Here is a 226,458-nt window from a genome sequence, read left to right on the forward strand (position 1 = left end):
ATCTTTGATCAATTTAACGAATTAAATTGCACTATAACGTCGTTAAAAATTTTTTATTTAGAACAACTAGATACAAAAATTTTTGCCTAGTTCTAGCGTAATTTTCTTAACGTTAAATAGACCCCGTATATAAGCAGATTGGTATTATTATCGAGATAGTATTAAACCAATACATTTATTTTTTAACCTTACCCTTAAGAACATAAATTTCACCATCGAAACTGCCTTGTATCGTCAGTCCTTGGCTTGCCAACTCTTGCAAATATTCAACATGATCATCAGTGATATGCTGGCCTGGGACTAAAAGCGGAATGCCCGGTGGGTATGGAGTAACTAAACCTGCACAAATGCGGTTGTTACTTTTGCTAATAGGCACAGATTCGCGGTCGCCATAAAAAGCATCGCTTGGAATACACGCCAAGTCTATGGCTGGTAAATTTTCAGGTAAGCGAGCTCTACGCGTCGATTTCGATAGTTTTACTTTACCGCTGTCTAGCTTTTTCAATGCATTGTACAAACGAATTATTTTTGAGCGTGTGCCGCCAAGCGTCAGTAAAACCAAAATGGTGCTGTGTGTGTATTTTTCTATCTCTAGCCCAATTTCATCCAGTAGATATTTATGAATATCTTTTAATGAGTAAGGTAGCTCACTAATATCAATAAGGATCTTTAATGGGTCGTGGCCCATATTATCACCACTAAAATGCGGGAATATTTCCATAAAGTCTTGCTTAGCTAATACTTTAATTTGCTTAAGCGAGGCCATCTGTTGTTTAAACTCCTCAACATGATTTAGCAGCGCATTGAGCAGCTTATAGCCTTCCATCTCTAATTGCTTTTGGCACACGTCAAGCGATGCAATAAGCTGATATTTAGGCGATGTACTAGCGTAGATACTATAAATCTCTCGAAAGAAATCGGCATCAAAATCGGGGTCGTTAATATGAATATAAGACGCTTGAGAAAACGCCGATACTACTTTATGCGCCGAATGCGTAATGTAGTCAGCCCCTGCATGTATCGCAGAATAATGACGAAAGCTAGGATGAAACAAAGAGTATGCAAACCAGGCTTCATCTATAAATACCTTAATACCATATTGATGAGCATAATCTACGACTTGTTTTAGGTCGCTAAGTAAGCCATCGTAAGTACAACCGGTAAGCACTAGTAATTTAGCATCAGTATTGTTTTCAATTGCTAACTTGATGTCGGCCAACGATGGTGGCGCGAAAATGCCATATTTTGGGTTTAAGATACTCGCCAAATAAATAGGGTAACTGGCTGATTGCAAGATGCCATAGTGTACTGACTTATGGCAATTACGGTCGACAATTACTTTATCTCCCTTGCGCAGCAGTGTCTGCAAGATGATTTTATTTGAGGTGGATGAACCATTTGTAACAAAGTAGGTGTGTTTAACTTCAAACGTCGCCGCGGCTGATTCTTGGGCGCGACCAATAGTATTAGTGCTGTCTGATAATGAACCTAGCGAGTCTACCGAAACCGACAGGTCGCCAACAAATACATTGCGGCCGTAAAACTGATAAAAATCTTTAATGTAAGGTGAGTTTCTAAAGCTAGAACCCCCACTATGACCCGGTGTATGCCAAGAGTCGTTTGCTTCACCAACGTAACGACGATACGCCGTCCAAAATGGCGTTTCAGAGCGGTCGTCAAAATCGTTAATCATATAGCCTAAAATAGCTTCTGGGTCAGAAATCACTTCATCTTTAAAAAAGAATGATTCGATTTCTTCTGATTCGTTTACGATCTCCAGCCCTTTAGTGTCGTCGCCAATAACATAAACCGGTAACTCAAGGCGAATTGCCTTTAAATCCTCGATAAAGCGGCTATACATCCGCTCACCCACTTTGTTGTGCATATCCCAGCTTAGAACTACGGCTTGAATATCACCATCTTCCTCTACACATTCCAGCGCGTGTTTAAGCTCGAGGCATTCAATAATATCGATATGAATATCGTCTCGCTCAAAGTTAGGAATGGTCTTTGATAGGTTCGTTGAAAGCCCTTGTAAAGTGGCTGGGTCTTGCTCAATTATCAAGATACGAAGTAGAGGTAGCATAGAGGGTTTCGCAATATAATTTTATAATGCTCACTAGCATAACCAAAGGAGTGTAACTTGTGAAATTAATACTTTGATAATGTTCTAATAATTATTCTATTTCATTGGCTACTACAAATAAGAGGCGCAATGAAATTCATGTGTTTTCTGTTTGCATCGTAAACATAAAGATTTTGATCATTATCAACGACAATATACCTCCCTTAAAGTTTTATACCACTGCAGTATAAGATTATACTTATTCGATGGGCAGTTTTATGCCATGAGAGGACTGTCGTAACCTTAGACACTTGTTATGTTTCGAAGCGTTGGAAAATCCATTTCAATATTGAGTTTTCATATTCTTTAGTCAAGAAGTGACTAGGAATATCCTCTTTATTACTAAGAGAGATTAAACACGAAATAACGATATCCCCCCTAATCAATTCTGTTACAAAACACGCGATAGCTTGCATGAATTTATGTATATTATCAGAATCATCGAGATTACGGTCCATACCTAAAGTTGCGCTATGAATTAGTTCATTCCTTGAATCACGCGCTTTATCTAAAACCTTATGGGCGCCTAATTTGTATTCAGGGAGTGATTGGATAGCTCGATTTAAATTTTTAAACGAAGATAAATTTTGATTAAGTAATTGCTTAAATTCATTATCAGTAATTATACCTTTAAATGATACCGAAGTTTTAATTGCAGGCAACTTAGCTAAAGCCTTACAAGCACTATCAAAGCGAGATGTTAAAATCAATATTCGACCAAAAACACCATGGATTTCATCAGTAAATTCCGAACGTTCAAAGTCAGTTTGAAATGCAGTGTTCATTGCGTACCTTATAGAAATATAAAACCGCAACGGCTAGGCTGTCCAAGCCACGCAGTGGCTGATGCTGGATTGCTTTGTTATATTTCATAGTTTGAATCAATAGAAATATTACACCCCAATTCATAAGCCCAGTTTTCATGATACTTTATCATTAAATCAACATCCATGAGGTGCTCAAGTGTAATAGGCCTAAGCTCAAGTTTTGGTGCGTGCCCACCAAGATTAACATTCCAGACATAGATACGCCCAGTCTTACTACTGCGTTTTAAACTGAATGATTTCATTCCACACTTTCGTGCTATTTCAGTAAAAGGAAAAAAGCTTAACTCATATTCTGGCATATCTCGTAAATTAGCTAATGTTCCATATTGACTCTGTGAATAATCTCCACCAAATGACTCATACGAGGACTCGGAATCATTAAAAAGTTTAATTAATTCACTAGAGTTTGAAAATTTATATCTATCTGCTGTCATGGGGACCTATAACACCCGCATTTGAGGCTGGTTTGGAGCGCAGCGGAAAACCAGTCCGACAACATGCGCTTGTTAACTATTGACAGCACTATACCCGACTGATACTTTGACACTTCGATAGGCCGGATGCGGGTCAGCAGCTCTTGAGCTGTGTGAAGGTTCGATTCCTTCAAGGCCGGCCCTTGTTCTTCTGATACTTAATATCAGGTCTCAGAGAAATCAGCTCCGCCATTATTTCATCTGATACTTTCACGTAGTCTAAATTCTTTGCTCTCAGCAAAAGCTCCGAAGATAGGTGCATTGCGTTATGGAAAGATGCATGTTTTAGATTAGCGCCATCAAACTTTGCTTCTCGAACATCGCATCCATTAAAAACACTGCTTTGTAAGTCTGAATTTGTGAATTCAGCTCTTTCAAGGGACGAATTAGTAAAATCCACCCCCTTGCATATTGATTCATTAAACTTACTTTTTAATAGGTCACAGGACTGAAAAGTAGTGCTTTTAATCGTGCTTTTCTGAAAGTTTGATGATCTCATTTTCATAGATTTAAAAATAGAACCAACAATAGATCCCTCGACAATTTTTAGTCCAATAAGTCTGGAGTCCTCAGCAACCATTCCTTTTACTTTTAGCCCATTTAAAACTAGGTTTTGTACATCTATATTTTTGATATTGTGTTCATTAAGCCTTTTTATATGGCCTAATTTTTTCACGTTAATTTCGGGAAAGTCTAAAGCCGAGAAGTCTTCTAGATCTTCTCTTAATCTTTTTATTTCGCCTGACTTACTCCTTTTAGAATCAAGCCATAGAATTAATACACCAATAATAGACAGCTCGAAAACTATGCCGTGCATTTCAACTAGGAAGTTTTCCCAAAAATCCTTGTTATAAAGGCCTAGTATTGTGTTTGGCAGCACAGTGCTACTAACGCCATCCCAGAAAGCTGTTATTAAGAAAACCACAAGCACCAAAACCGCAGCAATAATTGCTAATGTTGCCACTGAGCTTTTAATAATGATTTTCACTCGATTCCTCAAAGATAGTTAACAATTTAATAGTGCCTCATCGCGCATATTTCTACCGACTTAGCGCTCATTTATCTACTTTATATAGTTTTAACAAATTACCTAAGGTATTACTATCACTAAGTTTTCTAAAATTTTTAAGTGAAATTAAATGAACCAATATGTGCTCATCGCTCAAGACTGCCTATAGTTAATCTGTTTTATCCTTAAACTCACACAAGTCTTCAATAATACAGCTGCCACACTTAGGTTTACGCGCTACGCAGGTGTAACGCCCGTGCAGTATTAGCCAATGATGCACGTCTACTTTAAATTCTTTTGGTACAACCTTTTCAAGCTTTTGTTCTACAGCTACAACATCTTTACCCATGGCAAGCTTTGTACGGTTAGATACACGAAATATGTGTGTATCTACGGCTATTACAGGCCAGCCAAAGGCGGTATTGAGTACAACATTAGCGGTTTTACGGCCAACGCCTGGTAGGGCTTCTAGGGCTTCACGATTTTCTGGCACGATGCTGTTATGTTCATCCACCAAAATTTGGCACATTTTGTAAACGTTGGCAGCTTTAGAATTAAATAAGCCGATGGTTTTTATATAATCACGCAGTGTATCGTGACCTAAGTCTAAAATGGCTTGTGGTGTATTAGCAACAGGGAACAACTTTCGAGTGGCTTTATTAACGCCTACATCAGTTGCTTGTGCTGAAAGAGTTACTGCTACTAGTAACTCAAATGGGCTTGAATATTCAAGCTCTGTAACTGGGTGCGGGTTATCGTCGCGCAGGCGCGACAGTATTTGGTGACGTTTTTCTTTATTCATGCAACTTAAAACGTATTAGTGCTAATTGTTGCTCTAATACGTTTTCCCCTTAAGTTAAGCTAGTAACACGTGCTCGAGGGCCTTTTTCAGCCTCTGGCGGTGCAATTTGCTTTGATTTTATTTGTGCGTCAATTACGTTTTTAGCAGCAATAAGTAGTCCAAGACCCAAAAAGGCACCCGGTGGTAAAATTGCCAGTAAAAATTGGTTATCAAAGTTAAATACTTCTATGCGCATGCTCTGTGCCCATGGGCCAAGTAATAAATCGGCTCCGTCAAACAGCGTACCTTGGCCAATGAGTTCACGCATAGCTCCTAACACTAACAATACAGCCATAAAGCCTAAGCCCATCATTAAGCCGTCAAATGCTGATAAATGAACAGGATTTTTAGAGGCGTATGCTTCGGCGCGGCCAATAATGGCGCAGTTAGTTACAATCAACGGGATAAAAATTCCCAATGATTGATATAAACCAAAGGTATAAGCGTTCATAAGTAATTGAACTATTGTTACAAAGCCCGCGATGATCATTACAAATACAGGTATACGAATATCTTTTGGCACCCAGTTACGCACAATTGATACGGTAACATTTGAGCCTATTAGTACGAGTAAAGTTGCTAAGCCCAAACCTAAGGCATTTGTTACAGTTGAGGTAACGGCAAGCAGTGGACATAAACCTAAAAGCTGCACAAGGGCAGGGTTATTTACCCATACACCTTCTTTGTATAATGTTTTTAACTCACTCATTTAGCTACCTCCATACATTCGGCATTAGGTGCTGCAAAAATATCATCAAAATTAGTTTGTGCGAACAATACGGCATTTTTAACAGAGCCCACAACAGCACGTGGCGTTATGGTCGCGCCTGTAAATTGATCAAACTGGCCGCCATCTTTTTTAACAGCCCAGCGAGCGTCTTCTTCGCCTTCAACCGTTAAGCTTTTAAATGTTGTGATCCAAAGTGATTTTTTAACTTCTACTTTGTCGCCCAAACCAGGGGTTTCTTCGTGTTTAGTCGTACGAACGCCAGCAATAGTGCCATCGCTCAATACAGCTGTTAATAAGTTAATATCGCCACTGTAGCCGTTTGGCGTAACATGCCTAATAACAACAGCGACTGGTTTATTGTTTTTACGAGCACGGTAAATTACTTGATTTGCGTATGGGCCTAGCTTTTCGTCAGTAATAATTACGCAATCTTGCGATAATTGATTGTCGTACGATTTTGGGTCGAGCACTTCTTGTAGTTGCGCAGTAAGTTGCAGTTGTTCTTGCTCTGCAATTTTATCGGCAGTAAGTGCATTGATAGAGGCAACTAAGCCTGTTGTTGCTAATGCAAACGCAGTTAAAATAGCCCCATTTTTAGTCATTGACGAAATGATCATTTTACTGCTCCATGGCCATAAGTACGTGGCTGTGTGTAGTAGTCTATTAGTGGCACTGCAATATTAATCAGTAATACGCTAAATGCGATGGCATCAGGAAAACCACCAAAGGTACGAATTAAATAAATTAGTAAGCCAATTAGTGCGCCATAAATTAAGCGCCCCTTGTTAGTTGTTGCTGCAGATACCGGATCGGTTGCTATAAAAAAGGCTCCCATCATAGTGGCACCACTTAATAAGTGAAATAGGGTGCCCGGCTCTGTACCTGGTGATGCGATATAACCAATAGCACTACATACAGCTAAAGTTGCGATAAAACTGACAGGAATATGCCAGTTAATTATTTTTGCTTTTAGTAAGTATAAACCACCCACTAAATAGCCTAAATTAACCCATGCCCAACCAAGGCCAGCCCATTCGTTAAATATTGGCTTTTGCATGCTCTCGGTAACGGTTAAACCGTGGGCTATGTCTGTTTTAACAGTATCTAGTGGTGTTGCCATTGTTAGGCCATCAACCCCTGCGCGTACTTGATCTAGGCTAAACCCAGAGGCCGTAAAATCGGTGAATATTAGCCTTAGCTGATCAGCAAAGCCTATTGGCGTATTTATTAAATCAGTGACAGGCAACCATGCGGTCATTTGCACCGGAAACGAAACTAATAGCAGTACATAAGCCGCCATTGCTGGATTGAATAAGTTAAACCCAAGGCCGCCATAAAGCTGTTTAACTATAACGATAGAAAATAAACAGCCAATCACGATTATCCACCAAGGGGCAAGTGGTGGAATACTCAATGCCAATAACACGGCAGTAAGCCACGCACTGCCATCACTTAATGCAGGCCAAACAGGGCGCTTTCGTATTAGCATTATTGCAGCTTCAAATACGCTTACAGCAACAAGCGATAGTACGAGTTGAATAAGCACACCTGTACCAAAAAAGAAAACTTGAGCAATTAGCCCAGGAATACACGCAGCAATAACGCTAAGCATTAATCGCGTTAACGATTTATGGCTGTGATTATGCGGCGAACTGGCCATGGTTAATTTCATGACTGATTATTTCCTTCTTTTTGTAACTTTTTAGCTTTTGCTCTCGCAATTGCAGCAGCCACGGCGGCTTTTTTCTTATCTTCGGCTGATTTAGGTTTATCTGCGTTAATAAGAACTGATGAGTCATCGGTGTTACTTTCTGCACTCTTAGGTGCTGCGCTATCAACTTGTAGCTCTTGGGGCTGAGTTTGTTCGGTATCTTCTAGTGCTTTAGCCGCTTTTTTAGCTTTAGCACGAGCTATGGCCGCCGCTACGGCTGCTTTTTTATCATCAACAGGGGCATCAATTTGTGGCTCTTCAATTGCTGTTTGCTCAGCTTCTTCTAATGCTTTAGCCGCTTTTTTAGCTTTAGCACGCGCAATGGCCGCCGCTACCGCTGCTTTTTTGTCATCAACAGGGGCCTCGCTTTGTGGCTCTTCACTTGTTGCTTGTTCAGCGTTATCTAATGCTTGTGCTGCTTTTTTAGCTTTAGCACGCGCAATGGCCGCCGCTACGGCTGCTTTTTTATCATCAACAGGGGCATCGTTTTGTGGCTCTTCACTTGCTGCTTGTTCAGCGTTATCTAATGCTTGTGCTGCCTTTTTGGCTTTAGCGCGAGCAATGGCTGCAGCTACTGCTGATTTTTTATCATCAACGGGTGTAGTCTCGGCCGATTCATCTGTTTGCGATTTTTGCTCTTTATATTTACGCGCTTGTTCTTTACGTAGTGCGCGCTCTTTTGCTACTTCGCTGTTATCTGGCTCTAGTTCTTCGCCTTGTTGCTTTTTAGCTTTAGCGCGTGCAATAGCGGCAGCAACAGCAGATTTTTCATCGCCGTTATCTGATTTATTTTTAACACGGGCTAGTGCCTCAGCTACTTTTTGTTTTTCGTCAGCAGACTTAGCAGCAGGTTTGCGTTTATGGCGGTTTTGGCGTTCTTCTTGCTCACGCTCTAAACGTTCTTTTCGGGCATCAAAACGCTCTTTTGCTCTGTCGGCTTTAATTTTGTCAGCTTGTTGTTCTTTAATTTCAACTTTGGCTATACGGTAGTACTGTACAAGAGGGATTTCGCTTGGGCACACGTATGCACAAGCACCACATTCAATACAATCAAATAAATTGTGCTCTTGTAGTTTGTCGTACTCTTTTGATTTAGCAAACCACTGCAATTGTTGTGGCAATAAAGAAGCAGGGCAGGCATCGGCACAGGCGCTACAACGTATACAGGCTTTTTCAGGGCCGGGTTCCGCTAGCTCTTTATGATCAGGCGCTAAAATACAGTTAGTGGTTTTAACTATGCCAATACGTACTGTGGGTAGCGTAAAGCCCATCATTGGGCCGCCCATCACAACACTTTGCTGCGGTACAGGAGAGAAACCTTGGCAATCTAGTAAATGCTTTATTTCAGTACCAAGCAGTGCCCATACATTTCCAGGTTTATGAATAGTGTTACCTGTTACCGTAACTATACGCTCAATTAGCGGTTTGCCTTCATAAACGGCTTGTTGTACGGCAAACAAAGTACCCGTGTTATGCACTAAAATACCAATATCGGCTGGAATACCAATGCTAGGAACTTCACGGTTAGTAAGTAATTTAATTAATTGCTTTTCACCGCCAGATGGATAAATAGTTGGCACCGTTTGAATAATAATTTTTGAGTTATGCTCAGCTGCTTGCTTCATTGCTGCAATAGCTTCAGGCTTGTTATCTTCTATACCCACAATGCACAGTGTTGGGTTTAAAAGTTGCTGCATTATTTCAATGCCTTGGATAACTTCTTTAGCGTGTTCGCGCATTAAAACGTCATCGGCAGTAATATAAGGTTCGCACTCAACAGCATTTACAATCAAAAATTCGATAGGTTGCTTGGTATCTGCTTTTACATAAGTAGGAAAACCAGCACCACCCATACCGCTAATACCGGCTTGGTGAATAATATTTATAAGCTCATCATGGCTAAGCTCAGCAGGATTTTTATTTTTATTTAGAGCTACCCATTCGTCTTTGCCGTCTGGTTCAATAATAACACTTAGTTCAGGCAGGGCCGATGGATGTGCTGATGGCATAGGTGCAATATCAGTAACTACACCAGAGCTTGGCGCATGTACAGGTACCGACCAGTTAGCAGCGGGTTCTGTTAGTGGTTGGCCTTTTAATACGTGTTGGCCTTTTTCTACAAGTAACTTACCATTTGCGCCTATGTGCTGCTTAAGCGCAACAATGAGTTTGTCGGGCAAGGGTAGGCGAGTGATACTCGCACTATTAGAGAGTGATTTTTGTTGTGGTGGGTGTATGCCGCCAGGAAATGCCCACACGGTGCCTTTTTTTATTTGTTCAAGTAACTTTTCCACTCAAACCTCTAATCTATTTGTGTAACAGGAATAGCGTCTAGCTGCCATTTCCAGTTTTGTTTAGTTTCGGCTACAGGTAGCATATCAATGCAATCTACAGGGCAAGGCTCAACACATAAATCACAGCCAGTACATTCATCAATTAACACGGTATGCATTTGACGAGTTGCGCCCAAAATAGCGTCAACTGGGCAGGCTTGAATACATTTGGTACAGCCAATACATTCATCTTCGCGAATATAAGCCACTGTTTTTATAGGTTCTGCTTGCTCGCCACCGGCAAGTGGTTTTTCATCAACCCCCATTAAGCCGGCAAGCTTTTTCATGGTAGATTCTCCGCCTGGTGGGCATTTATTTATTTCATCGCCATTAGCTATGGCTTCGGCGTAAGGGCGACAACCCGGGTAGCCACATTGTCCGCATTGAGTTTGCGGTAAAATAGTATCAATTTGCTCAACAATAGGGTTACCTTCAACGCGAAAGCGAATTGCTGCAAACCCTAAAATAAGTCCAAAAATGAGTGCTAGCGAACCAATCGCTATCAAGGCATAAAACAAGGTCATATTAAAACTTCACTAATCCAGTAAAACCCATAAACGCCATCGACATTAAGCCTGCAGTGATCATTGCAATAGAGGCGCCTTTAAAAGGCGTAGGAACGTCAGCAGCTGCTAAACGCTCTCGTAGTGCTGCAAACAATACAAGCACTAAAGAAAAACCAACCGCAGCACCAAAACCATATACCGCAGATTGTAAAAACGAATGATCTTCTTTGATATTTAATAAAGCCACACCTAATACCGCACAGTTAGTGGTGATCAGCGGTAAAAATATGCCTAATAAACGATATAGGGTAGGGCTGGTTTTACGCACAACCATTTCGGTAAATTGCACTACAACGGCAATCACTAAAATAAAGCTCATGGTGCGTAAAAAGGCGATATCCAGAGGGATTAAAATATATTGATTAACTAAATAGCTAGTTACAGAGGCAAGGGTAAGCACAAACGTGGTTGCCAAAGACATACCAATCGCCGTATCAAGCTTACCTGATACGCCCATAAACGGACATAAGCCTAAAAATTGTACTAATACAAAGTTATTAACCAGAACGGTTCCAATCAATAACAAGACATATTCTGTCATGTGTGCCTCACGCTATTAAAGTCCTGCTTATTATCCTTTTTTCTGCCCCGATAAACAACATTTGCGAGTCGTTATCAGTTAAATAAACGCAAGGACAAACATATTGATCACAAGGCTGTAAAATTAATGTGATTTTGATGTAAGGAATTAGTCAAATAGCAGAAACAAAAAAAGAGCAACGAATGCTCTTTTTTGTATTAATTGAAAACTAATTAAATGTCTTTAGGTTTTTCTATGTAATAACCTTGAACGCCATCTAAACACAACGTTTCTATAATGTGTTTCTCTTCTTGGCTCTCAACGCCTTCAGCAAATACGCTAACACCAATGCGGTGGGCTAAATCGACCATTAAGCGCATAAAGTACTGATTATTTTTATCATCTTCTAGGCCGCGAGTATAACTTGCATCCATTTTAATAAAATCAGGTTTTAAATCGCGGAAAAACTTAAATGAAGTTAAGCCAACACCAAAACGTTCAACTGTAACGCGTGCGCCAACACGGTGAACCATGTCGATAAAGCGCTTACTAGCCTTGATGTTTTGCTGTAAACCAAACTCGCTTACCTCAAATACTAGTTTAGATGCAATATGCGTATCTTTCAATAATCGGCGCTCTAGCCAAATTACAAACTGATCGTTGTGTGCACTTGAGGCTGTTACGTTTAAACCAAAAAACTTTTCAGATAAATTACGGCTTTTAACTTTTTCAAGAGAAGAGTCGATGATCAGGCGATCAATTTCTATTGCCATATCAAGTTTTTCGGCCATTGCTAAAAAAGAAGCGGTAGGCAGTACTTGATTGTCTTCTGTTTTAAATCGAACTTGTACTTCAGCGTAGGCTTTTATGCTTTTACCAAGCGGCATAATGTTTTGCATCACTAAATGCACACGCTTAGATTCAATAACTTCCTTAATAACCTTACGCCAGTTTTGATTACCAAACCCCGCACTTACGTTATTAACTAAATCGGTTTCGCGTTGTACGTGCCATGCATTAACTTGCTTTGACTGCGCCATGCTCATCGCGTTATCAACAACAGAAAGTAGTTCGCCTAACGGTTTACCTTTTTCGTAACCTACAATACCCGTATTAGCTACCGAGCTTAACTCTTGGTTTTGTTGGTACTGCGTGAAGCGCGATTGCAGGTTTTCACCAAAGCGCTCAGCTTCTTTTAAAGGAATGTGGGGGAGTACTACCGCAAAATCAGAGCTGTTTAATCTAAATACTTGGCTACCCGTGTAAGTGCCGCTTATGTGCTTAATAATATCGGCAACGCCTTTAACGTACTCGTCACCTTTTTGATAACCACGGCTTTGGTTTATAGCTTGTAGTTCGCTACAACGAACCATAGCTAAAGAGCCAAATGTACTTTGCTCAGTGTTTTCAATATTTTTTTCGTAGTACTCAACAAACATATTACGATTACCAAGCGAGGTAATTACATCTTTGTACGCTTCATGCTTGATAGTCATAGCAGCGCTTTGTATGTCTTCGTTTTTGTTTTTTAAAAAATGCGATAATCGATTAAAGCTAGATACTAAATCTTTTCCCATTTTTTTCAATCGAGTGCCATCTAATGCTGCTTCTAAATCATTATCAACTTGGTTTTGATTGATATAAATATCGATAATGTCAGCAACTGTTGTACTTATATTTTTATTTAAATGGTAAAAAATAGATTTCATTAGAATTATTGGAATAATAACTAAAATGGCAGAAATCAAAATAACAATAAAAAGGGACGTTTGTAGCTGCGACGCTAAATGCTCAATGTTAAGTACAAATTCAACTTTTATATCTGCGGCATCGTTTACAGCAAACTGTGGGCGTACAGAGTTAAAGTTAGAGAGTACAAAATCAGCAAACATTGGTAATTGAGTAGGGGGGTTAATGCTAAATACTTCAGCACCTTGGTAATCTCTTAGAGTAAAGCTTGAAAACGTATTACCATCTGCAATTGATTGTTTTAAATTTTGAGCAGAAATATCGTCTAAAGAAAGGTCATTAATATACTTAGTGACAGTTGTTTGTGCATTTTTTTGTGCATCACTTACCGCAGTATCAAAGCTTATAGATATGAAGTAGCTTCCTGCTGCAACACACAATAACCAAGAGATAATTTGTATAAAAATAAGTTTTTTAAATCCAGCCATGTTTTCAGTCTTTTAATAATCAAAAGGGAAGGAATCAAGTCCTTGATTAATAAACTAAGTACAGCGCATTAAAGAATTAAACTAATGCTTTAGTTATATAAGGAAGAGTAGTGGAAATAGCTTGGAATGTCTATGAAATTCTTAGAATTGGCTCCCCCTCCCCGACTCGAACGGGGGACCTGCGGATTAACAGTCCGTCGCTCTAACCAACTGAGCTAAGGGGGAACTAAAGTACTGATATTATTATGATGATTTGGCTCCCCCTCCCCGACTCGAACGGGGGACCTGCGGATTAACAGTCCGTCGCTCTAACCAACTGAGCTAAGGGGGAACTACATCATAAACATAAACTTGGCTCCCCCTCCCCGACTCGAACGGGGGACCTGCGGATTAACAGTCCGTCGCTCTAACCAACTGAGCTAAGGGGGAATCGTTTATGGTTGAAAAACTTGGCTCCCCCTCCCCGACTCGAACGGGGGACCTGCGGATTAACAGTCCGTCGCTCTAACCAACTGAGCTAAGGGGGAAGCGTCTTGCCTTTCAACGGGGCGAAATATTAATGACCGAGCCGCAAAGTGTCAACATATAAAAGTCATAAATTGAAAAAAGAGGTTTATTCGTTGTTTTTGTGTTCGATCTGCGTGATTTATAGCTCTATTAAAGCTGTTTTTTTAAGAATTTAAGAATACTAATGCGAGTTTTATTATTGTTGAGTCTTTAAATTGGTTAAATTAAACACGCCATTAAAGCCACTTGTAATTAAAAAACAACTCAAAAACATAAAATTTCATTTTTACTTTCGGGTATTCTTCGTATTTATTTACTTTTTTATTTTAATTTTCTAAAAATATACCTGCACGAATAGTCATAAAAGTATTTTCCCTCTTAATAGTGATCCAATTTTGATCTATAAATTGAGCATTTATTATCTTCGCTCAAAAATAGAACAATCAATAACTTAACTTTGTATTAAACGTTTTTTATTTACTAACGTATAAGTATGTTAAGAAGAAAAATCGGCAAGCTTGCGTTTTCAGTGTGAGTTTATAAAAATGCCACAATTAGCAAATCAACAATTGGTTGGACCTCAGCGAAAATTGCGAGTCTCTCAAGGCCTTTATAAATGCGGCTTTGAATGAGTTATCCACGGTTTCTGTGGATAACTCTGTTTATGAAACTTTAAGAACATCATCGGCACCAATGTTTTAGGGTGCTACAACGATTTCAAGCTTTTAAATCACTATTTTTTATTCATTGTAAAACAGTGGGTTATGTTTTGGTGGCTAATAGATGTAACTCCATGAATGAATTTTTTCGTAACGATAAACCAAGTAGTTGCTTTGTGTAAAAAAGCATCAGATAACACAGGGTGTTTGTAATAAAAGTTATAAAAATGTGTTTTAATTGTTTTTTGGCGTGTTTAGGCTCTATTTTAACAAAAAGATGTAAAAACCAAGTTTTACTATTTTTTAGAATATTTACTTACGTAATTACATCAATTGTAGTGATAAATCCGTGGCTTGAACTGTCTTGATGCTTTAAAATGATTCGTTCAGTAAAAGAGGCCTATTTATTTCATGCGCGCAATTTCAAAATCTCAGACTCGCCCAGATTTACTAAACGATCCTATCTTGCCTACATTAAAGACGATGACCATACCGATGATATTCGGCATGATCACACTAATGATGTTCAATATTGTAGACACCTTTTTTATAAGTTTACTTGGCACCGAACCATTAGCTGCCGTGAGCTTTACATTTCCAGTTACTTTTACCGTTATCAGCTTAGCAATAGGGCTGGGGATCGGTACATCAGCAGTAATAGCGAAAGCGCTCGGCAGTAATAAAATTGATGAAGCACGTTTTGATGCCAGTATTTCTTTAATGGTTGGTGTGGTTTTGGTTATTGTGTTGTCATCTGTTGGATATTTACTGATTGACCCCATATTTACTTTACTAGGAGCGGGCGCGCAAGTATTGCCGTTAATACATGAATACATGAATGTATGGTTTATCGGTAGCGTATTTTTAATAACCCCAATGATTGGTAATTCGGTACTGCGTGCCAGCGGTGATACCAAAACGCCAAGTATAGTAATGGCCGGAGCCGGGCTGATAAACGCCGTACTTGACCCAATACTGATATTTGGCTTTGGGCCGGTACCCGCGTTAGGAATTCAAGGCGCTGCCATAGCAAGTGTTGTTGCATGGTCGGTCGCTGTGGTTATTATTTTATATATATTAGCGGTTAAAAAACGTTTGTTGAGTCTCAAAGCGGGCAAGCAAACTGTAACTGGCGCTATTCGTAAAATATTAAAAATTGGTTTACCTGCTGCAGGTGCAAACATGCTTACACCCGTTGCAATGGCTGTAATGACCGCCTTAGTAGCGCATCATGGGCCAGAAGCCGTGGCCGCATTTGGAGTAGGAAGCCGGATAGAATCTATTGCAAGTATATTAGTGCTTGCGCTATCGATGACATTACCGCCATTTGTGAGTCAAAACTTTGGGGCTGGCAAATTATGCCGTGTCAAAGAAGCGTATACCGGCACACTAAAATTTGTGATGGTATGGCAATTTGCCATTTACGTATTACTAATTGCATTTTCAGGTGTTATAAGCCAATTATTTGGTAAAGAACAAGCCGTAATAGATGTAATTAAGCTCTTTATTTATACCATCCCACTAAGCTATGGCTTACAAGGGGTGATCATATTATCAAACTCATCGTTTAATGCTTTACACAAACCAATGAACGCATTGGTACTAAGCGTTATTCGTTTATTCATATTTTATGTACCATTTGCTTATATCGGCAACGAAATAGCCGGATTATTAGGGTTATTTATAGGCGCTGCCATAGGTAATTTATTTACAGCAATAGTGGCATATAAATGGTTTATGAAAAAACTAGAAGCGCTGAGCGGCGAATCGTTACAGGAGTGCAATAATTGAGCGACCATTTTCAGTTAAAATCACATTTCAAACCAGCAGGCGATCAGCCTACCGCCATTAAACAGCTATGCGAAGGGTTAGAAGCGGGGCTTGCACACCAAACGTTATTAGGTGCCACCGGTACAGGTAAAACCTTTACCATGGCCAATATTATTAGCGATTTAAACCGTCCAACAATAATAATGGCGCACAATAAAACATTGGCTGCGCAGCTATACGGCGAGATGAAAGAGTTTTTTCCTAAAAACGCGGTTGAATACTTTGTATCGTATTACGATTACTACCAGCCAGAAGCCTATGTTGTATCTAGCGACACATTTATTGAAAAAGATGCTTCGATAAATGAGCACATAGAGCAAATGCGTTTAAGTGCGACCAAAGCATTGCTTGAGCGTCGCGACACCATTATTGTGGCATCGGTATCGGCTATTTATGGTTTGGGTGACCCTAAATCGTACATGAAAATGATGCTACTTTTAAAAGTGGGCGAAAAAGTCGATCAACGCGACATGCTACGCCGCCTTGCTGAAATACAATATACCCGCAATGATATAGATTTTAGCCGAGGTACATACCGTGTACGTGGCGAAGTAGTTGACATATTCCCAGCAGAATCAGACACTTTTGCTGTACGTGTAGAAATGTTTGATGATGAAATAGAGCGCTTAAGTATTTTTGACCCGCTTACCGGTGCAATTGAAAAGCATATAGTGCGCGCTACTATTTATCCTAAAACGCACTATGTTACCCCGCGTGAAAAGATACTTGGCGCTATCGAAAAAATAAAAGAAGAACTAAAAGAGCGACGCGCCCAGTTACTCAGTGCAAACAAGTTAGTAGAAGAGCAACGTGTAGCACAGCGAACGCAATACGATATAGAAATGATGACCGAGCTTGGTTATTGCTCGGGTATAGAAAACTACAGCCGCTATTTATCTGGGCGTACGCCAGGCGATCCGCCGCCAACATTGCTTGATTACCTACCTGATGACGCATTAATGATTATTGATGAATCGCACGTAACCGTATCGCAAATTGGCGCCATGTATAAAGGCGACAGAAGCCGTAAAGAAAACCTTGTTGAGTATGGTTTTAGAATGCCCTCAGCAATGGATAATAGGCCACTGCGTTTTGAAGAGTTTGAAGCCATAGCACCACAAACTATTTATGTATCAGCAACGCCTGGCGACTTTGAGTTAGAGCGCTGCGCGGGCGAAATAGCAGAGCAAGTAATTCGCCCAACAGGGCTGCTCGACCCACTTATAGAAGTACGTCCTGTGGGCGATCAGGTTGATGATTTACTCTCAGAAATATACAAAAGTGTGGAGAAGGGCGAACGCGTACTGGTAACTACACTTACTAAACGTATGTCTGAGGATTTAACAGATTACCTAAGCGAGCATAATGTAAAAGTACGTTACTTACATTCAGACATTGATACCGTTGAGCGCGTGGAAATAATTCGTGACTTACGAGCTGGCGTGTTTGATGTGTTAGTGGGCATTAACTTACTGCGAGAAGGCCTTGATATGCCAGAAGTGGCACTTGTTGCCATACTTGATGCTGACAAAGAGGGTTTTTTACGCTCGGCTCGCTCGCTGATACAAACCATTGGCCGTGCTGCTCGTCACTTAGATGGCCGCGCTATTTTATATGGTGACAGAATTACAAAATCAATGGCAAAAGCCATGGACGAAACAGCACGCAGGCGCGAAATTCAGCATGCATATAACGTTGAGCACGGCATAGAGCCTCATGCTCTGGCTAAAAAAATACTTGATGTAATGGATGTAGGTGAAGAAGCGGCCCCTAAAGACAACCTTAAACTTATTCGTAAAGAGTCTAAAAAGGTTCTTAGTGCGAAAGAAATTGCCGTGCAAATTAAGCAGCTTGAAACCAAAATGCATGCATACGCAAGCGACCTAGAATTTGAAAAAGCGGGCTCTGTTCGCGATGAAATACATGAACTACAACAACAGTTGATTAATTAAAAATGACAGCAAACTTTACACCTCTTATTACTGCGCTTGAAGACGCGCCAATTTTAAAAAATGAACTGTGTCGTGTTTTTCATGGCCGAGGCCACAGCGTCGAAGCATTAAGCCATATTAATTTAGACTTTTACCCGCCAAGTTTATTTTTGGTTTCGTACGACGAAATTGACGAGCAAACACTAAGCGAGCTCACCAATGTTGTGTGGCAGTGGGCACAAAAAAACCAGCCTGAGCTTATTACGTCACTTGTGTACCAGCAGCGTGCTGGCGTACAAAGCCAAAACACCGTGGTTTATGGGCAATTACCTAACCCACATGTTGTAACCGAAAATGGCATTCGCTTTTTGGTTGATTTACAGAGCCGCCAAAATACCGGAATATTTCCCGATATGCGCAGCGGCCGTGAATTTGTAATGGCTAACAGCAAGCATGGCAAAGTGCTTAATTTGTTTTCGTATACATGTGGGTTTTCGCTTGCCGCCATGCAAGGCGGGGCAGATCATGTGATGAACATGGATATGAGCAAAGGCGTGCTTAAAGTCGGCAAGCAAAACCATCAGCTAAATGGTTTTGAGCGCGGGGTAAGTTTTTTACCTCACGATATTTTAAAATCGTTTGGAAAACTAAAAAAAGCAGCCCCGTTTGATTTAATAATAGTTGATCCGCCAAGCTTTCAAAAAGGCAGCTTTATATTAACTAAAGACTATCAAAAAGTGCTGCGCAGGTTGCCAGAGCTACTTTGCGATACCACACAATTACTATTGTGTGCTAATAGCCCAGAGCTTAGCGAAGATGCATTTAAAGCATTAATAAACGAGAACACCCAAGGCGCAACTGAATTTGTTGAGCGCCTAGCCCCCACCGAGCGTTTTATTGAAGTAGACAGCGACAAAAGTTTAAAAGCGCTTGTCTATAAAACGTCACAAACACCTGCTTAAATGAAGCTCAGTAAACGCCTAACTGCCATTGATAAATTAATTTCGCAGCATCACGATATTATTTGGGATTGTTGCTGCGACCATGGTTATTTAGGCATGGCGCTATTAAAACGCGCAGCTGCAAACCACGTTATTTTTGTAGATATAGTCGCCACTTTAATGAACGACCTAGAAGCGCAATTATCATCTATTAATAAATTACAAAAAACCTGTGATAAAAATCCGCAGTGGCAGGTCTTATGTCAGGATGTAGGCAAAATAGAAATTACTCAAAGTAAAAGCCAAGTAGTTGTAATAGCAGGTGTTGGCGGTGAGCTGTTGTTAAGTTTAGTACAACAAATTATTGCTAATAACGCAGTGGAGCATTTAAATAATGTTCGGTTTATTTTATGCCCAGTGCATCACACTTATAAGTTGCGAGTGGGTTTAAAACAACTCGGTTTAGGGCTTATAAGTGAACAAATAGTCTACGACAACAAACGTTTTTATGAAGTGATTGAAGTGAGCTTTAGTACCAATAATGAGATTAGCCATACCGGCAACAAAATGTGGGACTTTGCTAGTACAGAGCACGCTATGTACCAACGACAACTCATAAATCATTATAATAAAATGCTCAATAAAGATAAGCCATACTATCAAAAAGTTATAACAGACTATCAAGAACTCACCGATAGTTAAAAAAGCCCAAAAGTAGGGCGTACATGTGATCTAATTACGACATTGACGACGTAATGTGTTCATAGTTTATATCGCACTACGCGAGTTTATTTGGTTTATTTATGTCAGATAACAAGAGTCACATTAATCATTTGCTTAGCAATGAGCAAAAATGGCAACACAGTTACGAGCAACCTATTTCTTATGCACCCCTGGTGCAATTGGCTAATAGTAATTGGGTGGTGCCACAGCATTTTTTACGTTACAAGCACACGCTTCAAAGCGTAAACGAAGTACTTGAGAGTATTGAGTTTTCGGCTCACTTTAGAGTGCTCGCTGCACAAAAAGGTGAAGAGATTTATCTGCAAGTAGCAGTGCTGAGCCCTGATAACTACCAAAAAAGCGCATCTACTAATGAAGCCAAAGCTAAAAAACTATTATTTGGCAGACGCTGGATTGTAGAGGAAAACCTACCTACTTCAGAACTTATCCAAACTGCATTTTTAGCGTTAAAAGTAGCGCGAGAACATGAAGTAAGAGAGCTTTTTCAGTTAATGCAAAGCGGCGCAACAAGCACGCCATTTAACAATCACCACGACTTACCTGTAATGGCGCAAAACCCTGAACTTGTTAAAAGCGAAGCGGTTACAAGTAACGTTGATGAAGTGCTTAAACGTATTGTATTTGCAGGAAAAAGTATTGAGCTTAAAAGTCAGCAGCAAGTAGCCGAGCAACATTTATATACTGTTGAGCTGTTGTGTGAGGATTGCCAGCTTAGCGAGTTTAATAAAAAAACAATTGCGTTTTTAACAGCAGACTCATCCGCTAATAGTTTTTTACACGGCTTAATTGCGGCATTGGTGGCCACAAGTAATGACTACGTAAACGAGCAGTTTAAATACAAAGGTTTTGCCCGCTTTAGTAAGCACGTAGTGGTTGAACAAGTAGGTAATCTAAGTATCGCTATGCGCTCGCCAAGTACCGTAGGGCTTTGCTCTATGGGTAAGCAACATGCAAATCAGTTAAATTTTGAGATAGACAGTGGGCGAGCACCACAGGGCTGCGGGCAAGCTATTGGTGGGTTTTTAGCTGCTCACGGCATTGAGCAGCCAGAAAATGCGCATTTATATCCAAATTACTTATAACAACTTAAAGTTTATTAATTTCATCTTTAACGTTAAAGCTTGAATCAGTAACAATAGCCTCAAGTGTTTGTACACGCTCTTTTAATTCAAGCACTTGTGCGTTTGTTTCAGCTAGTTGTTTATGGGCATCGCTGTTGTTGTTTTGCATTTTATGCTTAAACTCAAGGTGCTTTTTATACATATCGTAAACTACTCCTGAGCCAACCGAAATTAGCACAATAAGTACAATCATCGTAGTTCCAGACATAACCTCATTCCTTATCATTTTATTATTCGTTTATGGTTAAAGTATAACCTTTAAGCGCTTTTGATAAAGCTGACAATTGTAACTTAATTTGTATACTTTATTTAATTCAGCTTTGAGCGTGTTCATCATTTATACACTTTAGATATTGTTTAATAGTCGTCTAATCTCCATATAATAAACATATTTTAAATAATACAGTGAGTTGCTATGTTAAATAATAAAATTCCACCGGTTATAGTGGTACTGTTTTTTGCAGGCATAATGGCGCTTATTGCGCATTACAGTGTTATTGATTTCACCGCCTTTATTACCTACTTAGCAGCAAGTTTGGTCATTATTGGGTGTGTTTTTTGTATTGCAGGGGTAGCGAGCTTTAAAATAGCAAACACCACAGTAAACCCAAATAAACCTGAGCAAGCATCAAAACTTATTACGAGCGGCATTTATAAAATTTCGCGTAACCCAATGTATGTGGGTTTTGCATTTATTTTAGCAGGGTGGGGTGTTTGGTTAAGTTCCTTGTGGGCGCTTTTATGTATTATCGGGTTTATTGCGTATTTAACATTTTTTCAAATAATACCCGAGGAGCGTGCGCTCACTAAATTATTTGGCGAAGAGTTTACCGCTTACAAAGCGCGCGTAAAACGCTGGCTGTAATCAATATCATTGACTTAAAACGTGACAAACAAAAAAGGCTATCGATGATAGCCTTTTTTTGTTTGCAGCAATTGTATTACTAATTAATTGCGGCTTATTCGTATTCTAACGGGTCTGTAATGTTATTTAGTGCAAATGCTTCAAGGCGTTCTTGGCACGCGCCACATTTACCACAGGCCTTTTCACGGCCGTTATAACAGGTCCACGTTTGGCTGTAATCTAAACCCATTTCAATACCGTCGGTCAAAATACCAATTTTAGTATTATTTAAATACGGGCTAAAAATTTCTACCGCGTCGTAGTTAGCAATACGACACACATCATCCATTTTTTGCACAAATTCAGGACGGCAGTCAGGGTAAATAGCATGATCCCCAGAGTGAGCGCCGTAATAAACTTGGCTAGCTTTAAGTGATACCGCGTAACCAACAGCAAGCGAGAGCAAAATCATATTACGATTAGGTACAATCGTACTTTTCATGCTTTCTTCTTCGTAATGGCCTTCAGGTACGTCAATATCATCAGTAAGTGATGAGCCACCAATAAGTTGGTTAATCGCCGAAATATCAACAATTTTATGTGGAACGTTTAATTTTTCACACACACTTGCTGCTACTTTAAGCTCTTTTACATGACGCTGACCATAGTCAAATGATAGGGCATATACATCATGGCCTTGTTGCAGGGCTTTATTTAATACGGTAAATGAGTCCATACCGCCGGAATAAATAACAACTACTTTTTGCGTCATATCTGTTTTGCTCTTAGTTTTAATAGAGGTTTATATCAGGGCGCGATATACTACACGGCCGCAGCTTAAATAACAATTTTTGCACAGCGCTTTTTGGTTTTTTAATAGTAGCAATTTGGCTGCTAGGTAGTAAGTGAGATTTCTTTTGTACAAAATTAATGAAGTGTTTGAAACCATCCAAGGTGAAGCAAGTTTTACTGGCACACCTTCAATATTTTTGCGCCTGCAAGGCTGCCCAGTAGGCTGCTCTTGGTGCGACACCAAGCAAACGTGGGATGTTGATAATGTATATAAAGTATCGCTGGACGAAACCGTAGAAAAAAAAGCCGACTCAGATCATTGGGCTAACGCCAGTGCAGAGCAAATTTTAGCGTTGTTTCAATCGCGTGGGTATACCGCAAAGCATGTAGTAATTACTGGCGGTGAGCCATGTATGTTTGACTTAAATCCAGTATGTAACTTATTACACGAACACGGCTTTAGCACACAAATAGAAACCAGCGGCACGTTTGAAATACTCGCTCCAGAGCAAACATGGGTAACGGTATCGCCAAAAATAAACATGCGCGGCGGTTACGAAGTACTAACCAGCACCATGAAGCGCGCCAACGAAATTAAACACCCCGTTGCCATGCAAAAGCATGTAGAAGAGTTAGAAGAATTATTTGCTAAAACAGGCGTTAACCCTAAGCTTGTTTATTTGCAGCCAATTAGCCAAAAAGTATCAGCAACAAAATTAGCAATCGACACCTGTATTGCCAAAAACTGGCGCCTATCAATACAAGTACATAAGTATTTAGGAATTAGTTAAAGCCAGCTTAAAGTTATATTACGTATGTTGGGTAGAGCGAAGCTAAACCCAACAAATCTCCACTTCCGCACCATTTTCTAATAACGTTTTATAATATTTAAATACGTAGGTCGGATAAGCGAAGTACCATCCGACAACCCTAAAACTCATATCTTCTTCGCTAATAGCCATAACTAGTTTACTATGCGCGACTTAAAAATATTCTACTACTTACCACTAGGCTTATATGTCCGCAAACGCGCTTTACACCGACCTTTCTGATTACTACGACTTAATGTGTGCAGATATTAATTATCAAGCCCAAAGCAATTCTATTCACAGGCTGCACCAAATTTTTGGTAATGGCGCAAACACCCATCTCGATTTAGCATGTGGCACCGGCCCGCATGTACGCCACTTTATTGATAACGGTTATAAAAGTAGTGGGCTTGATTTAAACCAGCCAATGCTAGATAAAGCAAAAACTCGCTGCCCAGAAGCGCAATTTTCGTTGCAAAACATGAGTGAATTTAAGGTAACCGAGCACTTGGATTTAATTACCTGCTTTTTGTATTCAATCCATTACTGCGACGGCATTAATAAGTTAAAAGAATGCCTTGCCAGCGTACACAGCGCATTAAACGTAGGTGGAATATTTTGTTTTAACACGGTTGATAAAAACAAAATCGACAGCGATTCATTTGTAGAGCACACAGCAACAAGCGAAAATAGCTTCTTCACATTTCGTTCTGGCTGGCACTATAGTGGCAGCGGCAGTAAACAGTTATTAAAACTCAGCATAGAAAAAACCACCGCAGACAAAACACTCGTATGGCACGACGAGCACCCAATGGTCGCTTTTAGTTACACCGAGCTTAAAGAAGCCTTAAAACCGTACTTCGAAATTCACATATTTGAACATGACTACGACAAAATAATCCCATGGGCACAGCGCTCAGGCAACGCCATTTTTGTCTGCGTAAAAATTTAAGTTAAACACGTACGTTGGGTAGAGCGTAGCGAAACCCAACGAGCTCCATACCCACGGCCAATAACCCCGCATTATATATTTGAAAACGTAGGTCGGATAAGCGAAGCGCCATCCGACACAGTAGCTTGTTTAAGTTTCGGCGAATATAAACAGCTAATTAATTATGATGTATGAAGTCAAGATTTGACCCCTATGGCTGTTCTTTTTAACAAATTATCTACTCTATTGCTATTTAAGTTTTATATAGCGCAAATGTATAGACATAAAAAAAGCGTTGCCCATGAGCAACGCTTTTCTGTATTTTTTCTGACAGCTATTAAATTATTCTGCTGCAAGATAATCCAACACTACTTGATGGTGATCTTTGGTTTTAAACTTATCAAATAGGTGTTTAATTTTACCGTCTTGGCCTACTAAAAACGTTAGGCGGTGAATACCATCGTACTCTTTTCCCATAAACTTTTTGTAGCCCCATACACCGAATGCTTCAGCAATGGCGTGGTCTTCATCGGCTAATAAATCAAAATTAAGCTCTTTTTTAGTTTCAAAGTTTTTAAGGCGCTTAATTGGATCTGGGCTAATACCTACAACGCGGGTATTAAATTTAGCAAGCTGTGCTTGCTCATCGCGTAGGTTTTCGGCTTGTACAGTACAACCCGGCGTTGACGCTTTAGGGTAAAAGTACACAAGCACTTGTTGCTCTTTTAACAGCTCGCTTAATGTTACTGTTTCGTCGTTTTGGTTTTGTAGGCTAAAAGCGGGTGCAGTATCGCCAGCTTGTAATGGACTAATTGTGTTCATGTTTAGCATCCTTAACGAATTCGTTTAAAAATATAATCTACGTTTAGCGTGTGAGAAAGGCTCTCAAAACTAATTTTAAATTGATCTATATCTACATCAACAGGTATGTTGAATTCAAGTTCACAACGCATTTTAATGTTGTCTTCTTGGGAATAAGTGTCTGACTTAAGTGAGCAAATACTAATATTATTGTCGGCAAAAAAGCGCGTTACTTTGCTCAATGTGCCAGGGGTGTCTATGCCTGTGTATTCTAGTGTGTAACCTGCACAAAACTCGCTAGGAGTATGACTTGCTGTGCGCTTCATCATGGTTAGCAGGCCAAGTTCCATGGCTTTAGTGGGCAGTACGTGTTCTATGCGGCTTATTGCCGACATGTCCCCGCTAAGTAGCATTATAAAGGTAAATTCGCAGCCTAAAATAGCAATACGGCTGTCAATAATGTTGCAGTGGCAATCGCTAACCAGTTGGGTTAGTTCACTTACTATACCGGGTCTGTCTTCGCCAATCGCTGTTAAAACAATTTGATGATTTGAAAATGCAGTCATGAGTTCAAATACCTTGTTACTTGGATTATATCAACCGAGTTGGCAACACCAAAAATACACACGAGAAGTTGCACGGCGGCGAAGTTTAACACAAAAAGGGCTCTAAACTACAGCACACGCTAATTAAGCGCTTTTAAAGTGCGGTGTTTCTTGTTTTTACTGGCACGGGAAAGTACCATAGCTAAAATTTGCTTATTTGCGCTTAGTTGCTTACTAAGTTGAAGTGCTGAACTTTATTGCATTTAGGCAGCCAAATAATAAATGTAAAGTTAATATTGATTTTACACTGAACCAAATCGGTATTACCCACTCATATATTTGTTAAAACAATTAAAGGGTATGCTAAGGAGAAATATCTGTGCAGTATTGGATCCCAAAAGCACTTGCAGTAAGTGTATTGGTAAGTTTATCAGGGTGTAGTGTATTTATTAATAAGGCACATGACGAGCGTAATTATCGTACGCATGAGCCTGTAAAAGCACCAGCGTCGTTATCTCAACCAGCTCAAGACCCAGTTTATAAAATGGATGTAGGTCAATACGACAATAATCCTGAAGCTACAAATTACCGCCCACCGGCACAAGTATTAACAATTGCGAAAGGCAGTTGGGTAGAAGAGACAGATAAACAGGCGCGTATTTATTTTGATAAAAATGATGGCATTGCTGATTTAGATGAGTTTCTTTGGGATACGATTAAATCTGTCCTAGCTGATAATAATGCAGGAACTACTAAAGAAGATAAGCTACTTGGTATTATTGAAACTGATTGGTACTCAATTATTAAAACCGAAGAAGGTTTTTGGTGGTGGGGCGATGAAGTTAACGATGATTTAGAAAAATTCAGATTCACTATTGAAGAAAAATCACATCAACGCACTGCGTCTTTACGTGTAGAGCTGATTGATTTTAAAGGTGATAAAACGCTAACAGACTTACTCAAGCAGCAGCTAGAAGTACGTGCGCTTAACCAAGTAGTGAGCGAGTTTGATTACCGTTACCGTCAACTTGAAGTTGATATGCGTAAACGCCAAGGTATTATTTCTCTTGAAATGGGCTTTGATAATAAAGGTAATGCAGCACTTGTAACTGAGCAATCTTACGACGCTGTGTTTGACCGTTTCTCTGGGTTTTTAGAGCGCTTGTCGTTCTCTATTGTTGAAATTAACCCAGATACGGGCTTAATTACTGCAGATTATACTAAACCAGAAACAAGCGTTTGGGATTCAATTTGGGGTGATGACGTAGCTCAACTACCTATTGATGAAGGCCAATACCAAATTTTAGTAAGTAAAACTAAAGAAGGCGGTACTAGCTTAACGTGGATGGATGATAAAGGCGAAACGCTTGAGCCAGGTACTATGAATGGTTTACAACAAGCATTAGAAGCAGCACTCATTCAGCGCGGCATTAAAATTTAAATAATAATAAGTTTTACCACAAAAAGAGCGCTATGCTCTTTTTGTGGTTTTTATAGGTTAAACAATATGTCTCAGCTACCTGAACGTCCACACTATACGTGGCGCACTTGGTTTACTTTTTTGGTTCCTTCGTTAATTGGTGTGTTTTTATTTATGACACCCATTAGTACTTCGCAAGGGATGACCATTCCTATTGCCGTTATGGCAAAAGCGGTTCAAGCAATGATGCTTGGCTCTGCTCAAGCAATTATTACCCTCATTATTTGTATTACAGGGGTTATTTCTGTAATTACTAAAGTGTTTAAACCCGTCGCTATATGTAACTCACCTTTGTTAAAGCATTTATTTGATGTGAGCTGGACATGGCTGGTGGTACGCTTATTTGGTATGGCGTTTGGTTTAATGACGTACTTAAGCCTAGGCAGCGAGATGATTACCTCGGCCAATACTGGCGCGCTGGTATTAAATGACTTATTGCCTGTGTTGTTTTCGGTATTTATTTTAGCGGGCTTATTACTGCCGCTATTAATTAACTTTGGTCTATTAGAGCTTGCTGGTACGTTAATGACCAAAGTAATGCGCCCTGTATTTGGTGTACCAGGCAGAAGCGCGGTAGACTGTACTGCGTCGTGGTTAGGTGATGGCAGTGTGGGTATTTTGATGACTGCAAGGCAGTACGATCAAAAGCATTATACACAACGCGAAGCGGCTATTATTGGTACTACGTTTTCAGCGGTTTCAATTACATTTAGTTTAGTGGTGCTTGGGCAAGTTAAACTTGAATACCTATTTGCACCGTTTTACGCAACGGTATGTTTAGCCGGTATTGTTGCCGCTATTATTGTGCCGCGATTACCGCCACTGCGCTTTAAAAAAGACTTACTCATTGATGGCACTGAGCCAGATAGAGACGCTGAAACAATTCCGGGTCATAAAACTTTATTTGGCCATTCGTTAGATGTTGCACTAGCTAAAGCAGATAACTCAACGGGTGTTAAAGGCACTATAAAAGAGGGCGTACATAATGCGCTTGATATGGTGTTTGGTGTGTTACCTGTAGTAATGGCGGTAGGCACATTTGCACTGATCATTGCTGAGCATACGCCTATATTTCAGTATTTAGGTATGCCGTTTGTGCCATTTTTAGAGCTATTGCAAGTACCCGAAGCAGCCGCTGCGTCGCAAACTATTATGGTTGGTTTTGCTGATATGTTTATTCCGTCAATATTAGCAGCAGGGACTATTGAAAGTGATGTAACGCGCTTTATTATTGCCGCAATGAGTGTAACTCAGCTTATTTATATGTCTGAGGTAGGTGCACTTTTACTTGGCAGTAAAATACCGGTAAATATTTTAGAGCTATTTATTATATTTATTTTGCGAACGCTAATTACTTTACCTGTTATTGCGCTAATGGCGCATTGGCTAGTAGGCTAAATTAGCAAAAATATATTTAGCGAGTTGGTATTATTGAAAAAGCCCTGATTGATCAGGGCTTTTTTGTGTCTGTTGTATTTTTTATATTGGCGTTGGGCTTTATAAACTCCTGTTTTGCAGAGAGTCTAATCAGCGCAATATTACCAATGATAATGGCAAGAACAACAGCGACAATAATTACAATATGCCAAGTTTGCATCGCAGTATCACCTAAACTTTAGTACGTTTAAGTGTGACCGCTTTGCACTATAACAGCAATTGATTTACTCAAAAATACAATCAATAACGTTAAAAACGTCTCGCTACCGAAAGCGTTAAAAAGTTAAGGCCAGGGTTTGGCTCTTTAAAGCCTGCGTTTGAATAGTGAATAACGCGAAGGGCAACATTGGTGTGGCCAAAATCGGCTACAAGGCCTATGCGGTCTTCAAACTGGTAGTGAGTACTTATGTTTTTACCGGCAAACTGCGTTTCATCAATAAGAGATACACCAATGCCTGCTTCTACATAAAATGGGGTGTTGTTAAAACTATAAGCAGGAAATTGCAGTACAGGTGACATAGCAAGTACTAGGTTTGATTGTGTTTCATCGCCGTGGCGGTATTCCCACATGTTTACGCTGGTTTCAAAGTAAAAGCGTGCATCACCAATAAGGTTTTGCATACCAGGTGCATGATACTGATACGCAAGCTTAACGCCGTTTACGTTACCTTCGCCTTTGAGAAAGTCAACGGCATAACCGTGGTCCGATTGAGCAAAAGCAAGCTTGCCAAAAAGTGAAACTACTAATACAAAAGAGATAATAAGTGTTTTAAGTGACGTTTTCATAGGTGCCAAATGTTCGTTTGATTTAAGTTGATAACTAAATGATAAGGGCGGCCTGTTAACAATTACAATGAGGACAAAATGCCGGTTGTATATGAGCTGTTAATGGAGTTTTCTAACTGCTTGAATTTATTTTATTTATTTGATTGGTGCTAATTGAGCATTAATAAGTTGCTTATTTGTGCCTTTTTTATTGCGTATAGTTCGCGTAAATTACAGCCATCTTAATCACACAGACATATACAATTATGAAACTCTTTAAACTATTCGTTTTAGCCACTGCTTTTTTTAGCAGTTCGTTATTTGCACAAGCTCAGCAATCACCAGATCAGTTACTTGAATCGGTAGCCGACAAGCTTTTTGCAGATATTGGCCAAGTAAACTCAAAAGGTACAGCCAGCAAAGACGCGATGGCTGCCATTGTTGAAAAACGTTTAATGCCACATATTGACGTTAAGTTTGTGTCGTTTAAATTATTAGGTAAACACATTAAAGGTATTGAGCGCGAGCAAGCTGTTCAATTTATAGATGCAGTAGAGCATTACTTAACAGGCACTTACGCCGGTGCACTAATGAAGTACACGGGTCAAAAAGTAGTATTTGAGCGTAATAACGCAAAAAGTGACTCTGAATACGCAACAGTTAATACGCAAATTATTGAGCCAAATGCGCCTACTATCGACTTAAGCTTTAAGCTTCGTTTAGGTAAAAACAATGAGTGGAAAGTATACGATATTGTTGCTGAAGGCATTTCACTATTAAGTGCTAAACAAAAAGAGATTATTCAACGCATTTCTGATGTGGGTTTAGAGCAAGTTATTAGCGAGTTAAAAAGTAAATAGACTATTTGTCTGGCTCTGATTAAGCCCAACTCCAACCTCAAAAACGGCCAATTACTTATGTACTTGGCCGTTTTTATATTTTTGCTAAGGACAATACGAATCCACAGTAATACTTAATCATTTAGAACAACTAAATAACAAAATTTTTGCCTTGCTATTACACGGTTTTCTACCTCAAAATAAATCACTTAATTAAGCGAATTGGTATAATCCTAAAGGATTGTTGTTATTGCGTAATTTTGCGCTAGCAGCAAAACAAAGGTGTGCTAGAATATCGGCACTTTGATTAAGCGTGGTGTCAGCTTAAAACTGATATAACTTACCACCCCCAAGCCACACTGGAGTTGTGTTGTTTTAATGGAAAATGTACTGATTTGGCCAAAGGAATACCCATTACTTATTAAAGGACTGGTAGAACAAAACGGTGCCTTTATTTTAGATGCTTTGGAAGCTTGGCCTGCTTGTCGTTCTACAAATGAAGACGATGGTGTATGCACCACCGTGCTGCCACCTATTTATTATTTGGCATGGCTAACCCCGCTGGAGCCATTTGAAGAATGTTACTTTCAACATATCTCTGAATATGACGAAGACGCACAAGCGTATATTAGTGCGGTTAAAAGCCATTACTACGATAATGAATACACCCCTGAAAGCTTAGTGCTTATGCTGTGCCAGCGCCTTGAAAAATACGCAAGCGTGGCTGCACAAAATACCATAGATACGCCACTGTCTTTAGTTGATTTATTTTTTAGTAAACGCTACTTCACCTTAATTGAGCATGCGTTAAATAATAAAAGTAAACTCTCGGCAAAGGACACATTAGCGCTTTGGAAAGAAGTTGATTTTAGAGAGCGCCTAAGTGCGTTTATTCCAGAGTCTATTGCTGATTTAGATACTCTCTCTGAACTTGCCAGCGAAAAAGTAGCTGCGGGTAAAGACTATTTTACGCTGCTTACGCAGGTTTCTCCTGATGTTGACTCTGTTGTACTGCTAGAAAAAGCTTTGCTTACTCATTTACGTAAAAAAACAGCCAAGCAAACAATGGCTATGCGTTTTATTGAGCAAGGCGCTACAGGTGTACTTGCTGATGAAAACAATAAAACAGCCTTTATGTGGGCGGCCGAAAAAGGCTTTGTAAATGTGGTTGAAACGCTACTTGCAAAGCAAGACAAAAAAGCGACAGATAACTTTGGTAATACTGCACTTCATTATGCTGTGTTTGCTAAAAATGAGTCGTTAATGGTGCTGCTTATTAAAGCCGGATACGATTTTAGGGCACGTAATAAAGAAGGTTTAAGCTGTTATCGTTTGGCGGTGAGTATTAAAGCTAATAACTTAGTTAAATGTTTAGAGCGTGACTTTGGTATTAAAGAACTTTCGCCAGAAGGGCAGTTCGATCGCATTAAAAAAGTGCATGTGCTACATGCTATTGTGACTATATTGCTGCCTTTACAGTTGTTTTTCTTTTTTGATGAAACCCTCTCAATTAAAAGTGAGCTGACGCTGGGTTTAACTATGACTGCAGTGATTTGTTTTTTCTTTGCGACCACATTAAAGCGCTGTGCGCTATATCCACATATTAAACACCCTTGGGGTTTATTTGTGCTTAGAGGCTTTTCGTTTATTAGCTTAATTGCTCAAATAGGGTTGGCGAGTATTGTGGTGCTAGCTGCCTTGAGCGATTTAGTTTAGCTAGTTTTAAACAATTAATAAAAAACGCGCTTAAAGTAATTTAAGCGCGTTTTTTTGTATATAGCGTTTATGGTTAAGCCTTATTTACCGTGCTCATTTGCTGCTTTTTCTTCAGCTAATTCTTCTTTAAGCTTACGGATTTTTAAACCTTGTTCTTGTCCGCGGTGTCTTGCGTAGTAAGTACAGCCAATAAACATTGAAGAGGCAAACACAAGCTCTAACAACACCCAAATTAATTCATCTGGTGCTGCCCACAGCATGGTAAGCCCGTGGATAAAATAAAGCATTACAATAAAGTTAGCCCACGCATAGGTGTATGTGTTGTCTTGAATTATGCCTCTTAGCGGCAGCAGTAAAGGAATGATAGGAAAAAACAATGACACCCAACTAGTATTACCGTCTAGAGGGGGTACAAAATACATCCACAAAGGAATCAGAATAAGTAAACCAACATAGCCAAATAGTGCTGCACGTTGAAATTTTACCGTAATCGGCTTTTTAGCTGGATTGTCAGCTGTAGTCATTTAAGTTTTCTCGCAATGTGAGTAAGGCGTTTACCAACGCTTTGGCATATTTTAATTTCGTCTTTGCTTAGCTGTGCACTATTAGCGCTGCCAGCGACGTGTGTTGCACCGTATGGTGTTCCACCAGTTTGTGTTGCAAGTAGTTCGGGCACATCGTATGGCACACCCATAAGCATCATACCGTGGTGTAATAGTGGCAAAGATAAGTTAAGTAAGGTTGCTTCATTTCCACCATGCATACTACTTGATGACGAAAATACACACGCTGGCTTATCGATTAATTGGCCTTTTAGCCACAAGTCGCTGGTGGTTTCCCAAAAGCTTTTTGCTTGAGAGGCCATCATGCCAAATCGAGTTGGTGTACCAAATGCTAAACCATCGCAATTTATTAAATCATCTTTGGTGATCACAATATCGTGCGCGTTTTTAGCCACAAAGGTGCGAAGTAGTGCACTAGCACCTTGTTGCTCTATCGACTCTGCTATCTCGTGAGCCATTGCTTCAACTGAGCCATGGCTTGAGTGATAAAGCACCACTATGGTTGCACTCATTATAAAACGCTTAGTACGTTTTCTGGTGGACGACCAATCGCTGCTTTATTGTTATTAACTACGATAGGGCGTTCAATCAATTTTGGGTATTTAACCATAGCGTTAATAAGTGCGTCCTCATTTGTTTCATCTTTCAAATTAAGCGCTTTGTAGTCATCTTCTTTTGTGCGCATCATTTCACGTACGGATGAAAAACCAAGTTGGATTACAAGCGTTGAGATTTGCTCGTGAGTAAGAGGGGTTTTTAAATACTCTACAACACTTGGCTCTATCGCTTTACTTTGCAGTAGCGCTAGCGTTTCGCGTGATTTAGAACAACGTGGGTTGTGGTAAATAGTAACAGACATAAAATGATTCCAAAGTGTGAATTGCGTCTATTTTAGGGTAAGCGCTTGCAGACTTAAAGTCTTGCAAGCTCTTTTTGTAAAAGTCGATACTGGGTAAGTAGTGCTTTTAAACGTTGTTGCTTTACAAGTTCGGTTGGCTCTACGAAGTTAAGTGCTTTTTGTACTTCGTCTGCGGCTTTTAAATAAGCACCGTATTGAGCCAATACATCGGCGTTCGCTTCGTGATATGAGGCTAATTTATCTTGTTTTTTATACGCATCAGCCAGAAGTTGCTTACCTAGGTTATGATCTGGCTTTTCGAGTAAAAAACTCTTCAAAATATTTTCGGCTAGTTCATATTGCTCAGCTTCAAGTGCTGCGTTGGCATAGTTGAGCGTAATTACCTGATTATTAGGGCGATACTGATTTAAATCGGCTAAAAATTTTACGGCTTCATCTGCCTTTTTTTGCGCGATGAGTAAATCGGTATGGGTATCTATATAAAATAGGTTTTTAGGATCGTTTTTTAAAAGCTCATCTAGTATTGGGGCTGCTTCATCAAGCTTTTTTTGATCAAGTAAGCTAATAGCTAAACCGTACTTTAAAGCGGTGTTATCGTAGCTATTTTCGCGAAGTCGTTTTCTAAATAGGTCTTCGGCGTTTTCTGGTTTGTTGTCGTAGCGCGCAAGCACGCGGCTTTTAGCTAAATTAAACTCAAGACTGGCACTCATATGACGCACAGGAAATTGCTCTGCACGCAAACGTACGTCTGATACTCGGCTCTCTGGTAATGGGTGAGTAAGTAAAAACGCAGGTGGTTTATATTTATAACGAATTTGCGCGGCAAGTTTAGTTAAAAATTCGCTCGATGCACGGGCATCAAAGCCTGCATTGTTAAGCGTTTGCATGCCTATGCGGTCAGCTTCTTGCTCGGCTGAGCGACTATGCGTTAACTGACTAAAAGCAGATTGTGTTTGGCTGGCAGATATAATGGCAATACCCGCATCTGGTGCAACAACGGTTGCTAATATTCCGGCTATCATACCGGCAATAGTCAGCGCGCTGTTATCTTGTTGTTGTTGTATTCTTCGTGCTAAGTGGCGCTGTGTTACGTGAGCAATTTCGTGACCAAGCACTGAGGCAAACTGGCTCTCGTTATCGGCTTGAGCTATTAACCCTGTATGCACGCCTACATGGCCGCCATAAAAGGCGAAGGCATTTATTTCTGAGTTATTTATCCAAAAAAACGAAAACGGAAAGCGCACGTCATTAGCATTAGCAACGAGTTTACGGCCAATAGTTGTGAGGTATTCATCAAGCACTGGGTCATTTATTACTGGTGATGAGCCTCGTATTTGCATCATCATTACTTCGCCAATGGCTTGTTCTTTTTCGAGTGGCAGTGCTTGTAATGCAGATGTTCCTAAATCAGGAAGCGTAAAGTTAGTTTGCGCTTTTAAAGGTTCGCTTATTAATAAGCTAAACGTAAGCGCAGCACTGCATAAAGTGATAAATGCTGATTTTAGCTGCATTTTATTCCTTGTTAATTTGTTCGCCAATTGCAATTTTGGCTATGTCTATTTCGTCACTGCTTGCACGGCTGTCTTTTTCGCACAATTGGTACAGTTCTTTTATTGTGACTCCATCAAGCTTTACAACGTTCAATTCTCGCTGCAAAAAAGTAATAATTTTATGTACTACTTTGTGTGCATGTAAAATAATGGCTTTATCTGCTTTGTCGCCTCGTTCAAAATAAAAGCCAATAAACTTATGTAACTGACTTATTCTGATCAAGTTTTTCATTGAATGTGGGTCCCACACTCTAAACTCCATAAAGCGATTGTTTTTTATATATTGATCAACAATAACATCTTTAGCATAAGGCTGTGCCCATAGCTCAAAGCCTCTGTCGGTAAATACTTGGTGCAGCGCAATACGTGGCTTATGTTTGGTATGTATTTCACCTAAGTTATCTTCATAGCCTTCTAATAAATCTAAGTTCCAATTGCGTTTATCTAAAAGTTGTTTAACTGCATTGTCGAACCCATGATCTAAAATTCCTTCTGATTCGCTTATTGATGAGGCAACAAGGTGATAAAAAGGAGGTAGTTCGCCCCAATTAATCTGCTTTTTAAACCAATTAATCTCTTTGAGTGTTGGATTACTTGGTAGTTGCGCTTTATTATGCGTGCCAGGCATTAACTTATCCTTACTGCTAGTTATGTTATAAGGATAAACTATTGCAGGAATTGTTTTAACAAAAAGTTACAATGGTTTGAGTATATAAATACGTAGACCGTAAATATGCGACTTATTATTCATTTACTATACGGATAAAGTAGTTATGGTAGAGCGCGATTTAAAAGAGTTTAAGTGTCCTCAGCAATTTGTGCAGTTCAAGCTTGCGCTACGAAGTGCACAGTCATCAAAACAACGTATCACTTTTGGTCTTAATAAAGGTGAGAGTGCGAACGACATTGAACGTTTTTTGCAAAAAAATGCTTATAGTTACAATTTTGATAAACAACGTGGGTTGTTATTAGTGGAGCCATTACATGTTTGAATACGTAAAAACATGGTACGAAAGGAAGTTCTCGGATCCTCATTCGTCTACCTTATTATTTTTATTATTGGTATCAGTTGCCTTACTTTACTTTTTTGGCGCGTTAATTGTTCCTGTGCTTGTTGCACTGGTTATCGCTTATTTACTAGATTGGCCGGTTGTTCATTTAGAGCGTGTTGGCTTAAAACGTTTTACTGCAACAATTATTGTAATGTTGATATTTATTAGCATTATGCTCACCCTTATTTTAGTTATTGGCCCAGTGCTTTGGAAGCAAACCAGTAACTTAGTGCAAGAAACACCGCATATGCTAGAGCAGGGGAAGTCTTATTTAATGGCTTTACCTGAACAATACCCAAGTTTAATTAATATAGAACAAGTACAAGCAATTGTTGCAACCGTAGAAGCTAAAATTATTGAGTTTGGTCAAGCGGTATTATCGTTTTCACTTACGTCTTTAAAAGATGTTGTTGCTTGGCTTATATATTTGGTGCTTGTGCCGTTACTGGTGTTTTTTATGCTTAAAGATAAGCTGGAGCTGACAGGGAGTATAGCTAAACTGATCCCGCAGCAACGGCGCTTGATTTTACAAGTGTGGAACGAAATGAACCAACAAATTATGAATTACATTCGCGGTAAAGTATTCGAAATTTTAATTGTTGGTGGTGTGTCTTTCATTGCATTTACTGTTTTAGATTTGCGCTATGCAGCTTTACTTGGTGTACTTGTTGGCTTTTCGGTATTAATTCCATTTATTGGCGCGGCACTCGTCACTATTCCGGTAGCGGCAGTTGCACTGTTTCAGTTTGGATTAGAAACGCAGTTTTGGACCATTTTAATTATTTATGGAATTATTCAAGCGCTTGATGGCAATGTACTTGTACCGCTGTTGTTTTCTGAGGCAGTTGATTTAAATCCGGTATTTATAATTGTCGCGGTATTATTTTTTGGTGGTTTATGGGGGTTTTGGGGCGTATTTTTTGCCATCCCACTGGCCTCATTAGTAAAAGCGCTAATAACAGCTTGGTCGTCAACGCACGAAGAGATCAGCAAAGAGCTCAGTGAATAGTTAAGCAAACAGACTTTTAGTTTAAAAAAGCATAGTAAACGCACCTCTAGTGCTAATTGATTATTACTCATTACCTGTAAATTTATGTACTATTGGTAATAAGATATATTTTTTAGTAATAAGGTGCGTTTTTTAATGTCTGAGTTTTTATTGCACGATGAGCCAGTAAAACAAGTTTACCTTGATGCAAATGCAACGACCCCTGTGTTGCCTTGTATTGCTGATGTTGTTTCTCATACCATGCAAATATGTTTTGGTAATCCTTCAAGCCCGCATATCACAGGTATTCAAGCCAAGCATTTATTAGAACAAACACGTCTAAAGGCACGCACGGTTATTGGCGCAACTAATGGCGATATCCTATTTACCTCTGGTGCAACGGAGGGTATTCAAACTGCGGTGGTTTCTACATTAATTAATGCTAAAAAGCAGTCTATTAAAAACCCTGTATTATTATATGGCGCAACTGAGCATAAAGCGGTGCCAAATACACTTAAACATTGGAATAGCGTACTTGACGTTAATGCTGAGGTGCTTGCTATTCCGGTTGATAGTAACGGTATTTTAGATTTAGATTTTATCGCAGAGCATATTAATAACGCTTTGATGATTTGCACCATGGCCGTTAATAACGAAACCGGTGTATATCAAGATTTACACGCTATAGAGCAGGTGATCCGTAGCCGTAACAAAAATGTATCGTGGATGGTGGATTGCGTACAGGCACTCGGTAAACAAGCGCTCGCACTGAGTAATACGACTATTGATTACGCTCCTTTTTCGGGGCATAAGCTTTACGCACCTAAAGGTATTGGCTTTTTATATATTCGTAGTGGCAGTGCGTATACACCTTTTATAGCGGGTGGCGGTCAAGAAAGTGGAATGCGTTCAGGCACCGAAAATCTACCCGGTATTGCAGGGTTAAACAAACTATTTAGTATGTTGCTTGATAAATCAGACGATACATTTAAACCAATTAGCACACTAAACTCTTATCGAAGCCAGTTACAAAGCGCGATAAAAGACACCTTTGGCGATATTACATTCAATCATGATTTTGCTTATAGCGTGCCTACCACACTTAACTTTGCGGTAAACGATTTAACGAGCAAAGAAGTGATTGATTTATTTGATGCTGCGGGCATTCGCGTAAGTGGTGGCTCGGCTTGTAGTACGGGCGCATCAACAAGTTTTGTTTTAGATGCAATGGGTGCAAGTAAGTGGCAAAGTGAAAATGCGATTAGGCTATCGTTTGGACCTGCGGCAACACAACACGATATTGATGATGCTTGTGTGCGTATTCGCGCTCTTAAAGCAATACTACAGGCTAACTGTTTAATTGTATCTGATAGCACTACACCACAACAAGAAGTGTGCGCACTTGGCCTTACTCAGTTTAGGCACCAAGGAGCATGTAGTTGGCTTTATGTAAGCGATGATAAATACGCAGTTATAATAGACCCGATTGTTGAGCTTATTCCGCGCTTTGAAAAAATAGCTAATACACAAAACTTAACTATATCAGCGGTGCTTAATACTCATCTGCATCAAGAGCGAGAGTCAGCGACTAATTTATTAACCAGTGTTCTGGCATCAAGAGTTGTAAAAGGTGAGGTTGATGCTTTAGGTTGGCCACTAAATGCAGAAAGTATTAGCTTAGCAAATGACGTACTTGAAAAAGTAGCGACACCTGGGCACAGCAAAGATAGCGTATGTTATTTATTAAAAAATAGTAATGGCGAAACGCGTTATTGTTTTTGTGGTGATTTAATTTTGCCTGCAGGGCTTGGCAATACATCGCTTATAGGTGGGGATGCAAGAGCAATGGCACGCTCTATTTTAGCAATAAGCGAGCAACTTAATAGCACCAGCATTATTTGCTCAGGGCACGACTACCAACAATGTTTTGCCATGAACTGGGCTGTACAACAAAACCAAACGCCATTACTTAATGCGTTAGTAAGCGGCAGTATTTCAGTTGATGAATTTACAATACAAAAGCAGCAGTACGACGCTTCAAAGCAAGTAAATAACACGCAATTATGTGGTTATGTAAATGCATTGCCTGAGATTGATACACAGCAATTAAATTTTGATGACGCTAAAGCAATGTTAAACACCAGCGATGCATATTTAATAGATACTCGGGAGCCGTATGAACATGGAGCAAATAATGTTGCTCAGTTATTTAATACACTTGATGAAAAAACATTAAATATACCGCTTAGCAGAATGGCAAATGCGGTATTTGAAGGGCAGTTAAGTAAAAATAACAAATATATTTTATTATGCCGCAGTGGTAACCGCTCAAAGATTGCTGCGAGCAATTTAATGCAGCTAGGATACAAAACTGTTTATAACCTATGTGGTGGGCTAGCGCTTAGTAATTAAGCAAAAATTGTAATTTATACAAAATCGGCTTTAGAGCCGATTTTTTGTTTTTAAGGTTTATTTGTTTGCAAGGCAAACAATTACAGTAATTAGTGAATAACTATGAAAAGTAATTAGCAGCGCTTATAAAAATTCATTAATATTTCATTTTGATTGATTAAGCTATGCCGTTGCCTTTAAAATTACAGGTAAATTAATTTATAAAATTTTTATGATACCGGTGTCAAAAGCTAAAAATTGCGTTATCATCTGCACATAAAATTATAAAAACAGCACTTTTTTTGCATTTTTAGTTATACTATTTGCGCTTTAATTTAGTGTGAATAAGTAGTATTAAGAGTTTTTCTTTTATAAAAAACATTTTTAAATCAATTGATTGAAAAAAATAGAGGATATTTCCATGTCTAACCGAACGCAACTAGCAAGTTGGCAAGCACTAGAACAAAGTGCAGCTAAGATGAAACAAACACATCTAAAAATGTTATTTGCACAAGATGACACGCGCTTTTCTCAGTTTTCTACTCAAGTACCAGGCGTATTATTCGACTATTCTAAGCAACTTATTGATAACGATGTTTTTGCTAAATTAATGTCGCTTGCTAAAGAATGCGATATTGCATCGTGGCGCGATAAAATGTTTAGCGGTGAAAAAATAAATATCACTGAGGACCGCTCAGTTTTGCATACGGCACTTCGTAATCGTGCTCACACTCCATTAATTGTTGATGGCGAAAACGTGACACAAGCCGTAGACAACGAATTAGCTAAAATTAAAGTGTTTGTAGAAAAAGTTCGTAGCGGTAAATGGTTAGGCTATACCGGCAAAGCGGTAAAAGATGTTGTAAGTATTGGTGTTGGTGGCTCTAATCTTGGTCCACAAATGGCAACTGAGGCATTAAAAGCACTTGCTGATGATACGTTAAATGTTCACTACGTATCTAATGCTGACGGTGTACAAATTTCGTCTATATTAAAAGCCATTGACCCTGAAACGACATTATTTGTTATTTCGTCAAAAACATTTACTACGTCAGAAACCATGACAAACGCTAAAACTGCGGTTGACTGGTTTTTACAAACAACAAAAGATGAAAGTACAATTGCAAAGCATTTTGTTGCAGTAAGTACAAATTTAGAAAAAACGGCAGCCTTTGGTATCAGCGACGAAAACGTATTCACTATGTGGGATTGGGTTGGCGGTCGCTTTTCACTTTGGAGTGCGATAGGCTTACCAATTGCTTTATATTTAGGCTACGACGCCTTTGAAGCAATTTTAGAAGGTGCGTTTGAAATAGACGAGCACTTTAAATCTGCGCCGTTTGAGCAAAATATACCATTAATTATGGCATTGCTTAGTGTATGGAATACGAGCTTTTTAGGTTATACAGCGCAAGCTATATTACCGTACGATCAAGCACTGCATATGTTGCCTGCGTATTTACAGCAAGGCGAAATGGAAAGTAACGGTAAACACGTTAACTTTGCAGGCGAAACGGTACCTTATACTACAGTTCCAATTATTTGGGGCATGACGGGTATTAATGGTCAGCATGCCTTTTATCAGTGTTTACACCAAGGTAATGTAATTGTACCTGCAGATTTTATTGCATCAGTTAAGCCACAAGTGAATGTTGATAAGCATCACGATATTTTATTATCGAACTTCTTTGCACAAACAGAAGCGATGATGAGTGGTGTAGATGCAGCGCAAGTTACAGTTGATTTAACCGCTAAGGGTAAATCGCAAGCAGAGATTGATGAGTTATTAAATCATAAAATTCATCAAGGCAATCGTCCTACAACGTCTATGCTATTAGATACAGTAGATGCTAAAACAGTGGGCCGTTTAATTGCACTGTATGAGCATAAGATATTTTGCCAAGGCATTATTTTAGAAATATGTTCGTTTGACCAATGGGGTGTAGAGCTGGGTAAAGGTTTAGCATCTAAAATTGAGAGTGAACTCACTGATGATAGCGTGAAACACGCTCATGATAGTTCTACAAACGGCTTAATGGCATACTACAAACAAAACCGTACGCAGTAAAAAATTCGCTTACGCAAGTAAGTAAACCGAGTACCTTTGAACGGGTAGCGCTGGAGTGCTTAGGGTCTGTATTTTTGTGAGAGGAGATACAGGGCCCCTAAGGCTCATTTAATTAGCGCAATGATAAACAATAATAATAAATCATCGATACAGAACAATTCAGCAGGCTTTTATTTAAATACAGCTATAAAAGCCATCTAATCTAGCAATAAATAGGCATACCCGCGCATTTATTAAAATGTACTGGGTATCACAACGTAGAGAGTAACTATGCTTAATCCTTTTGATATTATAATTTTTGGGGGCGGTGGTGATCTTGCGTTACGCAAATTGCTACCTGCAATGTACAGAGCATATCAAGAAGGTAACTTACCTGAAGGCTCACGTATCCTACCAACAGTGCGCGAAGAATCGAAACGTGCTGAATACATAGAAACAGCGCATAAAGCATTACAAGAATTTTTAAGCAAAGGTGAGTTTAACGCTAAAGATTGGAAAGCGTTTTCTACTTTTTTAGTGCCAGTGGTAAGTAATGTTACAGAAGCAGACGACAACTGGGATGTGCTAAAAGGCATTTTAGATGAGCACGAAAGCACTAAGTCTCGCGTGTTTTACTTATCGCTTCCGCCTGCTGTTTACGGCACATGTTGTGAAATATTATCGACTAAAGGTTTAATTACACCTACATCACGCGTTGTTGTTGAAAAGCCAATTGGTTATTGCGGTGATTCTGCTGAAGCAATTAATGGAAAAATTGCAGAGTTTTTTAATGAAGAACAAATCTTCCGTATTGACCATTACTTAGGTAAAGAAACAGTACAAAACTTAATGGCGCTGCGTTTTTCAAACTCATTGTTTGAAAATATGTGGGATGCTAAATCTATTGATAATATTCAAATTAGCTTGTCAGAAACGGTTGGTCTTGAAAGCCGCGCTGGTTTTTATGATAAAGCCGGTGCACTTCGTGACATGGTTCAAAACCACTTATTACAACTACTTTGCTTAGTTGCAATGGAGTCGCCTAATAAGCTAAACGCTAACAGCATTCGTAACGAAAAACTAAAAGTATTAGAAGCACTTCGCCCGCTTGTAGATGGTGATGTTGATGAAAATATTGTTCGTGGTCAATACGTACCAGGTGACTTAAACGGTAAAATTGTACCGGGTTACTTAGAAGAGCTAAATGAAGGTTCTAGTAAAACAGAAACGTTTGTAGCTATTCGCGCGCATATTGATAACTGGCGCTGGGCAGGTGTTCCATTTTACCTTCGTACGGGTAAACGTATGGCTAAGCGCTGTGCAGAAATTGTGGTTGAATACAAAAAAGTATCTCACAATATCTACGAAGATAACGTGGGCAATATCGAGCCGAATCGCCTTGTTATTCGTTTGCAGCCAGAGGAAACAATTCAACTAACGCTTATGTCTAAGCGCCTTGATAATCTTCAAATGCAACTTGAGCCAGTAACAATGAATATTGAGCTTTCACAAGCTTACAGCAATGGTTTCCATTCAGATGCGTACAAGCGTTTAATGCTTGATGCTGCTGCAAATAACCCATCGTTATTTATTCACCGTGATGAAGTGCGCCAAGCGTGGAAGTGGATTGATCCAATTATTGATAGATGGCAAGGCAAAGGCAAACCTGCGCTTTACCGTTCTGGTAGTTGGGGACCTGATGATGCTGATGAATTATTAGCAGAAAACAACCACGTATGGTTTAACACAGGCGATAAGGTATAAGCATGGCAACATTAGTTGAAAAGTTTTTTGACGATAAAGACGCGTTAACAGCTGAGCTTTCTGCAACGCTTGAGCAATCATTACGTGATGGCATTAAAAACGATGGCCGTGCTGTATTAATGGTGTCGGGCGGCTCGTCTCCTGCGCCCGCTTATAAGCATTTATCAACGCTTGATTTAGATTGGCAACATGTTGATGTTGCTATGGTTGATGAGCGTTGGGTAGATCCAAACCATGAAAAAAGTAACGAAGCTTTTATTAAAAGTACGTTATTACAAAACTACGGTAGCGCAGCTAACTTTATTACCATGAAAAACGAAGCGGCAACCGCACAGCAAGGCTGGCGAGTATGTGACGCAGCATACAGTGCGTTAAAAACGCCATATGATGTGACTATTTTAGGAATGGGTCCAGATGGCCACACTGCATCGTTATTCCCAAATGCAGAAGGTTTAGAGTACGGGTTAACAACTGCTTACACAGTATGTGCAATTAACGCGATACAAAGTGAAGTAACCGGTAGTATTACCGAGAGAATGACACTTACTTTAAATGCCATTGCGCAATCTAAAGTCGTTAAGCTTTTAATTAGTGGTGAAGAGAAACTGGCTGTTTATAAGCAAGCAAAAGCGGGAGGCGATGTTAATGACATGCCACTGCGCGCTGTGCTTAATCACCCAAGTATCAATATTGAAGTATATTGGGCGCCTTAATTTAGATGCCAATTTAACTTTTAAAGGCCGCTTATATAAGCGGCCTTTTTTATTTGCTTAAATTTAAGCCTAAACACTGCAAAAAAATAGCTTTGAACTGTTAACCAATGTTAATGAATAACTTTGGTTTGTATTAAAATTAACCATGAGGTGTGTTGTTTTTGAACAAAATTTATGAGTTTGAGCTGTATGTTTTTTAGCAACGTTCAGATTTAGTTAAATTTTATTTTTTCATGGTTGTTGTCATAAAAGTTTCCCTTCCTTTTTTAGCTCAAAAGCATTAGCCTAAAGGCATTAACAATGAAACATATAAATTAAAATAAACGGAGCAGTAACATGGCGGAGCAACAAGTACAGCCTTTACACAACGAAAAACATGCCAACACTAAAATTCAAAACGGCATCAATGTAGAATTCATGAAAACTCAACACTTAGTGCCAGTAGTTGCACATGAGTTTGCACGTGTAGCAAACGAGTTTCCAATGTCATTCGTTAAAAATAACGAAACCGGAACTTTTCAAGCAGTTGCTATGTTTGGCTTAGAGCCAGGCGAAAACCTTTTTGTAGAAGATGGTAAATGGACTGCAGCATTTGCACCTATGGCATCTACTCGTTACCCACTGGGTTTAGTTAAACACCCAGATCAAGATCAATACGGTATCGTAATTGACGAAGCAAGTGCGCTTGTTGGTGAAGACGAAGGTAATGCATTATTTGAAAACGGCGAAGAAACAGATTACCTAAAACGTCGTAAAGAAGCGCTAGTATCATTTATTGAGTTTTCTCAAGTAACTGAAGCGTTCACTAAATTCCTTGCTGATAAAGAGCTACTAATTGCGCAAACGCTAACAGTAGACATTAAAGGCGAGAAAAAAGACATCAACGGTATTTACCTTATCGATGAGAAAAAACTAAATGAGTTAAGCGATGCTGATTTCTTAGAGCTTCGTAAACGTGGTTACTTAGCACCAATTTACTCTTTCTTAACGTCTACTCACCAAGTAGCACGTTTAGCGCGTTTAAAAGCTAAACAAGCTTAATTACAAGCACGTAAAATTTTAAAAAGCGCCTTAAGGCGCTTTTTTATGCCATTAAACTCACTTTAGTTGAAATTAAGTCCGTAACCATTCACATTAGTTTATAACTTCCCCATAAAAGAACTCATTATGAAAACACCATTATTAGCCATTTTTGCGAGCAGCCTTGTTGCTTTAAGCAATAGTGCATTAGCTGCAGAGACTCCTTTTGCCATTGCGATTCATGGTGGGGCAGGGACAATTGAAAAAGCACGATTTACACCCGCTCAAGAAAAAGAGTATCGGGCAAAATTAACGCAAGCAGTAGAGACAGGTTATAAAGTATTACACCAAGGCGGTGAAAGTTTAGATGCGGTGACTGCAGCAATTGCAGTATTAGAGCAATCCCCTTATTTTAATGCAGGGCGTGGAGCGGTATACACCTACGATGGCGGGCATGAGCTTGATGCATCCATAATGGATGGTCGAAACCGTGAAGCAGGCGCAGTTGCGGGTGTAAAGCATATTGAGAGCCCAATTAACTTAGCGCGTTTGGTAATGGATAACTCTGTACACGTAATGCTTAGTGGGCAAGGCGCTGAAGAGTTTGCTAAAGAGCAAGGTGTTGAGCTTGTCGAAAATAACTTATTTGATACCGAGCCTCGTTACAAAGCGCTTTTAAAAGCAAAACAAAAATTAGATAAAGCCAAAGCAACCAGTAAAGAGTACCAAGCCGCGCACAAAGCATTACCTAACTCTTACAAAATGGGCACGGTTGGGGCAGTGGCGCTTGATAAAAATGGTAATTTAGCGGCAGGTACATCAACAGGTGGTATGACCGCAAAACGTTATGGTCGTGTGGGGGATGCGCCGGTAATTGGGGCCGGAACATTTGCTGAAAATGAATCGTGCGCGGTATCGGCAACAGGGCATGGTGAATACTTTATTCGCTATAACGTAGCAAGCGATATATGTGCGCGAGTTAAGTACCAAGGTAAAACCATTGCTGAGGCAGGGGATGAAGTTATAAACGGTGTGCTTAAGCCTATTGGTGGCACTGGCGGCGTAATTATTATTGATACAAAGGGTAATATTAGCTTACCGTTTAATACCTCTGGCATGTATCGGGCAAGTAAATCGAATACGCAAGCGACCTACGTGGGCATTTTTAGTGACGAATAAGCCAACGTCATTTAATTTATTCAATGTAGTTAGCCCTGAAAATAATTGTTTAAAATAAATTTATTATTCATAGTTTAGTTCAATAGCAGCGTTTATATAACAAACAACCCCGCGTTATGCATTTTGTAGGATTAACCCCAGCCGTTTAATTTGATACAATTACGGCTCTTTAACTAATTTTATAAGGTATGCGGGTGGTAAACCTAGGTCAGTTGTTTGGCGAGCTAAAAACGTGCTTAAAAAAAGATCAATTCATTTTCAAAAAACGCTTACATGGCGTAAAAAAAATAACGGATGAAAACAAGCATGCCAACGCGCTTGAAAAAATAGCGGCTGATATAACCCGTAGCCAAGAATTACGCGATAAGCGCTTAGCTGGCCTCCCTAAAGTGACTTACCCTGAGCAATTGCCGGTAAGTCAAAAAAAGGAATTAATTAAAGACGCCATTGCGAATAACCAAGTGGTGATTATTGCCGGTGAGACGGGCTCAGGTAAAACAACGCAAATACCTAAAATGTGTTTAGAGCTTGGTCGTGGCGTTGATGGTTTAATTGGTCATACGCAACCACGCCGATTAGCAGCGCGAACGGTAGCTAACCGTATTGCTGAAGAAATGAAGTGTGAACTTGGCCAGCAAGTTGGCTTTAAAATTCGTTTTAGCGATCAGGTATCTAATAATACGTATATTAAATTAATGACTGACGGTATTTTGCTGGCTGAAATTCAGCAAGACCGTTTTTTAAATCAATACGACACGATTATTATTGATGAAGCGCATGAGCGTAGTTTAAATATTGATTTTATTTTAGGTTACTTAAAAAACCTGCTTCCAAAACGCCCTGATTTAAAAATAATAATTACCTCAGCGACTATTGATCCTGAGCGCTTTTCAAAGCACTTTGATGATGCGCCCATTATAGAAGTATCGGGTCGTACTTTCCCTGTTGATGTGCGCTACAACCCTATTACTGATATTAATAAAGATGATATGGAAGCGGAAGGCGATCAGCTACAAGGTATTTTTGATGCCGTTGATGAGCTGTGTGCTGAAGGCCCTGGCGATATTCTCATATTTTTAAATGGTGAGCGTGAAATACGCGATACCGCAGATGCACTTAGCAAGCGTAATTTAAAACACACCGATGTATTGCCACTTTACTCGCGTTTATCCAACGCAGAGCAAAACCGTATATTTGCGCCGCATTCTCGTCGTCATATTATTTTATCGACTAACGTAGCCGAAACGTCACTCACCGTGCCAGGTATTCGTTATGTAATAGACCCAGGTACTGCGCGTATAAGTCGCTACAGCTACCGTACAAAAGTACAGCGCTTACCAATAGAGCCTATATCACAAGCAAGTGCTAATCAGCGTATGGGTCGTTGTGGACGTGTTGAAGCGGGTATTTGTATCAGGTTGTACTCTGAGGATGATTTTTTATCACGTCCAGAGTTTACCGACCCTGAAATACTGCGTACTAACCTTGCATCTGTTATTTTACAAATGTTGGCGCTAGGGCTTGGGGATATGGCGCAATTTCCGTTTGTACAAGCGCCAGATAGCCGCAATATTAATGATGGCCTAACATTGCTTGAAGAACTACAAGCGGTAAAACCAGCTAAACGCGATAGTAAAACCAGCCTAACTCAATCGGGCAGGGAGCTTAGTCGATTACCCGTTGACCCACGTTTAGCAAAAATGGTGCTAACAGCCCATAAACTTGGCGCATTGCGTGAAGTGATTATTATTGTGGCGGCGTTGTCTATTCAAGACCCACGTGAACGTCCACAAGAAAAACGTGCTGCTGCCAATGAAAAACACGGTCGTTTTGACGATCCAGATTCTGATTTTATCGCTTTTTTAAACTTATGGAATTACTTAGAAGAGCAGCAAAGCGAGCTGACTAATAGCCAATTTAGAAAGCTGTGTCAAAAAGACTTCTTAGCCTATATGCGCCTGCGTGAATGGCAAGATATTGTTTATCAAATAAGTACTGTGTGTAACGAAATGGGCATGAAAGCCACCAGCCAAGCGGCTGATGGCGAACTTGTTCACAAAGCGTTGTTAAGCGGGATGCTAAGCCATATTGGCTTTAAAGATGAAAAACAAATATACAAAGGGGCACGTAATAGTCAGTTTCATATTTTTCCAGGTTCAGGTTTATTTAAAAAGAGCCCCAAATGGATCATGTCGGCGGAGTTGGTAGAGACAAGTAAGTTATATGCCCGCACAAATGCAAAAATAGACATTAACTGGGTAGAGCCATTAGCACAGCACTTAGTAAAACGTAGTTACACAGAACCTCATTGGGAGAAAAAACCAGGTGCGGTAATCGCGTTTGAGCAGCAAACTTTATATGGCTTACTTATTGTAAATAAACGCCGCTGTGTTTATAGCAACATAGACCCTAAAGTGAGTCGAGAGCTTTTTGTACGCACTGCATTAGTTGAGCAAGAACTGGGCTTAAACGAGGGCTTTTTAGCGTTTAACCGTGAGCTAATAGAAGATATTCAAGTTCTGGAAAATAAGTCACGTCGTCGTGATATTTTAGTTGATGAGCAAACGTTATTTGAGTTTTACGATAAAAAAATACCCAAAGAAATTAATAACCGCGCTGCATTTTTAAAATGGTATAAAACACAAAAACAACAAAATAAGCATTACCTACACATGACTCGTGAAGAGCTAATGCAGCATGGTGCAAGTAATATCACTGAGTTTGACTACCCTGACACATGGCAGCAAGACAATATTATATTGCCGCTTGCTTATCATTTCGATCCAGGCCAAGCAGTTGATGGCGTTGCGGTACAAATACCGGTCGCGCTGTTGAATCAAGTGCAAGAAAGTGGTTTTGACTGGCACATACCAGCATTTAGGCATGAGCTAATAAGTGGGCTTATAAAGTCATTGCCTAAATCGCTTCGTCGTAATTTTGTGCCAGCACCAAACTATGCTGATGCAGTGCTGGCAGCTATTGAGCCAATGCAAGGGAGCTTAATTGATGCTTTAGCCACGCGTTTATTAAGAATGACAGGTGTAAAAGTTGATCCAGAGGCATGGGATTTAACCGCGCTTGCACCGCATTTACGATTACAGTTTGAAGTACGTGATGAGAGCGATAAGTTACTTGCACGAGGACTTGATTTAGCCAAGATCAAAGCAGAGCTGCAAGGTGAAGTAACCGAAACACTGTCTAAAGTAGCCGATAAAGGCATTGAAAAGTCAGACCTAACACAATGGGACTTTGGTGAGTTACCCGCTTCATACGTTAAAAAACAAGGTCAATATGAGATAAAAGCATACCCTGCGCTGGTGGATAAAAAATCAGCCGCTGCAGTGGAGCTTTTTGATAGCGAAGCAAAAGCGCAGCAAGCACATCAACAAGGTTTGCGCCGTTTAGTACTATTAAATGTGCCATCGCCAATTAAGTACTTACAACAAAACTTACCGAATAAGGCAAAGCTGGGTTTGTACTTTAACCCATTTGGTAAAATAGCTGATTTAATTGATGACTGTATTGCCGCAGGTGTTGATAGCTTATTAGTAAAACACGGTGATATACGCGACGAAAAAGCATTTGAAACAGTAAAAGAGCAAATACGCGGTGAGCTGGGCGATGCCGTTGTATCGATTGCAACGCAAGTTGAGCAAGTATTAAGTATTGCTCATGCCCTGCATAAAAAAATGAAAGGGCGCGTTGATTTAACCATGATAACTGCGCACGGCGATATTAAGTCACAGCTTGAGTCACTTATATTTAAAGGTTTTGTGAGCGCGCATGGCGCAGATAAAATAGCGGATTTAATTCGTTATTTAAAAGCGATTCAAAAACGTTTAGAAAAGCTGCCTGTGGATCCAAATCGTGATAGGTTATGCGTACTAGAGCTAGATAAAGTTGCGCAAGAGTATAAAAAAGTAGTTAATAAAACGCCTAAAGGGTTACCTATACCACAAGAGGTAACCGCTATTTTCTGGATGCAACAGGAGCTTAGAGTGTCGCTATTTGCTCAAACACTAGGAACGCCTTACCCAATTTCAGCCAAGCGGGTACTTAATGCGATAAAAGAGATAGAATAAAACTTGCATTTTCTATTAAGCTTAGTACCTTAATAGAAGGATTTATTTTTGTTTTGAAAAGGAAGCGACATAGTTATGTCCTCATCGATTGAACATAAAACAAAGCGACTTTTAGTGGTAGATGACGAGTATTTTAATTTTGAAATGCTCAAAGCCGCACTAGCGTCGAAATTTGATGTTAGTTACGCAGATTCAGGGCAAAGCTGCCTTGCGTCAGCAATTGCGAGTCCGCCAGATATAATTTTGCTTGATGTTTGTATGCCTGGTCTTGATGGTTATGATACATGCCGAATGCTAAAGCACACACCTGAAACAAAAAATATTCCTGTTGTTATGGTATCGGGCCTAGAGTCCCCATCTGAAAAACAAGCAGGGTTTGATGCTGGTTGTAACGCGTATGTTGTAAAGCCATTTTCAGTGGGTGCTTTGTTGGAAGAAATTAACACGGTTGTTTAGAGGTAACATATGTTTACTGATGATAAGCGAAATTTTAGACGCATGCAGATTAACACTCCTGCAAATTTGACAACGATAGAACCAATAGCGGGTTTAAGTTTTGCCGCAGAGTGCGTGGATTTAAGTGCAACAGGTTTATCAATTCATTTAGATGAATTGCTTGAACCTAATACCTTACTGACGGTGAACATTGATTCGACTCATCCAAGTATTGCGCCTTTAAATGCAACTGCAAAAGTAATACGTGCCAGCAAAGAAGATGATGGCACGGTAACAGCAGGTCTTGAAATCATTGAGTTTAACTAAATCGAATTCAGTTAAACTCAATAGTAGATATTAAAAAACCTTACAGATTAAGCCTTTTAAGTAAAAGCCTTCAGGGTAGCTGCCAGCAATTGGATGATCAGCTGCCTGGTTTAATCGCTCCATTATCATTAGGTCTTTACCTGCATCAAGTGCTGCATCGGCTACTACTTTTTGAAACAGGTTTTGTTCCATTAAACCAGAGCATGAGAATGTTAATAGTGTTCCGCCTGGTTTTAGTATTTGCATGGCAATCATGTTGATATCTTTATAGCCACGACACGCGCCCGTTAGCTGCGCTTTATTATCAGCAAATTTTGGTGGGTCCATTACGATGGTATCAAACTGTCTACCTTCGTCGCGGTATTGGCGTAATAATTTAAATACATCCTGCTTAACAAAGCTCACTTTGTTTAAATCTAAGTTATTATGCTCAACATTACGTTTTGCTGTATCTAAAGCGGGTTGCGATACATCTACGTTAGTTACATGCTCACATCCACCACGCAGGGCATACAACGAGAATGTACCTGTGTAACTAAAGCAGTTAAGGACAGTTTTACCTTTTGAGAAGCGCTCAAGTGCAGCACGGCTGTCACGCTGATCTAAGTAAAATCCTGTTTTGTGACCTTCAATTATATCAACTTCGATTTTTAAGCCGTTTTCTTCAATAAGCACAGGCTCTTTTGGTTCATTCCCCCAAAGTGCGCCTTTAATTGGTTCTAAGCCTTCTTTGGTACGTACATCTACGTCAGAACGCTCATATATGCTAGAGCCGGGGAAAATAGACATCAATGCGCCTACAATCTCGCCTTTATGGCGCTCGGCACCGGCGCTTAATAGCTGGCACACTAATACGTTGTCAAACTTATCTATTGTAACGCCTGGTAAGTAATCAGACTCAGCAGCACATAAGCGAAACCCTGTTAATCCGCCTTCTTCAATAACTTGGCTACGGGCTTCTAATGAGCGACGTAAACGGCGTTCAAAAAAGTGTTGATCGATGACTTCTTTTTCGTCAAAGCTCCAAACACGTGCACGAATTTGTGAGTGAGGGCTATACGCAGCAGTTGCTAAAAACTTACCTTCGCTGTCGTGAATCGTTACTGTGTCGCCTAATCCAGGTTTACCTTTAATTTTTTTGATGGCTTTTGAAAATAACCAAGGGTGTTTTCTTTTTAATGATTTATCGCGACCAGCTTGTAGGTAAACGGCAGATGACATAAGGCTTCTCAGTAGTAATAAATAAGCGCTGTATTTTAGTCAAGCAAGGAGCAACATACAATGAATGTTTTGCAAGGGGGGCATAAAGCACGGTAAAGTACGGATAATTCATTGATTAATTAGCTTTTTGGAACCTAACTTTGTCTGACGTCGCTTTAAGCCCTGATTTAGAAATACTTAACTCACAATGTAGAGGGTTTATCGCCTCTTTAGTGCATGCTGATGTTGCTCATGACATTACTCATATAGAGCGAGTGGTGCGTGTTGCAATACAGTTATGTAATGCGGAGCAGGCAAACATGTCAGTAGTATTACCTGCAGCGTGGATGCACGACTGTGTGGCGGTGGCTAAAAACCACCCTGATCGTGCAAAAGCCTCTACTATGGCAGCTGATAAGGCATTGGAGTTTTTAAAATCGATTAATTATGACGAGTCACTTTTTGATGAGATTCATCATGCAATTGCAGCGCATAGCTTCAGCGCAAATATAAAAATTAAAACAGTTGAAGCGCAAATAGTACAAGACGCCGACAGAATGGATGCGTTGGGCGCTATTGGCGTTAGCCGATGCATGAAAGTTGGTGGCTCAATTTCTCGGTTATTATATAACCCAAATGACCCTTTTTGTGTTGAACGCGAGGCTGATGATAAAACATACACGCTTGATCATTTTTTCATAAAGTTATTACATATTGCCGATAGTATGAATACCCCATCAGCTAAAGCAGAGGCGAATAGACGAACAAGGTATATGCATGAGTTTTTAGAGCAATTAAAGTCAGAAATTGGTGAGAAACGTGAATAATACAAGCATACCGAAATTATCAGGCATTGATCATTGCCATTTAAATGTTGATAACTTAGCTAATGCCGTTAAGTGGTATGAACAGGTTTTAGGTTTTAGCGTAGTGCCAGAGCTTGCCTTTTGGAATGAGCATGGGCGAGGCCCTTTAACGCTTAAAGATGCTTGTTCAACCACTCGTTTAGCATTGTTTGAAGGAGAGGGGCGCAGTAAAGGGATTGCATTTTTAGCCTCAGGGGATCAATTTATTCAATGGCGTATTCATCTTGAGAGTTTAAATATAAAAGTAGTTTTAGCAGATCATGGTGTAACGTTTTCTATGTACTTTAAAGATGAAAGTGGCAATAGCCATGAAATTACGTCACATGACTATCGTTATATAAAATCTTGTTACCCAAATGTTGAGCTTGGCTCTCACAGTGCTAAAAAGAATTAGCTTTCTTGATTTGCATTTTTTATAGCAATAATATCGTCTAAGTTTTTTACTAATAGCTCGATTAGAGCGGGATCGAAATGAGTTCCTGCTTGCTCTTGCATATGCAAAACTGTTTTCTCTACGCTCCAAGCCTCTTTGTAAGGGCGTTTTGAGGTAAGTGCATCAAATACGTCAGCTATAGCAACAATTCTACCTTCAACTGATATTTCTTCGCCTTTGATCCCGTTAGGATAGCCTGAGCCATCCCATTTTTCGTGGTGTTCAATTGCAAGTGTATGCGCAAGTTGTAGTAAAGGAGATGATGAGTTTGCTAAAATTTGCGCGCCAATGGTGGCGTGTTCTTTCATATGATCAAACTCTTCAGAGGTTAACTTTCCAGGTTTGAGTAGGATAGCGTCAGGGATACCTATTTTTCCTACATCGTGCATTGGGGCGGCTTGACGTAAAAGTTCTGCTCGTTGTTCATCCATACCTAGTGCTAACGCTAATACTTTACTGTATTGGCTCATGCGCACTATATGTTCACCCGTGTCGGTGTCTTTATATTCCGCTGCACGGCCTAGACGTTCTACTAAATCTACATGAGCTTGCTTTAATTGCTCTGCTTGTACTAGCGACAAGTGAGTATTAACCCTTGCTCTTACAATGGCAGGGCTTATTGGTTTAGTAATATAATCTACTGCGCCTAACTCAAAACCTTTGTATTCATCGCTTTCATCGCCAAGCGCAGTTACAAAAATAATTGGGATGTGTGATGTTTTAGGATTTCTCTTAACTATTTGGCACACTTCAAAGCCATTCATATCTGGCATCATTATGTCGAGCAAAATTAGCTTAGGTAGCTCTTTTTCAAGTAGTGCTAGTGCGGCATCACCCGATTTAGCAAACGACATACGATATTGATTACCTAACACTTCGCGCATTACTTTTAGATTTGCAGGCTCATCGTCAACAATTAATACCCGTGGCCTATCTGTCGTAAAATCCATTAATTAATACTCATTGTTTGTTAGTTTTTCAATTAAGGTTTCTAGTATTACGTGTGCTTTATCAAAATCAAATTCATCAAAGGCTTCGGCTATATCATCAACTTCATTTTGAAAGGTAGAAGGTGCGCCGCGTTGCAACTTTGCGAGTAGTTCATCATTTAATTCTGCGTTTTGCGCATCTTGATGAAGTGTTTCACACAATTGCTTAATCTCATCTATTGATAGAGTGTCTGAGCTATTATCCTCAGGCTTGCTATTTGGCTCATCGCAAGTATTTGATGACAGCAGTTGCGTTATAATAAGTAGTTCGTTTTTGATATCGTCTAAAAGACTAATAACTTTAGCATCACTTTGCTTGTGCTCTAAATCGGTTAATAACTTCATTAACGTTGTTAGCCCTAAGTTACCAGCAACACCTTTGAGTGTGTGAATGAGGCTATCGACATCTTTTATGTTTGATAATTTATCATTAAATAATCTCTCAAACCGCTTATCACTATCACTAACAAACTTAGTAATCTCTGTAAGTTGCTTACACTTAGAACCCCAAAGTGCTAATCCTTTTTCAAAATCTATATGCTGCGCTTTAGGATCGCTTTGCGATATAACCATTTCTTTTGCAATACCAAGCCCCAGCACTTGCGCTATTTCTTGGTTAAGCTGATTTATATCGACGGGTTTATTGGCAAAGCCATTCATGCCTGCTTTTTTAGCCGTAAGCTTATCTTGCTGTAATACGCTTGCTGTGAGCGCGATAATTGGCGTGTACTTAAGCTGCCTTTGGTTTTCTATTGCTCTTATTTTTTGTGCTGCTTGTATGCCATCACACAATGGCATATGTATATCCATTAAGATGACATCAAAGTATTGCTCTTCAAATACTTTAATCGCTTCAAGTCCGTTTGACGCTTTGGTAACTGAATGCTGATCGCGTGACAGAAGCAAAGACAGTAGTTCTGTATTTTGCTCTATATCATCAACTACTAGCACTCTAAGTGCAGGCAGTTGGGTGTGTAGACCATCAAAATAATCAATTTTAGATTCGTCACCTAAAGTAAGCGGCAATGAAAAGTAAAAACAGGTGCCTTTACCTAGCTCACTTACTAAGTTTATTGTTCCGCCCATAAGCTCTACAAGTTGTTTACTTATAGTTGTACCAAGGCCTGTACCACCAAAGCGGCGGGTAGTAGTGCCATCGGCTTGTTCAAAAGGTTGAAATACAGCTTGAATACGATCTTTTGCAATACCAATTCCGGTATCTTGCACTTCAAAAAACAGATGCTGATTTTGTGTCATGCCAACGGTGACCGTAACAGAGCCTTCTTCGGTGAATTTAATCGCGTTACCAATTAGATTAGTGAGTACTTGTCTGAGTCGATCTGGGTCACCGTAGTACGTAGAACTTACTGATTCTTTAATATGGAGTTTAAGTTCTAAATCTTTCTTTTTAGCCTCTAACCAAAAAGTAGAAATAATACTGTCTATCACTGGTTTTAAGCTAAAGTGGGCTGGCTCAATGGTGAGCTTACCGCGTTCTAGTTTTGCAGAATCGAGAATTTCATTTAACAATCTTAGCAATGAACGCGCTGCATTATTTACGGTAACCAAGTGCTTTTGTTGTTCTTGATCAAGTGGGGTATCCATTAATAGATCGCTAAAACCTATTATAGAATTCATTGGGGTGCGTATTTCATGGCTCATATTAGCCATAAAAGATTGCTTTGCATGAGCAGCTTCTTCAGCTTTAAATTTAGCTTGCTCTAGTTTTTCTTCATATTCTTTGCGTTCAGTAATATCGACTAAAACACCATCAATCCACTTTGGGTTGCCTTGAGCATCAAAGTCGATACTCCCTTTATCTAACAACCACAAAATTTTGCCATTTCTATGTCTAATTCGGTATTCAATAGAATATTGAGACTTTGCATCAACAGCTTTAGTGACTTCATCAACTATTTGTTTTTGGTCTGATTTCAAGACCAAGTCATTAAACTCGATACAATGCTCTGTAAACTCATTTGGGTTATACCCTGTAAGCTCAATTATATTTGGACTAATAAATAACATAGTCCAGTTGTCATCAAACTTGCATCTAAACGCGACTCCGGGCATGTTATCGATAAGAGAGCGGTATTTTTGTTCTTTCTCTTCTAAACTTTGTTGCAAAGCGCGTTGTTCGGTCAAGTCGGTAATAAAGCCAACATATAAAGGGTTATGGCCCGGCTGATTTACTTCGCCTATACCTAAGCGAATAGGAAAAACATGTCCGTTCATGTGTTTTGCATATACATCACGGTTTATGCCTATTATTTTACCTAGATCAACATTGTGAGCGTTTAAGAGGTATTCGTCGTGGTGCTTGGCAATGTTATCGTCCATCAGCATTTTTACGTTTTTGCCTTGAACTTGGTTTTCTTGCCAGCCAAAAATTTTACTTGCAGCTTCATTAAAACTTAAAATAATACCAGTATGGTCAATGGTAACAATGCCATCTATAGCGGTGCCTAAAATAGCATTTAGACGGGATTCTTTTGCCGACTTCTCCTCAAGTAGCATGCGATAGCGAACCATACCATTTATTACACCAACCACGCTTGTAATCGCGATAGTTGCTGTGGCGACTGCAATGGCGATAAAAGTTAGTCCTGCGGTTGCATTAGCATCATCATAGATTAGTGGCGATGTAGCTACAAAACGTGTAGCGGCCATACCCATGTAGTGCATACCAGCAACAGCACACCCTAAAATAACAGCGCTAATTGAGTTATTTTGAAGAGGTGATAAAGAGGGTAAAAAACGCTCAAGATTAAAGCGACTGTAAAGGGCTATAAAGGAGAGGGCTACAGCAACAATGATTGATAACGCAAAAATCAATGGATCATATCTAAGTAAAGGAGCAAGGTCCATTGCAGCCATGCCGCTATAATGCATAGTGCCAATGCCGGCTCCTAGTAACACAGAGCAAATCGACAATACTTTTAGATTCCCTTTACTATTTACTAGCATTGATACAGCGTACTGACATGCTATAAATGCTGGTATAAAAGAAAGGAGAGTGATTGTTGGATCATAATCAATATTAGTACACAGTGAAAAGGCAAGCATACCAATAAAGTGCATACTCCAAATACCAGCCGAAAAAACAGTAGCAGCGGTCACATTTGCTAAACGTTGGTAGCTGGGAAATTGAGTTTCTTTTGCGAGATCTATAAGTCGAATGGTGAAAAAGGCTGCAAAAATAGCAATCAGCAATGACATTGAAACTAATAGAGGATCGTAAACGCCATTAATGATTAAGCTAGGATCTTGGTCTGTGATAAAAAAAGCTGATAACATAATGGCTCAAAATATAATCTTTATTTATCAAGTTTAATCTAATTAATTAATAAATAAACCGTTAATTCAATGAAGTGAATAAAATAACGAATTTATTACTTTTAGTTTTCTTTTATTTATCAGGGATTAGTTTTTTAGTTGGTGTTTTTTATTCTAATGTATTGCCTGACACAGGACTAAGTTAGATTTATATGGTCATATTTAAGTTTCTATCGAGTAACCTTAAGAAAATAATGAATTGGCTTAACTAAGCGAAAATTACACTTTATTTGGTTTTATTAGTTGCTGGTGAATTTTCTCGTAGCAATATCATTAATGAGTATGAAAGTGTTTGAATATCAGTTAAAGAAAAGTATAAAACGTAAAACGGTTGCCATTAAAGTACATAACAAGAAGGTGACTGTATATGCCCCTCAGTTTGTTAGTAATAAACACATTCAAGAATGGCTTTTTGATAAGCAGGTGTGGGTAAATGCTCAATTAACTAAACAGCACAATATTGCTGATAACAGACAGAACCCGCTCAAAGACAAACAAATTTTAATCTTTGATAGCATTGAAAACATAGAATTTAAGCAAGGTACTAAGTCCGAAGTAATAAACAGTAACGACAGCTTGCTTATTACGCACTCTTCGCGCGTTAAAAATACTTCGCAAAAATATCAGCAACTTCTTGAAGAATATTTAAAAGAGCAACTAACTGCATATATAGAAATGCGTTTAGCGTACTTCTGCGCACAAATGGGTGAAGAGTTACCTACGAGTCTAAAAGTAGCTATTTATAAGCGAAAATGGGGAAGTTGTAACAGTAAGCGAGAGCTAACATTTAATTTGCATTTAATTGGAGCGCCTTATCATGCTATTGATTATGTGATTGTCCACGAGTTAGCGCATTTACGTCACTTAAACCACAGTAAAGCTTTTTGGCAACACGTTGAGCGTTTTTTTCCTAATTATAAAGCATCATCAACATGGCTAAAGAAAAACAGCATGAGTTTACAATGGGTATTTTGAAGTTAACCTGAATAATGGAATATAGGAATATAGGAAGATAGGAATATAGGAATAAAGGAATAAAAAAAGAAGTGGTGGAGGGAGCTGGATTCGAACCAGCGAAGGCTGAGCCGTCAGATTTACAGTCTGATCCCTTTGGCCGCTCGGGAACCCCTCCACACTATTTTTGTTACATTTGGCCCCACTTAACTTAGCGGTAAGAAAAGTGGTGGAGGGAGCTGGATTCGAACCAGCGAAGGCTGAGCCGTCAGATTTACAGTCTGATCCCTTTGGCCGCTCGGGAACCCCTCCAATGCAACGGCGCTGATAATAGCAAATTGCGTATTTAAGTAAAGAAAAAAGCTAAAGAAAATTGAAATAAAGCCGATAAATATCTATCAGTTACCACAATCGACTAAAGACTATGCAAATAGATGATTTGTTAATCACAGAGAGTCAGTTAAACAGTAGGCTCAATAATAGTGTGCATGAAAATCGCCGTGGCGAATTTTCTCTATTATTAGCGATGCTGTCACATGACGCACTCGACTTTAGCCAATTTCATTTACCAAAAACTGAAATAGATAATTTAGTTATAGAAGAAGAGGCATTAAGAAAGCAATTTGGCGCAGGTCCAAAGCAACTTTTAGCCCCTGATGAATACAATATGTTGGTTGGACAGTTTAATGCATCATTAATATCTCAAGAAGGGGAGCGCTGCGGTATGACAAGTATTAAGCTAAGACAGTGCTTAAGCCCTGAACCACTTGCGATTAGAAATGATGATAAGCATATTCCACTTAATATAATAGATAACTGTGAGCTTGCTGTCAGAAGAAGAATTAAAAGCGAACAAACACAACTAGCGAATCCCCCTATAAATGCAGCTGCTTTTTACGACAGCCTTAATAGTGATGCAATACATCAACCACTTCAGCTTATTGCGGTGTGATATATGATTGTAATAATCATCAGTTAATATATGCTTTATAACGGGTCTGCTTTATATATTTGCTAATAATTGATTTAATGAAAAAAAAGCATCCAAAAATTAAATGCAATTGCTATAATGGCGTCAAATGGTATGACATGAAATGCCATTATCATTAAACCAAGGTAATTAGGAACGTAATGAAGAAAACATTCACGCTAAATCACGAGAAAATCAAATACCCTCGTATGGTTGATGCTGCAAAGCACGAAGTGAAAAAATATTTGAAAAGAGAGCGTAATAAAACGCTACCTGAAGATGCTGACTATTGGGCATTTGACTGTAAGTTTGGTAACACAGCTGAAGATGCGCAAGTTGTGCACGTTGCTGAATTAAGTAACCAAATTGGCGAAATTGAAAAGCAAGGTTTGACCTCTTTCTATGTAGAGATTTTAGCTCGACCTGCTCAACGTCAGCAATTAGATTTAGATGATGACGAATAATACTTAACTAAATTAAGTATTCAAAGTTATAAAATGAGCCCAAGTGGCTCATTTTTTGTTTTTATGCAATAAAGATTTACTAAAAAGCATTTTTATTAATAACCAATAAGTAGAATCCCTCTTAATTAACATTTGCATAACAAAATGTGATGCTATAGGCTGTTTTTAATTAAAAAAACAAAACATTTTTACTATGCCAATAAATTACTCTGACCATCAATTAAAACTAAGTTTAAAGAATTCTAAAGTACTTATAGTTGACGATCAGTTATTAAGCTTAATCGTATTAAAAAAAATATTATCTGAGCATTTTAATGTGACAACAGCTGGAAGTGGTGAAGAAGCAATTGAAATTTGTAATGTAAATGTACCCGATATAGTCCTACTCGATATTAGTATGGGTGGAATGAGTGGTATTGATACATGTTTAAAATTAAAAAATAATACTGAAACACAGGATATCCCAGTTATTTTTGTTACATCCTTTGAAAACGAAGAAGAAGAGTGTTGGGAAGCCGGAGCTGTTGATTTTATTAAAAAGCCGATTGTAAAAGAAACACTATTTAGAAGGGTTCGTGCCCATATAACGTTAAAATTACAACACGACTTACTCAATCAAAAAGTATTTTTAGATGATTTAACTAAAGTATTCAATCGCCGTTATTTTGATGCACATTTTTCTAAAATGGAACGAAGCGCCTTACGAGAAAAAGTTGACTATGCATTATTACTCATCGATATAGATTATTTTAAGCAATACAATGATATCTATGGTCATGTGCAGGGGGATACGGTGTTAAACCTAGTAGCACAAACTATTACTAATAGTTTGCAAAGGCCAACCGATTTTGTTGCGCGTTATGGCGGCGAAGAGTTTGTAGTTGTTCTACCGCATACAAGCACTGAAGGTGCAATTTGTGTTGCTGATAAAATTAAACAGAATGTGGCCGATTTAGGAATATTACACAAATATTCAGAATATGATTTTGTGACTATTAGTATTGGCGGTGCAACCCTACAACCATACGTAAATAACAAAAACACGTTGCAGATCGCAGATGAAAAAATGTATGAGTCTAAAATGCAAGGGCGTAACAAAGTGTGTTTTTAAGTTTAGTTAGCTAATAAATCACTCTGCCACTTAAAAACACCTTTTAGGTGATAAATATTAAATAAGATTATTTATTACATGCTATGACATTTTTTGTACTTTTTATTGCTACCGCATGGGCAGTTATCATTTCTGCCTACTTTAATATCTTCAACAGGATATATAGTGCCATCTAAATAACGCCATTGAGTGTTTTCTTTAATAAACTGCGATTTTTCATGAAGCTCACAAAATAAGTTTTGATAAAAATATTGGGCTTTAAATTCTACAGTTCCAGTATCGCCATCATGGCTTGAGTCAATTAAATCAAGATTTATAAATCGACAGCTGTTAGCAAAATCATTGATTTCTTTAACCGGATTCTCAGCTTGTTTTTCTTTTGCGTAGGTTTGATAAACATATTTTGCATTTTTAATAACATAAGCGCTGAATCGTGAGCGCATAAGTTGTTCAGGAGTGTCAGCTTGCTTTACAGATAAGTGAAGCGGCTCGCAGCAATCGGCATAATTGTGCCCACTGCTGCAAAAACATAATGTGGTATTGAGTGAAGTCATAATAATAATACAGAATCTAAAACATTAGTTTAACAAGCTTATTGAGCGAGTGGTATCTCTGTTGTTTGAGCGTTTTTAGTAAAACAGTATAGTTTTGTATTCGTTTTACTTAAATCGAACGATAGATTTGTAAGTAGTTGGTTATTAACTATATCGGTCCAGGTAATTACCGCTGCAAAGTTTCCATTATGTAACGCAGAATTTAATACATACTCTAAATTTACTAGGTGCTTCTGTCTAATAACAAGTAATTTGCTTGTATCAATAGAGCATGAGTCAAGTAAAGCTTTGCTAGGTACATGATCTGGCGCAATTAGTAACGTCCATGCATTAGAGCTATTGTATTGGTGTAATACTTTTAAAAGCTCAAAGGTCGCTGAAATTTCATCTTCAATTTGGATCAAATTTACGCAATCGCTTTGCTCGTCTTGTTGGTAACTTTTAACTGTTCTTACGGTAATAGGCTGTAACATAATTTCACTCACTGGGTTTTTATACAGTATTCATATACAGTAGTTTATACAGTGCTTTCGTGCAAGCATTTTATGCTATTTATTTGTACAGTTATTCAGCCTTTGATCATTGTTTTTTATTTTTAAATCTATAATTCTTTATTAATCAACTTGTTATAGGTTTGTTTTTGAGAAAGTATTTCAAAAATAAATTTTTGAGTAATGTTTTAATTTGTGGGTTTTATACTGAGTAGGAGTATCTTTGTAACTATATACAGTATTTTTCAACACTGTATACAGTACTTATAACTTAGTTGGTTTATGTGTCTTCACTCGTGCGAGGGATCATATGAGAAAACTGGAGTTGGTGAATTTGTTCGTACAAACTTGCTGCATAACATTGAGCATCTTTAAATCGCTTAGTTTCGATATGTTTGCGTATATCTGTAACCGCTGCAGTGGCAGGTGCGTATCCTTGGCTACTCGCTAAGCTCAACCAAGCTACAGCATGAAATACACTTTGTGGCACGCCTTCACCTTTTACAAAAAATAAACCTAAATAAAACTGTGCTCTATGGTTTCCTGCCATTGCAGCAAGGCGCATCCATTTTGCAGCCAATGGAGCTTGATTATTTTTTAAATAATATAGGGCTTTATTAATAGTACTTTGCTCATCTTTTTTATTATCAATGGGCGCGGGGCTGCTTTCTGGTTGAGTAACAAAACCTAAAATGTTGTCTAGCTGTTGCTCTAAGTCTTGCTCACAAGGTGTTGTTTTAAGCATATTGGTTCATTTATTATTTTAACTACTTTAACAGTTTAGTATATAGCAAGGTAAAATGTCCTGTAAAAGATAATTTTTATGTTAAAATCTCGTCACTTTTTACTATCACAAGTTTATTATGTTTGAAGCCTTATTTAAACTCAGCGAAAATAACTCAACGGTTAAACGCGAATGCGTTGCTGGCCTAACGACCTTTATCACTATGGTATACATTGTATTTGTAAACCCGGCTATGCTTGCTGAGGCAGGGATGGACCAAGGGGCTGCATTTGTAGCTACCTGTATAGCAGCTGCGATAGGCTGTTTTATAATGGGTTTGTGGGCTAATTATCCATTAGCATTAGCGCCTGGCATGGGACTAAATGCCTTTTTTACGTATGGCGTCGTATTAGGAATGGGTTATACCTGGCAAGCCGCATTAGGGGCTGTTTTTATGTCGGGTTGTATATTTTTATTTTTAAGCTTATTTAAAGTCAGAGAATGGATTATTAATGCCATACCTCTGGTGCTCAAGCGAGCTATCGCAACAGGTATAGGTGCTTTTTTAGCCTTAATTGCCCTTAAAAATGCAGGTATTATTGTCTCAAGCCCAGCAACACTAGTGCAATTGGGCGACATTACTTCCCCAGGCCCATTATTAGCTATATTAAGCTTTTTTGTAATTGCAGCGCTTTTATACCGCGATTTTAAAAGCGGTGTACTTATTAGTATTTTATTAGTGACAGGCATTGCACTAAGTTTAGGGCTAGTTGAATATCACGGTGTTATGGCTATGCCACCATCAATAATGCCTACTTTTATGCAATTAGATTTTGCCGCCGCTTTTGATATATCAATGATGAGTGTTATTTTTGCATTCTTGTTTGTCGATCTTTTTGATACTTCGGGTACATTAGTTGCAGTCACTCAAAAAGCTGGTTTAGCTGATGAAAAAGGTAACATGCCTCGTTTAGGACGCGCACTAAGTGCTGACAGCTCAGCAACAATTGCAGGTGCGATGCTAGGCACGTCTACGACTACATCGTATATAGAATCGGTTGCTGGTGTATCTGTTGGCGGACGTACTGGCTTAACGGCTGTAGTTGTAGGTATTTGCTTTTTACTAATGATGTTTTTTGCACCGCTTGCACAAATGGTACCGGCTTATGCTACGGCAGGTGCTATTTTATATGTCGCTGTACTGATGCTACAAAATTTAAAGTTTGTAAATTGGGATGATATGACCGATGCAATTCCTGTTACTGTAGTATTACTAATGACACCATTAACGTTTTCGATTGCGCACGGTATTGCACTTGGTTTTATATCTTATACGGCGGTTAAAGTTTTGTGTGGTAAGCAAGATCAAATCAGTATTAGTGTTTGGATATTGACAGCCTTGTTTGTTTTCAAGTTTGCATTTTTGTCTTAATGACTAACAAATAGACAAAAAAGCCTGCATAAATTTAATTTGTGCAGGCTTTTTTAATGCTTTTATAAAAGAATTACCATTTCTTTTTAGGAGCAAACAATATATCTAAGTCGTCTTGCTCTTCTTCTGTTTTCTTTTTAAGTGCGCTTGCATTAGAAGCTCTTAGTTCAACACTAATTGCTTCTAAGTAACCTTCAACTTCTTGGCGTTTTGTTGTTACATATTCATCGGTGTATGTAACTGCATTGAGCGTTGCCTGTGCTTTTTCAAAATACTGTCTTGCAGAGCCAACCATACTTGCTGAGCGGGCAGATAAGCCACGTTTTATTTGGCTTTCAATATTAATACGCAGTTGTAGTTTTTCAAGACGTTTATCTTCTAAAACAAAAACTTGGCTGTCAATACGACCTTTACTGTGTTCAGAGCGTAAAATTGAGCGTAATTTTTTAATGCCCTGAATTAAGCCTACAAGTTGCTTGTCATTACTCGGTAGCGTTAAAGCTTCACTGCTATTATCTTGAACGGGATTAGATAAGTGCGTTTTCGCTTCACTTAAGCGGCTTTTAAGTGCTTTAGATGTTTGCGAGTTATTAACCATTGTATTTAATGCTTCGTAAATACGGCGTTGCAATACACGGATTATATTTTCAGAAAGAGGTATATTGGCACTATTCATTAGTGCTTCTTCTGTTTCTTCTATTATAGCTTTTTGTTTTGTTAGCTCTTTGCGGCGTTCCGCTTCTTGTTTTTCTTTGTGTTGTTGTACAGCACTTACCCAAAGTGCAATCACAATCAATGCAACTATAAGCACTATTATAATAGAAACGATCATGGTGTAATTCTCGGACATATAACCTAATTATTTAATCTTACATTAAATATACGTTAACAGGGTAGCTTTGCGCCGATTAACTTAAAAAATACACCAAAAAATTGATAGGTTGAGCTCTTTATAAACCGTAGTCACCCTAAGGGCTTATAAACTAAAGCTGAATAAACATCGCTACCTCAAGCATATTTATTATGCTAGCCTTGAGCTCTAATCAGATAATTGCACACCTAAAGACCTAAAGTGATATTTTACGTAAATAACACTTGGTTTTAAGCGGTATTGCCTTTATAAATAATATGAATAATAACGTTAAAATTTGCAGCCATGAAATTACAACAACTCAGATACATCGTAGAAGTACAAAATCATAAATTAAATGTTTCAGCGACTGCTGAGAGTTTATTTACCTCGCAGCCAGGAATTTCTAAACAAGTACGCATGTTAGAAGATGAGTTGGGTGTACAAATTTTTGGTCGCAGTGGTAAACATTTAACGCATGTAACCGGTGCTGGCGAAGATATAATTAATATTTCTCGTGAAATACTCTCCAAAGTAGAAGGTATTAAAGCCGTTGCTAATGAGCATACGTTACCTGATCAAGGTAAGTTAAATATTGCCACAACACATACCCAAGCCCGTTATGCTTTGCCTAACGTTATTCAAGGGTTTATGAAAAAATACCCTGCGGTATCGCTTCATATGCACCAAGGTACTCCACAGCAAATATCGGATGCTGCAGCACGCGGTGATGCCGACTTTGCTATTGCAACAGAAGCACTGCATTTGTATTCAGATTTAGTTATGTTGCCTTGTTATCATTGGAATCGCAGTATTGTTGTTGCTAAAGACCATCCGCTCGCTAAAAAGGCAAATAGTTTAACTGTTGCTGACATTGCCCAATATCCACTCATTACATATGTATTTGGTTTTACGGGCCGCTCAGAGTTAGATAAAGCATTTAGCGCACACGGACTTGAGCCACACATTGTATTTACTGCAACCGATGCTGATGTTATAAAAACATACGTACGACTGGGTTTAGGAGTTGGTGTTGTCGCTTCAATGGCGATAGATCAAGTGAGCGATACCGATTTAGTGTGTATTGATGCAAGCCACTTATTTGAAGCAAGCACGACCAAAATTGGTTTTAGAAAGGGCAGCTTTTTACGTACTTACATGTATGATTTTATTGAACGTTTTGCACCGCACTTAACTAAAGAGCGCGTAGAGCGAGCAAGCTTGTTACGTAACCAAGATGACGTAGATAAGTTATTTGCAGATATAGAGTTACCCGTTAAATAAGGTGATTGCATTGAACGAACAATAAAAAAGCTGCCTATTTTAAAATAGGCAGCTTTTTCTCTTTATAGCGAGCTGATTAACATTCGATAATATTAACTGCTAATCCACCGCGAGCGGTTTCTTTGTATTTGGTTTTCATATCGTTGCCGGTTTCAAGCATGGTTTTAATCACTTTATCAAGTGATACCTTTTGCTCGCCACTACCACGAATAGCTAAACGTGAGGCATTAATTGCTTTAATCGCGCCCATTGCATTACGTTCAATACACGGTACTTGTACTAAGCCACCAACAGGGTCGCACGTGAGGCCTAAATTATGTTCCATACCAATTTCTGCTGCGTTCTCTACTTGCACAACATTGCCACCAACAATTTCTGTTAATGCGCCTGCAGCCATAGAGCACGCAACGCCAACTTCACCTTGGCAACCTACTTCAGCACCCGATATAGAGGCATTCTTTTTATATAAAATACCAATAGCAGCAGCCGTTAATAAATAACGTGTGGCTATATCGCGGTCTACTTCTTTCACAAATGTGTGATAGTACATAAGCACAGCCGGTAAAATACCCGCAGCACCATTAGTTGGTGCGGTAACTACACGGCCACCTGCCGCATTTTCTTCGTTTACGGCAAGGGCAAATAAATCAACCCAGTCCATTGCACGAAGTGGGTCGTTACTGACCTCTATATTTAGTTTTAAGTATAAGCTAGGCGCTCGGCGCTTTACTTTTAAGCCGCCAGGTAGGATACCTTCGGTACGCATACCACGGTCAATACAGGCCATCATTACTTTCCAGATATGAAACAGCGTGTCTTTTATTTCATCTTCAGTGCGTAGTGTTTTTTCGTTCTTCATCATTAAGCTTGAAACACTAAGCCCTGACTCTTTACACATCTCTAGTAGCTCTTTTGCGCTACTGAAAGGAAAAGGAGCTGGGTTTTCTTCTCTAATATCAAGGGCTGCTTGTTTTTCGTTTTCAAACTCTTCATCAGTAACAATAAAGCCACCGCCAATAGAGTAATATACTTTGCTGTAAACTTTTTCGCCGTTGTTTGAGGCGATAATTTCCATTGCATTAGAGTGCTTAGGCAGCGTTTTGCGACGATGAAAAACAATAGCGCCTTGTTTTGGAAACTTAGCTTTGTGTGTTTTGTTTAGATAAATAACCTGATCTTGTTCGATGGTCGCTAAAATGTCGTCGACTAAATCGGCATCTATAGTTTCAGGGTCATAACCGGCTAAACCAAGAATTACGGCTTTACCCGAGCCATGGCCAACACCTGTTTGACCCAAAGAGCCATAAAGCTCTACTTTAATATCGGTCACATTTGCTAATAATTGTTGTTCTTGTAGGTCATTAACAAATAAGCGTGATGCGCGCATTGGGCCAACGGTGTGTGATGACGAAGGGCCAATACCAATGCTAAACATATCAAATGCACTGATCATAATGTGTGTGTCTCTACTTTGTTTTATCAGCACGAAGCTGCTCTTTGAACGGTCGAGCATGATAACGTGGAATTGTGATTGTGTAACTACTAATAACGAAGATTTAAACTGGTAAGGCGAGTTGTTTTGTAAAGTTTTTTATAATGCTTGCAGTCGCACCCCAAAGTAAACCATGTGGCGTTTTAAAACCTTGCAAAATAACCGTTTTCCCAAATCGTTGAAAAGGTAAGGGTTGCCAATTAGCTTCGTTATTTAACTCAGTGACCGAGAGTAAAAAGCTCGCTTGTACTTCATTATAGTCATTTTCCCAGGTGGTGCCTTTATTAAGTAAACCCACATAGGGGCTAATACTAAAACCCGTTAATGTTGAATACTCAGGTAAGTGACCTAATACATTAACGTTGTTTTGGGCAATATTTAGCTCTTCTTTTAGTTCGCGAAGGGCTGTGGCGCGAAGGGTAATGTCGCTTACTTCAAACTTACCTCCGGGCAAACAAATCTCCCCAGGGTGATGGTGTAAATAAGTAGGGCGTTTACACAGTAAGATATGTGCATGATTATCTATATCAATAATTGGCAGCATAACAGCGCTAGCACGTTTTTTACGCGTGTCTTTTAACTGGTTTGGCGCAGCTGTAGGGCTTAACAGAAACCGCGCCATAATGTGTTCACTATTCAAAGCGACCTACTGTTTTAATAAAGGGAGGATTTTATTTACTTTATCGTAAGTTTCTTGATATTCCAATTCGACTTTAGAATCAGCTACTATTCCGCCGCCTGCCCAGCAGTAAATTTGCGCTTTGTGGCACACCAAGGTACGAATAGTGATACTCGTATCCATATTTCCACATGCACTTAAATAACCAATTGAACCACAATAAATGCTGCGGCGATGTGGTTCTAGTTCTTCAATTATTTCCATCGCTCTAATTTTGGGCGCACCGGTGATTGAGCCACCCGGAAAAGCCGCTTTTAACTGATCGACCGCTGTTTTGCCTTCATCAAGTTCTGAGGTTACCGTGCTTACTAAATGATGCACTGCCGGAAAGCTTTCAATAGCAAAAAGGGAAGGGACGTGGACGCTGCCAGGTTTTGCCACTTTGCCTAAGTCGTTACGCAGTAAATCAACAATCATTACGTTTTCAGCGCGATCTTTAGCTGATGCTGCGAGTATTTGGGCTTGGCGTTGATCCTCCAGCGCATCCGCTTTTCGCGGCAGAGTGCCTTTAATAGGTTTGGTTTCTACAACGTTATTATTTACAGATATAAAGCGCTCAGGGGAAATTGATAAAATTGCCCCTTGAGGGTGATTTATAAAGCTCGAAAATGGCGCTTTATTTGCCTCACGCAATTTAATATAAGCCGCCCAAGGGGAGCCTTCAAACTGAGCGTTAAAGCGCTGCGCTAAATTAATTTGGTAACAATCGCCACTTTTTAGATACTCCTCAATTTGGGCAAACTTTGCAGCGTATTGCGTTTCGCTCATATTTGATTGCCAGTCGCTGTTTAGGGCAAAGGACTGCGTATTAACTTGGGAGTTAGCGTGTGTATTTAAGTATTGCTCATAAAGCGCTAATCGATCGGTGTTTGGCTGCGATACATAAAACCAGCTTTGTTGCTGCTTGTCGTAAATAAGGGCATCTAAGTAAAGGCCAATAGCCATTTGGGGAAGATTAATATCTTCAATAGCACGAGTGGGGATGTTTTCAATTGTACGCCCTAAGTCGTAGCCAAAGTAGCCAAGCCAGCCGCCGTTAAAGGGTAAATCGTAATCGGCTTTTGTTTTAGCAAGATGCGAAAGCTCATTATTCATAATTTCAAAGCAGTTATCACTACTTTCTATATTATTTAAAAAGCTTTTATTATTTTTTACTTCAAGGGTACTTTGCGGCTCAATAGCAACAATATCAAAACGGCTGTTTATATGATTACTATTTGCAGAATCTAATAGAATTGCATAAGGCAAATGTGAAAAATGCGCAAAAACGTCAATGCAGTTTTGTGTTATGCCTAATTTAATACAATTTTTTTTATTGTTTAGCATTTACTGCCCCTTTAAGAACTGGCTCGAAACGGGCTGGGAGGGTATCATAAGTCAAATTTTTTGGCAGCACTAAGCTGCAAAAAACAGTGCAAACCACCGTCACCGGTTTGATTTAGATTACGCGACAACGCGTAACGGTAACTTAAGGAACCACTATGAGTACAATTTGTCAGCAAGACTTTATTGATAGCATTGAAGATGCATTGCAATATATTTCGTTCTATCACCCACTTGATTTTGTTCAAGCACTCGAAAAAGCGTACAACAAAGAACAAAGTAAAGCGGCTAAAGACGCCATTGCACAAATTTTAATTAACTCACGCATGTCGGCTGAAGGCAAGCGTCCACTTTGCCAAGACACCGGTATTATTACCTGTTTTGTTAAAGTAGGTATGGATGTTAAGTGGGATAAAACAGATTTAACCGTTCAACAAATGGTTGATGAAGGTACTCGTCGTGCATATTTGAATCCAGATAACCCTTTACGTGCATCTATTGTTGCAGACCCTGCTGGTACGCGTAAAAATACTAAAGATAATACGCCTTCGGTTGTGCATATTGATTTAGTAGCGGGTGGAAAAGTAGAAGTAATGGTTGCGGCTAAAGGCGGCGGCTCTGAAAACAAAAGTAAAATGGTTATGTTAAACCCGTCAGATGATGTTGCTGCATGGGTAGAAAAAACACTACCAACAATGGGTGCTGGTTGGTGTCCGCCAGGCATGCTAGGTATAGGTATTGGTGGTACGGCTGAAAAAGCAGCAGTAATGGCTAAAGAGTCGTTAATGGATCCGGTTGATATTCACGAGTTAATAGAACGCGGCGCAGAAACAACTGAAGAAAAACTGCGTTTAGAAATTTTTGACCGTGCTAATAAATTAGGTATTGGTGCACAAGGTTTAGGCGGTTTAACAACGGTTGTTGATGTTAAAATTAAAACAGCACCAACGCATGCAGCTTCAAAACCTGTAGTAATGATCCCAAATTGTGCGGCAACTCGCCATGTACATTTTACGCTTGACGGTTCTGGCCCTGCTAATTTAAAAGCACCTAAACTAGAAGATTGGCCACAAGTAACATTTGAAGTGGGCGAAGGCACACGTCGTGTTGATTTAAATACACTGACTAAAAAAGATGTTCAAGAATGGAAAATGGGTGAAACCGTTTTACTTTCGGGCACTATTTTAACAGGTCGTGATGCAGCGCATAAACGTTTGCAAGATATGATCAACTCAGGTGAAGGTTTACCTGAGGGCGTAGACTTTGATAATAAATTTATTTATTACGTGGGCCCTGTGGATGCGGTACGCGATGAAGCAGTAGGTCCTGCTGGCCCTACAACAGCCACTCGCATGGATAAATTTACCGATATGATGCTAGAAAAAACAGGCATTGTAGGCATGATTGGCAAAGCTGAACGTGGCCCTGCAACGGTTGAGTCTATTAAAGAGCATAAATCTGTTTATTTGATGGCTGTAGGCGGCGCAGCTTACTTAGTATCTAAAGCGATTAAAAAAGCGCGTGTTGTAGCTTTTGAAGATTTAGGTATGGAAGCTATTTACGAATTTGAAGTAGAAGATATGCCAGTGACTGTTGCAGTAGACAGTGTAGGCGCCAATGCGCATACACAAGGCCCTGCTATCTGGAAAGCTAAAATTGAAGAGCTTGATAGCAAGCTAAAATAACGTACGTTTTGTATTTTTAAAAAGCGAGCCTAGTGCTCGCTTTTTTGTTTTTTAAATAGAGTTATTAGCAAGTTTACAGCTCTGACCAGTTTGCGAAAAAGCTTACTTTTTACTGGAAACCTATAGGCAGCGGTACGTAGCGGCCAGGTAGCACTTGTATATTAAACTTTACATGCAACAATTGTATTACGTTCACGTAAACGTAAGTCGGTGTGGTTCTTATATTTATAGTATTTAAAACTTAAAAATGACGGTTTTGTAAATTTTTTATCTATATAAAAGTTTTAATTAGGTTATTTAATTTAAGCTTAATGTTTTCATTGGTTTTATCATCTGTGAGTATAGCGAACACGTATATGAAGTGATAAAGTCTCGGCAATTTCCAGCGCGCATACCCTCTCACGGGTTAACTATTTCGGAGTATTTTAAGTGGCTGTGTTTAATCGAGTTGAATTTGATAACCATGAACAAGTGGTTTTTTGTTCTGATGAAGAGTCGGGTTTAAAAGCAATTATTGCTGTACATAATACCAACCTAGGTCCTGCAGTTGGCGGATGTAGAATGTGGGATTATGCAAACGACGAAGATGCTGTTTATGACGTGCTACGTTTATCAAAGGGCATGACTTATAAAAATGCAGTTGCGCGCTTACCCTTTGGTGGCGGTAAATCTGTAATTATAGGTAATGCGAAAGAAATTAAATCTGAGCAATTATTCCGTGCATTTGGTCGTCAATTAGAGCGATTAAATGGCAGCTATTACTCAGCAGAAGATGTAAACATCACATGTGCTGATGTAGCTATTATGAATAAAGAAACTAATTACGTACTGGGTCTTGAAGGTAAAAGCGGTAACCCATCGCCATTTACAGCATACGGTACTTTTTTAGGAATTAAAGCAGCGCTACAGCATCAACGTGGCCATCAAAATTTTGCAGGTGTGAAAGTGGCTGTTCAAGGTCTAGGTGCTGTTGCTTATGGTTTATGTAAACATTTACATGATGCGGGCGCTGAGTTGTTTGTAACTGATATTAACCAAGCTGCCATTGATCGTGTAGTAAGTGATTTTGGCGCAACTGCGGTTGGCATTGATGACATTTACGACTTAGATGTTGATGTTTATGCACCGTGTGCACTAGGCGCAACTATTAACGATTTAACTATACCGCGTTTAAAAGCGACTATTATTGCAGGCTGTGCTAATAATCAGCTGGCAGAATCTCGCCATGGTGAAGTTATTCGTGAAAAAGGCATTTTATATGCACCAGATTACGTAATTAACGCCGGTGGTATTATTAATGTTTATTACGAAACAGCGCCAGATGGTTACAGTGCAGCAGCGTCTAATAAACATGTTGAAGGTATTTTTAATACGTTAACTGAAATCTTTGCCCGTAGCGAAAAAGAGCAAAAATCAACGCATGTAATTGCTGACGAATTAGCGCAAGAGATCATTAAAAACGGTCTGTGATCTAAGTTCTAATTTATATAAGGGTGTGCAATTGCACACCTTTTGTTTATCTGTAAGTTAATGCAATTGTTACTGAACAGCGGTACACTTTATTTTTAATTTTGTGCGGCAAATTATGACTCCCTCAACTTCTCTCATGCAGCCTATCGATTTAGATAATTGGCCTAGAAAGCAACACTTTGAATTATTTAAACACTTTTCTCAGCCTTATTTTAATGTGTGTGTGCGTTTAGATGCTCAAGCACTTTACGACTATTGCAAAACCAATCAATTTTCTTTTTTTCAAGCATATGTATATTGCACCTTAAAAGCGTGCCATGAGTACGATTCAATAATGCTACGTATAATAGATAGTAAGCCATGGCTACTTAACAGTGTTCGCGCAAGTGTGGTTGAGTTGTCTGAAAACGATACGTTTGTTTTTAGTTATTTTAATAGCGCAAGCGATTTTAAAGAGTTTGCAAATCATGCAAGTGACGTAAGCAAAAAAGCGAAACAACAGCCGTTATTTTCTGATGCATTTGCCCAAACAGAAGGGCAGGCCGACTTAATTCATATATCTGTTTTGCCGTGGCTGAATTTTAGTGCGTTTTCGCATGCATTTAGTGAAGGGGAGAGTTTAGGCATTCCTAAATTTGTATTTGGTCAGTTTGATAAACACACAGGTACAATGCCTTTAGCTATCGATGTACACCACTCATTAATGGATGGTTTGCACGTAGCGAAATTTATAAACACATTGCAGGGTACATTTGACTCCTTTTGCAAAGGTTAACTTTAAACACGTCATTTAACGGCAGTGCAAGCAGTAATTAACCTGAACTCTGGATAATAAATCTATCTCAAGCAGCTATTTTTAGCGCTAACTGCGTTGAATTTACTTGCAATAGGCCCGCTATTGACGCGTAAATTCACCTTGTTTTCACTAAAAATCTCTGGCTAGAGAAAATAAATTTAAATATCACCATGATCCAATACATTAGTAAATCTCTTAACCAAAGTTCAGGTTAAGTAATCTATAAGCAATGCGATGTGAATTACTTTATATTCAAATACATAACCTTATATGCTTGAAAAGCACGTGTGCTGGACATATTTATATAGCATACCTTAGCTCAGGAAATCCCCATGATAAATGGACTGTTAATTGTTGTTTTAATTCTTTTTGTGGTGATTTTCTGGCGTTGGCCATCAATTCAAAACCGATTATGGCGCAGTAAATATAAAGACTTTGCTTTAAATTCACAGCAAAAAGATATTTTACTGCGTTGCATGCCCATCTATAAAAAAATGACCGACGCTGACAGAGAAAAGTTAGAGCGACATATTACGTGGTTTTTAAACGAAAAACGCTTTGTCGGTTGTGATGGCTTAAGGCTAACGTCTGCAATGAAGTTAATTGTAGCCGCCGATGCGTGTGTATTAGTGCTTAATAAACCGTGGCCGTTATATAGAAATGTAAAAGAAATTTTATTATACCCAAGTGCTTATTATGCTCCGCAATCAACTCGCGATAGTGCAGGACTTGTGAGTTACCACAATACGGTAAGACTAGGCGAGTCATGGCCTGGCGGCACACTTGTACTCAGTTGGCATGACGTGCTTGAGGGTAACCGCTTGCCAAGTGATGGACATAATTTAGTTTTTCATGAGTTTGCGCATCAACTCGATCAAGAAACAGGTAAAACAACGGGCACACCCATTTTAAAAAGCTCAGCAGATTACAAAGAGTGGGGCCGAGTATTTAGCCGTGCTTTCACCCAGTTAAAAAGTCACGTTGCTTATAGCATGCCGCATGTTATTCACAGCTATGGTGCGACTAACGAAGCTGAGTTTTTTGCTGTACTCACCGAAACCTTCCTCGAAAAACCCGCAGAGCTTCGCCGATACGATCCTGAAATTTACAGTATGTTAGTTAATTACTATCAATTTGACCCTATTGTTTGGCATTAAACCTACATAAACCGCGCTTTATCATATAACGCTGGCAAGTTGCGTTTGTTTTTGTTGCAATCATGTGAAATAGTTTTTACTGCAACAATAACAAGCGAGAAACGCATGAAAAAAATGCTTCATACAGTATTAGCATTGTCGGTGTCATTAGCGATAGGGCAGGTAAATGCCGCCGAAAAAGACGAACAAAAATGGCAAGTAGATTCACCTAAGGGGCAATTTGTTGACGCTGCAATTAGCGTTGAGCAAGGCACATGGATGAATATAGATGTTAGCCCTGATGGTAAAACCGTGGTGTTTGACTTACTTGGCGATATTTACACTATGCCAATGAGTGGTGGTACAGCTACAAAGCTCACCTCTGATATTGCATGGCAAATGCAACCTCGTTTTAGTCCTAGCGGCAAAAGTATTGCGTTTACCTCCGATCAAGGTGGTGGCGATAACATTTGGATAATGGACTTAAATGGCGAAAACCAACACGCTGTTACCGATGAAACCTTTAGATTACTAAATAGCCCTGCATGGAGTCCTGATGGCGACTACTTAGTTGCGCGTAAACACTTTACAGCTAGCCGCTCATTGGGAGCAGGTGAAGTGTGGTTGTATCACAAAGCGGGTGGCAAGGGCGTACAGCTTACAAAACGCGAGAACGATCAAAAAGATTTAGGTGAGCCAATGTTTTCACCTGATGGTCGTTATGTATACTTTTCGCATGATGCAACACCCGGTAAAACCTTTCATTATTCAAAGGATTCTGTAGCGGGCATTTATAAAATTAAGCGCTACGACCGTGAAACGGGTGAAATTGAAACCATAATCGATACGATGGGCGGTGCTATTAGGCCTACACCGTCACCTGATGGAAAAAAACTGGCTTATATAAAGCGTGATGATTTTCAAACTAGTCTTTATTTATATGACTTAACCAGCGGTGAGCACACTAAGCTTTACGATAAGCTTGAGCGAGATATGCAAGAAACATGGGCTATTCATGGTGTATACCCAACCATTGCATGGACACCAGATAACGAAGAACTGGTATTTTGGGCTGGTGGCACAATTCACAAGCTAGATGTTGCAGAGAAATCTGTTAAAACCATTCCTTTTAAAGTGCAAACAAGTAAAAAAATTCAAAAAGCGGTGCGCTTTACACAAAACTTAGATACTGATGAGTTTGATGTAAAAATGCTGCGTAATGTGCAAGTAAGCCCAGATGGCGAAACGGCAATTTTTGAAGCGCTTGGACATATTTATAAACGTGATTTAGAGTCGGGTAAAATTAAGCGTTTAACAAAGCAAACTGATCATTACGAATTATTTCCACAGTACTCTCGCGATGGTAAAAAAATAGTTTACACCACATGGGATGATAACAAACAAGGGTCAGTGAGAGTTGTGTCTGCGCGCAGTGGTCGTGGTGATACAGTTACTAAAGAGCCTGGCAAGTACGTAGAGCCAACGTTTAGCCCAGATGGTAAAACGGTTGTTTATCGAAAAGCCACTGGCGGCAGTATTTTAAACCCTAAGTGGTCACTTAATCCGGGGGTTTATAGCGTAAGCGAAAAAGGCGGTAAAAGTGAGCTTATTTCAAAAAGTGGTTATCAACCACAATTTGGAGATGCAAACGATCGCGTTTTTATAATGAGTCCTTGGCCAAAACCAACGCTTAGCGTAGTTGAGCTTGAAAGTAAAAAAGTTCGCAAACTGTACGAGTCAGAACATGCGACAGAATTTAGAGTATCACCAGATGGGCAATACCTCGCTTTTGCTGAGCGATTTAAAGTATTTGTAACGCCGTTTGTTCAAAGTGGTAAAACAATTAATATTGGGCCTAAAGACAGTCAATTTCCAATAGAGCAGTTATCGGTACGTGCTGGTGAAAACATTAGCTGGAGTGCTAAGAGCAACAAACTTTATTGGACATTAGGGCCTGAGCTTTATCATGCAAGCCTTGAGGGGATGTTTGCCATTAACAAAGCCGAAGATGCCGACTTTAAAGTGAAAAGTGGCGATAATATCGGTTTCAGTAAAAAAATGGCAGAGCCTAAAGGCATGATTGCGCTCACTGGTGCAAAAATTATTACTATGGACGGCGAAAAGGTTATTGAAAATGGTGTTATTATCACCGATGGCAAGCATATCAAAGCAATTGGTACAGCCAGCGAGATAAGCATCCCTAAAGGTGCTGAGGTTATTGATGTAACAGGCAAAACAATTATGCCTGGTATTGTTGATGCTCATGCACATGGCTCGCAAGCAAGTGACGAAATTATACCTGAGCAAAACTGGAAAAACTTTGCAGGTTTAGCGCTAGGTGTAACTACAATTCACGATCCATCAAACGATACCTCTGAAATATTTACCGCAAGCGAAATGCAAAAGGCAGGCATGATTGTCGGCCCGCGTATTTTCTCAACGGGTACTATTTTATATGGCGCAAATATGCCAGGTTATACGTCGCATATTGACTCGTTAGACGATGCTAAATTTCATTTAGAGCGCCTTAAAAAAGTAGGGGCGTTTAGTGTTAAATCGTATAACCAGCCACGCCGAGAGCAGCGCCAACAAGTTATTGAAGCAGGCCGTGAACTTGAAATGATGGTTGTCCCTGAAGGTGGCTCATTATTACAACATAACTTAAGTATGATTGTAGATGGACACACAGGTATTGAGCATTCAATCCCTGTAGAGAACATATACGACGATATAAAGCAGTTATGGTCGCAAAGTGATGTTGGTTACACACCAACACTTGTAGTGGCTTATGGTGGCATTTGGGGTGAGAACTACTGGTACGATAAAACTGATGTGTGGAATCACCCGCGTTTAAGTAAATTTGTGCCTAAAAATCAATTATTACCACGCTCTATGCGCCGCATTAAAGCGCCCGATCATCACTATAATCACTTTAATAACGCACGCGTTGCTGCTGAGCTGCAAGACCTAGGTGTATTAGTTAACTTAGGTGCGCACGGTCAGCGTGAAGGCTTAGGTGCACACTGGGAGATGTGGATGTTTGCACAAGGCGGAATGACACCGCTTGAGGCAATACGTGCATCGACACTCGATCCGGCTAAGTATTTAGGGCTTGATAAAAACGTAGGCTCGCTTGAAGTGGGTAAACTGGCTGATTTAATGGTTATAGATGGTGATCCGCTTAAAAATATTCGAGATTCGGATAAAGTAGATTACACCATGATCAATGGTCGATTATTTAATGCAGAGACAATGAATGAAGTGGGTAAAAAAGAGCGCGAACCACTTTATTTTGAAAAACTGTAATTTATTTTAAACTTTTTAAAGCGGCTACATAGCCGCTTTTTTTAGCCTTACACAACTTATAAAGCTTTATGTTTTTGGCAAATAACGGATATAAAAAAACCGCTTAACGCGGTTTCTTTTAAAAATCATAAATGTTGATTAAACAACACCGCGCGGTAAGCGACAGTCATGATCTTTACGAGCTAAAATTACAATCCAAAGTTCTTCCGCTGTGTAACCTTCTTCATTTTCGGTAACAACAGTGAATGGCGCTTTTTTCTGTGCTTTAACAGGAGCAGCTGCTTTTGGTTTTTTCGTTTTAGTTGTTTTACCAGAGTTTAATTTTTTAGTAAGCTCTGCTACGTCAGCTAGGCGTAAATTTTTACCGCCATCAATGCTGTACCAACCAGGTTTGGTTGTGATTTGAGGTTTTTTACCATTGGCAGTTTCGTACGCTGCTTCAAAGGCAGATAACACTTCTGTTTTGTCTAGTTTGCTCATCAGAGACCCTATACGTTGTGAACACAGATAAAGAAGAGGTATTTATACCTATTTTAAAACAGTTTTTCAATTTTTTGCGATTTTCCTTCCATTTTAGGCCTATAAACGCCAAAATTTGCACAAAATTCAGTGCTAAGTAAGGTAAGTTGTATGCAACGTAGAGAATTTAACCAACTCCTAAATGACATTTTGAAACCTCATTTAATAAAAGATTTTTGCCCAAATGGCTTACAGGTCGAAGGTAAAAACGAAATTAAAAAAATTGTGACGGGTGTAACCGCAAGTCAAGCTTTAATAGAAGCTGCCATTGAGCAACAAGCAGATGCTATTTTGGTTCATCATGGTTTTTTTTGGAAAGGGGAATCCCAACCAATAACGGGTATGAAAAAGCGTCGCATAGGCGCACTACTAGCAAACGATATTAATTTATTCGGCTATCACTTACCACTCGATATTCATCCAGCAGTTGGCAATAACGCACAACTTGCAAAGTTATTAGATATTGATATTGAAACAGGGCTAGAGCCAACTTCAAATAGCGTAGCAATGAAAGGGCGTTTAAAAACACCATTAAGTGGTGAAGATTTTGCAGATAAAATTGCAAAAGTGCTTAATCGAACCCCGCTCACAAGCTTAGTACGTTCAGCTAAAATAGAAACCATTGCACTGTGTACTGGTGGCGGGCAAGGATATATTGATTTAGCAGCAGATCAAGGCATTGATGCTTATTTAACGGGTGAAGCATCGGAGCAGACAATTCATAGTTCTCGTGAGCAAAACATTGATTTTTTTGCAGCTGGGCATCATGCAACAGAGCGCTATGGTGTAAAAGCACTAGGTGAGTTACTTGCTCAAGAGCATGGTTTTGATGTCACATTTATAGACATAGATAACCCAGTTTAATTAGGCTATATAAGTTACAGCGCCTCTGGATCTATCCAGCGGCGCAAACTTATCCATATATTTCCTACTACTTCGTGACTGTATTGCGTAACCACAAGTAAAGCATGAGCATTGGGAATAAACTGCTTGCTCCATGGAAGTGCAGCAAAATTATGATAATCAGTGGCTGCGGTTATGACTTCAATACCTTGAGCATTGAATAAGTCTTTGGCACGGGGCATGTGCAGTACAGATGTTACTAGTGCAACTTTAAAGTCGACTAATTTTGATGCCAGTAATTTAGCTTCTTCACCTGTATCCATTGCTTTTGGATTTTGGAAAATACGGCTCTTATTAACGCCTAAACTAATTGCCGTTTGATACATAAGCCCGCTATTAGTGGTATTTTTATAACCCCCGCCTGAAACTATAAGCTCTGCATTAGGGTAGTGTTTCGCCAGTTTTACACCTTCTACCAAGCGCGTTAGCGCACAATTACCTAATTGATTATTTGAACTTAAAGCCGAATTTGGGTTTATATCGCAACCTAGTACAACTATTTTGTCTATTTTTGGATGCTTTAGAGTATTAAATGCAAGCGACGCAGGTTCATTATTTTGGATAATTAAATTGGCGATAAAGGGTGTGCTCAATGCAAGTAATACAATTAAGCTTAAAGTAGATAAGAAGAGAGCTGATTTGCGGCCTTTAAATGCCAGTAGGAGCATCAGGCACGCAAATAAACCAAATAGAGGCAGTGGCATAAGTAAACCACCAATCATTTTTTTAATAACAAACATAAGAGTTAAACGCTGTAGAGTTAATTACAGCGATATTACTTATTATATTGATGATTATCGACCGTTATTTAGCTTACATGTATTTAAAAAGTGACGATAAACAGGGTTATCTTTCATGTCTTTTTTCATCGCTAAATACATAGGACGAGTAAGGCCAAGAGCGCCCAGAGGAATTGATTTAATTAAGCCTTGGCTTTCATAAGGTGTAACTAGCCAATCAGGTAAAGCGGCAACGCCCATGCCGGCACTTACTAGTTGAAAAATAAGTAATCCTTGGTCAACCGTTTTTAATGTACCGTCAAAACGTGCATTTTGAATGAAATGCTTAAATATATCTTGGCGTTCTCGCGGGATAGGGTATGAAATAATAGTTTCGTTTTTTAAATCAAGCGCTGTTACATACGCTTTTTTAGCAAGTTCATGATCCGGTGCCACAATAAGCTTCAATTTAAAATCAAATAAGTGCGCGTATTCTAATGTGTCGGGTTCGCGTATGTCAGACGTTAAAACTAAATCGAGCTCATCGCTTAGTAAGTCAGGAATAGCGTCGTAACTAAAGCCACGTTCATAATCAATTTTTATATCAGGCCAAAAGTTATTAAATTCTTTAATAGTAGGTAATAACCAATGAAAACATGCATGGCATTCCACGCTCAAACGTAGTTGAGAAATAGGCTGGTTTAAGCTTTCTTTTAAACGACATTTAGTCGCTTCCATTTTTGGCAATATTTCGTGAGCTAATTCAAGTAATAGCATTCCCTGAGGGGTAAAGCGGACTGGTTGAGTTTTACGCTCAAATAATTGGCAATCCAATTTATTCTCTAAATCTTTGATTTGATGAGATAAAGCAGACTGTGTCAAAAATAACTCTCGTGCTGTATTAACCAAAGATCCTGTTTCTTTTAGGGTTGCTATGGTTTTTAAATGTTTAATACCAATCATCTTTAAAAATTCTCATGGGAAAAGTGAGTTCAGCTCAGATTAATTACATACTACGCCTATATAAAAAACGTTTCAACGTCTAGATGGCTAAAGTTATGCGTTTTATTGCAGTTTATCGCTATGAATCGTGAAAATATTAGAGTTAGTAATGATAAAAGTCATTTGAAAACTGGTTTGATGAGTTTTAGATGAGTTTGCTTCATGTTGTATTTTAAATATAACGATTGCTGTGCGTTTTAGCTCAGCGTGAGTTTTAACCATGCTGATAACGGTATGAGGTGAGGTTTGTTGAATGCTTACTTTAGATTGTGCTTTAAAAAATAGAGTCGTTTTGCCTTATAGCTTAAGTTTAGCTCAATGGGAGAGTATATGCGTAATACCTAAGCCAGCGACCTACTCGCTGGCTCTTTTTATAAGGGTTTATTAATTAGTAATATGGCTTCTTTGGCAGTGACAGGTTTTGATTTTAAAAAACCTTGACCATAGTCGCACGCGGTGGATTGCAAAATAGTTAATTGCTCAACTGTTTCTATTCCTTCAGCTACAACTTCAAGTTTTAATGATTGCGCAAGTGATAAAATGGCTTCAACAAGTGGGTTAGTAGAATCCTGTAGATGGTCAATAAAGCTTTTATCTATTTTTAAAATATGAATAGGCAGTTGGTGCAAGTAGCCTAGTGCTGAATAACCTGTTCCAAAATCATCAAGACATAATTTTACTTTTAAAGGTGAAAGACCTTCAATTATTTGAGTGGCGAGTTCTAGATTTTCTATTAAGCCAGATTCGGTAATTTCTAAGCATAAAGAACCAAGAGGTAATTGGTACTTATTATAAATGGAATGTATTTGCGCTACAAAATCGAGGCATGCAAAGTGTCGTGACGATACATTAACGGTGACTTTTAAAAAGCGATGGCCTTGTTGGTGCCAATTTGAAATATGCTGGGCCGCCAAATCAAGTAAATGTAAATCAAGATTTATAATTTGCCCTGTAGTTTCAGCTATCGGTATAAAGTCATTAGGGGGTACAAACCCTTTTGTAGGGTGATGCCAACGAACAAGTGCTTCAAAGCCGATAACTTCACTGGTAGTAATGGTGAAAATTGGTTGAAAATAAAGTTCAAACTCGTTGTGTTCAATACCGTGTTGTAAGTCGTTTTCTATATCGGCATGGGTTTTAAGTTTTTTACGCATCGTGTTATTAAAAAACTTTACCTGACCACGTCCGGTTGACTTAGCTTCATACATAGCGGCATCGGCTTGTTGCAGTAATATATAAGCTTCGTCGTTTACGTTATCTGTATAGGCAACCCCAATACTCGTTGATGCTTGGAGTAAGTGGTTATCTATATTTAAAGGTTTTGATAATGCGTTTTTAATGCGGTTTAAAGCTTCATTAACTTGGTTTTTATGCGTGATGTTTTCCATAAAAATTGCAAATTCATCGCCGCCTAAACGTGCAAATGTATCCGTACTTCGTACTGTACCTTTAATCAAGTCGCATATTTTTATAAGGAAGTGGTCCCCAACTTCATGCCCGAGCGAATCATTAATACTTTTAAAACGGTCAAAGTCTAGATACAACAGGGCATGGCTAGTACTCTTTTTAGCACGCGTTAAACGTAAAATAGCATGTTTTATACGTTCAATAAGTAGTGAGCGGTTAGCTAGGCCTGTAAGCTCGTCATGTAATGCTTTGTGCTCAAGTTCTTGGCGGGCTAATTGCCTATCAATTGCCATACTTATTTGGCGACTTACATACGTTAGAAGAGCACTATCGTGTTCGTTGTAATGCAGTGTTTTATCGTAGCTTTGTACAACGATAACCCCGCTTATACGATCACTTGTTTGAAATGGAACACCTAACCAAGACTCAGATTGCCGACCTACCATTTTAAAATCACCGTTATTAATATGACTTTGAAAGGCATCTTTGTTAAGTAATAGGGTTTGCTCTGTTTTTAGAAGGTAATATGAAGCGGTATCTTTAAGTTGTTCTTTAGATATTTTTTGATGAGTTTTAGTGTTTATGCCTTCTTCGACTATGTAAACGAGGTCAAGTATATCTACTTTTTTGTCGTATAGAGCGATAAAAAAGTTATCGGCTCGAAGTAAGTTATTTATGATTGAATGCAAGGCTTTAAAAAATGTATCTAGGTCATTCGCTTTGTAAGTTAGGTTAGCTATTTGTAATAAGCTGTTTTCTAATTTTTGTGCATTGTTGAGTTGCTCAACTGTTTTTTGTAAGTTGTTTACTGTATTAACCTGGTTAATCTTGGCACTGAGTAAGTGAGCAACTGTTGTAAGAATTTCAAGGTGTGCATTGGTAAAATAACCTTTGATTGGGTGCTCACAATCAATAACACCTAAAACTTGTTCTTTATATATAAGGGGAACACATAGTTCTGATTGAGCAGGGCGTTCATCAGCGATATAACGGCTGTCTTTCGTTACATCGTTAATAATTACCGCTTTTCCGGTCGTTGCAACTGCGCCCGTTATACCTTCACTAAAACGTATTATTTTACGTTCCGCTTGATATTTGTCCCGCGCGTGTGCAATACCCATTGATGCAACTTGGTTTAATGTATTTGCATTATTGTCAGCTAGATATATGACACAATCAACAAACCCTAAGCGATTTACAACGTGCGTTGTAACATACTCAAACAATTCTTCTAATGTATCGAGTTGCAATAGGCTAGATGAAAATTGATTAATGATACTTAGTTGATCAGTTTTTATCTCAAGCGCTCTAGTAGCATCGGTTTTATAAGACATAGGCAATTTATATTGTTCTTTTTATTTTTAAATTCGCAGTTAAGTTAACCTAATCTTGGGTTTTTGTACAAATTAAAGCGATGAGTGGTTTCAATACACTGTAAAGTTTTAATATAGCGAGTTTTAATTAATCATAAATCATTACAATAAGCTAATAACATTGAATTTGCTCATTGTGCTTTAAATAGTACCTCAGTAATTTTATCCATATAAAAACTTTATTTTTAATAAAATCTTTACTCGAAAACATCATATGCCTATGATCGGATAAATTCAGCCGTGGAACAAAGTAATGACAAGTAATAATACAAACTCTGTAACAACCCTTACTATCACTCGCCCTGATGACTGGCATGTACATTTACGTGATGGTGACCAGTTAAAAGACACTGTACGCGATATTAGCAGATACATGGGCCGCGCTATTGTTATGCCAAACCTTGTTCCGCCAGCAACGTGCACAGATACGGCATTGTCGTACAGAGAACGCATTATGTCTGCAAATCCACAAGGCAACTTTGAGCCATTAATGGTTTTGTATCTCACGGATAAAACTACACCAGATGAAATAATAAAAGCTAAAGCGACAGGTAAAATAGTAGCAGCTAAGCTTTACCCTGCTGGCGCTACCACTAATTCTGACTCGGGTGTTACATCAGTAAAAAATATTTATCCAGCTTTAAAGGCAATGCAAGAAGTAGGCATGTTGCTGTTAGTGCATGGGGAAGTGACAGATTCGTCGATTGATATTTTTGACCGTGAAAAAGTATTTCTGGATACAATTTTAGGAGATGTAGTAAATGACTTTCCTGAGCTTAAAATTGTACTCGAGCATATTACGACTAAAGATGCAGTAGAGTTTGTAGTTAATGCACCTAGCAATGTAGCGGCAACAATTACAGCGCATCACTTGCTTTATAACCGCAATCATATGTTAGCGGGTGGAATTCGCCCACATTATTACTGTTTGCCAATTCTCAAGCGTAACATTCACCAGCAAGCATTAATGGCTGCAGCAATAAGTGGAAATAAAAAATTCTTCTTAGGAACTGACTCTGCACCACATTATAAAGATAAAAAAGAAGCAGCTTGTGGGTGTGCTGGTGCATACACGGCTCATGCCGCTATTGAATTATATGCTGAAGCATTTGAGGATGCAGGAGCTTTGGACATGCTTGAAGGGTTTGCAAGCCACTTTGGCCCTGATTTTTACGAATTGCCGCGTAATACAGATACAATTACATTACAAAGAAAGCCGTGGAAAGTACCTGCAAGTTATACATTGGGCGACTCTGAAGTTGTGCCTATAAAGGCTGAAAATACAATGGATTGGTCTGTCGAATAACCAATAATATATTTAAATCTAAAGCCGCTTAATTTTTAATGCGGCTTTTTTGTTTGTGCTTTTGATATTATTGAAGCGTAATTCGACGACAGGGTGGTTGTAGGTGGCTTTTGATCTCGCTTACAGCAATAAATATTACAATAATACTTATAGCTTTTTGCTTGTAAATTAGTCAGTTAAAGGCGATTTAAAACAAATTTATATTTTTAAGAAATAATTCCTAATTAATAGAGCGAAAAAAAATATAATGTGTTAATCTTACCTTGCTTTGAGTTTTTATGTATTGAATTTACGGATATTGTGCTGCGTTTAAGGTTACCGGTTAGGTTATTACTTGTTCCTGTACTGTACCTCCATATTTTTGAGCATTGACTCAGGGAGGATATTGCCATAATAATATGGCTGAATTTTAATTATTGACTTACAGGAAAATTTAGTATGTCGGTTACTGGTAAAGTAAAGTTTTTCAACGAAGCTAAAGGCTTTGGTTTCATTGAACAAGAAAATGGTCCTGACGTGTTTGTACATTTCAGCGCAATCACTGGTTCTGGTTTTCGCACTCTTAGCGAAGGTCAAGCAGTGACATTCAGCATCAAACAAGGTCAAAAAGGCCCTGAAGCTGAGAACGTAGAAGCAGCATAATTTATTATGTGAACTCTAGTTCATCTTGGTGAAGCAGGTTTCTGTTTCACCATAATTCCCCTTCCTTAAATCTATTTATTTCATACCTCAAATTCTCCTTTTTTTAAACTTAAAAAACTACTCAAACATTCTATCTTTGCAAAGCTAAACAACTAATAATCTAACGGACAAAACAATCCTCTAATACTTTTAAAAACCATTCATAAGAATTTATTCAATGGGCCCGATACCAGCTTAAATAAAATCGATGCTCAATATCAATCCATGCAAATTCTGTTTCAAGCTTACTCTGTGTGACGAAGGCTACTCATTGAGAAGGGCTTCTAGGTGCTTCTATTACTTTATTATGTGAACGTAAAGCTTCATTTATAGTGTATTACTAATAAAGTAGGGTAACTCTTCATGATTAACTTAGTTACTGAATTAACCTTAACGTTAAAATAGTATTAAAGAATACTTTAAAGCGGTAAATACAACCTGTTTAATTATCAAAAGCTTTTATGCTGATAAAAGAAATGCATTGTTGAGTTTATTATTACTATTTATGGAAAAACACGTTTTAAAATAGCTTTAAAAGTAACGTGTATAAAGCGTGAGTATCCGATATTAAATATTATCCAGTGTTGTTTTTTTGTGCGACAAATGGTTTGTTTTTTCAGATGAAGTGTAACTGAGGTGATAAAACACGATAAAATCGTGTAAAAAATAACTTTTGTTATATCAATTTATATTTTTTTTAGTTTTTTTTCAGTGCGAATTCAGCTTTAGCTAAATGTTGCAATAATGTTGTTTTATGTCAGTGCAATGCGAATAAATACACCCCTTAAAAGGCTTTAATAGAAATATTAAGAAAAAGCTTCGTTGCAATAATGTTAACTGTTGTGGGCTGGTACTTTCGTTTAAGCATTAACTTAGCTATTTATTTACTGAGATTAGTAAACATCAAGTTGACAGCGCTAATTGCATTTAGCATTATTGGAAGGTTGATATCTATTAAAAGATATCAGGGTTGTTCTCCTCGGAGGATAATTAAATTATAAAAGTAACATTACTTAATTGGTTGGGAACTATGTCTGTTAAAATCAGAAAGAGTCTTGTAGCAACTGCGTTGGTTGGCGCATTTGCATTTGCAAGCAGCAATGTGATTGCAGATCCTTTGAATGACGTGCAAAAAGCAGGTCAACAAATTCAAAAGGCTGCGGTTAAGTCTCAAACTAAAATTGACAATGTATATGGTCAAACTCAGGAGCTAATCGCTGAGTACCGTAGCGTTGTTGATGAGACTGAACTTATGAAAGTGTATAACGATCACGTGTCGCGCTTGGTTGATAGCCAAAACGCTTCAATTGAATCGTTTGATCGTCAAATCGCGACTATTGATAACACTAAACAAAACGTTGTGCCTTTGATGTATCGCATGATCGATACGCTTGAGCAATTCATCAAAGCGGACGTTCCATTTAATCTTGAAACGCGTTTAGGACGTGTTGAAAGACTACGTGAGATCATGGTTTCTGCGTCTGTAACGACGTCTGAAAAATTCCGTCAAGTACTTGAAGCTTACACTATTGAAACAGCATACAGCTCTCTTGTATCTGCTTCACAAGGTACTCTAGAAGTTGATGGTAAAAGCATTAACGTTGATATCGGTCAGTTAGGTCGTATCACTTACGTTGCTCAGTCTTTTGACTTGAAACATGCTTGGGTGTGGGATAACAACACTAAACAGTGGAAAGCATTAGGCGAAGAATACCTAAAACCTGTTAAAGAAGTTATTCGTATGGCGCGTAAGCAAGCGACATTAGAACTTGTTAAACTACCTATCTTTGGCGCGGAGTAATCAATAATGAAGAAACTATTTAAAGGTTTTGCTGTTGCAGCAGTACTAACTGTTTCTGCAGGTACCGCGCTTAATGCACATGCAAATACTGGAGCTCTAGATAAAATTCTTGAGCAAGTAAAGCAAGAGCGTATCTCTGAAGGTAAAATCAATAAGCAACGTGAGCAAGAGTTCTTATCAGAACGTGCTGACAAGCAAGCATTACTTAACAAAGCTAAAAGCCAACTTGCTTCTGAGAAGTCTCGTGGTGAAAGCTTAGCTAAGCAATATGCACAAAACGAAAATACGCTAGCTGAAAAAGAAGCAGCTCTTCAAAGTGCCCAAGGTACTTTAGGTGAGATGTTTGGTGTTGTACGTCGTGCAGCTCAAGATGCTATCGGTTCTATCGAAGCATCACTAGTAAGTGCTGAAAAACCAGGTCGTGCTGAAATCTTACGTTCGTTAGCAGCTGCTAAAGAACTTCCTACAGTTCGCGAACTTGAAGAACTTTGGATTTCACTTCAAACTGAAATGACAGAATCAGCTAAAGTTTCAACTTTTGAAACTGAAGTTGCTGGTCTTGACGGTAACCCGTCAATGAAAAAAGTAACACGTATCGGTAACTTTAACTTAGTTACAGACGATGGTTACTTAATTTATTCACCAGAGACTAAGTCTATCCAGCCTCTAGGTAAGCAACCAGACGGTTATATCTTAGACGGTATCACGGCTCTAGAAAATACATCACCAGATAACTACGCTGGTGTTTACATAGATCCGACTCGTGGTGCTATCTTACGTATCAACACTCAAAAAGCGACCCTTATGGAATACTTCCATCAAGGTGGCGTAGTTGGTTATATCATCACGGCTTTACTTGGCCTAGGTATGCTAATTACTCTAATCCGCTTTGTTGACCTTACACTTACTACTAGTAAGATTAAGAGCCAGCTTAAAAATGTTGCTACACCGAATACAAATAACCCACTGGGTCGTATTCTTAAAGTGTACCATGACAACAAGAACCAAGATGTTGAAAACCTTGAGCTTAAACTTGATGAAGCGATTCTACGTGAAACGCCACGCATTGAAGCTGGTATCAATATAATTAAGATTCTTGCTGCAATCGCACCGTTACTAGGTCTACTAGGTACAGTAATCGGTATGATCTTAACGTTCCAAACAATCACATTGTTCGGTACGGGTGATCCGAAGATCATGGCAGGTAACATCTCTCTAGCACTTGTAACTACAGCGCTAGGTCTAATTGCTGCATTACCACTAATTCTACTTCATGCTCTTGTAGCTGGTCGTAGTAAGTCGGTATTACACATCCTTGATGAGCAAAGCGCGGGTATCGTTGCTACTCACGCGGAGAAGGAGAAAGCCTAATGCTAGTCCTGATGGAGATATGGGAATCTATCAGGGATTTTGTTGGCACAGGCGGCCAGGTTTTATACGTGGTCGCGATAGCACTCTTTCTTATGTGGGTTTTAATGATTGAGCGCTATTGGTTCCTACTTGCAGAATTTCCTCGCACAGCGAAAGAAATTGTAGCAAAGTGGGATGCCCGCCAAGACACTACGTCTTGGTACGCACACAGAATCCGTGAAGCATGGATTTCTGAAGCGTCTGAAAAATTAGATCAGCGTATGTTGTTGATTAAGACATTAGTAGCTGTTTGTCCTTTAATAGGCTTACTTGGTACTGTTACTGGTATGATCTCGGTTTTTGAAACCATGGCCAACCAGGGTACGGGTAACGCACGTTTAATGGCATCAGGTATTTCAATGGCAACAATCCCAACAATGGCTGGAATGGTTGCGGCACTATCTGGAGTATTTTTTAGCTCACGTCTTGAGACAAAAGCTAAAATGGTGAAAGCCAAACTTATTGATAGTATGCCTCATCACTAGAGAGAGAATTAAATATGGCACGTAAACAACGTTTTCGTGAAGAAGAAGAAGCAGCGGTTGATATGACGCCAATGCTTGACATCGTATTTATCATGCTTATTTTCTTTATCGTAACTACATCGTTCGTTAAAGAGGCTGGTATCGAGGTCAATAAACCTAAAGCGGCTCAAGCTACTAAGCAAAAAAATGCTAACATTTTTATTGCTATTCGTAGTAACGGCGAGATCTGGATTGATAAACAGCAGGTTGATGTTGAACGTATTTCAGCAAAAATCGAAAGTTTATTAGCAGAACAACCTACTGAAGTTGTAATTTTGCAAGCTGATAAAGAAGCAAAACACGGCGTAGTGGTTAAAGTTATGGACCAGATTAAAGCGACGGGTGATAACCTGAGAATTTCAATAGCTGGAGATCAGTAATGATTCGTTTTCTGTTTTCACTGATTGCAGGTGGGGCAGTTACTTTCGGCTTGTTCTACTTCATGGCATTCCTCATCTCTGGTGGGGCTGACCGTAATACGGAACAAAAAGAGCAGATCATAGTCGAAATAATGACGAATCCGCCTGAATCTAAGGTGCAGGAGAGGAAGCGTGTACCGCCTCCTCCTCCGCCACCGCCAAAGCAGCCGCCTAAACCGCAGCCGCCACAGCCGGAAAATAATAATCCAAATCCTGGTGCTATGTCATTTAATATGGGAAGCATTGATGTTGGTAGTTCGGCAGGTGGACTAAGTGGTCCTGGTGCATTTGGACGAGATGGTGATGCGACACCTATCGTTCGTATAGAACCAAAATATCCAACGCAAGCAGCACGTGATGGTAAAGAAGGTTGGGTTCAACTTTCATTCACAATTGATGAGCTAGGTGGAGTAACTGACGTTGAAGTAATTGACGCAGAACCGAAACGTATCTTTGACCGTGAAGCTAAACGTGCACTGCGTAAGTGGAAGTACCGTCCTAAGATCATTGACGGAAAACCACAGAAACAACCAGGTTTACAAGTTCAATTAGACTTTAAACTTAACCAAGGCAACTAAGGAGGCGAGTAATGAGAAATTTTTCTAAAGTAACTGCTCTTGCAATTCTTATGTCTGTGTCGGGTGCTACTTTAAGTGCATCTGTTTTAGCAGCGCCGGATTACGCAAAGATTGAAGAGCGTAAAAAAGCAAAAACTAAAATCATGGGCGAGCGTACTGGTAAAAAAGTAATTAAAGCATTTGATTTGTACAACGAAGAAAAAGTTGATGAAGCAATTGTTTTGCTTAGAGAAATCGAGCCTTCGAATGACTTTGATAAAGCGACCGTAAATCGTTACTTAGGTAGCATGTACGCTCAAAAAGAAAAGTATGACGAAGCGATCAAGTACTCTAAGCAAGCCGTTGCACCTGATGTTTTAAACTTTGCTGATCAAGAACAAACTCTTAAGTTGTTAGGTGACTTATACGCTGGTACAGAAAAGTTCCAAGAAGCTAAAAAAGCATATGTAGCTTGGATGGACTTTACCGGTGAAGAGGACCCTACGGTTTATACACGTATTGCTCAAGCTAACTATCAGTTAGAGCAATACCGTGATGTTTTTGAACCAGCAGATAAGGCAATAAAACTTCAAAAAGAGCCTAACAAAGGCCCTTACCAATTAAAACTTGGCGCATACTTTGAGCTTAAAGATTATGCAAACATGGTTAAAATTGGCGAAGAAATTGTTCGTGTATGGCCTGATGATAAAAAAGCTTGGGTTAGCTTAGGTAAGTATTACCTACAAACTGAAGATTATTCTAAAGGTTTAGCAACTATGGAAGTTGCATACAAGAATGGTTACTTTGAAAATGAAGTTGAGTATAAAGTCTTATCTAACTTTTACTCTCTAAATGAGATCCCTTATAAAGCAGCTGTAACGCTAGAAAAGGCCATTAAGAGTGAAAAAGTAGAACGTACAAAGCAGAATGTTAGCGCGATTGCGAGTAATTACCATCGTTCTAAAGATTTAGAAAAAGCTGCTAAGTACTACGAAGATGCTGCTAAATTTGATGACGACGCTGAGCTTTACCGCAAAGCAGGTTCATTACTTTTACAATCTGAAAAATTCAGTGCTGCTATTGTTCGCTTGAACAAAGCATTAGAGCTTGGCTCTGACAAAAAAGGCACAATTTATTCAGATTTAGCTGAAGCGTATTACTACCAAGGTAAGTATAAGCAAGCATATGCTGCAATTACTAAAGCTATGGATGACCCTCGCACACGTAAGTTTGCAAAAGGTTGGTCTACATATATTAAAGATAAAGCCGCTCGCAACGGTGTTAAAATTTAATTTTAATTAGCTTAAGCAACTTATAAAAAGCCCCTCTGGGGCTTTTTTTATTGGAACTACTATGTATAAAAAGCTCTTTTTATCATCACTACTGTGCCTATTTTTAGCTGCATGTTCAAAGCAGCCTCAACCTTATGAGTCGTTTGAGGACGCACAAGTCGCTTTAAAAGCTTTAAACATGGCGCTTGTACAAACAGGTGCTACTAAAGGCAATAACATTGAAAAAGATCAATTGGTTTTCTCTGATGCTTACTTAACAAAACGCCATACTATTTATCAGAGCCTAATGGGTATGGAGCTTAATCTAAATCAAATTGCGCAAGTAAACTATTTGGTAATTGCAGAGCGTTTCCCTGAACGCTACTTTAATTGGCCAGCCCAAGTAAATGTTTTAGAAAACATGCTCGCTTTTGAAGGCTCAAAAAACACACCGGATAATGTTATTACTTGGCTCAAGTTAACCCAAGATACCCTAGACAGTGCTCAACAAAGCAATTTAAAGCTGAACAAGGTTGAACTTACATTGTTACAAAGCTATGTATTAAGTGCGATAGCAAGTAACGATGTTCAACCAGCGCTTAAAAGCCATATAAGAGCTTTTAGCGATTATTTAGCTAGTTATAAGCCAAGAGGAAGTGTGGGTCTAAGAGGTCTGCCAAATGGCACTCAGTGGTATCAGAGCAAACTTAATTACTTTAGTGGCGAAGTACATTCACCGTTAGAATGGGTTACTCTTTTAAACGAAAAAATAAAAGTATTAGATCGTGTTGCATTAGACAGTAAGCTGCCAACTTCTCACCAAAAATCGTTTTTAGTTCAGTATTTATCTGATGAAAAGTTAATAGAAGGCTTAGATTGGCAGGCTAACTATCAAGACTTACCTGCAATGGCGAGCGCTATGGATATGTCTCATAAAGATAAAACATTGATGCTTGCGATGATGGAATCAGATATAGGTATTCACTACCATGCGTGGACTTTGCCTCAAGCAAAGGTAAACCTTATAAAGCGCCTACAAATGAGTCCAGAAGAGGCCCAGTACTTGGTTGAAGATATAATTCTCTACCCAGGGCAATCATTTAGCTTTATACAACACATTATATAATGATTTGAAAGTGCGCTTATTGTGCGCACTTTGTACACCGTTGAGTTGCGGGGTCTAGTTCAAGTGACTTAGCTGATATTTTTTCTTCACAATCACAGCAGTAGCCATACTGGCCAATTTCTATTTGACTTAGTGCGGCTTCTAGTTTGGTCATGCGACTGATTAAAAGTGTATACTCAGGGCCTAACTTCTCTGCTGCGCAGTCTAACCATTCATTATTTGCTGTATCAGCTAAAATTTGTATTAAATGGTGATGTGCAGGGTAAGCTGATTTAGAAAGCATGGTTAATATATTTAATTTAACTTGTGCTATTTCATCGTTAAGTCTTTTTTGATGATGCATTATCAGTACAACCTTATTAAATGGGCTTTACGTTATTCTGATATTATCTAGAGTCTTTAAGTTAGTCGTTATGATTTGAATCAAGTTGAGGTGCTTTGGCATATTTATTTAATACGCTCGCCACATCTTCTTTACTTTTTAAACGTCTGATTTCATCAAACAAATCGATAGCTTGCGGGTACTGGCGTTTTAGATAACCAAGCCACTGTTTAGTACGTGAAGCAAAGTATTTTTCATCCTTCGCGGGGTCTTGATGAATAGCTGAGTGAATTAAGTGATAAATAATATGCTCCCACTCAAGGCTATCATATTGCTCATTATTTACATGAGCTTTAATTTTTTTTGCTAAATCAGGGTGCGAAAGGGCGCCACGACCAAGCATTAAATCAGTGCACCCACTTCGTTTTTGACAAAGCATTGCGTCCTCTACTTGCCAAATTTCACCATTGGCAACAACTACAATATTCTTACCTTTTATTATTGGTGGAATTTTTTCCCAATAAGCTGGCGGGTTATAACCATCTCGTTTGGTTCTGGCGTGAATAGCTACACTATTTGCACCTGCACTTACCACAGCATCAACAATTTCTTGGCTGTTACTGTCATCATCAAAGCCTAAGCGAATTTTTGCACTTACTTCATGTTTATCATCTACAGCATCTCGGACTGCTTTAATAATCGTATACATATGGTCAGGGTCTTTAAGCAGTACAGCCCCCCCTCGGCTACGATTAACTGTTTTTGCTGGGCAACCAAAATTTAGGTCGACCCCATGGGACCCTAATGCGATTGCTCTTATTGCATTTTCGGCTAATGGATTTGCTTCTTGACCGAGTAATTGAACACGCACAGGAGTACCTGCTCGTGTAAATCCATTATTATGTAGTTCAGGGCAAAATCGATGAAAAACTTTGTCAGGTAAGCATGTTTCAACCACTCTTACAAACTCTGTAACGCACAAATCGAACCCACCAATGTCTGTGAGTAATTGGCGCATTTTAAAATCAACGACACCTTCCATAGGTGCTAAAACAAGTTTCATAAAGAGATTAATTTTGATAAAAAACTGGAGGCATAGTCTACCTGTAAATCACACATTGATAAATCTGTAATTACCGCCCATATTTGATGTATAAATTGCAAAAGTAAATATTATGAAAATAAATGAAAGTTTTTATTTTTGTACGGGTCTACTTAAGCATACAAGCAATTTAAAAATACATTTTTATTGCTGAGATTTACAATCCTTGATTAAAGAGAGTCATAAAATGAATACAGTTAAAAAAAATACAATCGCGTTAACTTTAGGTGCAGTAGTAGTTGGCTCTGCAAGTTTTGTATCTGCAGATGTACAAGCTAACCCATTTGAGTTTCAACAACTAGTAACAGGTTACCAATTAGATGCTGCAGAAGGTAAGTGCGGTGAAGGCAAATGTGGTGGCGACGCAAAAGATAAAAAAGAAGGCAAATGCGGCGAAGGCAAATGTGGCGGCGATGCAAAAGGTAAAAAAGAAGGTAAATGCGGCGAAGGCAAATGTGGTGGCGACGCAAAAGATAAAAAAGAAGGTAAATGCGGCGAAGGTAAGTGTGGCGGCGATGCAAAAGACGCAAAAGCTAAAACAGAAGGCAAATGTGGTGAAGGTAAATGTGGCGGCGACGCTAAAAAAACTAAAAAAGAAGGTAAGTGCGGCGAAGGTAAATGTGGTGGCCGTTAATATCTTATTCTAAATAAGTTATGCTAAAAGGGCCCTAAGGCCCTTTTTTGTTAAGTTAGAGGTAGTTATGATACAAACTCAAAGTAAAGATTTTGGGATGGTGGGCCTTGGCCTACGACGAGAAATGCTTGATGAGCTGCTTGAGCATGTACCTAATCAAGTAGACTTTTTAGAAGTTGCGCCAGAGAACTGGTTAAAACTGGGTGGACGCTTTAAAAAGCAATTTAAAACATTAACCGATGCTAATAATTTTGTGTGTCATGGATTATCACTGTCTATCGGTTCTCCCGAACCTCTTGATGTTGAATTTGTTAAGTCTTTAAAAGTGTTTTTTGAAGAGCACAATATAAAAATTTTTAGTGAGCACTTAAGTTACTGCTCCGGTACAGGGCATATGTATGACTTAATGCCCATTCCATTTACACAAGATGCCATAGCACATGTTGTACCTCGCATTAAACAAGTTCAAGACATACTAGAGCAGCAAATTGCGATAGAAAATGTTTCCTATTATGGTGCTCCTGGACAGCAATTATCAGAGCTTGAATTTACGAATATTATTTTAGAGCAAGCTGACTGCAAGCTTTTACTTGATGTGAATAACATTTATGTTAATTCGATAAATCATGGCTACAACGCGCAAGCATTTTTAACTGGGTTACCCTCTAATCGTATAGCCTATGGGCATGTTGCTGGCCATTATAATGAGGCTGATGACTTAATTGTTGATACACATGGCGCTGATGTGATTGATCCTGTTTGGGAGCTACTCGATAAAGCATACGAAGTGCATGGCGTATTTCCAACCTTGCTTGAGCGCGATTTTAATATTCCTACCATGAATGTTTTAACCAAAGAGTTAGATATAATTCATGATCTACAAGCTAAACACTTTGATTCAACTGTTTCAAAACAACGAGCTTAATATAAGCCTTTATCAACATTAAAAGAGTGCCTAGTTATGAGCTTTATTGAAATACAAAACGAATTTATGGCGCATATTCGCGAGCCTCAAAAAAATAAAAAGCCCAGCGGTATCGAAGACAGGCGTATGGCTATTTATCGCGACCTATTTTTTAATAACATTGAAGGTTTTATATTATCAGGTTTTCCGGTATTAAAAACGTTATATACCCAGAAGCAATGGCAAGCCCTCGTACGCCAGTTTTTTAGCGAATATGATTGTCATTCGCCGTACTTTTTAGACATAGCAGGGGAGTTTATTAATTACTTATCAAGTGATTATAAAATGAAAAAATACGATCCCGTGTTTATGCTTGAGCTTGCCCATTATGAATGGGTAGAGCTAGATGTATCCATTGCACACGAAGATGAGCAAGAGAAAAAATTACAAACAACAGCGCTCACTAGTTCAGCTTTATATTTATCGAAAACGGCAAGAAATTTAAGTTATCAATTTCCGGTTCAAAATATTAGCAATCGCTTTAAACCAAAAGAGCCATCACCTCAGCCTAATTATTTTGTTGTATATAGAGACGAAAATGACGACGTTCAATTTCTGGCTACGAATGCGATGACAGCTTTGCTATTGTCAATCATAGAGGCAAGCGAAGGCGCGACATTTGACAACGTCTGCCAACAGGTATTAGCTCATGCACCACAATTTAATGCAGAGCAAATTACTCAAGGTGCACTGGTTACTCTTAATGCTATGGTTGAACGAGGGGTAATTGTGACAAAAAATCAAGACTAAGGTCTTTATTGATGATTTTACATCGTCTATTATGGCAGCCTTATTTGCCGTGCTTAATAAAAGGTTGTACCAATGTCAGATGATAAAGACTTTAAAGATCCGTTCAACGCTACTTACTTTCTTGCTTTTTTAGCTGTATTTGCAGGGATTGGTTGTTTAAATGCAATATTAGGCTGGATCACTAGCTTAACGTAAAATGTATAGCGTGTATTAAGGCTGTTGCTAACTTCAGCCTTGAACCACTTTATTTTAATTACCCCGTCCATATTTAATACTTCTTTTATAATAACGCCAAACTCGCAATTAAAGGTTAGTTAAGGTTATAATCACCTGCTTTGTAATATAAACAATTGAGCAGTTAAAATTATGACTCAAGTAACACCAGCAATTATCAAAAACAGCATAACTACAATTGCTGATTATCCAAAAGCGGGCATTATGTTTCGCGATGTAACCACTTTAATGGCAAATCCAGAAGCCTTTAAAGCAACTATTGACGCGTTTATCGCAGAATATAAAGATCAGGGCTTTACTAAAATCATAGGCACAGAATCACGTGGTTTTATTTTTGGTGCGCCATTGTCTTATGCGTTAGGCATTCCGTTTATTCCAGTACGTAAACCAGGTAAGTTACCACGCGAAGTTATTCGCCAAGATTACTTACTTGAGTACGGTGAAGACACGCTAGAACTGCATGTAGATGCAATTGTACCTGGCGACAAAGTATTACTAGTTGATGACTTATTAGCAACTGGTGGCACAATTGAAGCCACTGCTAAGTTAGTTAATAAACTAGGTGGCGAAGCCACAGATGCAGCATTTGTTGTATCACTACCAGAACTTGGTGGCGAGCAGCGCATCAAAAAAATGGGTATTAAAATCCTAAAATTGGTTGAATTCGAAGGCGAGTAATCGATGAGTTATCAGGTTCTAGCGAGAAAATGGCGTCCTCAAACCTTTCATGAATTGGTTGGGCAGTCTCATGTTAAGCAAGCGCTTGTAAATGCGCTTACGCAAAATAGACTGCATCACGCTTATTTATTCACTGGAACCCGCGGTGTAGGTAAAACCACCATTGCACGTATTTTTGCTAAAAGCTTAAATTGCGATGAAGGTATATCTGCAAATCCGTGTGGACAATGTAGCAGCTGTTTGGATATAGAAGCAGGGCGCTACATTGACCTACTCGAAATAGATGCGGCTTCTCGTACAAAAGTAGAAGACACTCGCGAAATACTTGATAACGTTCAATATGCACCAACTCGTGGACGTTATAAAGTATACCTAATCGATGAAGTTCACATGCTTTCTAAGCACAGCTTTAACGCGCTTTTAAAAACGCTTGAAGAGCCACCAGAGCATGTGAAATTTTTATTGGCGACCACCGATCCTCAAAAATTACCAGTTACTATTTTATCTCGCTGTCTACAATTTAACTTAAATGCCTTGTCGCAAAGTGAAATTAAAACACAGCTTGAACACGTACTTACTCAAGAGCAGCTTAGCTTTGATACCGATGCACTTAGCATTATTTCAAAAGCCGCTGATGGCAGTATGCGTGATGCACTTAGCTTAACCGACCAAGCTATTGCGCAAACAAATGGTGATATTAATAATCAAGCAGTACAAACAATGCTTGGTTTAATGGATACTCATTATAGCCAAAGCTTGCTCGCAGCATTACTTGCACAAGATGGCGCTGCGTTAATGGATGAGATTGCGCAGGTGGCAAGTCGTAATCCTAATTATGTGGCATTGCTTGATGATTTAATTGCACTTACACATTTAACACAACTAACCCAGTTAGTGCCTGAAGCGGCAGGGCTAGATGAAAAAAATGTAGATTATATTGCTCATGTTGCACAACATACGAGCCCACAACAAATTCAAATTTATTATCAGTTACTGTTAAATGGTAAAAAAGATTTACAATGGGCACCAGAGCCTCGCTTAGGTTTTGAAATGATTATGCTAAGATTATTAGCATTTAAGCCTACAGACGCGCAACAAACTGTACACACAGCAAACGAAGAGCCGGCCCCAAATAAACAAGGCCGCGCAAATGCACTGCGAGATATATTAAATAAAAATAAAACATCGCAAAACACCGTAGCTGGCCAAAGCAGTACTCCAGTAAATAATATTAAGCCAGTTAGCAATGCAGAGCAGCCTAAAGCCGTTGAGATAGAGCCTTCAGCTAACGCTGCCGCTCAGTCATTAAATAATGAAGTCGTGCAAAGTAATAATGAGCCTGCCCAAGTTGCAGTAGAGCAACCGGTTCAACAAAGTGAAAACGCTTCAAAGCAACAGGCTTTAGCTAAAGAGCAACCACAAATCAATGTTGTTTCAGATGCTCAAGCCCAGCGACAAAGTGAAGATGAAGCTTATATGCTCCATAGTGATGCTGAACAAACGCTGGCCTCGCAATTTGACGATATAATGAGTAGCGCTGTAGATCAGGGTTTTAAACCTGCACCTACTGCAAACTCAGAGTCTTCACCAGAGCCCTTAACAAATCACAATGCAAGTACGCCAATAGCTGAACAAGAAGCGCAGGCGCAATCTGCCATTGCTCGTATTTTACGTGACAGAAACATATCCGGTGCGGGTAGGTTATCAAGCAAGAGTACAAGCACCTCTGCAAATAATGTAGCAGCGCAGCCAAACCAAGCGCCCGCTAAAAAGCCAGAACATCACGCAAGAATGCCTAAAGCTCAAAGTGTTAACCAAGATAGCACCGCTGAAAATACAAACGAGCTCAACAGCGTTACAAACGTAGCACCTAGCGATCCCCCACCTTGGGTGAATGATAGTGCAGGTGCAAGTGAAAAAAAGCATGAGCTCCCACTAACAGGGAGCGAAAGCCAGGCACATGGTCACGCTAATACAAAACCAGCACGAAAAATTGATTTTAAAGAAAAGCATCAAACAATTACCGAAAATCTAGCGCCAGAGCTACTTGAGCAAATAAATCCTCAAAAAGTGCCTGAAGCAGCGCCCGAGGAAATTAGCATTCCCGTGCCTGATGATTTTCAAAGTCCAATTAGTGAAATTAGATTTGCACATCAACAAGATGAATGGGCTTATTTAATTAAACGTATGGGACTGGGTGGTCGTATGCGCCAATTTGCGTTGCATTCAATATTTACCAAGCAAGGCAACAGCTTACATATAGACGTTGATGAATCACAAAAGCATTTAGATACACCGATGCTTCGCCAAAGATTAGATGCCGCATTGTCGAGTATTTATGAGCATAACGTGTCGTTAAGTATTAATTTTGCTAAGGGAGTTATTGATTCTCCTTATCTTATTCAGCAAAAAATAGATGCAAGACGTCAACAACAAGCAATCGATGTGATCACATCGGATGAAAACATAGTACAATTTCAGCAAGTATTTAGCGCCGAAATTGACGAAAACAGTATTCAGGCATTGTAATTACTTACAATCGCCCTTATGTTCATGTTAATTAATGTATTAAAAGAAAGAGAGAAAGTTATGTTTAAAGGTGGAATGGGCAACATGATGAAGCAAGCGCAGCAAATGCAAGATCGCATGCAAAAAGCCCAAGACGAAATCGCAACTCTTGAAGTTGTTGGTGAAGCCGGTGCAGGTTTAGTTAAAGTAACTATGCTTGGTAACCACAATGTACGTCGTGTTCAGCTTGATGAAAGCTTGATGGAAGACGACAAAGACATGATTGAAGACTTACTTGCAGCAGCATGTAACGATGCTGTTCGCCGAGTTGCAGAAGAAACACAAGAGCGTATGGGTAAAGTAACTGGCGGTATGCAATTACCACCAGGTATGAAAATGCCGTTTTAAGTCAATAATGCAACTTTCAGATAGTTTAAATCAGCTTATAGAAGCACTGCGCTGTCAACCTGGCATTGGTCCAAAGTCAGCGCAACGTATTGCTTTTCACCTGCTTGAGCGCGACCGAAAGGGAGGCACTCAGCTGGGCAATGCACTCACTAAAGCAATGACCGCCATAGGGCACTGTCAGTCTTGTCGTACTTTTTGCGAACAAGCTCAGTGCGATATTTGTTTAAGTACAAAACGCCAAGACAGCGGTATATTATGTGTTGTTGAATCGCCTACTGATGTGCTTGCCATCGAGCAAACAGGTCAGTATTTAGGTCTATACTTTGTATTAATGGGGCACTTATCGCCAATAGACGGTATTGGTCCTAAAGAGATTGGCTTAGATGTTTTAGAGCAAAAGCTTGCTCAAGGCGATATTAATGAGGTTATTTTAGCGACTAACCCTACCGTTGAAGGCGATACTACCGCACATTATATTGCTCAGCTTTGTCATAAATACAAAGTAGGCGCTTCACGTATTGCCCATGGTATTCCTGTGGGAGGTGAGCTTGATTTAGTAGATGGTAGAACACTTATGCATGCCTTTAGCGGCAGGCGCCTAGTTACTCAAGACTAGCTCTAAGTCACTATTTGAAAACAAATTACCAAAGCCTACATGATTAAATCATGTAGGCTTTTTCGTTTTTAAGGTAAGCTTAAAAACAATCTAATTTATTTTTGGGCTATGTCTCTAATTAGTAAGGAATACAATGAAAGATAACCAACCCTATCAAGGTGCATTACTGGGTAGTAAGCGTTTTTTACCGCTTTTTATTACGCAGTTTTTCTCAGCGATAAACGATAACGTGTATAAGCAATCAGTGCTTATTCTATTAATATTTCAGGCTGCAACGCTTGCAGATGGCGCACTTTATTCAAATATTGCTGCTGGGTTATTTATTCTTCCGTTCTTTTTATTTTCAGGGATGGCAGGGCAGCTTGCAGAAAAAACAGAAAAATCAAAATTGATTAGAATCGTAAAACTATGTGAAATCCCTATTATGGTTGTAGGGGCAGTTTCTATTTTAACGCAGTATGTGTGGCTAATGTTAGCCACCGTATTTTTAATGGGCGTGCAAAGTACGTTTTTTGGTCCATTAAAATATTCTATTTTACCGCAGCACGTAGCACCGAATGAATTAACAAAAGCGAATGGTTTGGTTGAATCAGGCACGTTTGTGGCGATACTAATGGGTACAATTTTTGGCACTTATTATATTACTCAATCAGTAGGGCCTACGCTTATAAGTATTGCAGTATTAGTATTGGCCGTGATGGGTTATGTGAGCAGTCGCTTTATACCCACTAGTGAAGCAAACGAGCCTAACTTAAAATTTACCTATAATATATTTTCATCGACAAAAAACGTATTTTCAGCACTTAATTCGCAAACAGAATCGGTTGGTAAATCAGTACTTGGGATCAGTTGGTTTTGGTTAATTGGCGCCATCGTTTTAACGTCCCTACCAAATTATGTAAAACACACAATGGGCGGCGATGAACTGGTTGTAACTAGCGCGCTTGTTGTGTTTTCACTAAGTATTGCTATTGGTTCGTTACTGTGTGAAAAGCTTTCCCGCTCTCGAATAGAATTAGGAATTGTGCCTTTTGGCGCGATCTTAATTACCTTGTTTTTATACTTACTGAGCCAAGAGCCAGCCATTAGCTCTTATTTACCTCAAAACCTTGAGTTATTGACGCTTCAGGAGCTATTAAAAACAGGCGATATGGTGTGGCACTTTGTATGGATGGCAGGCATTGGTATTGGCTCTGGTTTTTACACTGTACCGCTGTATGCGCTTATTCAACAGCGTACTGAAGAGTCGAGTCGCTCACGAGTTATAGCGGCTAACAATGTATTAAATGCACTGTTTATGGTGGGCAGTGCTGTTTTAAGTATTGTAACGCTGTCTGTTTTTCAGTGGAGTATTTCAGAGTTGCTACTGTTACTTGCCGGGCTAAACTTACTTATCTCTGTTTATATTTATACCAAAGTACCAGAGTTCTTTTTACGATTTATTATATATATTTTAGCTATTTGTATGTACAGAGTGCGTACAAAAGGTGAAAGTAATATACCTGATGCAGGCGCTGCGGTTGTCGTGTGTAATCATGTCAGCTTTGTTGATTGGATGTTTATTTTAGCCGCATCACCAAGGCCTATCCGGTTTATGGTATTTGCCCCTATTTATTATTCGCCGGCCCTACATTGGTTATTTAAAATGGCTAAGGCTATTCCCATTAACAGTGAAAAAACCAATCCAGAAGCGTTTAAAAAAGCCTTTGATGAAGTAGCTGCTGCGCTTAATAAAGGCGAACTTGTTGGTATTTTCCCTGAAGGAAAACTAACCAGTGACGGCTCAGTGGATATTTTTCGCCGTGGAATCGAGCGCATTATTGAGCGCTCACCTGTGCCCGTTATTCCTGTGCACTTAGGTGGTTTATGGGGCAGCATGTTTAGTCGTAAAGCTAAGTGGCAATTGCCTCGATTAAAATGGTCTTTGGTGTCGGTTGCAGTCGGTGCCCCGATTGCTGCTGATAAAGTAGTAGCAGATGATTTACGTGAAAAAGTATTGGCTTTAAAAGCGCTTCATTCAAAAGATAGTGACTAATTTAATGATTAACTTAATGGCTAACTCAACATCGCAAACACCTTCAGAACAACCCATTATAGTTGATGATTTTGTAGCCCCTAAGTGCGACGGGTTTATTGAAATATTATATCAAGATGACGATATTTTACTGTTCAATAAACCCAGTGGACTATTAAGCTTATCAGGTGAAAATCCGCTTAATTGGGACTCAGTGCATTACCGCTTAGTAAATGGTCAAAAGGGCTTAACAGCTGCATTTGCAGAGGCTAAGTTACCGCATCGGCTAGATTTGGGCACATCGGGCATTATGATTGTTGGGTTAAACGCGATTGCGTCAAAGCACCTTAATAAGCAATTTCAAGCGCGTACTATTCAAAAGCGTTATGTAGCCATGTTAGAGGGATGCTTGGCTGTTGATGAAGGGCAAATTACTGCGCCAATTGCAAAAGATAAACTGCTTTTTCCGCGTGTTAAAATTTGCCAATCGACAGGTAAAACAGCGCTGAGTGAATATGAAGTACTTGAGCGGCTCAGGCAGCCGTGCAGAACCTTAGTGCAATTTACACCTATTACTGGGCGTACCCATCAATTACGAATACACAGCCAGTTTATAGGGCACCCAATTTTAGGCTGTGATTTATATAAAAGTGCGCAAAGTGAACATATGGCACGGCGGTTACAATTACATGCCAGCGATTTATATTTTGAACATCCAACAACTGGTGAAAAGATTCATATTAATTGTCCGCATTCGTTTTAAACAAATTAATGGTTCTTTGTTTTCGTTTCACCTTTTTTAAATTTTTCCCTTGAAGTTCTAACACCTCACCCCATATTAAGTGCATAACGCAGACACTTTGCAAATTGGAGATATATAAATGACTGCAGCACAAAAAGAAACATTAGGCTTTCAAACAGAAGTAAAACAATTATTAAACTTAATGATTCATTCTCTTTATTCTAATAAAGAAATATTTTTACGTGAGCTTGTGTCAAATGCATCAGACGCAGCAGACAAGTTACGCTTTTTAGCATTATCTCAAGGTGACCTTTATCAAGGTGATGCCGATTTACGTGTTCGTATTAGTGCAGATAAAGAAGCAAATACAATTACCATTTCAGATAATGGTATCGGTATGACGCGCGATGAAATCATTAGCTCATTAGGTACTATTGCAAAGTCGGGTACTGCTGAGTTTTTCAAAAACTTAACGGGTGATCAAAGTAAAGATTCACAGTTAATTGGTCAATTCGGTGTTGGTTTTTACTCAGCATTTATTGTTGCTGATTTAGTCACTGTTCGTACACGCAAAGCCGGTGAAACAACCGCTTATGAGTGGGAATCTCAAGGTGAAGGCGAATACACACTTCAAGAAATTGAAAAAGAAGGCCGTGGTACCGACATTATTTTACATCTTCGCGATGAAGAAAAAGAATTTGCTGATGACTGGCGCCTACGTAGTATCGTTACTAAATACTCTGATCACATCTCAACGCCAGTACAAATGTTTAAAGCAGAAGTGCCTGAATCTGAAGGCGAAGACGGCGAAAAAATTCCAGCAGTACCAGGTGAGTGGGAAAGCATTAACCGCGCGACTGCATTGTGGACACGCGATAAATCAGAGCTTTCTGATGATGAATACAAAGAGTTTTACAAGCATGTTAGCCATGATTGGGAAGAGCCACTTAGCTGGGCACATAATAAGGTTGAAGGTAAAACTGAATACACTAGCCTTTTATATATTCCTAAAAAAGCACCTTTCGACTTATGGAACCGTGAACGTCAAAGTGGTTTAAAACTTTACGTACAACGTGTGTTTGTAATGGATGATGCTGAGCAATTCATGCCAAGCTACCTTCGCTTTGTAAAAGGCTTACTAGATTCAAACGATTTACCACTGAACGTATCTCGTGAAATTCTACAAGACAACAAAGTAACGCAAGCTATTCGTAAAGGGTGTACATCGCGTATTATTAAAATGCTTGAGCGTATGGCTAAAAACAAAGCTGACGATTACCAAGTATTTTGGAATGAGTTTGGTCAAGTAATGAAAGAAGGCCCAGCTGAAGATGCTGCCAATAAAGAAGCTATTTGTAAGCTACTTCGTTTTTCTTCGACACACACTGATTCACAAACACAAGATGTGTCGCTTGAGCAATATGTTGAACGCATGAACGAAGGCCAAGACAAAATTTACTACGTAGTAGCTGATACATTCACCGCTGCGAAAAACTCACCGCATTTAGAGATTTTCCGCAAAAAAGGCATTGAAGTATTACTACTAAGTGACCGTGTTGACGAGTGGATGATGAGTCACCTAACTGAATTTGCTGATAAGCAACTACAGTCGATCACACGTGGTGACTTAGATTTAGGTAAGCTTGACGACGAAGAAACTAAAAAAGCGCAAGAAGAGTCTGAAAAAGAAATGGCTGGCCTTGTTGAACGTATTAAAACAGCACTAGGTGATGACGTTAAAGAAGTGCGCTTTACGCACCGCTTAACAGATTCTCCAGCATGTGTTGTAAGCGACGACAACGACATGAGCTCACAAATGCAGAAGCTAATGGAGTCTGTTGGTCAAGCAGCCCCTGAAGCAAAACCTGTGTTTGAGCTAAACCCAGAGCATCAACTTGTTAAGCACTTAAATGATGAACAAGATGAAGATAAGTTTGCGCAGTGGTCACACGTTTTACTAGATCAAGCGCTACTTGCAGAACGCGGTACACTTAAAGATCCAACAGGATTTGTTACTCGCTTAAATAAATTGATGCTTGAACTAAGTAAATAAGCAAATAGCTATTTACTCAGTTAATAAAGTATAAATTATGTACTTTAAATAAAAGGGAACGTGTGTTCCCTTTTTTAATGCCCTGTAAACACCCCAACGGCTCATCAATTAGTATAAGTTGCTTGAGTATCGGCGGCGCTTGTGGAAGAATTCAGGCTTTAAAATAAATATCCATACTAGGGGACAATAATATGCGCATTATTCTTTTGGGCGCGCCGGGTGCAGGTAAAGGTACTCAAGCTCAGTTTTTAATGGACAAATACGGTATTCCACAAATTTCTACTGGCGATATGTTACGTGCGGCAATTAAAGAAGGCACGCCACTGGGTCTAGAAGCAAAAAAAGTAATGGATGCTGGTCAACTAATTTCTGACGATATTATTATTGGTTTAGTTAAAGAGCGTATTACTAAAGCGGATTGTGAGAAAGGTTTTTTACTTGATGGCTTCCCGCGTACAATCCCACAAGCGGATGCAATGAAAGAAAATGGCGTAGTGGTTGATCACGTTATTGAATTTGACGTGGCTGATGAAGTCATTGTTGAGCGTATGGGCGGACGTCGCGTTCATCCTGGTTCTGGTCGTGTTTACCACGTTGTTTATAATCCACCAAAAGTGGAAGGTAAAGACAACGAAACTGGTGAAGACTTAATTGTTCGCGCTGATGATACTGAAGAAACAGTACGTAAACGTTTAGGTATTTACCACGAGCAAACTATGCCATTGGTTGATTACTATCAAGCAGAAGCGGCTGCTGGTAATACTCAATACCATAAACTAGATGGTACACAAGCTGTTGAAACTGTTAGCCAACAACTTGGTGAACTTTTAGGTTAATTATAAAAGCACATTAAAAAACCGCCAATTGGCGGTTTTTTGTTTTAAGGCTATTTAGCATTGCTTAATTAGTGCTACTTAATGGACTTTACAATGTTTTAAGTTTCTCAATTACGCTGTTGTATTCTGGTTCAGTTGAAAGGCTACTAACTAACTGTTTATAAATGACGTTATGGCTTTCATCTAAAATAAAGACTGTTCGCGTTAGTAAGCCCATATCTTTAATAATCAATCCGTATTTCTGACCAAAATCACGCCAAACAGAATCTGATAACGTAGTGATTTTATCGATATTTTCAGCTTTGCAAAAACGCTTTTGAGCAAATGGTAAATCAGCACTAATTGTTAGCATAACTACACTTGGGAATTGTGAGGCTACTTTTTCATTAAAGTGCTTAGTTTGCAGGCTACAAATGCCGGTATCTAGGCTGGGTACTACACTTATTAATACAGCTTGGCCTTTATAATCCTCAAGTGCCACTGGAATAAAGTTGTCATCAACAACTTTAAAGTTTGGCGCACTATCTCCAATTGAGATACCTTGACCTAATAAAGTGACTGGTTTGCCTTGTGCGGATACTTTTCCTGCATCAAGCGTGTTTTCTGGGTAGTCGGCTGCAATAGCCACAGAACAAAATGCACTCAAAGCAAAGGCAAGTGAACGTAACATAAGGTATTTCCTTTTAAATTAACGCAATGGGCGTCAGTGTATTATACTGGGCTTTAGTTACCAAGTGATTAAACCTGCTTAATAGAGTGGGTATTAGCTCTGAAATATAAAAATTGTAACTATGCTAAACTTTGATTAACATGAAGTTACAAAAGATATCTTCAATAATAAAAATAAAAACCATCATAAAATGATTTTAATGCTCATTACTGGTTTAGAAACAGAGAGATAATATGTCAACATCGGTATTAATATGTGATGACTCGAAATTAGCTAGGCGTCAGCTAGCTCGCTCATTACCTGAAGATTGGGACATTAAAGTTGAATTTGCACTTGACGGCGTTGATTGTATAAAGCAAATAAAGTTAATTGAACCAGAGATACTTTTTCTCGATTTAAACATGCCAGAAATGGACGGTTATGAAGTTTTAATCGCTATGAAAGAACAGGGGCTTAATATTCTCACTGTTGTTGTCTCTGGTGATATACAACCAAGTGCACACCAAAGAGTGCTTGAGCTTGGTGCTATCGATTTTATTCAAAAACCATGTTCTCCCGAAAAACTAGCCAGCATAATTGAACACCATGGGATTAAAGATAAAGCCATGCGTGAGCGTCTCTCTCATTCGCTAGGAGAGCAAGTCGACCCTGATGTTCGGGATATATACCAAGAGCTAACTAACGTTGCTATGGGGCAGGCTGGGGATTTACTTGCACGTCTTCTTAATGTATTTGTAGAGTTACCAATTCCTAATGTGAATATTTTGGAAGTTAATGAACTCGACATGGCGCTGCAGTCTATAGATAATAACGCAGCTACATCGGGTGTGTGCCAGGGCTTTATTGGCGGTGGTATTTCGGGCGAGGCGCTATTACTTTTAAATGATTCAAGCTTTAAAGAAATAGCTTCTTTGATGAACTATGACGGCGAGTTAAACGATAAAGTTGAACTTGAGCTGCTTATGGATATTAGTAATATTTTGATAGGCGCTATTTTAACGGGTCTTTCAAAACAGCTCGATATGTCATTTAGCCAAGGGCACCCGATTGTACTTGGCCAACACAGAGATGTATCTGAGTTGGTTAAATCAAACAAGTCACGTTGGCAACGCACCCTTGCAATAGAGATTAGTTACGGTATTGAAAACCATGATATAAATTGCGACCTCATGCTGTTATTTACTGAAGATTCACTTAAAACTTTGAAATACAAAGTTGCTTACCTATTAGAAGATTAAGTTATGGCCGCTGATTTAGAAATGAATGAGATCCATTGGTTAATGGATATGTTTAATACCGTTGATGTAGGCCTTGTGGTACTCGATAGGGATTATAAGGTGTGTGTATGGAATGGTTTTATGGAAAACCATTCAGGGCTTCTACCAAGCGCAGTAAAAGATAAAGATCTATTTGATTTATTTCCTGCAATAGACGAAAAATGGTTTAGAAGTAAATCTGAGTCGGTTTTTGTTTTAAAAAACCGCTCTTTTACGATTTGGGAGCAGCAGCCATACATTTTTAGGTTTAAAAATTATCGACCTATTACTGGTAAAGCTGATTACATGTATCAAAATGCGACATTCATCCCTCTTACCAATACGATGGGCGAAGTTAGCCACATTTGTATTATTTTGTATGATGTAACAGATGTCGCGGTAAATAAAAAAGAGCTTGAAGAGTTAAATAAAAAATTAGAACAAGTAAGTCAAACAGATAGCTTAACGCAGCTTGCAAACCGTGGACACTGGGAAGGTACGCTACGCCAAGAGTTTTTAAGAGTTAAGCGAAGTGGTGGCTGTAGTACATTATTAATGTTTGATATTGATCACTTTAAAAAAATAAATGATGAATATGGTCATAGCTGTGGTGATGAATCGCTTCGTCACTTATCTAACTTACTACGTACGACGCTGCGCGAGACTGATGTTGCAGGGCGCTATGGCGGTGAAGAGTTTGCAGTGACATTGCTTGATACAGATAAAGAAGGCGCTTTTGTATTTGCTGAGCGTTTAAGGGTATTGATTGAAACTAACCCTGTTAAGTATAAACACTTTGAAATAACAATGACGGTAAGTATAGGGCTGGCTGGTAGCAGTAATGATTTTAAAAATCATGAGCGCTGGATAGAGGCTGCAGATAAAGCACTGTACCAGTCTAAAAATACAGGGCGAAATAAAGTAATAGCCTACGAAGATATAAAAAATGACGCTTAAGCGTCATTTTTTATATCCAGAATTTAGGGTTAAATAAAACCGTGTTTTTTTACAATCTGCTGAGCAAATCCAATCAGTATGGAAATTGTATTGCCCTTCATTATTGTGTTGTGTGTCGAGAGTCATCTATTGGGCATTGACCAATCATTGAAACCTCACCAGAATTTGACTCTTGCTCTAGTTTTACTTTAAAGCCCCATAATCTGTAAAGATGCTTAAGCACTTCCTCGTGCGAGTTTGCTAAAGGAATATTGTTATGAGGTACATAGCGTAGGGTTAATGAACGGTCACCTCTAATATCAACATCATACACTTGAATGTTAGGCTCATGATTACTTAAATTGTACTGCGCTGAGAGTGCTTCTCTCACTGCCTTATAGCCGTTGTCGTTATGTATTGCGCCAATTTCTAGATGGGGATTATTAGTATGGTCAATAATAGTAAATAATTTAAAATCACGAATTAACTTAGGCGATAAAAACTGGCTAATAAAACTTTCATCTTTAAAGTTTTCCATTGCAAAATGCAGTGTATCTAGCCAGTTACTACCTGCATATTCAGGAAACCAGCGTTTATCTTCTTCAGTTGGGTGTTCACATATTCTGCGAATATCAACCATCATATTAAAGCCTAAAGCATATGGGTTAATGCCTGAATAATACTTACTGTTATAAGGTGGCTGATAAACTACGTTGGTGTGGCTTTGTAAAAACTCTAACATGAAAGAGTCGGTGAGCTTTCCCTCATCATATAAGTGATTAAGGATGGTGTAATGCCAAAAAGTTGCCCAGCCTTCGTTCATTACTTGAGTTTGCTTTTGTGGGTAAAAGTATTGCGAAATTTTACGAACAATACGCATCACTTCACGTTGCCAAGAATCGAGTAATGGGGCATTTTTTTCAATAAAATACAAAATATTTTCTTGAGGTTCGGAAGGGAAATGGCGAACTTTCTTTTTGGTTTCTTGCTGTTGCTCAGGAATAGTTCGCCATAATTCGTTTACTTGCGATTGAAGGTAGTCTTCGCGCTCTTGTTGGCGTTTTTGCTCTTCAAATAGCGATATTTGTTGTGGACGTTTGTAGCGATCGACCCCGTAATTCATTAATGCATGACATGAGTCGAGTAGGGCTTCTACTTGTGTAATACCATGCTTTTCTTCACAGCGGCTTATGTAGTTTTTAGCAAATACCAAGTAATCAATAATTGAACCTGCATCGGTCCAGGTTTTAAATAAGTAATTACCTTTAAAAAATGAGTTATGTCCGTAACACGCATGTGCCATTACAAGCGCTTGCATAGGTAGGGTGTTTTCTTCCATTAAGTACGCAATACAAGGGTCTGAATTTATCACTATTTCGTAAGCGAGACCCATTTGTCCGCGCTTATAATTTTGCTCTGTTTGAATGAACTTTTTACCGTACGACCAATGACTGTAGCCAATAGGCATACCAACGCTTGAATAAGCATCCATCATTTGCTCTGCGGTTATTACTTCAATTTGATTAGGGTAGGTGTCTAACCTGTAGTGAGCTGCAACACGGGCAATTTCACCTTGGTACTCATCTAATAAATCAAAGGTCCAATCTGGGCCATCACTCAATCGTTTATCATTCATAATGTTACCTCGCTTTAGGCTATGCAGAGTTTTGCTGTTGACGACCTTTTTTAAATAGCTCCCTAAAAATTGGGTAAATATCTTCAACGCTTTGGATATGCTGTATAGCGAAATTATTATGGCTGTGTGTTATAGATTCATATTCGCGCCATAGACTTTGATGAGCACGAGTGGTTATTTCAATATAAGCAAAATAGCGTACTGCGCTTAAGAGCTTATTACGTAATATTTCACCACACTGCGGGGTGTCGTCCGCCCAGTTATCGCCATCAGAGGCTTGTGCGGCGTATACATTCCACTCGTTTGCGTGATAACGCTCTTTTATTATTTCGTTCATTAATTTAAGTGCGCTCGAAACAATAGTGCCACCAGTTTCTTGAGAGTAAAAAAACTCTTGTTCGTCTACTTCTTTAGCTTGTGTGTGGTGGCGAATATAAACAACTTCTATGTCTTTATAACTGCGCGTTAAAAATTGATAGAGCAAAATATAAAAACGCTTTGCCATGTCTTTTGTTGGCTTATCCATTGAGCCTGACACATCCATAATACAAAACATCACGGCTTTGCTGGTGGGGTGAGGGCGCTTTTCGTAATTACGAAAACGTAAATCGTAGTTATCAATAAACGGAACCGACTTAATTTGCACTTTTAATGCTGCAATTTCTTTTTGTAATAAAGCAATTGCCGCTTTATCGTTATGTGGACCAGCAAGCAGCAGAGCAAGTTGTTCTTCGAGCTCTTTTAAACGGCGTTTTTTACCTGCACTCATGGCAACACGCCGTGCAAGCGAGCCTTGAAGAGAGCGTACAATGTCAATATTACTTGGCATGCCGTCGCTACAAAATCCTGCGCGATGGGTTTTCATTTGCACTAACTTATCAAGTTGGTTTTCTTGTAAGTTAGGAAGTTCTAGATCTTCAAATAGTAAATCAAGGTATTCATCTTTTGATATTGAAAATACAAACTCATCTTGTCCCTCGCCCGAATCGCTGGCGTCACCTTCACCGGCACCACCGCCTTGTCCGCCTTTAGGGCGCTCAATTTTATCACCTGTAGAAAACTGATCGTTACCAGGGTGAATTTGTTCTCTATTCCCGCCTTGCCCTTGATGAAATGTAGGTTCGCTGATATCGCGTTGTGGAATAGAAATACTCTCACCAGAGCTTGAATCGGTAACGCTGCGTTTGTTAATCGCATCTGAAACCGCTTCTTTAATTTGTTTTTTATAGCGCCTAATAAAGCGCTGGCGATTAAGCGTACTTTTATTTTTTCCGTTTAAACGCCTATCTATAAAATGCGCCATATTGACCTCCTATATACTACGACTATGAAGGTTATTGCGATTTTCTAACCCGTAAATACCACTCAGAAAGCAAGCGAACTTGTTTTTGTGTATAGCCTTTTTCGACCATACGGTTCACAAAGTCTTCGTGCTTTTGCTGATCCTCTGCAGACGTTTTAGTATTAAACGAAATAACAGGGAGTAAATCTTCGGTATTAGAGAACATTTTTTTCTCAATCACCGTGCGTAGTTTTTCGTAGCTTGTCCATAGTGGGTTTTTACCGTTGTTGTGTGCACGGGCACGCAGTACAAAGTTCACTATTTCATTACGAAAATCTTTAGGATTAGAAATACCCGCTGGCTTTTCTATTTTTTCAAGTTCAGCGTTTAGCGCTGCGCGGTCAAATAGTTGCCCTGTATCGGGGTCGCGATATTCTTGGTCTTGTATCCAAAAATCTGCATAAATAACATAACGGTCAAAAATATTTTGTCCGTATTCTGAGTACGATTCTAGATAAGCGGTTTGCAGTTCTTTACCTATAAACTCGACATATTGTGGAATTAAATAGCCTTTTAAAAAGCTTAAATAACGCTCTTCTATTTCACTTGAAAATTGCTCGCGCTCTATCTGTTGCTCAAGCACATAGAACAAATGCACCGGATTTGCAGCAACCTCAGTGGTATCAAAGTTAAACACACGGGACAAAATTTTAAACGCAAAGCGGGTAGAGAGCCCCGTCATACCTTCATCAACCCCTGCGTAATCACGATACTCTTGATACGATTTTGCTTTAGGGTCGGTGTCTTTTAGGGTCTCGCCATCGTATACCCGCATTTTAGAATAGATACTTGAATTTTCTGGCTCTTTTAAACGTGATAGCGTCGTAAATTGCGCCAATGTTTTGAGTGTACCCGGTGCACATGGCGCGTTGTATAGCTCGCTGTGCTCAAGTAATTTGTCGTAAATTTTAATTTCTTCAGTTACACGTAAGCAATAAGGGACTTTTACAATATAAACACGGTCTAAAAATGCTTCGTTGTTTTTATTGTTTTTAAAGGTTTGCCACTCAGACTCATTAGAGTGAGCGAGGATCATGCCATTAAAGGGCAGGGCGCTAATACCTTCTGTGCCGTTATAGTTACCTTCTTGGGTGGCGGTAAGTAAAGGATGCAGCACTTTAATAGGCGCTTTAAACATTTCTACAAATTCCATCAGCCCTTGGTTAGCTAAACATAAAGAGCCAGAGTAGGCGTATGCATCAGGATCGTTTTGGGCAAAGTGCTCAAGCTGGCGAATATCGACCTTACCAACCAGTGCTGAAATATCTTGGTTGTTTTCATCTCCTGGTTCGGTTTTGGCAATGCCTATTTGGTTTAAAATAGAAGGGTAGCGTTTAACCACTCTAAACTGGCTAATATCACCATTGAATTCTTTTAAGCGTTTGCCAGCCCAAGGCGACATAATGGTTTTTAAGTAGCGCGGTTTAATACCGTATTCTTTGCTGAGTACGTCTGCATCTTCGATAGGATCAAACAAGGAGAGGGGGTGGTCGTTTACAGGAGACCCTTTAATTGAATAAATAGGCACTTGTTGCATTAAATACTTTAGTTTTTCAGCAATGGATGATTTACCCCCACCAACAGGTCCAAGTAAATAAAGCACTTGTTTGCATTCTTCAAGCCCTTGGGCGGCGTGTTTTAAATAAGAGACTACTTGCTCAATGGCGTCTTCCATACCATAAAAATCAGCAAAGGCAGGGTAGCGTGCAACTACTCTATTAGAAAATAACCGGCTTAGTCGTGCATCCGTTGCGGTATCTACCATGTTTGGTTCGCCAATTGCCATGAGTAGGCGTTCTGGTGCGCTGGCGTAGGCAGACTTATCGGTTTTACAAATCTCAAGAAATTCAGCGATACTGTATTCTTCTTCCTGTGCCGCTTCGTATCGTGCTTGGTAATGCTCAAAAATCGTCATAATAACCTCCGAAACCCGCTGTAAAAAGGTGCTTACCTTTTAAAGTCTAGTCACGAATGTGTATTTTTGTGCAATAAAATTAAAAATTTAAGTGAAAAAAGATCATGTTACTAAAAGCGTTTTATTAAATGATGAGGCGCTTAGGTGTGATAAACAAGAAACAAAAAAAGACGCCTAAGCGTCTTTTTTACATTAGCGTTTAAAGGCTAATTAAGCGAAGTTAGCGTTCGCGAATTCCCAGTTAACAAGCGACCAAAAACCTTTAAGGTAATCTGGACGAACGTTACGGTAATCGATGTAGTAAGCGTGTTCCCATAAATCCACTGTAAGGATTGGAGTAACGCCATCATCAGTTAATGGTGTAGCAGCGTTAGATGTATTAACGATGTCTAGTGAACCATCAGCAAGCTTAACTAACCACGTCCAGCTTGAACCAAAGTTATTTACTGCTTTGTCATTTAATGCATCTTTAAACGCATCAAAAGAACCCCATTTAGCGTTGATTGCATCAGCAACTGCGCCAGTAGGCTCGCCGCCGCCGTTTGGAGATAAGCTGTTCCAGTAAAAAGTATGGTTCCAGATTTGTGCTGCGTTGTTAAATACGCCGCCTTCTGATGAACATACGATCTCTTCTAGAGATTTGTTTTCAAACTCAGTACCAGGGATTAAACCATTAAGCTTAACCACGTATGTGTTGTGGTGTTTGCCATGGTGAAACTCTAGCGTTTCTTTTGAAATATGTGGCTCAAGTGCGTCGATTGCATATGGTAGTGACGGTAGTTCAAATGCCATTTTTTTATCTCCATCTTCTTTGGTTGATAGTCCATTTGGTAATACGTAATGCCTGTTGAAACAGAGCAGTTACCTATACCAAGCGGTAATATAGTGTTACTATAATTGTTGAGTATTTTACTCAAGTTTAAGCAAACAGCAATGCTATTGCGAAAGACTATTTCAATTGCGGCTTTATTTGCCCATTTTAAGTTATATATTTGTGGTCACGATGAGTTATTTTCAAGACCTAAATATATTTAGCTATCGTTACTTTGAGGTTGTAGATGGAAACCATTGATAAAATTAAACAGCAAATTTCAGAAAATCCAATAATCCTTTTCATGAAAGGGTCACCAAAATTACCAAATTGTGGTTTTTCTTCACAAGCATCGCAAGCGTTAATGTCATGTGGTGAACCATTTGCATACGTTGATATTTTACTTAATCCAGACATTCGTGCTGAGCTTCCAGCATACGCAAATTGGCCAACATTCCCACAACTTTGGGTAGATGGCGAATTAGTTGGTGGTTGTGACATTATTATCGAAATGTTTCAACGCGGTGAATTACAGCCGTTAATTACAGAAACTGCTGCTAAATATAAAGAAGCTGACGCAGAGTAATTTATTACTCAACCTGAACTCAGGTTATTAAGCTCTTTAAACACAAAGCCACTTTTTAAGTGGCTTTGTTGTTTTTAATTTGTGTAAATTTACGAATAAGGAAGGCTCACTTGAACGTTTAAGCCGCCCTCTATTTTGTTATGTAAACTTATATGGCCTTGGTGCGCTTCTGCTATTTCTCTGCATAAGGCTAGCCCTAAACCACTCCCCGTACTTTTTGTTGAATAAAAGGGCACTAAAGCATTTCCCATTACTTGCTCGCTCATTCCTTTACCGCAGTCGCTTACATTTATAACACATGCTTGGGGTACAAACTCGACCTGAATATGTATTTCATTGGCATTGGAACCTGACTCGTGTGAATTTTTTAATAGGTTTATGAGCAGCTGCTCGAGTTGTGTTTGATCAGCTTGTAATTCATTGTGTGAATTTTTTATTTCGTAGCTAAATTGCCAGTGGTTTTTTAAATTATTGAGGGTGTTTTGCCAGTTAACCCGCGTTTTTTGTGGCTGAGGTAATTTAGCAAACTTGCCATAGCCTTGTACAAATTCAGTTAAATGACTAATTCGCTCATCAATAGTTGCAAATACACGGGCAAGACGAGGCTCATCAACTTTATTTGCGAGCAATTGTGCGCTGTGTAGCATGGATGACATAGGGCCGAGTGAATTATTTAATTCGTGGCTAATAATGCGTATTACTTTTTTCCACACCGCAACTTCTTGACGACTAAGTTCACGGGTTAACTGTTTAAATATATATAAATGATGCTTTTGATTATTAAGTAAAAACTCCCCAGTGGCTAAATGCCAAGTTTGCGAGTCTTGATTCTCTATTTCTATATTAAAGAGGCCATCAATACCGTGCTCTATAGCTGCTACTAATTGCAGAGGCGAATTTTCGAGTAATCTACTTAGCTGCATACCTTCAAGGCGAGTTGCGCTATTAAATAAACTACGGCTAATTAAATTACTAAATACCACCGTATTATTATCATTGACCAGCAATAACGCTTGCGGCGAGCTTTGCAAAACTTTATCAAGCATTAACTCGCGCTGGTAAATCCATTGTTTTTCTTGGCGAAGCTGTTTTGCGGTTTGATTATAAAGTTGGCATAGTTTTCCAAGTTCATCATTACTTTTATACGCAAGCAAACTGGAGAGCTCACCATCTTTAAAATTAAGTAATCCGGTTTCAAGCGATTGCATGCCAAGCTTTATTGGCTTGGTGAGAGCTCTTGAAAGTAGAGTGCTAAATGTAAGCGTTAGTAATATTAAAAACAGAGTGTAGTAAATATCAAAGCCACTTAGCGCGGCAATAATAACAACAGGCAGCGCGCTACAAAGTCCGCAAATTAATATAACCTTTTGGCTTAGGGTAAAGTGGCTAATAATGCTCGGCATTAATAATCAATACCCATTTTTTGTAATCGACGATAAAGTGCTTGTCGACTTAAACCAAATTCACGGGCCACTTTGGCTATAACACCTTGATGAGCGCGCATTGCGTGTTCTATTTCCTGTTTGGTAGGCTCTGCTTTTGCTTCTTGTTGAGCAGTAACCGGTGACGATAGTGCAAAGTCATCGACTTTAAGCGCACCTGTAGGTTTTAGTACCGCTACACGCTTACAAGCGTTTTCTAGCTCTCGAACGTTACCTGGCCATTTGTAGTGTTGAAGTGCTTGCTCTGTGTTTATAGTCAGCTCTCGGTGAGGTAAAAAATGGCTAATAAGTGCTAAAACATCATCTTGTCTTTCGCTTAGGGAAGGCACATTGAGCTCAATTACATTAAGGCGATAATATAAGTCTTCCCTAAATCGACCTTGTTGAATTGCTTGTAGTAAGTTTTCGTTAGTGGCCGATATAACCCGCACATTTACCTTTCGTGTTTGTGTTGAGCCTAAACGTTCAAACTCGCCGGTTTGTAGTACGCGTAGTAATTTTATTTGTCCTGAAAGTGGTAAATTACCAATTTCATCTAAAAATAACGTACCGCCATCAGCTGCTTCAAATCGACCAATACGTTGTTTGGTTATCCCCGTATATGCACCGGCTTCAGCGCCAAAAAGCTCGGCTTCTATAAGTTCTTGCGGTAGTGCACCGGCGTTTACCTTAATAAAAGGCTGCGATACAAGCGGGGAGTTTTTTTGAATAATATGCGCAATACACTCTTTGCCACTACCATTAGGGCCTGTAATTAATGCAGATATATCAGATTTAGCCACTTGAAGCGCCATAGTAACCAGTCGTTCCATCGCAGTACTTTTAAATATTAGCCCAGCAAGGTCTGCGCTTTTAAATGTACCTTCACGTTCTTGTTGATGGCGATTATGCGTCGCCATTATTTTTTTAGCACTGCCTAGCTCTATTAAGTTACCGATACAAACTAGTAGTTTTGCATCATCCCAGGGTTTTGGTAAGTAATCAGCAGCACCGGCTTTTACAAGCTCAATGGCGGTGGCAAGTTCGGTCCAAGCTGTAATAAGTATAATAGGTAAGTGTGGGTTTATTTCTCGTAGTTCATAAAACAACGCTTTACCTTCTTCGCCAGAGGTGGTGTCACTGGTAAAGTTCATGTCTTGAATTACAAGCTCAATTCGTTGATAGCGAACTATTTGCAGAGCATCAAACGGATTTGTTGCAGTGACTACCGAAAAGTCGTGGATCTCGAGCAACAATGAAAGTGCGTCGAGTACTGCTTGGTTATCATCAACAATGAGTATTTTATGAGTCATAGGTTATTTTTATAATTTTTTGATGGCTACACTGCCTTACTAAGCAGTGTAGCATAGTGATTTACATATAATTAAATAGTGCGAGTTGCAATACTGGGCGAAATATTGGCAGCGCGTTTAGCCGGCGCTAATACTGCAAGTAAACTCATTAAAAATACGGCAATGGCGGTAACGGCTATATAACTTGGCGGTAGTGCGGCTACAGAAAAATACTGCATTAACATTTTCCCAAGTAGTATTGCTGTTACTACACCTAAGGCTAAACCTAGGCTACAAATTAATGCATTTTCTACTAAAAAGTAGCTAACAATAGCTGACTTTCTTGCGCCAAGTGCTCTGCGTGTACCAATTTGCTTAGTACGTTTGCTAATATTAAATAAGGTTAAGCCAAAAATACCGAGAGCGGTTATAAGCACTAAAATAGTGATTAATACTATGAGCATGCGCATCATAAGGCGATCTTGAGCGGTATACTCATTTTTTAATTCATCAAGCCCTTTAATGTTGTTAATAACGCGTTTGCTGTAATTTTCGAGCATGGCATTTTCTATTTCTTTCATTACAGCTGCTCGCTGACCAGGCTTAGTACGAACGGCAACTTGTGCATAACTTGCTGCTTTAATATAAGGAATTAACGCAAGATTATCGGGTTTACTGTCTTTGAGCCACGGGCCTTTCATTTTTCCGATCACGCCAATAATTTTAAGTGGTAGGTCGCCAAAATAAACTATTTTTCCTAAACCATCTCCATCAGGGTAGAGCTCATCAAGTAAGGCTTTAGTGACTATAGTGACGTTGGTGCGCTTTTGTGTAATTTCGTTTGTAACGAGCACTTCATCTTCGGTAAAGTTTCGCCCTGCAATTAAGTTAACGCCGTAGGTATTAATTGCGTGGTCATCTATAAAAATATAAGCGGTCCTGACACTTAGGCCTTCTTGTGGAGCAGGTTTTAAATTAAAGCTCGAAGCGCTGCCACCCCCTGATAGCGGAATACTACTGCTTAATGCGGCATCAGCTACGCCTGGCATTTTTCTAAGCATGCTTTCATCAAGCTCAAACTGCTGACTTAAGTTAATATCAGTACCAAAGGTCATTACATTAAACTTAAATATATCTTGTTCAGGGTAGCCCGTTTCTTGGTTTAAATAGCTAATTCTATCTTGAATAATAAACGCAGCATTACTGACGATAGCTGTGGTAATTGCAATTTGAATTAGCAGTAATACAGCGCCCACCTTTGAGCGGCATAAGGCGTTAAATATAGGTTTTATTTCTAACATTGTGACATTCCTTATTGGCTCTTAAGATAAATAGCAGGATTGGTTTTACACACTAACCAAGCTGGGTATAAACCAGCTAAAATGCAGGTTGTAATTGCAATCAATGGGGCGCTCAATAGCATGGTTAAATCCATTGTCGCTAAGTTTTCATAGTAGTCGTAGCTTTGCCCTACGCCCATTAAGCCAAGTTGTGCTAGTACAATTCCTAGCATGCCACCTATAAAGCCAAGCATGGCGACCTCAACTAAGTGCTGTAAAAATATTTGCCTTTTACTAGCACCTAATGCGCGTCTTACACCTACTTCTGGCGCTCTGCGTAAAAACTTAGCTAAAAGTAAACCTAAAATATTGGCTAAGCAGACACCTAAGAACATAAAGCTCAGGCCCACTAAAATTTTATTGTCTTCGGTGACGACGTTGTTATATTGCATCCATTGGTTTACATCGCGAAGTTTATACTCAAGTTCTTTACGATTAAATCGTCCACGTTTATGTTGTTCTTGCATATAGGCTAATAAGTAATTTTGATAGGCTTGTTTTTGTGCAAGCGTATTTAGCTCTGCCCAAAACTGGATCCATACTTGCTCAGATTGCAGTTTATCTGCAAAGGTTGGTGTGTTTTCGTGTTTCCATCCATTGCTATTGCCCCAACTTACGAGCTCTTTTGTCTTTATTAAGCTAAAGGGCATAAATAACTCTTCTACTTGATTAAATGCACCGTTATTTAAATCATAATATTTAATATTGAGAGGCCAATGATTAATAACACCAACTACTTGATAGCTTGCATCATCTAAGTAAATCAGTTCTCCGACAGAGTTTTTTCCAGCAAATAGTTTATCGTTTATCTCTTGGGTAATAACAACCACAGGTGCGGCAGAGTCTTCTTGCTCTTTGCTCCAAGCCCCCCCGTATAAAAATGACAAATTAAACATGCTAAAAAAGTCAGGCGTTGTCATGCGAGCATTACCTATAAAAGGTTTTATTTTGTCGGAGTCTAGATAAACTGAGAAACCGGTACGCATCATAGCCACTTTTTTCTCTGGCGTGGGTGCGTTTAATAAGTTCTCAGCATCTTGATAGGTCAGTTGCAGTGGCATGTTATCTTCTGTCCACCACGTACTACCATCGTCCATTGTTTGTAATTGCACACTGTAAAGTTGGCTGCTTTTTTCTGGTATAGGATCGGCCGACATCATGTGATAAACACTAAGGCTGGTCATTGTTATGCCTATACCTATCGCAATGGCAAGTACCATTAAAAAGCTAACTAATGGGGTGCGCTTGAAGCTGCGCCAACTTAAATCTAAATAATGAATAAACATTAGTTAAACCCCCGATGCTGTTTTTATAGTTTGCGCGCCTTGATAAAGTGTAAAGTCGGCAAGTTGCCCATCAACTACTTGAATATTTCGCGGAGCACGGCGGGCTAATTCGCTATCATGCGTTACCATTACAATAGTGGCACCGTCGCGATTGATTTGTTCAAGTAACTCCATAACTTGGCGAGCCATTAAGCTGTCAAGGTTACCTGTTGGCTCATCGGCAAGTAAAAAACGAGGTTCACCAGCAAGCGCACGGGCTATTGCCACACGTTGTTGCTGGCCACCAGAGAGTTGTTGAGGTAAGTGTTTAGCGCGAGATGCTAAACCAACTTGTTCAAGGCATTGCTCAATTCGACGTTTTCGCTCATTTGCTTTAATCCCTCTATAGCGAAGAGGAACTTCTATGTTTTCATATAAATTTAAATCGGGGATCAAATTAAAGCCTTGGAATATAAAGCCAATTTTTTGATTACGTAAATCAGCACGTTGGTTATCGTTTAGGCTGCCAACATTAACACCATCCAACAGGTATTCACCTTCGTTAAAAGGCTCGAGCATACCTGCAATATTTAAAAAGGTTGTTTTTCCTGAGCCGCTAGGACCGGTAACAGCAATAAATTCGCCTTCGTTTACTTGCAGGTTAAAGTCTTGAAGCGCATGGGTTTGTACCATTTCTGTTTGGTATACTTTACTTACATTGTTCATTTGTAACATGGTTGTACCTAATTATTTTAGCGTTGGTTGAGAACGTCTGTTTAATTTAATAAAATCGTATCGGCTTGCTTAAAGTCGCTGTAGCTTGAAATAATAATTTCATCGTTTTCTTTTAGCCCGCTCAAAAGCTCAACTGCATTAATGCTGGTAGCGCCTATTGTAATAGGTATACGCTTTGCAATATTGCCTTCTACCTTATAAGCAAAAATTCCGCCTTGCTGCATAAAAGCGCCGCGTTTCACCTGCATTACACCTTCTCGGTTGTCGAGTAAAATACGTGCAGTTAAGCGTTGGTTTTGACGGATGTTGTTAGTAACAGCTTTAAATCGGACGCGTGCTGTTACTTCACGATTATTAACTTCTGGTGATATGGCGGATAAATTCCCCATCACTGTTTCATTGCCTAACTTAAGCTCTACTTCCATACCGAGTCCTAATTCGTTGGCGTAACTTTCAGGTACTTGAAGTTCCGCTTCGAAATTACTTAAGTCGACGAGAGTCATAAGAGGTTGGCTTTGCGTCACTGCGGCTTTTTGTTGCACTAATAGGTTACCCACGATCCCTGTAACGGAAGCCTTAATAGATAGGTTGCTTACTTTTCTGATTAAATCATCAACAATAAGTTGCTGGCGGGTTACATCACTTTTAGCTGCTTGTAGTTCAAAGGCGAGCGTGTCTTTGGCAAGCAATACCTCTTGTTGTGCATGCTTATATGTGAGCTTTGAACGTGATAAATCATCAACTGCTTTTTCAAGATCAATTTGGCTAATTAAGTGCTTTTGTATTGATAACTGCGCCCGGCGATTTTCGCGCTCAGCGGCGTTAAGCTCAACTTGTGCCATATCAAGTGTTTTATTTAAAGTGAGTGTTTGGCGTCTTGCTTGCAAATGCTGCCTTTGCTGCTCGCCTTGTAGTCGTTTAAGTACAGACTCCTGTTGCTTTAATTCGTTAGTTAACTCAGGGCTTTGCAGCAGAGCAAGTGTGCCCCCTTGCTTTACTGTATCGCCGGCCTTTACTTTTAAATCTATAAATCCACGTTCTGGACTGTAGATTTTAGGAGCATTAGCAGCAACAATTTTACCACTGGCGGCAATATCTCGAATGAGCGCTTTAACATGTACTTTTGCAACCTGTACTTTTGAGCGGCTAATAGAGCTTTTAGCGCTATGGTTAGTTATAAAAATATAAGCAACTGTAGAGACCACAATGAAAACAATCGCAGTGATTATCGCGTATTTTTTATAGCTTATAGGTGCCTTTACTTGTACGTCTTGTGCGCTGGTATCTTTAATCATTTAATTCCCCCTACATTGCTTTTATGTATTTTTCGCACAGCAGTAATAAAGCTGCTGTGCAAATGGCGGCAATAGGAGAGAGCAAAAATAAGCTTAGAGTAAACATGGTAATTCCAATTAGCGATTATATGTAAAGCTATACGATTAATATGCCAACTATTATCACATTGATATTAAAGTACTTTTTATTTTTTGTTCATGAAAATGATGTCCGCGGACAGTTTTTATGTCCGCATCGGACACCGCTTTAAATAAAAATTCACTATTAATGTACAAAAAAGGACATGAACTTTCATAACTATACTAATGAGCAGCAATAATCGGGGATGTTAAGCCATTAAAGTAATGAAATAGCATAAAACTATCTAAATGTTAACTGAATAGCCCTTCATGTGTTGAATACTTATTCACTTTTACTCACCTTTACGTTTACGTAAGCTGCATCTTTGGGTGCTTGTGTTTTTTACAATATGTTAAACTTGACACCAGTGTCATGAAAAAATAGTGGTTAAAATAACGCTAAATGTTAAAAATAATGATAAAAAGAAATCTTGCTATGAAGTGAGAAATATTCAAGAATGTGAATATGTATTCAAAGTGCTATTGACTCTATTTAAGATAGAGGCTAGTTTTGTCCGTCTGTTAGCAAATCGTCGAGCAGTTCATCCACGCTAACAGTGCAGCAAGGGGAGGGGTCTATGTTATACGACTCAAAGTTAGAAAAAGAAAATTGTGGCTTTGGCTTAATAGCCCAAGTTAATGGTCAAGCTAGTCATAGGCTTATTCGTACTGCTATTACGGGGCTTGATCGCATGCAGCACCGTGGCGGTATATCTGCCGATGGTAAAACAGGTGATGGCTGTGGTTTATTATTACAAAAACCAGATAGCTTTTTCCGTGCAATTGCCAGTGAACATAATTGGCACTTAGGCAAAAACTACGCAGTGGGTATGATATTTTTAAATTCAGACCCTGTTTTAGCACAAGCTGCAAAACAAATACTTAGCGAAGAATTAGAAAAAGAAACGCTAAATATTTTAGGTTGGCGTGTTGTACCAACCGACCCATCTATGTTGGGTCCTATTGCTGTACAGCAATTACCAGGTTTTGAACAAATTTTTGTTAGCGCGCCAGAAGGTTGGCGTTCTAAAGACTTAGAGCGTCGCTTATATGTAGCACGCCGCCGCGCTGAAAAGCGCATTGTTGATGATGAAGCTTTCTATATCGCAAGTCTATCTGGTTTGGTAACTATCTATAAAGGCTTAATGATGCCTGCGGATTTACCTAATTTTTACCTAGATTTAGCTGATATTCGTATGACGAGTGCGATTTGTGTTTTCCATCAGCGCTTTTCTACTAATACTCAGCCGCGTTGGCCTTTAGCTCAACCTTTCCGCTATTTAGCACACAATGGTGAAATTAATACTATTGAAGGTAACCGCCAGTGGGCACGCGCACGTTCTTATAAATTTGCGTCACCGCTTATTCCTGATTTACAAAGCGCAGCGCCGTTTGTAAACGAAACCGGTTCTGATTCATCAAGCCTAGATAATATGCTTGAGCTATTTTTAGCTGGCGGCATGGATTTATTCCGCGCTATGCGTATGCTCGTGCCGCCTGCATGGCAGAAAAACCGTGCAATGGACGACGATTTACGTGCATTTTACGACTTTAACTCTATGCATATGGAACCATGGGATGGCCCGGCAGGTATTGTTATGTCGGATGGTCGTTTTGCGGCGTGTAACCTTGACCGTAATGGACTTCGCCCAGCACGTTATGTAATTACACAAGATGGTTTTATTACGCTTGCATCAGAAGTGGGTATTTGGGATTACACTGCCGATGAAGTGGTTGAAAAAGGCCGTGTTGGTCCAGGTGAATTATTAGTTATTGATACTAAACTTGGCAAAATCTGGCACTCGGATGAAATCGATCAAGATTTAAAATCTCGCCATCCTTACAAGTCATGGCTTGAAGAAAACGTTAAACGTTTAGTTCCATTTGAAGAACTTACTGAGCAAGACGCTGGTAATCGCTCATTTGATGACGAAACGCTAGCTAAATATCAAAAAATGTTTGGTTATACCAACGAAGAGCTTGATAGCGTTATTCGTGTAATGGGTGAAAACGGCCAAGAAGCGACAGGCTCAATGGGTGATGACACGCCATTTGCTGTGCTTAGTGAAGGGCATCGTTCACTTTATGATTACTTTCGCCAAAAATTTGCGCAAGTAACAAATCCACCTATCGATCCACTACGTGAAAACCATGTAATGTCGCTTGCAACCTGTATTGGTAGTGAGCAAAACGTATTTAACGAAACAACGGGCCACGCTAAGCGCCTACAGTTTGATACACCAATTTTAATGTACGCAGATATGCAGCAGCTATTAAATGCTGATGAAGCGCACTACAGCTACTGTAAAATTGATATTACCTATACAGTTGAAGAGGGTTTAGAAAACGCGGTTACGCGTATTTGTGACCAAGCACAAGAAAAAGCAGCTGCGGGCTGTATCATGCTTATTTTAACTGACCGTAACTTTGATGAAATAAATTTACCAATTCCAGCAGCTATGGCTGTAGGTGCGGTACAAAAACGCTTAGTTGATAACAACTTGCGCTGTGAATCAAATATTATCATTGAAACTGGCAGCGTGCGAGATGCGCACCAGTTTGCTGTGCTATTAGGTTTTGGTGCTACGGCAATTTATCCATACCTTGCGTATGAATCGTTAGTTGCGATGAGCGACAGCAAAATTATTGATAAGTCGTATTGCGAAGTGACCCTTGCTTATCGTAAAGCCATTAATAAAGGCTTATACAAAATTATGTCTAAAATGGGCATAAGTACGGTTGCGTCTTATCGTTGTTCAATGTTGTTTGAAGCGGTGGGATTATCTGATGCGATCATTGAAATGTGCTTTAAAGGCGTTGCAAGTCGTATACAAGGTGCATGCTTTACCGACTTTGATGACGATCAGCAAAGTTTGCACAAACTTGCTTTAAGTAAGCGTAAATTATTAAGCCACGGTGGTTTATTTAAGTACGTTCATGGTGGTGAGTATCATGCTTATAATCCAGATGTTATTCAAACACTGCAAAAAGCGGTTCGCTCAGGTGATTATAAAGACTACAGTGCGTACGCTGATTTAGTTAATAATCGTCCAATTGCGACTTTGCGCGATATGTTAGCGCTTAAATTACCTGAGCAAGGTATAAGTATTGATGAAGTAGAGTCTGCAGAAAACCTATACAAGCGTTTTGACTCAGCAGCAATGAGTATTGGTGCGTTATCACCAGAGGCGCATGAAGCTCTAGCAATTGCAATGAACCGCTTAGGTGGTTGTTCAAACTCGGGTGAAGGCGGTGAAGATAAACTGCGTTATGGAACAGAGAAAAACTCGCGTATTAAGCAAGTCGCTTCAGGTCGATTTGGTGTAACGCCTCATTACTTACGCAGTGCTGACGTTATTCAAATTAAAGTAGCGCAAGGTGCAAAACCAGGCGAAGGTGGACAATTACCAGGTGAAAAAGTAACGCCGTATATTGCTAAACTTCGTTATTCGGTACCAGGTGTTACGCTAATTTCGCCACCACCGCATCACGATATTTACTCAATTGAAGATTTAGCACAGCTAATTTTCGATTTAAAACAAGTAAACCCTAAAGCACTTATTTCTGTAAAACTTGTTTCAGAGCCAGGTGTGGGAACCATTGCAACAGGTGTTGCTAAAGCGTATGCCGATTTAATTACTATTTCTGGCTACGACGGCGGTACAGGCGCAAGCCCACTTACTTCTGTTAAATATGCGGGTAGCCCATGGGAGCTTGGACTTGCTGAAACACAGCAAGCACTAGTTGAAAATGGCCTTCGTCATCGCATTCGCCTGCAAACAGATGGTGGCTTAAAAACAGGTTTAGATATTATTAAAGCGGCAATTTTAGGTGCTGAAAGCTTTGGCTTTGGTACTGGTCCAATGGTTGCCCTTGGGTGTAAATACTTACGTATTTGTCACTTAAATAACTGTGCAACCGGTGTTGCAACACAAGACGAAACACTTCGTCAAAAGCATTATCACGGTTTACCAGAAATGGCGATGAACTACTTTAAGTTTATAGCGCAAGAAGCGCGTGAAATTATGGCTAGCCTAGGCGTTGCAAATTTAACTGACTTAATTGGCCGTTTAGATTTATTAGAAGAAATTGAAGGCAAAACTGCAAAGCAGAAGAAAATTGATTTATCGTCCGTTATTGCTCAGCCGAACAACCCAACTGGCGAAACGCTTTATTGTAGTGCGCCTAACAGTTCACATTACCTAGGTAAGTTAAACGAAAGTTTATTAGCTAAAGCGCAAGAGGCAATTGATACGTCAAGCGGTATCTCGCTTGTGAGTCGTATTTGTAATACTGACCGCTCTGTAGGTGCAATGCTTTCGGGTTATATTGCTGATAAACACGGTAATCAAGGTATGGCGGCAGACCCAGTAGCAATTGAATTACACGGTACTGCGGGTCAATCGTTTGGTGTATGGAATGCCGGTGGTCTTGAAATGACATTGGTTGGCGATGCTAACGATTACGTAGGTAAAGGCATGGCAGGTGGTAAGTTAGTTATTCGTCCACCACTTGGCTCATCTTTTGAAAGCCATAAAGCAACCATTGCTGGAAACACATGTTTGTACGGCGCTACAGGCGGAAAACTGTTTGCAGCTGGTTGTGCCGGTGAGCGCTTTGCAGTTCGTAACTCAGGTGTGCAAGCGGTTGTTGAAGGTGTAGGTGACAACGGTTGTGAATACATGACCGGTGGCGTTGTGTGTGTACTTGGTAATGTAGGTGTTAACTTTGGCGCGGGTATGACTGGTGGTTTTGCTTATATTTTAGATGAGCGAAATGATTTTGAAAAACGCATTAATCCAGAGCTTGTAGAAATAGTAACACTAGACGAATTAACGTCGCATCAAGAGCATTTACGCGGCTTAATTGCTGAGCATTTAGAGCTTACGGGTTCGTGCAGAGCAGAAAGCATTTTAGCTAACTTTGAACTGTACTTACCGATGTTCAAATTAGTAAAACCAAAATCAAGCGACGTAAAAAGTTTACTCGGGCATCGCGCTCGCAGTAGTGCCGAACTACGTGTTCAGGCGCAATAAGGGGGCAGTATGAGCGAAAATGTATATCAATTTATAGACGTGCAGCGTGTAGACCCACGCAAAAAACCAATCTCGTCACGTAAAAAATCTTTCGTAGAAATTTACGAACCCTTTTCAGAGAATCAGGTTAACTCACAAGCTGATCGTTGTTTAGATTGTGGTAACCCGTATTGTGAGTGGAAGTGCCCAGTACATAACTACATTCCACAATGGTTAAAGTTAATACGCACAGGTCGTATTATAGAGGCTGCAGAGCTTTCTCATCGTACAAATAGCTTACCAGAGGTTTGTGGCCGCGTTTGCCCACAAGACCGCTTGTGTGAAGGCTCGTGTACATTAGATGAAGAGTTTGGTGCGGTTACAATTGGTAATATTGAAAAATACATTACCGATGAGGCATTTAAAATGGGCTGGAAGCCTGATATGTCTTATGTAACTTGGACCGACAAAAAAGTAGCTATTATTGGTGCAGGCCCAGCTGGTTTAGGGTGTGCTGATATTTTAGTTCGTAACGGCGTAAAACCAGTAGTGTTTGATCGTCATCCAGAAATTGGCGGACTACTCACGTTTGGTATTCCTTCTTTTAAACTTGAAAAAGAAGTGATGCAAAAGCGCCGTGAAATTTTCACTGAAATGGGCGTGGAGTTTAAGTTAAATGTTGAAGTAGGTGTTGATATTACGCTTGATCAAATTTTAGCTGATTACGACGCCGTATTTTTAGGAGTTGGTACGTATCAAAGTATGCGTGCAGGTCTTGAAAATGAAGATGCACCAGGTGTTCACGATGCACTCCCGTTCTTGATTGGTAACACTAACCGTGTAATGGGCTATGACGAGACTAAGCAGCCGTGTATTGATATGGCTAACCAAAAAGTAGTTGTACTTGGTGGTGGTGATACAGCGATGGACTGTGTGCGTACGTCTATTCGTCAAAATGCTGCAAAAGTAACGTGTGCTTATCGTCGTGATAAAGAAAATATGCCTGGTTCTAAACGTGAAGTTAAAAACGCCAAAGAAGAAGGCGTTATATTTACCTATAACGTTCAGCCTAAAGGCATTGTATTGAACGATAAAGGTAAAGTAACTGGCGTTAGAATGGTTAAAACTAAATTAGGCGAACCTGACGCAAATGGCAGAAGTCGTGCTGAAGAAGTACCTGGTTCAGAGCATGTGATAGAAGCTGACCAAGTTATTATGGCATTTGGTTTCCAGCCTCACAAAATGGATTGGTTAGAAAAATACGATGTAGAAATAAACCACTGGGGCGGCATTAATGCACCAGAACAGGGTGAATTTACACATCAAACAACGAACCCTAAAATATTTGCTGGTGGCGATATTGTGCGTGGTTCAGATTTAGTGGTAACCGCTATTTTTGAAGGACGTAATGCTGCAGAAGGTATTATGGATTACTTAAAAGTTTAATTGTTCGTATTAATAAAATGAATAAGAAGCAAGCCAACTGGCTTGCTTTTTTTATTGTTTGATTCGAATGTAATGTCAACGTAGTTAGCCACAAACGGTATTATATTAATATCACCTGTAGCATAGCTTTCTTTAGCGACACCTTGAGCTTTTACCTTTAGTGTAACTACCAAGAGGGATTATTTTGCTTTAGTGAGGGTGTGCTTGTTTCGAGCTAAATACGGATGCTTTGGGCATCTATTAAGCAGCCTTGACGGTTAATTCATACATCAAACTTTACGCTTTACTTAACCAACACAAGGGTACAGGCATATACTTGTAGCAACTCGAGTTTTTGGATCTTCAGTAGTACTAGCTAACGTTATTTGGTCATAATCTGTAGTTTTTTTTGCTGCTTAATATGCTATAACTTTTGTTTTCGTCGTTGTATAAACACTTTGATGTGAAGAGTTAATTGATTGGTCGCTAGTGCTAGATACATATTTACAGCATCGTCAATACCATCTTTAACTGCGTGTGTTATATCACTACTTTTACTATTACTCAGTACTATTAGTGCGGGTAGTGTGGAAATAAAAAAGTAAACTTATTTATTTTTTAACTCTTAATGTTATGCATTATCCCTAACAAAGGTAAGTAATGGTTAAAGTATTCGCTTTTATCAACCCGAAATAACTAATCTTAAGAGTTGATTTAAATATAAAGTTGGTCCATTATCGCACGCTGTTTACGGTTTGCTTACTTTTTGTCTACAAGTAAGCTTTTATATATTAATAAAATAAATAGAAATTATGTACGAATATTCAAACAAGTCGGAAAGGAAACTCATTGTTCGATTCTTCTCTTCAATAGGGTTTATAGCAACGTTTTCTATGGCTAGCTTAGCATTTATTAATAGCAGTTATTTATTAGCGTGTACCTTGGTTGTTTCTTCGTTTGTTTATTTATTGGCATTTAGCATAAGTAGGGGAGTAGAGAAGTCAGGCACTATAATTTTATACAACCTTTATGCACTAATGTTTTACCTAGTCCTCACTGGTGGAGCACAAGGAACAGGGCCTATATGGATATTCATAGTGTCTCCTGTTACTTATTCAATACGCGGACTTAAGCGAGGTACATTTGATATAATTTTGTTTTTATTAGCGATTGTTTTAGGCTTTTACTGCGCTGATACATTCAACATATATGACTATAGTCCGGAACAGTTTCCTATCAGAATCATACTCGCTTTTATAATTGTCGCGTCGCTGAGTGGCTACTACGAGTTTTCAAGAGAAAAATACAGCAGTAAAATAATTGCTTTGAGTCAAAAAAATGAATTTTTAGCAACTATAGATCCACTCACTAACCTGCCAAACCGTCGCTATACCATGAATAAGCTTGTGGCTTTTAAAAGTGAGCTGAAAGATAATAATACTCCCTTTGTAATTTTATTAGCTGATGTAGATAATTTTAAAAAAATTAATGATCAATTCGGCCATGATTTTGGCGATGAAGCACTTATTCAGTTAGCTAAAACCTTTGATAAAAGTATTCCAAAAAATGCGATTGCATCACGTTGGGGCGGAGAGGAGTTTTTAATTGTTATCCCAAATGCAACAGTTGAGCAGGGGGAGCAAGTTGCAGAAAAAATCCACAACGCCCTTAAAGCTTCAGTTGTGAGCTTATTTTCAGATAGTACCAATATTACGCTAAGTATTGGTGTTATCTCTGCAAGTGCTGAACGCTCAATTGATCTTGATATCAAGCGTGCTGATGAACTACTTTATAAAGCAAAAGCGCAAGGTAAAAACAGAACGTGTTCTTCTTAAAAGTTTATCTACTTTAATCCATTGAAAACGAATCAAGTGATGGCTTTATTTTAGCCTTTCTGCGCTTTACGCTCATGTAACACATTGCATTACAGGCAATCTGCATTGTAATTAATAGCCAATAACTTATGCCTAAGTCACTTAGGTTATTTATTTTTTCGCTAGTAAAGTAATAGGCTACGGCGATTATCTGAAGAACTAAAAAGCTATTTAAAAACCCCAGTAAACGCTGTTTAAAGTAAGTATGCTTATATTTACTAAAAATAATTAAACAGCTGCTTAGCGCTAATAAAAACCAACTTAAAATGATACAAAAATTAACTAAAGTACTGTGCATTATTTAATCCTTCAAAGCTCTATTAACCAATGTTAGGCATGGGCCATTATTAGTTCTTTAGCATTCGCTTTAGCTGTTTTACTGATATTATCACCACCAAGTAAGCGAGCTATTTCATTAATACGACCATCTTTATTCAAAGGCAGCATATGAGTGAACGTTTCGCCTTGTGCTATTTCTTTAGCTACAAAAAATTGTTGGTGTGCGCTACTAGCAACTTGCGGTAAATGGGTAACACAAATCACTTGAGTAGACTTACCTAACTGGCGCAATAGTTTGCCTACGGCTGATGCTGTAGGGCCAGAAATACCTACATCAACTTCATCAAAAATAAGCGTTGGGGTTGTTACTTTTTGAGCAATAATTACCTGTATAGCAAGGCTAATTCGCGAAAGCTCACCACCTGAGGCTACTTTAGCTAACGGCTGAAGTGGTTGCCCCGGATTAGTTGATACTAAAAACGACACATTATCGTACCCTAAGCTATTAGGTGCGCGGCTACTCTCTTGAGTTAAAGCTATTTCAAATACACCGTTTTCCATCGATAAATTAGCCATGCTTTCACTTATTAGTGTGTTAAGTGTATTAGCATACTCATAGCGACTTTTACTTAGTTCATCGGCAGCTTGCTTATAACTAATTAACGCGCTTTCTATTTCTGACTCTAGTTGCTCCAGACGATTACTATTATTACTTATTGACTCAAGCTCCTGAGCAATCGATTGATGAAACTCAACAAGCTGCTGTGGTTTTATGTGATGCTTACGCGCTAAATCCATCGCACCGCTTAGTCTATTTTCTACTTCACCTAAACGAGCAGGATCTAAATCTGCTTGCTCAGTATAATTTCGAACTTCACGGCTTGCTTCTTCAACTTGTACTGCGGCTTCACTAAGGAGCGCTGCTACGCCGGCTAAGCTTTCGTCGTATTGAGCCAGCTCAGCGAATTGTTGGGCACTGTGCTGCAGCATTGAACAAGCATTTTGTTCATCACTTTCATATAAGTATTGTAATTCACGTTGGCACGATTCTAATATTGTTTGGCTGTTACTAAGTTTGTAATGCTCGGCCTCAATTAAATCAAACTCACCTTCTTGTAAGGCAAACTCATCGAGCTCTGCAACTTGGTATTCTAACAATTGTTTTTGCGCTGCTTGTTGCTGCTGTTGTTGCTCTAAATGTTTAAATTCTTTTTGTAAGTTAGCAAACTGTTTATAGTTGTTATTTACATCATTTACTAAGTGGTGATGCCCTGCATAGGCATCTAAAAGCTGTAACTGATGCTCAGCTTTTAATAAGTGTTGGTGGGCATGTTGTCCATGAATAGATATTAAATATTGACCAAGTTCTTTTAATTGTGATGCGGTAACGGCACTGCCATTAATATAGCTTTTACTGCGTCCATTTTTACAAACAACACGACGCAATAAACATTCATTATCGTCATTGTTTAGCATATGTTGCTCTAAAAACGATTGAGCTAGCGGTAAATCTGTTAGGTCAAATTGAGCGCATACTTCTGCTTTATCAGAGCTTGGGCGCACTGCTGATGCTTCAGCTCGTTCACCTAAACATAATGATAGCGCATCAATAGCAATAGATTTACCAGCACCTGTCTCGCCAGTGATCGCGGTCATACCGCTGCGCCATTCTGTGCTTAAATTACTAACAATTGCAAAATTTTTAACTTCTAAACCAATTAACATACTGTTTATCCATCCAGTCAATTAACTGTTAATTTATACAGTGTTTTGGTTTTTTGCAAATTAATTTTTTATTATTTATGCAACGCTTACATCTTGAGTAAATTGTGTATCAGAAGTTTTTGGGGAGGTATCAATTTGATCATCAACAATATCAGTAGCTTGTATAATGTCTTCGGTTTTAAGTAGCCCGATAAGTGGAGGTAAAGTATTTAGGTAAAAACTCTTATTGTATAAAATTCCTTGCTGAGGTAACTCAGATACAAAGTACTGTATATTATCAATCAATGGCTGGATTATATTCGTTTGATTAGTTTTAATTAACTCGTTGGACAACGTATTAATTAGTAGGTCAGCGGTATCTTCAAGTTGTTGCAAATTCTCGTCTGTATGCGATTGCACAACAAAAAAATTATTTACAATAGCTTGAATACGAGGAACGTATTTTGGGCGAATTATTTTAGCATCAAGAAGATCATTAAGCTTTGCTTTAAGGCGTGAATTTACATGCGAAACCCGTTCATTAAATAGTTTTTTTCTAGCTTCGATTGCTTTTTTGCGATTACTCTCAATTTTGAGGTAACTGTATAAAAGTGTAATTAATAGCAGTAAAGCAAAGAATACTACATAAGTCATTGCTACTCGTTCCTAAATTATTTGATTATTATTTTAAGCCGCCATTTTGCTTTATAGTACTAAATTTGGCAATAAAATTAGTACAAACGACTACCCCAATTTAATTTTGTACGTAAAACGTTGTAGTACGAGTAATTTTTTGGATGAATTAAGCGCAGTTGTTTATCCGCTTTTTTAATTACTACCTCATCGCCGGGTAATACGGCAAGCACAACATGGCTGTCGCAACTTACCTGTAGGCTATCTGTATTTTCTAGGCTTAGCTTTAAGCGTACTTCGTTATCGGCATCGACCACTAAAGGTCTACTAGATAAGGTATGAGGAAACATAGGCACTAACGATATTGCATTTAGCTCTGGCGTTAAAATTGGCCCGCCACCTGAAAGTGAATATGCCGTAGAGCCAGTAGGGGTTGATACTATTAAACCGTCAGAGCGCTGAGAAAACACAAAGTCATTATTTATAAAAGCTTCAAACTCAATCATATGCGCTACTTTATCGGCATGAAGTACCGCTTCGTTAACGGCTGAGTTTGCACTCTTTAATTCATTGTGGCGATATACTTCTACTTCTAATAAAAAGCGTTTTTCTTCAAGGTACTCACCACTGAGGACTTGCTCTAAGCTCGCTTCAAACCCTTCAGGGTTTAAATCAGTTAAAAAGCCAAGGTTACCTCTATTTACTCCAATTACAGCAATGTTAAAGCGCGCAAGCACGCGTGCAGCACCAAGCATGTTACCGTCACCGCCAACAACAATAGCTAAATCGGCTTGTTCTCCTAAGTCGACTAACTTAACAAGTTTGTCATGCGGGATATCGTCTAATTGACTCCCTGTACGTTTTTCTACTATTACCTCAAAACCAAGCGCAAGTAAAAATGTATGTAAGCGCTGAAGGGTAGCAGCGGCTCCCGGGTGATTAGGTTTGCCAATTAGGCCTATGGTATTAAAAGGAGAGTCCATAATGTACGCACAAAAAGATTTAATAATTGTAGAGTAACTCAAAACAGAAGTGTTTGAAAATACAGATTATAGCAATATTATAAACCTTCAATTTTATTCGCAGTCAGTTAACTGCACGACTTGAAAAACAACTAAACGCCCCGATATCTCTTTCATGCAACAAGATGTAGATACCATGAAACTAAACTCACGAGATCAGCAAATTTTTTCAGCTGTTATGAACATGTACTGTAATGGTGAAGGCTTGCCTGTTCCATCAACAAAAATTGCCAAGCTCAAAGGCATGGCAGTATGCTCGGCTACGGTTCGTAATGCTATGGCTCGCTTAGAAAAAGTGGGGCTATTGTATTCACCTCATACATCTGCAGGACGAGTGCCCACAAATGAAGGGTTTGATTATTGGTTTGACGAGTTTTTTCCACTCGCTGACATTGCTAATTATTGGCAACCAGAGCAATCACAACTCGTTGAACTAGCACATGGTTTGAGCCAAAAATACCAAATATGTTGTTGTGTTGGTTTACCACAAGTCAGCTCGCAGCAAGTGTTTAGAGTAGAGGTGCTTGATTTTGATTCTACCGACTGGCTTATTCTATTAATAGACAGGGCTGGGCAGAGCCACAACATTTGTATTGATAAACCTCATGATTCGTCAGATTCTGTTCGTTATCAGTTTGCAACATGGTTGAATACCGTATTTAGCCAACAAACTCTTATGGAGGGTCTGTATCGTATGCAGGCGATGGCAAATACAGCGCCTCGAAATTGTCATGATTCGCTTAATCAATGGACGCGACAGCTAAGTCAAAAATTAGGCTCAGATAATAGTATTGTAGTTGGCGAAAATTACCTCTATAAACAAATCGATTGTGAGCAAAGTTTAAATATTGGTGTTTCGTTTTTAAATTATGTAGAAGATAAACTCGCTTTTAAAAACGGTGTATCGGTACTTAATAGCGAAAAATTGCCTTTTACTGAGTGTGATGAATTGATCGTAATAAGCGTGCCGTACTTTCAAAATCAAGAATACCAAAGCCGCTTTTGTATAATTTGCCCTAAATCAGCGCAAATCGAAGAAATAATTCGAGAATTTAAATTAATTGAGGCATCTAACTCTTGAATCTTTTTATTCAATCCCCATAATTACCGCAGTTGTAAAGAATTGGAGCACGTATTTTATGTCTGAGCAGACACAAAACCCTGAGCAAGAAGTAGAATTAAACGAAGAAATTTCTAAAATGCAGGCTGATGTAGAAGCAGCAGTAGAAGCCGCTGATCAACATGCAGAAGAAGAGCAAAGCCCTGAAGCAGAAATAGCTATGCTATATGCAGAGCTTGAAGCTGCTAAACAAACTATTGCTGATCAAAAAGATGGTGTTGTTCGTGCTGCAGCAGACGTAGACAACATTCGTCGTCGTGCAGCACAAGATGTAGAAAAAGCGCATAAGTTTGCACTAGAAAAATTTGCTAACGAATTACTACCTGTAATTGATAATCTTGAGCGTGCTATTGAGTTTTCTGATAAAGAAAATGAGACTTTAAAGCCGTTGCTTGAAGGTATCGATATGACAGTTAAAAGCTTTAACGATGCTGTTGCAAAGTTTGGTGTTGAAATTGTAAACCCTCAAGGTGAGCAGTTTAATCCAGATTTTCATCAAGCAATGTCAATTCAACCAAGTAACGATGTAACACCTAATACAGTACTTGCTGTTATGCAAAAAGGTTACACATTGAATGGTCGTTTATTACGCCCTGCAATGGTTATGGTTTCTAAAGCTGCTGATGCTTAATTGAATTATTAGTTTTAAAAAATGCCTCATATTGAGGCATTTTTTTTGTCTTTTTTATAGTGAATTAACTGTACGAGCATAGTAAGCAAAACAGCGCTGAACATTAAACTTGAAAACGGCACTGCGCTTTTTGCATGCATAATAGCGAGTAGTGGGCCAACTAATGCGCCACTGCCAAAACGAAGTGTGCCAATTACGGCCGTTGCCGTGCCTGTGTTTTTTTCAAACTTCATTAATATTAGCGAGTCAGCATTACTTGCAGTGACGCCTAAGCTCATCATTAATGGCGCAATAGCAGCCACAATATAATAAAGTGATAAATGCAATAAGCTAAATGTTAACAAAGCCAGCCCCGATACAAATCCAAATGTAAGCCCAATATAGAGCATTTTTCGAGAGCCCAGCCTTGGTACAATTCGCGTATTTAAAAAGTTACCAAACATCAGCGCCATTACGTTAAAGGCAAATAACACACCAAATAACTGTTCTGACACTTCATATAAATCTAAATAAATAAATGGTACTGAGGTCAAAAAGCAAAAAAATCCAAACGATACAAACATAGAACTGAGTATGTCGGCACGTGCATCTTTATTACTGAGTACTGTTTTATAGCTATCAAAAAATAGAGCGAGACCCTTTTTTTCGTTTTTGTGAATAGGAATATCAATTAGATACACTTGCACAAACGCCAATATTAAAAAGCTATACCCAGCAAGAACCAAAAATATGGTTGACCAAACAGAAAATCCTAAAATAAACGAGCCAACAGAGGGGGCAACTAACGGCGCTACCATCATAATCATCGACACATACGACATTCCCTTAGCTGTATTTTGCTGATAAATATGGCGAATAATACCCGGTACTACTACCGTTGCTGCCGCTCCCGTAAATGCTTGCACTGCTCGAAGAGTCCAAAAAGCATGGATTTCGGTGGTAAATGCCAGTGCAAGTGAGCTTGCACCAAATAAGGTTAAGCCGATACGTGCAAGCTTACGGCGGCCAATTTGATCGGCAATGGGGCCAAAAAATAGCATCCCTAATGAATAGCCTGCTAAGTAAATACTCAACGATATTTGTACATTGGGCATATTAGTGTGTAAATCGTTTGCAATTACCAGCATGGCAGGTAAGTACATATCTATCGCCAATGGCGTAATCGCCACTATACTGGCTAATAAAGGCAATAAAATACGGGTATTAAAAGACGAGGCTGAGGCGTCCATGTGTAAACTCAACAATCACTAAAAACAAGGGTTATAGTGTAACAGGGCATTGTATTTGGATAAACTTAGTTTGCCCGCTAAGTTTATCGTCATATTGCTTTTTTTTTAATATAACGGTACATAAAGCAAATATTTTAAATTGGTACTGTGTTTGCTATTCTACAAGCAATAAAAAATTCATTACTTAAGAGAATTATCATGAAAAAACTAGTACTTGCAGTATTAGCGACAGCCGTTTTAGCCGGTTGTAAAACGTCACCAACAGGACGTACTCAAATAGCGCTTTACTCAGATCAACAAATGAGTGAAATGGGTACTGCTAGCTTTGCAGATATGAAAAAAAGCCAACCAATTAATAAAGATGCTAAAACAAATTCTTATGTAAATTGTATTGCTGAAAAAGTAGTCGCTGTATTACCAAAAGAATACGCGTCGCAAAATTGGGAAGTAGTAGTATTTGAAGATGAATCTGCTAACGCTTTTGCACTACCTGGTGGTTACATTGGGGTTCATACGGGCTTACTAAAAATAGCCACCAATCAAGACCAACTAGCAACAGTACTAGGGCACGAAGTAGGGCACGTAATTGCTGAGCATTCTAATGAGCGTGTTTCACAAAGCTCTATTTTAGATACCGGTATGCAGCTTGGTAGTGCTGCACTTGAAATGGGTAATATTCAATACCGTAACGAAATTATGCAAGGCTTAGGTTTGGGCGCACAATATGGAGTTGTTTTACCATTTAGCCGCTCTCACGAATCAGAAGCCGATACTATAGGTCTGGATTTAATGGCACAGGCGGGTTTTAATCCACAAGAGTCGGTTACACTTTGGGAAAATATGAGTGCAGCGGGCAGCGGTACAACCCCTGAGTTTTTATCTACTCACCCAGCGCCAAGTAACCGTATTAAAAATTTACAAGCGCAAATGAGTAAAGCACTTAGCGAGCAAGGCACTGCTAAAGCACAGGGTAAAAACCCACAATGCACACTGTAGTTAAGCGCTTTACTATTTGAAGTAGTGTACGTTTAGTATTAATGCGTAATTAAAATAAAACCCCTGTAAGTATTTTACCTACAGGGGTTTTATTTTAGTTTTTAAGCGTGGTTATTCAGCAGCAAGTGCTTGTTTAAATACATTTTTAAAGCGTTCGAAATCTTCAATGTGCGGCAGGTGCCCTAAATTATCCAGTTCAAATAATTGTGCGTCAGGGATAAGTGTTGCAGCGTGTTTGCCTAATTTATCATATCGACCAAGCTCGTAATCAACACCGTCTTTTTTCCAGTTACGGCCAGGGCCGGTTCTATCGCGTGTACCAATAATTAATTTAACCGGTACAGTTAAATCTTTAAATTCGGTTATTACAGGTTGAGTGAAAATCATATCGTATGTTTTTGCATTTACCCATGCCATTTGTTCTTTATCCGGGCCTTGTATTTGCCCTGTTATAAAGTCGGTTAAGGCTGAATATGTGGCATTCCACTTACCATCGTAGTAATTTTTTTGTTGGTATTTTCTTACGCCTTCTGGCGTTTTTGAAAATTCGTTTTTATAGAAAAAATTTGTATCTTTGTAATCAACATACTGCAGGTAGTTTTCAAGCCCAATAGGGTTAAGTAAAATTAATTTACTTGTTGTGTTTGGGTACATTAATGCAAAACGACTCGCTAGCATCCCACCCATAGAGTGCCCTAATACAATTGACTCTTTTATATTAAGTGAGTCCATTAACGCATGAGTATGATGAGCAAGAGCCGCAAATGAATACTGGTAATTAGTTGGTTTAGATGATTTTCCAAAACCAATTTGATCAGGAATTAATACGCCGTAGCCTAAAGATTGCAGGTATTGCGCAGTGGTAGTCCAGTAATCTGCATTAAAATTTTTGCCGTGCATAAGCGTCACTGTAGGCATGTCGGATTTGGTAGGCTTTAAGTAAATATACGCCATTTTAAGGGACTGTTTTTGTGACTCAATGTTAAAGTAATTTACTTTAAAGTCGTACTGATAACTGCTTAAAAGTGCATCATAAGAAAGTGAAGAGGTATCTTGCGTTGTGCTCGCTAATGCATTGTTTGTTAATAACAATAAAGTAGAAAAGCAAATAACTTTAATCGACGACATTTGGTTACTCCAATTAAGGACAAATAATATGAGCTCTAATATATAAAACTCAGAATAATTCATTATAGTAACCAAACATTAAGTACTATTCAATTGAGGCTTTGTCATGCTCAACGTTGTTTAATTTGGAGATGAAAAAAGCGAAGCTAAAATAGAGCTTCGCTTATTAATGTAGGGTAAAACGAGTATCGTTAAAGCTTAAAACGTCCACTCAATATGGATTTGTGGCACTGACTCAGTGACTTCAGTACCTAGTTTATTGTGCCAGTATTGTAATTCCATACCCAACAGTAGTGTGTTTTCTTTCATTTGAAGAGCGTGGCCCATATCCCATACTAAAATAGGCTGTGCGAGTATCCACGCCTCTACATCGTTACCAAATTCATCTTCACGCTCTGCAATGTATTCAGCGTGGCCTTTAAAGCTAAATTTTTGTGAGCCAATATTAAAAGGGTATTCAAAGGCAACATCAAGCATCCAGCTATTTGTTTCAATAGGAGCCCCGCCTTTTGCTACACCTTCACTATCGTCAATGTAGGCTGTGAACAGCGTTTGAAAAAAGTTAAACCCAGGTACATCCCAGCTTAATTTAACACCAGGCAAGTATTTCATTACTTTAGCGTCGCCAGCAACGTTAATACCACCGGTAAGGCCCACATCTAATAATGCGCCTGCGCCAATTTTTTCGCCGCTAATGGCCGATAAGCTTACCGTTGAATACCACTCACCATAAAAATCAGCATCTTGGTAACCATCATCGGTATCGTCTTTACTGTAATCGATAAAAAAGAAGTTATCGCCGTAATCGTAACCCGATGCATGTTGAACCGAGTAAACAGTGGTGTTTGACTCTTGATCAGTGAATGGGTTTTTTTGGTCGCCATTATTAATATGTAGTGCTGTGCTGCTCCAATTAGCCGCAAAAGCAGAAGACGATAAAGCAATTGATGTAAAAGTAACGAGAGGAAGTAATTTTTTAAATTTCATATCTGTATTTAACTATAATTTTAGTGACACGCGAAGGCGCGCATTATAGCAAAAGTGATTGATATGTAGAGTATTATTTTAACATATGTTGCAGCTTACTTATTAAGCTGCAACATAGTGTCGGTGTTTAAACTATGCTTTATTACGGCGTAAGCAAATAACTGCAATGGCTGTAAATGCTAAAATAAAGCAGTAATAAGAAGACGTTGATACTTCCCACGGGCTAATTTTAAACGTAGCACCTAATAACAATGCTTGGGCACCGTATGGCAATGAACCCTGCGTAACACAGGCAAATATATCAAGTAAACTGGCAGAGCGTTTACCGCTTATTTCACCGTCATCTGCTAGCTTTTTAGCAATAGGACCCGCGACAATAATAGACACTGTGTTATTAGCAATACATACATTACTTGTTAAAACTAACGCAGCGATACCTAATTGATCTGCCACTTTACGGTGCCATTTTGCAATGATTTTAGTAATCGCTTGAATTTTTTGAGCAATGTAATCAAGACCACCGTTAATACGAATAAATTCAGATAAGCCGCCAATAAACATAGAAAGTAAAAATATTTCCTGCATATCAGTAAAGCCTTTGTAAATGTCTTTTACAAAGCTTGCGCCTTCGTAACTACCGGTAAAGCCCATTAATGCGGCAAAAATAATACCGCTAAACAACACTACAAATACGTTCAAGCCAGCAACTGCTAACACTAAAATAAAGGCATAAGGAAGTACCAACCAAATATCATAATCTTTAGTTTCAACTACTTGTGCAGCAGGTGTTAAATAAAACAACAGGGCGATTGTTAGAATGGCTGCAGGGACTGCAATTTTAAGATTTTCTTTAAACTTGTCTTTCATTTCACAGCCCTGCGTGCGCGTAGCTGCAATAGTGGTGTCTGAAATAATAGATAAGTTATCGCCAAACATAGCGCCAGATACAATCGTACCGGCCATTAATGCTGGATCTATACCCGTTTTAATTGATACCGCATAAGCGATAGGGCCAATGGCGCCAATCGTACCCATTGACGTTCCCATTGCTGTAGAAACAACGGCCGCAATTAAAAACAAACCAGGGAGCAATAACGAAGATGGAATAAGCGATAAGCCTGCATTTACTACCGCATCTACACCACCGGTTGCACTTGCCACAGCCGAAAAAGCACCTGCAAGTAAGTAGATTAAACACATGGTAATAATATTGTTGTGTCCGGCACCTTTAATAAAGGTCTCTACACATTGGTTTACCGTGCCTTTATTTAAAATAAACGCAAGCATGATGGCGGGCAATATAGCAACAGGTGCAGGTAGTTGGTAAAAAGCATAATCAACCCCTTGCGATTGCAAATACAAACCTGAGCCTAAAAATAGCGCTACAAAGGTAAGTAGGGGAAGTAAAGAAAGTATTGCTTTGTTTTTATTAAATGATGGCTGCATCATAATCCTCATAACCAGTAAAATTTATCACAGCCAAAACTCCTCTTTTAGCTGAATTTAGCAGTACAACTTTTTATTTTAAAAAGTTGTTAGCCGCAGCGTCCGCAAGCCAAAGACCAAATCGACGCGAAAGAGAAGTTTAAATGTATAGATGGCTAAAGTAAACTGGTATTGTTATTATTATTAAATTAAAAGGTCACCTGACTATTGCATGACTTTTAGATAATATCTATAAAGCAACGCGATTTTCAGCGATTAATATTTATCCAACTGCATAAAAATACCCACCTGCGTATTTTGCAATGTCCGGATATATAGCTAATAAACGGATTCAAATAAAATTAGGTAAAAACCATGACTACAAATCGAATAGGTGTTTTTGGTGCTAACGGCAGAATGGGCTTAGCCCTATTAGAAGCCGCGACAATTAAAGAGCAAACACAACTTACAGGCGCATATGTTCGTAGTGGTTCATCGCTATTGGGCATTAATGTAAATCAAGTAAATAGCGCAGCCGATAACAGTGTTAGCTTTAGCGACGAAAGTACAATAGATGATGTAGATGTTTTAATCGACTTTACGCTGCCAGCGGGTATGAAAAACCATTTAAAAACAGCTGTTGCACAAAAAATTCCTATGGTGATTGGCACAACAGGTTTAACAAATGATGATATGGCGCTATTACACGATGCCGCTAAATATATCCCTATTGTATTTGCGCGAAATTACAGCGTAGGTGTCAATGTATTACTTAACCTTGTGCAAACTGCAGCGACTAAATTTGGTGACGATTTAGATATCGAAATATTTGAAGCGCATCACCGTCATAAAATAGATGCACCATCAGGTACTGCACTGGCAATAGGTGAGTCAATCGCGCAAGCGAAAGGCTGGGATCACGACGAGGTTGCGGTATATGACCGAAGCCAAGTAGAAACAGCGAAATCTCAAAATGAGATTGGTTATTCTGTCCTAAGAGGGGGCGATATAGTAGGTGAACATACCGCATACTTCGCTACAATGGGCGAAAGGCTTGAATTAACACATAAAGCAAGTTCGAGAATGACGTTTGCTCTAGGTGCTATAAGGGCTGCAAGCTGGTTAAAAAACAAACCTGCTGGACTTTATGATATGCAAGATGTGCTAGATCTTAAGTAGTTTAGTTACTATTTTAACTGTTTGGGTCTAATTTCACCTACAGTGACTTATTTGTAACAATTAACCAAATAATGTTAGACCTAAATAGCAACTTCATGTAATATGCAGCCAATTTGCCAAAAATTACTAAATGCGTGTTTCCAATTATACCCAAGTGGCTAGTAAATCCAGGGTTTCAGTGGGAATGAAAATAGTTTTAGGCAAGAAAAATGATTGAAGGTTGAATGCTTTACATCTGCATCATTTAAGACTGCGTAAAACAATTTAAGCTCACAAAAATCTGGTTTTGACGATCCCTCTGGGTATTGGCGGGGTGTTAAGCAATTGCTTACTCCCGTTTTTTACTGTTAGGAGGTTTAACTTGACTAAATCCGCTCTGTTAGTCCTAGAAGACGGCACAGTGTTTCGCGGTACTGCAATCGGCGCTGACGGCATGTCAGTCGGTGAAGTGGTATTCAATACGTCTATGACTGGTTATCAAGAAATTTTGACTGATCCATCATACGCGGAACAAATCGTAACTTTGACGTACCCACATATCGGTAATACGGGTACCAACAGCGAAGACGAAGAAGCGAATCAAATTTGGGCTAAAGGCCTAGTGATCCGTGATTTGCCACTGCTAGCAAGTAACTTTCGTAACGAGCAATCGTTAGATGATTACTTAAAAGAACGTAATATTTTAGGTATTGCGGACATCGACACCAGAAAGCTAACTCGAATTTTGCGTGATAAAGGCGCACAAAACGGGTGTATTGTTGCCGGTGACGAGCTAGACGAAAATAAAGCGTTACAAGCCGCGCAAGCCTTCCCAGGCTTAAAAGGTATGGATTTAGCAAAAGTTGTCTCAACCAAGGAAAATTTTGAGTGGCGCGAATCAAGCTGGACATTAGGTGAAGGATTTAAAACCCTTGACGCTGCTGATGAAAAGTTTCATGTTGTTGCCTACGACTTCGGTGTAAAACGTAATATTTTACGTATGCTTGTAGACCGTGGTTGTAAACTTACAGTAGTACCAGCGCAAACTTCTGCCGCTGACGTACTTGCTTTAAACCCTGATGGTATCTTCCTATCTAATGGCCCTGGTGATCCTGAGCCATGTACTTACGCTATTGAAGCCATTCAAGCCTTTTTAGAAACCGACACACCTATTTTTGGTATCTGTTTAGGTCATCAGTTATTAGCCCTTGCTTCAGGTGCTAAAACAGAAAAAATGAAATTTGGCCACCACGGTGGTAACCACCCAGTTAAAGACCTAGACCGTAATGTAGTTATGATCACAGCTCAAAACCATGGTTTTGCAGCTCAAGAATCAAGCCTACCAAGTACGCTTCGTGCCACGCATAAATCGTTATTTGATGGAACGCTTCAAGGTATTCATCGTACTGATAAGCCTGCGTTTAGCTTCCAGGGTCACCCTGAAGCAAGTCCAGGTCCACACGATGCAGCACCATTATTTGACCACTTCATCGATTTGATGCAAGCGCGTAAACACTAATTTAACTGGAGTAATAATGCCAAAACGTACCGACATAAAAAGCATTCTTATCTTAGGCGCAGGCCCAATTGTAATTGGTCAAGCTTGTGAATTTGACTACTCTGGTGCTCAAGCGTGTAAAGCACTTAGAGAAGAAGGCTATAGAGTTATATTAGTTAACTCAAACCCTGCAACTATCATGACCGATCCTGAAATGGCCGATGCTACCTACATCGAACCAATTCACTGGGAAGTGGTAGAAAAAATTATTGAAAAAGAAAAGCCAGATGCAGTACTGCCTACAATGGGTGGTCAAACAGCATTAAACTGTGCACTTGATTTAGACAAGCACGGTGTATTGGCTAAGCACGGCGTTGAGCTAATTGGCGCAACGGCGGATGCAATCGACAAAGCAGAAAACCGTGAACGCTTTGACGTAGCAATGAAAAACATTGGCCTAGAATGTCCTCGTGCTGAAATTGCTCACTCAATGGAAGAAGCTAAAGATACAATGAGCCGAATTGGCTTACCATGTATCATTCGTCCTTCTTTCACCATGGGTGGCACCGGTGGCGGTGTTGCTTACAACATGGAAGAGTTTGAAGAAATTTGTGAGCGCGGTTTAGACTTATCGCCAACAAACGAATTATTGATTGATGAATCACTGATTGGTTGGAAAGAGTACGAAACAGAAGTTGTACGTGATAAAAACGATAACTGTATTATTGTTTGTACCATTGAAAACTTTGACCCTATGGGTGTTCACACTGGCGATTCAATCACCGTTGCACCAGCGCAAACGCTAACCGACAAAGAATACCAAATTATGCGTAACGCCTCTATGGCGGTATTACGTGAAATTGGTGTAGAAACTGGCGGTTCTAACGTGCAGTTTGGTATTAATCCTGAAGATGGCCGTATGGTTATCATTGAGATGAACCCACGCGTATCACGTTCATCTGCACTTGCATCAAAAGCAACGGGTTTCCCAATTGCTAAAATTGCTGCAAAGCTAGCAGTAGGTTACACGCTTGACGAGCTTCAAAACGATATTACTGGCGGTAAAACTCCAGCGTCTTTTGAGCCTTCAATCGATTACGTTGTAACAAAAATTCCTCGCTTTAACTTTGAAAAATTTGCCGGTGCTAACGATCGTTTAACTACGCAAATGAAATCGGTTGGCGAGGTAATGGCGATTGGTCGTAACCAACAAGAATCATTACACAAAGCATTACGTGGTCTTGAAGTGGGTGCAACAGGTTTTAACCCAATAGTTGCACTTGATGACCCTAAAGCGAAAGAAAAAATCATCCGCGAATTACGCGAGCCAGGTGCTGAGCGTATCTGGTACATTGCCGATGCAATGCGCCATGGTATGAGCGTTGATGATGTTTATGAGCTGACTAAAGTTAATCGCTGGTTCTTAGTACAAATAGAAGATATTTTAAAAGACGAAGCAAAAATTGGTGAAGTAGGTATGGCTGGTTTAAATGCCGACTTCCTACGTAAACTTAAACGCAAAGGTTTCGCAGATCCACGTATAGCTGAAATTGCTGGTGTATCTGAAGCTGAAATTCGTAAAAAACGTCACCTATTAAACATCGTGCCAGTATACAAGCGTGTTGATACGTGCGCCGCAGAATTTAGCTCAGACACAGCTTACATGTACTCATCTTACGATGAAGAGTGTGAAGCAAACCCAACAGATAAAGACAAAATCATGGTTATTGGTGGCGGTCCTAACCGTATCGGCCAAGGTATTGAATTTGATTACTGTTGTGTACATGCCTCGCTTGCGCTTCGCGAAGACGGTTATGAAACCATTATGGTTAACTGTAACCCTGAAACGGTTTCTACCGATTACGATACATCTGATAGACTATACTTTGAGCCAATTACACTTGAAGACGTACTCGAAATCGTACGTGTTGAAAAGCCAAAAGGCGTTATTGTGCAGTACGGTGGTCAAACACCACTTAAATTAGCACGTGAGCTTGAAGCGAATGGCGTGCCAGTAATTGGTACTTCACCTGATGCGATTGACCGTGCAGAAGATCGCGAACGTTTCCAACAACTTGTTGAGCGTTTGAACTTACTTCAGCCAGAAAATGCAACAGTAACTTCAACTGAAGAAGCACTACTTAAATCAGTTGAAATTGGTTTTCCACTCGTTGTACGTCCGTCGTATGTACTAGGTGGTCGTGCAATGGAAATTGTATACGATGAAGACGATTTGCGTCGCTACATGACCGAAGCTGTATCTGCATCAAACGAAGCACCTGTATTACTTGACCGTTTCTTAGATAACGCAATTGAAGTTGACGTTGACGCGATTTGCGACGGCGAGCAAGTAATTATTGGCGGTATCATGGAGCACATTGAGCAAGCCGGTGTTCACAGTGGTGACTCAGCATGTTCATTACCAGCACATTCTTTATCGCAAGAAGTGCAAGATGTGATGCGCAAGCAAGTAACCGACATGGCGCTTGAGCTTGGTGTTGTTGGCTTAATGAATACACAGTTTGCTGTAAAAGATGGCAAAGTGTACTTAATTGAAGTTAACCCGCGTGCAGCACGTACTGTACCGTTTGTATCAAAAGCAACCGGTGTAGCGCTTGCAAAAGTGGCGGCTCGTTGTATGGCGGGTCAGTCTTTGGCAAGCCAAGGTATTACTAAAGAAGTGATCCCTCCTTATTACAGCGTTAAAGAAGTTGTTTTACCATTTGCTAAGTTTCAGGGTGTGGATCCAATTCGTGGCCCTGAGATGCGCTCAACGGGTGAAGTGATGGGTGTTGGTGATACTTTCGCCGAAGCATTCGCAAAAGCACAATTAGGTGCAAGCAACACTTTACCACGCGGTGGTCGCGCGTTATTATCTGTTCGTAATAGCGATAAGCCACGCATTGTTGAATTAGCCAAGATTATGAGCGACTTAGGTTTTGAACTTGACGCAACGGGTGGCACGGCACAAGCTCTTGAAGAAGCTGGCATTGAAGTACGACGTGTAAACAAAGTATATGAAGGCCGCCCGCATATTCTTGATTATATCAAGAATAAAGAGTACAGCTATATCGTTAATACCACCGAAGGTCGCCAAGCGATCGAAGATTCGAAGGTGTTACGTCGTGGTGCATTGCAAAATAAAACCAACTATACGACAACCTTGAACGCGGCTTTTGCTAACTGTACTGCTAACAAAGCAGATGACCGTAGTAAAGTAACGTCAGTTCAAGAGCTACACCTGCGATTGAACTAAGGAAATGTGCCAAGGCCAACTAGGGCCTTGGTGTTAAGTGAGAAAAGTATGCAATCAATTCCGATGACAGTTCGTGGCGCCGATTTACTGCGCAAAGAGCTTAACGAATTAAAAACAGTTACCCGTCCAAAAATTATCGCCGACATTGCTGTTGCGCGTGAACACGGTGACTTAAAAGAAAACGCTGAGTACCACGCTGCACGTGAGCAACAGGGTTTTTGTGAAGGTCGTATTCAAGAAATTGAAGCTAAACTTTCAAATGTTCAGATAATCGACGTAACTAAAATGCCAAATACGGGCAAAGTTATTTTTGGTACTACCGTAACTATAGTAAATGTAGATACGGATGCTGAAGTAAAATACCGTATTGTAGGCGATGATGAAGCAGATATTAAAAACAACTTAATTTCTGTTAATTCACCGATTGCACGTGGCTTAATTGGTAAACAAGTAGACGATGCAGTGTCTATCCAAACGCCAAAAGGTATCGTTGAGTACGAAATCATTGAAGTTGAGTATCTTTAACGCATAACTCACTTTAACGTTTTAAATAAAAACCGATGTATTTACATCGGTTTTTTTATGCCTTAAATAAATCACTATACTGATAAGGGTGTTCATATTGCATAAAGAGTGAGCATGATGATATAGGTACATAATCACTTCATTAAAAGGAACACTCAATGGCTAATATACTTTACCCAGCGCCTTTAAAAGTAGGCTCTAAAATTGCTATTTGCTCGCTTTCATCTGGGCTAAAAGAAAAGTATCACGGACGATTAGATATTGTTATAAATGGACTACAACAACGAGGGTATAATGTTGTTGAAGGCGAGTTTTTACGTCAAAACAAACCACGTGAACAGCTTAATGCTAAAGCGCATGCTAAGCAGCTAATGGGTTTTTTATTAGATGATGAAATAGATGCGATTATGCCGCCAATGGGTGGTGAGCTGGCAATGGAAATACTGCCACTACTTGATTTTAACGCCATTAAAGAAGCAAAGCCTAAGTGGTTAGTTGGTTTTTCTGATGTGAGTACTATAGCATGTGCACTCACTGCTAAGTGCCAATGGGCAACCCTTCACAGCGCTAATCTTATGCAGTTACACCCAGATGAAAAAAATCCGTATAGCCTACAAATATTTGAAACTCTGACCTACGAAGCCGGTAGTAAATTTGAGCAAGGTCCTTCTTCTTTATACCAAAAAAATAAGCCTAATTACGCGCAAAACCCGAACGAATTACTCAGCCCGAGTGAGCCCACAAACTGGCAATGTTTAAACTACACAGATAAACGTACCATAGAAATGTCTGGCCGGTTATTTGGTGGGTGTTTAGATACCGTAGGTTTATTGCTCGACTCGCCATTTTTAGCGCTGCATGAGTTTAAAAAGGACAGTGCGCCCGAAGGGCTTATTTTATACCTCGAAAACTCAGAACTTACACCAACAACCGTTGCACGATTTATACTGTCATTAAAACTAGCCGGAATATTTGATGATATCAATGGCTTGGTTTTAGGGCGAAGTGAAATAACACAAGGTCATTACGATGCCTTTGATTATCGCCATGCGTTAGATGTAGCGCTAGGTGGGTGTTTATTTCCTGTAATTTTTGATGCCGATATAGGGCACGTTCAACCTAACTTAAATTTGGTCAATGGTGCTACCTGTACGCTAGTTGCTGATATAAACGAAGGTATAGTAGATCGTGCATCGTTAAATATTCAACTTTCGTAGTTTTTATTGTATTTAGTTTTGAAAAACAAATAAATACAAGCGTATAATATGCCTACAGTAAGTGCTAATGCTTACTGTAAATTCTCAGGGCGGGGTGAAATTCCCCACCGGCGGTATGTTTAATGTTTTTTATGACTTAAACGAGCCCGCGAGCGCTTTATTTAACTTATTTTAGGTTAAGTAAAGGTCAAGCAGATCTGGTGAGATGCCAGAGCCGACGGTTACAGTCCGGATGAAAGAGAATATGGCTTATTATACTAAAACCAATTTTATTAAAGACATGATCCTTGTATCGCGTTAAGTGAGCTATTTTCTTTGCGCTATAATTAGTCGCTAATTTAATGTTATTGGTATAACAGTGTGCGCTGCATTTTGCTGCGTGCTTTTTGTTATTCTATTTAAGCTATTTTGGTAGTGATTACTTTAAATTTAAGTGATGTATTACTGATCCTTTCACAGTCCTGAATCTATTATTTTTATTTGGAATATAATGATGATTCAGTCTTTACTTACTCAATTCGGCGAAAGCCATACCCGCGTACAAAGCGCAATCACTGCACTACAGCAAGGCCAAGGCGTACTTGTTGTTGATGATGAAAACCGTGAAAATGAAGGCGACTTTGTTTTTTCAGCTGAGCATTTAACGACTTCTCAAATGGCCGAAATGATCCGCGAAGGCAGCGGTATTGTTTGTTTATGCATGGGGGATGAGCGCATTAAACAGCTCGACTTACCGCAAATGGTAGCTAACAATACGAGTCAAAATAACACCGCTTATACAGTCACTATTGAAGCTAAGCATGGCGTAACAACAGGTGTGTCTGCTGCTGATAGAGTAACTACTATAAAAGCAGCGACAGCGGATAATGCAAAACCAAGTGATTTATCGCGCCCAGGGCATGTATTTGGTTTAAAAGCACAAACGGGTGGCGTATTAGTGCGTCGCGGTCATACCGAAGCATCCGTTGATTTAATGCAACTTGCCGGCTTAAAACCATTTGGCGTAATTTGCGAGCTAACAAATCCTGATGGTTCAATGGCGCGCTTACCTGAGGTGAGTGATTATGCTAATAAACATAATATGACCGTGGTTTCTATTGAAGATTTAGTGCAACACATTCAGGCTGCACAGCGCAAAGTAAGTTAAACTGCTTTAAAGCAAAAAAACCACTTATTTAAATAAGTGGTTTTTTAATATTGTTATCATTTAAGTTTATAACGTATTACTTATAAAACCTGAATAACTTGCTCTTTTGCTAAGCGAGATTTAGGTAATTTAGCATTATAATCTTCAGCGCTATCATGATAGCCAAGTACTAATGCGACGTCGCATACGTAACCATCAAGTTCTTTTTCAAAGACTTCGCCAATCAGCTCGGCATCTACGCCTTCCATTGGGGTTGAATCAATGCCTAAACGTGCAGCGGCATGCATAGTGTTACCCAGTGCAATGTAAGTTTGTGCTTTAGTCCACTCTTCATTAACGCCTTGCTCATCAGTATTCATATCAACAAACGCATAAGCACCAAAAGCTTGTTCGCGATTTTCTGCTTTAGTACGGCCATTTTTAATATCTGCATCAATAACTTGTGCGTAGTCATCGCGGGTATATTTAGGATTGTGAGCGAATAATATTATATGCGAAGCAGCTTTAATATGTGGCTGGTTAAACGCAAATTTATTAGCAAATGTACTATGCATACGCTCTTTAGCCTCATCTGATTCAATTACGATGAATTTCCAAGGCTGCGAGTTAATAGATGATGGAGATAGGCGCATAGCTTCGTAAATAACGGCTAAATCGCCTTGAGATACACGTTTCGTTGCATCGTAACGTTTTGCTGTGTAACGCTTTTCTAAGTCATTAATAATAGGGTGAGTCATTAGTTTCTCCATTGAGTAGGTGTTTTACCAGTATTTACTATGTTGAGTCAGTTTTAGTATAAACAAACCCTTTTAAAAATTTATTACAAAAATAATATCGTGTTTTTAAATCACTCTAATTATTTAATTCAATTGATATCTACGTAAAGTAAAGCCTATCAATATAGCTAGGTACGGATAGTAGTGGGTTATTACAATATGATAAACAGGTATATGGTTGAATCATTATCAAATATTATTAGGTAATAGTTTCTTTAATAAATATAAATACAGCCATAGCCACCCCGAAATATTGGTTGAAGACACCAATTACATTGGTGCCTCCAATTAATTCAGGCAGCGCGTATTTAGTATTTATGGAATTAAAAATCTTCCAACACTATTTTGCCAATAGAGCGACCTTCTTCAAGTTCTGCGTGTGCAATACGCAGGTTAGCCGCATTTATAGTGCCTAAATTTTTACCAATAGTTGTTTGAATATGGCCCTGGTCAATTAACTCAGCAACATGATTTAATAACTTGCTTTGCTCAATTAAATCTTTGGCATTAAACATTGAGCGGGCAAACATAAATTCCCAATGTAGCGATAAGCTCTTCATTTTTAATTTACTAACATCTAATGACTCAGGGTCGTCAATCATTGCAATTTTACCAAATGGTGCAAGTACCTCTGTATACGCTTCAAAGTAAGTATTAGTACTGTGCAGACTTGCTACATGTGTTACCGAGCCAATGTTTAATGCGTCAATTTGAGCGGGTAATGGTTTTGTATGATCAACAACATAATCTGCGCCTAGTTTTTTAACCCACGCTTGTGAGCTTTCACGCGATGCAGTGGCAATCACAGTTGCGCCAGTAATCGCTTTAGCAAGCTGAATAAAAATAGAACCAACGCCGCCTGCTGCACCTGTTACTAAAATAACTTCGTCTGATTTTGTTTTTGCATCAGCTGCTTGTTTTACAATGTTTAAATGCTCAAATAATAATTCGTACGCTGTTATTGCAGTAAGGGGTAATGCAGCAGCTTCAGCATCGTTTAAGCTCTGCGGTTTAAATCCTACAATGCGCTCATCCACTAATTGAAATTCTGCATTACTACCTGGGCGGGTAATATCACCTGCGTAGTAAACAGCATCGCCAGGTTTAAAGTCTGTAACAGCTTCACCTGTTGCAACCACTTCACCAACAGCATCCCAACCAATAACTTTTATTTCACCATCAGCAGGGGGCATAGATGCACGCACTTTGTAATCTGCTGGGTTAACTGCAATAGCTTTAACTTTAATTAATAAATCACGACCTGTTGCAACTGGCTGTGGTAATTCAACATCAATTAACGATTCAGGGTTAGAAACAGGAAGAGATTTTTTATAACCAATGGCTTTCATAATAAGTGTTCTAATTTGTTTACATATAAGGTGCAAGCCATGCTTTGGCTAGCTGATGGATATATAGTAGACCTTGCTTTAATATAGATAAACCGCATAATTGTTGAATCATTATCAAATATAAATAGATAATATGAACATAGAAGATTTAAAACTTATTTTAAAAGTCGCTGAGTTTAGAAGTATTACGCTCGCAGCTGCTAAGTTAGATATGCGTACAGCTACAGCAAGCGCTGCTATTAAACGTGTTGAGGCAGCCCTTGGTAGTGAGATATTTGTTCGGACAACACGTCATTTAAGGTTATCGGCTGCTGGGGAGCGCTACATACCACAATGTGAGCAGGCTTTAGCTGTACTTGAGCTTGCAAAGCAAAATCTAAAAGGTGAGCACGACGAAATAGAAGGCGAGTTACGCGTTGCCCTTTCATCTGATTTAGGCCGTAACTTAGTGATCCCATGGATTGATGAACTCATGGACACTTATCCAAAGCTAAGTTTAAGAACGCATATAAGTGATAGTAATATCGACTTTTACCGTGACTCAGTTGATATAGCGCTTCGTTATGGCTCGCCTAATGATGCTAGCGTTTATGGATTCAAAATTTGTAACGTACCGCGCTTGTTATGTGCAACTGACGAATATCTCTTACAAAACGGGGCTCCCATGCATCCCGATGATTTAGCGTCGCATCAAGGTTTGTTTTATCAGTTGCAGGATATTATAAATAATACGTGGGAATTCACCGATGGTGAGTCAAAATTTAAAGTTAAAATGAATGGCAGGCGCGCCTCAAACGACGGCGATTTAGTAAGGCGCTGGTGCGTTGCGGGTAAGGGCTTAGCTGTAAAGTCGGCACTTGATATAGCCGACGATTTGCTTAACGACAGGGTGGTTACCGTAATGCCAAATTATCAACATGTTAATGGTGAACTTTGGCTTATTTGTCCAAGTAGGCAGTCAATAACCCCTGCGGTGCGTTTACTACGTGATGCATGCAGAGCAAAATCCCAAGCTATTTTGCAGCAGTTGGTAAATAAAGGAATTATTGATAAAAGTGTACTGAGCTAATTAAGGAAGAGTTATGCAAGTTGATGATATTAGGGTTTTTATTCCCTGTAAAAGCTATGAGCAATCTCAGCGCTTTTATATAGCGCTTGGATTTAAGATTGAAGATGCCTCAAATGATTTATGTGTGTGTACCTTTGGCGAATGTACGTTCTTTTTACAGCGTTATTATAATAAAACGTTTGCTGAAAACTTAATGCTGCAACTTTGTGTGTTAAATATAGATGAAGCATACGAACTCATTAGTAACCTAAACGGTTTTGACATCCGCTTTGAGGGTATAAAACAAGAACCTTGGGGTAGCGTTATTTACTTATGGGGACCATCCGGTGAGCTTTGGCACGTAACTGAATTAAATTAAATTAAAATAAAAAGGAATAAATATGAAATTTAATAAATACATAATCATTTTGATGGCGGCCTTACTTGCTTCTTGTAGCTCGTTTATGAGTAACAATACAGGTAAAAATACACAATCTAGTAGCTTAATGAATTTTTTATATCCTGATCAACAAAGCCGTGCTACCTATAAACCTGAAATACCTGTTTTAAAACTCCCTGTTACCGTCGGAATTGCATTTGTACCGTCTAAAAACTGGCAGCCAGACGGGTTAGAGACCCAAAACCAAGTCGAGTTACTCGAAAAAGTAAAAAAGTCATTTCTACAATATGATTACATTGACCGCATTGAAGTTATACCAAGTACCTATTTAAAAGGAGGTGAAGGTTTTGCAACACTCGAGCAAGTCGGGAGGCTTTACGATGTAGATGTAATGGCACTGGTTTCATATGATCAAGTTACGCAATCGTATGAAAATAATGCAGCCTTACTTTATTGGACAATAGTGGGTATGTACGTTATTCCAGGTAATGAAAATACAATTCAAACCTTTGTGGATACAGCTGTTTTTGATATTAAAAGTAGAAAAATGCTATTTAGAGCACCAGGTATAAGTAAACTTGAAAAAAGAACAACAGCAATAGGTATTGATGAAACGTTATCTGAAAAGTCGGCTGAAGGTTTTAATCTAGCAGTTAGTGATATGAGTACTAATTTAGATGCAGAACTAGCAAGGTTTAAAACACGTGTTAAAGAAGAAAAAATTGCAAAAGTCGAAAATAAAGATGGCTCTAGTAGCGGTGGCTCTTTGAGTATTTATTTACTCATCTTGTTGTCGTTATTAGTTATGCGTAGCAAAAAAATTTAAAGTTGATAAAAAACTAAGTATTTTTAATAATGCCACCGGCTTTGAGCTGGTGGCATTTATCGTATTCGTTAACTTAGCTTTTTATTAAAAAACTCAACTGTACGTTGCCATGCAAGCTCGGCATTGTCTTTATCATAGCGACCTGTCGAGTCGTTATGAAAACCATGATTTGCCCCTTTATACATATGCATAGTGTATTCAACATTATTAGCTTTTAAATCTTGTTCGTACTGTGGCCACGACGCGTTTACACGTTTATCCAGCTCGCCTAATTGAATCATTAACGGTGCTTTAATATTTTTACGTAAACTTTCACTGGCGGGAGTGCCGTAAAAAGGCACTCCGGCGCTGATTAAATTACTATCTACTGCCGCTAAATAATTAACAATGTAGCCACCAAAACAAAAACCGACAGCGCCTAACTTACCGTTACTGTTAGCATGTGATTTTAAAAAGTGCGCTGCGGCAACAAAATCGTTTTGAATTTTAGCGCGATCCATGGTTTTTTGCATAGCGCGTCCTTCATCATCATTACCAGGGTAGCCACCCAGTGGAAAAAGCGCGTCGGGTGCAAATGCAATAAAGCCCACTTTAGCTAAACGCCTTGCTACATCCTTTACGTACGGGTTTAAACCACGGTTTTCGTGTATCACGAGTACAACGGGAAGCTTGCCTTCTATGTTTTTAGGGATTGCTAAGTAACCTTTGCCTTTACCGTGCCCGTTTGGCGAATCGAATTCTTCGTACGTTGCTTTAATATCGTCGTCATTAAACGACACTTGTTCAGCCAGTGCGTAATTAGGTAATAATGCTGATGTAAGTACAGCCATTGAAAAACCAAGTGCAGCAAGGCCACCGAGTTTTTTCATAAAAGTACGTCGGTCCATTAAACCGTGGGCGTACTCGTCATACCAATCAAAGGCTTCTTGAGGAATGTGATCAGAGGGGGATGTATTCATGGCTGTTCCTTAACTTTATTATGTCTATTTATTATTTAAATACCATAACGTATTAGAGATAAAAAACGAGCAATATTTCTATCAATTATTAGGACTGGTAATTAATCCTGCGTGTTAAAAAATAAGTAATGTTAGCAAATAGGTGAATATCATTTTTAAGCTAAAAATAAAAAGCTCGACATAATATGCCGAGCTTTTTTGGTTGGGATGTTACTTAATTTAGCTGTGAGTAGGCGCTGGTTGGGCATCTACTAGTGGTGGCTTGCCACGCATTTTACGTACTAATCGTTTAGCATCTTCTAGTGCAACATACTGGCACGGTATAAGTATCAGTGTAATTACTGTGGCAAATAACACACCAAAAGCAAGTGATACAGCCATTGGGATAACAATTTTAGCTTGTAAACTCGTTTCAAAAATAATTGGCATTACACCAATAAAGGTAGTGATTGAGGTAAGTAATATCGCTCTAAAGCGACGAGCACCGGCTTGCATTACAGCATCCTTAATCGCAACACCTTCAGCGCGTGCTTTGTTTACAAAATCAACCATAACGAGGGAATCATTTACGACCACACCCGCTACAGCAATAATGCCAAACATCGATAAGCTACTCATAGTCATACCTAAAATCATATGCCCAAACATAGCGCCCACTACACCAAACGGAATAACCGACATTATAATAAGTGGCTGCGAGTAAGAGCGAAGTGGAATGGCTAACAAGGCAAATATAATCATCATTGATATACCAAAATCACGAAGCTGCTCTGAAGCGCTATCCATCTCTTCTTGAATGCGCCCAGCTACATCACTTGTAACGCCAGGGTAGCTTTTAAGTAATGTTGGTAAGTATTCATCACGAATTTCTTCTGCAATCGCAAATGGTTCGGCTTGGTCGGTATTTACCGCAGCCCATACGTTTACAGTACGTTTAGAGTTTTCGCGGCGAATACGGTTTACACCGTCAACCAGCTTAACTTCGGCTACTTCACTTAGCGGTACTTCAGCGCCTGTAGGCGTAATAATACGCACACTTGCTATGTCACTTATTGAGTTACGTTCGTCTTCTGGATAGCGGATCATGACTTTAATTTCTTCGCCTTCACGCAATATTCGCTGCGCTTCTAAGCCGTAGTAACTAAAGCTTACTTGCGATGCGACATCAGCAAGCGTTAATCCCATGCTATAAGCCAGTGGTTTTAAATCAAGTTGTACTTCGTCGGTAGCGCTTTGCATTGAATTGTTTACGTCGCCAACGCCTTCCATTGTTTGTAATTTAGCTTTTAATTTACCAGCCACTTCTTTTAGCTCGTCAGCATTTTTGCCTTCAAGTTTAAAGCTAACGTCGCCATCATCTCGACCGCCATTCATTATACTGTCTTGAATGGTCATGGTTTTAATGCCGGGTAAAGCGGGCATTTGCTCGCGCCATAATGCACTTAGAGCAAAGGTGTCGATAGGGCGTAAATCAGGCTCTACCAAAATAGCCATAATATTTGCTTCAGTTCGTCCGCGAAGGCTTACCGATAAATCGCGGATCATCGGTTTACCGTATTGCTCTTGTAGTTGCTGATCGACCTGTAACAACACGCTTTCTATTTTACGTGCGGTTTCAAGCGTTGCTTGCTCAGATGAGGCAAGGTTCATTTCTATATCAATACGCGGAAAGTCGTGCGGTATTTTAGGGTTTGGTACAAACTTAACTAAACCACCTGCAAACATACCTGCGCTTACAATAAGCAAACACATAAAGCCGACAATCACTGTATAGCGATAATGAATACAGCGGCCAACAAAAGGAAGGTAGTAGTTATTCACAAAGCTTTTTAAGCTGCTATCAATCACCATACGTAAGCGGTGTAATAGGTTTTTAGGATTTGGTTTACGTGGGTTCATTGCTGCAATATGCGCAGGTAAAATAAGTTTTGATTCAATGAGTGAAAAAATCAAACATAAAATAATCACGCCACCAATGGCCTTAGAAAAAGCAGCGCCAGGGCCGGTTGCGAGTGTTTGAGGTAAAAATGCCGCAATAGTCGTTAGTACACCAAAGGTTGCTGGCATCGCAACGCGTTTTACACCGCGTACAACGTTATCAAGTGTATGGCCGTATTTTTCTATTTCGGCACTGGCTGATTCGCCCACAACTATGGCGTCATCAACAACAATCCCGAGTACAAGTATAAAGGCAAAAAGAGAGGCTAGGTTAATTGTTACATCTAAAAAGCCAATAGGCATAAACAAAAAGGCGCCCAGAAAAGACACCGGTAAGCCCATCATTACCCAAAATGCTAAGCGTAGCGGTAAAAATAGTGCCAGCACTATCATTACTAACAAGCCACCCCAAATCATGTTATCGACCATCATATCGAGTCGACCTTCAAGGTAGTAAGTTAAATCAACAATAGGAGAGAGCTTAACGCCTGCAGGTAAAAGTGGCTCTTTAGTTGCCATGTAGCTTTTAAGGACTTTTGCTACATCGGTAATGTCTTGATCTTTTGATGCGTTTACTTCAAACGAGAGTGAATTTTTACCATTGTATTTTGAATATTGTAGACCTTCTTCAAAGCCATCATTAATAGTTGCTACATCGCCTAAATAAATTTGTGCGCCATCAGCAAGGGTAATAAGTGGCAGTTTTTCAAACTCAAAACCACGGTAGGCTTGTTTTTCAACACGCATCGAAATATAACCATTTTCAGAGCGTATTTGTCCCGCCGACATATTTGCCGAAAAGTTTTGCACCGCGCCTGCAATATCTCTAAATGTTAAGCCATATTCGCGCAGTTTATCGGGGCTGACTTCTATACCAATTTCATATTCTAAGCCGCCGTTAAAATTAACAAGGTTAACGTGAGGCAATGCTTGTAGTTCGTCTTTTATATCGTTGCCAAGCTCTTTTAACTGGTAGTTACTCATGTCGCCGTAAAGCGCGAGTATCATTACCTCTTGCTCAAACTTATCGCGGCGCACAACAGGGCGCTCCATCCCCGCAGGAAAGGTGTTTATTGAATCAACTTGTACTTTAATTTCATCAAGTACTTCTTGTGGATTGTATTGCTCTTCTATTTCAATCCACGCTTGTGAAAAACCACGGTTAGAGTAAGTAATTAGGCGTTTAATGCCTTCAATACCTTCGAGGTTTTCCTCAACTTTTATGGTTATGCCTTCTTCAACCTCTTGCGGGGCTGCACCTGGGTAAACTGCTTGTACGCTTATCCAGTTGCTTTCAAACTGTGGGAACATTTGTTTGCGAATGGTCATCGCCATTAAAATACCGCCTACTAATATAAATATCATTAGTAGGTTGGCAGCAACGGGATTTCGGGCAAACCATGCTATTAACCCTGTTTCACGAGTGTTCATGATTATTCCTCTTTCAGCGCAAGTTGAGTTACATCAGTTTTATCAGGCGCAATATCTTCAATTTTTACTGCCATACCTTCAGTTGGGTATTCAAGCGCTGAGGTAACAATTTGCTCGCCATTCTTTAACCCTTGGCTGGCTATAATCATGCCGTTTTGTTCGCGTATAATATTGAGGGTTTTAAACGACAATGTTAAATCGTCATTTAAAATTACAATTTTATTATCTTTAACTAAGTGGTGCGCAACAATAATTGCGTTATCAAGCGGGCGACCTTCAATGGTAGCGTTAATGTACGAACCAAAACGAAGAGGGCGTGTTTTGTCGCCATAAGGTGTTGCAAGTTGTGCAACCAAGTAGCTCATACGGCTTGTTTGATCAACCACACCTTCGGTGCGAATTACTTTGGCTTGCCACATTGTTTGCTTACCCGCGTATTCTGCGTTAAATGTAACATTTGAGCCTACGCCGCCATTTTTTAAATATTGCAGTTCTTGATCGGCAACCGGTAAACGTACCTCTGCAACTGAGGTTGCACTTAGTGCGCCAAAACTATTACCTGGGTTTACTACTGAACCCAAGCTAATTGTGCGCTCATTAATAATGGCATCATAAGGGGCTTTAATATAAGTACGCTCAAGATTGCGGCTAGCACGTTTAACACTTGCTTGAGCAGAGCGATAACGCGCTAATTTTTCGGCCAGCTGTGGTTTTCGTAAATAAAGTTCTGATGCGATAGCGTCGCTTGAGTCTGACTTAATGCGCTCCCACTCAGCTTGAGCGACATGTGCTTGTGCGCGTTCTATTTCAAGTGCTGAGCTTGCTTGTGCTAAACCCGCTTGCGCTTCAATAAAGTCTGCCTCGTAATCATTTGCATCAATTCGTGCTAAAATATCGCCTTGCTTTACAAACGCGCCTTCTACAAATTGATCTGATACCGAAATAACTTGCCCGCTAACTTGTGCTATTAGCTCGGTACGATATTTTGGTTTAACAATGCCGTACGATTTAACATCGAGCGTTATAGAATCTAAAAGTACGCGTTGTGTTGCTACTAAAGGACGTAAATCTTGCTCTGGCTTTTCTTCGGGTGGTTTTTTCATTGCCATAAAGGCGAAAGCTAAAGCAATACCGCCTGCTAAAACAGCGATTGGGAGTATTATTTGTTTTGTAGTAGCCACAAGGCATTCCTTCATAATTGGTGGTGACAGAGCAATAATACGCAATAAAGTGTTTACAAGCTGTTTTAAGATGTAACAAAGCATTACATGTGTGTGTTACAACTCACTATGTGACTAATTAAGTTCCTAAAAAGAAATTAAAGTAAGTGTTTTTTATACAGAGGAAATTATGAAAACCGAATCGATGAATTGCAGGCTAGGCTGCGGCGCATGTTGTATTGCGCCAAGTATTAGTTCGCCTATTCCAGGTATGCCAAATGGTAAAAAAGCCGGAGAGCGTTGTATTCAGCTGGACGAAGGTAATTTATGTAAGTTATTTGGTGATGAAAGTCGACCAAAAGTATGTAGCGATTTTAGTGCCACGCTTGATGTATGCGGGTCTACAAATGCACAAGCTCTAGCGCTTATTACAGAGCTCGAAGAGGTCACTTAATCCTCATTTTTAATACACATCTATTTACAATATATTATTAATAAAAATCTTCACAAGGTTATTAAAAGCAGTCGTTAATATATTCTATGGTGAAATATTAGACATATTTAATTTTGTTGCTAATATAGGAAATTGTAAGATACTTTTTATAAATCTCATTTATAGGTGATTTCGTTCAATCTTAATTTTTAAAAGGAAAGAAAAATGAAAAATTTACTTACAGCATTTACATTAGGTGTGACTTTATTAGGTTGTTCAAACTTACCCATTAAAACCGATATTAAAGAAGACCATTTTAGACTCGAAAACTTTAAAAGAGAGCAGGGAGTAGATCTTGAATATGTCCACTTGATGTGCTTTAACAAAAAACCTACACAATGGGCTGAACCAAAGCAGTATATCAGTGGTGAGCACGATTTATGGGTAAAGGCGAGTGTTTCAAACCCTGATGTTTTAAATAGTCAAAAAGAAGCTTTTGTTAATTTTAACGTTAATTTAGATTCTGATAAAAGCTACATGCTAAATAGAAAAAGGGAAGGGGATAAAATATCAATCTGGATACAAGAAGTTGAAACCGGTACGGTTGTTTCGCAGGTTCTTACAGATGAGCTTAGTCGCCCTTTACAAATTGATAATGAGCTAAGAAAGAGACAATGTCGTTCTGGTTCAATATAAGCTGAGTAATCAAAGTTCTTAATATTTAGCATGTCGTTTATTCTTTGCTAAATATTTATTCAAAGACCTGTTTTAAATAAACAGGCCTTTGAATGTGATAGCTCATTTCTACCAGTTATACGTTGCGCTTAACGTATATTGCTCACCGCGCCCTGGTGTACCTGGTATTTCTTCAAACGACTCATCCCATAAGTTATCTGCCGCTAAGGTGATAAATAAATTACTCAACTGTGGCGGCGTTATTTTAAGCGTTAGCTGGGTAAATAACGCATTGTCATTGCCGTTTCTAAGTGAATTTTTGTGTTGTGTACGCCATTCGTTATCTATTCTAAATTCTAAAATATCAGTTGGGTTGTACACAGCGCCAAGTGTTAAACGGTGATCAGGAAAGTTTAACGCGTAAAAGCTGGCATCAATATCGGCTGCGCCGTAGTTTTCTGATTTATGTAAATAGGTGTAGCTTGCTATAAGCTTTGCTGTATCAAAGTGCTTAGTCGCTAAAAATTCAACCCCTGCAGTATCAATATCTACTGGGTTTGCAAAGCGCGCTGAGGTTGAATCAAAATTAAAGGTCCAATCGGTCAAGTTATTATCTTTTCGATAAAAAATAGCCGAGTTTAACTGCCAGCTTTGTTCTTCAAGTAATAAACCTAGCTCCAAGTTTGATGTGGTTTCGCGCTCAAGGTTGTAGTTACTTCTAAATAACCCGCCAGAGTCGCTGCCGCCAATGGCTGTGTAGCCTGCAACTTGACTCGCTTGCGCGTATGATAAGTAAAGGGTTTGTGCTGTGCCGTCACTATTTTGGGTGTTTAAGGTTATGTCACCAATAGCTGATACTTCAGCATCATCACGATTTGTATCGTCATAGGCTGCGCCTAAACGAAAGGTAAGCTGTTGGTTTTTTTGCGCTATTGTGTATTGGGGCAATATACTTAGCTTGTAATACTTTCGTGAGGTAAAGTTGTTTTCAAGTGTGGTTGATTCAATCGAGTCATCAATAAATTGTGCAGAGTAATTTATTGCCAGTGCATCGCTTTGTGCATGGCGACCCGAAAGTCCAAACGATTTAACTTCGCTTTTATGAAAAGCTTCAAATGCACTAGGATTTTTGCGCGAGTAAATATAGTGATCGTCATGGGTACGATAATAAGCAGATACTTCAAAGTTGCTGTTATCAGCGTAGTTTTGCTTGTGATTAAGCATCCAAAGACGGGTTTCTAAATCTTCAGTTTCGTTAACGCCAAAAGGGGTGTACAAGTTAGGCCAGCCAAAAAACTTATCTTGTGAGCCAAAAAACAAATCTGTTTGGCTATGCTCGCTTGCTAATTGCACGCGAGCTGAGGCGCGCGAAAAGTCATGATCGCCATTATCAATGGTGCCATCACTTTGCGAATGAGAATACTCACCTTCAAAGCCCAGAGTATAGTTAGCTAAGCTATCAAGTTGTGTGTTTTTAGCAGCGTGAATACTTTGCAGATTAAAGTCGTTTGTACCAGTACCAAGGGATACACTACCGCCAGTAATAATCGGTTTCCAACCAAACGAAACTGTACCTACAGAGCTATTCATACCGTAAAGTGCGTTATCGGCACCGGTTAAAACATCTGGGCCGGTTAGCATTTGCGGTGCAATGGGTATTTCAGCAAAATAATGCCCAGATTGCGGGTCAAGCAGGGTAACGCTTCCTACTCTAAAACCGGTGTTTTCAAAAATCCCTCCACGAATAGTTACATCAGCTTGCGCCTCAGCCATATTACGCGATTGAAGGTCAACACGGGGGTCATATTCTAAATTAGAAATAGGCGAGTCGAATGTACCTACTGGCAACTTATTTGCAGTGGGTGAGGCCTCAACCGTTATTTTCTCGATTGCCGACTCATCAGATAGCGTATTAGCATTAGCAAATGCAGTAACGCTGCATAATATTGCAGGTATTATAAGGTGTGGTGTGCGATTCATGTGTTTCTCGTCATTTTTTATTTGTAGCTGCGGTTACAATTAATTTCAAAGCTTATATTTGAGCATGATAAAATAATTAAATGTAACAGCAGTCATTTTGTGCGCGATTGTACATTAATTTGTTAATAACTGCATTTGATAACCATTTACGTAATACCGGCTTTATTAAAAACATGGTCATTCTATCGTATTAAATAGCGCACTCACTGCGTTAAAAGTTATTTATATAGAACAACTATATGTCATAATTTTCGCCTTGTTATTGCGCTATTTTCTTGGCGCTATAATAGAACATTATTTTAATGCAATCGGTATAATTACTTATTAGGTAACATTTATAATGGATACGACACAACAAAATACTATTTACTTTGCTGGTGGCTGCCTGTGGGGCGTACAAGAGTTTTTAAAGCACTTACCAGGCGTAATAAGTACTGAAGCAGGTCGAGCTAATGGTACAAGCAAAACCACTGACGGCGAATACGATGGTTATGCCGAATGCGTAAAGGTCATTTTTGATTTAAAAGTCGTTAGCCTAAATAAGCTGTATGATTACTTTTTTGAAATTATTGACCCATACAGTATTAATAAACAAGGGGATGACGTAGGCCCTAAATACCGCACTGCCATTTATAGCAAAAACCAAAGCCATTTAGATGCAGCAAGCAATTATATAAACAAGCGCAGTGATGCCGATAAAATTGTGGTAGGGGTAGAGCTGCTAACTAACTACGTGCCAAGCGATCCTGAGCATCAAGACCGACTAACTAATCACCCTGATGATTACTGCCATATACCGCTTGAGTTACTGCATAAGTATAAATCGTAAATTTAACACGGTGTTTTTTTGTAGACGTGCAGCTTGCTGACGTGACGAGCGCAGCTCGTAATTTAAGGTTGAATATAGCGTTAGGTAAAGGTAAGTGATTAGAAGCTATCGCTTCTCGCGCAAGCAAGCTTAGCGCCTACAGTTAAGGTTTGACGCGGTGTTTTTTTGTAGACGTGCAGCTTGCTTACGTGACGGGCGTAGCTCGTAATTACTTTATTTTAAAAGTCCCAAAAATACACACCCACAAAAAAGCTCACGAACTGTGAGCTTTTTTAAAACTTACTTATAGCTAATTTTAACTTACTGCTGCTTTTGCGGCGGGAAGTTACTTAATATTTCGCTCACTGTTTTATTAATTGATGCTTCACGTTGTTCTGGCGATTGGTTTTTCTTTAATCGGCCTTCTTTTGCGCCGCGCCATACTAGCTGGTTAGATTCACGGTCTACAATATCAATAATCAGTGTGCCCACTTCGTATTCACGCGCGGTTGTATCACGTTGAAAACCAGTACCCCAATAACCCCAATGCGGGCGGTAGTTTACATTAAATGTATCTACTTCAAGCTCTTTATCTACCGATGCATGATAGTTAACAAGTACATCAGCATTTGCTGTATCAACTAATCTCATACCTAGTGTTTGGCTCAGTTCTGCGTTAACGGCAGTGCGAACACGTTTTTCCATTAGGCCATTAATTTGGTAGTTATTTGTGTCTTTAGTTAGGCTGGCGTTTTCTACCCAAGCAAATGTTTTAAAATTACTAAAGTTGGCTGATTTATCGTAATCCCAATCAGGGGTTTGTGTACAGGCTGTAAGTAGTGCTAGCGCTGCAACGATAAGCATATTTTTCATTACGTTTGCTCCAATAAAATGCATTAATTTAAAATAACACACATCGTTTAAATGTGTATTATTTAAACGTCCTATATTTTAGTTTAGTTGGTTTGCCTTAACGGCCAATTAATTGTGTTCAACTTCAATCCAATCTTTTTCATCTACCCAGTTTTGTGCACCGTCTTTTACCGAGCGAATAGGCACAATGTAGTCACAACTTATTTGTGGTTTAACTGAGGCAAATATAGGTACAAAACCAAAGCTTAGTGCGGTTTCTATAATTGCTTTTTGATTTTGTGGATCGATATCAGCCGCTTCATCTATATAAATAGGTATACGGTATAGGTTTTGTTCCTGGTCACTTAATAAATAACGAATAAACAACATGCCACACAATAACTTAATCGTAATACGTGTGCCGTTTGAACCCGCAGAATCTATTTTTTCAAAGTGTTCGGTTTCACCTGCGCGGTTAACCACTTCAAAGCGAATATCAAATAAATCGGTAAGTGTTAAGCCCGCTTTATCTGAGGCGAGTTTAATTAAGTGATCTTTTGCTTCGTTTACCGCACTTTCGCTGTACGGTTCTTGGCTAAGTAAATCAAGCGTGTCACCTTGCTCAAACTGATGCGACGTACTGATAATGGTATCGATACTATCAACCAGCATTTTGCGCGGTATGACGTTAATTTTAAACGCTTGCAGGTTTGAAATTCGGTGCTGGCTTATGCCTTTATTAAAGCTATTCATTTCGCGGCGAAGGCGGTCTAAATCTTCTCGCAAGCCTTTAATAGTTGCGGCCACTTCGGTAAGCGCAACGCGTGCTTGGCGCTCAACGGCATCGCGTTCGTTATCAATATTATGAAAGGCGCTTATTAGTTTTTGGTATTTAGTAAACTCGTCGTTTTCATTGTCGAATTTAGTAATACCCGCGTTATATACATGCAAATAGGTGTTGCGTACGTTTATGTCAAAATTACGCAGCTCTTGGCAGTCTTTATTAAAGTGATGAACAAGGTCGCTTAAGTTATCAAAGTCGACTGTAATATCAATCATGTATGGAGTTACTTTGCCGCTGTATAAATCAAGCGTATGGTCAATTCGCTCGCTTTTAACTTGGCGCAGACGCTCAGTTTGGCGATTAATTTGCTCTTGTTTCGACTTAATTAACGAGCGACGATCGGCAATTGAGCCACTATTTTTTTGAATATCTTGCAGGTAGTCGTCAACTTGTTCGCGCTCAGCTAATAACTGCTCTTTTAGCATGGCTTGCGCTTCAACCGACTGCTGCATTACCTCAAACTGCTCTAAGCGTTTTAGGGCGCCCTCGAGGCTCATTAGCTCATCGTATAATTCGTCTTTTTCTTTTTGTTTGTCGGCAACGTTTGCAGCAACATCGCGCTGTTGCTTAAACTCTTTAAGTGAATGCTCAAGTGCGCTTAGCTGAGCGGTTAATTGCTCTTTGTTTTCGCCGCTTTGCATTTGCACAGGAGATAGCTTTTTAAGTTTAATGCTCGCACCTGGTAGCGTTAATACGCCGCCTTTTACGTTTTCACTTAATAGCGATAAAAACTCACCAAATGCATCTTCGTCATCAATGGTTATATCGCCATTGGTGGTGGTCGCAAACGAGAGAATGTCGGGGTTTAAAATGCGCGATATTTCTTCCACTTCTTTTAACGATAAGTCTTCGCGCATACGGGTAAACAAATTAAACTCAAGGTTTTTAAGTTGCAGTTTTAAGCTCTTAATTTGTTTTTGTGTTTCGCTAATGCGGTAGTCAAGCGTATGTAGGCTTTGCCCTTGTGCGCTGGTTATAGAGTGCGAAAGCGACTCGTAATCTTGCTTTAACTGAGTCAGGCTGGTTTTAAGCGTGGCTTTATTTACCAGTTCAAATTCACTTTTAAGCGCATCGTAATCTAAAAACCACTGCTCAATTTGTGTTTGTCTGCGCTCTATATCGCGCGATTGCTGTACGTATAGGCTTTGCTTTTGCTCAAACTCGTGTTTTTCGTGCTCTATATCTTCAAGCGCGATGACAAGCTCAGAGAGTTGCGACTCTTGATAGGTATCAAAATCAATCAGTGCTTGGTCAATTTTAGGGGCGTACGCCGCCAATTTACCTTTAAGCACGGTTTGGTTTTCAAGCATTGACTCAAGCGCGGCTATTGGCTCTTGCATTGACTCAAGGGCTTTTAATTCGCGTTTTGAGCGGTTTACTTTATCAAACGAGCGACGCCATACTTCATAAAAGTCGACCTTAGAGTTCGACATATGGCGTTCAAACACGCGTAGCATAAAGCGTTTTACGTCGCTTGCACCTAATTTATGTAAGTTAAGAATACGTCTAAATATTTCTTTATAAATAGAGGAGTCTTGCACATTATTAAGCGGGATCATTTTTAGGTTAATGTCGCCGTCAAAAGGCGTTGCGCCGCCAGTAAGTAGCGCGTTTAACTCTTGTGCTTTAAGCTCAATAGGGTTGTAGTTAAGCGATTTTAAATGGTTGAACAGCTTGGTAAATTTAATAATAGTTTTACCTTGCGTGTACTGCTCTAAATCAAGCTTTCCTTGATAACAAAAGTACTGATGCGCGTAACCGGCAATTTTACCAAGTCCTGCAACTCCAATTACTACCGAGCCATGAGGCAAGTTAGCTTCTAGTAAAATGTACGACTGATCGGATGAAAAATAAAACTTACGGGTTTCATCTAAATCGTGTCCGTCCCATTCTGTTAAGCGCAAATCGTTAATAAGCGGAAACTGCAGGGCGTTAATAACCGAGCTTTTACCGGTGTTATTGGGCGCGCAAATAGAGCTGCTTTTATCAAGCGGGATCACACATTTTGCATAGCCTGCGGTGTTAAGTAGGGCGAGTTTGCTTAGTCCGTATAGATTTTTCATTCCTCGTCCTCTGTAATGTAGGTTTCTTCGTTTACTTCCATGAGTGCATCTATGTAGCGGTGAATTGGCGCTTGTAGCATAAAGCCGCCTTCTACTTCACGGGCTAAACCTAAGCGCACCATGCGCAGGTAAACGTCTTTACGCAAATCCGATCCCGAAAATATCTCAAGCTGATCAAACAAATGTTTGTTAATTTGCACCAGCGTTTGCATAAGCTCTAAATCGTTTACGTCGTCAAACAATGCGCGCATTGGGTCTTTACCCGTATTGGCGTAGTGCTCAATTAAAATGTAAATGGTGAGCGCGATAGCGCGAGATATTTTGCCCATATTTGGCGTACTTTCGTCGCTACCAAAATAATAAAAGCCACGGCTGTCGTGTTTTAAATCGTTACCTAAAGCGGTAAATAGGGCGGTGTAGTCTTCTATGTGTTGGTCAAGCTCTTGCCACATTACGTTGTCTTGCTCGCAAATGTGATAACCCGCTACTAATTTTTTATTAATGGCTTGTAGATGAGTTAGCTCGTCTAAGTTTATGTGTGTCATGGTTTATTTACCTGCCTTTGGATCTGGCTGAGGCTCTGAATTAAATGGATATAAAGAAAAGTGCTGACCGGCAATTTTTACGCGGGCTTTTTCATCGCTTTGAATTATTTTAATATCGCTGTCGCTGACTAATTTTTGATACAAAAATAGCATTTCGTCGGCATCGAGATCTGGATAGCTTTCATCTAAAAATTGCAGCAAGGGCTGCGGCTTTTTGCGTTTTTTATTAAAGCGCTTAGCAAAGCTGGTTTTAACATCGTTGTAGTCAGGAATATTAGGCGTAACAAATGCAGGCACGTCTTGCTGGTCAGGCAATTGGTATTCTTCGTGTTCAAATTCAACCAAGCTTGCCATGTAAGCCACAATATGGCGTTGCTGACCAAGTGAATATCGCTGCGCGTCGCTTACAAAATGTGGCTGCACAGCACTTAGCATATTGTCTACGCCATTTTTACGTACAAGCCCAAGTACTTTGGCTGCTTGGCGAGTAATTAAGTTATTACGACGTAACTCTTCGCGTAGCGGCATAAGCATATCGGCACTTTTACGTAAGCTTTCTCGGCCCATTAAATGCATTTCGAGTATACGGGTACGTAATTGCTCCAGCATACGTTTGTCGTTATACGCTTTACCTGAGCGCTCAATGTGCAGTATTTGCTTACTTATTTGCTCTTCAATGAGGATAAAACACGCATGAAATTCACCACGAATATCAACCATTTCAAGCATTGGCTCTATGTATTCGTCAAAGGCTTCTATTACCGCTTTATAACGCTTTTGCAGCGATTGCACTGCATTATTTGATTTGGCTTGTTCAACAATGTTTAAAATAGCGTTTTCGTTGTGCGTATAAAGCTTCATTATTTTACGCACCCGATCATCCATAATGCGGCTGTAGCGGCGCAAATCGTCAAAGTCCTCTATTTCGCCAGCGTTATCTAGGCGGTTACCTAAACGAGCAAGGTCCTCTACTAATACGCTAATTTCTTGCGCTAAACCTAAATGCTCTTCTTGCAGTAAAAAAGTAGCAAAATCAGCAATAGCACGATTTATTTCAAGCTGAGAGGATTTAGCCAGTGGAATTAAAATATCTTGATTTAACAAACGATTTGTTTCTTTATAAATGCGTTCGTTTGACCACGTAGGCTGCTTTTGCTTAATCGCGTTTTGTACGTCTTTTAGGCTAAAGTCAGCCATTTTAAAACGTTTAAATAATAGCTCTAATACACCCCAATGTTCGGTTATGGTGTTTAGCAGCTTTTTAGCTGGGATCATAAGGGGTTACAACATCCTAGTATTTTATTATTGAGTTCTTTTAGAAGACTCATTATTACGTATTTTTAATTAACCTTGTCTGTATATAGTATTCGTTTTTAAGACCATTTAATAATAGTTTTTGCATAGAGGCAGTGCTAAAATTCGCGCCGAAAATAGGCACATGAAATGGAATGTTATTTGTGTGTTCTTTAAAACTATATCAAAGGTTGTTTAACTACCATGGTTTCCTCGATTATTCTAACCCTGATAGCGATTGCATTTTTACTGATCGTTATAGAAGATATAATCCATGTAAATAAAGCTAAAACCACGCTGTTTTTTGGTACGCTTTGCTGGATTCTTCTTTTTATATACCCCCTACACGGGCAAAGCCCCGATACGATTCAACATCTTTTAAACGAAAATATTTTAGAAATTGCCTCGCTATGGCTATTTTTAATGGCTGCAATGACCTTTGTAGCGTATTTAAATTCAAAGGGGTTTATAGAAAATATTGTGCACCGTGTTATGCCAAAAAGTATTAGCGAAAAAAAGCTCATGTTTTTGGTGGGTGGTTTTGCATTTTTGTTTTCGTCGATTTCAGATAACGTAACAGCGACGCTTATATCGCTTGCGGTTGTTATGTCGTTAAAACTTGAACCTAAAAAGCTCGTTAAATACGCCACTCTTATTGTGTTTGGGGTTAACTCAGGTGGGGTATCGCTAATAACAGGTGACGTAACCACACTAATGATATTTTTAGATGGTAAAGTAACCATTGCTCATTTATTACTACTTATAGCGCCAGCACTTGCAAGCGTTATGCTGCTTGCCGCGTTACTGTCTATCGGTATGAAAGGGCGTGTTGAGTTTGCTAGTGCAGGTAAAACCCGCATTGAAAAAACCGACATAACCATTGCTGTTATATTTTTATCTACCGTAGTGAGCACACTTACGTTGAGTGTAATTTACAGCGTACCGCCTCTATTAACCTTTTTGTTTGGCTTATCAGTGATGTTTTTAGTGGCGCAATTTTTAATGCGCAAAAAAGACATAAACAAAGACATAATCGATTTTGTTCGCGATATAGAATACGACACATTATTGTTTTTTGTAGGTGTACTTTTACTTGTTGGCGCACTTAAAGAAATTGGTATGTTGAGTAAATTTACCGACCTATACACGGTAATGGCACCAGAATACGCAAACTACTTAATGGGCATATTATCAGCTGGGGTCGATAACGTACCGCTTACCGCTGCATTATTAAAAGCCAATATAGTAATGAGCCAACAACATTGGTTGTCATTTACGTATGCAACGGGTGTGGGCGGTTCAATGCTTATTATTGGTTCGGCTGCGGGCATTATTGCCATGAGTAAAGTTAAAGCGCTTACCTTTATGAGCTACTTGCGTTTATCGCTGCATTTATTAATTTGTTACACGGTTGGATATGCGGGCTCGTATTACATGGGCAGTTTTATTTAACTCATAAATTATTAAATGCTTGACAGCTAGACGTCTAAACGATAACTTTCAAAGCCCCGCTACTTAGTGGGGTTTTGTTTTATTAGCCACTGGTTAATAAAGCATTCAGAAGAGGTGCGATACTTAGGTACTTAATGTTAGGCGACGAAAGCCGATGATCATTAAGGAGGGAAGTACTCGCCGAGGAAAATAATGGTACGTCGTCATTGTTTTTCGGTTTATGGGGCTGAATCCTCAAAACTGTCACCAATATAGGTGGAGAGCTTCTGGCAGTGGACTTATCTTCAAGCATTCCTTTGCCAAGTTCTTCTTGTTTTATTGCGGTTTGGATACCGCGAAAGGAGACTAAATGACTACCCAATCAGTGCCACAAACAGTATCAGGCGCAAAATCAGATTACATCGTTGCCAAATTTGGCGGAACAAGTGTTGCAAATTTTGAAGCGATGAGTCGCTGTAGCGAAATTATTGTTGCAGATAAAAGCGTACGTATTGTTGCCGTGAGCGCCAGTGCCGGCGTAACTAATCACTTAGTTGCACTGTGTAAATCAAGCATTACTTCAAGTGAGCGCCAAGAACACATAAATGGCGTTCTTGCTATTCAACAAACTATTTTAGATGAATTATCGCTAGATGCCGATTTAGCTGTTGGCTTTAACGAAACCCTAAAAGCATTTCAAACATTGGCTCAAGAGCCACTAACAACCGCTCAGCAACACGACGAGCTACTTAGCTTTGGTGAGCGTTTGTCGTCGTATTTGTTTGCACAGGTACTTCGTTTACAGGGTTTAAATGCCGATCGCTTTGATGTGCGCAAGGTGCTTAAAACAGACAGCCAATTTGGCAAAGCAACGCCCAATGTTTCAGCCACAGCGCAAGCTGCTAAAGAGCATTTAATTCCGTTATTAGACGTTCAAGTAATTGTAACTCAGGGATTTATTGGTAGTGACGAATACGGTCACACCACAACGCTAGGACGTGGTGGTTCTGACTATAGCGCTGCATTACTAGCTGAAGCGATTAACGCTAAAAGTGTGCATATTTGGACCGACGTAGTGGGCATTTTTAGCACCGACCCGCGTTTGTGCGCAAAAGCGACGCCTATTGCACGCTTAAGTTTTGACGAAGCCGCTGAAATGGCAACCTTTGGCGCAAAAGTATTACACCCAGCAACTATTTTACCAGCGAGCCGTAGCCACATTAACGTGTTTGTAGGTTCTAGCCGCGAGCCAGAGCGTGGCGGTACATGGATTGAGCGCGAAAAATCGCAGCAACCAGGTATACGCGCAGTAACGCAACGTAAAAACCAAATATTGCTTACGCTTAAAAGCCCAGAAATGCTACTAGCAAGCGGCTTTTTAGCACGCGTATTTACACTATTAAGTGAATACAATATATCTGTAGATTTGGTAACCACATCAGAAATCAGTGTAGCTATAACGCTTGATAACGCGCAAAACGCCTCGCGCCCAGAGCTTGATCAAAAATGCCTAGATAAGCTTGCAGAGTTTTGCCATGTTTCGGTAGAAAACAACCTAACATTGGTGGCACTTATTGGCTCTGAGATTCAATTACGCCAACACGAAATGAACTTAATGAGTGTACTAAAAGACTTTAACATTCGATTAATTTGTCACGGTGCTAGTAAGCACAACCTGTGCTTTTTAGTAGAGCAAACTGAGTCAGATAACGTAGTACAGTCTATTCATAGCCGTTTATTAGAAAACGATTTTGCTGCGTAAATAACGGTTATTCAGGAAAATTAACTAGTAAGGTTGCTTAACAAAATTAATTAATAAAGTCATTTAATAAAAAGCATCGCCAGTCGGTGCTTTTTTTATGCACCACACTCACATCAAAACAAACATTACTGTCACTGCTATCAGCTACAGTAACGCGATTACTGCAAGCACTCAGCTTTGCACTATTTAATTCGTCAAACACATTGGGGCTAAGTAACTTTGCAATAGGGCGGCTGGTGGCTTTAGCAAGAGACTCTTTTAGTGTCCAAATTCTAAAAAACGTATCTGCTTGGGCTTGGGTATTAGTGGGCTTGGTGATAAGTGTAATTTCATCATTATGATAAAAATGCTTAGCGAGCTTTTCAAACGGGCGCTTTAGGCTTACTTTTTCAATATCAAAACCAAACTCACTTTTATCAAAATTTAGCGCGGCCCCAACCAAACCATGTGAGTGCGAAATACAGGTATTAATAACATCACCACTTACATGTACTTGCAGCTTTGAGCTTGCTTCGTCAAATTCGGTACTCATTTTATTAAGGGGTACGTGCGTATGTTGCGGCTGCGCTACTTTAATAAGGTGTTTTAACAATAACCGCGTCGCTAAATACTCTTGCTTAGCTTGTGGGCTTTTACGGCGGTTTATAATGTTTAACTCAAACGGGCTTAAGCAATCGGGCAAATTAAAGTCACTAAGCTCAAGTGTTTTAGCATTAAATAATAAAATGCTGTTACTCGCTAAAGACAAATTTGCCAATTGAGTTGAAGTAATACTCAAGGCGTTTTTAAAATAGTGTTCAGTCATAAAAGCCCTAAAGCAAAAGAAGTCGCTGATATTGTGAGCGGTTAACGCCACTAACAAAGGCTGGGTACAATTTTATTACTCAGCTGGCATGAAATATGGTTTAATTCACAATAATCAAAATAATAACAGATTTGTAGATGTATGGCACAAGTGCGTGATGGGTTTCAAAGCCGACTTGGTTTTGTTTTAGCCGCTGCTGGCGCAGCAGTGGGTTTGGGTAATATTTGGGGTTTTCCTACGCAAGCGGCCAACCATGGCGGCGGTGCTTTTTTACTGGTTTATTTTATTGTTATATTTTTACTTGCGCTACCTGCGCTGTATACCGAACTTTATTTAGGTCACAAAGCACAAGCTAATCCTGTAAAAGCATTGGGTGATGCATGGCAAAACACTAGCCGTAAAGTAGGTGCAGCAGCCGGTTACATAGGCCTTGCGGGCGCAGTTGTTATGCTAAGTTTTTATTCAATAGTGGCAGGGTGGATGCTCTCGTACGCTATTGAACCCATAACAACCTTTTTTGGGTTTACAGGCGCAAGCGAATTTTTACATAGCGACTCAGTGCTGCGTAATTTTGTATTTACGCCGCTTATGCTTATTTTAACCGCCAGTATTATTTTAAAAGGGGTTAAATCGGGAATCGAAACTTGGTCGCGCCGTTTGATGCCACTTCTGCTTGTGCTGCTTGTTGGTTTAATTGCCTACATTGCAACACTCGATGGCGCAAGCGAAGGCTTTGCCGCGTATTTAATCCCTGATTTTAGCCAAATACTCGACCCTAATTTAATTATTGCCGCAATGGGGCAAGCGTTCTTTTCGCTCTCGTTAGGTGTGGGTTGTATGATGATTTACGGCTCGTATTTACAACCAGATGCTAATTTACCAAAGCTCACAGCAGGTGTTGCACTACTTGATACTGGCGTTGCTTTTTTAGCTGGGTTACTTATTATTCCTGCTATTTATGTGGCGCAGCACAACGGTGTTGAAGTATTTAGTGGTGGTAAACTGATTGGCGAAGGGCAGCTAATTTTTGCTATTTTACCTGAGCTATTTAGCACCATGGGCGAAATTGGATTATTAGTTGGTTTATTGTTTTTTGTATTAATGTCTATCGCATCGGTTACGTCAACTATATCGACGACTGAAATTCCGGTAGCGTTTTTAGTCGAAAACCATAACGTTAGCCGCACCAAAGCAACGTGGGCGGTAAGCGCCGTTGTACTTGTGTGTGCAAGCGCGATTATACTAAATTTTGATTGGTTATTTGGCTTAGTTATTATGCTATTTACTCAATACCAATTGCCGCTTATGGGCTTGTTTTACTTTATTACGGTAGGTTGGATGTGGCAGCGTGGTAATAAATTACACCAAGCAACAACAGGCGTACATTACTGGTTTGCTCAGTATATTCGTTTTGTTTGCCCAATATTAATGACCTTGGTATTTGCAAACGTTGCGTTTGGTTAAGCTCTATTTAAAGTGAATTTTTAAACAAAAAAAGCGAATAGGGCTCACCTTATTCGCTTTTTTTGTGCCTGTTATCTAGGTATAGCTTAGGTCTTTATAAAACCTCATTAGTTAGAGGCCTACCTTCACTTACTTCAAGCGCGTTAAATACGGTTGTGTTTGCTATTTCGGTAAGTGCTTCTTGCGTAAAAAATCCCTGATGCCCCGTTACTAATACGTTTTTAAAGCTCACTAAGCGCGAGAATATATCGTCTTGGTTTATTTCGTCGCTGTGGTTTTTAAAAAAAAGCTCCGATTCTTGCTCGTAAACGTCGAGTCCCAGGTAACCTAGCTTTTTAGTTTTAAGCGCGCTAATACACGCGTTACTATCAAGCAATGCACCGCGAGAAGTGTTAATGAGCATAACGCCGGTTTTCATTTTACTAAATGCTTCATCATCTATTAAATGATGAGTTTGCTCGTTCAGTGGGCAATGTAAAGAAATCACATCGCTTTGGCTAAGTAAGGTGTCTATATCGGTAATTGTATAATTGCCAGGTTGCGCGTATGGGTCGCACACTAATACTTTAGCGCCAAAGCCATTTAAAATGCTGCACAGCGCAAGGCCAATTTTACCGCAACCTACAATACCCACGGTTTTATTGTGCAAGTTAAAGCCTAGTAATCCGTTTAAATCAAAATTGTCTTCGCGTACGCGGTTATACGCTTTATGGGTTTTACGGCTAAGCGTGAGCATAAGTGCAATACAATGCTCGGCTACTGCTTCTGGGCTGTATGCTGGTACGCGTAATACTTTAATTTTATGTGCTTTTGCTGCAGGTAAATCAACGTTATTAAATCCTGCACAACGTAGCAAAATAGTATTTATGCCTTGGCTTGCCAGTTGTTCAATAACAGTGGCGTTTACAGTGTCGTTAACAAATACGCATATGGCATCAAACCCGCTTGCTAAAATAGCCGTTTGTTCGCTCAGGGCTTGCTCAAAATACGTTATTTTTATATTACTGTAATCGCGTGTACTTTGTTCAAAAAAAGGCAGTTCGTACTTTTGAGTACTAAAAAAAGCAATATTCATGGTAATAGCCTCGACGCTTAATAAGTATCAATACAATAAACTACTTTATAAACCTGTGCTTTAGTAACACGCATTTTATTGATTTAAATTAAGCCTTAGCTGGCGTAAACAAAGATATTTTTGATGCTACCTTTTTACCACCTCTTGCAGCGCTTAACTTTGCGGCTTGCAGTAAGTTACTTTCTATTACTTGTTTAAGTGTTTCGGGCTTAGTACGCGGTGCATAGCGAGCAACAAGTTGCCCTTGTGAATTAATTAAAAACTTAGTGAAATTCCATTTAATTGCGCGGTTTTGCGAAATACCCCGCGTATGCGACTTTAAATAATTAAACAACGGATGTGTTTCTGGCCCGTTTACCATTACCTTACCAAATACCTCAAACGAGATATTAAATTGATCTTGGTAAAAGTCTTTAATGGCTAAATTATCAAGCGGCTCATTTTGGCCAAACTGGTTACACGGAAACGCTAGCACAGTAAAACCATTGCTTTTGTATTGCTGGTAGAGCTTTTCGAGTGCGTTTAATTGCACCGAAAAATTACACTTACTCGCTGTATTAACAATAAGGACGGTTTTGCCCTGTAACTGGCTAAGAGGAAAATTTTCGCTGTTATAAAGTGGTGCATTAAATTGATAAATACTGTCCATAGGTTACCTACTTACCTTTCCCGTTAAGGAAATTTTATAAAGACTTTCATTCGCTTTTTTATCGACCGGTTGACATAATCGAGGTCTAGTTTCTAAGTTATCAGTTAAATAGGTCATTTTTATGTCAATGAAAGTCGCATTTATAGGTTTAGGCGTAATGGGTTACCCAATGGCGGGGCATTTAGCCAATAAAGGGCATAGCGTATGTGTATTTAATCGTACGCAATCAAAGGCGCAAAGTTGGGCTGAACAATACAAAGGAAGCGTTGCACACACCCCACGCGAAGCTGCTCAAGGCGCTGATATTGTATTTATGTGTGTTGGGAATGATGACGATTTACGCTCAGTAGTGTATGGCGACGACGGCGTGTTAGCGGGCATGTTACCGCACACTGTTTTGGTTGATCACACCACAACTTCTGCCGAAGTAGCACGTGAAGTGGCTGCAATAGCGGCTCTGCAAAATATCGACTTTATAGATGCGCCTGTATCGGGCGGACAAGCTGGCGCCGAAAACGGCGTATTAACGGTTATGGCGGGTGGTAGTGAAGCCGTATTTGCTAAAGTGCAGCCAGTTATGGCGGCGTTTAGTCGTTTTAGCCAATTACTAGGCGGCGTTGGCTCGGGACAACTTTGTAAAATGGTTAATCAAATTTGTATTGCTGGTGTAGTGCAAGGTTTAGCCGAAGGCTTACATTTTGCCAAGCAAGCTGGGCTTGATGGTGAAAAAGTTATAGAAACCATTTCTAAAGGTGCAGCCGGTTCGTGGCAAATGGAAAACCGCTACAAAACAATGTGGGCGGGTGAATATGAATTTGGTTTTGCCGTAGATTGGATGCGTAAAGATTTAGGCATTGCACTCGATGAAGCTAAAAACAACGGCGCTACTTTACCAATGACCGCAACGGTCGATCAATATTACGCCGACGTACAAGCACTCGGCGGTGGCAGATACGACACCTCAAGCTTACTAGCACGCATTGAAGCGCTGCATAAAAAATAACGCTGTAGACGCGAAGCTTGCTTGCGTGACGGGCAAAGCCCGTAAAAGTGACTTATTCACAAAGAGGTTTAGAGGCGCTGCGCTTTTAGAGGAAGTAATAGATCTAAAAAGTTATTGTTTTTATGTCTTCTCATTTACTCCTCATGCGCTTCTTTTGTGAATAGTGTTTATTTAAGTAATCAAAAGCGGTGCTTTTCACGTGAGCAAGCTCAACGTCTACCGCCAAAGTTTAACTGTGGGTTTAATTTGTAGACGCGAAGCTTGTTTGCGTGACGGGCAAAGCCCGTAAAGTAATTTATTCACAAAGAGGTTATGAGGCGCTGCGCTTTTAGAGGAAGTAATAGATCTAAAAGATTGTTGTTTTTATGTCTTTTCATTTACTCCTTATTCGCTTCTCTTTGTGAATAGAGTTTTATTTAAGCAATTAAAAGCTGCGCTTTTCACGTGAGCGATCTCTACGTTTACCCCAAAGTATAGTTTATTGTTGTTTCGTAGACGCGAAGCTTGCTTGCGTGACGGGCAAAGCCCGTAAAGTAATTTATTCACAAAGAGGTTTAGAGGCGCTGCGCTTTTAGAGGAAGTAATAGATCTAAAAAATTATTGTTTTTATGTCTTCTCATTTACTCCTCATGCGCTTCATTGTGAATAGAGTTTTATTTAAGTAATCAAAAGCGGTGCTTTTCACGTGAGCAAGCTCAACGTCTACCGCCAAAGTTTAACTGTGGGTTTAATTTGTAGACGCGAAGCTTGCTTGCGTGACGGGCAAAGCCCGTAAGATTTATTCACAATGAGGTTATGAGGCGCTGCGCTTTTAGAGGAAGTAATCGATCTAAAAAATTATTGTTTTTATGTCTTTTCATTTACTCCTCATTCGCTTCTTTTTGTGAATAGTGTTTTATTTAAGTAATTAAAAGCTACGCTTTTCACGTGAGCAAGCTCAACGTCTACCCCTAAAGTTTAACTGTGGGTTTAATTTGTAGACGCAAAGCCCGTAAAAGTGACTTACTTACAAAAGAGGTTTAGAGGCGCTGCGCTTTTAGAGGCTGTGATAGATATAAAAAATTATTGTTTTTATGTCTTCTCATTTATTCCTCTTGCTCTTCTCTTTGTGAATAGTGTTTTATTTAAGCAATTAAAAACTGCGCTTTTCACATGAGCAAGCTCAACGTTTACCCCAAAGTATAGATTTGTGGTTGTTTCGTAGACGCGAAGCTTGCTTGCGTGACGGGCAAAGCCCGTAAAGTGATTTATTCACAAAGAGGATATGAGGCGCTGCGCTTTTAGAAGAAGTAATAGATCTAAAAAAGATTGTTTTTTATGTCTTCTCATTTACTCCTCATTCGCTTCTCTTTGTGAAATAGCTTTTGCTTTGTTTGAAGTGGTACAGATATTTATAAACAAAAACGCGACGCTTTATTGCTAAAGCGTCGCGTTTTTAATGCGTTATACAAACAAAATTACATGCTTTGTGCGTAGTTATACAGTGCCTTTAAAATTGTAAGATTTTTTTCGCTGTCGTCATGTTCATGCGCTAGGTTTTCAAGGGTGATCATAAAATCTTGCGCATTAATCGACGGTTGATCTTCGCCGTGCATTAACTTGTTTTGGCAATACTGGCGCCATTGATCAAGCTCTTGCTGGTTTAGCGTTTCAGGCCAGTTACGGGCGCGGTATCTAAACAATAACGTATTAAACTTTTTATCTTCAAAGTCTAACTTCAACCCAGCTAATTCATCTGGTTTTGCATCACGAATAATCGCAAACTTAGCTTTATCAGCATGGCTTGTAAACCCATCGTAAAGTAAGTAGTCAACGTTAGTGGTTGCGCTGTAATCGCCTTGCTCGTTAAACACTTCGGTTACTTTATCGCGAAGGTCGGTATTGGCTTTTAAAATAGCTAAGTTAGCTAAGCACTGCTCGCGGTTAATCCCTAGGCGGGCGGCATTTTCAGGCAATAACGTTTTAGCTGGGGCTAAAATAGGGCACTTGTTTAAATGCACTAGTTTTAAGCCAACAGGTAAATCGTCCTCGGCTAAATCTACACGTTTGGTGTATAAACGTTTGCGTAATTCTTCTACGTTTAAATCAATGAGTACTTGTGGATTTTGGGTTAAATCAAAACAAATAACCGCGTTTTTATTTACCGGATGAAAGCTCATCGGTGCAACCCAGCTTGTACAGCCTTGTGTTGCAGGTATGCGCGACGTGGTATGCACCAGCGGCGTCATGTTAAAAACATCAACCAATTCAGCAAGGGCTTTTTTGCCACGCAAACCAAAAAAGAAGTTATACAGCTTTGGCTGTTTTTCTTTTATTAGCTTAGCCAGTGCAATAGTGGCGGTTACGTCGCTTAGTGCATCATGCGCTGCGGCGTGTTCAATACCATTAGCTACGGTTAAATGTTCTAACTTAAAGCTTGGGCTGCCGTCTTCTTTTAACGGCCATTCAATCCCTTCAGGGCGCAGCGCGTAACAAGCACGTACTAAATCAATAATATCCCATCGGCTATTGTTATTTTTATATTCACGCTCGTATGGGTCGTAAAAGTTACGGTAAAAGCTATAACGGCTTACTTCGTCATCAAACCGAATACTGTTATAACCGGCAACACAGGTGTTTGGTACACTAAATTCGGCATGAATTTTTGCTATAAACTCAGCTTCAACTAAGCCTTTTTTCATCGCTACTTGTGGCGTAATACCCGTAATTAAACACGCCTCAGGGTGAGGTAAGTAATCCGCTTGCGGCTTACAATATTCAATAAGTGGCTCGCCAATAATATTTAAATCAAGATCGGTACGAATACCCGCAAATTGGCTCGGCTTATCCTTTTGAGGGCTCGCCCCCCAAGTCTCGTAGTCGTGCCAATAGATTGTTGCTTGATTTTGCTCTTGATATGCCATGCTGAAAACCCTGAGTAGTTAACTTAAAAGCGCTTAAATACGCGCCAAGTTACTAAAATAATGAATTATTTAGATTATGGCATATGGGCGAGGGAGTTTATAGGTTTGGGTGATAAATGAGGTTACGTATATTCCTAGTCGAAAGTAATTTTTTTACAATTTTAATCTGAGGTAAGATATGAAGTAAGAATATTCAAAAAGATACTTAAGGAAGATTGCATCTTTTGAGGTTTAGAGCATGGTGAAAGTTGCGTGATCAAATATTTGTTTCAAGTAATGGTGAAGTTTAATTAAATTATGACTTATAAAACAACAATACAAATCCTTTTCTTACTTTTATTATCTAATAATGCATTAGCTAAATTGACTGTCGTCAAAGTAAATGGCTTTGACGTTGAATACGAGCTAGGTGGTAAAGGTAAACATACTATTTTACTCGAAACGGGTGGTTCTGCTGGTTTAAGTGATTGGGACCCGATTTTTGAATCACTTACCAAGCACGCTAAAGTTATACGGTATTCTCGTATTGGTAATGGCGGCTCTGCACAAATAAAGAAAAACTATAGCTCAGAAGAATATGCAGCTGAGGCTGCGTTATTACTCAAAACACTGAAAATAGAAGAGCCTGTTGTGTATGTTGCGCACTCTTATGGTGCTTATATTGCGCGTGTATTTGCTGCGACATACCCTAATCAGATTAAAGCGTTGATGTTAATTGAGCCTGCATCAGAACACGATGTAGATATTATGCGCGCGATTGATTTGCCACGCGCTGAAAAAGAAATTGCAGCAATAAAGCTCGACGATATAAAAAATGGAATGTCGAATCAGTATTTAGATTTTTGGGCAAAACGTCCACTGCCCGATTATCCACAAATTGCTGACATACCCGTGACAGTAATTGCCTCAGTTAAAAAGTATAAAAAGCCATCTGTATTATTTTTTACCGACAAAGCGCGTGAAATGTGGGGCGACTTACATTCAAAGTGGGCTAATGCATTTCCTCAAGGTGAAATAGTAATAACAAATAAGAGCTATCACTATCCGCAAAATGATGAGCCAGAAATGGTTGTAGCCCAAGTAGTTAAGTTGCTTGAACGTACTAAATAAGGTGTGGGTTTGGTTGCTGATTGTATAAATACCAATTGCCGTAAATTAGTAATTTGGCATTAGACTAAAGTCTATAGGTTAGATTTATTCACTTATTAGGTTTGTTTTAATCGTTTGTCGGTTTTGTGTTAATTCTCTAAAGTTCAGTTGTCGGCAACAAGTACGACTAACTTAACAGGACAATAATCATGAAACTTACTCTTATCAAAACTATCGCTCTTAGCTCACTACTTACATGTTCAGCTGCTGCAATGGCTGAGCAAAGTGATTACAAATTAATGGTTATTGAAACTGCAACAGCGCCACAGCCACTTGAGCAATCATTTAATAGCTGCGCACTGAATGTTAAGTCAAAAAATTACGCTGAAGCTGAAGCAATTTGTACTAAAGCAATCGCGCTTTTAAAAGACGCAGATGGTCCTAAATTTAAAGTACGCCAACTTACATCGTTTGCATTAAGCAACCGTGGTGTTGCACGTTTAAAAGCGAATAACGACACTGCTGGCCTTGCTGATTTATACGAAGCAAATGAAATGTCTAAAAGTGCAATGGTATCGCATAACTTAACTCGCGCTAAAGAAGACTTCTCTTTGATAAGCGCTTTATAAAATACTTAAAAAAGTATGATATAAAATAGCGAGAGTAAAAAAGCCCATGTTAGGTTAATTCCTAACATGGGCTTTTTTGTTTTATTTAACGCGTGAGTTAATACTTTGAAAGACGTTAATTGAGTAGGGTGTGTATTTATAATTAATATTTTGGGTATGCTTGTTTAGGCTACACGAATATAATACGAGATAACCGTATAAAAAATAATAACCTTTCTGCTTTGCTTATTATGAGCAAGGCATCATTAAATAAATATTGAGATTTAAACCATGGCACCAGGAACCAGCCTAAGCGTACTTGAAATAAGTGCGATATTTTTATCAATTACCGCGTTACTCACCTATGTAAACCATCGCTTTATTGGCTTGCCAACAACCATTGGCGTTATGGTTATTTCGATGCTTTTATCTATCGGCGCTATATTTTTGGGCTTTTTAGGGTTTGATGATCTTATAGATTACGAAGTGAGCTTACTCGATCAGTTAGATTTTACTGAAGTTTTGCTCGATGGCATGCTCTCTATGCTGCTGTTTGCTGGGGCGCTACATGTAAATGTTAGCGATTTAAGGCGCTATAAGTTGCCAATAGGTATTTTGGCCTGTGTTGGTACGTTGCTATCAACTGTTATTATTGCTGGTGCGCTTTATTTAGTGCTTCCTTTGCTTGGTTTTGATTTAGCATTTATTTGGTGTTTACTGTTTGGCGCATTAATTTCGCCAACCGATCCGATTGCGGTAATGGGAATTTTACAATCTGCGGGGGCGCCTAAAAGTATTGAAACCGTGATTGCAGGTGAATCGTTGTTTAACGATGGTATAGGCGTGGTTATTTTTGTGCTTTTATTGGGTGTTTTATCAAGTGGTGATATTCCTACAACTTATTATGTAGCACACACGCTGGCGGTTGAAGCCGGTGGCGGTATTGTTTTTGGTTTGGTATTAGGTGGTATTTTATATTACTTACTTAAAAGTATTGATAGTTACCAAGAAGAAGTACTACTTACTTTAGCGGGCGTTATTGGTGGTTATGCACTTGCAAGCCATTGGCATTTGTCAGGCCCACTTGCAATGGTAATGATGGGGTTAATGGTGGGCAATCATGGTCGTAGTATGGCTATGAGCGACAAGACACGCCATTACGTTGATTTATTTTGGGAACTGATTGACGAAATTTTAAATGCCATTTTATTTGTACTCATAGGGCTAGAAGTCGTCATGATTGCATTTTCGAGTAATTTGTTTATTGCTGGTGGCTTAACTATTTTTATCGCGTTACTCGCACGTTTAATTGTTGTGGGTATAACAACCACTACATTTAATAAGCAATTAGAGTTGCCATCTGGTGCGTGGAAAGTTTTAACCTGGGGTGGCTTGCGTGGTGGTATTTCGGTTGCACTGGTATTGCAACTACCTGATGGGAACGAGCGCGATATTTTGTTGGCTCTGACTTATGCGGTTGTGGTGTTTTCTATTTTAATTCAGGGTTTGAGCATTGGTAAAGTAGCCAAAACTATCCGTTAAATATAATTCTTTTAAAAAGCGTGTGAAATAGCTGTATTTCACACGCTTTTTATTTTTTTATAAAACAAAAGGGGAGTTAAAACGTAAAGCTGAGCTGCACACCGCTGTAAATATGTTCTTGTGCTTCCCAGTAGTCGCCATCTATTTGGCGTGCTCGGGTAAATACTTCTATTTTAAATGGCTTAAAGTGATAACCCGCACCTATACCTGCGTAGCCGTCTATGTCGTTGTTCGATTTTTCTATTTGGTAGGTGTTATCGCCTCTATCGTTTTTAAAGGCGAGTTCGAACAGATCTAAGCCAAGCTCGGCGTATATAAAAAAGTCATTAAAATAACCAAGCTTCATGCCATTGTCCCACGTTATAAATTCTTCTTGCTCGCCTTGTTTATTATCGATTACTGCCGCGCCAATTGCGCTTGTAAAAACAACACCAAAGTTACTGTAATTTTGCTTAACCATCATTTCTACACCTGCAGATGTAATGCTGCTATCGCCATTAAATTCTGATTTTATAAACATACCGGTGTTAGGCATGTCATTACCGAGCAAAAGCCTTGCGTTAGCATTTTGGCTAAATGATAAAAGCGTGCTTAATAAAACAAAAAGAGGAAGTATGTGTTTCAAAAAAGTTAACCCATTAATGATGAAAAGTTACCAGAGCTGTAATTATAAATACATAACTTAGTATTGCATGTAATTAAATGTATAAATTTGTTTAATAGTTACTCAGCTATGCCAAAGTAAGGTGTTTAAAATAAAACCAACTAAAAAAAGGCATAAATAATTATATACATTTTAAAACGTAAAGTAGCGATTTTAGGCACGATTATTGGTTCGTAACTTATTTAAATATATAGAAAAAATTCAAGCGTATTAGACTAAGGTCTATAGGTTAATTTTCTTCACTTATTAGGTTTGTTTTAATCGTTTGTCGGGGTTGTGTTAATTCTCTAAAGTTCAGTTGTCGGCAACAAGTACGACTTAACTTACAGGAAATTAATCATGAAATTTACACTTATCAAAACTATCGCTCTTAGCTCACTATTAACATGTTCAGCTGCTGCAATGGCTGATCAAAGTGATTACAAATTAATGGTTATTGAAACTGCAACAGCGCCACAGCCACTTGAGCAATCATTTAATAGCTGCGCACTAAATGTTAAGTCAAAAAATTACGCTGAGGCGGAAGCAATTTGTACTAAAGCAATCGCACTTTTAAAAGACGCAGATGGCCCTAAATTTAAAGTACGCCAACTTACGTCATTTGCATTAAGCAACCGTGGTGTTGCACGTTTAAAAGCGCATAACGATACAGCTGCACTTGCTGATTTATACGAGGCATCAAAATTGTCTAACAGCTCAATGGTATCGCACAACTTAACTCGCGCTAAAGAAGAATTATCGTTATAAAAAACCTTTATAACGTGTTTTATAAAGCGCTTTATAACGTGTTTTATAAAGCGCTTACTAAAGCATGATATAAAATAGCGAGAGTAAAAAAGCCGATGTTGGGTTAAACCTCAATATCGGCTTTTTCGTGCTTATTAACTTTGTATTGTGTTATACCAACCCGCAATAATACTTAATCATTTTGCGGGGCTAAACGTGTCGCTACCTGCGTTAAAAAATTCTCATTTAGAACAACCAAATAGCGAATTTTTTGCCTAGCTATCAACACGTTTTTTCATCCTCAAAATAGATCACTTAATTAAGCGAATTGGTATTATTAAAAAATAATAAAACTGTATTCTGTTATTTATTATTTAGTGATTTTTATGGTTTTTAACTTATTGTAATTTCTGGGTATTTTTGTTGGTGTTAGACTAAAGTCTATAGTTTAGATTTATTCACTTATTAGGTTTGTTTTTATCGTTTGTGGTAATTGAGCTAACACTCTAAAGTTAAGTTGTCGGCAACAAGTACGACTTAACTAATTAGGAATATAATCATGAAATTTACACTTTTAAAAACCATCGCTCTTGGCTCATTATTAACTTGCTCAGCTGCTGCAATGGCTAATCAAGGTGATTATAAATTAATGGTTATTGAAGACTCTGTAACTGCAGCACCCGCATTTGAAAAGTCATTTAATAGCTGTGCTTTAAATGTTGAAGCAAGAAACTACGAAGAAGCAGAAGCTATTTGTACACAAGCAATTGCATTGCTTAAGCAAAGCCATGGTCCGCGTTTAAAAGTACGTGAACTTACATCGTTTGCATTAAGTAACCGTGGTGTAGCACGTATTAAGGCTCAAAAAGACACTGCTGGTATTTCTGATTTATATGAAGCAGTTCAAATTTCTAAAAACTCACTTGTAACACATAACTTAACTCGCGCTAAAAAAGAGTTATCTTTATAAGAATGCTTGTATAAAGCGCTTATAATTTAGCGAGAGTATAAAAGCCCATATTAGGTAGCACCTAATATGGGCTTTTTTGTATGTTTGAATAACCGTAGTTACCTATAAACACACTTCTTTTAATAAAACAGTTTTACTGAATAATAGTGTTTTTAAAGGTGATTTTTAGAGTCCTACGTTACTAATTTATATTGGTAAGTACTTGTTACCTAAAACATAGATCTATAAATATAGAAACATAGGTAAAAATATAGTTTTTTAGCATGATTCAACTGTGCAGTAAAACGGGATTGTTTTATTTAAGCTGTTGTTTTTAATTGATAATAAAACCTAATGTCTTTGACTTTAGTCTGTTTTTATTTAAAAATCGAAGTAATATATATTTTATAGCATTGACGCCACGTGGATGCTAATCACTGTTTTGTGATGAATAGCTAGATATAACTTTTGTTTTATTTTTAGTCCCACCTCAATATTACTAAAAATTAAACAGGGAATAGAGTAGTTATTAACTTGCGCAATAAAAATAAAAAGCGCAAATAAAGGGATTTAAAAATGCAATTTAAACTAAAAAAAATAGCTGCCTTGTTATTCGGGGTAGGTATTAGCGTTTCTGTATTTGCCGAAGATATAGAGCTATACGTAAACCATAATGTTGAAACCGACGAAAACCCTCGTGTACTTATTATTTTTGATACTTCAGGAAGTATGGGAACATACATTGATTATCCAAATGAGACACGTTTAACTGCTGCAAAAGGCGCTATGAAGCAATTAGTAACTGATAACGCGACTATTGACTTTGGGTTAATGCGTTTCAATTATTACTCTGGCGGGTATGTAATGGCTGGCTTAGGGGCTGAGCACTCCTCTGTAAAAACTCAAATACAAAACTTGCCAGCTAATGGTAATACGCCCGTTACAGAAACTTTATGGGAAGCTTACTTATACTTAACAGGTCAAAAAGTTCATTATGGGTATAGCTCAACTATTTATAACCGCGATTACAAGCGTGACTTAAGTGCTGAAACTGCCACTTCTTATAGCCAGAGTAATTCTTCTTATATCTCTCCTTTTAAACAAGTAATAGGTTCTGATGAGCGTTGTGATAACTCTATTAATTTGATTTTAATGACAGATGGCGACCCAGTCAGTGATAACGAAAGCGATAGTTCTATAAAGACTCTATACAAATCTACTTTTGACTCAAACCCATCTAAAACAAGTGGTAGTTATTTAGCCGCTTTAGCTCAAATAATACACGGTACAAGAGATGTTGAAGTTGACTTGTACGAGACTACGCCAGAGGTTGCCGATACGGGGCGAGTTTTTACTATCGGTTTTGGTAGTGGCATGAGCACAAATGGTAAAAAGTTATTAGAAAAAACCGCTTTATTGGGCGGCGGCGAGTACTTACATGCAGACACATCAACTGAACTTTCTGAAGCGCTTAATAATACAATATCGAAAATACGCGAAGTTAACGATAGTTTTTCATCACCTACGGTAGCAAGTAATAATGTTGACCAAACACGTAGCCGAGAGTCAATTTACTTTGCGATGTTTTACCCAGAAACAGGCGCACGTTGGAGCGGGAATTTAAAAAAGCTAAAAGTGTCAGGCGCAAATATAGTCGATTCAACTGATCAAATAGCCCTTGATGAAAATGGGTTAATTGATGAGAAAGCGCGAACTTTTTGGCTGCCAACTAATAAGCCTGCAGATGGGAATTTAGTAGCCCAGGGTGGCGTAAATTTACTTTTATCAACTTTAGACCCTGACAGCCGTAAAATTTACATAGATAAAACGGGCAGTATTATTGATTTTACTTTTGATAAAGTACAAACCATTTTAAATTTAGCGACAGGTACAGTTACCGATCTTGCCCCTGATTTGATTCCTAATATCGGGCTAACTTTACAGGAGAGTGATATTAGCTGGGCACGAGGGGTTGATGTTGACAATGAAGATGGTGATAACTCATCAGTAGATCAGCGAATCAATATTTTTGGCGACCCTTTGCATTCAAAGCCGGTATCTATAGATTACGGCGATGGAAGTATTCACATACTTGTTGGTACTAATGCCGGCTTTTTACATATGTTTGAAGACAAAGGCGATACTGTTGAAGAAAAGTGGGCTTTTACACCTGCTGCCTTATTAAAAAACATTCCTGCTTTGCGTAGTAATCTTGCAAATACAAAAGTGTATGGCATGGATGGGCCTATAAGTGTGTTCTTTAATAATAAAGGCTCAAATAGCGAAGGGTTAAACGATGGTGTTATTAGAGCAAGTGATGGTGATGAAGTGTGGGCATTTGCAGGTATGCGCAGAGGCGGTAATAATTACTACGCGCTTGATATAAGTGACCCAAAAAAACCTAAAAAATTATGGAATAAGCCTATTGTTGGTGGCTCAGAAGAATTTAAATATTTAGCGCAAACATGGTCTAAACCTCAAATTGCATACATTAAAGCCTTTGGTGAGGATCCATTGCTAATATTTGGCGCAGGCTACGATACAAACAAAGATAATGCGATTAGAACAACAGATGAAACCGGACTAGGTATCTACATTGTTAATGCTAAAACTGGCGAAAAGGTATGGGCGCTGACTCCAGATGAACATGGTTTTACCGGAGAGCACAGTATTGCAGCGGATGTAACTACGCTTGACTCAGATTACGACGGGTATATCGACCGAATTTATGCAACAGATACTGGCGGTAATATTTGGCGAGTAGATATTCCTAGTGAAGATGAAGGTGATATTACCCATTTTAAACTTGCAGAGCTTGGCAGTACATTAGCGTCGCAAGACAGACGTTTTTTTTACAAACCATTAGTTGCTAGAACGCTGTTTAGTAAAGTTACTAAAACCAATTATGGTGGTGAAATGATCACCACCCGTTTAGATACCCCGTACGACGCAATAGTTATAGGTAGCGGAAATCGTTCAAACCCACTTGCTACTAATGAGCAAGATCAGTTGTATATGATCCGTGATGAAAACACCCTAACAAAAATATTTACTGAATTTCCAGCCCCAATAGTGCCAGATGATTTAATGAAAATGAATGAAGACCCATTTGGTAACGCACTTGATGACGTTGATAAATTTGTTAATCTTGAAGTTAAGTTAGCCGAATTTAAAGGGTGGCGATACGAATTAGGGACGGGTGAAAAGTCTCTTGCTGCAGCAACAGTCGTTGGTGGGGTTGCGTACTTTACTTCCTTTACGCCTGCATCTTCATCATCAACGCAAAACCAATGTTCGTTAACGGGTGGCGGTGGTTCGCTTTATGCCTTTCATTTGCATTATGGAACGAAGGTTTATGACGATGTGAAATTTGCAACAAGTAATGATGTACCAGATACACCGAAACTATTTTTTGGGGAAGGCCCGTCGTGTGCAGATAATGATGCGGATGGTAAGTGCGATTGGGATGATGCAACGGATGTAACGCAAGTTAGTCAGTTTTATTTAATAGGCCCTGGGGTTAAAGGTTCTGATAAGCCGATAAAAGCTATTGAAATACTTGGGCCAAATTTAAATGTTGAAGGTGGAAAAGTTAAGCTAGTAAATGGCGCTGAACCAATTGGTTTTGGCTTTAAAACCCAACAAACATATATTTATAAACGCGAAGAAAACGATACTTAGGCACTTTAAAAAACACAATGCAATAAACATAAGCCACCTTAGTTAGATGGCTTTTCAATTTTAAGAGCAAATCAAAAATGCTAATGGTTTGCTTATATAATTGGTTTAGAGTTTTCGAAGGGCTCTAAACCAACCCATGTATAATACACATTCATTTACAAAATACTGCCTATCACTCAAGCCCTTTAGATTGGGTGCCTGTAGTCCATATTGGTTAATAATAGCTGGCATTTGTTATATTTAATTAACAAATGTAAGAGCTAAATATAACATGCTGTGTCACTATATAGGTACAGGGCATGTTAACTTGTTGCCATCCCCCCATAAAAATTCAATAAATTTCTGTTGTTTAAATTTATACCAACCTGCATAAATCTTTGAGTAATTTAACAAATTAAATTGCACTATAACGTCGTTAAAATTTTATTTAGAACAACTAGATACAAAAATTTTTGCCTCGTTCTAGCATAATTTTCTTAACGTTAACTAGATCCCATATATAAGCAGATTGGCATTACTTATTTTGTATTAAAGTAACTTATAACAATATGATTTTTAATAATAATTAAAGTGCAAAAAAGGAAGTCTTTGTATGTTTTTTAAAAAAAGTCAGTTAGCTATTTCATTAGCGTTTACGCTAGGCCTTGTTGGATGTGGAGGCGGTGATAAAGCGGCCGTTGTAGAGCCAGTTGTAGCTAAGCCAGATCCCGTGAAAGTAGAGCCCGTAGAAGTTAACACTATCTCTCTTACTGGAAAGGTTATTGATGGTTATGTATCTGGTGCAATAGTATGGCTGGATATTGATGGCGATGGTACTTTTGACGAGCAATCAGAACCTTCTGTAGTCTCTGAAGAATCGGGTAATTATAGTTTTAATTTTACAGAAGAGCAGGCGCTGTGTGTGCCGTATTCAACTATGTACGTTGATGTACCGGTTGGCGCAATTGACGAGGACTTAGGCGAGGTAACACAAGCGTATCAAATGTCATTTCCACCCTCAATTGAGGCTTTGACTGATGAAGATATTCGAAATATATCACCTTTAACAACCGTTATTTGGGAGCAGTTGAGCCTTCAATTCCAAAAAAGTGGTAACAATAATTTAAGTTGTGATGCACTTAAAGAAAATACTGAGCTACTTGCAAACCTTCAAAGCGAAATAACAAATGTTATGCAAAACTTGGTTGCGCATTATAATTTGTCGACAGAGCAAATTTACTCAGATTTTATCGCTACTAACGACAGCGACGCTTACGACAGAGCACAAGCAATTGTTAAGGGACTAAAAGCGGCCTATAAATTCAAGCAAGAGCTAGATGCTCAGTATCCTGATGCAGAAGAAGTAAGAGCAGTGATTTATCAAGACACAGCAAAAGATGCAGAGTATGGGTTTGAAAATGCATGGTACCGCGACAAAGTTATTTTTGCAGGCGCTGAACTTATTTATGAGCAAGTAAAGCTTCAAAATACAGACGAACTCGACAAAATTGACGTTATTTTGTCTCGATTGGATTCAATAGATACGCCTTGGGGCGAAGAATCGTTAAATGGAAAATTAACAGTTAGAGACGATGTTTACATTAACGCCGATCGTACTTACCGATGCTCTAGCATTGAGAACGTTAGTTTTGAGCAAAGCAATGTGCTTTATGGCGTTACTAATACTAGCCCATCGGTTAACTTTCCAACAGCGGATGAATGCGTTAGTTCTAATTTAGATACACCGTTCGAGCGAGGTTTTAGCATTAGCTATACTGAGTCAGGATCGTTTTACCAAACTGACTTTGCCTTTAGAGAGGAAAATGCCGACTTTCAAACATTATCTGATTGGGTAAATGTTAAAGACAAAGCTGCTGATTTAGACACTCAAGATTTAGTTACCGTACTCGCTGCTATGCCTTATAAGTTTGATGACGAAACATCTATTGATGCTAGCTTTTGGCGTAAATACAAAACCACAGACAACGTACGTATTATTAAAACAATTGAAGGGAAATGGTTTAGAGATACCCGCCGAGAAGATGGAACAACGCTGTATGAATGCGGTGAAAACGGTGTTGATTGGGGGCCATGCGAATAATGTAAAAAGCACTTTAATTAATATTAGCTTAGTGCCAGTCAGTTAATAACTGACTGGCACTTTTTGTTTGAAAAAGCTTACTTTTATGTGCGGTTATAACTGTATACCTGATGAACTTTATTTTTAATCTGTTTTTTACTCGGGTTTACTGTAAAATTACTGGGTTAACATTTGTTAAGCAATGCTTACAATTGTTATTGCTCATTAAGTATTTAAACTAATTTAAGTAGAGCTTATGATTTTTTATATTATAGGGTTAAGTTTACTTGTTATTATTTTATGCGTTGCACTTTATGTAATTTACAGCAACGTACATAAAAGTCGGGTAAGAAAATCCAAAGAATACAACGTACTGTTTGATAAAGACACGATAGTTGATGAACTAATCACTCAACTAACAGAAAAAAATCAAACACAAGAAAACCAAGATAAAACAGCTAAAGGTAAAGAAGAAATCCTTGCAACATTTGTTGAGTTACATCGCTCTGGTAGCTTTTGCGCACATTTGAGTGAACAGGAAATTATTTACTTTGTTAAAAAGAAATTAAACATGGAGAGTAATAAAAATGGATAGCGAAAAAGCAGTCCCAGCAGTAAAAAGTGACTCATTTATGAGTCGATTTGGTCGTCGTAATGTAATTATAGTGTCATCAATTGTTGTTGTATTGGTCGTGATAGCAACCCTTACATCGCAAGTTGTTTCATGGAATGAAGCAGATGAGCGTTTAGTACATCAATCGGCTTTTACAGGTAACTTAACCGTAATAAATCAAGCAGGCCCTTACTTAAAAGCATTTGGTAGTACATCCGCTTATAAAAAAGTAATTTCGATTAACTTTACGGGCGATGCTGGTGCAACAGCAAGCGCAATTGTGCCGTTAATTCCGATTCGATTTTTAGATACCACAACAGGTGGCGCACGAGGTGTCTCTCGTTTTAGATTGCCAGGCAATGTACCTGCAGCAGAGTCGGGTGCTCTACGTGGTTTACTTAAAATACACGAAGAGTTTGGTTCACAAGAAACATTAATATCTAATTTATTAATGCGTGCAACCACCGAAAATGTAAAAGCGTCGGCGCGAATGATGTCGGTAGAGCAACATTACTCTGGTGGTAATGGTCAATTAAGCCAAGATTTTGCTGATCAATTAACCAACGGTATTTTTGTTACTGAACAAATTATTAGTACGGGTGAGCGCGATAAATCTGACGACTTAGGTAATTTAAGTAAACAGCAACGTGTCACTATTAATATTAAAATGGATGATGAGGGTAATACACTGCGTAACGCACCTATTTTAGGCGCTTACGGTATTACAGTAGTTGATGCCAGCATTATTGATATTGACTACGAAAGCAAAGTAAATGCTCGCCTTGAAGCTCAAAAGCAGGCTGCTGCTGATGAAGCGCTAGCGCGTCAAAACCTTAAAAAAGCAGAGCAACAAGCGCGTACCGAAGTGGCTTTAGGTGAACAAGCAATTGCTAAGCAACGTGCTGAATCTGAAAAGCTAAAAATAAAAGAGCAAATTGATGCTGAACGAATTAAGGCAAATGCCATTATTTCTGCACAGCAACGAGTGGCTGTAAAAGCGGAGCTTGCAAAAGAACAAGAAGAGATTTTAAAGCAACAACGTTTAGAAGCATTAGGTATGGACGTTTTAGCTGAGGCTCGTTTAAGAGCTAAGTCTGCTGCACTTGATCCAAAGTATGTATTTGATGAAACACTAAAAGCAGAAGTTAAAATTCAAACCGCTTTATTTACAAGCTTAGGTAATAGCCGTTTAGTGCCTGAAATTGTAATAGGCGCAGGCCAAGGCGAGCAAAGTAATGGCTCTGAATTTATGCGTTTATTAGCCGCCGATGCTGCATTAAGTCTTAAAAAGCGTTTAGAAAAAGAGAAAAAATAAACGATTAGTTAAGTATTGCACAAACAATAAAACGTTGGCTGATTCGCATTGGCCAGCGTTTTTTATTGCGTAAATTTTGTTATTGTATGGTGCGGCTTAGCTTGTGAAAACAAGCTTTTTAAATTATGAAATAAAAGAGTGAGCAGTACTTATGGACCCCAGTAATCAGTTTATTTTAGATTTAGGACAAGAGCATATTACCATCCAGCGACGATATGAAGCGCTGGGAGCGTTTAACGATTTTTTGATTGCTGTTTGGTTTTTAATTGGCAGTTTTTTCTTTTTAAATGACTCACTAATAGAAAGTGGCACATGGCTGTTTATAGCGGGCAGTGCTCAATTGCTTATAAAACCTGTTTTGAAATTGATCAGCTTAGTACATGTTAGTCGGGTATTTCATTCAAATAAAACTTCATAAATAAAACCATAGATACGACTCATGATGAGTTCAGTTATTATGGCTAATAATTTACCAGTATAAGTTATTTAAATATCAAGGATAGAAAAGTGAAAGTACTTAAGTGGATTGCAATTGGAATAGCTACTTTATTAATTATAGGCTTACTAATTCCCGAAAAAATAATGATTCCGGTACAAGGTGCCACAAGTAAAGATTGGAACCATAACACGTTTTGGTACGAGCCTTGGGGTAGGTCGGGTGTGCACAAAGGAATTGATATTTTTGGCACAAAAAATACTCCCGTAGTTGCCTCAACAAGCGGTATTGTTATATTTGCAGGTGAGTTAACCCGTGGTGGTAAGGTGGTTGCGGTGCTTGGGCCTAAATGGCGCGTGCATTATTTTGCACATTTAAATGACTACTCGGTAAGTACAGGTGATGTAATAAGCATAAACAGTCAAATTGGCTTACTGGGCGATACCGGAAATGCCGCAGGAAAACAGCCTCATGTGCATTATTCTATTTTATCGTTAGTGCCCATGCCGTGGCTTTTTACAACGCAAAACCAAGGGTGGAAAAAGATGTTTTTTTTGAGCCCACATAAAAAACTAACTGCTAAATAATAGTTTTAGCTGTTAAATCAAGATGTTTAACAGCTAAAATCCGTTAATAAACAAGCGTGTATTTAAGCTAAAAATTAGCCTGCAACTGGGGTTTTACCCGCGCGAATATTTTTAATGCTTTTAATAAACATATAAATACAGGTCGTGATTAAACAGCCTGCTAAATAAAACACAATACCATTGGGTGCATCAGATAAATTTGCAGCAAGCATAGGACCAAATACCGAACCAATACTGTAACTCAAAAGCATTACCTCAGTTGCCGATACTATTTTTGCCATTGGCAATGAGTCGCACGCAAGTGTTATAGCAATCGGGTAAAGTGCAAAGCTGCATGCGCCTAGTATTAAGTAGCTTACTATTAATCCTGCTAAAGTGTTTGCTTGTAGTATACCCACAGCACCGGCTGCGCCTGCTAAACAAAACATACCCATCAATAAGCTTTTTTCAAGCCGAGTAGATAAGTAACTCACAAGCGGCTGCACGACCATGCCGCCTAAGATAATAACCGCCATAAGTGTTCCTGTGTACTGAGCTTGATCAGCTTGTGCTGCAATATACACCGGCATTAAGCCGTAAATAGGGCCCAGTAATAAGCCCGATGCTAAGCATCCGAGCATAGCTGGGTGGCTTAATGTTTTTATTTCTTTTAGTGGTAGTTTTTCAAGGTGCTGTTTTTCGGGCTGACCTTTGGTTATTAATAAAGGGGCTAAAATAGCTAAAAATAATAACGAGGCTACAAATAAATAAGGCGTTGAACCTTCGGTGCCAAGCGGCCCTATAGCAAGTTGACCAACCGCGCTGCCCCCATAAAGTGAGGTCATGTATAAACCCAAACGTTTAGCACGCGACTTTGCTGTGTTGGTCATTAATAACCAAGACTCAACAACGACAAACACACCGGCAACAGCAACACCTGCTACAAATCGTGCAATTAACCAGTTAACGGTATTTGGCAGTGCAAGTTGTGCAAGCACGCTTGCTATTAATAGGCTTAAAAATAATATAAATGCGAAGCGATGACCAATTTTTACCACAATGCGCTCTATTGTGGTGGCGCCAATAAGTAAGCCAAAGTAAAAAATGCTCGCAAGCCAAGGCGCTAGGTTTTCATCGAGTTTAAATGCGGGTAACGACAGCGGAATAAGGCTCATTAAAAAGCCGGATGCGATAGCAAAAAATGACAGCCCGATAACGGGTGCTAAAGGGTTATTAGAGGTGCTTGTGGCGGCTGATTCGGCCATTTGTGTTTATCGACTCATCAAGGTAAATAACCACTGTTTTAAAGTTTGAGAGGTTACTTTAATAATAAAATTTGCGCGAATTTAGAGCCAAATTAAAAATAAGTAAAGTGATATTTTATTAAATAATATAAATAAATTTAAAACGATCTTTTTGGTAAATTATCGGATCTATTATGCTTTTTATTGTAGTGTTTTTATGTAGATATTGTTTTATATTTGTGAGCATTTATGTCTGAATAGGTTTTTGTAATGCAAGCAGATAGGCACATATCGCATGCTGCACGTCACTTTTTAAAGTTTGCGCAGCAGCACGTAGAGCAATATTTGGATACGCAGTGGGTGCGTAACGAGTTACATAATTTAGATTTAAACTAGATTTAAACTAGATTTAAACTAGATTTAAAGTTAATTAATATCGGGTGTTGAGTCTCTTAAAATAAGCTTTGGCTGAAACACGTGCTTTACTGTTATGCCGCTTTTTTTATAAATGTCTTTAAGTACTAAGTTAGCCGCAGCTCGGCCCATTTCGGGAACTGGGTTATCTATTGTAGTCAGTGTTGGGTAGAGGTAATTGGTAAAAATTACGTTATCGAACCCAATAATGGCTAAATCTTTTGGTAGATTAAAACCGTGTTCGCGGGCGTATTTCATAGCACCCGATGCCATTTCGTCATTGGCACATACAAGGGCGGTTATTTGCGCTTTATTTTGAATAAAATGCCTTAAGCCGTCGCTGCCGCCGGTTTCTTTAAAGTCGCCTATGTAAAATAAGATTTCGTCAAAGGTTAGGTTGTATTCTGCCAGAGCTTGTTTGTGACCTTTTAAACGATTTGACGCGTCTTCTTTAAACTGCGGGCCTGCTATGTACGCAATGTTTTTATGACCTTTGTTGATCATGGCTTTAGTGGCTAAGTAGCCGCCCATTACGTTGTCGAGGCTAATGCAGTTTTCTTCAATTTCTTTAACGTAGCGGCTCATTAAGTAAATAGGGGTTTTGCCTTTACTTAACTCAATTAGATACTCGTTTGATACTGCTTCTACGTGGGCAATAATAGCGTCGCAATTACGGCCTATTAAAAACTCAAAGCCGCTTTTTTCTTTTTTCTCGTCACTGTGCCCAGGGGTAATAATAACGTGTTTACCTGCAATACGAAGGTGCTCTTCAATGGCTGACATCATTTGACCAAAAAACGGACCATCCAACTCAGAAACTAAAATACCGACGCTGTTTGTAGTGCTAGACGCCAAAGAGCGAGCAATAGAACTTGGCTGATAGCCTAGCTCTTTCATTGCTTCTAATACCTTTTTTTTAGTTTTTTTGCTTACGTAGTCGTTGTCGTTAAGCACCCTTGAAACAGTTGATAAAGACACACCTGCCATTTCTGATACTTGATAAATTGTCGCCATTGATGTCCTAGCTTATATGTATTTTTACTCGCACTTTATAAAAAATATAAAGTGCAAAGGGTCATTAAAAGTTAATTTACACATTACTGCGTCTAATTGCTAAGTCTTCTGTTATTTTTTGCGTCATCGCTGAGGTAAGCGGATAAATAAGCATCAATGCGGCGCCTAAAAAAGCAAATGCGGCAGGTATCCAGCTCATAAGTAGCTGCATACCAGGTAGGGCTTGTGTAATTGTTAGCTCATCCATACCGTTATAGCCGTAGCCTGCAAGTACCACCAATACTAATGCACCGGCAAAACCACCACCGGTTTTTTGCACAAATGTACCCGCAGAATAAATAAGGCCTGTAGCGCGGCGTTTGTTTTTCCACTCTGAATAATCGGCTGAATCACCAAGCATACTAAAAAATAATGTTGGCATCATCGCGGCAAAAAATTCAGCAGCGCAACCAAAGGTAAATACAGCAATAAGGTTATCACTAGGTACCCAGTAAAATGCAGTAGTGAGTATGCCGCTTAGCATTAATGATGCTATAAATAGGTTTCGTTTACCCATAATTTCGGCCAGTTTACCTGTGGCAAGTGCGCCAAATATAGATACAACCAACAAAGCAATAAAGTATTGCCCAGCCATGAGTTCATTGGCTACGTGGTACTTAAAGTAGTACGCAATTACACCGTATTTTATGCCATTAAACATCATAGTTAAAAAACCAATGCCGAGTAACACCAACCAAGGTTTGTTGGTCAGAAGAACAACCATATCGCGCTGTGAGCCCGTTAAGCTTTGCTTATCTTTATTGAGTAATTTTTTAATAACGAATGTCATTGCAGCCATAACAAGGGCAAAAAATACGCCGCTGTATAAATCACGGTAATAAAAAAACAGGGTGGTAGCAAGCAAAGGTAGGATTATAAATGGCAGGCTTTTGGTTAAATCAAACAACTCTGATTTTAAATTCCCTTCATTTGAGGCGTGCGGTGTTACACGCTCTTTGGTGGTCGCAAACGTTATAATCATTAAAATAATAAGTAAGCTGGCAAATAAGTACATAGTAAGCTGATAGCCTTTGGCATGGTCGCCGCCACCAAAAAATGCCACTAGCTCAGGTAAAAAACCCATAACCAATAAGCCACCAGTAAACGCACCTGCAAACCTAAAACCAGAGAGCTTTGTGCGCTCTGTATCGTCTGGTGTCATTACGCCCATAAGTGCCGAGTAGGGCACATTACTTACGGTGTAAGCAAGCGTTAAACCTATGTAGGTTACGTAGGCATAAATAAGTTTGTTGGTGGTGCTAAAGTCGGGTGTAGTAAAACACAACACCATAAACAAGCCCAAAAATGGTGCCGAGTAGAGTATCCATGGGCGAAATTTACCAAAGCGCGACTGCGTTCTGTCGGCAATCATACCCATAATAATGTCGGTTACGCCATCTGATAGCCTTACAACCAAAAATAACATGGCAGCGGCGGCTGCCGATATGCCAAATGTATCGGTGTAAAACACCGCTAAATAAGCAAGTGCGCCGCGCCATACTAAGTTAGCGCCGGCATCGCCCATGGCGTAACCTACTTTTTCGTATAAAGGGAGTTTGTTCACAGTGTGTGTTCTTATTGTTATAAGCCGATAAATTATCGGCTAGTTATTAGGTTACTGTACGCTTTACCGCTGGCTTTTACAGTTCGTTTTTGTGTGTTGTAGTCTACGTGTACTATTCCAAAGCGCTTTAAATATCCTTCTGCCCATTCAAAGTTATCCATTAGGCTCCACGCAAAGTAACCATCTACTTTTACGCCTTGCTCGGTTGCGTTATGCAGGGCATTTAAATGCTCGTGGTAATATTCAATACGGTCGTTATCTTTGATTTCACCGTCTTTAAATTCGTCAGCCATGGCTGCGCCGTTTTCGGTAATATAAATAGGCGGTAGGGTGTACTTTTCGTTTAACGATACAAGTAATTCTGTCAGCGCTTTAGGATAAATTTCCCAGCCTATATCGGTCATTGGCGCTTTATGTGGCAGCTCATGGTAAAAGTCGGTTTCGCTTGCTTGATAATGCATGCGGGTATAAAAGTTAACCCCTAGGTAATCTAGCGGTTGAGCAATTATTTCCATGTCGCCATCTAAAATATCTGGGCGATGGGCTTTAGGTAATTGCTTAATAATATCAGGGTATTTACCTTGCATTACAGGCTGCATGTACCATTGGTTTATATAGTCATCAGCAAATGCAGTGGCTTTTAAATCGTCTTCACTTTGGGTAACTGAGTAACAAGGCGTAAAGTTAAGTACAATACCGTTTAGCGTATTTGGGCTATTTTTAGCAAGTACTTGCATAGCCAAACCGTGACCCAGTAATAAGTGGTGCGCGGCTTTACGACCAAATTCGCGACCTACTATGCCAGGTGCATGTACGCCTATTTCGTAACCTAAGTAAGAGCTGCAAAAAGGCTCGTTTAAGGTGGCGTAAGAGTGCACACTTTCCCCAAAAGCTTTGGTAATTAAATCTGTGTAATGTGCAAATTCGTAAGCGGTGTTACGGTTTAGCCAGCCACCTTCATCTTCAATATGTTGTGGTAAATCCCAGTGATATAGCGTTACAAAAGCTTTAATGTTACGGCGTTTTAATTCATCTAAAATGTCGGTATAAAACTTAACGCCTGTCGGGTTTAAGTGACCGCTTTTAGTCATTACGCGCGGCCACGAAATAGAAAGTCTGTAAGCGTCTACACCTAATGATTCAATTAAGTTTATATCGTCTTTCCAGCGAGTGTAGTGCTCGCAGGCTACATCGCCATTTGAATTATCGACTATTTTGCCTTCTTTACTGCAAAAGGTATCCCAAATACATGGCAAGCGATCAGCTGCGCCGCCTTCAATTTGAAATGAGGCCGTAGCTACACCATAAGTAAAATTTTTGGCTAAAAGTGGTGAGCCACTAGGTAAAGATAATTGTTTCATTAAGAGAAAACCTCTGCTTCTTTTTTGGTAAAGTTTGCTTTGTATAGAGCGTATATTAAATTCATTATTGGAAGCGCTTCCATATTTAATTTGATTAATCACTAAGTATGGTATTTAATAACTTTAAGGAAGCGCTTCCATATTTAGGTTAGTGGCTATTGTTAAACAGGTCAATAGTTAAATTTAAATAACAAATAGGCGCTCACAAAATCACACTGACACAACACAGGGCTATAAAAATGAAAAAAAGCTTAAACACTAACAGGTTACACATGCTCCCCATTTTAATTGGAGGATTGTGCGTTTTAAGTGGGTGTAACAAACAAGAGATTAACGCAAATAATAGCCAAGGCGCCTTAGCCAAAAAGGCTGAGCATGAGCAAGGTAATTTATCATTTTGGCCAACGCTTAAAAGCAAGGTAGTTAAAACGCCCGAAATTGAAAATACAATTGCACAGTATTTAAAAACAATGACGCTTGAGCAAAAAGTAGCGCAAATGATCCAACCTGAAATTCGCGATATTAGTGTTGAAGATATGCGCAAATACGGTTTTGGTTCGTATTTAAATGGCGGTGGCTCGTTCCCAAATGCTAATAAGCATGCAACGCCTGCAGATTGGATTACGCTTGCTGAGAGCATGTACCAAGCCTCGGTTGATGACTCAATTGATGGCAGTAAAATTCCAACCATGTGGGGCACTGATGCAGTACATGGCCATAATAATGTGATTGGAGCGACGTTATTTCCGCACAATATTGGTTTAGGTGCTGCTAATAACCCCGCATTAATTGAGCGCATTGCAGCAGCTACTGCAATAGAGGTAATGGCAACAGGCATAGATTGGGTGTTTGCACCGACTGTTGCGGTGGTGCGCGACGACCGATGGGGCAGAACGTACGAAGGCTACTCAGAAGACCCTGCAATTGTACGTGAGTATTCAGCCGCAATTGTAAACGGATTGCAAGGCAGAGCCGATGAAGACTTTTTAAGTGACAAACGCGTAATTAGTACCGTTAAGCACTTTTTAGGCGATGGCGGGACAGTAGATGGTGACGATCAAGGCGATAACATTGATAGCGAAGAGGTGTTATATAACATTCATGCGCAAGGTTATATAGGTGGCTTAACCGCAGGTAGTCAGTCGGTTATGGCATCGTTTAATAGCTGGAATGGTAAAAAAAATCACGGCAACAAATACTTACTTACCGATGTATTAAAAACAAAAATGGGTTTTGATGGCTTTGTTGTAGGAGATTGGAACGGACACGGACAAGTTGCAGGCTGTACAAATGAAAGTTGCCCACAGGCTGTTAATGCGGGGCTTGATATTTTTATGGTGCCAACGGGTGCTTGGAAGCCACTTTATGAAAATACAATTAAACAAGTAAAAGCGGGCACAATAACAATGGCGCGAATAGATGACGCCGTAGTACGTATTTTACGCGTTAAATTACGTGCAGGTTTATTTGATAAACCAAGTCCCGCAAATCGAAAATATTCAGGTAAATTAGAACTAATAGGTGCGCCAGCACATCGCGATATTGCCCGCCAAGCGGTACAAGAGTCGCTAGTACTGCTTAAAAACAACAACCATTTATTACCGCTTAACCCATCAAGCAACATATTAATTGCAGGCGATGCGGCAGACAACATAGGCAAGCAATCGGGTGGTTGGAGTATTACGTGGCAGGGAACTAATAATCAAAATGCAGATTTTCCTGGAGCAACGTCTATTTATGCGGGGTTAAAAGCGCAAATAGAGGCTGCTGGCGGTAACGCTATTTTAAGCCCAACGGGTGAATTTAATACTAAGCCCGATGTAGCCATTGTTGTATTCGGTGAAGAACCATACGCAGAGGGACATGGCGATAAAGACAACCTTGAGTTTGAACGTAACAATAAACGCTCTCTTAAAATATTAAAAACATTAAAGCAGCAAAATATACCGGTTGTTTCTGTGTTTATATCGGGCAGACCAATGTGGGTTAACAGCGAGCTAAACGCGTCAGATGCATTTGTAGCAGCATGGCTTCCTGGCACTGAAGGACAAGGCATTGCAGATGTTTTATTAGCGGATGCAAGTGGGCAGGTACAGTACGACTTTAAAGGTAAATTGTCTTTCTCATGGCCTAAATCGCCACTACAAACCGCAGTAAATAAGGGCGATGCTGATTACTCACCATTATTACCCTATGGCTTTGGTTTAACATATAAAGATGAAAGTACGCTTGCCAATAATCTAAATGAAGACTCAGGTGTTGATATTAGTAACCTTGCGCCGTTGTCTATATTTAATGGCAGTTTTAAAACGCCGTGGCGTTTGTTTTTAAATTCATACAGCGAGCAGCACCAAGTAGCAAGTAACAGTGTAAAGCTCGGTGGCATTACTTATCGCACTGAAGACAAAGCGATTCAAGAAGATGCGATGCAATTTAACTTTGATGGCACTGCATCCAGCTACATCGAAATTAATAGTAACTTTACCGAAGACAAAGTGGCCTACATTGAAGCAAATTCGGCCCTTAGTTTTAGCTATAAAGTAAACCAAATACCTAGCTCACATACATACCTTGCAATGAAGTGCGAACAAGGTTGTGGTGGCGAGCTTGATATTACCAATGAGCTTGAAAATGCTGATTTAAATACATGGCAAACCATGAGTATAGATTTAACCTGTTTTGCTAAAAAGGGCGTTGATTTTGCCAGAGTAACCAGCCCTTTTATTATTAAAACAGCAGGAGAGCTTAGCGTTTCAGTTTCAGATATTAGCTTTGAGCCACAAAGCGCTAAAAGTGCCATGGTTAAGTGTGAATAGTAAAGTGTTTATAGTGTGTTGTCTCAAAGCCCTTTCTTAAAGGGCTTTTTTTTTAAGAGGATATTTATGCTGGGCAATATTGTTTTAAAAACTCATGATGAGGCGGTAATTGGCTAACGCGCTGTTCTATTTGCTGTTTAATACCGTGTAAAAAACGGGTGAGTTCTTCATCGCTCATCATGCTGGCTATTAAGTGATGTTGATTAGGCTCAATACCTTGACCAAGCATTACTTGCACCCACGAGTCGACTCTAAAAATGTCGCCATCGTCTAAAAATACACGGCCGGTTTGTTTAAACAAATCAATTTTATGTTGAAGTGTTTTTGGCACCTCCATCGCGCTACAGTGTTGCCAAAACTCACTGTCATCGCGATTAGTTACTTTGTAGTGCAGCACAATAAAGTCGCGAATATTTTCTATTTCACTTTTAAGCTGTTTGTTGTATTCGTCAATGGCGTGATTGGTAATGCCATTAAACGGAAATAAACGCATAAAGCGAATAATGCCCGACATAATTAAGTGAATGCTGGTGGACTCAAGTGGCTCTACAAAACCGCTAGCAAGGCCAAGTGCTAGGCAGTTTTTGTTCCAGCCTTTTAAGCGCCGCCCTGTTTTAAATTTAATAATACGCGGCTCTGTAATAGCCTCACCTTCAATGTTATTTAATAGTAGCGCTTTGGCTTGTTCGTCATCCATATATTGGCTGCAATATACTAATCCGTTACCTACACGGTTTTGCAGCGGTATACGCCACTGCCAGCCGCTTTTGTGCGCAATAGATCGGGTAAGTGGCAATACGGTATCGCTGGTGGATTTTGTTTGCACGGCAATGGCGCTGTTACACGGTAATAAGTGCGACCAGTCTTCGTAGCCAGTATGCAATGCTTGCTCTATTAATAAGCCTCTAAAGCCGGTGCAATCAATAAAAAAGTCGCCATTAATATACTCGCCACTATTTAAAGTTAATGACTCTATATGGCCTGTTTTAGTGTTTTTTACTACTTTTTGTATTTTACCTTCAATACGTTTTACACCTAACGGCTCTGAAAATTCACGTAAAAACTGCGCGTAACGCGTGGCATCCATATGGTAGGCATAGTTAATGGGGTTTTGCTGATTAAACGCAAATTTACCGGCTTTAGCCGCTTGCAGCTCGTAGCAGTAATCGCCAAATGGGTTGTTTATTCCAAGTGCTTTTCCTTGCAGCCAAAAGTGATGAAATTCACCCGCCCAACATTCTTTGCCCGTTGCGCCAAATGAGTGAATATAATGCGTGTTTTCATCGCCCCAGTTTTCAAAGCTAATACCTAATTTAAAACTGGCTTGAGTGGCTTTCATAAATGCTTGCTCGTTTATACCCAGCAATTTATGAAATGTACGAATAGGCGGAATTGTTGCCTCACCAACACCCACAGTGCCAATATCGTCAGATTCAACAAGGGTTATGTTTATATTGTTGCCAACTAATTTAGCAAGTGCTGCTGCAGCCATCCAACCTGCAGTGCCGCCCCCAGCAATTACTACGTTTTTAACAGCGTTTGTTTTAGTCATTATGTGGCTGCCCATTATTTGATAAAAGATGATTTAAAAGCGCGCGATTACTTGGCAGTCCATTTAAGCACTGCGCTATTTTTTCGCGATTTTGCTGATAATAGTAATCCCCAGCGCGTGGGTCGTTAAATGTATTTTGTGCAGATACTGTTTGTGTATCAAAGCCCATGCCATATAAAACGTATTGGTAACTACTTGATGAAAACACTTCTTCGTTTTCAATAAAATCAAAGCGGCTAGGGGGCTGAAATTGCCAAAGTTTAAGTAAGTTTTGCAGGCGCTCGGGCGCGGTATTTAAATTACTAATATCTTGCCAATAAGGAGTGTCGTCGCGCTCGCTTAGCACATAATGAAGTTTTAAAAACTCAATAACGCGCTGCCAACGAGTGCTAAAACGCTCATTAAAACGCGTTTCAAGCTGGCTCATGTGGGTGCGGTTTTGCGGGAGTTGCTCGCTTATCATGCTAATTGAAAGCTCAACCATAGCAAGAGCTGACGCTTCAAGCGGCTCTAAAAAGCCAGCAGACATACCCACGGCAACACAGTTTTTAATCCAAAATTTTTGCCTGTAACCAGGGCTGAATTTTAATACGCGGTAGTTAAGTTGCTCAGCTTGTTGCTCACTGGTAGTTTTAGCTATGTAGCTTTTTAGAGTATTTGTTGCGCTTTCATCACTTTGATATTTACTGCTAAATACATAACCTGTACCACGGCGCGTTGGTAGGGCTATATCCCAAATCCAGCCGTTACTTTGCGCTGTAGATAGCGTAGCAGAGGCAATTGGTTGATTGATGTGTGCATTAGGTATTTGCGCCGCAACAGCGCTGTTATTAAATAAAATATGATCTTGCGCTATAAACTCATTATTAAAATGCTCATCAATTAAACGAGCACGAGAGCCTGAGCAATCTATAAATAAATCACCTGTTATATCGCCATTATTATTTGTTTTTAATGAAGCAATATAACCATGTTCGTCGTTAATAACCTCGGTTACATCGTCAATAATATGTGTAACGTTTAGATTTTTAACACAGTGATTTTTTAAAAACTCAGCAAATTTACCCGCATCTAAATGATAGCCATAGTTGGTGACCGCTGCATATTCGGGTGTTTGTAATTGCTTTGGTGCAAGTGCTGCTTGGCATACAAAGCTTTGCATATTAACAACGTCGGCAAATTTTTGATCAGGTGCAATACGTTGCCAGCTGGCGTGTAAATTGGTTTGCTCATAGCCTTGTGGATTCATAAAAGGGTGGTAGTAGTTTTCTCCCTCACTGAGGTTGCGCCAATTTATAAATTTAGAACCTTGCTTAAATGACGCGTCGCACTGGGTTATAAAATCAATTTCTTTAATGCCAATGCGCTGCAGCGTGTTGCGCATTGACGGCCATGTACCTTCGCCCACACCCAATATAGGCACGTTTGCTGACTCCACTAACGTTACATTAAGGTGCGGGTGTTCGGCAGCTAATAAGCCTGCGCTTAGCCAGCCGGCAGTGCCACCACCTAAAACGACTATTTTTGTTATTGGTTTGGTCATGAGTTAACACCCTAAAGTTGATAACAATTAAACTAGCATTAATACTGTTTTAAATACAAAAAAGCCGCTAGTAAAAACTAACGGCTTTGCTTTGTATTACCTTTAGAAGTTGTAACGCATACCAATATTGTAACGTGCACCTAGCTGTTGTAAGTTCCACAATTGGGCTGACGTACGGCCATGTTCGCGGCTGTTTTGCTCAGTAATGTTAAGGCCTTCAACAAAAAACGATAGTTGTTCGCTGTAGTTGTACGCAATATTAAAGTCGATTTGATAATATTCTTCAGTAAAGCCTGGCTCGTTTACGTATCGAGCTGCGCTATTTAAAAACTTATCACGCCAGTTGTAAGCAATACGTGCCTGAAAATCATCGTTTTCGTACATTGCAATAAAGTTAGCTGTATCGCTTAAACCCACTAGTGCAAATTGTGTTGTAGTAGGGTCAGCGTTTACATCAAAGTCTATGTCGCCATTAACTGTGGTGTAGTTTGCTTGCACACCAAAACCGCTTTCACCAAAAAAGTGCTGAAAGGCAATTTCGAAACCATCAATGGTGGCATTTTTATTGTTGGTAGGTACTTGCGCTGTAAATTCTAGTAATGGGTCATCGCTGTTAGCAATTACATCGTAAGCGGCTTCAAACTCTTCGTAGGTCATAGAGTCAAAATCAACGCCATTTTCTGTTGCGGCAACCATTTGAAATAAGTTTGAATCGGTTAGAGCAAGTCCGCGAGATTCTAGCTCAGCAATGGCAGCTTGTGCGCGAGGACCCGCTGTTGCATCGCGTAATCCGTAGTAGTTTTGCGTCATTGGTGTTAAACCAATAAAGTTTTCAATGTCTTTAGTGTAATAACCTACCGACACATAACTTGTTTCTGCAAAGTACCACTCAGCCGATACATCAATATTATCTGATTCAAGCGGCACTAAACCAGGGTTACCTGTTGACGCTGTAGCCGGTGAAGAACCCGCTAAAAGAGTAGGGGCACCTGGTACACCAACAGTAGCTGCTGAACTTAAGTTATCGTAAGTTGGGCGAGCAATTGTCGTGCTATAAGAAAAACGCGCTTTCACGTTTTCGATTACTTCTATGTCAAAGTCAAAGCTTGGTAAAAAGTGATCGTAGCTAGATTTAAGCGTGAAATCTTCTTTAGCCGAGCCAAAACGAACATTAAAGTCGTTATTACCTTCCCACGCTACTGCGTTAGGTAAATCGATATTAGCCGTTGAGGTAATGTCGGTAGACTCTTGCCGCGCGCCAATAACAATGTTGTATGGCATATCGCCAATGTAACCGTTGTAAGTAAATTGCACAAACGCAGCGGTTATGTCTTCTTCAATGGTGCGGTTAGTTGCAAATGCGCCATCGGCTGCAAAGTTAAAGCCGTATTCTTCACCTGCCCAGTAACCAATTTGCGATGCGCTGCCAGTATAACCTTGGTTGAACGAGCCCGATGTATCGTAGTCGTCAAACTCAGCTAAAAAGTTTGTTGGGTTTAGGTAGCCATCAGGTAGTTCGCCTGGGTTTTCTATACCCCAGTTACCCATTGTATTACGTGTAAGTGATTGCAGTGAATGGCTTTCCATAGAGCGAGACTCTATACCAAAGTCAATTGCCCCGTTTTCAATTTCGTATTTACCATGGATTCTAAATTCTGTGATTTCAGATTCTTGGCGGGCAAAGTTAGAATCTAAAATAGACGTACCCACATCAGAGGCATCTAATGTGTTATTACAATTTAGGTTGTCTCGGCGGCAATCATCAAAATCGATACTCATTGATGGAAGCTCGCGGCTAAAATCAACTTCTTGTGCGTTAACTACGTTTGCGCCTAAGCCTGCGTTTACCCAGCTGCCGTAAGGTGCATCTGGTTTGCTAGTGGCTTTTGAATTGTGCGCATCAAACATAAAGCTTAATTCTGAGTTGAAATAGTACTCAACGTTTAAACCAATAGAATCGTTTTGGTTAACTTGGTTTAGCTCTTGAAACGCTAAACCTAAATCGCGTGTTTGCTGATCGCGACGTTCTTCTCGGTAATAAATAGGGGTTTTTACCGTGTTGTCGTCAAATGTTAGCGCGCTTTTGTAGTTATCCATCCAAATTGATTGCTCAGCACGGGCTTCGAATAAATCTTGCTTAGAATATGTGTAATCAAGCGTGGCTGTTAAATCGTCAATAGGGCTGTATTGCAGCGTTAATTGCGCGTTTGTACGAGTACGTTCTCTGTCGGCAATGGTGTAGCGCAAATCTGATGGCATTGAATAAAGCTGACCAACAGCGGGTGCATTAGTTAAAACAATATCGTCTGCAGCTTGTGGGATTGTGCCGTCAAAAGCTGATGTATTCCATTGATTTACAAACGCACCTGTTGATGAGCTATCGCGCTGTTGCATGCTTGCAGTTAACGAGGCACCAAATTTAGCTTCACTGTCGGTCCAGCTAATTAAGCCCGAAAGCTCAGGTGTTATGTCATCACCAACGCGGTTTGTTGAGTCGTGTAATGCTTTTACGCCAATGCTTGAAACAAAGCCTGGATTGTCGAGCGGGCGAGCGGTATTAATATTAATTGTTGCGCCAATACCACCTGATGCAATGCTTGCTTTACCAGTTTTATATACTTCAACCGATTTAACGCTATCAGACGCTAAGTTTGCAAAGTCAAAAGCACGAGAGCTGGGTGTACCACCGCCTGCAGGCAAAGATGCCGCCGGCATTGTACGCCCATTTAGGGTTACCATATTGTAGTCGGGGCCAAAACCACGAACCGTTACTTTAGAGCCTTCACCATTTGAGCGATCAATCGACACACCCGTAATACGCTGTAGCGACTCGGCTAAGTTGGTATCGGGGAATTTACCAATATCTTCAGCTGATATAGCATCTACAACACCAGCGGCGTCGCGTTTTAAACGAGTCGACTCTTTAATACTGCTTTTAAAACCAGTAACTTGGATTACTTCAACGTCTGTATTTGCTTCTTGTGCATATACAGGCAAAGAGATTGATGCACCTAAAATCAGAGATAGGCTGGTCGCTATCTTTGTTTTTCTTACAATATGGTTGGACATTCGGTTTCCCTCGCGCTTTTATCATTATTATTAACAGCTTGTATGGGGCTGTTATTGTGTAGTTATAAACATTGTCAAATGTGTGGAAGCGCTTCCAGAAAGATCTGTTTAACTAGAATTTGTGGAAGCGCTTCCAGAAATGCTAGTTTATATTTTGAATAGGGTCAACTGTTGTTTTAATAAAATGAGACTAAATTGTTTTTAAAATGTATGTTTTTTGGATTTAATTTTATTTAAATTATAAATTACAACTGGTTATAAAAAACCGTTTGAAATAGTGCGGTAACAACATTTTATTATAAGAAAACCAATTATTGATTAATTTAGTTATTTACACACTTTTATAAGGTGTTTAAATCAGCTTTTAATACTAGCTAAAATTAATAAATTGGCCGTTGGTCACTCAACAAAAAATAGGTACATTTGCTAACTTAGCGAAAATGCCGATGTAGTGATTATGTACAACGCAATTGAAGCAATCGCATCAAGCGGCGGTTCTATCTCAGTTTATGTATCGGTCATTAAAAACCAGTAGTTGTTTAAAAAATCGTTAATTAAATCACTAAAAAGTAACGTAATTTTTGCAGAAGATGGTTTAAAAATAAACTTATAAAGTATTGCGCATAAGGTGTTGCGAGTCGCTAGTTTTATCGCTATTTTAAAGGCTCTCTCATAGATGGATTTTATTATGCGCATTAAATTTTTAGCGAGCTTTTATTCTTTCTTCTTGTTTGCTCTGTTTGGTTGTGACGACCAAAGTATGGCAATTCAAGGTAGTCCTCAGCTAAATAATAATGTAAGTAACTCACCCTCTAATCTCAAAGTAAACACGCCTTCAGCAGCTCAAACACACGAACCCGCTTTAGTGGTCGGTATGCTAGCAACACATTGTAAAAGTAATGAAGCAGCCTACATTAACGCAAAAATGCATAAAGTTGTGCGTAACCCAGATGAAAATACAGCCTACAAGTTAGAGCCTACCGATAAAGTGCTTTCTATTTGTGTTGCAAAAGATGACTCATCGCTTAGTTATCGATTTGGTAGAGTAAATGACATAGGGCTTGAAAAAGAAGCAACACCGGATGCTCCATTTGGTAGTTACTACAGGCAAGTAGGGCGTATTGGCGAGAGTATTTTATTTTTTAGTAACGGCGAATATCACTACTATATTATTAACTCAGGCGGTATGGGCAGCGGTGTAACCGTTAATGTTTATAAAAACGATACATTAATAACTGAGCTGTTTTCGGGTAATGATCCTTACGATGATTTTGTTATAGCAACCGATTTAAATTTCCCTAAAAAATTGGTTATCGAAAAACAGCCATTTAATAAGCAAATGCAGTAAATAATGACTCCACAGCAGCAAAACGTTATAGAGCAAGGGCATTGGTTTAAAAACCGTAGCGCTTATTTAAAAAGCTTTTTATTAACGCAGGGCAAAACGCTCTCACTAAAGGCTCAGCAATCATTATTTTTGCGAGGTGATAAGCACGATGGAATTTATGCCGTACTTAGCGGCGTGGTGCGTATTAGTGGCGTAAGTAACGAAGGCAAAGAAGCTGTATTGAGCTTTATTGATTCATCACTGTGGTTTGGCGAAGTTACCTTGTTTGATGGTGGCCTGCGCACTCATGATGTATATGCACAAACTGATGTTGTGCTTTTTTACGTGCCCCAACGCGCGCTTGAACAGCTATTAAACGAACAGCCACAATATTGGCAAGAGTTTGGTTTATTGCTGGCACAAAAGTTACGCCTAATGTTTACCTCAATGGAAGATCACGCATTACTAAGCGCTGAGCAAAAAGTATGCAATCGACTTTTAATGCTTAGCGAACATACAGAGCACTTAACACCGCTTGTTTTATCTCAGCAGCAACTTGCTGATATGACCTACCTAACGCGCCAAACTATTAATCAAATACTGCAACAGCTTGTTAGCCTACAAGCCATTAGTTTGGGGTATCAACGCATAACTGTTTTAGATAAACAAAAGTTACAGGCGCGTGCTACACAAGCTTAAATAGAGACTTTTTTATTTAGTTGGAACCAAAATTGCTACAGATAATGTAACGCAACAATGGATTTGAGCTAATGACTACAATAACCTTTAAAAATCAATATAGTAACTATAACTCTCCTGCATTAAATAAAGCGGCAGGACTAAGCGAAGTTGCGGCAACTAATACCCTCCCTAACGAAAAAACAAATGATGTTAAAGGCATTACCTCAGCCCCTAAAGAACCAACGTTTTTAGAAAGTGCTCAAGAAGCGCTGGTTTATCAGCGCTTAGGTGTAAACAAAAACAAAATAGACGAGCTAAAAGCAACAATAGAAGAGCTCATTAAAGAACAGCAAAGTGAGGGCGCAGACCCTAGCGCAATTGCTGATAAAATAGAGGAACTCCAAAAAATGCTTGAGCAAGAGTATCAAAAAGGGCGCGAGCGAACGGATATGCAAGGTGAGCATGAGCCGGGTAAAATAATTTCTGCATTTGTTTAATTTACAAAGTGTCGGATACCTGACATTGTTGTTGTGTCTACTTTTGCTAAAGTAAGTTTTAAATATAAAAATAAAGGCAAAACAATGAAAACACTTCAACAGCAACTTGGTAAATATGGTTTATATCATCGTTCTAAACGTAATGTACTAACGCACTTTATTGGTATTCCGCTCATTGTATTTGCAGCGTTGTGTTTACTAGCGCGCATTCAAATACCCCTTGGTAGTGTAGTATTTGATGGCGCACAACTTTTTGTATTAGCGTCGGTTGTTTATTATTTTATGCTGAGCTTTTCGCTTGGCTTTATTATGGCCGTGATATTCACTTTACTCCTTGTTGGTGCTCAGCCTATTGCGGCAATGTCGTTTTGGCCTTGGTTGAGTATTGGCCTAAGTGTGTTTGTATTTGGTTGGGTACTGCAGTTTATTGGGCACTATTACGAAGGTAAAAAACCAGCGTTTGTAGATGACCTAATGGGTTTAATTATTGGCCCTTTGTACGTAACTGTTGAACTACTATTTTTAATGGGTTTTTACAAAACATTAGAAGATGAAGTAAACGCGATAGCTGGTCCTACAAAGGCGTAAAATACTTTTCTAAGTACCTTAATAAAACTTAATAAATAATAATAAAAGGCAGATAACGCATGCAATATAATAATAAAACCGTGTGGATCACCGGCGCATCATCAGGTATTGGTAAAGAGCTTGCTATACAATTTGCCGAGCTTGGCGCGCGCGTTATTTTATCGGCGCGCAATGTAGATAAACTAAACGATTTAAAAGCAACGCTTAAAGGCGAAGGGCACTTAGTTGTGCCGCTTGATTTAGCCAAGCCAGAACACGTACTGAGCACAATAACAGCAAAAATGAACGAGCTTCCTGCAATTGATATTTTAATTAATAACGGCGGGGTATCGCAGCGTAGCTTATTTTTAGAAAACGACTTTAACGTGTATCGCCAATTAATGGAGGTTAATTACTTTGGCTTAATTGCACTGACTAAAGCGGTATTGCCTTCTATGGTCGTAAGGCGCAGTGGCTCAATTGTGTCTATCAGTAGTGTGGCGGGTAAGGTAGGTTCAAAATTTAGAACGGGTTATTCGGGTTCTAAATATGCGGTTGTTGGTTTTATGGATTGCCTACGTGCAGAAGTAGCACAACATAACATTCATTGTTTAACAATTTGCCCAGGCTCTATTAAAACAGCAATTGCGCATAACTCATTAAACGAGCAAGGCATAGCGCAAAATAAACCAGAAGAGTCGATAGAAAATGGGATGGATGTAAGCGTAGCTGCTACAAAAATGATTCGTGCCATAAGTAATAAAAAAGACGAAGTGATTATTGGCAAAGGTTTGAGTGGTTGGGCGCCTACAATTAAGCGCTTTTTTCCTACTTTGTTTAATCGCATTACTGCAAAAACAAACTATAGGTAGCGTCGTTTATTTCAAAGGCGTAAAATGCCGTAAATTTGATCAATTTAGAAAAGGATTCTAAATGAAGTATTTATGGTTGAGCCTGTTTTTTATTGTATTAATTTGGTCTGGTATTAACCCAAAAGATCAATTTACATGGCTGCTTGAAGTTATCCCCGCAATTATTGGTTTAGTGCTGCTGGCAAGTACCTATAGCCACTTTAAACTTACCCCTATTTTATATACATTTATTTTAGCGCATTGCATAGTGCTGATGATTGGCGGGCATTACACCTACGCCGAAGTCCCTTTTTTCGATAATTTATTTGGTAGCGAGCGTAATAACTACGACAAAGTAGGGCACTTTTTTCAAGGCTTTGTACCTGCACTACTAGCACGCGAAATTTTACTGCGCAAAAAAGTAGTAAATGGTCGAGGCTGGTTAATCACCTTTGTTATTTCGGTATGTTTAGCATTTAGCGCCTTTTACGAATTAATAGAGTGGTGGGTTGCAGTGTTAAGCGGCGAAAACGCAGAAGCGTTTTTAGGCACGCAAGGTTACGTGTGGGATACCCAATCAGATATGGGACTGGCGTTATTTGGGGCTATTTGCTCGCTATTAGTACTTTCAAAAGTACACGACAAACAGCTAAAAAACGTTAAAGATTATTTATAGGCTATAGGAACGTTCTATAGAAATGTTTATAAAAACATTGATAAAAAAGACTACTAACGTATGACAGCAAAAATTAGTAACTACTCAATCAGCACAGATAAAAGCAAACTTAACTTTAATGTTATTTATAACTTTATTGCTAACAGCTATTGGGCCAAAGGCATACCTAAAAGCGTGATGCAATCGGCTATTGATAACTCAATGTGCTTTGGTGTTTACAGCGCTCATAACGAACAAGTTGGCTTTGCCCGAGTAGTGACCGATAAAGCAACCTTTGCCTATTTAGCCGATGTATTTATTGCCCCGCACTTGCAAGGTAATGGGCTGAGTAAGTTACTTATTAAAACAATAGTAGAGCACCCTGAGCTACAAGGGCTCAGGCGCTTTTTATTAGCAACTTCTGATGCACATGGTCTTTATGCACAATACGGGTTTAAACCGATAGACAACCCCGCACTACTAATGCAAATAAATCCTGAGAATGTGTATGGTGATAGTAAGTAGAGAGTACTTTCTAAAGTGGGGTTATTATTTTTATAATTCACTATATAGCTAATTAGTAAGCTGTTTTTTGATGTTATAAACTTTTTGGCGGTAGATATTAATACTCTTTTAAATACGATATTTTTTCTTCATTGATAGAGCATAAGAAAGTACAAATAGAGCCACCCACCAAGCAGCAAATACCCACAATCCAGGCTTAAGTTCACACCATTCTTTAATGTTAATAACACCATATATAAACAAACCTAGAGAGATGAGTGGTAAAATAAATAAGGAGTAAAAAAGATATTTAATAAAGTTTGATAGAAGTTTTTGATACAGTTTATGCTCATTATCAGAGCGAAACTCGATCATTAAAAAAATACATTGTGAAGATATAAGCAAAAGTATTACTTGTAATAAACACCAGCCTAAAGCCGCCAAAATTGCGATCCATTGCATTGTCATTTTCGTTTTCCTTACCTTTTTACTTTAACAGATTGCTATAAAGCTATTGGTATATTTTACCTTTGTGTTTTAACCAACCACCAACATGATATCCGTTGGGATCTTTATGAGTCCAGTGTACTACGGCCACTTTTTTATTCCACTCATACTCTCTATAAAATTGAACATTATCACTTTTCGAAATCAATTTAATTTTTGGGGCTAGGTCAATGTTATGTGCGATTAAAATAGTAATGCTGAACTTAATTTAAGAATAAACTTTTGATGACGCCAGCCTTTATTATCGACGTTTAATATAGGAATCTTTTCGTCAACGACTGAGCATTAACGGATGAATATCAAGCGTCCTAGCAACCTCCTTTATCAAGACATCGTCACGTAAGCTTAGTTCGACTGCTTTGATTTTGAAATTAACTGGGTAAAACCGTGTCTTTCTAGCTTGAGTATATCTAGGCATTTTAGTCTCCTCATAGTGATGAGGAGGTGTCCACTAAAACGGGTGAGGAGCAGTCCTTGTTGATTTGCCTTGTTATATGTTTATTTGCTGGAGTAGTGCTCAATAGAGTTCCTAAGCATATCCTCATACATTTCAATATACTCTGTAATATTAGCTTCGAGGTTGTTTGGGGATGATTTATCAAGAATGTTTTGAGCATTGTAGCAAGCGGTAGCAAATAGCATTGAAGAGCTTGCTTGAGACATTGAAGTCTCAGTTTCAACTTCAATCGCTTTTTCTAAATACCGGCCGACTACTTCTTCAAATTTTTCATCCATACTCTGAACATTCCCTAAACATATAATAGCTTTATCAGAGGACACTTTCCTCTTTTTATGAGCAAAGTATGTCCTCTTAGTTATTTTTAATAGTAATAGCAAATCTTGTAACACATTGCCAGTTATAAACTTTCAGGCGGGTTGTTCTTTTAATGATATGCACAAATGAGGAAAACGTCCTCATTTTTTGACTTAGGAGGAAAAACGCCAGTACTGTACGTAAATGTAGCAATTACATATTTAAAATGAAAGCTAAAAGCCTTTTTAAATGATTTAACAGCCACTAAAAAACGGCGGCGATAATGCAAGTAACCGCTTTAAGTACACTTGTTTGTGTAAGCATATTATAAAAGGTGGTTTACTGGTGGTAGAAGTTGTAAAAACGAGGTCATTAATTATTTGGCTTTTTTAGCCTCTAGAGTTTCTATTTCACTCCAGATTTTTTCGGCTTCGGCACTTAACATGGCAAAGCTTTTAATGTCGCCTTTTCTTTGTGCCTGCATGCCTTGCTCTAGTTTTACGTCGTATTCTTTACGCAGTTTTTTTACGGGATCAGGCTTTAAAAATGAAAACATTAGTATTCTCTTAATTTATTAAATTATATGTAGTTAGTGTACGCATTAATGGGCTTAATAGTTCTTTATTTGGTGAAAATGTTCACTTTGCGCTTTTAAAGCGCAAAGTAAACACGGTGTAGTTATTAACGTACTGTGTGCTAGTTCTGGTTCTAGTGCTTACGTTTCTGGCTCTAGGCGTTTAATACCTTGCCCATCAATACCCAAATAAATAAAACCATCGCTGCCTTGGGCTAGGCTACGTACTCTGCCAATGCCATCGAGTATTTTATATTGCTTAACAACCTTACCCTTTGAGATTTCCAATGCGCTAATAAATGCAAATTTCATTGATGCTAATAATAGCTTACCTTTAAGCTTTGGGTATTTATCACTCGTTACATACAACATATCGGAAGGGGCAATTGAAGGGGTCCAGTGTAATACGGGCGATTGCATGCCGTCTTTTTCTTTAAGGTCTGTAAACTTGGTACCGCTGTAGTTAACGCCATAACTTACTAAAGGCCATCCGTAGTTAGCGCCTTTTTTTATTATATTAAGCTCATCGCCGCCGCGTGGCCCGTGTTCGTGAGACCATAAAATATTATTTTGATTATCAAACCACATGCCTTGTGGATTACGGTGTCCATAAGACCATACCGCATGTTTTGCATTTTTTTGTTTAACAAACGGATTATCACTTGGGATATTACCATTTTCGTGTAAGCGATAAATTTTACCGCCGTCCCGCGTGAGATCTTGCGGGTTTATGTCGCGCGAGCCGCGATCGCCAATTGAAAAATAAACATAACCTTCATTATCAAACACAATACGACTGCCATAGTGTTGGCCTTTAGTGCTGTTATGCTCGCCTTTGTATAGCAATTGTTGATCAGATAACTGCGTGTGATCGCTATTTAGCTTGGCGCGCATTAAGGCGGTGTTACTTCCGCTTCCTTTGCCCTCACTACTTGAGTAACTAAAGTACAGCCATTGGTTTTGCTTACTATCGGTGTGTAGTGATAAATCAAGTAATCCACCTTGGCCATTAGCGCCAATGTCGGGAAGCCCTGAAACCTTAGTTAATTTAGTGGTATTTTTAGGTAATAAAAATAAGGCTCCACTGCGCTCAGATATTAGTAAATCACCATTAGCTAAAGGCTCAATAGCCCAAGGTATAACTACACCTTCTGCCGCTGTTACTGCGTTAACGCTAAGCGATAAAGTATCGAGCTGCTTATAGTTTTTTACGTAATCGCTTTTTGCATGCGCGGGTGCGTTAGTAGCAAATATAGCAACGGCTAAGCCTGCACTTATTAGTTTAGGGAGTGTGTTTTGTGACATTAAATTTATCATTATGGCTTCCAAAATTAATCCAATCTTACATAACCTTAACATGGCATAAATAAATTTGTTAAGTGCTGAGTTGAATGAAAAACACACACTTATATATTTTAAAATTACTTCTTCACAGGAAATTGTTTTAGTAAATTGCGCTAATAAAAATTGAATAATTACTCTATTGGGGTTGAAAACTTGAAATTTGAGCGTACACTTGTGCGCTGAAGTTTGGGCGTACACGTGTAAGTTCAAAGCAATTAAGATTTGATAGAGATTTAACCATGATGACTCAAGTATTAAACCAATTTTCAAAATGGTTTTTACACCATCAAAGTTTTGCAGGCTACATAGAGCCCGTAATGCAGGTGTTTAAACCTGCTTGGCGTGCAGGGCAGTTTAGAGCGCAAGTAGTTAGTACAGCTGTACTTGATGGCGGTTTTTTAAGTGTGCAACTTAAGCCAAGCAAACAATGGCAGGCGCATACGTCAGGGCAGCATATAAGTTTAACGGTTGAAATTAATGGGCGATTATTAACACGCGTTTTTACCGTGGCCTCAAGCGCTCAGCAATTTAAAAATACAGGTTTGGTGCGCTTACTAATCAAAACAAATGCGCAAGGGCGCTTTACAGGCTTACTCAGCAGTGCATTAAAAGCGGGGTTGTGGTGCAATATTTCTGCGCCAAGCGGCGACTTTGTGTTTAAAAACACACACACGCCAGCCACTTTTATTGCAGGCGGCTCGGGTATAACACCTATGCTGGCTATGCTTGATGATTACTTAAGCCAAACTACGCAAAAAGTGTCGTTAGTGTATTACGCAAAAGCCACTGAGCATCAATGTGTTGATGAGCTAAGTGAGTTGGCGGCGCAGTTTGAGCATTTTTCGTTTTTATTATTAACGCGTGAGCAATCAAGCGATATAACCAGCAATATTAAGCCGTGGGAAAACCCAGATATTTACTGCTGTGGCCCTGCAGCATTTATGCAAACGGTGAGCGATTTTGCTAAAACGCATAAGCTAAATTACTACCAAGAAGCCTTTGGTTTAGCGTTGCCTAGCTTAAACGACGACAGCCAATTTAATGTAAAAATTAACGCCAGTGCCCATGTTGTATCGGGCAACGATGTTTTACTGACTCAGTTTGAAGAAAAAAAGCTACCCGTTAAACGCGGTTGCGGTATTGGTATTTGCCATCAATGCCAATGTATTAAAAAGTCAGGCGTGGTACGTAATTTAAAAACAGGTGAATTGAGTGACAACGGCGAGCAATTAATACAACTTTGCGTAAGCCAACCTGTTAGTGATTTGGAGTTACAATTATGAAAAACATTAACTATGACATGCTCGCAAGCGAGCTAGATGCCATTAAAATGGACACCCTTGGCAAAGTTGGCCAACAAGATGCTGACTATATTCGCTCTGTTGTGCGCAAACAGCGAGTGTGTGAATGGAGCGGGCGAATTTTGCTTATGCTTGGTTTTATTCAGCCACTATTGTGGATTGCAGGCGTGCTGCTATTAGCGCTTGCTAAAATTTTAGACAATATGGAAATTGGCCACAATGTAATGCATGGTCAATACGATTGGATGAACGACAAGCAACTTAACTCACAACATTATGAGTGGGACATAGCGTGCGATGGACAAAGTTGGCACCGCGTTCATAACTTTGAACACCATACGTATACTAATATTATTGGTAAAGACAGAGACTTTGGTTATGGCTTGTTGCGTTTAAGCGATGATTTTAAATGGCGCTTTAAAAATGTATGGCAGTTTTTTACGTATATTAATTTGAGTGTGTTATTTCAGTGGGGCGTGTCGTATCACGAGTTAGCTGCAGAGCGTGTTTTTATTGGTAAAAAGAAAGAAAACCGTGAAGGGCTTTTATCGCACTCTACATTAAAGCAACGCTTTTTTAGTAAAGGCGCTCGCCAGTTAATTAAAGATTATGCGATATTTCCGTTACTTGCAGGGCCTTTATTTTTATGGGTATTGGCGGGTAATTTAGTAGCAAACTTAATCCGTAATTTATGGACATCAACCATAATATTTTGTGGTCACTTTACTGAAGAAACGCAAACTTTTAAACAAGAAGACTGCGTAAACGAAACGCAAGGACAGTGGTATTATCGCCAAGTACTGGGCTCGTCAAATATTAAAGGGTCGCATTGGTTTCATGTTTTAACGGGGCATTTGAGCTGCCAAATAGAGCATCACTTATTTCCTGATATGCCGTCTTCGCGCTATCAAGAAGTTGCACCTCAAGTACAAGCCGTTTTGAAAAAACACGGTATTGATTACCATACAGGTAGCTTTTTTAAACAGTATACCTCGGTGTTAAAACGTATTATTAGATATTCTTTCAAGTAAATTATTTACCTTTAAGAATCGGCTAGTGCAACTGTATTAGCCGATTTTTTTGTTTATAGCACCCAAAGCGGTTGATTAGTAAACAGCACTTGCAAAAAATTCTCATAGTTAATTAAAAAAGCCTTACTTTAGCTATGGTTAAATAGCGTGTGATTGTCATACAATGGAGGGAAATAGACCACACAAGAGAGATTAAAATGGCCGCATTTGGTACCGTGTTTATGCCGCAGATGATTCAAGCTCGTTTTTCTGATAATAAATGGAGCGAAAGCTCAATTGTTCCTTCCGATAAACTTGAACTTCATGCTGGTGCGCACGTTCTTCATTATTCAAGTACATGTTTTGAAGGCTTAAAAGCCTTTCGCCATGAAGATGGTTCTGTTTATCTTTTTAGAATGGATGCAAATATTGCACGCATGCAACAAAGCTCAGCGCTATTAAGCTTACCGAGTTTTGACAGCGATATGCTAAAAACGATGATTATCGATATTATGCGCGAATACGCAGATGAAACGCCATTACCGCCGGGCTCTATGTATATTCGTCCAACGCACATTGGTACTGAGGCTGCAATTGGTAAAGCAGCAGCGCCATCAATGAGCTCGCTTTTATACACGTTACTATCGCCAGTAGGTGATTACTTTGCCGGTGGTGCAACTGCACTGCGTGTACTACTCGAAGAAGATGGCATGCGCTGCGCTCCGCACATGGGTATGGTAAAAAGTGGTGGTAACTACGCCAGTGCTCTAGCACCTATTAGTGCTGCACGAACTAAGTATCAGGCAGACCAAATTTTATTTTGCCCAGGTGGCGATGTTCAAGAAACCGGTGCTGCTAACTTTATACTTATTGATGGCAACGAAATTATTACTAAAGCGCTTGATAGCACGTTTTTACATGGTGTAACGCGTAATAGTATTTTAACCATAGCCAAAGATTTAGGTATGACGGTAAGCGAGCGTAACTTTAGCGTTACTGAGCTATTAGAGCGTGCTGCTAAACCAGGTACTGAAGCCGCGCTTTCGGGCACTGCAGCTGTGCTAACTGCTGTGGGTACATTTATTCATAACGATAAAGAATACAAAGTAGGTACTGGCGAGCCAGGCCCAACGACCGCGCGCCTTCGCCAAGCATTGAACGATATTCAATGGGGTAAAAGTGAAGATAAACACGGCTGGTTAACTAAAATTTAATGACTTAATAATCCGATATTAGTTTTCTAATATCGGATTTTTTTATGGCAGATTCGTGTATAGAGGCATTTTCACACATATAGTGTAGCCACTTAGTTTTAGTAGACACCTTGGTCTGTTTAAGCATTTCAAAATATATCTAAGTATTTGACTCATCAGTATTAAAATATTAATAAAGGGAATTAGTTTTGGATTCAATTAATTTTGATTGGTATGACTTTGCCGAAAAGTTGATAAATACTAAAGTAGAAGAAGGTTGTAAGCCTTTTTTGACAGCGCTTGAAAGTGTAAAACAAGGGGATGTAAGCGCTGCAGTAGCTGCTTTACAAGACCTTAATGAATTACAGTACCTACTTAGTGTTGTTATTCTTGAAATACAGCATGTTAAGTTGGGCGCAGACCCATCCCTATTAACTCTATTTACGGAAGCACTTCGCGAGAATGTACCTATTGGATCTGTAGACACTTCAAATATCTATCATGAGATTGCATCGGTTTGGGAAAAAGATGTGTGTGCTTTATTACCTGATGATGATGTTCTTTACCGTAATCAATATCAAAGAGGTGACAGCTTACTTATTAGTGTTGTTAATGAGCGCTGCCGACTAGGTTTACACGCTAAAGCATTACCTTTGGTAAATAAAATAGATGCTTATTATAGAGAAAGTTTGTCTGAAACGTGGGTTAAAGTTATTTCTGGGTTGTCAGAGGGTGATGTTAAAGAGCAGGCGCTAATGACATTAGCAAAAGTGGGGTCGTATCGTCCAATGATTCAAGATGGGGGAGAGGAAGCCTGTGCGTTTGCTAATGCGATTAAAGGGTTTAGTGATCTTGATTTAGACAGTGAACACGCTGCTGTACAAGTAAGCTTTAAAGGATTGCTAAGGCTCTCTCGTCATCGTGCAACGAAAGATGTTCGCTCCTTTGGTACATATACTGCTCAAGTTGCCGCAGCCAAAGTTGCAGGTCGGATAAAGCACAATGGATGGCATGAAATTGCAAAAACACTTACTCCTAATATACATGATACAGACTTAAAACAACGAGCTATTGTTGCATTGCAATTAGCCGAGTTTCATTGCTTAGAAAAACCAATTTCAGAGTTACAACCCATTATTGAATCGATTGGATTAGTTTGGTCAGGTATTGATGATCCTCTTCAAGCTCTCAATAATTATATTGATAGTAAACCACTTAAAAAAGTTTCTTCTGATGAAGAGTTAGCAAATGCAATTATAGCGGGAAAAGATATGACTGCTGAAGTGGCATTAAGAATGGCTCAAGAAGATAATGAAAATAGATATCATACTCCTGCCTATAATCGCTTTTTACTCGGATGCCAGCTTTGTTTGCCAGATGAGCAGTTGAATCAATTTTATGAAGAGCTTGATTGGAGCCATGAAGAAGCATTAGTGGAAGGTGCTTGGTGGTTTGTGTGGCGTCAACCTGAAAGAGTTTTGCCATATTTAAATCGAGGTTATCCAGAAGGGGATAAATTTGGTACTTACACAAAAAGGTTTTTGCCCTTTTTAACCCCTGACTTACTTGCCAAGGCTGAAAAGTTCTATATTGAACACGAAAGAACAGAGCCGCTGACCCTTTTTATTGCTCATTGGGTTTTACACGACAATTTACATAATGCCGCACGTATTCTTGGCCATCTGGGGAAAACAACTTCAAAGAAAGAGTGGGTACCTCGTTATCGAAGAGGGAACAGTGCAGGCAAACCCTTTATTACAATTGCGGATAAAGAAACTAACGCAAAACCATTGCCCTACTTAGGCGAAGTTTCTGATATTAAAAGTGCAATAAAAGCTTGCACAACAATTGCCTTGTTGTTGCAATTAGTAACTGATCATTGGCAAGATAAACAACTTGTAGAGGCGGTTTTGAAAGCTGTAAAGCTAAAAAAATATCAAAAGTCGTTTGATGATCGATGTGCTTTAATTAAGCTTTATTTAATAGTTGGCGAACTTGAGGCTGCAGTTGCTTTATTACCTTCGGTGAATACGGGACGTAAAAGATGGAGTAATGTTGAATATGGCGCTGAACCGGTTGAAGATATTTTAAGTTTTTTAATGACCTCGCCAGAAAAATTAACCTTAAACTTATTTAATACATTAATTATAGAAATATCAAAAATATTTCCTCAATGGATTTGGTCATCGTATTTTAGTTTAGCGCGCTTAAGTTGCCACCTTTCAAAAGCTGATCGCGAAGAGGCACAGCAAGCTATAACTAAAACTGCTAGTAAGGTATTTAGATTTCCATCTGACAATATTTCTGTTTACTTTGGTTTTTTGAAAGGCACGCTGGAGGTTGAAGGTTATAGTAATTCGCTAGCGTCTCAATTAGAAACTTGGTGTCATAAAATCAAACAGCTTATGAATCATCAAGGCTGCTATGTTGATATTGTATGGATAATCTCACAGGTTGCTAACTTAAAGATGCATGTACCACACGAGTTATGGGAAAAGTTCTCTAGTGATATATACATTAATATTCAATTTACTGCGTACAAACATAGAGCTATTTCGGTACTTGAAAAAACGTTAATTCATTTATGGTCTGTGGGAGATTTAACGCTAATGAAGGCTTTAATTCAATCTAATAAATTACCAGAGCATTTACAATATGATTTGTATCGAAGTATTTGGAAGGATATTCATTTAGCACCAAGTCCATATGAGGTATTAGCTTTGACAAAGCCAGGTCTAAATGCAACGCCAATTCTTAAAAAAGAATTTACTGAATCTTTATGTAGTGTGATGGTTGAGCATCAGCATCCCGACGCTCAGCGTATGCAAAAATTATTGACCACTACAATAATGCCGCTAAATTAATCAAAAAGTGATAGGGAATGGTTTTCAGCTATAAAGATATCGAAGGTTTGGTCAAGATAGAATTGATTAGCTTGTAATTAAGTGTGTGATTCATAGAGATCGTTTCAATATACTATGACGCTATGAACAAAGAAATTAAACAACGTTTAAAGTGGATTGAGCTTTACGAAAAAACTAATAATGCGGGCCTAGTTTGTCGTCGGTGT

Annotated in this window: 191 protein-coding genes, 6 tRNA genes, 2 pseudogenes and 2 riboswitches; of the genes and pseudogenes, 107 read left to right on the top strand and 92 right to left on the bottom strand. The window is 39.2% G+C overall.

Annotation, left to right across the window (positions count from 1 at the left end):
• Positions 1 to 175 precede the first annotated feature (175 nt).
• The 16 genes from H5118_RS08395 to H5118_RS08470 form a co-directional block, all read right to left on the bottom strand.
• Entirely contained in the window at positions 176 to 2,086 is a 1,911-nt protein-coding gene (locus H5118_RS08395) for an aminotransferase class V-fold PLP-dependent enzyme (protein WP_033021837.1), read from the bottom strand.
• Between the two features lie 293 nt (positions 2,087 to 2,379).
• Positions 2,380 to 2,910 (bottom strand): hypothetical protein, encoded by a 531-nt coding sequence (locus H5118_RS08400; RefSeq protein ID WP_182748476.1) that lies wholly within the window; start codon positions 2,908 to 2,910, stop codon positions 2,380 to 2,382.
• A gap of 77 nt (positions 2,911 to 2,987) precedes the next feature.
• On the bottom strand, positions 2,988 to 3,386 hold the full coding sequence (locus H5118_RS08405; protein ID WP_182748478.1) for a hypothetical protein: 399 nt from the start codon (positions 3,384 to 3,386) through the stop codon (positions 2,988 to 2,990).
• Between the two features lie 169 nt (positions 3,387 to 3,555).
• A complete protein-coding gene (locus H5118_RS20815) occupies positions 3,556 to 4,413 on the bottom strand; it encodes a pentapeptide repeat-containing protein (protein WP_182725395.1) in 858 nt (285 codons plus the stop codon).
• A 190-nt stretch (positions 4,414 to 4,603) separates the two neighbouring features.
• Complete coding sequence (gene nth, locus H5118_RS08415; protein WP_149591916.1) at positions 4,604 to 5,236, bottom strand: endonuclease III; 633 nt, start codon at positions 5,234 to 5,236, stop codon at positions 4,604 to 4,606.
• Between the two features lie 49 nt (positions 5,237 to 5,285).
• Positions 5,286 to 5,984 carry an electron transport complex subunit E gene (locus H5118_RS08420; RefSeq protein ID WP_182721258.1) on the bottom strand — a complete coding sequence of 233 codons (699 nt, stop codon included), beginning with the start codon at positions 5,982 to 5,984 and terminating at the stop codon, positions 5,286 to 5,288.
• Positions 5,981 to 6,622, bottom strand: coding sequence for an electron transport complex subunit RsxG (gene rsxG, locus H5118_RS08425; RefSeq protein ID WP_182748480.1), 642 nt, complete (start codon positions 6,620 to 6,622; stop codon positions 5,981 to 5,983). Before rsxG ends, H5118_RS08420 begins: the two co-directional genes overlap by 4 nt.
• Positions 6,619 to 7,677, bottom strand: coding sequence for an electron transport complex subunit RsxD (rsxD, locus tag H5118_RS08430; protein WP_182748482.1), 1,059 nt, complete (start codon positions 7,675 to 7,677; stop codon positions 6,619 to 6,621). Before rsxD ends, rsxG begins: the two co-directional genes overlap by 4 nt.
• Positions 7,674 to 10,010 carry an electron transport complex subunit RsxC gene (rsxC, locus tag H5118_RS08435; RefSeq protein WP_182748484.1) on the bottom strand — a complete coding sequence of 779 codons (2,337 nt, stop codon included), beginning with the start codon at positions 10,008 to 10,010 and terminating at the stop codon, positions 7,674 to 7,676. Before rsxC ends, rsxD begins: the two co-directional genes overlap by 4 nt.
• 8 nt (positions 10,011 to 10,018) lie before the next feature.
• Positions 10,019 to 10,573 carry an electron transport complex subunit RsxB gene (rsxB, locus tag H5118_RS08440; protein WP_007585357.1) on the bottom strand — a complete coding sequence of 185 codons (555 nt, stop codon included), beginning with the start codon at positions 10,571 to 10,573 and terminating at the stop codon, positions 10,019 to 10,021.
• A 1-nt stretch (position 10,574) separates the two neighbouring features.
• Entirely contained in the window at positions 10,575 to 11,156 is a 582-nt protein-coding gene (gene rsxA / locus H5118_RS08445; RefSeq protein WP_008172491.1) for an electron transport complex subunit RsxA, read from the bottom strand.
• Between the two features lie 212 nt (positions 11,157 to 11,368).
• Complete coding sequence (locus H5118_RS08450) at positions 11,369 to 13,312, bottom strand: EAL domain-containing protein (protein WP_182748486.1); 1,944 nt, start codon at positions 13,310 to 13,312, stop codon at positions 11,369 to 11,371.
• Between the two features lie 148 nt (positions 13,313 to 13,460).
• Positions 13,461 to 13,537 (bottom strand) — tRNA-Asn (locus tag H5118_RS08455).
• Between the two features lie 29 nt (positions 13,538 to 13,566).
• A tRNA-Asn gene (locus H5118_RS08460) sits at positions 13,567 to 13,643 on the bottom strand.
• A 21-nt stretch (positions 13,644 to 13,664) separates the two neighbouring features.
• A tRNA-Asn gene (locus H5118_RS08465) sits at positions 13,665 to 13,741 on the bottom strand.
• 21 nt (positions 13,742 to 13,762) lie between these two features.
• Positions 13,763 to 13,839 (bottom strand) — tRNA-Asn (locus H5118_RS08470).
• A gap of 1,050 nt (positions 13,840 to 14,889) precedes the next feature.
• Here H5118_RS08470 and H5118_RS08475 point away from each other — a divergent pair.
• From H5118_RS08475 to H5118_RS08495, 5 genes are all read left to right on the top strand, one after another.
• Positions 14,890 to 16,269: an MATE family efflux transporter gene (locus tag H5118_RS08475; protein WP_182748488.1), complete on the top strand. Its 1,380-nt coding sequence runs from the start codon at positions 14,890 to 14,892 to the stop codon at positions 16,267 to 16,269.
• Positions 16,266 to 18,260, top strand: coding sequence for an excinuclease ABC subunit UvrB (uvrB, locus tag H5118_RS08480; protein ID WP_039487290.1), 1,995 nt, complete (start codon positions 16,266 to 16,268; stop codon positions 18,258 to 18,260). The genes H5118_RS08475 and uvrB overlap by 4 nt, the downstream gene beginning before the upstream one ends.
• 2 nt (positions 18,261 to 18,262) lie before the next feature.
• Positions 18,263 to 19,201 (top strand): class I SAM-dependent methyltransferase, encoded by a 939-nt coding sequence (locus tag H5118_RS08485; protein ID WP_182748489.1) that lies wholly within the window; start codon positions 18,263 to 18,265, stop codon positions 19,199 to 19,201.
• Complete coding sequence (locus H5118_RS08490) at positions 19,202 to 19,882, top strand: tRNA (adenine(22)-N(1))-methyltransferase TrmK (RefSeq protein WP_182712194.1); 681 nt, start codon at positions 19,202 to 19,204, stop codon at positions 19,880 to 19,882.
• Positions 19,883 to 19,983: 101 nt separating this feature from the next.
• Positions 19,984 to 21,006: a hypothetical protein gene (locus tag H5118_RS08495; protein WP_182748491.1), complete on the top strand. Its 1,023-nt coding sequence runs from the start codon at positions 19,984 to 19,986 to the stop codon at positions 21,004 to 21,006.
• Positions 21,007 to 21,010: 4 nt separating this feature from the next.
• Here the strand turns inward: H5118_RS08495 and H5118_RS08500 are convergent, their stop codons facing one another.
• Entirely contained in the window at positions 21,011 to 21,253 is a 243-nt protein-coding gene (locus tag H5118_RS08500; protein ID WP_182748493.1) for a hypothetical protein, read from the bottom strand.
• A gap of 207 nt (positions 21,254 to 21,460) precedes the next feature.
• Here H5118_RS08500 and H5118_RS08505 point away from each other — a divergent pair, with 207 nt between their 5' ends.
• Positions 21,461 to 21,910, top strand: coding sequence for an isoprenylcysteine carboxylmethyltransferase family protein (locus tag H5118_RS08505; protein WP_007378935.1), 450 nt, complete (start codon positions 21,461 to 21,463; stop codon positions 21,908 to 21,910).
• Between the two features lie 94 nt (positions 21,911 to 22,004).
• Here H5118_RS08505 and queC read toward each other — a convergent pair whose 3' ends face one another.
• Positions 22,005 to 22,661, bottom strand: a complete 657-nt coding sequence (queC, locus tag H5118_RS08510; RefSeq protein WP_002960416.1) for a 7-cyano-7-deazaguanine synthase QueC — start codon at positions 22,659 to 22,661, stop codon at positions 22,005 to 22,007.
• Positions 22,662 to 22,806: 145 nt separating this feature from the next.
• Here queC and queE point away from each other — a divergent pair, with 145 nt between their 5' ends.
• Both queE and H5118_RS08520 read left to right on the top strand, forming a co-directional pair.
• Positions 22,807 to 23,472 (top strand): 7-carboxy-7-deazaguanine synthase QueE, encoded by a 666-nt coding sequence (gene queE, locus H5118_RS08515; protein WP_002960417.1) that lies wholly within the window; start codon positions 22,807 to 22,809, stop codon positions 23,470 to 23,472.
• Positions 23,473 to 23,698: 226 nt separating this feature from the next.
• A complete protein-coding gene (locus H5118_RS08520; RefSeq protein WP_182748495.1) occupies positions 23,699 to 24,442 on the top strand; it encodes a class I SAM-dependent methyltransferase in 744 nt (247 codons plus the stop codon).
• Between the two features lie 321 nt (positions 24,443 to 24,763).
• On the opposite strand, the gene bcp is transcribed toward H5118_RS08520, so the two are convergent.
• Complete coding sequence (gene bcp / locus H5118_RS08525) at positions 24,764 to 25,243, bottom strand: thioredoxin-dependent thiol peroxidase (protein WP_002963124.1); 480 nt, start codon at positions 25,241 to 25,243, stop codon at positions 24,764 to 24,766.
• A gap of 11 nt (positions 25,244 to 25,254) precedes the next feature.
• Entirely contained in the window at positions 25,255 to 25,788 is a 534-nt protein-coding gene (locus tag H5118_RS08530; RefSeq protein ID WP_007583906.1) for a glycine cleavage system protein R, read from the bottom strand.
• Between the two features lie 358 nt (positions 25,789 to 26,146).
• On the opposite strand from H5118_RS08530, the gene bamC reads away from it, so the two are divergent.
• Both bamC and H5118_RS08540 read left to right on the top strand, forming a co-directional pair.
• Positions 26,147 to 27,208: an outer membrane protein assembly factor BamC gene (bamC, locus tag H5118_RS08535; protein WP_039487313.1), complete on the top strand. Its 1,062-nt coding sequence runs from the start codon at positions 26,147 to 26,149 to the stop codon at positions 27,206 to 27,208.
• 66 nt (positions 27,209 to 27,274) lie between these two features.
• Positions 27,275 to 28,645 carry a YjiH family protein gene (locus tag H5118_RS08540; protein WP_182748497.1) on the top strand — a complete coding sequence of 457 codons (1,371 nt, stop codon included), beginning with the start codon at positions 27,275 to 27,277 and terminating at the stop codon, positions 28,643 to 28,645.
• Positions 28,646 to 28,697: 52 nt separating this feature from the next.
• On the opposite strand, the gene H5118_RS08545 is transcribed toward H5118_RS08540, so the two are convergent.
• Both H5118_RS08545 and H5118_RS08550 read right to left on the bottom strand, forming a co-directional pair.
• Positions 28,698 to 28,844, bottom strand: a complete 147-nt coding sequence (locus H5118_RS08545) for a DUF2897 family protein (RefSeq protein WP_138489348.1) — start codon at positions 28,842 to 28,844, stop codon at positions 28,698 to 28,700.
• An 89-nt stretch (positions 28,845 to 28,933) separates the two neighbouring features.
• Entirely contained in the window at positions 28,934 to 29,470 is a 537-nt protein-coding gene (locus H5118_RS08550; RefSeq protein ID WP_182748499.1) for an acyloxyacyl hydrolase, read from the bottom strand.
• 245 nt (positions 29,471 to 29,715) lie between these two features.
• Here H5118_RS08550 and H5118_RS08555 point away from each other — a divergent pair, with 245 nt between their 5' ends.
• Both H5118_RS08555 and H5118_RS08560 read left to right on the top strand, forming a co-directional pair.
• On the top strand, positions 29,716 to 30,309 hold the full coding sequence (locus tag H5118_RS08555; RefSeq protein ID WP_024595677.1) for a phospholipid-binding protein MlaC: 594 nt from the start codon (positions 29,716 to 29,718) through the stop codon (positions 30,307 to 30,309).
• A gap of 357 nt (positions 30,310 to 30,666) precedes the next feature.
• Positions 30,667 to 32,004 carry an ankyrin repeat domain-containing protein gene (locus tag H5118_RS08560; protein ID WP_182716755.1) on the top strand — a complete coding sequence of 446 codons (1,338 nt, stop codon included), beginning with the start codon at positions 30,667 to 30,669 and terminating at the stop codon, positions 32,002 to 32,004.
• Positions 32,005 to 32,084: 80 nt separating this feature from the next.
• Here H5118_RS08560 and H5118_RS08565 read toward each other — a convergent pair whose 3' ends face one another.
• Genes H5118_RS08565 through H5118_RS08585 form a run of 5 tightly spaced genes read right to left on the bottom strand, consistent with a single transcriptional unit; the run spans position 32,085 to position 35,604 of the window.
• On the bottom strand, positions 32,085 to 32,528 hold the full coding sequence (locus H5118_RS08565; RefSeq protein ID WP_024606586.1) for a DUF2069 domain-containing protein: 444 nt from the start codon (positions 32,526 to 32,528) through the stop codon (positions 32,085 to 32,087).
• The gene (wrbA, locus tag H5118_RS08570) at positions 32,525 to 33,079 is read right to left on the bottom strand and encodes an NAD(P)H:quinone oxidoreductase (protein ID WP_002961459.1); all 555 of its coding nucleotides are present in this window, start codon (positions 33,077 to 33,079) and stop codon (positions 32,525 to 32,527) included. The genes H5118_RS08565 and wrbA overlap by 4 nt, the downstream gene beginning before the upstream one ends.
• Positions 33,079 to 33,426, bottom strand: a complete 348-nt coding sequence (gene arsC, locus H5118_RS08575; protein ID WP_024595681.1) for an arsenate reductase (glutaredoxin) — start codon at positions 33,424 to 33,426, stop codon at positions 33,079 to 33,081. The genes wrbA and arsC overlap by 1 nt, the downstream gene beginning before the upstream one ends.
• Positions 33,427 to 33,479: 53 nt before the next feature.
• On the bottom strand, positions 33,480 to 34,937 hold the full coding sequence (locus H5118_RS08580) for a M48 family metalloprotease (protein ID WP_039487326.1): 1,458 nt from the start codon (positions 34,935 to 34,937) through the stop codon (positions 33,480 to 33,482).
• 1 nt (position 34,938) lies between these two features.
• Positions 34,939 to 35,604 (bottom strand): hypothetical protein, encoded by a 666-nt coding sequence (locus H5118_RS08585; RefSeq protein WP_024597628.1) that lies wholly within the window; start codon positions 35,602 to 35,604, stop codon positions 34,939 to 34,941.
• 145 nt (positions 35,605 to 35,749) lie between these two features.
• Here H5118_RS08585 and H5118_RS08590 point away from each other — a divergent pair, with 145 nt between their 5' ends.
• The 11 genes from H5118_RS08590 (at position 35,750) to H5118_RS08640 (ending at position 50,974) form a co-directional block, all read left to right on the top strand.
• Positions 35,750 to 35,968: a hypothetical protein gene (locus H5118_RS08590; protein WP_182748501.1), complete on the top strand. Its 219-nt coding sequence runs from the start codon at positions 35,750 to 35,752 to the stop codon at positions 35,966 to 35,968.
• Entirely contained in the window at positions 35,961 to 37,037 is a 1,077-nt protein-coding gene (locus tag H5118_RS08595; protein ID WP_024606584.1) for an AI-2E family transporter, read from the top strand. Before H5118_RS08590 ends, H5118_RS08595 begins: the two co-directional genes overlap by 8 nt.
• A 135-nt stretch (positions 37,038 to 37,172) precedes the next feature.
• Positions 37,173 to 39,428, top strand: a complete 2,256-nt coding sequence (locus tag H5118_RS08600) for an aminotransferase class V-fold PLP-dependent enzyme (protein WP_182748503.1) — start codon at positions 37,173 to 37,175, stop codon at positions 39,426 to 39,428.
• Positions 39,429 to 39,828: 400 nt separating this feature from the next.
• Complete coding sequence (gene pgi, locus H5118_RS08605) at positions 39,829 to 41,475, top strand: glucose-6-phosphate isomerase (protein ID WP_182748505.1); 1,647 nt, start codon at positions 39,829 to 39,831, stop codon at positions 41,473 to 41,475.
• Between the two features lie 270 nt (positions 41,476 to 41,745).
• The gene (gene zwf, locus H5118_RS08610; protein ID WP_182696114.1) at positions 41,746 to 43,218 is read left to right on the top strand and encodes a glucose-6-phosphate dehydrogenase; all 1,473 of its coding nucleotides are present in this window, start codon (positions 41,746 to 41,748) and stop codon (positions 43,216 to 43,218) included.
• Between the two features lie 2 nt (positions 43,219 to 43,220).
• Complete coding sequence (pgl, locus tag H5118_RS08615) at positions 43,221 to 43,931, top strand: 6-phosphogluconolactonase (RefSeq protein WP_182748507.1); 711 nt, start codon at positions 43,221 to 43,223, stop codon at positions 43,929 to 43,931.
• Positions 43,932 to 44,267: 336 nt separating this feature from the next.
• Positions 44,268 to 44,972, top strand: coding sequence for a SapC family protein (locus H5118_RS08620; RefSeq protein ID WP_024597622.1), 705 nt, complete (start codon positions 44,268 to 44,270; stop codon positions 44,970 to 44,972).
• 126 nt (positions 44,973 to 45,098) lie between these two features.
• Positions 45,099 to 46,130 carry an isoaspartyl peptidase/L-asparaginase family protein gene (locus tag H5118_RS08625; RefSeq protein ID WP_138489342.1) on the top strand — a complete coding sequence of 344 codons (1,032 nt, stop codon included), beginning with the start codon at positions 45,099 to 45,101 and terminating at the stop codon, positions 46,128 to 46,130.
• Positions 46,131 to 46,324: 194 nt separating this feature from the next.
• Positions 46,325 to 50,212, top strand: a complete 3,888-nt coding sequence (hrpA, locus tag H5118_RS08630; protein ID WP_182748509.1) for an ATP-dependent RNA helicase HrpA — start codon at positions 46,325 to 46,327, stop codon at positions 50,210 to 50,212.
• Between the two features lie 75 nt (positions 50,213 to 50,287).
• The gene (locus H5118_RS08635; protein ID WP_024597850.1) at positions 50,288 to 50,668 is read left to right on the top strand and encodes a PleD family two-component system response regulator; all 381 of its coding nucleotides are present in this window, start codon (positions 50,288 to 50,290) and stop codon (positions 50,666 to 50,668) included.
• A 9-nt stretch (positions 50,669 to 50,677) separates the two neighbouring features.
• Positions 50,678 to 50,974 (top strand): PilZ domain-containing protein, encoded by a 297-nt coding sequence (locus tag H5118_RS08640; protein WP_024597619.1) that lies wholly within the window; start codon positions 50,678 to 50,680, stop codon positions 50,972 to 50,974.
• Positions 50,975 to 51,004: 30 nt separating this feature from the next.
• Here the strand turns inward: H5118_RS08640 and H5118_RS08645 are convergent, their stop codons facing one another.
• Positions 51,005 to 52,195, bottom strand: a complete 1,191-nt coding sequence (locus H5118_RS08645) for a class I SAM-dependent methyltransferase (protein ID WP_182748511.1) — start codon at positions 52,193 to 52,195, stop codon at positions 51,005 to 51,007.
• 140 nt (positions 52,196 to 52,335) lie between these two features.
• On the opposite strand from H5118_RS08645, the gene H5118_RS08650 reads away from it, so the two are divergent.
• Entirely contained in the window at positions 52,336 to 53,001 is a 666-nt protein-coding gene (locus tag H5118_RS08650) for an HD domain-containing protein (protein WP_182748513.1), read from the top strand.
• Positions 52,994 to 53,434 (top strand): VOC family protein, encoded by a 441-nt coding sequence (locus H5118_RS08655; RefSeq protein ID WP_182748515.1) that lies wholly within the window; start codon positions 52,994 to 52,996, stop codon positions 53,432 to 53,434. The genes H5118_RS08650 and H5118_RS08655 overlap by 8 nt, the downstream gene beginning before the upstream one ends.
• On the opposite strand, the gene H5118_RS08660 is transcribed toward H5118_RS08655, so the two are convergent.
• A complete protein-coding gene (locus tag H5118_RS08660) occupies positions 53,431 to 54,423 on the bottom strand; it encodes a two-component system response regulator (protein WP_002961438.1) in 993 nt (330 codons plus the stop codon). The genes H5118_RS08655 and H5118_RS08660 overlap by 4 nt on opposite strands.
• A 3-nt stretch (positions 54,424 to 54,426) precedes the next feature.
• The gene (locus H5118_RS08665; protein ID WP_182748517.1) at positions 54,427 to 57,759 is read right to left on the bottom strand and encodes an MHYT domain-containing protein; all 3,333 of its coding nucleotides are present in this window, start codon (positions 57,757 to 57,759) and stop codon (positions 54,427 to 54,429) included.
• Between the two features lie 315 nt (positions 57,760 to 58,074).
• Between H5118_RS08665 and H5118_RS08670 the strand changes: the two genes are divergently transcribed.
• Positions 58,075 to 58,773: a M48 family metallopeptidase gene (locus H5118_RS08670; protein ID WP_182694637.1), complete on the top strand. Its 699-nt coding sequence runs from the start codon at positions 58,075 to 58,077 to the stop codon at positions 58,771 to 58,773.
• 72 nt (positions 58,774 to 58,845) lie between these two features.
• Here H5118_RS08670 and H5118_RS08675 read toward each other — a convergent pair.
• Positions 58,846 to 58,930, bottom strand: a tRNA-Tyr gene (locus tag H5118_RS08675).
• Positions 58,931 to 58,979: 49 nt separating this feature from the next.
• Positions 58,980 to 59,064 (bottom strand) — tRNA-Tyr (locus H5118_RS08680).
• Between the two features lie 112 nt (positions 59,065 to 59,176).
• Between H5118_RS08680 and H5118_RS08685 the strand changes: the two genes are divergently transcribed.
• The 3 genes from H5118_RS08685 to H5118_RS08695 all read left to right on the top strand — a co-directional run bounded on the left by H5118_RS08685 (position 59,177) and on the right by H5118_RS08695 (position 61,297).
• On the top strand, positions 59,177 to 59,704 hold the full coding sequence (locus H5118_RS08685; RefSeq protein ID WP_033021584.1) for a VC2046/SO_2500 family protein: 528 nt from the start codon (positions 59,177 to 59,179) through the stop codon (positions 59,702 to 59,704).
• A gap of 179 nt (positions 59,705 to 59,883) precedes the next feature.
• Entirely contained in the window at positions 59,884 to 60,186 is a 303-nt protein-coding gene (locus tag H5118_RS08690; RefSeq protein ID WP_002961433.1) for a DUF6172 family protein, read from the top strand.
• A 193-nt stretch (positions 60,187 to 60,379) separates the two neighbouring features.
• Complete coding sequence (locus tag H5118_RS08695) at positions 60,380 to 61,297, top strand: diguanylate cyclase (protein ID WP_138489334.1); 918 nt, start codon at positions 60,380 to 60,382, stop codon at positions 61,295 to 61,297.
• Positions 61,298 to 61,371: 74 nt separating this feature from the next.
• On the opposite strand, the gene H5118_RS08700 is transcribed toward H5118_RS08695, so the two are convergent.
• The 3 genes from H5118_RS08700 to H5118_RS08710 form a co-directional block, all read right to left on the bottom strand.
• Complete coding sequence (locus H5118_RS08700; RefSeq protein ID WP_024595938.1) at positions 61,372 to 61,851, bottom strand: YchJ family protein; 480 nt, start codon at positions 61,849 to 61,851, stop codon at positions 61,372 to 61,374.
• A 38-nt stretch (positions 61,852 to 61,889) separates the two neighbouring features.
• Positions 61,890 to 62,324 carry a SulA-like leucine-rich domain-containing protein gene (locus H5118_RS08705; RefSeq protein ID WP_002961428.1) on the bottom strand — a complete coding sequence of 145 codons (435 nt, stop codon included), beginning with the start codon at positions 62,322 to 62,324 and terminating at the stop codon, positions 61,890 to 61,892.
• A 298-nt stretch (positions 62,325 to 62,622) separates the two neighbouring features.
• Positions 62,623 to 63,087 carry a tetratricopeptide repeat protein gene (locus H5118_RS08710; protein ID WP_182693823.1) on the bottom strand — a complete coding sequence of 155 codons (465 nt, stop codon included), beginning with the start codon at positions 63,085 to 63,087 and terminating at the stop codon, positions 62,623 to 62,625.
• A 118-nt stretch (positions 63,088 to 63,205) separates the two neighbouring features.
• Here H5118_RS08710 and H5118_RS08715 point away from each other — a divergent pair, with 118 nt between their 5' ends.
• On the top strand, positions 63,206 to 64,498 hold the full coding sequence (locus H5118_RS08715; protein WP_002961426.1) for an NCS2 family permease: 1,293 nt from the start codon (positions 63,206 to 63,208) through the stop codon (positions 64,496 to 64,498).
• A gap of 73 nt (positions 64,499 to 64,571) precedes the next feature.
• On the opposite strand, the gene H5118_RS08720 is transcribed toward H5118_RS08715, so the two are convergent.
• A complete protein-coding gene (locus H5118_RS08720; RefSeq protein ID WP_182748519.1) occupies positions 64,572 to 65,330 on the bottom strand; it encodes a hypothetical protein in 759 nt (252 codons plus the stop codon).
• A 324-nt stretch (positions 65,331 to 65,654) separates the two neighbouring features.
• Here H5118_RS08720 and cysB point away from each other — a divergent pair, with 324 nt between their 5' ends.
• Complete coding sequence (cysB, locus tag H5118_RS08725; RefSeq protein WP_002961670.1) at positions 65,655 to 66,632, top strand: HTH-type transcriptional regulator CysB; 978 nt, start codon at positions 65,655 to 65,657, stop codon at positions 66,630 to 66,632.
• 76 nt (positions 66,633 to 66,708) lie between these two features.
• Here the strand turns inward: cysB and H5118_RS08730 are convergent, their stop codons facing one another.
• The 3 genes from H5118_RS08730 to pabB form a co-directional block, all read right to left on the bottom strand.
• Positions 66,709 to 68,085, bottom strand: a complete 1,377-nt coding sequence (locus H5118_RS08730) for an L-serine ammonia-lyase (protein WP_182696431.1) — start codon at positions 68,083 to 68,085, stop codon at positions 66,709 to 66,711.
• Between the two features lie 103 nt (positions 68,086 to 68,188).
• Positions 68,189 to 68,764: a CoA pyrophosphatase gene (locus H5118_RS08735; protein ID WP_033021652.1), complete on the bottom strand. Its 576-nt coding sequence runs from the start codon at positions 68,762 to 68,764 to the stop codon at positions 68,189 to 68,191.
• A gap of 6 nt (positions 68,765 to 68,770) precedes the next feature.
• Entirely contained in the window at positions 68,771 to 70,129 is a 1,359-nt protein-coding gene (gene pabB / locus H5118_RS08740) for an aminodeoxychorismate synthase component I (RefSeq protein WP_182748521.1), read from the bottom strand.
• Between the two features lie 155 nt (positions 70,130 to 70,284).
• Here pabB and H5118_RS08745 point away from each other — a divergent pair, with 155 nt between their 5' ends.
• The 5 genes from H5118_RS08745 (at position 70,285) to H5118_RS08765 (ending at position 78,519) form a co-directional block, all read left to right on the top strand.
• Positions 70,285 to 71,811: a fumarate hydratase gene (locus tag H5118_RS08745; protein WP_182748523.1), complete on the top strand. Its 1,527-nt coding sequence runs from the start codon at positions 70,285 to 70,287 to the stop codon at positions 71,809 to 71,811.
• A gap of 429 nt (positions 71,812 to 72,240) precedes the next feature.
• A complete protein-coding gene (locus H5118_RS08750; RefSeq protein WP_182748524.1) occupies positions 72,241 to 73,281 on the top strand; it encodes a Glu/Leu/Phe/Val dehydrogenase in 1,041 nt (346 codons plus the stop codon).
• A 136-nt stretch (positions 73,282 to 73,417) separates the two neighbouring features.
• Positions 73,418 to 74,056: a chloramphenicol acetyltransferase gene (locus tag H5118_RS08755; RefSeq protein WP_182748636.1), complete on the top strand. Its 639-nt coding sequence runs from the start codon at positions 73,418 to 73,420 to the stop codon at positions 74,054 to 74,056.
• Between the two features lie 353 nt (positions 74,057 to 74,409).
• Positions 74,410 to 75,234, top strand: a complete 825-nt coding sequence (locus tag H5118_RS08760; protein WP_002961680.1) for a M90 family metallopeptidase — start codon at positions 74,410 to 74,412, stop codon at positions 75,232 to 75,234.
• Positions 75,235 to 75,339: 105 nt separating this feature from the next.
• On the top strand, positions 75,340 to 78,519 hold the full coding sequence (locus tag H5118_RS08765; protein ID WP_182748526.1) for an amidohydrolase family protein: 3,180 nt from the start codon (positions 75,340 to 75,342) through the stop codon (positions 78,517 to 78,519).
• Between the two features lie 138 nt (positions 78,520 to 78,657).
• Here H5118_RS08765 and H5118_RS08770 read toward each other — a convergent pair whose 3' ends face one another.
• Entirely contained in the window at positions 78,658 to 78,999 is a 342-nt protein-coding gene (locus tag H5118_RS08770; RefSeq protein ID WP_182748528.1) for a hypothetical protein, read from the bottom strand.
• Positions 79,000 to 79,149: 150 nt separating this feature from the next.
• On the opposite strand from H5118_RS08770, the gene H5118_RS08775 reads away from it, so the two are divergent.
• Positions 79,150 to 79,902, top strand: coding sequence for a Nif3-like dinuclear metal center hexameric protein (locus H5118_RS08775; protein ID WP_182748530.1), 753 nt, complete (start codon positions 79,150 to 79,152; stop codon positions 79,900 to 79,902).
• A 14-nt stretch (positions 79,903 to 79,916) separates the two neighbouring features.
• On the opposite strand, the gene H5118_RS08780 is transcribed toward H5118_RS08775, so the two are convergent.
• From H5118_RS08780 to H5118_RS08790, 3 genes are all read right to left on the bottom strand, one after another.
• The gene (locus tag H5118_RS08780) at positions 79,917 to 80,681 is read right to left on the bottom strand and encodes a YdcF family protein (RefSeq protein ID WP_182715829.1); all 765 of its coding nucleotides are present in this window, start codon (positions 80,679 to 80,681) and stop codon (positions 79,917 to 79,919) included.
• A 54-nt stretch (positions 80,682 to 80,735) separates the two neighbouring features.
• Positions 80,736 to 81,623 carry a LysR family transcriptional regulator gene (locus tag H5118_RS08785; RefSeq protein ID WP_002961689.1) on the bottom strand — a complete coding sequence of 296 codons (888 nt, stop codon included), beginning with the start codon at positions 81,621 to 81,623 and terminating at the stop codon, positions 80,736 to 80,738.
• Between the two features lie 410 nt (positions 81,624 to 82,033).
• A complete protein-coding gene (locus H5118_RS08790) occupies positions 82,034 to 84,403 on the bottom strand; it encodes an EAL domain-containing protein (RefSeq protein WP_182696419.1) in 2,370 nt (789 codons plus the stop codon).
• Positions 84,404 to 84,695: 292 nt separating this feature from the next.
• Here H5118_RS08790 and pyrC point away from each other — a divergent pair, with 292 nt between their 5' ends.
• The 9 genes from pyrC to H5118_RS08835 all read left to right on the top strand — a co-directional run bounded on the left by pyrC (position 84,696) and on the right by H5118_RS08835 (position 93,537).
• The gene (gene pyrC, locus H5118_RS08795) at positions 84,696 to 85,748 is read left to right on the top strand and encodes a dihydroorotase (RefSeq protein ID WP_182673530.1); all 1,053 of its coding nucleotides are present in this window, start codon (positions 84,696 to 84,698) and stop codon (positions 85,746 to 85,748) included.
• Positions 85,749 to 86,186: 438 nt separating this feature from the next.
• Positions 86,187 to 86,390, top strand: a complete 204-nt coding sequence (locus tag H5118_RS08800; RefSeq protein ID WP_002961702.1) for a cold-shock protein — start codon at positions 86,187 to 86,189, stop codon at positions 86,388 to 86,390.
• Between the two features lie 1,069 nt (positions 86,391 to 87,459).
• Positions 87,460 to 88,230 carry a DUF3450 domain-containing protein gene (locus tag H5118_RS08805; RefSeq protein WP_165742764.1) on the top strand — a complete coding sequence of 257 codons (771 nt, stop codon included), beginning with the start codon at positions 87,460 to 87,462 and terminating at the stop codon, positions 88,228 to 88,230.
• 6 nt (positions 88,231 to 88,236) lie between these two features.
• On the top strand, positions 88,237 to 89,601 hold the full coding sequence (locus tag H5118_RS08810) for a MotA/TolQ/ExbB proton channel family protein (RefSeq protein WP_002961707.1): 1,365 nt from the start codon (positions 88,237 to 88,239) through the stop codon (positions 89,599 to 89,601).
• Positions 89,601 to 90,125, top strand: a complete 525-nt coding sequence (locus H5118_RS08815; protein WP_002961709.1) for a MotA/TolQ/ExbB proton channel family protein — start codon at positions 89,601 to 89,603, stop codon at positions 90,123 to 90,125. The genes H5118_RS08810 and H5118_RS08815 overlap by 1 nt, the downstream gene beginning before the upstream one ends.
• Positions 90,126 to 90,139: 14 nt before the next feature.
• On the top strand, positions 90,140 to 90,544 hold the full coding sequence (locus H5118_RS08820; protein ID WP_002961710.1) for a biopolymer transporter ExbD: 405 nt from the start codon (positions 90,140 to 90,142) through the stop codon (positions 90,542 to 90,544).
• Positions 90,544 to 91,161: an energy transducer TonB gene (locus H5118_RS08825; protein WP_024603667.1), complete on the top strand. Its 618-nt coding sequence runs from the start codon at positions 90,544 to 90,546 to the stop codon at positions 91,159 to 91,161. Before H5118_RS08820 ends, H5118_RS08825 begins: the two co-directional genes overlap by 1 nt.
• 11 nt (positions 91,162 to 91,172) lie before the next feature.
• On the top strand, positions 91,173 to 92,432 hold the full coding sequence (locus H5118_RS08830; RefSeq protein ID WP_002961712.1) for a lipopolysaccharide assembly protein LapB: 1,260 nt from the start codon (positions 91,173 to 91,175) through the stop codon (positions 92,430 to 92,432).
• A 61-nt stretch (positions 92,433 to 92,493) separates the two neighbouring features.
• The gene (locus H5118_RS08835; RefSeq protein ID WP_182748532.1) at positions 92,494 to 93,537 is read left to right on the top strand and encodes a hypothetical protein; all 1,044 of its coding nucleotides are present in this window, start codon (positions 92,494 to 92,496) and stop codon (positions 93,535 to 93,537) included.
• Between the two features lie 16 nt (positions 93,538 to 93,553).
• On the opposite strand, the gene H5118_RS08840 is transcribed toward H5118_RS08835, so the two are convergent.
• Entirely contained in the window at positions 93,554 to 93,880 is a 327-nt protein-coding gene (locus tag H5118_RS08840) for a conjugal transfer protein TraR (protein ID WP_182748534.1), read from the bottom strand.
• A 61-nt stretch (positions 93,881 to 93,941) separates the two neighbouring features.
• Complete coding sequence (locus H5118_RS08845) at positions 93,942 to 94,922, bottom strand: tRNA-dihydrouridine synthase (protein WP_182748536.1); 981 nt, start codon at positions 94,920 to 94,922, stop codon at positions 93,942 to 93,944.
• A gap of 226 nt (positions 94,923 to 95,148) precedes the next feature.
• On the opposite strand from H5118_RS08845, the gene H5118_RS08850 reads away from it, so the two are divergent.
• The 12 genes from H5118_RS08850 to adk all read left to right on the top strand — a co-directional run bounded on the left by H5118_RS08850 (position 95,149) and on the right by adk (position 107,398).
• Positions 95,149 to 95,595 carry a hypothetical protein gene (locus tag H5118_RS08850; protein WP_182748537.1) on the top strand — a complete coding sequence of 149 codons (447 nt, stop codon included), beginning with the start codon at positions 95,149 to 95,151 and terminating at the stop codon, positions 95,593 to 95,595.
• 67 nt (positions 95,596 to 95,662) lie between these two features.
• Positions 95,663 to 96,520 carry a DUF692 domain-containing protein gene (locus tag H5118_RS08855; protein WP_024596352.1) on the top strand — a complete coding sequence of 286 codons (858 nt, stop codon included), beginning with the start codon at positions 95,663 to 95,665 and terminating at the stop codon, positions 96,518 to 96,520.
• A gap of 36 nt (positions 96,521 to 96,556) precedes the next feature.
• Entirely contained in the window at positions 96,557 to 97,309 is a 753-nt protein-coding gene (locus tag H5118_RS08860; RefSeq protein WP_182748539.1) for a DUF2063 domain-containing protein, read from the top strand.
• A 72-nt stretch (positions 97,310 to 97,381) separates the two neighbouring features.
• A complete protein-coding gene (locus tag H5118_RS20605) occupies positions 97,382 to 97,504 on the top strand; it encodes a hypothetical protein (RefSeq protein ID WP_002962301.1) in 123 nt (40 codons plus the stop codon).
• A 171-nt stretch (positions 97,505 to 97,675) separates the two neighbouring features.
• Positions 97,676 to 98,221, top strand: a complete 546-nt coding sequence (apt, locus tag H5118_RS08865; protein ID WP_002962303.1) for an adenine phosphoribosyltransferase — start codon at positions 97,676 to 97,678, stop codon at positions 98,219 to 98,221.
• Between the two features lie 3 nt (positions 98,222 to 98,224).
• Positions 98,225 to 100,750 (top strand): DNA polymerase III subunit gamma/tau, encoded by a 2,526-nt coding sequence (gene dnaX / locus H5118_RS08870; RefSeq protein WP_182748541.1) that lies wholly within the window; start codon positions 98,225 to 98,227, stop codon positions 100,748 to 100,750.
• Between the two features lie 60 nt (positions 100,751 to 100,810).
• On the top strand, positions 100,811 to 101,137 hold the full coding sequence (locus H5118_RS08875) for a YbaB/EbfC family nucleoid-associated protein (protein WP_002962306.1): 327 nt from the start codon (positions 100,811 to 100,813) through the stop codon (positions 101,135 to 101,137).
• 7 nt (positions 101,138 to 101,144) lie between these two features.
• Complete coding sequence (gene recR, locus H5118_RS08880; protein WP_002962308.1) at positions 101,145 to 101,753, top strand: recombination mediator RecR; 609 nt, start codon at positions 101,145 to 101,147, stop codon at positions 101,751 to 101,753.
• A gap of 133 nt (positions 101,754 to 101,886) precedes the next feature.
• Complete coding sequence (locus H5118_RS08885) at positions 101,887 to 103,788, top strand: MFS transporter (protein WP_182695639.1); 1,902 nt, start codon at positions 101,887 to 101,889, stop codon at positions 103,786 to 103,788.
• A 4-nt stretch (positions 103,789 to 103,792) separates the two neighbouring features.
• A complete protein-coding gene (locus tag H5118_RS08890) occupies positions 103,793 to 104,530 on the top strand; it encodes an RluA family pseudouridine synthase (RefSeq protein WP_182748543.1) in 738 nt (245 codons plus the stop codon).
• A 118-nt stretch (positions 104,531 to 104,648) separates the two neighbouring features.
• Positions 104,649 to 106,562 carry a molecular chaperone HtpG gene (htpG, locus tag H5118_RS08895; protein WP_024596357.1) on the top strand — a complete coding sequence of 638 codons (1,914 nt, stop codon included), beginning with the start codon at positions 104,649 to 104,651 and terminating at the stop codon, positions 106,560 to 106,562.
• A gap of 191 nt (positions 106,563 to 106,753) precedes the next feature.
• Positions 106,754 to 107,398 carry an adenylate kinase gene (gene adk, locus H5118_RS08900; RefSeq protein ID WP_002962321.1) on the top strand — a complete coding sequence of 215 codons (645 nt, stop codon included), beginning with the start codon at positions 106,754 to 106,756 and terminating at the stop codon, positions 107,396 to 107,398.
• An 88-nt stretch (positions 107,399 to 107,486) separates the two neighbouring features.
• Here the strand turns inward: adk and tpx are convergent, their stop codons facing one another.
• Positions 107,487 to 108,068 carry a thiol peroxidase gene (gene tpx, locus H5118_RS08905; RefSeq protein WP_182748545.1) on the bottom strand — a complete coding sequence of 194 codons (582 nt, stop codon included), beginning with the start codon at positions 108,066 to 108,068 and terminating at the stop codon, positions 107,487 to 107,489.
• Between the two features lie 233 nt (positions 108,069 to 108,301).
• Here tpx and H5118_RS08910 point away from each other — a divergent pair, with 233 nt between their 5' ends.
• Both H5118_RS08910 and H5118_RS08915 read left to right on the top strand, forming a co-directional pair.
• The gene (locus H5118_RS08910) at positions 108,302 to 109,306 is read left to right on the top strand and encodes a response regulator (RefSeq protein WP_024590825.1); all 1,005 of its coding nucleotides are present in this window, start codon (positions 108,302 to 108,304) and stop codon (positions 109,304 to 109,306) included.
• Between the two features lie 3 nt (positions 109,307 to 109,309).
• A complete protein-coding gene (locus tag H5118_RS08915) occupies positions 109,310 to 110,281 on the top strand; it encodes a diguanylate cyclase (protein WP_024592692.1) in 972 nt (323 codons plus the stop codon).
• A 100-nt stretch (positions 110,282 to 110,381) separates the two neighbouring features.
• Here H5118_RS08915 and H5118_RS08920 read toward each other — a convergent pair whose 3' ends face one another.
• The 4 genes from H5118_RS08920 to H5118_RS08935 form a co-directional block, all read right to left on the bottom strand.
• A complete protein-coding gene (locus H5118_RS08920; RefSeq protein ID WP_182748547.1) occupies positions 110,382 to 111,896 on the bottom strand; it encodes a SpoVR family protein in 1,515 nt (504 codons plus the stop codon).
• Between the two features lie 19 nt (positions 111,897 to 111,915).
• A complete protein-coding gene (locus tag H5118_RS08925) occupies positions 111,916 to 113,199 on the bottom strand; it encodes a YeaH/YhbH family protein (RefSeq protein WP_182748549.1) in 1,284 nt (427 codons plus the stop codon).
• 31 nt (positions 113,200 to 113,230) lie between these two features.
• The gene (locus H5118_RS08930; protein ID WP_182748551.1) at positions 113,231 to 115,153 is read right to left on the bottom strand and encodes a PrkA family serine protein kinase; all 1,923 of its coding nucleotides are present in this window, start codon (positions 115,151 to 115,153) and stop codon (positions 113,231 to 113,233) included.
• 210 nt (positions 115,154 to 115,363) lie between these two features.
• The gene (locus H5118_RS08935) at positions 115,364 to 115,945 is read right to left on the bottom strand and encodes a superoxide dismutase (RefSeq protein ID WP_002960323.1); all 582 of its coding nucleotides are present in this window, start codon (positions 115,943 to 115,945) and stop codon (positions 115,364 to 115,366) included.
• Between the two features lie 266 nt (positions 115,946 to 116,211).
• Here H5118_RS08935 and H5118_RS08940 point away from each other — a divergent pair, with 266 nt between their 5' ends.
• Entirely contained in the window at positions 116,212 to 116,550 is a 339-nt protein-coding gene (locus H5118_RS08940; RefSeq protein WP_004335359.1) for a Grx4 family monothiol glutaredoxin, read from the top strand.
• 89 nt (positions 116,551 to 116,639) lie between these two features.
• Here H5118_RS08940 and H5118_RS08945 read toward each other — a convergent pair whose 3' ends face one another.
• The 6 genes from H5118_RS08945 to H5118_RS08970 form a co-directional block, all read right to left on the bottom strand.
• Positions 116,640 to 117,953 (bottom strand): PAS domain-containing sensor histidine kinase, encoded by a 1,314-nt coding sequence (locus H5118_RS08945; RefSeq protein ID WP_182748553.1) that lies wholly within the window; start codon positions 117,951 to 117,953, stop codon positions 116,640 to 116,642.
• On the bottom strand, positions 117,953 to 119,284 hold the full coding sequence (locus H5118_RS08950) for a sigma-54 dependent transcriptional regulator (protein WP_182748554.1): 1,332 nt from the start codon (positions 119,282 to 119,284) through the stop codon (positions 117,953 to 117,955). The genes H5118_RS08945 and H5118_RS08950 overlap by 1 nt, the downstream gene beginning before the upstream one ends.
• Before the next feature lie 71 nt (positions 119,285 to 119,355).
• Positions 119,356 to 120,564, bottom strand: coding sequence for an ABC transporter permease (locus tag H5118_RS08955; RefSeq protein ID WP_182748556.1), 1,209 nt, complete (start codon positions 120,562 to 120,564; stop codon positions 119,356 to 119,358).
• 11 nt (positions 120,565 to 120,575) lie between these two features.
• On the bottom strand, positions 120,576 to 121,889 hold the full coding sequence (locus H5118_RS08960) for an ABC transporter permease (RefSeq protein WP_182748558.1): 1,314 nt from the start codon (positions 121,887 to 121,889) through the stop codon (positions 120,576 to 120,578).
• A 3-nt stretch (positions 121,890 to 121,892) separates the two neighbouring features.
• Positions 121,893 to 122,603, bottom strand: coding sequence for an ABC transporter ATP-binding protein (locus H5118_RS08965; protein WP_165722501.1), 711 nt, complete (start codon positions 122,601 to 122,603; stop codon positions 121,893 to 121,895).
• Positions 122,604 to 122,644: 41 nt separating this feature from the next.
• On the bottom strand, positions 122,645 to 123,898 hold the full coding sequence (locus tag H5118_RS08970; RefSeq protein ID WP_182748560.1) for an efflux RND transporter periplasmic adaptor subunit: 1,254 nt from the start codon (positions 123,896 to 123,898) through the stop codon (positions 122,645 to 122,647).
• 698 nt (positions 123,899 to 124,596) lie between these two features.
• Between H5118_RS08970 and gltB the strand changes: the two genes are divergently transcribed.
• The 3 genes from gltB (at position 124,597) to H5118_RS08985 (ending at position 132,293) form a co-directional block, all read left to right on the top strand.
• Entirely contained in the window at positions 124,597 to 129,054 is a 4,458-nt protein-coding gene (gene gltB / locus H5118_RS08975) for a glutamate synthase large subunit (protein WP_004335377.1), read from the top strand.
• A 9-nt stretch (positions 129,055 to 129,063) separates the two neighbouring features.
• The gene (locus tag H5118_RS08980) at positions 129,064 to 130,479 is read left to right on the top strand and encodes an FAD-dependent oxidoreductase (protein WP_004335378.1); all 1,416 of its coding nucleotides are present in this window, start codon (positions 129,064 to 129,066) and stop codon (positions 130,477 to 130,479) included.
• Between the two features lie 791 nt (positions 130,480 to 131,270).
• The gene (locus tag H5118_RS08985) at positions 131,271 to 132,293 is read left to right on the top strand and encodes a GGDEF domain-containing protein (RefSeq protein ID WP_371544504.1); all 1,023 of its coding nucleotides are present in this window, start codon (positions 131,271 to 131,273) and stop codon (positions 132,291 to 132,293) included.
• A 13-nt stretch (positions 132,294 to 132,306) separates the two neighbouring features.
• Here the strand turns inward: H5118_RS08985 and H5118_RS08990 are convergent, their stop codons facing one another.
• The 4 genes from H5118_RS08990 to nadK form a co-directional block, all read right to left on the bottom strand.
• The gene (locus H5118_RS08990; RefSeq protein WP_024597395.1) at positions 132,307 to 132,630 is read right to left on the bottom strand and encodes a hypothetical protein; all 324 of its coding nucleotides are present in this window, start codon (positions 132,628 to 132,630) and stop codon (positions 132,307 to 132,309) included.
• 32 nt (positions 132,631 to 132,662) lie between these two features.
• Positions 132,663 to 134,336 carry a DNA repair protein RecN gene (gene recN / locus H5118_RS08995; RefSeq protein ID WP_182711572.1) on the bottom strand — a complete coding sequence of 558 codons (1,674 nt, stop codon included), beginning with the start codon at positions 134,334 to 134,336 and terminating at the stop codon, positions 132,663 to 132,665.
• Between the two features lie 75 nt (positions 134,337 to 134,411).
• On the bottom strand, positions 134,412 to 134,969 hold the full coding sequence (locus tag H5118_RS09000; protein ID WP_024597393.1) for a hypothetical protein: 558 nt from the start codon (positions 134,967 to 134,969) through the stop codon (positions 134,412 to 134,414).
• Positions 134,970 to 135,046: 77 nt separating this feature from the next.
• Entirely contained in the window at positions 135,047 to 135,931 is an 885-nt protein-coding gene (gene nadK / locus H5118_RS09005) for an NAD(+) kinase (protein WP_004335384.1), read from the bottom strand.
• 154 nt (positions 135,932 to 136,085) lie between these two features.
• Between nadK and H5118_RS09010 the strand changes: the two genes are divergently transcribed.
• Both H5118_RS09010 and grpE read left to right on the top strand, forming a co-directional pair.
• Complete coding sequence (locus H5118_RS09010) at positions 136,086 to 137,051, top strand: HrcA family transcriptional regulator (protein ID WP_024604215.1); 966 nt, start codon at positions 136,086 to 136,088, stop codon at positions 137,049 to 137,051.
• 58 nt (positions 137,052 to 137,109) lie between these two features.
• On the top strand, positions 137,110 to 137,721 hold the full coding sequence (gene grpE, locus H5118_RS09015) for a nucleotide exchange factor GrpE (RefSeq protein ID WP_024597391.1): 612 nt from the start codon (positions 137,110 to 137,112) through the stop codon (positions 137,719 to 137,721).
• A 26-nt stretch (positions 137,722 to 137,747) separates the two neighbouring features.
• Here grpE and H5118_RS09020 read toward each other — a convergent pair whose 3' ends face one another.
• Positions 137,748 to 138,950 carry a Bcr/CflA family efflux MFS transporter gene (locus H5118_RS09020; RefSeq protein WP_182197406.1) on the bottom strand — a complete coding sequence of 401 codons (1,203 nt, stop codon included), beginning with the start codon at positions 138,948 to 138,950 and terminating at the stop codon, positions 137,748 to 137,750.
• Positions 138,951 to 139,148: 198 nt separating this feature from the next.
• Here H5118_RS09020 and H5118_RS09025 point away from each other — a divergent pair, with 198 nt between their 5' ends.
• Positions 139,149 to 139,946, top strand: a complete 798-nt coding sequence (locus tag H5118_RS09025; protein ID WP_182748564.1) for a M48 family metallopeptidase — start codon at positions 139,149 to 139,151, stop codon at positions 139,944 to 139,946.
• Positions 139,947 to 140,057: 111 nt separating this feature from the next.
• Here the strand turns inward: H5118_RS09025 and H5118_RS09030 are convergent, their stop codons facing one another.
• The 3 genes from H5118_RS09030 to H5118_RS09040 form a co-directional block, all read right to left on the bottom strand.
• A complete protein-coding gene (locus tag H5118_RS09030) occupies positions 140,058 to 141,074 on the bottom strand; it encodes an alpha/beta fold hydrolase (RefSeq protein WP_182681085.1) in 1,017 nt (338 codons plus the stop codon).
• A 198-nt stretch (positions 141,075 to 141,272) separates the two neighbouring features.
• Positions 141,273 to 142,061, bottom strand: coding sequence for a nucleoside-binding protein (locus H5118_RS09035; protein WP_182748566.1), 789 nt, complete (start codon positions 142,059 to 142,061; stop codon positions 141,273 to 141,275).
• Between the two features lie 132 nt (positions 142,062 to 142,193).
• On the bottom strand, positions 142,194 to 143,507 hold the full coding sequence (locus H5118_RS09040) for a Na+/H+ antiporter NhaC family protein (RefSeq protein ID WP_182748638.1): 1,314 nt from the start codon (positions 143,505 to 143,507) through the stop codon (positions 142,194 to 142,196).
• Positions 143,508 to 143,861: 354 nt separating this feature from the next.
• Here H5118_RS09040 and dapB point away from each other — a divergent pair, with 354 nt between their 5' ends.
• From dapB to ribB, 6 genes are all read left to right on the top strand, one after another.
• Positions 143,862 to 144,665, top strand: coding sequence for a 4-hydroxy-tetrahydrodipicolinate reductase (gene dapB, locus H5118_RS09045; protein WP_182748568.1), 804 nt, complete (start codon positions 143,862 to 143,864; stop codon positions 144,663 to 144,665).
• Positions 144,666 to 145,026: 361 nt separating this feature from the next.
• Positions 145,027 to 146,163, top strand: a complete 1,137-nt coding sequence (gene carA / locus H5118_RS09050; protein ID WP_004335400.1) for a glutamine-hydrolyzing carbamoyl-phosphate synthase small subunit — start codon at positions 145,027 to 145,029, stop codon at positions 146,161 to 146,163.
• A gap of 16 nt (positions 146,164 to 146,179) precedes the next feature.
• On the top strand, positions 146,180 to 149,398 hold the full coding sequence (gene carB, locus H5118_RS09055) for a carbamoyl-phosphate synthase large subunit (RefSeq protein WP_182748570.1): 3,219 nt from the start codon (positions 146,180 to 146,182) through the stop codon (positions 149,396 to 149,398).
• A gap of 48 nt (positions 149,399 to 149,446) precedes the next feature.
• Complete coding sequence (greA, locus tag H5118_RS09060; RefSeq protein WP_004335404.1) at positions 149,447 to 149,923, top strand: transcription elongation factor GreA; 477 nt, start codon at positions 149,447 to 149,449, stop codon at positions 149,921 to 149,923.
• 158 nt (positions 149,924 to 150,081) lie between these two features.
• Positions 150,082 to 151,140 carry a S66 peptidase family protein gene (locus H5118_RS09065; RefSeq protein WP_182748572.1) on the top strand — a complete coding sequence of 353 codons (1,059 nt, stop codon included), beginning with the start codon at positions 150,082 to 150,084 and terminating at the stop codon, positions 151,138 to 151,140.
• Between the two features lie 76 nt (positions 151,141 to 151,216).
• A riboswitch (FMN riboswitch) is annotated at positions 151,217 to 151,388 on the top strand.
• 245 nt (positions 151,389 to 151,633) lie between these two features.
• On the top strand, positions 151,634 to 152,287 hold the full coding sequence (gene ribB / locus H5118_RS09070; RefSeq protein WP_182748640.1) for a 3,4-dihydroxy-2-butanone-4-phosphate synthase: 654 nt from the start codon (positions 151,634 to 151,636) through the stop codon (positions 152,285 to 152,287).
• Positions 152,288 to 152,367: 80 nt separating this feature from the next.
• Here ribB and H5118_RS09075 read toward each other — a convergent pair whose 3' ends face one another.
• Together H5118_RS09075 and H5118_RS09080 are read right to left on the bottom strand one after the other, a co-directional pair.
• On the bottom strand, positions 152,368 to 153,024 hold the full coding sequence (locus H5118_RS09075; RefSeq protein ID WP_182748574.1) for a nitroreductase family protein: 657 nt from the start codon (positions 153,022 to 153,024) through the stop codon (positions 152,368 to 152,370).
• 362 nt (positions 153,025 to 153,386) lie between these two features.
• Entirely contained in the window at positions 153,387 to 154,412 is a 1,026-nt protein-coding gene (locus H5118_RS09080) for a zinc-binding alcohol dehydrogenase family protein (RefSeq protein WP_182748575.1), read from the bottom strand.
• 133 nt (positions 154,413 to 154,545) lie between these two features.
• Here H5118_RS09080 and H5118_RS09085 point away from each other — a divergent pair, with 133 nt between their 5' ends.
• Genes H5118_RS09085 through rhlP form a run of 3 tightly spaced genes read left to right on the top strand, consistent with a single transcriptional unit; the run spans position 154,546 to position 156,686 of the window.
• Entirely contained in the window at positions 154,546 to 155,481 is a 936-nt protein-coding gene (locus tag H5118_RS09085) for a LysR family transcriptional regulator (protein WP_182748577.1), read from the top strand.
• A gap of 13 nt (positions 155,482 to 155,494) precedes the next feature.
• Entirely contained in the window at positions 155,495 to 155,839 is a 345-nt protein-coding gene (locus H5118_RS09090; protein WP_182748579.1) for a lactoylglutathione lyase, read from the top strand.
• Positions 155,840 to 155,861: 22 nt separating this feature from the next.
• Positions 155,862 to 156,686, top strand: coding sequence for a rhombotarget lipoprotein (gene rhlP / locus H5118_RS09095; RefSeq protein WP_182748581.1), 825 nt, complete (start codon positions 155,862 to 155,864; stop codon positions 156,684 to 156,686).
• Positions 156,687 to 156,754: 68 nt separating this feature from the next.
• Here the strand turns inward: rhlP and H5118_RS09100 are convergent, their stop codons facing one another.
• The 3 genes from H5118_RS09100 to H5118_RS09110 all read right to left on the bottom strand — a co-directional run bounded on the left by H5118_RS09100 (position 156,755) and on the right by H5118_RS09110 (position 162,195).
• Positions 156,755 to 157,645, bottom strand: a complete 891-nt coding sequence (locus H5118_RS09100) for a dienelactone hydrolase family protein (protein ID WP_182748583.1) — start codon at positions 157,643 to 157,645, stop codon at positions 156,755 to 156,757.
• A gap of 219 nt (positions 157,646 to 157,864) precedes the next feature.
• Positions 157,865 to 161,014 carry an efflux RND transporter permease subunit gene (locus H5118_RS09105; protein ID WP_182748585.1) on the bottom strand — a complete coding sequence of 1,050 codons (3,150 nt, stop codon included), beginning with the start codon at positions 161,012 to 161,014 and terminating at the stop codon, positions 157,865 to 157,867.
• A gap of 2 nt (positions 161,015 to 161,016) precedes the next feature.
• Positions 161,017 to 162,195: an efflux RND transporter periplasmic adaptor subunit gene (locus H5118_RS09110; protein ID WP_182711580.1), complete on the bottom strand. Its 1,179-nt coding sequence runs from the start codon at positions 162,193 to 162,195 to the stop codon at positions 161,017 to 161,019.
• Positions 162,196 to 162,364: 169 nt separating this feature from the next.
• Between H5118_RS09110 and H5118_RS09115 the strand changes: the two genes are divergently transcribed.
• Both H5118_RS09115 and H5118_RS09120 read left to right on the top strand, forming a co-directional pair.
• Complete coding sequence (locus H5118_RS09115; protein ID WP_182748587.1) at positions 162,365 to 162,628, top strand: YkgJ family cysteine cluster protein; 264 nt, start codon at positions 162,365 to 162,367, stop codon at positions 162,626 to 162,628.
• Positions 162,629 to 162,832: 204 nt separating this feature from the next.
• Complete coding sequence (locus tag H5118_RS09120) at positions 162,833 to 163,303, top strand: hypothetical protein (protein ID WP_007581896.1); 471 nt, start codon at positions 162,833 to 162,835, stop codon at positions 163,301 to 163,303.
• A gap of 108 nt (positions 163,304 to 163,411) precedes the next feature.
• Here the strand turns inward: H5118_RS09120 and H5118_RS09125 are convergent, their stop codons facing one another.
• Complete coding sequence (locus tag H5118_RS09125; protein WP_182748589.1) at positions 163,412 to 165,262, bottom strand: TonB-dependent siderophore receptor; 1,851 nt, start codon at positions 165,260 to 165,262, stop codon at positions 163,412 to 163,414.
• A 340-nt stretch (positions 165,263 to 165,602) separates the two neighbouring features.
• Here H5118_RS09125 and H5118_RS09130 point away from each other — a divergent pair, with 340 nt between their 5' ends.
• Complete coding sequence (locus H5118_RS09130; RefSeq protein WP_182715797.1) at positions 165,603 to 166,091, top strand: peptide-methionine (S)-S-oxide reductase; 489 nt, start codon at positions 165,603 to 165,605, stop codon at positions 166,089 to 166,091.
• Positions 166,092 to 166,391: 300 nt separating this feature from the next.
• On the opposite strand, the gene H5118_RS09135 is transcribed toward H5118_RS09130, so the two are convergent.
• The 4 genes from H5118_RS09135 to H5118_RS09150 all read right to left on the bottom strand — a co-directional run bounded on the left by H5118_RS09135 (position 166,392) and on the right by H5118_RS09150 (position 171,649).
• Entirely contained in the window at positions 166,392 to 166,943 is a 552-nt protein-coding gene (locus H5118_RS09135) for a DUF4136 domain-containing protein (RefSeq protein ID WP_182748591.1), read from the bottom strand.
• Positions 166,944 to 167,051: 108 nt separating this feature from the next.
• The gene (locus H5118_RS09140; protein ID WP_182748592.1) at positions 167,052 to 169,829 is read right to left on the bottom strand and encodes an ATPase; all 2,778 of its coding nucleotides are present in this window, start codon (positions 169,827 to 169,829) and stop codon (positions 167,052 to 167,054) included.
• Positions 169,826 to 170,374 carry a condensin complex protein MksE gene (locus H5118_RS09145; RefSeq protein ID WP_024605891.1) on the bottom strand — a complete coding sequence of 183 codons (549 nt, stop codon included), beginning with the start codon at positions 170,372 to 170,374 and terminating at the stop codon, positions 169,826 to 169,828. The genes H5118_RS09140 and H5118_RS09145 overlap by 4 nt, the downstream gene beginning before the upstream one ends.
• 3 nt (positions 170,375 to 170,377) lie before the next feature.
• Positions 170,378 to 171,649: a hypothetical protein gene (locus H5118_RS09150; RefSeq protein WP_182748594.1), complete on the bottom strand. Its 1,272-nt coding sequence runs from the start codon at positions 171,647 to 171,649 to the stop codon at positions 170,378 to 170,380.
• Between the two features lie 222 nt (positions 171,650 to 171,871).
• Between H5118_RS09150 and nhaD the strand changes: the two genes are divergently transcribed.
• Together nhaD and lysC are read left to right on the top strand one after the other, a co-directional pair.
• Complete coding sequence (nhaD, locus tag H5118_RS09155) at positions 171,872 to 173,119, top strand: sodium:proton antiporter NhaD (RefSeq protein WP_101217585.1); 1,248 nt, start codon at positions 171,872 to 171,874, stop codon at positions 173,117 to 173,119.
• 101 nt (positions 173,120 to 173,220) lie between these two features.
• A riboswitch (Lysine riboswitch) is annotated at positions 173,221 to 173,393 on the top strand.
• A 75-nt stretch (positions 173,394 to 173,468) separates the two neighbouring features.
• A complete protein-coding gene (gene lysC, locus H5118_RS09160; RefSeq protein WP_182748596.1) occupies positions 173,469 to 174,860 on the top strand; it encodes a lysine-sensitive aspartokinase 3 in 1,392 nt (463 codons plus the stop codon).
• Between the two features lie 46 nt (positions 174,861 to 174,906).
• Here lysC and H5118_RS09165 read toward each other — a convergent pair whose 3' ends face one another.
• On the bottom strand, positions 174,907 to 175,665 hold the full coding sequence (locus H5118_RS09165; protein ID WP_182748598.1) for a 4'-phosphopantetheinyl transferase superfamily protein: 759 nt from the start codon (positions 175,663 to 175,665) through the stop codon (positions 174,907 to 174,909).
• 141 nt (positions 175,666 to 175,806) lie between these two features.
• Here H5118_RS09165 and H5118_RS09170 point away from each other — a divergent pair, with 141 nt between their 5' ends.
• Complete coding sequence (locus tag H5118_RS09170; protein WP_007581906.1) at positions 175,807 to 177,129, top strand: sodium-dependent transporter; 1,323 nt, start codon at positions 175,807 to 175,809, stop codon at positions 177,127 to 177,129.
• Between the two features lie 94 nt (positions 177,130 to 177,223).
• Here the strand turns inward: H5118_RS09170 and H5118_RS09175 are convergent, their stop codons facing one another.
• Both H5118_RS09175 and H5118_RS09180 read right to left on the bottom strand, forming a co-directional pair.
• Positions 177,224 to 178,204 carry a 2-hydroxyacid dehydrogenase gene (locus H5118_RS09175; RefSeq protein ID WP_182748600.1) on the bottom strand — a complete coding sequence of 327 codons (981 nt, stop codon included), beginning with the start codon at positions 178,202 to 178,204 and terminating at the stop codon, positions 177,224 to 177,226.
• Positions 178,205 to 178,292: 88 nt separating this feature from the next.
• Entirely contained in the window at positions 178,293 to 178,853 is a 561-nt protein-coding gene (locus tag H5118_RS09180; RefSeq protein WP_024605886.1) for a glutathione peroxidase, read from the bottom strand.
• A 121-nt stretch (positions 178,854 to 178,974) separates the two neighbouring features.
• Here H5118_RS09180 and H5118_RS09185 point away from each other — a divergent pair, with 121 nt between their 5' ends.
• Positions 178,975 to 179,856, top strand: a complete 882-nt coding sequence (locus H5118_RS09185; protein WP_182748602.1) for an NAD(P)-dependent oxidoreductase — start codon at positions 178,975 to 178,977, stop codon at positions 179,854 to 179,856.
• 1,457 nt (positions 179,857 to 181,313) lie between these two features.
• On the opposite strand, the gene sbcB is transcribed toward H5118_RS09185, so the two are convergent.
• Entirely contained in the window at positions 181,314 to 182,759 is a 1,446-nt protein-coding gene (gene sbcB / locus H5118_RS09190; RefSeq protein WP_182748604.1) for an exodeoxyribonuclease I, read from the bottom strand.
• Between the two features lie 297 nt (positions 182,760 to 183,056).
• Between sbcB and H5118_RS09195 the strand changes: the two genes are divergently transcribed.
• The 3 genes from H5118_RS09195 to H5118_RS09205 all read left to right on the top strand — a co-directional run bounded on the left by H5118_RS09195 (position 183,057) and on the right by H5118_RS09205 (position 185,998).
• Complete coding sequence (locus H5118_RS09195) at positions 183,057 to 183,869, top strand: alpha/beta fold hydrolase (RefSeq protein WP_182748606.1); 813 nt, start codon at positions 183,057 to 183,059, stop codon at positions 183,867 to 183,869.
• Positions 183,870 to 184,057: 188 nt separating this feature from the next.
• On the top strand, positions 184,058 to 184,477 hold the full coding sequence (locus H5118_RS09200) for a hypothetical protein (protein ID WP_182748608.1): 420 nt from the start codon (positions 184,058 to 184,060) through the stop codon (positions 184,475 to 184,477).
• 270 nt (positions 184,478 to 184,747) lie between these two features.
• Positions 184,748 to 185,998, top strand: coding sequence for a sodium:proton antiporter (locus H5118_RS09205; protein WP_182748609.1), 1,251 nt, complete (start codon positions 184,748 to 184,750; stop codon positions 185,996 to 185,998).
• A gap of 76 nt (positions 185,999 to 186,074) precedes the next feature.
• Here the strand turns inward: H5118_RS09205 and H5118_RS09210 are convergent, their stop codons facing one another.
• Complete coding sequence (locus tag H5118_RS09210) at positions 186,075 to 186,623, bottom strand: hypothetical protein (RefSeq protein WP_039488156.1); 549 nt, start codon at positions 186,621 to 186,623, stop codon at positions 186,075 to 186,077.
• 378 nt (positions 186,624 to 187,001) lie between these two features.
• Between H5118_RS09210 and H5118_RS09215 the strand changes: the two genes are divergently transcribed.
• The 8 genes from H5118_RS09215 to H5118_RS09250 all read left to right on the top strand — a co-directional run bounded on the left by H5118_RS09215 (position 187,002) and on the right by H5118_RS09250 (position 197,028).
• A complete protein-coding gene (locus H5118_RS09215) occupies positions 187,002 to 187,409 on the top strand; it encodes a hypothetical protein (RefSeq protein WP_002963253.1) in 408 nt (135 codons plus the stop codon).
• Between the two features lie 538 nt (positions 187,410 to 187,947).
• Positions 187,948 to 188,358: a hypothetical protein gene (locus H5118_RS09220; RefSeq protein WP_004336087.1), complete on the top strand. Its 411-nt coding sequence runs from the start codon at positions 187,948 to 187,950 to the stop codon at positions 188,356 to 188,358.
• A gap of 555 nt (positions 188,359 to 188,913) precedes the next feature.
• On the top strand, positions 188,914 to 192,018 hold the full coding sequence (locus H5118_RS09225) for a pilus assembly protein (protein ID WP_182748611.1): 3,105 nt from the start codon (positions 188,914 to 188,916) through the stop codon (positions 192,016 to 192,018).
• A gap of 592 nt (positions 192,019 to 192,610) precedes the next feature.
• Positions 192,611 to 194,098 carry a hypothetical protein gene (locus H5118_RS09230; RefSeq protein ID WP_182748613.1) on the top strand — a complete coding sequence of 496 codons (1,488 nt, stop codon included), beginning with the start codon at positions 192,611 to 192,613 and terminating at the stop codon, positions 194,096 to 194,098.
• Between the two features lie 235 nt (positions 194,099 to 194,333).
• On the top strand, positions 194,334 to 194,672 hold the full coding sequence (locus tag H5118_RS09235) for a hypothetical protein (RefSeq protein ID WP_024595217.1): 339 nt from the start codon (positions 194,334 to 194,336) through the stop codon (positions 194,670 to 194,672).
• Entirely contained in the window at positions 194,665 to 196,005 is a 1,341-nt protein-coding gene (locus H5118_RS09240; RefSeq protein ID WP_002961828.1) for an SPFH domain-containing protein, read from the top strand. Before H5118_RS09235 ends, H5118_RS09240 begins: the two co-directional genes overlap by 8 nt.
• A 151-nt stretch (positions 196,006 to 196,156) precedes the next feature.
• The gene (locus tag H5118_RS09245) at positions 196,157 to 196,423 is read left to right on the top strand and encodes a YrhK family protein (RefSeq protein ID WP_002961829.1); all 267 of its coding nucleotides are present in this window, start codon (positions 196,157 to 196,159) and stop codon (positions 196,421 to 196,423) included.
• 89 nt (positions 196,424 to 196,512) lie between these two features.
• Complete coding sequence (locus H5118_RS09250; RefSeq protein WP_182748615.1) at positions 196,513 to 197,028, top strand: M23 family metallopeptidase; 516 nt, start codon at positions 196,513 to 196,515, stop codon at positions 197,026 to 197,028.
• 74 nt (positions 197,029 to 197,102) lie between these two features.
• Here H5118_RS09250 and H5118_RS09255 read toward each other — a convergent pair whose 3' ends face one another.
• On the bottom strand, positions 197,103 to 198,272 hold the full coding sequence (locus tag H5118_RS09255) for an MFS transporter (protein WP_182748617.1): 1,170 nt from the start codon (positions 198,270 to 198,272) through the stop codon (positions 197,103 to 197,105).
• A 243-nt stretch (positions 198,273 to 198,515) separates the two neighbouring features.
• On the opposite strand from H5118_RS09255, the pseudogene H5118_RS09260 reads away from it, so the two are divergent.
• Positions 198,516 to 198,647 (top strand): annotated as a pseudogene (locus tag H5118_RS09260) (LysR family transcriptional regulator); the annotation flags it as partial.
• A gap of 30 nt (positions 198,648 to 198,677) precedes the next feature.
• Here the strand turns inward: H5118_RS09260 and H5118_RS09265 are convergent.
• The 3 genes from H5118_RS09265 to H5118_RS09275 all read right to left on the bottom strand — a co-directional run bounded on the left by H5118_RS09265 (position 198,678) and on the right by H5118_RS09275 (position 202,643).
• On the bottom strand, positions 198,678 to 199,679 hold the full coding sequence (locus tag H5118_RS09265; RefSeq protein ID WP_182748619.1) for a LacI family DNA-binding transcriptional regulator: 1,002 nt from the start codon (positions 199,677 to 199,679) through the stop codon (positions 198,678 to 198,680).
• A 76-nt stretch (positions 199,680 to 199,755) separates the two neighbouring features.
• Positions 199,756 to 201,282 (bottom strand): MFS transporter, encoded by a 1,527-nt coding sequence (locus H5118_RS09270; RefSeq protein WP_182748621.1) that lies wholly within the window; start codon positions 201,280 to 201,282, stop codon positions 199,756 to 199,758.
• A 32-nt stretch (positions 201,283 to 201,314) separates the two neighbouring features.
• Positions 201,315 to 202,643 (bottom strand): GH1 family beta-glucosidase, encoded by a 1,329-nt coding sequence (locus H5118_RS09275; protein WP_182748623.1) that lies wholly within the window; start codon positions 202,641 to 202,643, stop codon positions 201,315 to 201,317.
• Between the two features lie 239 nt (positions 202,644 to 202,882).
• Between H5118_RS09275 and H5118_RS09280 the strand changes: the two genes are divergently transcribed.
• The gene (locus H5118_RS09280) at positions 202,883 to 205,459 is read left to right on the top strand and encodes an exo 1,3/1,4-beta-D-glucan glucohydrolase (protein WP_182748625.1); all 2,577 of its coding nucleotides are present in this window, start codon (positions 202,883 to 202,885) and stop codon (positions 205,457 to 205,459) included.
• Between the two features lie 64 nt (positions 205,460 to 205,523).
• Here the strand turns inward: H5118_RS09280 and H5118_RS09285 are convergent, their stop codons facing one another.
• From H5118_RS09285 to H5118_RS09295, 3 genes are all read right to left on the bottom strand, one after another.
• Complete coding sequence (locus H5118_RS09285) at positions 205,524 to 207,011, bottom strand: tryptophan halogenase family protein (protein ID WP_170070714.1); 1,488 nt, start codon at positions 207,009 to 207,011, stop codon at positions 205,524 to 205,526.
• Complete coding sequence (locus H5118_RS09290) at positions 207,004 to 208,554, bottom strand: tryptophan halogenase family protein (RefSeq protein ID WP_024603217.1); 1,551 nt, start codon at positions 208,552 to 208,554, stop codon at positions 207,004 to 207,006. The genes H5118_RS09285 and H5118_RS09290 overlap by 8 nt, the downstream gene beginning before the upstream one ends.
• A 102-nt stretch (positions 208,555 to 208,656) precedes the next feature.
• Positions 208,657 to 211,623, bottom strand: coding sequence for a TonB-dependent receptor (locus tag H5118_RS09295; RefSeq protein WP_182748627.1), 2,967 nt, complete (start codon positions 211,621 to 211,623; stop codon positions 208,657 to 208,659).
• A gap of 676 nt (positions 211,624 to 212,299) precedes the next feature.
• Here H5118_RS09295 and H5118_RS09300 point away from each other — a divergent pair.
• The 7 genes from H5118_RS09300 (at position 212,300) to H5118_RS09330 (ending at position 216,726) form a co-directional block, all read left to right on the top strand.
• The gene (locus H5118_RS09300; RefSeq protein WP_182695596.1) at positions 212,300 to 212,971 is read left to right on the top strand and encodes a hypothetical protein; all 672 of its coding nucleotides are present in this window, start codon (positions 212,300 to 212,302) and stop codon (positions 212,969 to 212,971) included.
• A gap of 3 nt (positions 212,972 to 212,974) precedes the next feature.
• Complete coding sequence (locus tag H5118_RS09305; RefSeq protein ID WP_182711610.1) at positions 212,975 to 213,649, top strand: Crp/Fnr family transcriptional regulator; 675 nt, start codon at positions 212,975 to 212,977, stop codon at positions 213,647 to 213,649.
• Positions 213,650 to 213,720: 71 nt separating this feature from the next.
• The gene (locus H5118_RS09310) at positions 213,721 to 214,128 is read left to right on the top strand and encodes a hypothetical protein (protein WP_182711611.1); all 408 of its coding nucleotides are present in this window, start codon (positions 213,721 to 213,723) and stop codon (positions 214,126 to 214,128) included.
• A gap of 84 nt (positions 214,129 to 214,212) precedes the next feature.
• Complete coding sequence (locus H5118_RS09315; protein ID WP_182748629.1) at positions 214,213 to 214,716, top strand: DUF962 domain-containing protein; 504 nt, start codon at positions 214,213 to 214,215, stop codon at positions 214,714 to 214,716.
• Positions 214,717 to 214,775: 59 nt separating this feature from the next.
• Entirely contained in the window at positions 214,776 to 215,567 is a 792-nt protein-coding gene (locus H5118_RS09320) for an SDR family oxidoreductase (protein WP_182748631.1), read from the top strand.
• Between the two features lie 61 nt (positions 215,568 to 215,628).
• The gene (locus H5118_RS09325) at positions 215,629 to 216,222 is read left to right on the top strand and encodes a DUF2238 domain-containing protein (protein ID WP_007583339.1); all 594 of its coding nucleotides are present in this window, start codon (positions 215,629 to 215,631) and stop codon (positions 216,220 to 216,222) included.
• A gap of 60 nt (positions 216,223 to 216,282) precedes the next feature.
• Positions 216,283 to 216,726, top strand: coding sequence for a GNAT family N-acetyltransferase (locus H5118_RS09330; RefSeq protein WP_182695591.1), 444 nt, complete (start codon positions 216,283 to 216,285; stop codon positions 216,724 to 216,726).
• A gap of 108 nt (positions 216,727 to 216,834) precedes the next feature.
• Here H5118_RS09330 and H5118_RS09335 read toward each other — a convergent pair whose 3' ends face one another.
• From H5118_RS09335 to H5118_RS09360, 6 genes and pseudogenes are all read right to left on the bottom strand, one after another.
• The gene (locus H5118_RS09335; RefSeq protein WP_024597909.1) at positions 216,835 to 217,173 is read right to left on the bottom strand and encodes a hypothetical protein; all 339 of its coding nucleotides are present in this window, start codon (positions 217,171 to 217,173) and stop codon (positions 216,835 to 216,837) included.
• Positions 217,174 to 217,216: 43 nt separating this feature from the next.
• Complete coding sequence (locus tag H5118_RS20910) at positions 217,217 to 217,360, bottom strand: DUF3465 domain-containing protein (protein WP_232007048.1); 144 nt, start codon at positions 217,358 to 217,360, stop codon at positions 217,217 to 217,219.
• A 126-nt stretch (positions 217,361 to 217,486) separates the two neighbouring features.
• Positions 217,487 to 217,630 (bottom strand): annotated as a pseudogene (locus tag H5118_RS09345) (transposase); the annotation flags it as partial.
• Positions 217,631 to 217,710: 80 nt separating this feature from the next.
• On the bottom strand, positions 217,711 to 217,947 hold the full coding sequence (locus H5118_RS09350) for a DUF3144 domain-containing protein (RefSeq protein WP_024600116.1): 237 nt from the start codon (positions 217,945 to 217,947) through the stop codon (positions 217,711 to 217,713).
• 395 nt (positions 217,948 to 218,342) lie between these two features.
• On the bottom strand, positions 218,343 to 218,522 hold the full coding sequence (locus tag H5118_RS09355; protein WP_007375469.1) for a DUF6435 family protein: 180 nt from the start codon (positions 218,520 to 218,522) through the stop codon (positions 218,343 to 218,345).
• Positions 218,523 to 218,681: 159 nt separating this feature from the next.
• The gene (locus tag H5118_RS09360) at positions 218,682 to 219,857 is read right to left on the bottom strand and encodes a PQQ-dependent sugar dehydrogenase (protein ID WP_182720444.1); all 1,176 of its coding nucleotides are present in this window, start codon (positions 219,855 to 219,857) and stop codon (positions 218,682 to 218,684) included.
• A gap of 266 nt (positions 219,858 to 220,123) precedes the next feature.
• Here H5118_RS09360 and H5118_RS09365 point away from each other — a divergent pair, with 266 nt between their 5' ends.
• The 4 genes from H5118_RS09365 to H5118_RS09380 all read left to right on the top strand — a co-directional run bounded on the left by H5118_RS09365 (position 220,124) and on the right by H5118_RS09380 (position 226,252).
• Positions 220,124 to 221,167, top strand: coding sequence for a flavin reductase family protein (locus H5118_RS09365; RefSeq protein ID WP_182696447.1), 1,044 nt, complete (start codon positions 220,124 to 220,126; stop codon positions 221,165 to 221,167).
• Positions 221,164 to 222,216, top strand: a complete 1,053-nt coding sequence (locus H5118_RS09370; protein ID WP_182748632.1) for an acyl-CoA desaturase — start codon at positions 221,164 to 221,166, stop codon at positions 222,214 to 222,216. Before H5118_RS09365 ends, H5118_RS09370 begins: the two co-directional genes overlap by 4 nt.
• A gap of 191 nt (positions 222,217 to 222,407) precedes the next feature.
• Positions 222,408 to 223,409: a branched-chain amino acid aminotransferase gene (locus H5118_RS09375; RefSeq protein WP_257983256.1), complete on the top strand. Its 1,002-nt coding sequence runs from the start codon at positions 222,408 to 222,410 to the stop codon at positions 223,407 to 223,409.
• Between the two features lie 188 nt (positions 223,410 to 223,597).
• A complete protein-coding gene (locus H5118_RS09380) occupies positions 223,598 to 226,252 on the top strand; it encodes a hypothetical protein (protein WP_182748634.1) in 2,655 nt (884 codons plus the stop codon).
• The last annotated feature ends 206 nt before the right edge of the window (positions 226,253 to 226,458 follow it).

Source organism: Pseudoalteromonas sp. SR41-1, assembly GCF_014164015.1.
GTDB classification, from domain to species: Bacteria; Pseudomonadota; Gammaproteobacteria; order Enterobacterales; family Alteromonadaceae; genus Pseudoalteromonas; species Pseudoalteromonas distincta.

What these genes read in the sequence shown, in the direction of transcription:
- H5118_RS08600 (WP_182748503.1), top strand. Translation starts at nt 37,173, where the DNA reads ATGTCTGAGTTTTTATTGCACGATGAGCCAGTAAAACAAGTTTACCTT.
- H5118_RS08395 (WP_033021837.1), bottom strand. Translation starts at nt 2,086, where the DNA reads ATGCTACCTCTACTTCGTATCTTGATAATTGAGCAAGACCCAGCCACT.
- recR (WP_002962308.1), top strand. Translation starts at nt 101,145, where the DNA reads ATGCAACTTTCAGATAGTTTAAATCAGCTTATAGAAGCACTGCGCTGT.
- rsxG (WP_182748480.1), bottom strand. Translation starts at nt 6,622, where the DNA reads ATGATCATTTCGTCAATGACTAAAAATGGGGCTATTTTAACTGCGTTT.
- H5118_RS09255 (WP_182748617.1), bottom strand. Translation starts at nt 198,272, where the DNA reads ATGGCCGAATCAGCCGCCACAAGCACCTCTAATAACCCTTTAGCACCC.
- dnaX (WP_182748541.1), top strand. Translation starts at nt 98,225, where the DNA reads ATGAGTTATCAGGTTCTAGCGAGAAAATGGCGTCCTCAAACCTTTCAT.
- H5118_RS08500 (WP_182748493.1), bottom strand. Translation starts at nt 21,253, where the DNA reads ATGTCTGGAACTACGATGATTGTACTTATTGTGCTAATTTCGGTTGGC.
- H5118_RS08785 (WP_002961689.1), bottom strand. Translation starts at nt 81,623, where the DNA reads ATGATTGGTATTAAACATTTAAAAACCATAGCAACCCTAAAAGAAACA.
- H5118_RS08825 (WP_024603667.1), top strand. Translation starts at nt 90,544, where the DNA reads ATGATTCGTTTTCTGTTTTCACTGATTGCAGGTGGGGCAGTTACTTTC.
- H5118_RS08760 (WP_002961680.1), top strand. Translation starts at nt 74,410, where the DNA reads ATGATAAATGGACTGTTAATTGTTGTTTTAATTCTTTTTGTGGTGATT.
- pyrC (WP_182673530.1), top strand. Translation starts at nt 84,696, where the DNA reads ATGACAAGTAATAATACAAACTCTGTAACAACCCTTACTATCACTCGC.
- H5118_RS08730 (WP_182696431.1), bottom strand. Translation starts at nt 68,085, where the DNA reads ATGATCAGTGCATTTGATATGTTTAGCATTGGTATTGGCCCTTCGTCA.
- H5118_RS08840 (WP_182748534.1), bottom strand. Translation starts at nt 93,880, where the DNA reads ATGCATCATCAAAAAAGACTTAACGATGAAATAGCACAAGTTAAATTA.
- H5118_RS08990 (WP_024597395.1), bottom strand. Translation starts at nt 132,630, where the DNA reads ATGCACAGTACTTTAGTTAATTTTTGTATCATTTTAAGTTGGTTTTTA.
- greA (WP_004335404.1), top strand. Translation starts at nt 149,447, where the DNA reads ATGCAATCAATTCCGATGACAGTTCGTGGCGCCGATTTACTGCGCAAA.
- sbcB (WP_182748604.1), bottom strand. Translation starts at nt 182,759, where the DNA reads ATGGCATATCAAGAGCAAAATCAAGCAACAATCTATTGGCACGACTAC.
- H5118_RS20605 (WP_002962301.1), top strand. Translation starts at nt 97,382, where the DNA reads ATGTCAGATGATAAAGACTTTAAAGATCCGTTCAACGCTACTTACTTT.
- H5118_RS08855 (WP_024596352.1), top strand. Translation starts at nt 95,663, where the DNA reads ATGATACAAACTCAAAGTAAAGATTTTGGGATGGTGGGCCTTGGCCTA.
- H5118_RS09280 (WP_182748625.1), top strand. Translation starts at nt 202,883, where the DNA reads ATGAAAAAAAGCTTAAACACTAACAGGTTACACATGCTCCCCATTTTA.
- pgi (WP_182748505.1), top strand. Translation starts at nt 39,829, where the DNA reads ATGTCTAACCGAACGCAACTAGCAAGTTGGCAAGCACTAGAACAAAGT.
- wrbA (WP_002961459.1), bottom strand. Translation starts at nt 33,079, where the DNA reads ATGAGTGCAACCATAGTGGTGCTTTATCACTCAAGCCATGGCTCAGTT.
- H5118_RS08565 (WP_024606586.1), bottom strand. Translation starts at nt 32,528, where the DNA reads ATGACTACAGCTGACAATCCAGCTAAAAAGCCGATTACGGTAAAATTT.
- H5118_RS09370 (WP_182748632.1), top strand. Translation starts at nt 221,164, where the DNA reads ATGAAAAACATTAACTATGACATGCTCGCAAGCGAGCTAGATGCCATT.
- adk (WP_002962321.1), top strand. Translation starts at nt 106,754, where the DNA reads ATGCGCATTATTCTTTTGGGCGCGCCGGGTGCAGGTAAAGGTACTCAA.
- H5118_RS08775 (WP_182748530.1), top strand. Translation starts at nt 79,150, where the DNA reads ATGCAACGTAGAGAATTTAACCAACTCCTAAATGACATTTTGAAACCT.
- H5118_RS08645 (WP_182748511.1), bottom strand. Translation starts at nt 52,195, where the DNA reads ATGTCATCTGCCGTTTACCTACAAGCTGGTCGCGATAAATCATTAAAA.
- cysB (WP_002961670.1), top strand. Translation starts at nt 65,655, where the DNA reads ATGAAATTACAACAACTCAGATACATCGTAGAAGTACAAAATCATAAA.
- H5118_RS08980 (WP_004335378.1), top strand. Translation starts at nt 129,064, where the DNA reads ATGAGCGAAAATGTATATCAATTTATAGACGTGCAGCGTGTAGACCCA.
- H5118_RS08710 (WP_182693823.1), bottom strand. Translation starts at nt 63,087, where the DNA reads ATGCTTAAAACAACACCTTGTGAGCAAGACTTAGAGCAACAGCTAGAC.
- H5118_RS08705 (WP_002961428.1), bottom strand. Translation starts at nt 62,324, where the DNA reads ATGTTACAGCCTATTACCGTAAGAACAGTTAAAAGTTACCAACAAGAC.
- lysC (WP_182748596.1), top strand. Translation starts at nt 173,469, where the DNA reads ATGACTACCCAATCAGTGCCACAAACAGTATCAGGCGCAAAATCAGAT.
- H5118_RS09365 (WP_182696447.1), top strand. Translation starts at nt 220,124, where the DNA reads ATGATGACTCAAGTATTAAACCAATTTTCAAAATGGTTTTTACACCAT.
- H5118_RS08640 (WP_024597619.1), top strand. Translation starts at nt 50,678, where the DNA reads ATGTTTACTGATGATAAGCGAAATTTTAGACGCATGCAGATTAACACT.
- H5118_RS08720 (WP_182748519.1), bottom strand. Translation starts at nt 65,330, where the DNA reads ATGATCGTTTCTATTATAATAGTGCTTATAGTTGCATTGATTGTGATT.
- H5118_RS08400 (WP_182748476.1), bottom strand. Translation starts at nt 2,910, where the DNA reads ATGAACACTGCATTTCAAACTGACTTTGAACGTTCGGAATTTACTGAT.
- H5118_RS09200 (WP_182748608.1), top strand. Translation starts at nt 184,058, where the DNA reads ATGAAACTTACTCTTATCAAAACTATCGCTCTTAGCTCACTACTTACA.
- dapB (WP_182748568.1), top strand. Translation starts at nt 143,862, where the DNA reads ATGACTACAAATCGAATAGGTGTTTTTGGTGCTAACGGCAGAATGGGC.
- H5118_RS08860 (WP_182748539.1), top strand. Translation starts at nt 96,557, where the DNA reads ATGAGCTTTATTGAAATACAAAACGAATTTATGGCGCATATTCGCGAG.
- H5118_RS08755 (WP_182748636.1), top strand. Translation starts at nt 73,418, where the DNA reads ATGCAGCCTATCGATTTAGATAATTGGCCTAGAAAGCAACACTTTGAA.
- H5118_RS08910 (WP_024590825.1), top strand. Translation starts at nt 108,302, where the DNA reads ATGTCAACATCGGTATTAATATGTGATGACTCGAAATTAGCTAGGCGT.
- ribB (WP_182748640.1), top strand. Translation starts at nt 151,634, where the DNA reads ATGATTCAGTCTTTACTTACTCAATTCGGCGAAAGCCATACCCGCGTA.
- H5118_RS08845 (WP_182748536.1), bottom strand. Translation starts at nt 94,922, where the DNA reads ATGAAACTTGTTTTAGCACCTATGGAAGGTGTCGTTGATTTTAAAATG.
- H5118_RS09120 (WP_007581896.1), top strand. Translation starts at nt 162,833, where the DNA reads ATGAAAAATTTACTTACAGCATTTACATTAGGTGTGACTTTATTAGGT.
- apt (WP_002962303.1), top strand. Translation starts at nt 97,676, where the DNA reads ATGACTCAAGTAACACCAGCAATTATCAAAAACAGCATAACTACAATT.
- H5118_RS08660 (WP_002961438.1), bottom strand. Translation starts at nt 54,423, where the DNA reads ATGGATTTTACGACAGATAGGCCACGGGTATTAATTGTTGACGATGAG.
- H5118_RS09140 (WP_182748592.1), bottom strand. Translation starts at nt 169,829, where the DNA reads ATGAAAAATCTATACGGACTAAGCAAACTCGCCCTACTTAACACCGCA.
- H5118_RS08405 (WP_182748478.1), bottom strand. Translation starts at nt 3,386, where the DNA reads ATGACAGCAGATAGATATAAATTTTCAAACTCTAGTGAATTAATTAAA.
- H5118_RS09075 (WP_182748574.1), bottom strand. Translation starts at nt 153,024, where the DNA reads ATGACTCACCCTATTATTAATGACTTAGAAAAGCGTTACACAGCAAAA.
- rsxD (WP_182748482.1), bottom strand. Translation starts at nt 7,677, where the DNA reads ATGAAATTAACCATGGCCAGTTCGCCGCATAATCACAGCCATAAATCG.
- H5118_RS08920 (WP_182748547.1), bottom strand. Translation starts at nt 111,896, where the DNA reads ATGAATGATAAACGATTGAGTGATGGCCCAGATTGGACCTTTGATTTA.
- H5118_RS08495 (WP_182748491.1), top strand. Translation starts at nt 19,984, where the DNA reads ATGTCAGATAACAAGAGTCACATTAATCATTTGCTTAGCAATGAGCAA.
- nhaD (WP_101217585.1), top strand. Translation starts at nt 171,872, where the DNA reads ATGGTTTCCTCGATTATTCTAACCCTGATAGCGATTGCATTTTTACTG.
- H5118_RS09310 (WP_182711611.1), top strand. Translation starts at nt 213,721, where the DNA reads ATGACTACAATAACCTTTAAAAATCAATATAGTAACTATAACTCTCCT.
- H5118_RS09335 (WP_024597909.1), bottom strand. Translation starts at nt 217,173, where the DNA reads ATGACAATGCAATGGATCGCAATTTTGGCGGCTTTAGGCTGGTGTTTA.
- H5118_RS08800 (WP_002961702.1), top strand. Translation starts at nt 86,187, where the DNA reads ATGTCGGTTACTGGTAAAGTAAAGTTTTTCAACGAAGCTAAAGGCTTT.
- H5118_RS08915 (WP_024592692.1), top strand. Translation starts at nt 109,310, where the DNA reads ATGGCCGCTGATTTAGAAATGAATGAGATCCATTGGTTAATGGATATG.
- H5118_RS08830 (WP_002961712.1), top strand. Translation starts at nt 91,173, where the DNA reads ATGAGAAATTTTTCTAAAGTAACTGCTCTTGCAATTCTTATGTCTGTG.
- bcp (WP_002963124.1), bottom strand. Translation starts at nt 25,243, where the DNA reads ATGAACACAATTAGTCCATTACAAGCTGGCGATACTGCACCCGCTTTT.
- H5118_RS09360 (WP_182720444.1), bottom strand. Translation starts at nt 219,857, where the DNA reads ATGATAAATTTAATGTCACAAAACACACTCCCTAAACTAATAAGTGCA.
- H5118_RS09285 (WP_170070714.1), bottom strand. Translation starts at nt 207,011, where the DNA reads ATGACTAAAACAAACGCTGTTAAAAACGTAGTAATTGCTGGGGGCGGC.
- H5118_RS08985 (WP_371544504.1), top strand. Translation starts at nt 131,271, where the DNA reads ATGTACGAATATTCAAACAAGTCGGAAAGGAAACTCATTGTTCGATTC.
- tpx (WP_182748545.1), bottom strand. Translation starts at nt 108,068, where the DNA reads ATGTTACGTTCACTTGCCTTTGCTTTGAGTGCATTTTGTTCTGTGGCT.
- H5118_RS09175 (WP_182748600.1), bottom strand. Translation starts at nt 178,204, where the DNA reads ATGAATATTGCTTTTTTTAGTACTCAAAAGTACGAACTGCCTTTTTTT.
- H5118_RS09065 (WP_182748572.1), top strand. Translation starts at nt 150,082, where the DNA reads ATGGCTAATATACTTTACCCAGCGCCTTTAAAAGTAGGCTCTAAAATT.
- H5118_RS08950 (WP_182748554.1), bottom strand. Translation starts at nt 119,284, where the DNA reads ATGACTCATAAAATACTCATTGTTGATGATAACCAAGCAGTACTCGAC.
- recN (WP_182711572.1), bottom strand. Translation starts at nt 134,336, where the DNA reads ATGTTAATTGGTTTAGAAGTTAAAAATTTTGCAATTGTTAGTAATTTA.
- H5118_RS08520 (WP_182748495.1), top strand. Translation starts at nt 23,699, where the DNA reads ATGTCCGCAAACGCGCTTTACACCGACCTTTCTGATTACTACGACTTA.
- H5118_RS08685 (WP_033021584.1), top strand. Translation starts at nt 59,177, where the DNA reads ATGCAAATAGATGATTTGTTAATCACAGAGAGTCAGTTAAACAGTAGG.
- H5118_RS09165 (WP_182748598.1), bottom strand. Translation starts at nt 175,665, where the DNA reads ATGACTGAACACTATTTTAAAAACGCCTTGAGTATTACTTCAACTCAA.
- H5118_RS08485 (WP_182748489.1), top strand. Translation starts at nt 18,263, where the DNA reads ATGACAGCAAACTTTACACCTCTTATTACTGCGCTTGAAGACGCGCCA.
- H5118_RS09020 (WP_182197406.1), bottom strand. Translation starts at nt 138,950, where the DNA reads ATGGACGCCTCAGCCTCGTCTTTTAATACCCGTATTTTATTGCCTTTA.
- H5118_RS09290 (WP_024603217.1), bottom strand. Translation starts at nt 208,554, where the DNA reads ATGACCAAACCAATAACAAAAATAGTCGTTTTAGGTGGTGGCACTGCC.
- H5118_RS08690 (WP_002961433.1), top strand. Translation starts at nt 59,884, where the DNA reads ATGAAGAAAACATTCACGCTAAATCACGAGAAAATCAAATACCCTCGT.
- H5118_RS08695 (WP_138489334.1), top strand. Translation starts at nt 60,380, where the DNA reads ATGCCAATAAATTACTCTGACCATCAATTAAAACTAAGTTTAAAGAAT.
- H5118_RS08805 (WP_165742764.1), top strand. Translation starts at nt 87,460, where the DNA reads ATGTCTGTTAAAATCAGAAAGAGTCTTGTAGCAACTGCGTTGGTTGGC.
- H5118_RS08955 (WP_182748556.1), bottom strand. Translation starts at nt 120,564, where the DNA reads ATGTTAGAAATAAAACCTATATTTAACGCCTTATGCCGCTCAAAGGTG.
- pabB (WP_182748521.1), bottom strand. Translation starts at nt 70,129, where the DNA reads ATGCTAAACAATAAAAAAAATTGTATTAAATTAGGCATAACACAAAAC.
- H5118_RS08890 (WP_182748543.1), top strand. Translation starts at nt 103,793, where the DNA reads ATGATTAACTTAATGGCTAACTCAACATCGCAAACACCTTCAGAACAA.
- H5118_RS09325 (WP_007583339.1), top strand. Translation starts at nt 215,629, where the DNA reads ATGAAGTATTTATGGTTGAGCCTGTTTTTTATTGTATTAATTTGGTCT.
- H5118_RS09350 (WP_024600116.1), bottom strand. Translation starts at nt 217,947, where the DNA reads ATGGATGAAAAATTTGAAGAAGTAGTCGGCCGGTATTTAGAAAAAGCG.
- H5118_RS09245 (WP_002961829.1), top strand. Translation starts at nt 196,157, where the DNA reads ATGGACCCCAGTAATCAGTTTATTTTAGATTTAGGACAAGAGCATATT.
- rhlP (WP_182748581.1), top strand. Translation starts at nt 155,862, where the DNA reads ATGAAATTTAATAAATACATAATCATTTTGATGGCGGCCTTACTTGCT.
- queC (WP_002960416.1), bottom strand. Translation starts at nt 22,661, where the DNA reads ATGACGCAAAAAGTAGTTGTTATTTATTCCGGCGGTATGGACTCATTT.
- H5118_RS09035 (WP_182748566.1), bottom strand. Translation starts at nt 142,061, where the DNA reads ATGAAATTTAAAAAATTACTTCCTCTCGTTACTTTTACATCAATTGCT.
- nadK (WP_004335384.1), bottom strand. Translation starts at nt 135,931, where the DNA reads ATGGACTCTCCTTTTAATACCATAGGCCTAATTGGCAAACCTAATCAC.
- arsC (WP_024595681.1), bottom strand. Translation starts at nt 33,426, where the DNA reads ATGTCTGTTACTATTTACCACAACCCACGTTGTTCTAAATCACGCGAA.
- H5118_RS09170 (WP_007581906.1), top strand. Translation starts at nt 175,807, where the DNA reads ATGGCACAAGTGCGTGATGGGTTTCAAAGCCGACTTGGTTTTGTTTTA.
- H5118_RS08625 (WP_138489342.1), top strand. Translation starts at nt 45,099, where the DNA reads ATGAAAACACCATTATTAGCCATTTTTGCGAGCAGCCTTGTTGCTTTA.
- H5118_RS08550 (WP_182748499.1), bottom strand. Translation starts at nt 29,470, where the DNA reads ATGAAAACGTCACTTAAAACACTTATTATCTCTTTTGTATTAGTAGTT.
- H5118_RS09330 (WP_182695591.1), top strand. Translation starts at nt 216,283, where the DNA reads ATGACAGCAAAAATTAGTAACTACTCAATCAGCACAGATAAAAGCAAA.
- H5118_RS09295 (WP_182748627.1), bottom strand. Translation starts at nt 211,623, where the DNA reads ATGTCCAACCATATTGTAAGAAAAACAAAGATAGCGACCAGCCTATCT.
- H5118_RS09130 (WP_182715797.1), top strand. Translation starts at nt 165,603, where the DNA reads ATGGATACGACACAACAAAATACTATTTACTTTGCTGGTGGCTGCCTG.
- H5118_RS09100 (WP_182748583.1), bottom strand. Translation starts at nt 157,645, where the DNA reads ATGAATACATCCCCCTCTGATCACATTCCTCAAGAAGCCTTTGATTGG.
- H5118_RS08490 (WP_182712194.1), top strand. Translation starts at nt 19,202, where the DNA reads ATGAAGCTCAGTAAACGCCTAACTGCCATTGATAAATTAATTTCGCAG.
- H5118_RS09195 (WP_182748606.1), top strand. Translation starts at nt 183,057, where the DNA reads ATGACTTATAAAACAACAATACAAATCCTTTTCTTACTTTTATTATCT.
- H5118_RS09025 (WP_182748564.1), top strand. Translation starts at nt 139,149, where the DNA reads ATGAAAAAACTAGTACTTGCAGTATTAGCGACAGCCGTTTTAGCCGGT.
- H5118_RS09150 (WP_182748594.1), bottom strand. Translation starts at nt 171,649, where the DNA reads ATGATCCCAGCTAAAAAGCTGCTAAACACCATAACCGAACATTGGGGT.
- H5118_RS09105 (WP_182748585.1), bottom strand. Translation starts at nt 161,014, where the DNA reads ATGAACACTCGTGAAACAGGGTTAATAGCATGGTTTGCCCGAAATCCC.
- H5118_RS09135 (WP_182748591.1), bottom strand. Translation starts at nt 166,943, where the DNA reads ATGAAAAATATGCTTATCGTTGCAGCGCTAGCACTACTTACAGCCTGT.
- H5118_RS09305 (WP_182711610.1), top strand. Translation starts at nt 212,975, where the DNA reads ATGACTCCACAGCAGCAAAACGTTATAGAGCAAGGGCATTGGTTTAAA.
- H5118_RS09030 (WP_182681085.1), bottom strand. Translation starts at nt 141,074, where the DNA reads ATGTCGTCGATTAAAGTTATTTGCTTTTCTACTTTATTGTTATTAACA.
- H5118_RS08930 (WP_182748551.1), bottom strand. Translation starts at nt 115,153, where the DNA reads ATGACGATTTTTGAGCATTACCAAGCACGATACGAAGCGGCACAGGAA.
- H5118_RS09315 (WP_182748629.1), top strand. Translation starts at nt 214,213, where the DNA reads ATGAAAACACTTCAACAGCAACTTGGTAAATATGGTTTATATCATCGT.
- H5118_RS09220 (WP_004336087.1), top strand. Translation starts at nt 187,948, where the DNA reads ATGAAATTTACACTTTTAAAAACCATCGCTCTTGGCTCATTATTAACT.
- pgl (WP_182748507.1), top strand. Translation starts at nt 43,221, where the DNA reads ATGGCAACATTAGTTGAAAAGTTTTTTGACGATAAAGACGCGTTAACA.
- H5118_RS08810 (WP_002961707.1), top strand. Translation starts at nt 88,237, where the DNA reads ATGAAGAAACTATTTAAAGGTTTTGCTGTTGCAGCAGTACTAACTGTT.
- rsxB (WP_007585357.1), bottom strand. Translation starts at nt 10,573, where the DNA reads ATGACCTTGTTTTATGCCTTGATAGCGATTGGTTCGCTAGCACTCATT.
- H5118_RS09355 (WP_007375469.1), bottom strand. Translation starts at nt 218,522, where the DNA reads ATGTTTTCATTTTTAAAGCCTGATCCCGTAAAAAAACTGCGTAAAGAA.
- H5118_RS09275 (WP_182748623.1), bottom strand. Translation starts at nt 202,643, where the DNA reads ATGAAACAATTATCTTTACCTAGTGGCTCACCACTTTTAGCCAAAAAT.
- H5118_RS08620 (WP_024597622.1), top strand. Translation starts at nt 44,268, where the DNA reads ATGGCGGAGCAACAAGTACAGCCTTTACACAACGAAAAACATGCCAAC.
- H5118_RS08745 (WP_182748523.1), top strand. Translation starts at nt 70,285, where the DNA reads ATGAGTACAATTTGTCAGCAAGACTTTATTGATAGCATTGAAGATGCA.
- H5118_RS09125 (WP_182748589.1), bottom strand. Translation starts at nt 165,262, where the DNA reads ATGAATCGCACACCACACCTTATAATACCTGCAATATTATGCAGCGTT.
- H5118_RS08835 (WP_182748532.1), top strand. Translation starts at nt 92,494, where the DNA reads ATGTATAAAAAGCTCTTTTTATCATCACTACTGTGCCTATTTTTAGCT.
- H5118_RS08960 (WP_182748558.1), bottom strand. Translation starts at nt 121,889, where the DNA reads ATGTTTATTCATTATTTAGATTTAAGTTGGCGCAGCTTCAAGCGCACC.
- H5118_RS09240 (WP_002961828.1), top strand. Translation starts at nt 194,665, where the DNA reads ATGGATAGCGAAAAAGCAGTCCCAGCAGTAAAAAGTGACTCATTTATG.
- H5118_RS09115 (WP_182748587.1), top strand. Translation starts at nt 162,365, where the DNA reads ATGAAAACCGAATCGATGAATTGCAGGCTAGGCTGCGGCGCATGTTGT.
- H5118_RS08790 (WP_182696419.1), bottom strand. Translation starts at nt 84,403, where the DNA reads ATGTCTTATAAAACCGATGCTACTAGAGCGCTTGAGATAAAAACTGAT.
- H5118_RS08765 (WP_182748526.1), top strand. Translation starts at nt 75,340, where the DNA reads ATGAAAAAAATGCTTCATACAGTATTAGCATTGTCGGTGTCATTAGCG.
- H5118_RS09265 (WP_182748619.1), bottom strand. Translation starts at nt 199,679, where the DNA reads ATGGCGACAATTTATCAAGTATCAGAAATGGCAGGTGTGTCTTTATCA.
- H5118_RS09230 (WP_182748613.1), top strand. Translation starts at nt 192,611, where the DNA reads ATGTTTTTTAAAAAAAGTCAGTTAGCTATTTCATTAGCGTTTACGCTA.
- H5118_RS09145 (WP_024605891.1), bottom strand. Translation starts at nt 170,374, where the DNA reads ATGACACACATAAACTTAGACGAGCTAACTCATCTACAAGCCATTAAT.
- H5118_RS08635 (WP_024597850.1), top strand. Translation starts at nt 50,288, where the DNA reads ATGTCCTCATCGATTGAACATAAAACAAAGCGACTTTTAGTGGTAGAT.
- H5118_RS08970 (WP_182748560.1), bottom strand. Translation starts at nt 123,898, where the DNA reads ATGATTAAAGATACCAGCGCACAAGACGTACAAGTAAAGGCACCTATA.
- H5118_RS08670 (WP_182694637.1), top strand. Translation starts at nt 58,075, where the DNA reads ATGAGTATGAAAGTGTTTGAATATCAGTTAAAGAAAAGTATAAAACGT.
- H5118_RS08585 (WP_024597628.1), bottom strand. Translation starts at nt 35,604, where the DNA reads ATGCCTGGCACGCATAATAAAGCGCAACTACCAAGTAATCCAACACTC.
- H5118_RS08530 (WP_007583906.1), bottom strand. Translation starts at nt 25,788, where the DNA reads ATGACTGCATTTTCAAATCATCAAATTGTTTTAACAGCGATTGGCGAA.
- H5118_RS09040 (WP_182748638.1), bottom strand. Translation starts at nt 143,507, where the DNA reads ATGCAGCCATCATTTAATAAAAACAAAGCAATACTTTCTTTACTTCCC.
- H5118_RS08780 (WP_182715829.1), bottom strand. Translation starts at nt 80,681, where the DNA reads ATGTTTGTTATTAAAAAAATGATTGGTGGTTTACTTATGCCACTGCCT.
- H5118_RS08850 (WP_182748537.1), top strand. Translation starts at nt 95,149, where the DNA reads ATGAATACAGTTAAAAAAAATACAATCGCGTTAACTTTAGGTGCAGTA.
- H5118_RS08505 (WP_007378935.1), top strand. Translation starts at nt 21,461, where the DNA reads ATGTTAAATAATAAAATTCCACCGGTTATAGTGGTACTGTTTTTTGCA.
- H5118_RS09080 (WP_182748575.1), bottom strand. Translation starts at nt 154,412, where the DNA reads ATGAAAGCCATTGGTTATAAAAAATCTCTTCCTGTTTCTAACCCTGAA.
- grpE (WP_024597391.1), top strand. Translation starts at nt 137,110, where the DNA reads ATGTCTGAGCAGACACAAAACCCTGAGCAAGAAGTAGAATTAAACGAA.
- H5118_RS08940 (WP_004335359.1), top strand. Translation starts at nt 116,212, where the DNA reads ATGGAAACCATTGATAAAATTAAACAGCAAATTTCAGAAAATCCAATA.
- H5118_RS08925 (WP_182748549.1), bottom strand. Translation starts at nt 113,199, where the DNA reads ATGGCGCATTTTATAGATAGGCGTTTAAACGGAAAAAATAAAAGTACG.
- H5118_RS09215 (WP_002963253.1), top strand. Translation starts at nt 187,002, where the DNA reads ATGAAATTTACACTTATCAAAACTATCGCTCTTAGCTCACTATTAACA.
- H5118_RS09090 (WP_182748579.1), top strand. Translation starts at nt 155,495, where the DNA reads ATGCAAGTTGATGATATTAGGGTTTTTATTCCCTGTAAAAGCTATGAG.
- H5118_RS09225 (WP_182748611.1), top strand. Translation starts at nt 188,914, where the DNA reads ATGCAATTTAAACTAAAAAAAATAGCTGCCTTGTTATTCGGGGTAGGT.
- zwf (WP_182696114.1), top strand. Translation starts at nt 41,746, where the DNA reads ATGCTTAATCCTTTTGATATTATAATTTTTGGGGGCGGTGGTGATCTT.
- H5118_RS08715 (WP_002961426.1), top strand. Translation starts at nt 63,206, where the DNA reads ATGTTTGAAGCCTTATTTAAACTCAGCGAAAATAACTCAACGGTTAAA.
- H5118_RS09180 (WP_024605886.1), bottom strand. Translation starts at nt 178,853, where the DNA reads ATGGACAGTATTTATCAATTTAATGCACCACTTTATAACAGCGAAAAT.
- H5118_RS09010 (WP_024604215.1), top strand. Translation starts at nt 136,086, where the DNA reads ATGCAACAAGATGTAGATACCATGAAACTAAACTCACGAGATCAGCAA.
- H5118_RS09235 (WP_024595217.1), top strand. Translation starts at nt 194,334, where the DNA reads ATGATTTTTTATATTATAGGGTTAAGTTTACTTGTTATTATTTTATGC.
- H5118_RS09185 (WP_182748602.1), top strand. Translation starts at nt 178,975, where the DNA reads ATGTCAATGAAAGTCGCATTTATAGGTTTAGGCGTAATGGGTTACCCA.
- H5118_RS08475 (WP_182748488.1), top strand. Translation starts at nt 14,890, where the DNA reads ATGCGCGCAATTTCAAAATCTCAGACTCGCCCAGATTTACTAAACGAT.
- H5118_RS08555 (WP_024595677.1), top strand. Translation starts at nt 29,716, where the DNA reads ATGAAACTCTTTAAACTATTCGTTTTAGCCACTGCTTTTTTTAGCAGT.
- H5118_RS08875 (WP_002962306.1), top strand. Translation starts at nt 100,811, where the DNA reads ATGTTTAAAGGTGGAATGGGCAACATGATGAAGCAAGCGCAGCAAATG.
- H5118_RS08820 (WP_002961710.1), top strand. Translation starts at nt 90,140, where the DNA reads ATGGCACGTAAACAACGTTTTCGTGAAGAAGAAGAAGCAGCGGTTGAT.
- rsxA (WP_008172491.1), bottom strand. Translation starts at nt 11,156, where the DNA reads ATGACAGAATATGTCTTGTTATTGATTGGAACCGTTCTGGTTAATAAC.
- H5118_RS08595 (WP_024606584.1), top strand. Translation starts at nt 35,961, where the DNA reads ATGTTTGAATACGTAAAAACATGGTACGAAAGGAAGTTCTCGGATCCT.
- H5118_RS08560 (WP_182716755.1), top strand. Translation starts at nt 30,667, where the DNA reads ATGGAAAATGTACTGATTTGGCCAAAGGAATACCCATTACTTATTAAA.
- H5118_RS08700 (WP_024595938.1), bottom strand. Translation starts at nt 61,851, where the DNA reads ATGACTTCACTCAATACCACATTATGTTTTTGCAGCAGTGGGCACAAT.
- H5118_RS08580 (WP_039487326.1), bottom strand. Translation starts at nt 34,937, where the DNA reads ATGCAGCTAAAATCAGCATTTATCACTTTATGCAGTGCTGCGCTTACG.
- H5118_RS09320 (WP_182748631.1), top strand. Translation starts at nt 214,776, where the DNA reads ATGCAATATAATAATAAAACCGTGTGGATCACCGGCGCATCATCAGGT.
- H5118_RS09000 (WP_024597393.1), bottom strand. Translation starts at nt 134,969, where the DNA reads ATGACTTATGTAGTATTCTTTGCTTTACTGCTATTAATTACACTTTTA.
- H5118_RS09085 (WP_182748577.1), top strand. Translation starts at nt 154,546, where the DNA reads ATGAACATAGAAGATTTAAAACTTATTTTAAAAGTCGCTGAGTTTAGA.
- H5118_RS08945 (WP_182748553.1), bottom strand. Translation starts at nt 117,953, where the DNA reads ATGCCGAGCATTATTAGCCACTTTACCCTAAGCCAAAAGGTTATATTA.
- H5118_RS08590 (WP_182748501.1), top strand. Translation starts at nt 35,750, where the DNA reads ATGGTAGAGCGCGATTTAAAAGAGTTTAAGTGTCCTCAGCAATTTGTG.
- H5118_RS09300 (WP_182695596.1), top strand. Translation starts at nt 212,300, where the DNA reads ATGGATTTTATTATGCGCATTAAATTTTTAGCGAGCTTTTATTCTTTC.
- nth (WP_149591916.1), bottom strand. Translation starts at nt 5,236, where the DNA reads ATGAATAAAGAAAAACGTCACCAAATACTGTCGCGCCTGCGCGACGAT.
- H5118_RS08420 (WP_182721258.1), bottom strand. Translation starts at nt 5,984, where the DNA reads ATGAGTGAGTTAAAAACATTATACAAAGAAGGTGTATGGGTAAATAAC.
- carB (WP_182748570.1), top strand. Translation starts at nt 146,180, where the DNA reads ATGCCAAAACGTACCGACATAAAAAGCATTCTTATCTTAGGCGCAGGC.
- htpG (WP_024596357.1), top strand. Translation starts at nt 104,649, where the DNA reads ATGACTGCAGCACAAAAAGAAACATTAGGCTTTCAAACAGAAGTAAAA.
- gltB (WP_004335377.1), top strand. Translation starts at nt 124,597, where the DNA reads ATGTTATACGACTCAAAGTTAGAAAAAGAAAATTGTGGCTTTGGCTTA.
- H5118_RS08545 (WP_138489348.1), bottom strand. Translation starts at nt 28,844, where the DNA reads ATGCAAACTTGGCATATTGTAATTATTGTCGCTGTTGTTCTTGCCATT.
- H5118_RS08450 (WP_182748486.1), bottom strand. Translation starts at nt 13,312, where the DNA reads ATGGCTGGATTTAAAAAACTTATTTTTATACAAATTATCTCTTGGTTA.
- H5118_RS08965 (WP_165722501.1), bottom strand. Translation starts at nt 122,603, where the DNA reads ATGTTACAAATGAACAATGTAAGTAAAGTATACCAAACAGAAATGGTA.
- H5118_RS08815 (WP_002961709.1), top strand. Translation starts at nt 89,601, where the DNA reads ATGCTAGTCCTGATGGAGATATGGGAATCTATCAGGGATTTTGTTGGC.
- H5118_RS08935 (WP_002960323.1), bottom strand. Translation starts at nt 115,945, where the DNA reads ATGGCATTTGAACTACCGTCACTACCATATGCAATCGACGCACTTGAG.
- H5118_RS08540 (WP_182748497.1), top strand. Translation starts at nt 27,275, where the DNA reads ATGTCTCAGCTACCTGAACGTCCACACTATACGTGGCGCACTTGGTTT.
- H5118_RS08885 (WP_182695639.1), top strand. Translation starts at nt 101,887, where the DNA reads ATGAAAGATAACCAACCCTATCAAGGTGCATTACTGGGTAGTAAGCGT.
- H5118_RS08665 (WP_182748517.1), bottom strand. Translation starts at nt 57,759, where the DNA reads ATGTTATCAGCTTTTTTTATCACAGACCAAGATCCTAGCTTAATCATT.
- H5118_RS08770 (WP_182748528.1), bottom strand. Translation starts at nt 78,999, where the DNA reads ATGAGCAAACTAGACAAAACAGAAGTGTTATCTGCCTTTGAAGCAGCG.
- H5118_RS09205 (WP_182748609.1), top strand. Translation starts at nt 184,748, where the DNA reads ATGGCACCAGGAACCAGCCTAAGCGTACTTGAAATAAGTGCGATATTT.